This window comes from Arsenophonus endosymbiont of Aleurodicus floccissimus (genome assembly GCF_900343025.1).
Classification (GTDB): domain Bacteria; phylum Pseudomonadota; class Gammaproteobacteria; order Enterobacterales; family Enterobacteriaceae; genus Arsenophonus.
Genome location: NZ_OUND01000005.1, coordinates 1 through 230,686, shown reverse-complemented (window position 1 = coordinate 230,686; position 230,686 = coordinate 1). Strand labels below are relative to the sequence as shown.

Annotated in this window: 234 protein-coding genes, 3 tRNA genes, 2 rRNA genes, 82 pseudogenes and 1 riboswitch (1 of these 322 cut by a window edge); of the genes and pseudogenes, 169 read left to right on the top strand and 152 right to left on the bottom strand. The window is 36.4% G+C overall.

The window, feature by feature from the left end; translation table 11 throughout:
- From aas to gpt, 8 genes and pseudogenes are all read right to left on the bottom strand, one after another.
- A pseudogene (gene aas / locus ARADI_RS14880) lies at nt 1–1,574 on the bottom strand (bifunctional acyl-ACP--phospholipid O-acyltransferase/long-chain-fatty-acid--ACP ligase); it reaches 574 nt to the left of the window's first position.
- 82 nt (nt 1,575–1,656) lie between these two features.
- A complete protein-coding gene (locus ARADI_RS20090; RefSeq protein WP_255420744.1) occupies nt 1,657–1,917 on the bottom strand; it encodes a shikimate kinase in 261 nt (86 codons plus the stop codon).
- Nucleotides 1,918–1,921: 4 nt separating this feature from the next.
- The gene (locus ARADI_RS20085) at nt 1,922–2,179 is read right to left on the bottom strand and encodes a shikimate kinase (protein ID WP_255420742.1); all 258 of its coding nucleotides are present in this window, start codon (nt 2,177–2,179) and stop codon (nt 1,922–1,924) included.
- Nucleotides 2,180–2,339: 160 nt separating this feature from the next.
- Nucleotides 2,340–3,593 carry a glutamate-5-semialdehyde dehydrogenase gene (proA, locus tag ARADI_RS14870; RefSeq protein WP_119712516.1) on the bottom strand — a complete coding sequence of 418 codons (1,254 nt, stop codon included), beginning with the start codon at nt 3,591–3,593 and terminating at the stop codon, nt 2,340–2,342.
- Nucleotides 3,593–4,702 carry a glutamate 5-kinase gene (gene proB / locus ARADI_RS14865; protein WP_182853292.1) on the bottom strand — a complete coding sequence of 370 codons (1,110 nt, stop codon included), beginning with the start codon at nt 4,700–4,702 and terminating at the stop codon, nt 3,593–3,595. Before proB ends, proA begins: the two co-directional genes overlap by 1 nt.
- Before the next feature lie 132 nt (nt 4,703–4,834).
- Nucleotides 4,835–5,223, bottom strand: a pseudogene (crl, locus tag ARADI_RS14860) (sigma factor-binding protein Crl).
- A gap of 70 nt (nt 5,224–5,293) precedes the next feature.
- Nucleotides 5,294–6,550: pseudogene (gene frsA, locus ARADI_RS14855) on the bottom strand (esterase FrsA).
- Between the two features lie 109 nt (nt 6,551–6,659).
- Nucleotides 6,660–7,121: a xanthine phosphoribosyltransferase gene (gpt, locus tag ARADI_RS14850; protein ID WP_119712514.1), complete on the bottom strand. Its 462-nt coding sequence runs from the start codon at nt 7,119–7,121 to the stop codon at nt 6,660–6,662.
- 339 nt (nt 7,122–7,460) lie between these two features.
- On the opposite strand from gpt, the pseudogene ARADI_RS14845 reads away from it, so the two are divergent.
- Nucleotides 7,461–8,815 (top strand): annotated as a pseudogene (locus ARADI_RS14845) (aminoacyl-histidine dipeptidase).
- Between the two features lie 48 nt (nt 8,816–8,863).
- Here the strand turns inward: ARADI_RS14845 and ARADI_RS14840 are convergent.
- Both ARADI_RS14840 and ARADI_RS14835 read right to left on the bottom strand, forming a co-directional pair.
- Nucleotides 8,864–9,577, bottom strand: a pseudogene (locus ARADI_RS14840) (Y-family DNA polymerase).
- A gap of 634 nt (nt 9,578–10,211) precedes the next feature.
- Entirely contained in the window at nt 10,212–10,781 is a 570-nt protein-coding gene (locus ARADI_RS14835; protein ID WP_202864229.1) for a C45 family autoproteolytic acyltransferase/hydrolase, read from the bottom strand.
- A gap of 685 nt (nt 10,782–11,466) precedes the next feature.
- Here ARADI_RS14835 and ARADI_RS14830 point away from each other — a divergent pair.
- Nucleotides 11,467–12,338 (top strand): annotated as a pseudogene (locus ARADI_RS14830) (glycerophosphodiester phosphodiesterase family protein).
- Between the two features lie 56 nt (nt 12,339–12,394).
- Here the strand turns inward: ARADI_RS14830 and nqrM are convergent.
- The 10 genes and pseudogenes from nqrM to ARADI_RS14790 form a co-directional block, all read right to left on the bottom strand.
- On the bottom strand, nt 12,395–12,622 hold the full coding sequence (nqrM, locus tag ARADI_RS14825; protein ID WP_119712513.1) for a (Na+)-NQR maturation NqrM: 228 nt from the start codon (nt 12,620–12,622) through the stop codon (nt 12,395–12,397).
- Between the two features lie 10 nt (nt 12,623–12,632).
- Entirely contained in the window at nt 12,633–13,664 is a 1,032-nt protein-coding gene (locus ARADI_RS14820) for an FAD:protein FMN transferase (RefSeq protein WP_119712512.1), read from the bottom strand.
- 60 nt (nt 13,665–13,724) lie between these two features.
- A pseudogene (gene nqrF, locus ARADI_RS14815) lies at nt 13,725–14,949 on the bottom strand (NADH:ubiquinone reductase (Na(+)-transporting) subunit F).
- Between the two features lie 15 nt (nt 14,950–14,964).
- Entirely contained in the window at nt 14,965–15,561 is a 597-nt protein-coding gene (gene nqrE, locus ARADI_RS14810; protein WP_119712511.1) for an NADH:ubiquinone reductase (Na(+)-transporting) subunit E, read from the bottom strand.
- 8 nt (nt 15,562–15,569) lie between these two features.
- Nucleotides 15,570–16,200: pseudogene (locus tag ARADI_RS14805) on the bottom strand (NADH:ubiquinone reductase (Na(+)-transporting) subunit D).
- Nucleotides 16,193–16,988 (bottom strand): annotated as a pseudogene (locus ARADI_RS14800) (Na(+)-translocating NADH-quinone reductase subunit C). The pseudogenes ARADI_RS14805 and ARADI_RS14800 overlap by 8 nt, the downstream one beginning before the upstream one ends.
- A gap of 84 nt (nt 16,989–17,072) precedes the next feature.
- A complete protein-coding gene (locus ARADI_RS21960; protein ID WP_439647140.1) occupies nt 17,073–17,477 on the bottom strand; it encodes an RnfABCDGE type electron transport complex subunit D in 405 nt (134 codons plus the stop codon).
- Nucleotides 17,478–17,496: 19 nt separating this feature from the next.
- Nucleotides 17,497–17,886 (bottom strand): RnfABCDGE type electron transport complex subunit D, encoded by a 390-nt coding sequence (locus tag ARADI_RS21955; RefSeq protein WP_439647137.1) that lies wholly within the window; start codon nt 17,884–17,886, stop codon nt 17,497–17,499.
- The gene (locus ARADI_RS21950; RefSeq protein WP_439647136.1) at nt 17,883–18,017 is read right to left on the bottom strand and encodes a hypothetical protein; all 135 of its coding nucleotides are present in this window, start codon (nt 18,015–18,017) and stop codon (nt 17,883–17,885) included. Before ARADI_RS21950 ends, ARADI_RS21955 begins: the two co-directional genes overlap by 4 nt.
- A 204-nt stretch (nt 18,018–18,221) precedes the next feature.
- A pseudogene (locus ARADI_RS14790) lies at nt 18,222–19,566 on the bottom strand (Na(+)-translocating NADH-quinone reductase subunit A).
- Between the two features lie 535 nt (nt 19,567–20,101).
- On the opposite strand from ARADI_RS14790, the pseudogene ARADI_RS21945 reads away from it, so the two are divergent.
- Nucleotides 20,102–20,617, top strand: a pseudogene (locus ARADI_RS21945) (L,D-transpeptidase family protein); the annotation flags it as partial.
- A gap of 96 nt (nt 20,618–20,713) precedes the next feature.
- Here the strand turns inward: ARADI_RS21945 and ARADI_RS14780 are convergent.
- Both ARADI_RS14780 and lpcA read right to left on the bottom strand, forming a co-directional pair.
- Nucleotides 20,714–21,484: pseudogene (locus ARADI_RS14780) on the bottom strand (class II glutamine amidotransferase).
- A gap of 96 nt (nt 21,485–21,580) precedes the next feature.
- Nucleotides 21,581–22,159: a D-sedoheptulose 7-phosphate isomerase gene (gene lpcA, locus ARADI_RS14775; RefSeq protein WP_119712508.1), complete on the bottom strand. Its 579-nt coding sequence runs from the start codon at nt 22,157–22,159 to the stop codon at nt 21,581–21,583.
- Between the two features lie 238 nt (nt 22,160–22,397).
- On the opposite strand from lpcA, the pseudogene ARADI_RS14770 reads away from it, so the two are divergent.
- Nucleotides 22,398–24,708: pseudogene (locus tag ARADI_RS14770) on the top strand (acyl-CoA dehydrogenase).
- 315 nt (nt 24,709–25,023) lie between these two features.
- Here the strand turns inward: ARADI_RS14770 and lysA are convergent.
- Nucleotides 25,024–26,150, bottom strand: a pseudogene (gene lysA, locus ARADI_RS14765) (diaminopimelate decarboxylase); the annotation flags it as partial.
- A 121-nt stretch (nt 26,151–26,271) separates the two neighbouring features.
- On the opposite strand from lysA, the pseudogene ARADI_RS14760 reads away from it, so the two are divergent.
- From ARADI_RS14760 to ARADI_RS14750, 3 genes and pseudogenes are all read left to right on the top strand, one after another.
- Nucleotides 26,272–27,204 (top strand): annotated as a pseudogene (locus tag ARADI_RS14760) (LysR family transcriptional regulator).
- A 463-nt stretch (nt 27,205–27,667) separates the two neighbouring features.
- Nucleotides 27,668–28,531, top strand: a pseudogene (locus ARADI_RS14755) (MBL fold metallo-hydrolase).
- Between the two features lie 24 nt (nt 28,532–28,555).
- Nucleotides 28,556–28,987 (top strand): DsbA family protein, encoded by a 432-nt coding sequence (locus ARADI_RS14750; RefSeq protein ID WP_119712505.1) that lies wholly within the window; start codon nt 28,556–28,558, stop codon nt 28,985–28,987.
- 380 nt (nt 28,988–29,367) lie between these two features.
- Here ARADI_RS14750 and ARADI_RS14745 read toward each other — a convergent pair whose 3' ends face one another.
- Complete coding sequence (locus ARADI_RS14745; protein ID WP_182853290.1) at nt 29,368–29,742, bottom strand: DUF4354 family protein; 375 nt, start codon at nt 29,740–29,742, stop codon at nt 29,368–29,370.
- A gap of 392 nt (nt 29,743–30,134) precedes the next feature.
- On the bottom strand, nt 30,135–30,341 hold the full coding sequence (locus ARADI_RS14735) for a prepilin peptidase (protein WP_238149518.1): 207 nt from the start codon (nt 30,339–30,341) through the stop codon (nt 30,135–30,137).
- A 516-nt stretch (nt 30,342–30,857) separates the two neighbouring features.
- Between ARADI_RS14735 and rsmE the strand changes: the two are divergent.
- From rsmE to hemW, 9 genes and pseudogenes are all read left to right on the top strand, one after another.
- Nucleotides 30,858–31,545 (top strand): annotated as a pseudogene (gene rsmE / locus ARADI_RS14730) (16S rRNA (uracil(1498)-N(3))-methyltransferase).
- A gap of 9 nt (nt 31,546–31,554) precedes the next feature.
- Nucleotides 31,555–32,520 (top strand): glutathione synthase, encoded by a 966-nt coding sequence (gene gshB, locus ARADI_RS14725; protein WP_119712502.1) that lies wholly within the window; start codon nt 31,555–31,557, stop codon nt 32,518–32,520.
- Between the two features lie 182 nt (nt 32,521–32,702).
- Nucleotides 32,703–33,250, top strand: a pseudogene (locus ARADI_RS14720) (YqgE/AlgH family protein).
- Nucleotides 33,250–33,669, top strand: coding sequence for a Holliday junction resolvase RuvX (ruvX, locus tag ARADI_RS14715; RefSeq protein WP_119712501.1), 420 nt, complete (start codon nt 33,250–33,252; stop codon nt 33,667–33,669). Before ARADI_RS14720 ends, ruvX begins: the two are co-directional and overlap by 1 nt.
- A 90-nt stretch (nt 33,670–33,759) precedes the next feature.
- Nucleotides 33,760–34,444: pseudogene (locus ARADI_RS14710) on the top strand (YggS family pyridoxal phosphate-dependent enzyme).
- 45 nt (nt 34,445–34,489) lie between these two features.
- Nucleotides 34,490–35,311 carry a pyrroline-5-carboxylate reductase gene (gene proC / locus ARADI_RS14705; RefSeq protein ID WP_119712500.1) on the top strand — a complete coding sequence of 274 codons (822 nt, stop codon included), beginning with the start codon at nt 34,490–34,492 and terminating at the stop codon, nt 35,309–35,311.
- 17 nt (nt 35,312–35,328) lie between these two features.
- Complete coding sequence (locus ARADI_RS14700) at nt 35,329–35,916, top strand: YggT family protein (protein WP_119712499.1); 588 nt, start codon at nt 35,329–35,331, stop codon at nt 35,914–35,916.
- A gap of 15 nt (nt 35,917–35,931) precedes the next feature.
- Nucleotides 35,932–36,525, top strand: a complete 594-nt coding sequence (gene rdgB, locus ARADI_RS14695; protein ID WP_119712498.1) for an RdgB/HAM1 family non-canonical purine NTP pyrophosphatase — start codon at nt 35,932–35,934, stop codon at nt 36,523–36,525.
- Entirely contained in the window at nt 36,518–37,648 is a 1,131-nt protein-coding gene (hemW, locus tag ARADI_RS14690; protein ID WP_119712497.1) for a radical SAM family heme chaperone HemW, read from the top strand. The genes rdgB and hemW overlap by 8 nt, the downstream gene beginning before the upstream one ends.
- 255 nt (nt 37,649–37,903) lie before the next feature.
- On the opposite strand, the gene ARADI_RS14685 is transcribed toward hemW, so the two are convergent.
- Nucleotides 37,904–38,260: a YggL family protein gene (locus ARADI_RS14685; protein ID WP_119712496.1), complete on the bottom strand. Its 357-nt coding sequence runs from the start codon at nt 38,258–38,260 to the stop codon at nt 37,904–37,906.
- Nucleotides 38,260–38,979 carry a tRNA (guanosine(46)-N7)-methyltransferase TrmB gene (trmB, locus tag ARADI_RS14680; RefSeq protein ID WP_119712495.1) on the bottom strand — a complete coding sequence of 240 codons (720 nt, stop codon included), beginning with the start codon at nt 38,977–38,979 and terminating at the stop codon, nt 38,260–38,262. The genes ARADI_RS14685 and trmB overlap by 1 nt, the downstream gene beginning before the upstream one ends.
- A gap of 247 nt (nt 38,980–39,226) precedes the next feature.
- On the opposite strand from trmB, the gene mutY reads away from it, so the two are divergent.
- The 7 genes and pseudogenes from mutY to ARADI_RS19005 all read left to right on the top strand — a co-directional run bounded on the left by mutY (nt 39,227) and on the right by ARADI_RS19005 (nt 44,229).
- On the top strand, nt 39,227–40,267 hold the full coding sequence (mutY, locus tag ARADI_RS14675) for an A/G-specific adenine glycosylase (RefSeq protein WP_119712533.1): 1,041 nt from the start codon (nt 39,227–39,229) through the stop codon (nt 40,265–40,267).
- A 25-nt stretch (nt 40,268–40,292) separates the two neighbouring features.
- Nucleotides 40,293–40,565 carry an oxidative damage protection protein gene (locus tag ARADI_RS14670; RefSeq protein WP_032115532.1) on the top strand — a complete coding sequence of 91 codons (273 nt, stop codon included), beginning with the start codon at nt 40,293–40,295 and terminating at the stop codon, nt 40,563–40,565.
- Between the two features lie 102 nt (nt 40,566–40,667).
- Nucleotides 40,668–41,699: pseudogene (gene mltC, locus ARADI_RS14665) on the top strand (membrane-bound lytic murein transglycosylase MltC).
- Nucleotides 41,700–41,877: 178 nt separating this feature from the next.
- Nucleotides 41,878–41,953 (top strand) — tRNA-Phe (locus tag ARADI_RS14660).
- A gap of 544 nt (nt 41,954–42,497) precedes the next feature.
- Nucleotides 42,498–42,837, top strand: a pseudogene (locus ARADI_RS14655) (Rpn family recombination-promoting nuclease/putative transposase); the annotation flags it as partial.
- Between the two features lie 722 nt (nt 42,838–43,559).
- A complete protein-coding gene (locus ARADI_RS19010; RefSeq protein WP_238149517.1) occupies nt 43,560–44,030 on the top strand; it encodes an Rpn family recombination-promoting nuclease/putative transposase in 471 nt (156 codons plus the stop codon).
- On the top strand, nt 44,002–44,229 hold the full coding sequence (locus tag ARADI_RS19005; RefSeq protein ID WP_238149516.1) for an Rpn/YhgA-type helix-turn-helix domain-containing protein: 228 nt from the start codon (nt 44,002–44,004) through the stop codon (nt 44,227–44,229). Before ARADI_RS19010 ends, ARADI_RS19005 begins: the two co-directional genes overlap by 29 nt.
- Before the next feature lie 162 nt (nt 44,230–44,391).
- On the opposite strand, the gene ARADI_RS14645 is transcribed toward ARADI_RS19005, so the two are convergent.
- On the bottom strand, nt 44,392–44,766 hold the full coding sequence (locus ARADI_RS14645) for a helix-turn-helix domain-containing protein (RefSeq protein WP_238149515.1): 375 nt from the start codon (nt 44,764–44,766) through the stop codon (nt 44,392–44,394).
- Between the two features lie 138 nt (nt 44,767–44,904).
- Between ARADI_RS14645 and ARADI_RS14640 the strand changes: the two are divergent.
- The 8 genes and pseudogenes from ARADI_RS14640 to ARADI_RS18985 all read left to right on the top strand — a co-directional run bounded on the left by ARADI_RS14640 (nt 44,905) and on the right by ARADI_RS18985 (nt 47,783).
- Nucleotides 44,905–45,135: pseudogene (locus tag ARADI_RS14640) on the top strand (Cox family DNA-binding protein).
- Nucleotides 45,136–45,472: 337 nt separating this feature from the next.
- Nucleotides 45,473–45,652, top strand: a complete 180-nt coding sequence (locus ARADI_RS14635) for a hypothetical protein (RefSeq protein ID WP_182853287.1) — start codon at nt 45,473–45,475, stop codon at nt 45,650–45,652.
- Between the two features lie 104 nt (nt 45,653–45,756).
- Nucleotides 45,757–46,050, top strand: coding sequence for a hypothetical protein (locus tag ARADI_RS14630; RefSeq protein WP_119712494.1), 294 nt, complete (start codon nt 45,757–45,759; stop codon nt 46,048–46,050).
- Complete coding sequence (locus ARADI_RS19000) at nt 46,050–46,292, top strand: hypothetical protein (protein WP_238149513.1); 243 nt, start codon at nt 46,050–46,052, stop codon at nt 46,290–46,292. The genes ARADI_RS14630 and ARADI_RS19000 overlap by 1 nt, the downstream gene beginning before the upstream one ends.
- 33 nt (nt 46,293–46,325) lie before the next feature.
- Entirely contained in the window at nt 46,326–46,556 is a 231-nt protein-coding gene (locus tag ARADI_RS18995; RefSeq protein ID WP_238149512.1) for a hypothetical protein, read from the top strand.
- Nucleotides 46,553–47,140 (top strand): YqaJ viral recombinase family protein, encoded by a 588-nt coding sequence (locus tag ARADI_RS14620; protein ID WP_255420740.1) that lies wholly within the window; start codon nt 46,553–46,555, stop codon nt 47,138–47,140. The genes ARADI_RS18995 and ARADI_RS14620 overlap by 4 nt, the downstream gene beginning before the upstream one ends.
- 76 nt (nt 47,141–47,216) lie before the next feature.
- Complete coding sequence (locus ARADI_RS18990; protein WP_238149511.1) at nt 47,217–47,378, top strand: hypothetical protein; 162 nt, start codon at nt 47,217–47,219, stop codon at nt 47,376–47,378.
- 69 nt (nt 47,379–47,447) lie between these two features.
- The gene (locus ARADI_RS18985) at nt 47,448–47,783 is read left to right on the top strand and encodes a hypothetical protein (RefSeq protein WP_238149510.1); all 336 of its coding nucleotides are present in this window, start codon (nt 47,448–47,450) and stop codon (nt 47,781–47,783) included.
- Nucleotides 47,784–48,223: 440 nt separating this feature from the next.
- Here ARADI_RS18985 and ARADI_RS14610 read toward each other — a convergent pair whose 3' ends face one another.
- Nucleotides 48,224–48,487 carry a CCDC90 family protein gene (locus ARADI_RS14610; protein WP_119712492.1) on the bottom strand — a complete coding sequence of 88 codons (264 nt, stop codon included), beginning with the start codon at nt 48,485–48,487 and terminating at the stop codon, nt 48,224–48,226.
- 108 nt (nt 48,488–48,595) lie between these two features.
- Between ARADI_RS14610 and ARADI_RS21370 the strand changes: the two genes are divergently transcribed.
- The 26 genes and pseudogenes from ARADI_RS21370 (at nt 48,596) to ARADI_RS14500 (ending at nt 60,797) form a co-directional block, all read left to right on the top strand.
- Nucleotides 48,596–48,823, top strand: coding sequence for a KilA-N domain-containing protein (locus ARADI_RS21370; protein WP_369407045.1), 228 nt, complete (start codon nt 48,596–48,598; stop codon nt 48,821–48,823).
- The gene (locus ARADI_RS18980) at nt 48,786–49,022 is read left to right on the top strand and encodes a KilA-N domain-containing protein (RefSeq protein WP_369407057.1); all 237 of its coding nucleotides are present in this window, start codon (nt 48,786–48,788) and stop codon (nt 49,020–49,022) included. The genes ARADI_RS21370 and ARADI_RS18980 overlap by 38 nt, the downstream gene beginning before the upstream one ends.
- Nucleotides 49,023–49,039: 17 nt before the next feature.
- Nucleotides 49,040–49,153, top strand: coding sequence for an antA/AntB antirepressor family protein (locus tag ARADI_RS18975; protein ID WP_238149508.1), 114 nt, complete (start codon nt 49,040–49,042; stop codon nt 49,151–49,153).
- A 12-nt stretch (nt 49,154–49,165) separates the two neighbouring features.
- Nucleotides 49,166–49,345, top strand: a complete 180-nt coding sequence (locus ARADI_RS18970) for an antA/AntB antirepressor family protein (RefSeq protein ID WP_255420753.1) — start codon at nt 49,166–49,168, stop codon at nt 49,343–49,345.
- Nucleotides 49,346–49,432: 87 nt separating this feature from the next.
- Entirely contained in the window at nt 49,433–49,861 is a 429-nt protein-coding gene (locus tag ARADI_RS21940) for an ORF6N domain-containing protein (RefSeq protein ID WP_119712491.1), read from the top strand.
- A 32-nt stretch (nt 49,862–49,893) separates the two neighbouring features.
- Nucleotides 49,894–50,229 carry a hypothetical protein gene (locus ARADI_RS21935; protein WP_119712490.1) on the top strand — a complete coding sequence of 112 codons (336 nt, stop codon included), beginning with the start codon at nt 49,894–49,896 and terminating at the stop codon, nt 50,227–50,229.
- A gap of 326 nt (nt 50,230–50,555) precedes the next feature.
- Nucleotides 50,556–50,987, top strand: a complete 432-nt coding sequence (locus tag ARADI_RS18965; protein WP_238149506.1) for a BRO-N domain-containing protein — start codon at nt 50,556–50,558, stop codon at nt 50,985–50,987.
- A 119-nt stretch (nt 50,988–51,106) separates the two neighbouring features.
- Nucleotides 51,107–51,259, top strand: a complete 153-nt coding sequence (locus tag ARADI_RS18960) for a hypothetical protein (RefSeq protein ID WP_238149505.1) — start codon at nt 51,107–51,109, stop codon at nt 51,257–51,259.
- A 543-nt stretch (nt 51,260–51,802) separates the two neighbouring features.
- Nucleotides 51,803–52,120: an ash family protein gene (locus ARADI_RS21360; RefSeq protein ID WP_369407056.1), complete on the top strand. Its 318-nt coding sequence runs from the start codon at nt 51,803–51,805 to the stop codon at nt 52,118–52,120.
- A gap of 330 nt (nt 52,121–52,450) precedes the next feature.
- Nucleotides 52,451–52,879: a replication protein gene (locus tag ARADI_RS14575; protein WP_119712489.1), complete on the top strand. Its 429-nt coding sequence runs from the start codon at nt 52,451–52,453 to the stop codon at nt 52,877–52,879.
- A 201-nt stretch (nt 52,880–53,080) separates the two neighbouring features.
- The gene (locus tag ARADI_RS14570) at nt 53,081–53,356 is read left to right on the top strand and encodes a hypothetical protein (protein WP_147392424.1); all 276 of its coding nucleotides are present in this window, start codon (nt 53,081–53,083) and stop codon (nt 53,354–53,356) included.
- 12 nt (nt 53,357–53,368) lie between these two features.
- Nucleotides 53,369–53,803 (top strand): annotated as a pseudogene (locus tag ARADI_RS14565) (hypothetical protein); the annotation flags it as partial.
- Nucleotides 53,804–53,809: 6 nt separating this feature from the next.
- Nucleotides 53,810–54,343 (top strand): replication protein P, encoded by a 534-nt coding sequence (locus ARADI_RS14560; RefSeq protein WP_119712486.1) that lies wholly within the window; start codon nt 53,810–53,812, stop codon nt 54,341–54,343.
- 92 nt (nt 54,344–54,435) lie between these two features.
- A complete protein-coding gene (locus tag ARADI_RS14555) occupies nt 54,436–54,624 on the top strand; it encodes a hypothetical protein (protein WP_119712485.1) in 189 nt (62 codons plus the stop codon).
- A gap of 50 nt (nt 54,625–54,674) precedes the next feature.
- Nucleotides 54,675–54,905 carry a DNA N-6-adenine-methyltransferase gene (locus ARADI_RS21355; protein ID WP_369407044.1) on the top strand — a complete coding sequence of 77 codons (231 nt, stop codon included), beginning with the start codon at nt 54,675–54,677 and terminating at the stop codon, nt 54,903–54,905.
- Between the two features lie 44 nt (nt 54,906–54,949).
- Nucleotides 54,950–55,144 carry a DNA N-6-adenine-methyltransferase gene (locus tag ARADI_RS21350; protein WP_369407043.1) on the top strand — a complete coding sequence of 65 codons (195 nt, stop codon included), beginning with the start codon at nt 54,950–54,952 and terminating at the stop codon, nt 55,142–55,144.
- Nucleotides 55,145–55,380: 236 nt separating this feature from the next.
- Complete coding sequence (locus ARADI_RS14545; protein ID WP_147392423.1) at nt 55,381–55,746, top strand: RusA family crossover junction endodeoxyribonuclease; 366 nt, start codon at nt 55,381–55,383, stop codon at nt 55,744–55,746.
- Between the two features lie 68 nt (nt 55,747–55,814).
- Nucleotides 55,815–56,870: pseudogene (locus ARADI_RS14540) on the top strand (DNA-methyltransferase).
- A gap of 93 nt (nt 56,871–56,963) precedes the next feature.
- Nucleotides 56,964–57,149 (top strand): phage holin family protein, encoded by a 186-nt coding sequence (locus ARADI_RS14535; protein WP_119712482.1) that lies wholly within the window; start codon nt 56,964–56,966, stop codon nt 57,147–57,149.
- A 498-nt stretch (nt 57,150–57,647) separates the two neighbouring features.
- On the top strand, nt 57,648–57,896 hold the full coding sequence (locus ARADI_RS14530; protein ID WP_182853284.1) for a hypothetical protein: 249 nt from the start codon (nt 57,648–57,650) through the stop codon (nt 57,894–57,896).
- Between the two features lie 56 nt (nt 57,897–57,952).
- Nucleotides 57,953–58,354: pseudogene (locus ARADI_RS14525) on the top strand (lysozyme); the annotation flags it as partial.
- A 166-nt stretch (nt 58,355–58,520) separates the two neighbouring features.
- A pseudogene (locus ARADI_RS14520) lies at nt 58,521–59,048 on the top strand (phage antirepressor N-terminal domain-containing protein).
- Nucleotides 59,049–59,069: 21 nt separating this feature from the next.
- Complete coding sequence (locus ARADI_RS14515; RefSeq protein ID WP_119712480.1) at nt 59,070–59,276, top strand: hypothetical protein; 207 nt, start codon at nt 59,070–59,072, stop codon at nt 59,274–59,276.
- 159 nt (nt 59,277–59,435) lie between these two features.
- A complete protein-coding gene (locus ARADI_RS14510; RefSeq protein WP_119712479.1) occupies nt 59,436–60,125 on the top strand; it encodes a Rha family transcriptional regulator in 690 nt (229 codons plus the stop codon).
- Nucleotides 60,122–60,613: a lysis protein gene (locus tag ARADI_RS20080; RefSeq protein WP_255420739.1), complete on the top strand. Its 492-nt coding sequence runs from the start codon at nt 60,122–60,124 to the stop codon at nt 60,611–60,613. The genes ARADI_RS14510 and ARADI_RS20080 overlap by 4 nt, the downstream gene beginning before the upstream one ends.
- Before the next feature lie 13 nt (nt 60,614–60,626).
- The gene (locus tag ARADI_RS14500) at nt 60,627–60,797 is read left to right on the top strand and encodes a DUF551 domain-containing protein (RefSeq protein WP_119712478.1); all 171 of its coding nucleotides are present in this window, start codon (nt 60,627–60,629) and stop codon (nt 60,795–60,797) included.
- A gap of 265 nt (nt 60,798–61,062) precedes the next feature.
- Here ARADI_RS14500 and ARADI_RS14495 read toward each other — a convergent pair whose 3' ends face one another.
- On the bottom strand, nt 61,063–61,227 hold the full coding sequence (locus ARADI_RS14495) for a hypothetical protein (RefSeq protein ID WP_182853283.1): 165 nt from the start codon (nt 61,225–61,227) through the stop codon (nt 61,063–61,065).
- 221 nt (nt 61,228–61,448) lie between these two features.
- On the opposite strand from ARADI_RS14495, the gene ARADI_RS14490 reads away from it, so the two are divergent.
- The 30 genes and pseudogenes from ARADI_RS14490 to ARADI_RS14370 all read left to right on the top strand — a co-directional run bounded on the left by ARADI_RS14490 (nt 61,449) and on the right by ARADI_RS14370 (nt 80,851).
- Nucleotides 61,449–61,709, top strand: coding sequence for an HNH endonuclease (locus ARADI_RS14490; RefSeq protein ID WP_238149504.1), 261 nt, complete (start codon nt 61,449–61,451; stop codon nt 61,707–61,709).
- 166 nt (nt 61,710–61,875) lie between these two features.
- A pseudogene (locus ARADI_RS21930) lies at nt 61,876–62,340 on the top strand (phage terminase small subunit P27 family).
- A pseudogene (locus ARADI_RS14480) lies at nt 62,291–64,050 on the top strand (terminase large subunit). Before ARADI_RS21930 ends, ARADI_RS14480 begins: the two co-directional pseudogenes overlap by 50 nt.
- A pseudogene (locus ARADI_RS14475) lies at nt 64,050–65,368 on the top strand (phage portal protein). Before ARADI_RS14480 ends, ARADI_RS14475 begins: the two co-directional pseudogenes overlap by 1 nt.
- Nucleotides 65,369–65,398: 30 nt before the next feature.
- A pseudogene (locus tag ARADI_RS14470) lies at nt 65,399–66,257 on the top strand (head maturation protease, ClpP-related).
- Between the two features lie 12 nt (nt 66,258–66,269).
- Nucleotides 66,270–67,517: pseudogene (locus ARADI_RS14465) on the top strand (phage major capsid protein).
- A 59-nt stretch (nt 67,518–67,576) separates the two neighbouring features.
- Complete coding sequence (locus ARADI_RS14460; RefSeq protein WP_119712477.1) at nt 67,577–67,804, top strand: head-tail connector protein; 228 nt, start codon at nt 67,577–67,579, stop codon at nt 67,802–67,804.
- Between the two features lie 457 nt (nt 67,805–68,261).
- Nucleotides 68,262–68,803: pseudogene (locus tag ARADI_RS14450) on the top strand (hypothetical protein).
- Nucleotides 68,793–69,333 (top strand): annotated as a pseudogene (locus ARADI_RS14445) (phage tail terminator protein). The pseudogenes ARADI_RS14450 and ARADI_RS14445 overlap by 11 nt, the downstream one beginning before the upstream one ends.
- Nucleotides 69,330–69,596: a DUF2635 domain-containing protein gene (locus tag ARADI_RS14440; protein ID WP_119712476.1), complete on the top strand. Its 267-nt coding sequence runs from the start codon at nt 69,330–69,332 to the stop codon at nt 69,594–69,596. Before ARADI_RS14445 ends, ARADI_RS14440 begins: the two are co-directional and overlap by 4 nt.
- Nucleotides 69,586–71,097: pseudogene (locus tag ARADI_RS14435) on the top strand (phage tail sheath subtilisin-like domain-containing protein). Before ARADI_RS14440 ends, ARADI_RS14435 begins: the two are co-directional and overlap by 11 nt.
- On the top strand, nt 71,097–71,462 hold the full coding sequence (locus tag ARADI_RS14430; protein ID WP_119712475.1) for a phage tail tube protein: 366 nt from the start codon (nt 71,097–71,099) through the stop codon (nt 71,460–71,462). Before ARADI_RS14435 ends, ARADI_RS14430 begins: the two are co-directional and overlap by 1 nt.
- A gap of 551 nt (nt 71,463–72,013) precedes the next feature.
- Nucleotides 72,014–72,310 carry a phage tail tape measure protein gene (locus tag ARADI_RS21925; protein ID WP_439647135.1) on the top strand — a complete coding sequence of 99 codons (297 nt, stop codon included), beginning with the start codon at nt 72,014–72,016 and terminating at the stop codon, nt 72,308–72,310.
- 104 nt (nt 72,311–72,414) lie between these two features.
- Nucleotides 72,415–72,513: a hypothetical protein gene (locus ARADI_RS21920; protein WP_439647134.1), complete on the top strand. Its 99-nt coding sequence runs from the start codon at nt 72,415–72,417 to the stop codon at nt 72,511–72,513.
- A gap of 2 nt (nt 72,514–72,515) precedes the next feature.
- Nucleotides 72,516–72,791 (top strand): phage tail tape measure protein, encoded by a 276-nt coding sequence (locus tag ARADI_RS21915; protein ID WP_439647133.1) that lies wholly within the window; start codon nt 72,516–72,518, stop codon nt 72,789–72,791.
- 107 nt (nt 72,792–72,898) lie between these two features.
- Nucleotides 72,899–73,327, top strand: coding sequence for a hypothetical protein (locus ARADI_RS21910; protein WP_439647132.1), 429 nt, complete (start codon nt 72,899–72,901; stop codon nt 73,325–73,327).
- 15 nt (nt 73,328–73,342) lie between these two features.
- On the top strand, nt 73,343–73,510 hold the full coding sequence (locus ARADI_RS14420) for a hypothetical protein (protein ID WP_182853282.1): 168 nt from the start codon (nt 73,343–73,345) through the stop codon (nt 73,508–73,510).
- A gap of 267 nt (nt 73,511–73,777) precedes the next feature.
- Nucleotides 73,778–74,014, top strand: a complete 237-nt coding sequence (locus ARADI_RS14415; RefSeq protein ID WP_238149501.1) for a hypothetical protein — start codon at nt 73,778–73,780, stop codon at nt 74,012–74,014.
- A gap of 20 nt (nt 74,015–74,034) precedes the next feature.
- Entirely contained in the window at nt 74,035–74,286 is a 252-nt protein-coding gene (locus ARADI_RS14410; RefSeq protein ID WP_119712473.1) for a hypothetical protein, read from the top strand.
- 41 nt (nt 74,287–74,327) lie between these two features.
- Nucleotides 74,328–75,619: pseudogene (locus ARADI_RS14405) on the top strand (DNA circularization protein).
- Complete coding sequence (locus ARADI_RS21345; RefSeq protein WP_369407042.1) at nt 75,616–75,741, top strand: hypothetical protein; 126 nt, start codon at nt 75,616–75,618, stop codon at nt 75,739–75,741. The pseudogene ARADI_RS14405 and the gene ARADI_RS21345 overlap by 4 nt, the downstream one beginning before the upstream one ends.
- A gap of 16 nt (nt 75,742–75,757) precedes the next feature.
- Nucleotides 75,758–76,369: a hypothetical protein gene (locus ARADI_RS21340; RefSeq protein WP_369407041.1), complete on the top strand. Its 612-nt coding sequence runs from the start codon at nt 75,758–75,760 to the stop codon at nt 76,367–76,369.
- The gene (locus ARADI_RS21335) at nt 76,359–76,631 is read left to right on the top strand and encodes a phage baseplate assembly protein (RefSeq protein ID WP_369407040.1); all 273 of its coding nucleotides are present in this window, start codon (nt 76,359–76,361) and stop codon (nt 76,629–76,631) included. The genes ARADI_RS21340 and ARADI_RS21335 overlap by 11 nt, the downstream gene beginning before the upstream one ends.
- A 167-nt stretch (nt 76,632–76,798) precedes the next feature.
- Complete coding sequence (locus ARADI_RS21330; RefSeq protein ID WP_369407039.1) at nt 76,799–77,002, top strand: phage baseplate assembly protein; 204 nt, start codon at nt 76,799–76,801, stop codon at nt 77,000–77,002.
- 20 nt (nt 77,003–77,022) lie between these two features.
- The gene (locus tag ARADI_RS21325) at nt 77,023–77,304 is read left to right on the top strand and encodes a hypothetical protein (RefSeq protein WP_369407038.1); all 282 of its coding nucleotides are present in this window, start codon (nt 77,023–77,025) and stop codon (nt 77,302–77,304) included.
- A 5-nt stretch (nt 77,305–77,309) separates the two neighbouring features.
- Nucleotides 77,310–77,720 (top strand): annotated as a pseudogene (locus ARADI_RS14390) (phage GP46 family protein).
- Nucleotides 77,710–78,736: pseudogene (locus tag ARADI_RS14385) on the top strand (baseplate J/gp47 family protein). The pseudogenes ARADI_RS14390 and ARADI_RS14385 overlap by 11 nt, the downstream one beginning before the upstream one ends.
- 50 nt (nt 78,737–78,786) lie before the next feature.
- Nucleotides 78,787–79,361 (top strand): annotated as a pseudogene (locus ARADI_RS14380) (YmfQ family protein).
- Nucleotides 79,348–80,298: a hypothetical protein gene (locus ARADI_RS18930; protein ID WP_439647139.1), complete on the top strand. Its 951-nt coding sequence runs from the start codon at nt 79,348–79,350 to the stop codon at nt 80,296–80,298. Before ARADI_RS14380 ends, ARADI_RS18930 begins: the two are co-directional and overlap by 14 nt.
- A pseudogene (locus ARADI_RS14370) lies at nt 80,298–80,851 on the top strand (tail fiber assembly protein). The gene ARADI_RS18930 and the pseudogene ARADI_RS14370 overlap by 1 nt, the downstream one beginning before the upstream one ends.
- Here the strand turns inward: ARADI_RS14370 and ARADI_RS21905 are convergent.
- Together ARADI_RS21905 and ARADI_RS21900 are read right to left on the bottom strand one after the other, a co-directional pair.
- On the bottom strand, nt 80,771–80,941 hold the full coding sequence (locus ARADI_RS21905; RefSeq protein ID WP_238149532.1) for a hypothetical protein: 171 nt from the start codon (nt 80,939–80,941) through the stop codon (nt 80,771–80,773). The pseudogene ARADI_RS14370 and the gene ARADI_RS21905 overlap by 81 nt on opposite strands.
- 120 nt (nt 80,942–81,061) lie before the next feature.
- A pseudogene (locus ARADI_RS21900) lies at nt 81,062–81,304 on the bottom strand (phage tail protein); the annotation flags it as partial.
- Nucleotides 81,305–81,527: 223 nt separating this feature from the next.
- Here ARADI_RS21900 and ARADI_RS14360 point away from each other — a divergent pair.
- The 4 genes and pseudogenes from ARADI_RS14360 (at nt 81,528) to ARADI_RS21310 (ending at nt 83,905) form a co-directional block, all read left to right on the top strand.
- A pseudogene (locus ARADI_RS14360) lies at nt 81,528–82,128 on the top strand (recombinase family protein).
- A 521-nt stretch (nt 82,129–82,649) separates the two neighbouring features.
- Nucleotides 82,650–82,883, top strand: a complete 234-nt coding sequence (locus ARADI_RS14355; protein ID WP_119712472.1) for a DUF4224 domain-containing protein — start codon at nt 82,650–82,652, stop codon at nt 82,881–82,883.
- Nucleotides 82,884–83,223: 340 nt separating this feature from the next.
- Nucleotides 83,224–83,760: a hypothetical protein gene (locus tag ARADI_RS21315; protein ID WP_182853281.1), complete on the top strand. Its 537-nt coding sequence runs from the start codon at nt 83,224–83,226 to the stop codon at nt 83,758–83,760.
- Nucleotides 83,688–83,905 (top strand): annotated as a pseudogene (locus tag ARADI_RS21310) (hypothetical protein). Before ARADI_RS21315 ends, ARADI_RS21310 begins: the two are co-directional and overlap by 73 nt.
- A 793-nt stretch (nt 83,906–84,698) precedes the next feature.
- On the opposite strand, the gene ARADI_RS14345 reads toward ARADI_RS21310, so the two are convergent.
- From ARADI_RS14345 to ARADI_RS14310, 8 genes are all read right to left on the bottom strand, one after another.
- Nucleotides 84,699–85,421, bottom strand: a complete 723-nt coding sequence (locus ARADI_RS14345) for a hypothetical protein (RefSeq protein WP_182853280.1) — start codon at nt 85,419–85,421, stop codon at nt 84,699–84,701.
- Nucleotides 85,411–85,614: a hypothetical protein gene (locus ARADI_RS14340; protein ID WP_182853279.1), complete on the bottom strand. Its 204-nt coding sequence runs from the start codon at nt 85,612–85,614 to the stop codon at nt 85,411–85,413. Before ARADI_RS14340 ends, ARADI_RS14345 begins: the two co-directional genes overlap by 11 nt.
- Before the next feature lie 27 nt (nt 85,615–85,641).
- Nucleotides 85,642–86,016, bottom strand: coding sequence for a hypothetical protein (locus ARADI_RS14335; protein ID WP_119712470.1), 375 nt, complete (start codon nt 86,014–86,016; stop codon nt 85,642–85,644).
- A complete protein-coding gene (locus ARADI_RS14330) occupies nt 86,007–86,249 on the bottom strand; it encodes a pentapeptide repeat-containing protein (protein ID WP_119712469.1) in 243 nt (80 codons plus the stop codon). Before ARADI_RS14330 ends, ARADI_RS14335 begins: the two co-directional genes overlap by 10 nt.
- 716 nt (nt 86,250–86,965) lie before the next feature.
- The gene (locus tag ARADI_RS14325; RefSeq protein ID WP_119712468.1) at nt 86,966–87,331 is read right to left on the bottom strand and encodes a hypothetical protein; all 366 of its coding nucleotides are present in this window, start codon (nt 87,329–87,331) and stop codon (nt 86,966–86,968) included.
- 215 nt (nt 87,332–87,546) lie between these two features.
- Nucleotides 87,547–87,699, bottom strand: coding sequence for a hypothetical protein (locus ARADI_RS14320; RefSeq protein WP_182853278.1), 153 nt, complete (start codon nt 87,697–87,699; stop codon nt 87,547–87,549).
- A 464-nt stretch (nt 87,700–88,163) separates the two neighbouring features.
- Nucleotides 88,164–88,442, bottom strand: coding sequence for a helix-turn-helix domain-containing protein (locus ARADI_RS14315; protein WP_238149498.1), 279 nt, complete (start codon nt 88,440–88,442; stop codon nt 88,164–88,166).
- Between the two features lie 433 nt (nt 88,443–88,875).
- Complete coding sequence (locus tag ARADI_RS14310) at nt 88,876–89,229, bottom strand: hypothetical protein (protein ID WP_119712466.1); 354 nt, start codon at nt 89,227–89,229, stop codon at nt 88,876–88,878.
- A gap of 111 nt (nt 89,230–89,340) precedes the next feature.
- On the opposite strand from ARADI_RS14310, the gene ARADI_RS14305 reads away from it, so the two are divergent.
- A complete protein-coding gene (locus ARADI_RS14305; protein WP_182853276.1) occupies nt 89,341–89,556 on the top strand; it encodes a hypothetical protein in 216 nt (71 codons plus the stop codon).
- On the opposite strand, the gene ARADI_RS14300 is transcribed toward ARADI_RS14305, so the two are convergent.
- The 48 genes and pseudogenes from ARADI_RS14300 to ARADI_RS14085 all read right to left on the bottom strand — a co-directional run bounded on the left by ARADI_RS14300 (nt 89,544) and on the right by ARADI_RS14085 (nt 111,026).
- Nucleotides 89,544–89,768 carry a hypothetical protein gene (locus ARADI_RS14300; protein WP_119712465.1) on the bottom strand — a complete coding sequence of 75 codons (225 nt, stop codon included), beginning with the start codon at nt 89,766–89,768 and terminating at the stop codon, nt 89,544–89,546. The two genes, ARADI_RS14305 and ARADI_RS14300, sit on opposite strands and share 13 nt — an antisense overlap.
- A gap of 16 nt (nt 89,769–89,784) precedes the next feature.
- Nucleotides 89,785–90,105: a hypothetical protein gene (locus ARADI_RS14295; protein ID WP_119712464.1), complete on the bottom strand. Its 321-nt coding sequence runs from the start codon at nt 90,103–90,105 to the stop codon at nt 89,785–89,787.
- Between the two features lie 28 nt (nt 90,106–90,133).
- A complete protein-coding gene (locus ARADI_RS14290) occupies nt 90,134–90,352 on the bottom strand; it encodes a hypothetical protein (protein WP_119712463.1) in 219 nt (72 codons plus the stop codon).
- A 197-nt stretch (nt 90,353–90,549) separates the two neighbouring features.
- Nucleotides 90,550–90,921 carry an OrgA/MxiK family T3SS sorting platform protein gene (locus ARADI_RS21305; RefSeq protein ID WP_182853275.1) on the bottom strand — a complete coding sequence of 124 codons (372 nt, stop codon included), beginning with the start codon at nt 90,919–90,921 and terminating at the stop codon, nt 90,550–90,552.
- 71 nt (nt 90,922–90,992) lie between these two features.
- Nucleotides 90,993–91,271, bottom strand: coding sequence for a hypothetical protein (locus ARADI_RS14280; RefSeq protein ID WP_119712461.1), 279 nt, complete (start codon nt 91,269–91,271; stop codon nt 90,993–90,995).
- Between the two features lie 18 nt (nt 91,272–91,289).
- A complete protein-coding gene (locus ARADI_RS22180; RefSeq protein ID WP_500782701.1) occupies nt 91,290–91,457 on the bottom strand; it encodes a hypothetical protein in 168 nt (55 codons plus the stop codon).
- Nucleotides 91,458–91,625: 168 nt separating this feature from the next.
- A complete protein-coding gene (locus ARADI_RS21300) occupies nt 91,626–91,718 on the bottom strand; it encodes a lipoprotein (RefSeq protein WP_182853274.1) in 93 nt (30 codons plus the stop codon).
- 1 nt (nt 91,719) lies between these two features.
- Nucleotides 91,720–92,019: a type III secretion system inner rod subunit SctI gene (gene sctI / locus ARADI_RS14265; RefSeq protein WP_119712459.1), complete on the bottom strand. Its 300-nt coding sequence runs from the start codon at nt 92,017–92,019 to the stop codon at nt 91,720–91,722.
- Nucleotides 92,020–92,059: 40 nt separating this feature from the next.
- Nucleotides 92,060–92,176 (bottom strand): EscF/YscF/HrpA family type III secretion system needle major subunit, encoded by a 117-nt coding sequence (locus ARADI_RS18910; RefSeq protein WP_305000210.1) that lies wholly within the window; start codon nt 92,174–92,176, stop codon nt 92,060–92,062.
- A gap of 46 nt (nt 92,177–92,222) precedes the next feature.
- A complete protein-coding gene (locus ARADI_RS18905) occupies nt 92,223–92,360 on the bottom strand; it encodes a hypothetical protein (protein WP_238149497.1) in 138 nt (45 codons plus the stop codon).
- Nucleotides 92,361–92,373: 13 nt separating this feature from the next.
- Nucleotides 92,374–92,493, bottom strand: a pseudogene (locus ARADI_RS21295) (PrgH/EprH family type III secretion apparatus protein); the annotation flags it as partial.
- Nucleotides 92,494–92,868: 375 nt separating this feature from the next.
- Nucleotides 92,869–93,549 carry a PrgH/EprH family type III secretion apparatus protein gene (locus ARADI_RS14250; RefSeq protein WP_119712458.1) on the bottom strand — a complete coding sequence of 227 codons (681 nt, stop codon included), beginning with the start codon at nt 93,547–93,549 and terminating at the stop codon, nt 92,869–92,871.
- Nucleotides 93,550–93,706: 157 nt separating this feature from the next.
- On the bottom strand, nt 93,707–93,919 hold the full coding sequence (locus tag ARADI_RS21290; RefSeq protein WP_119712457.1) for an acyl carrier protein: 213 nt from the start codon (nt 93,917–93,919) through the stop codon (nt 93,707–93,709).
- A gap of 1,216 nt (nt 93,920–95,135) precedes the next feature.
- Nucleotides 95,136–95,936, bottom strand: a pseudogene (locus ARADI_RS14235) (IpaD/SipD/SspD family type III secretion system needle tip protein).
- A gap of 168 nt (nt 95,937–96,104) precedes the next feature.
- On the bottom strand, nt 96,105–96,293 hold the full coding sequence (locus ARADI_RS14230) for a hypothetical protein (RefSeq protein WP_119712454.1): 189 nt from the start codon (nt 96,291–96,293) through the stop codon (nt 96,105–96,107).
- Between the two features lie 190 nt (nt 96,294–96,483).
- Nucleotides 96,484–96,738, bottom strand: a complete 255-nt coding sequence (locus ARADI_RS14225) for a hypothetical protein (protein ID WP_119712453.1) — start codon at nt 96,736–96,738, stop codon at nt 96,484–96,486.
- Entirely contained in the window at nt 96,735–96,941 is a 207-nt protein-coding gene (locus ARADI_RS14220; protein WP_119712452.1) for a hypothetical protein, read from the bottom strand. Before ARADI_RS14220 ends, ARADI_RS14225 begins: the two co-directional genes overlap by 4 nt.
- A 48-nt stretch (nt 96,942–96,989) precedes the next feature.
- Complete coding sequence (locus ARADI_RS14215; protein WP_119712451.1) at nt 96,990–97,445, bottom strand: hypothetical protein; 456 nt, start codon at nt 97,443–97,445, stop codon at nt 96,990–96,992.
- 449 nt (nt 97,446–97,894) lie between these two features.
- Complete coding sequence (locus ARADI_RS14210; protein ID WP_182853273.1) at nt 97,895–98,062, bottom strand: hypothetical protein; 168 nt, start codon at nt 98,060–98,062, stop codon at nt 97,895–97,897.
- Between the two features lie 411 nt (nt 98,063–98,473).
- Nucleotides 98,474–98,731, bottom strand: coding sequence for a hypothetical protein (locus tag ARADI_RS14205; protein ID WP_147392421.1), 258 nt, complete (start codon nt 98,729–98,731; stop codon nt 98,474–98,476).
- A 164-nt stretch (nt 98,732–98,895) separates the two neighbouring features.
- Nucleotides 98,896–99,423, bottom strand: coding sequence for a hypothetical protein (locus ARADI_RS14200; RefSeq protein ID WP_119712449.1), 528 nt, complete (start codon nt 99,421–99,423; stop codon nt 98,896–98,898).
- Nucleotides 99,424–99,453: 30 nt separating this feature from the next.
- Nucleotides 99,454–99,984 (bottom strand): SycD/LcrH family type III secretion system chaperone, encoded by a 531-nt coding sequence (locus ARADI_RS14195; RefSeq protein ID WP_119712448.1) that lies wholly within the window; start codon nt 99,982–99,984, stop codon nt 99,454–99,456.
- A gap of 110 nt (nt 99,985–100,094) precedes the next feature.
- Complete coding sequence (locus tag ARADI_RS14190) at nt 100,095–100,238, bottom strand: hypothetical protein (RefSeq protein ID WP_182853272.1); 144 nt, start codon at nt 100,236–100,238, stop codon at nt 100,095–100,097.
- A gap of 35 nt (nt 100,239–100,273) precedes the next feature.
- Nucleotides 100,274–100,414 carry a hypothetical protein gene (locus ARADI_RS21285; RefSeq protein ID WP_369407055.1) on the bottom strand — a complete coding sequence of 47 codons (141 nt, stop codon included), beginning with the start codon at nt 100,412–100,414 and terminating at the stop codon, nt 100,274–100,276.
- A complete protein-coding gene (locus ARADI_RS14180) occupies nt 100,396–100,602 on the bottom strand; it encodes an EscU/YscU/HrcU family type III secretion system export apparatus switch protein (protein ID WP_119712446.1) in 207 nt (68 codons plus the stop codon). The genes ARADI_RS21285 and ARADI_RS14180 overlap by 19 nt, the downstream gene beginning before the upstream one ends.
- 147 nt (nt 100,603–100,749) lie before the next feature.
- Nucleotides 100,750–101,119: pseudogene (locus ARADI_RS14170) on the bottom strand (EscU/YscU/HrcU family type III secretion system export apparatus switch protein).
- 9 nt (nt 101,120–101,128) lie between these two features.
- Entirely contained in the window at nt 101,129–101,818 is a 690-nt protein-coding gene (sctT, locus tag ARADI_RS14165; protein ID WP_255420751.1) for a type III secretion system export apparatus subunit SctT, read from the bottom strand.
- A 90-nt stretch (nt 101,819–101,908) separates the two neighbouring features.
- Nucleotides 101,909–102,163, bottom strand: a pseudogene (locus ARADI_RS14160) (EscS/YscS/HrcS family type III secretion system export apparatus protein).
- 12 nt (nt 102,164–102,175) lie between these two features.
- A complete protein-coding gene (locus ARADI_RS14155; protein WP_119712442.1) occupies nt 102,176–102,838 on the bottom strand; it encodes an EscR/YscR/HrcR family type III secretion system export apparatus protein in 663 nt (220 codons plus the stop codon).
- Between the two features lie 34 nt (nt 102,839–102,872).
- Entirely contained in the window at nt 102,873–103,067 is a 195-nt protein-coding gene (locus tag ARADI_RS21280; RefSeq protein ID WP_119712441.1) for a FliM/FliN family flagellar motor switch protein, read from the bottom strand.
- A 3-nt stretch (nt 103,068–103,070) separates the two neighbouring features.
- A complete protein-coding gene (locus tag ARADI_RS14145; RefSeq protein WP_182853270.1) occupies nt 103,071–103,391 on the bottom strand; it encodes a hypothetical protein in 321 nt (106 codons plus the stop codon).
- 117 nt (nt 103,392–103,508) lie between these two features.
- Entirely contained in the window at nt 103,509–103,721 is a 213-nt protein-coding gene (locus ARADI_RS22175) for a hypothetical protein (protein ID WP_500782740.1), read from the bottom strand.
- Nucleotides 103,722–103,799: 78 nt separating this feature from the next.
- Nucleotides 103,800–104,045 (bottom strand): SpaN/EivJ family type III secretion system needle length determinant, encoded by a 246-nt coding sequence (locus tag ARADI_RS21895; RefSeq protein ID WP_182853269.1) that lies wholly within the window; start codon nt 104,043–104,045, stop codon nt 103,800–103,802.
- A gap of 460 nt (nt 104,046–104,505) precedes the next feature.
- Complete coding sequence (locus ARADI_RS14135) at nt 104,506–104,727, bottom strand: hypothetical protein (protein WP_119712438.1); 222 nt, start codon at nt 104,725–104,727, stop codon at nt 104,506–104,508.
- Between the two features lie 21 nt (nt 104,728–104,748).
- Entirely contained in the window at nt 104,749–104,916 is a 168-nt protein-coding gene (locus tag ARADI_RS14130; protein ID WP_119712437.1) for an InvB/SpaK family type III secretion system chaperone, read from the bottom strand.
- A gap of 6 nt (nt 104,917–104,922) precedes the next feature.
- Nucleotides 104,923–105,771 (bottom strand): annotated as a pseudogene (locus ARADI_RS20070) (FHIPEP family type III secretion protein).
- A gap of 29 nt (nt 105,772–105,800) precedes the next feature.
- Nucleotides 105,801–106,382: an FHIPEP family type III secretion protein gene (locus tag ARADI_RS20305; protein ID WP_305000208.1), complete on the bottom strand. Its 582-nt coding sequence runs from the start codon at nt 106,380–106,382 to the stop codon at nt 105,801–105,803.
- Nucleotides 106,382–106,546 carry an FHIPEP family type III secretion protein gene (locus tag ARADI_RS20300; protein WP_305000207.1) on the bottom strand — a complete coding sequence of 55 codons (165 nt, stop codon included), beginning with the start codon at nt 106,544–106,546 and terminating at the stop codon, nt 106,382–106,384. The genes ARADI_RS20305 and ARADI_RS20300 overlap by 1 nt, the downstream gene beginning before the upstream one ends.
- Nucleotides 106,479–106,817: pseudogene (locus ARADI_RS20295) on the bottom strand (FHIPEP family type III secretion protein). The gene ARADI_RS20300 and the pseudogene ARADI_RS20295 overlap by 68 nt, the downstream one beginning before the upstream one ends.
- A gap of 166 nt (nt 106,818–106,983) precedes the next feature.
- Complete coding sequence (locus ARADI_RS14120; protein ID WP_182853268.1) at nt 106,984–107,133, bottom strand: hypothetical protein; 150 nt, start codon at nt 107,131–107,133, stop codon at nt 106,984–106,986.
- Between the two features lie 43 nt (nt 107,134–107,176).
- A complete protein-coding gene (locus ARADI_RS21275; RefSeq protein ID WP_119712528.1) occupies nt 107,177–107,617 on the bottom strand; it encodes an HrpJ domain-containing protein in 441 nt (146 codons plus the stop codon).
- Complete coding sequence (locus ARADI_RS14110) at nt 107,614–107,991, bottom strand: hypothetical protein (RefSeq protein WP_147392420.1); 378 nt, start codon at nt 107,989–107,991, stop codon at nt 107,614–107,616. The genes ARADI_RS21275 and ARADI_RS14110 overlap by 4 nt, the downstream gene beginning before the upstream one ends.
- 226 nt (nt 107,992–108,217) lie before the next feature.
- Nucleotides 108,218–108,649: a secretin GspD/PilQ domain-containing protein gene (locus ARADI_RS14105; RefSeq protein WP_119712435.1), complete on the bottom strand. Its 432-nt coding sequence runs from the start codon at nt 108,647–108,649 to the stop codon at nt 108,218–108,220.
- A gap of 136 nt (nt 108,650–108,785) precedes the next feature.
- Complete coding sequence (locus ARADI_RS21270; protein WP_119712527.1) at nt 108,786–108,998, bottom strand: secretin N-terminal domain-containing protein; 213 nt, start codon at nt 108,996–108,998, stop codon at nt 108,786–108,788.
- Between the two features lie 33 nt (nt 108,999–109,031).
- On the bottom strand, nt 109,032–109,406 hold the full coding sequence (locus tag ARADI_RS14095) for a hypothetical protein (RefSeq protein WP_238149496.1): 375 nt from the start codon (nt 109,404–109,406) through the stop codon (nt 109,032–109,034).
- A 6-nt stretch (nt 109,407–109,412) separates the two neighbouring features.
- Nucleotides 109,413–109,685 carry a hypothetical protein gene (locus tag ARADI_RS14090; protein WP_147392418.1) on the bottom strand — a complete coding sequence of 91 codons (273 nt, stop codon included), beginning with the start codon at nt 109,683–109,685 and terminating at the stop codon, nt 109,413–109,415.
- 164 nt (nt 109,686–109,849) lie between these two features.
- Nucleotides 109,850–109,984, bottom strand: a complete 135-nt coding sequence (locus ARADI_RS20060) for a hypothetical protein (RefSeq protein WP_255420737.1) — start codon at nt 109,982–109,984, stop codon at nt 109,850–109,852.
- Between the two features lie 853 nt (nt 109,985–110,837).
- Nucleotides 110,838–111,026 (bottom strand): winged helix-turn-helix domain-containing protein, encoded by a 189-nt coding sequence (locus tag ARADI_RS14085; RefSeq protein WP_119712430.1) that lies wholly within the window; start codon nt 111,024–111,026, stop codon nt 110,838–110,840.
- A 1,697-nt stretch (nt 111,027–112,723) separates the two neighbouring features.
- On the opposite strand from ARADI_RS14085, the pseudogene ARADI_RS14080 reads away from it, so the two are divergent.
- The 3 genes and pseudogenes from ARADI_RS14080 to hemB all read left to right on the top strand — a co-directional run bounded on the left by ARADI_RS14080 (nt 112,724) and on the right by hemB (nt 116,340).
- Nucleotides 112,724–113,773 (top strand): annotated as a pseudogene (locus ARADI_RS14080) (trans-sulfuration enzyme family protein).
- 26 nt (nt 113,774–113,799) lie between these two features.
- Entirely contained in the window at nt 113,800–115,218 is a 1,419-nt protein-coding gene (locus ARADI_RS14075) for a Na+/H+ antiporter NhaC family protein (protein ID WP_119712428.1), read from the top strand.
- Between the two features lie 160 nt (nt 115,219–115,378).
- Nucleotides 115,379–116,340, top strand: a pseudogene (gene hemB / locus ARADI_RS14070) (porphobilinogen synthase).
- Here the strand turns inward: hemB and ARADI_RS18900 are convergent.
- Nucleotides 116,285–116,542: a CrcB family protein gene (locus ARADI_RS18900; RefSeq protein ID WP_369407054.1), complete on the bottom strand. Its 258-nt coding sequence runs from the start codon at nt 116,540–116,542 to the stop codon at nt 116,285–116,287. The pseudogene hemB and the gene ARADI_RS18900 sit on opposite strands and share 56 nt — an antisense overlap.
- Nucleotides 116,543–116,547: 5 nt before the next feature.
- Nucleotides 116,548–116,748 (bottom strand): CrcB family protein, encoded by a 201-nt coding sequence (locus ARADI_RS18895; RefSeq protein ID WP_238149495.1) that lies wholly within the window; start codon nt 116,746–116,748, stop codon nt 116,548–116,550.
- 715 nt (nt 116,749–117,463) lie between these two features.
- Here ARADI_RS18895 and hcp point away from each other — a divergent pair.
- The 6 genes and pseudogenes from hcp to ARADI_RS14045 all read left to right on the top strand — a co-directional run bounded on the left by hcp (nt 117,464) and on the right by ARADI_RS14045 (nt 124,280).
- Nucleotides 117,464–119,079, top strand: a pseudogene (gene hcp / locus ARADI_RS14060) (hydroxylamine reductase).
- Nucleotides 119,080–119,981: 902 nt separating this feature from the next.
- Nucleotides 119,982–120,401, top strand: a complete 420-nt coding sequence (locus ARADI_RS18890) for a phosphoethanolamine transferase domain-containing protein (protein ID WP_238149494.1) — start codon at nt 119,982–119,984, stop codon at nt 120,399–120,401.
- Nucleotides 120,402–120,432: 31 nt separating this feature from the next.
- Nucleotides 120,433–121,041, top strand: a pseudogene (locus ARADI_RS21265) (sulfatase-like hydrolase/transferase).
- A complete protein-coding gene (locus ARADI_RS18875) occupies nt 121,022–121,498 on the top strand; it encodes a sulfatase-like hydrolase/transferase (RefSeq protein ID WP_238149491.1) in 477 nt (158 codons plus the stop codon). Before ARADI_RS21265 ends, ARADI_RS18875 begins: the two are co-directional and overlap by 20 nt.
- A 664-nt stretch (nt 121,499–122,162) precedes the next feature.
- On the top strand, nt 122,163–123,458 hold the full coding sequence (locus tag ARADI_RS14050; RefSeq protein ID WP_119712426.1) for a dicarboxylate/amino acid:cation symporter: 1,296 nt from the start codon (nt 122,163–122,165) through the stop codon (nt 123,456–123,458).
- 369 nt (nt 123,459–123,827) lie between these two features.
- Nucleotides 123,828–124,280: an ABC transporter permease gene (locus ARADI_RS14045; RefSeq protein ID WP_119712425.1), complete on the top strand. Its 453-nt coding sequence runs from the start codon at nt 123,828–123,830 to the stop codon at nt 124,278–124,280.
- 608 nt (nt 124,281–124,888) lie between these two features.
- On the opposite strand, the gene ARADI_RS14040 is transcribed toward ARADI_RS14045, so the two are convergent.
- From ARADI_RS14040 to ARADI_RS14030, 3 genes are all read right to left on the bottom strand, one after another.
- On the bottom strand, nt 124,889–125,857 hold the full coding sequence (locus ARADI_RS14040) for a M10 family metallopeptidase C-terminal domain-containing protein (protein ID WP_238149490.1): 969 nt from the start codon (nt 125,855–125,857) through the stop codon (nt 124,889–124,891).
- Nucleotides 125,850–126,254 carry a hypothetical protein gene (locus tag ARADI_RS14035; RefSeq protein ID WP_119712423.1) on the bottom strand — a complete coding sequence of 135 codons (405 nt, stop codon included), beginning with the start codon at nt 126,252–126,254 and terminating at the stop codon, nt 125,850–125,852. The genes ARADI_RS14040 and ARADI_RS14035 overlap by 8 nt, the downstream gene beginning before the upstream one ends.
- A 164-nt stretch (nt 126,255–126,418) precedes the next feature.
- The gene (locus ARADI_RS14030; RefSeq protein WP_147392417.1) at nt 126,419–126,985 is read right to left on the bottom strand and encodes a hypothetical protein; all 567 of its coding nucleotides are present in this window, start codon (nt 126,983–126,985) and stop codon (nt 126,419–126,421) included.
- A gap of 784 nt (nt 126,986–127,769) precedes the next feature.
- Here ARADI_RS14030 and ARADI_RS14025 point away from each other — a divergent pair.
- The gene (locus ARADI_RS14025) at nt 127,770–128,591 is read left to right on the top strand and encodes a hypothetical protein (RefSeq protein WP_119712421.1); all 822 of its coding nucleotides are present in this window, start codon (nt 127,770–127,772) and stop codon (nt 128,589–128,591) included.
- 877 nt (nt 128,592–129,468) lie between these two features.
- On the opposite strand, the gene ARADI_RS14020 is transcribed toward ARADI_RS14025, so the two are convergent.
- The 3 genes from ARADI_RS14020 to ARADI_RS14010 form a co-directional block, all read right to left on the bottom strand.
- A complete protein-coding gene (locus ARADI_RS14020) occupies nt 129,469–130,002 on the bottom strand; it encodes a hypothetical protein (protein WP_119712420.1) in 534 nt (177 codons plus the stop codon).
- Entirely contained in the window at nt 129,996–130,646 is a 651-nt protein-coding gene (locus ARADI_RS14015) for a hypothetical protein (RefSeq protein ID WP_182853267.1), read from the bottom strand. Before ARADI_RS14015 ends, ARADI_RS14020 begins: the two co-directional genes overlap by 7 nt.
- A 448-nt stretch (nt 130,647–131,094) precedes the next feature.
- Nucleotides 131,095–131,295, bottom strand: a complete 201-nt coding sequence (locus ARADI_RS14010) for a hypothetical protein (RefSeq protein ID WP_119712418.1) — start codon at nt 131,293–131,295, stop codon at nt 131,095–131,097.
- Nucleotides 131,296–132,188: 893 nt separating this feature from the next.
- Between ARADI_RS14010 and ARADI_RS14005 the strand changes: the two are divergent.
- The 3 genes and pseudogenes from ARADI_RS14005 to ARADI_RS18865 all read left to right on the top strand — a co-directional run bounded on the left by ARADI_RS14005 (nt 132,189) and on the right by ARADI_RS18865 (nt 134,287).
- Nucleotides 132,189–133,659, top strand: a pseudogene (locus ARADI_RS14005) (NAD-dependent succinate-semialdehyde dehydrogenase).
- Between the two features lie 390 nt (nt 133,660–134,049).
- Nucleotides 134,050–134,133: pseudogene (locus tag ARADI_RS18870) on the top strand (DUF5993 family protein); the annotation flags it as partial.
- 10 nt (nt 134,134–134,143) lie between these two features.
- Nucleotides 134,144–134,287, top strand: a complete 144-nt coding sequence (locus tag ARADI_RS18865; RefSeq protein WP_369407037.1) for a disulfide bond formation protein B — start codon at nt 134,144–134,146, stop codon at nt 134,285–134,287.
- A 649-nt stretch (nt 134,288–134,936) separates the two neighbouring features.
- Here ARADI_RS18865 and ARADI_RS21890 read toward each other — a convergent pair.
- The gene (locus ARADI_RS21890; protein WP_119712417.1) at nt 134,937–135,119 is read right to left on the bottom strand and encodes an asparaginase domain-containing protein; all 183 of its coding nucleotides are present in this window, start codon (nt 135,117–135,119) and stop codon (nt 134,937–134,939) included.
- A gap of 310 nt (nt 135,120–135,429) precedes the next feature.
- Between ARADI_RS21890 and ARADI_RS13990 the strand changes: the two genes are divergently transcribed.
- The 3 genes from ARADI_RS13990 (at nt 135,430) to ARADI_RS13980 (ending at nt 136,428) form a co-directional block, all read left to right on the top strand.
- Nucleotides 135,430–135,729 carry a hypothetical protein gene (locus ARADI_RS13990; RefSeq protein ID WP_119712416.1) on the top strand — a complete coding sequence of 100 codons (300 nt, stop codon included), beginning with the start codon at nt 135,430–135,432 and terminating at the stop codon, nt 135,727–135,729.
- A 79-nt stretch (nt 135,730–135,808) separates the two neighbouring features.
- On the top strand, nt 135,809–136,132 hold the full coding sequence (locus tag ARADI_RS13985) for a hypothetical protein (RefSeq protein WP_119712415.1): 324 nt from the start codon (nt 135,809–135,811) through the stop codon (nt 136,130–136,132).
- A 92-nt stretch (nt 136,133–136,224) separates the two neighbouring features.
- Nucleotides 136,225–136,428 carry a hypothetical protein gene (locus ARADI_RS13980; RefSeq protein ID WP_119712414.1) on the top strand — a complete coding sequence of 68 codons (204 nt, stop codon included), beginning with the start codon at nt 136,225–136,227 and terminating at the stop codon, nt 136,426–136,428.
- Between the two features lie 421 nt (nt 136,429–136,849).
- On the opposite strand, the gene fbaA is transcribed toward ARADI_RS13980, so the two are convergent.
- The 6 genes from fbaA to dnaQ form a co-directional block, all read right to left on the bottom strand.
- Nucleotides 136,850–137,929: a class II fructose-bisphosphate aldolase gene (gene fbaA / locus ARADI_RS13975; RefSeq protein WP_119712413.1), complete on the bottom strand. Its 1,080-nt coding sequence runs from the start codon at nt 137,927–137,929 to the stop codon at nt 136,850–136,852.
- A 68-nt stretch (nt 137,930–137,997) separates the two neighbouring features.
- Nucleotides 137,998–139,158, bottom strand: coding sequence for a phosphoglycerate kinase (gene pgk, locus ARADI_RS13970; RefSeq protein ID WP_119712412.1), 1,161 nt, complete (start codon nt 139,156–139,158; stop codon nt 137,998–138,000).
- Between the two features lie 76 nt (nt 139,159–139,234).
- Entirely contained in the window at nt 139,235–140,266 is a 1,032-nt protein-coding gene (epd, locus tag ARADI_RS13965) for an erythrose-4-phosphate dehydrogenase (protein WP_119712411.1), read from the bottom strand.
- A gap of 268 nt (nt 140,267–140,534) precedes the next feature.
- Complete coding sequence (gene tkt, locus ARADI_RS13960) at nt 140,535–142,529, bottom strand: transketolase (RefSeq protein WP_119712410.1); 1,995 nt, start codon at nt 142,527–142,529, stop codon at nt 140,535–140,537.
- 328 nt (nt 142,530–142,857) lie between these two features.
- Nucleotides 142,858–142,934: transfer RNA gene (locus ARADI_RS13955), tRNA-Asp, on the bottom strand.
- Nucleotides 142,935–143,052: 118 nt separating this feature from the next.
- Entirely contained in the window at nt 143,053–143,817 is a 765-nt protein-coding gene (gene dnaQ / locus ARADI_RS13950) for a DNA polymerase III subunit epsilon (RefSeq protein ID WP_119712409.1), read from the bottom strand.
- A gap of 59 nt (nt 143,818–143,876) precedes the next feature.
- On the opposite strand from dnaQ, the gene rnhA reads away from it, so the two are divergent.
- Nucleotides 143,877–144,347, top strand: coding sequence for a ribonuclease HI (gene rnhA / locus ARADI_RS13945; RefSeq protein ID WP_119712526.1), 471 nt, complete (start codon nt 143,877–143,879; stop codon nt 144,345–144,347).
- Here the strand turns inward: rnhA and ARADI_RS13940 are convergent.
- Nucleotides 144,344–145,060, bottom strand: a complete 717-nt coding sequence (locus ARADI_RS13940; RefSeq protein WP_119712408.1) for a class I SAM-dependent methyltransferase — start codon at nt 145,058–145,060, stop codon at nt 144,344–144,346. The two genes, rnhA and ARADI_RS13940, sit on opposite strands and share 4 nt — an antisense overlap.
- 44 nt (nt 145,061–145,104) lie before the next feature.
- Between ARADI_RS13940 and gloB the strand changes: the two are divergent.
- Together gloB and mltD are read left to right on the top strand one after the other, a co-directional pair.
- Nucleotides 145,105–145,861: pseudogene (gene gloB, locus ARADI_RS21885) on the top strand (hydroxyacylglutathione hydrolase).
- 89 nt (nt 145,862–145,950) lie between these two features.
- Nucleotides 145,951–147,313, top strand: a pseudogene (gene mltD, locus ARADI_RS13930) (murein transglycosylase D).
- Between the two features lie 256 nt (nt 147,314–147,569).
- On the opposite strand, the gene ARADI_RS13925 reads toward mltD, so the two are convergent.
- Nucleotides 147,570–147,755 carry a hypothetical protein gene (locus ARADI_RS13925; protein ID WP_202864228.1) on the bottom strand — a complete coding sequence of 62 codons (186 nt, stop codon included), beginning with the start codon at nt 147,753–147,755 and terminating at the stop codon, nt 147,570–147,572.
- Nucleotides 147,756–147,917: 162 nt separating this feature from the next.
- On the opposite strand from ARADI_RS13925, the gene ARADI_RS13920 reads away from it, so the two are divergent.
- Nucleotides 147,918–148,832, top strand: coding sequence for a two-partner secretion domain-containing protein (locus ARADI_RS13920; protein ID WP_119712407.1), 915 nt, complete (start codon nt 147,918–147,920; stop codon nt 148,830–148,832).
- A gap of 144 nt (nt 148,833–148,976) precedes the next feature.
- Here the strand turns inward: ARADI_RS13920 and eno are convergent, their stop codons facing one another.
- The 6 genes and pseudogenes from eno to dgt form a co-directional block, all read right to left on the bottom strand.
- Nucleotides 148,977–150,278 carry a phosphopyruvate hydratase gene (eno, locus tag ARADI_RS13915; protein ID WP_119712406.1) on the bottom strand — a complete coding sequence of 434 codons (1,302 nt, stop codon included), beginning with the start codon at nt 150,276–150,278 and terminating at the stop codon, nt 148,977–148,979.
- 54 nt (nt 150,279–150,332) lie between these two features.
- Nucleotides 150,333–151,982 carry a glutamine hydrolyzing CTP synthase gene (gene pyrG, locus ARADI_RS13910; RefSeq protein WP_119712405.1) on the bottom strand — a complete coding sequence of 550 codons (1,650 nt, stop codon included), beginning with the start codon at nt 151,980–151,982 and terminating at the stop codon, nt 150,333–150,335.
- 225 nt (nt 151,983–152,207) lie between these two features.
- Nucleotides 152,208–153,004, bottom strand: a pseudogene (mazG, locus tag ARADI_RS13905) (nucleoside triphosphate pyrophosphohydrolase).
- A 72-nt stretch (nt 153,005–153,076) separates the two neighbouring features.
- Nucleotides 153,077–155,311, bottom strand: coding sequence for a GTP diphosphokinase (gene relA, locus ARADI_RS13900; RefSeq protein WP_119712404.1), 2,235 nt, complete (start codon nt 155,309–155,311; stop codon nt 153,077–153,079).
- A 13-nt stretch (nt 155,312–155,324) separates the two neighbouring features.
- Complete coding sequence (rlmD, locus tag ARADI_RS13895; protein WP_119712403.1) at nt 155,325–156,668, bottom strand: 23S rRNA (uracil(1939)-C(5))-methyltransferase RlmD; 1,344 nt, start codon at nt 156,666–156,668, stop codon at nt 155,325–155,327.
- Between the two features lie 572 nt (nt 156,669–157,240).
- Nucleotides 157,241–158,768: pseudogene (gene dgt / locus ARADI_RS13890) on the bottom strand (dGTPase).
- Between the two features lie 123 nt (nt 158,769–158,891).
- Between dgt and mtnN the strand changes: the two are divergent.
- A complete protein-coding gene (gene mtnN / locus ARADI_RS13885; RefSeq protein WP_119712402.1) occupies nt 158,892–159,605 on the top strand; it encodes a 5'-methylthioadenosine/S-adenosylhomocysteine nucleosidase in 714 nt (237 codons plus the stop codon).
- 69 nt (nt 159,606–159,674) lie between these two features.
- Here mtnN and erpA read toward each other — a convergent pair whose 3' ends face one another.
- Nucleotides 159,675–160,019, bottom strand: a complete 345-nt coding sequence (gene erpA / locus ARADI_RS13880; protein WP_032116700.1) for an iron-sulfur cluster insertion protein ErpA — start codon at nt 160,017–160,019, stop codon at nt 159,675–159,677.
- 223 nt (nt 160,020–160,242) lie between these two features.
- Here erpA and hemL point away from each other — a divergent pair, with 223 nt between their 5' ends.
- Nucleotides 160,243–161,526, top strand: a complete 1,284-nt coding sequence (gene hemL, locus ARADI_RS13875) for a glutamate-1-semialdehyde 2,1-aminomutase (protein WP_119712401.1) — start codon at nt 160,243–160,245, stop codon at nt 161,524–161,526.
- A 66-nt stretch (nt 161,527–161,592) separates the two neighbouring features.
- Here the strand turns inward: hemL and mrcB are convergent.
- Nucleotides 161,593–164,075, bottom strand: a pseudogene (gene mrcB, locus ARADI_RS13870) (bifunctional glycosyl transferase/transpeptidase).
- 302 nt (nt 164,076–164,377) lie between these two features.
- Between mrcB and sfsA the strand changes: the two are divergent.
- The 5 genes and pseudogenes from sfsA to folK all read left to right on the top strand — a co-directional run bounded on the left by sfsA (nt 164,378) and on the right by folK (nt 168,832).
- Nucleotides 164,378–165,130: pseudogene (sfsA, locus tag ARADI_RS13865) on the top strand (DNA/RNA nuclease SfsA).
- Nucleotides 165,131–165,276: 146 nt separating this feature from the next.
- On the top strand, nt 165,277–165,732 hold the full coding sequence (dksA, locus tag ARADI_RS13860) for an RNA polymerase-binding protein DksA (protein WP_119712400.1): 456 nt from the start codon (nt 165,277–165,279) through the stop codon (nt 165,730–165,732).
- Between the two features lie 61 nt (nt 165,733–165,793).
- Nucleotides 165,794–166,695, top strand: a pseudogene (gene gluQRS, locus ARADI_RS13855) (tRNA glutamyl-Q(34) synthetase GluQRS).
- Between the two features lie 314 nt (nt 166,696–167,009).
- Complete coding sequence (pcnB, locus tag ARADI_RS13850) at nt 167,010–168,350, top strand: polynucleotide adenylyltransferase PcnB (RefSeq protein WP_439647138.1); 1,341 nt, start codon at nt 167,010–167,012, stop codon at nt 168,348–168,350.
- A gap of 2 nt (nt 168,351–168,352) precedes the next feature.
- Nucleotides 168,353–168,832: a 2-amino-4-hydroxy-6-hydroxymethyldihydropteridine diphosphokinase gene (gene folK / locus ARADI_RS13845; RefSeq protein WP_119712398.1), complete on the top strand. Its 480-nt coding sequence runs from the start codon at nt 168,353–168,355 to the stop codon at nt 168,830–168,832.
- A gap of 738 nt (nt 168,833–169,570) precedes the next feature.
- Here folK and ARADI_RS13840 read toward each other — a convergent pair.
- The gene (locus tag ARADI_RS13840; protein WP_119712397.1) at nt 169,571–170,341 is read right to left on the bottom strand and encodes an ABC transporter permease; all 771 of its coding nucleotides are present in this window, start codon (nt 170,339–170,341) and stop codon (nt 169,571–169,573) included.
- Nucleotides 170,342–170,373: 32 nt separating this feature from the next.
- On the bottom strand, nt 170,374–171,282 hold the full coding sequence (locus tag ARADI_RS13835) for an ABC transporter ATP-binding protein (protein WP_119712396.1): 909 nt from the start codon (nt 171,280–171,282) through the stop codon (nt 170,374–170,376).
- 166 nt (nt 171,283–171,448) lie between these two features.
- Here ARADI_RS13835 and can point away from each other — a divergent pair.
- Nucleotides 171,449–172,111: pseudogene (gene can, locus ARADI_RS13830) on the top strand (carbonate dehydratase).
- Nucleotides 172,112–172,169: 58 nt separating this feature from the next.
- On the opposite strand, the gene hpt reads toward can, so the two are convergent.
- Both hpt and cueO read right to left on the bottom strand, forming a co-directional pair.
- On the bottom strand, nt 172,170–172,706 hold the full coding sequence (gene hpt, locus ARADI_RS13825; RefSeq protein ID WP_119712525.1) for a hypoxanthine phosphoribosyltransferase: 537 nt from the start codon (nt 172,704–172,706) through the stop codon (nt 172,170–172,172).
- Between the two features lie 115 nt (nt 172,707–172,821).
- Nucleotides 172,822–174,397, bottom strand: a pseudogene (gene cueO / locus ARADI_RS13820) (multicopper oxidase CueO).
- A gap of 229 nt (nt 174,398–174,626) precedes the next feature.
- Between cueO and ARADI_RS13815 the strand changes: the two are divergent.
- The 3 genes and pseudogenes from ARADI_RS13815 to speD all read left to right on the top strand — a co-directional run bounded on the left by ARADI_RS13815 (nt 174,627) and on the right by speD (nt 176,771).
- Nucleotides 174,627–174,980 (top strand): YacC family pilotin-like protein, encoded by a 354-nt coding sequence (locus ARADI_RS13815; protein WP_119712395.1) that lies wholly within the window; start codon nt 174,627–174,629, stop codon nt 174,978–174,980.
- Between the two features lie 105 nt (nt 174,981–175,085).
- Nucleotides 175,086–175,786: pseudogene (gene speE, locus ARADI_RS21260) on the top strand (polyamine aminopropyltransferase); the annotation flags it as partial.
- Nucleotides 175,787–175,965: 179 nt separating this feature from the next.
- Nucleotides 175,966–176,771 (top strand): annotated as a pseudogene (gene speD, locus ARADI_RS13805) (adenosylmethionine decarboxylase).
- A 138-nt stretch (nt 176,772–176,909) separates the two neighbouring features.
- Here speD and ARADI_RS21255 read toward each other — a convergent pair.
- Together ARADI_RS21255 and ARADI_RS21250 are read right to left on the bottom strand one after the other, a co-directional pair.
- Nucleotides 176,910–177,236 carry a hypothetical protein gene (locus tag ARADI_RS21255; RefSeq protein WP_369407036.1) on the bottom strand — a complete coding sequence of 109 codons (327 nt, stop codon included), beginning with the start codon at nt 177,234–177,236 and terminating at the stop codon, nt 176,910–176,912.
- Nucleotides 177,237–177,269: 33 nt separating this feature from the next.
- Nucleotides 177,270–177,536: a TetR/AcrR family transcriptional regulator gene (locus tag ARADI_RS21250; protein ID WP_369407035.1), complete on the bottom strand. Its 267-nt coding sequence runs from the start codon at nt 177,534–177,536 to the stop codon at nt 177,270–177,272.
- Nucleotides 177,537–177,753: 217 nt separating this feature from the next.
- Here ARADI_RS21250 and ARADI_RS13795 point away from each other — a divergent pair.
- From ARADI_RS13795 to ARADI_RS13785, 5 genes and pseudogenes are all read left to right on the top strand, one after another.
- Nucleotides 177,754–178,971, top strand: a pseudogene (locus tag ARADI_RS13795) (Tm-1-like ATP-binding domain-containing protein).
- Between the two features lie 15 nt (nt 178,972–178,986).
- Nucleotides 178,987–179,115 (top strand): hypothetical protein, encoded by a 129-nt coding sequence (locus ARADI_RS21880; protein ID WP_439647131.1) that lies wholly within the window; start codon nt 178,987–178,989, stop codon nt 179,113–179,115.
- Between the two features lie 29 nt (nt 179,116–179,144).
- Nucleotides 179,145–179,486, top strand: a pseudogene (locus tag ARADI_RS21875) (phosphoenolpyruvate hydrolase family protein).
- A gap of 11 nt (nt 179,487–179,497) precedes the next feature.
- On the top strand, nt 179,498–179,818 hold the full coding sequence (locus ARADI_RS21870; protein ID WP_439647130.1) for a phosphoenolpyruvate hydrolase family protein: 321 nt from the start codon (nt 179,498–179,500) through the stop codon (nt 179,816–179,818).
- 395 nt (nt 179,819–180,213) lie between these two features.
- On the top strand, nt 180,214–181,554 hold the full coding sequence (locus ARADI_RS13785; RefSeq protein ID WP_119712394.1) for an MATE family efflux transporter: 1,341 nt from the start codon (nt 180,214–180,216) through the stop codon (nt 181,552–181,554).
- Between the two features lie 54 nt (nt 181,555–181,608).
- On the opposite strand, the gene ARADI_RS21245 is transcribed toward ARADI_RS13785, so the two are convergent.
- From ARADI_RS21245 to rimO, 17 genes and pseudogenes are all read right to left on the bottom strand, one after another.
- Nucleotides 181,609–181,686, bottom strand: coding sequence for a hypothetical protein (locus tag ARADI_RS21245; protein ID WP_369407052.1), 78 nt, complete (start codon nt 181,684–181,686; stop codon nt 181,609–181,611).
- 41 nt (nt 181,687–181,727) lie between these two features.
- A pseudogene (locus tag ARADI_RS13780) lies at nt 181,728–181,862 on the bottom strand (GTP-binding protein); the annotation flags it as partial.
- Between the two features lie 35 nt (nt 181,863–181,897).
- Nucleotides 181,898–182,101 carry a YbdD/YjiX family protein gene (locus tag ARADI_RS13775; protein WP_119712393.1) on the bottom strand — a complete coding sequence of 68 codons (204 nt, stop codon included), beginning with the start codon at nt 182,099–182,101 and terminating at the stop codon, nt 181,898–181,900.
- Nucleotides 182,102–182,172: 71 nt separating this feature from the next.
- Nucleotides 182,173–183,102, bottom strand: coding sequence for a carbon starvation CstA family protein (locus tag ARADI_RS18845; protein ID WP_238149488.1), 930 nt, complete (start codon nt 183,100–183,102; stop codon nt 182,173–182,175).
- A pseudogene (locus ARADI_RS18840) lies at nt 183,090–184,006 on the bottom strand (carbon starvation CstA family protein). The gene ARADI_RS18845 and the pseudogene ARADI_RS18840 overlap by 13 nt, the downstream one beginning before the upstream one ends.
- Nucleotides 184,007–184,014: 8 nt before the next feature.
- A complete protein-coding gene (locus ARADI_RS20055; protein ID WP_255420736.1) occupies nt 184,015–184,335 on the bottom strand; it encodes a carbon starvation CstA family protein in 321 nt (106 codons plus the stop codon).
- A gap of 654 nt (nt 184,336–184,989) precedes the next feature.
- Nucleotides 184,990–185,598: a hypothetical protein gene (locus tag ARADI_RS13765; protein WP_147392415.1), complete on the bottom strand. Its 609-nt coding sequence runs from the start codon at nt 185,596–185,598 to the stop codon at nt 184,990–184,992.
- A 200-nt stretch (nt 185,599–185,798) separates the two neighbouring features.
- Nucleotides 185,799–186,026, bottom strand: coding sequence for a FimD/PapC C-terminal domain-containing protein (locus ARADI_RS18835; RefSeq protein WP_238149487.1), 228 nt, complete (start codon nt 186,024–186,026; stop codon nt 185,799–185,801).
- Nucleotides 186,002–186,124: a hypothetical protein gene (locus ARADI_RS20050; protein ID WP_255420734.1), complete on the bottom strand. Its 123-nt coding sequence runs from the start codon at nt 186,122–186,124 to the stop codon at nt 186,002–186,004. The genes ARADI_RS18835 and ARADI_RS20050 overlap by 25 nt, the downstream gene beginning before the upstream one ends.
- A gap of 39 nt (nt 186,125–186,163) precedes the next feature.
- Nucleotides 186,164–186,871 (bottom strand): fimbria/pilus outer membrane usher protein, encoded by a 708-nt coding sequence (locus ARADI_RS20045; protein WP_255420732.1) that lies wholly within the window; start codon nt 186,869–186,871, stop codon nt 186,164–186,166.
- A gap of 17 nt (nt 186,872–186,888) precedes the next feature.
- The gene (locus ARADI_RS20040; RefSeq protein ID WP_255420749.1) at nt 186,889–187,704 is read right to left on the bottom strand and encodes a fimbria/pilus outer membrane usher protein; all 816 of its coding nucleotides are present in this window, start codon (nt 187,702–187,704) and stop codon (nt 186,889–186,891) included.
- Nucleotides 187,681–187,974 (bottom strand): annotated as a pseudogene (locus tag ARADI_RS20035) (FimD/PapC N-terminal domain-containing protein); the annotation flags it as partial. The pseudogene ARADI_RS20035 and the gene ARADI_RS20040, both read right to left, overlap by 24 nt.
- 538 nt (nt 187,975–188,512) lie before the next feature.
- Nucleotides 188,513–188,872, bottom strand: a pseudogene (locus ARADI_RS18830) (fimbrial biogenesis chaperone).
- A gap of 83 nt (nt 188,873–188,955) precedes the next feature.
- A pseudogene (locus ARADI_RS13745) lies at nt 188,956–189,285 on the bottom strand (fimbrial protein); the annotation flags it as partial.
- Nucleotides 189,286–189,322: 37 nt separating this feature from the next.
- The gene (locus ARADI_RS13740; protein ID WP_119712388.1) at nt 189,323–189,514 is read right to left on the bottom strand and encodes a fimbrial protein; all 192 of its coding nucleotides are present in this window, start codon (nt 189,512–189,514) and stop codon (nt 189,323–189,325) included.
- A gap of 982 nt (nt 189,515–190,496) precedes the next feature.
- A complete protein-coding gene (locus tag ARADI_RS13735) occupies nt 190,497–191,009 on the bottom strand; it encodes a DUF2165 family protein (RefSeq protein ID WP_119712387.1) in 513 nt (170 codons plus the stop codon).
- Between the two features lie 198 nt (nt 191,010–191,207).
- Nucleotides 191,208–192,562, bottom strand: a pseudogene (rimO, locus tag ARADI_RS13730) (30S ribosomal protein S12 methylthiotransferase RimO).
- Between the two features lie 291 nt (nt 192,563–192,853).
- On the opposite strand from rimO, the gene speFL reads away from it, so the two are divergent.
- The 8 genes and pseudogenes from speFL to ARADI_RS13680 all read left to right on the top strand — a co-directional run bounded on the left by speFL (nt 192,854) and on the right by ARADI_RS13680 (nt 197,296).
- A complete protein-coding gene (speFL, locus tag ARADI_RS13725) occupies nt 192,854–192,961 on the top strand; it encodes a leader peptide SpeFL (protein ID WP_119712386.1) in 108 nt (35 codons plus the stop codon).
- Nucleotides 192,962–193,231: 270 nt separating this feature from the next.
- Nucleotides 193,232–193,546 carry an Orn/Lys/Arg decarboxylase N-terminal domain-containing protein gene (locus ARADI_RS21240; RefSeq protein ID WP_119712385.1) on the top strand — a complete coding sequence of 105 codons (315 nt, stop codon included), beginning with the start codon at nt 193,232–193,234 and terminating at the stop codon, nt 193,544–193,546.
- 3 nt (nt 193,547–193,549) lie between these two features.
- Entirely contained in the window at nt 193,550–193,891 is a 342-nt protein-coding gene (locus ARADI_RS21235) for a hypothetical protein (RefSeq protein ID WP_119712384.1), read from the top strand.
- Nucleotides 193,881–194,488 (top strand): annotated as a pseudogene (locus ARADI_RS21230) (hypothetical protein). The gene ARADI_RS21235 and the pseudogene ARADI_RS21230 overlap by 11 nt, the downstream one beginning before the upstream one ends.
- Complete coding sequence (locus tag ARADI_RS21225) at nt 194,443–194,577, top strand: hypothetical protein (RefSeq protein ID WP_119712381.1); 135 nt, start codon at nt 194,443–194,445, stop codon at nt 194,575–194,577. Before ARADI_RS21230 ends, ARADI_RS21225 begins: the two are co-directional and overlap by 46 nt.
- 21 nt (nt 194,578–194,598) lie before the next feature.
- Nucleotides 194,599–195,246: an Orn/Lys/Arg family decarboxylase gene (locus ARADI_RS21220; RefSeq protein WP_238149520.1), complete on the top strand. Its 648-nt coding sequence runs from the start codon at nt 194,599–194,601 to the stop codon at nt 195,244–195,246.
- 207 nt (nt 195,247–195,453) lie between these two features.
- Nucleotides 195,454–196,796: pseudogene (gene potE, locus ARADI_RS13685) on the top strand (putrescine-ornithine antiporter).
- Nucleotides 196,797–196,987: 191 nt separating this feature from the next.
- On the top strand, nt 196,988–197,296 hold the full coding sequence (locus ARADI_RS13680; protein WP_238149486.1) for a lysozyme inhibitor LprI family protein: 309 nt from the start codon (nt 196,988–196,990) through the stop codon (nt 197,294–197,296).
- Nucleotides 197,297–197,522: 226 nt separating this feature from the next.
- Here the strand turns inward: ARADI_RS13680 and ARADI_RS13675 are convergent, their stop codons facing one another.
- From ARADI_RS13675 to ARADI_RS13665, 3 genes are all read right to left on the bottom strand, one after another.
- The gene (locus tag ARADI_RS13675) at nt 197,523–198,521 is read right to left on the bottom strand and encodes a porin (protein WP_182853263.1); all 999 of its coding nucleotides are present in this window, start codon (nt 198,519–198,521) and stop codon (nt 197,523–197,525) included.
- A 341-nt stretch (nt 198,522–198,862) separates the two neighbouring features.
- Nucleotides 198,863–199,032: riboswitch (M-box (ykoK) riboswitch) on the bottom strand.
- Between the two features lie 129 nt (nt 199,033–199,161).
- Complete coding sequence (locus ARADI_RS13670) at nt 199,162–199,551, bottom strand: LysR substrate-binding domain-containing protein (RefSeq protein WP_119712378.1); 390 nt, start codon at nt 199,549–199,551, stop codon at nt 199,162–199,164.
- Entirely contained in the window at nt 199,548–200,042 is a 495-nt protein-coding gene (locus tag ARADI_RS13665) for a LysR family transcriptional regulator (RefSeq protein ID WP_119712377.1), read from the bottom strand. The genes ARADI_RS13670 and ARADI_RS13665 overlap by 4 nt, the downstream gene beginning before the upstream one ends.
- A gap of 805 nt (nt 200,043–200,847) precedes the next feature.
- Here ARADI_RS13665 and cas1f point away from each other — a divergent pair.
- From cas1f to ARADI_RS19985, 20 genes and pseudogenes are all read left to right on the top strand, one after another.
- Complete coding sequence (gene cas1f / locus ARADI_RS13660; RefSeq protein ID WP_119712376.1) at nt 200,848–201,480, top strand: type I-F CRISPR-associated endonuclease Cas1f; 633 nt, start codon at nt 200,848–200,850, stop codon at nt 201,478–201,480.
- Between the two features lie 34 nt (nt 201,481–201,514).
- Entirely contained in the window at nt 201,515–201,592 is a 78-nt protein-coding gene (locus ARADI_RS21215) for a hypothetical protein (protein WP_369407051.1), read from the top strand.
- Between the two features lie 25 nt (nt 201,593–201,617).
- Nucleotides 201,618–201,707, top strand: a complete 90-nt coding sequence (locus ARADI_RS21210) for a hypothetical protein (protein WP_369407050.1) — start codon at nt 201,618–201,620, stop codon at nt 201,705–201,707.
- A gap of 91 nt (nt 201,708–201,798) precedes the next feature.
- The gene (locus tag ARADI_RS18815; protein WP_238149484.1) at nt 201,799–201,954 is read left to right on the top strand and encodes a hypothetical protein; all 156 of its coding nucleotides are present in this window, start codon (nt 201,799–201,801) and stop codon (nt 201,952–201,954) included.
- Nucleotides 201,926–202,621, top strand: a complete 696-nt coding sequence (locus ARADI_RS18810) for a hypothetical protein (protein ID WP_238149483.1) — start codon at nt 201,926–201,928, stop codon at nt 202,619–202,621. Before ARADI_RS18815 ends, ARADI_RS18810 begins: the two co-directional genes overlap by 29 nt.
- Before the next feature lie 161 nt (nt 202,622–202,782).
- Nucleotides 202,783–203,007, top strand: coding sequence for a hypothetical protein (locus ARADI_RS18805; protein WP_238149482.1), 225 nt, complete (start codon nt 202,783–202,785; stop codon nt 203,005–203,007).
- 211 nt (nt 203,008–203,218) lie between these two features.
- On the top strand, nt 203,219–203,479 hold the full coding sequence (locus ARADI_RS18800) for a hypothetical protein (protein ID WP_238149481.1): 261 nt from the start codon (nt 203,219–203,221) through the stop codon (nt 203,477–203,479).
- 307 nt (nt 203,480–203,786) lie between these two features.
- A complete protein-coding gene (locus tag ARADI_RS18795) occupies nt 203,787–204,218 on the top strand; it encodes a hypothetical protein (protein ID WP_238149480.1) in 432 nt (143 codons plus the stop codon).
- A 247-nt stretch (nt 204,219–204,465) separates the two neighbouring features.
- Nucleotides 204,466–204,630, top strand: coding sequence for a hypothetical protein (locus tag ARADI_RS18790; RefSeq protein ID WP_238149479.1), 165 nt, complete (start codon nt 204,466–204,468; stop codon nt 204,628–204,630).
- Nucleotides 204,631–204,672: 42 nt separating this feature from the next.
- On the top strand, nt 204,673–204,909 hold the full coding sequence (locus ARADI_RS18785; RefSeq protein ID WP_238149478.1) for a hypothetical protein: 237 nt from the start codon (nt 204,673–204,675) through the stop codon (nt 204,907–204,909).
- Between the two features lie 214 nt (nt 204,910–205,123).
- Entirely contained in the window at nt 205,124–205,486 is a 363-nt protein-coding gene (locus ARADI_RS18780; RefSeq protein WP_238149477.1) for a hypothetical protein, read from the top strand.
- Nucleotides 205,444–205,866 carry a type I-F CRISPR-associated protein Csy1 gene (locus ARADI_RS18775; protein WP_369407049.1) on the top strand — a complete coding sequence of 141 codons (423 nt, stop codon included), beginning with the start codon at nt 205,444–205,446 and terminating at the stop codon, nt 205,864–205,866. Before ARADI_RS18780 ends, ARADI_RS18775 begins: the two co-directional genes overlap by 43 nt.
- A complete protein-coding gene (locus ARADI_RS20025; RefSeq protein WP_255420731.1) occupies nt 205,863–206,078 on the top strand; it encodes a type I-F CRISPR-associated protein Csy1 in 216 nt (71 codons plus the stop codon). The genes ARADI_RS18775 and ARADI_RS20025 overlap by 4 nt, the downstream gene beginning before the upstream one ends.
- Nucleotides 206,075–206,281, top strand: coding sequence for a type I-F CRISPR-associated protein Csy1 (locus ARADI_RS20020; RefSeq protein WP_369407048.1), 207 nt, complete (start codon nt 206,075–206,077; stop codon nt 206,279–206,281). Before ARADI_RS20025 ends, ARADI_RS20020 begins: the two co-directional genes overlap by 4 nt.
- Nucleotides 206,282–206,403: 122 nt before the next feature.
- Nucleotides 206,404–207,140: pseudogene (csy2, locus tag ARADI_RS21205) on the top strand (type I-F CRISPR-associated protein Csy2).
- A 183-nt stretch (nt 207,141–207,323) separates the two neighbouring features.
- Complete coding sequence (locus tag ARADI_RS20000; RefSeq protein WP_255420728.1) at nt 207,324–207,575, top strand: type I-F CRISPR-associated protein Cas7f/Csy3; 252 nt, start codon at nt 207,324–207,326, stop codon at nt 207,573–207,575.
- 47 nt (nt 207,576–207,622) lie between these two features.
- Complete coding sequence (locus ARADI_RS21200; protein WP_369407034.1) at nt 207,623–207,793, top strand: type I-F CRISPR-associated protein Cas7f/Csy3; 171 nt, start codon at nt 207,623–207,625, stop codon at nt 207,791–207,793.
- Nucleotides 207,775–208,362, top strand: a pseudogene (gene csy3, locus ARADI_RS19995) (type I-F CRISPR-associated protein Csy3). Before ARADI_RS21200 ends, csy3 begins: the two are co-directional and overlap by 19 nt.
- 190 nt (nt 208,363–208,552) lie before the next feature.
- A complete protein-coding gene (cas6f, locus tag ARADI_RS19990) occupies nt 208,553–208,789 on the top strand; it encodes a type I-F CRISPR-associated endoribonuclease Cas6/Csy4 (protein ID WP_369407047.1) in 237 nt (78 codons plus the stop codon).
- A 17-nt stretch (nt 208,790–208,806) separates the two neighbouring features.
- A complete protein-coding gene (locus ARADI_RS19985; RefSeq protein ID WP_255420727.1) occupies nt 208,807–209,019 on the top strand; it encodes a type I-F CRISPR-associated endoribonuclease Cas6/Csy4 in 213 nt (70 codons plus the stop codon).
- A 642-nt stretch (nt 209,020–209,661) separates the two neighbouring features.
- Here ARADI_RS19985 and ARADI_RS13630 read toward each other — a convergent pair.
- Complete coding sequence (locus ARADI_RS13630; protein WP_119712375.1) at nt 209,662–210,051, bottom strand: hypothetical protein; 390 nt, start codon at nt 210,049–210,051, stop codon at nt 209,662–209,664.
- A 1,309-nt stretch (nt 210,052–211,360) separates the two neighbouring features.
- Between ARADI_RS13630 and ARADI_RS13625 the strand changes: the two genes are divergently transcribed.
- The 10 genes and pseudogenes from ARADI_RS13625 to miaE all read left to right on the top strand — a co-directional run bounded on the left by ARADI_RS13625 (nt 211,361) and on the right by miaE (nt 218,656).
- Nucleotides 211,361–211,654 (top strand): magnesium transporter CorA family protein, encoded by a 294-nt coding sequence (locus tag ARADI_RS13625; RefSeq protein ID WP_119712374.1) that lies wholly within the window; start codon nt 211,361–211,363, stop codon nt 211,652–211,654.
- Between the two features lie 131 nt (nt 211,655–211,785).
- Nucleotides 211,786–211,929: a hypothetical protein gene (locus ARADI_RS18765; RefSeq protein WP_238149476.1), complete on the top strand. Its 144-nt coding sequence runs from the start codon at nt 211,786–211,788 to the stop codon at nt 211,927–211,929.
- A 316-nt stretch (nt 211,930–212,245) separates the two neighbouring features.
- Entirely contained in the window at nt 212,246–212,578 is a 333-nt protein-coding gene (locus tag ARADI_RS19980) for a T3SS effector cysteine hydrolase SpvD family protein (protein ID WP_369407046.1), read from the top strand.
- The gene (locus ARADI_RS19975) at nt 212,556–212,714 is read left to right on the top strand and encodes a T3SS effector cysteine hydrolase SpvD family protein (protein WP_255420726.1); all 159 of its coding nucleotides are present in this window, start codon (nt 212,556–212,558) and stop codon (nt 212,712–212,714) included. Before ARADI_RS19980 ends, ARADI_RS19975 begins: the two co-directional genes overlap by 23 nt.
- Complete coding sequence (locus tag ARADI_RS19970) at nt 212,704–212,814, top strand: T3SS effector cysteine hydrolase SpvD family protein (RefSeq protein ID WP_255420745.1); 111 nt, start codon at nt 212,704–212,706, stop codon at nt 212,812–212,814. The genes ARADI_RS19975 and ARADI_RS19970 overlap by 11 nt, the downstream gene beginning before the upstream one ends.
- Before the next feature lie 888 nt (nt 212,815–213,702).
- The gene (locus ARADI_RS13615) at nt 213,703–214,254 is read left to right on the top strand and encodes a hypothetical protein (RefSeq protein WP_238149475.1); all 552 of its coding nucleotides are present in this window, start codon (nt 213,703–213,705) and stop codon (nt 214,252–214,254) included.
- 339 nt (nt 214,255–214,593) lie between these two features.
- Nucleotides 214,594–214,833 carry a GNAT family N-acetyltransferase gene (locus tag ARADI_RS13610; RefSeq protein ID WP_119712373.1) on the top strand — a complete coding sequence of 80 codons (240 nt, stop codon included), beginning with the start codon at nt 214,594–214,596 and terminating at the stop codon, nt 214,831–214,833.
- A 3-nt stretch (nt 214,834–214,836) separates the two neighbouring features.
- Nucleotides 214,837–214,992 (top strand): hypothetical protein, encoded by a 156-nt coding sequence (locus ARADI_RS13605; protein ID WP_182853262.1) that lies wholly within the window; start codon nt 214,837–214,839, stop codon nt 214,990–214,992.
- A gap of 334 nt (nt 214,993–215,326) precedes the next feature.
- Nucleotides 215,327–217,888, top strand: a complete 2,562-nt coding sequence (mutS, locus tag ARADI_RS13600) for a DNA mismatch repair protein MutS (protein ID WP_119712372.1) — start codon at nt 215,327–215,329, stop codon at nt 217,886–217,888.
- A gap of 7 nt (nt 217,889–217,895) precedes the next feature.
- Nucleotides 217,896–218,656, top strand: a pseudogene (miaE, locus tag ARADI_RS13595) (tRNA isopentenyl-2-thiomethyl-A-37 hydroxylase MiaE).
- A 62-nt stretch (nt 218,657–218,718) separates the two neighbouring features.
- Here miaE and rpoS read toward each other — a convergent pair.
- From rpoS to ftsB, 8 genes and pseudogenes are all read right to left on the bottom strand, one after another.
- Nucleotides 218,719–219,696, bottom strand: a pseudogene (gene rpoS, locus ARADI_RS13590) (RNA polymerase sigma factor RpoS).
- Nucleotides 219,697–219,750: 54 nt separating this feature from the next.
- Entirely contained in the window at nt 219,751–220,815 is a 1,065-nt protein-coding gene (gene nlpD / locus ARADI_RS13585; RefSeq protein WP_119712370.1) for a murein hydrolase activator NlpD, read from the bottom strand.
- Between the two features lie 154 nt (nt 220,816–220,969).
- Nucleotides 220,970–221,596 (bottom strand): protein-L-isoaspartate(D-aspartate) O-methyltransferase, encoded by a 627-nt coding sequence (locus tag ARADI_RS13580; protein WP_119712369.1) that lies wholly within the window; start codon nt 221,594–221,596, stop codon nt 220,970–220,972.
- Nucleotides 221,590–222,351, bottom strand: a complete 762-nt coding sequence (gene surE, locus ARADI_RS13575) for a 5'/3'-nucleotidase SurE (RefSeq protein ID WP_119712368.1) — start codon at nt 222,349–222,351, stop codon at nt 221,590–221,592. Before surE ends, ARADI_RS13580 begins: the two co-directional genes overlap by 7 nt.
- 827 nt (nt 222,352–223,178) lie before the next feature.
- Nucleotides 223,179–224,228, bottom strand: a pseudogene (gene truD, locus ARADI_RS13570) (tRNA pseudouridine(13) synthase TruD).
- Entirely contained in the window at nt 224,194–224,706 is a 513-nt protein-coding gene (gene ispF / locus ARADI_RS13565) for a 2-C-methyl-D-erythritol 2,4-cyclodiphosphate synthase (protein WP_119712367.1), read from the bottom strand. The pseudogene truD and the gene ispF overlap by 35 nt, the downstream one beginning before the upstream one ends.
- A gap of 33 nt (nt 224,707–224,739) precedes the next feature.
- A complete protein-coding gene (ispD, locus tag ARADI_RS13560; RefSeq protein ID WP_119712366.1) occupies nt 224,740–225,468 on the bottom strand; it encodes a 2-C-methyl-D-erythritol 4-phosphate cytidylyltransferase in 729 nt (242 codons plus the stop codon).
- A 93-nt stretch (nt 225,469–225,561) separates the two neighbouring features.
- Nucleotides 225,562–225,855: a cell division protein FtsB gene (ftsB, locus tag ARADI_RS13555; protein WP_119712365.1), complete on the bottom strand. Its 294-nt coding sequence runs from the start codon at nt 225,853–225,855 to the stop codon at nt 225,562–225,564.
- A 439-nt stretch (nt 225,856–226,294) separates the two neighbouring features.
- On the opposite strand from ftsB, the pseudogene queD reads away from it, so the two are divergent.
- The 3 genes and pseudogenes from queD to ARADI_RS13540 form a co-directional block, all read left to right on the top strand.
- Nucleotides 226,295–226,641 (top strand): annotated as a pseudogene (queD, locus tag ARADI_RS13550) (6-carboxytetrahydropterin synthase QueD); the annotation flags it as partial.
- A 104-nt stretch (nt 226,642–226,745) separates the two neighbouring features.
- Nucleotides 226,746–227,419: pseudogene (gene queE, locus ARADI_RS13545) on the top strand (7-carboxy-7-deazaguanine synthase QueE).
- A 117-nt stretch (nt 227,420–227,536) separates the two neighbouring features.
- Entirely contained in the window at nt 227,537–228,910 is a 1,374-nt protein-coding gene (locus ARADI_RS13540) for an amino acid permease (RefSeq protein ID WP_119712364.1), read from the top strand.
- A 94-nt stretch (nt 228,911–229,004) separates the two neighbouring features.
- Here ARADI_RS13540 and ARADI_RS13535 read toward each other — a convergent pair whose 3' ends face one another.
- The 4 genes from ARADI_RS13535 to ARADI_RS13520 all read right to left on the bottom strand — a co-directional run.
- Nucleotides 229,005–229,793, bottom strand: coding sequence for an endonuclease/exonuclease/phosphatase family protein (locus ARADI_RS13535; RefSeq protein WP_119712363.1), 789 nt, complete (start codon nt 229,791–229,793; stop codon nt 229,005–229,007).
- A gap of 204 nt (nt 229,794–229,997) precedes the next feature.
- Nucleotides 229,998–230,074 (bottom strand) — tRNA-Asp (locus tag ARADI_RS13530).
- Between the two features lie 53 nt (nt 230,075–230,127).
- Nucleotides 230,128–230,246, bottom strand: a 5S ribosomal RNA gene (gene rrf, locus ARADI_RS13525).
- Between the two features lie 156 nt (nt 230,247–230,402).
- Nucleotides 230,403–230,686, bottom strand: a 23S ribosomal RNA gene (locus ARADI_RS13520); the annotation flags it as partial.

The following is a 230,686-nucleotide window of genomic DNA, read 5'->3' as shown; positions in this document are numbered from 1 at the left end:
GTAACGTTGATTGATACAATTGGGGTACATTCGGTCATACCATAGCCTTCAAGTATTCGGATACCGAATTTGTCGAACCAAATTTTTTTGTGCTTTTAATAAGTTTTTCAACACCTGCAACAACATAACGCACGCGCGCAAAATCATAAGGGTGAGCAAAACGGGCATAATGTGCCAGAAAAGTAGGAGTAGCAAAAAGTACTGTGCAATTTTTGTCATAAACCAACTCTGTGATCACCCGATAATGTAGTGGACTAGGATAAAACAGGACATGACTACCGGAAAAAATAGGAATGAATAAACCTACCGTCAGCCCAAAAGCATGGAAAAGCGGTAATGCGGACATAAATCGATCTTTAGGCATAAAATCAGGCCACTGTTTTAACTTGCTCTACATTAGCCAATAAACTGATATGGCTATTAACTACCCCTTTAGGAGTTCCCTCCGATCTTGAGGTAAAAAGGATCAATGCCGCATCATCTGGTTTTGCTGGTATAAGCGCTTTTTTTGGCAATAGTAAGTGATATAGGATCCATTTTTTATCTTGCCAAGTCAGGGTGTTTTGTAGATCTTCTAAAAAAATCCAATTGACTTCAGTAACCTGTTCAGGCAAATGTAATAACTTACCTTTTTCAATAAACTGATGAGAACTAAAAATTGTTTTAATGGATGCCGCTTTGATGGCATTTTTAAGCCATTGCTACCAGCAGTATAATTCATCATGGCAGGGATCCGGCCACGTAATATTGCGCCAAAAATAGTAGCCGCAGTCATTGTTGCATTAGGTAAAAGTAAGCCGATATGTTCATGCTGTTTGGTATAACGTTCAATAATAAGCCCCGCCGCTAAGGTTTTCTTGAGAAAACTTTGATAGCTGTCTTCTAAAACTAATATCTTCAATACAAGCCGTGAAACGGCCAAAACGTTTCATCGCAGCAAAATAAGCTTTCATTAATGTTTACTGGCAGCGACTATGCAGTCGAGCTTCTTTCATAATCTTATAAAGTTGTACTCCTGCCTACCGCCGGCGCTCTGCCGCTCGTTTCGCCTCAGGCATGGTAATTTTTGTGGCTGGTAAAATCGTCAATGTTATTTTAGGAAAATATTTGAGCTTAAAAATGCCTTTCAACCGACTGAAGTAACTCAATTCAGGTCCATCAATTCTAATCGGAATAACTTTAGCGCCTGTTTTTGCCGCAACAAAAGCAACACCATCATAAATTTTCATCAGTGAACCATGAACGCTAATTCTTCCTTCAGGAAAAATGACGATCGGACGCCCTTTTTCTATTTCTCTAACTAAAGTTCGAATAGTGATTGGGTTGGCAGGATCAAGCGGAACAACATCGGCATAGGGTGTTAATAATTTAATAAAGCGTGGTGTGCCGATAGATGAATAAACAGCAAAAAGCGGGCGAATAGGTAAAAAAAAAAGAGTGAGCAGGATCCCATCTAAAAAAGAGATATGATTAGGTGTTATTAAACATCGCTCATATTCTTTAACTTTTATTTCACCAACCACAGTCACGCGAAAAAGAAACTGGAATATTGCGCGCAATAATTTTATCAGCATATCTCTTTCCTTACCCCTTAATGTTATCGATCATTTTAGAGTACATCTATCACTGAAGATAACTAACTTAGCAAAATTGAGATCATACAAAGTATTTTTTATCGTTTTGCAAAAAACGGTCTATTTGGTAAATAACTTTTGTCGTCGGTAAAGCGGCATCAATAATGTAATCAGCGATATCTATATAGTAGCCTTCTCTTTCATTCATTATTTCAGCTATCTCTTCTGCTAAGGGCTTACCTGTTAATGTTGGTCGTTGTGAAATTTCAGGATCAGCAGAAAAACGCCTACTTAATACATCAAATGGGGCTTGTAAATAAATAATACAGCCATTTTTTTTCATAAAATCACGATTTTCTTTCAGTAAAATAATCCCTCCTCCCCGTTGAGATTACTGAGTTTGGCTGTCGTATTGATCGCAACACGCTGGACTCCAAATCACGAAAGCAATCCCAACCATCTCGTTCAATTAACTCGGCAATACTTATTTTAGCATTTTGTTTAACTAACAAATCGGTATCAAAAAAATGACACATCCTAGATTCAGCTAACGTTCTTCCTGCTGTTGTCTTCCCTGCACCTCTTGGTCCAATAAGATAAAGCATATCAAGTCGTCCTAATCGATAATTTATTTAATTAGTTAGAACATATATGTCAGCTTAACAAGCGAGATTTAAAATTTACAAAAGTAAAAATTCTAAATTTCCACGATTAAAATAAAGCCACACAACAACAGTGTGGCTCAAAAAATCGTGAAGTAATGACTCAAGAACGTGTTAAATTATCTCCATAACCAATCCATTTATAGGTTGTTAATGTATCTAATCCCATCGGACCTCTTGCATGCAGTTTTTGTGTGCTTACCGCAACCTCTGCACCTAAACCAAATTGTCCGCCATCTGTAAATCGCGTACTGACATTAACATAAACAGCCGCAGAATCAACGCTCTGAACAAAATAATCTGCTTGTTGAATTGATTGGGTCAAAATAGCATCAGAATGGGCCGTTCCATAATCCCGAATGTGATTAATCGCAGCATCAATATCGTTGACGACTTTAACGTTAACATCAAGCGATAACCATTCATCGCGGTAATTCTGCTCCATCACTTCAACAACGCTTGCCGGACTTGACTTTAAATATGACATTGCATGCCGGCTGGCATGTAACGTCACATTTTGCTCAGCCATTTTCTCAGCCAAAACTGGTAGAAATGTAGCCGCAATACTTTTATGAACTAATAAAGTTTCCAATGAATTACATGCACTTGGACGCTGCACTTTAGCATTGACGATCAGTGGCAGTGCTTTGTTAAAATCAATATGCTGATCGACATAAATATGACAGACACCAATACCACCAGTGATCACTGGGATAGTTGATTGTTCACGGCATAGCTTATGTAAACCTGCACCACCACGCGGGATCAACATATCTACATAGCGATCCATTTTCAGCAATTGGGTTACTAATTTTCTGTCTGGATCATCAATAGATTGAACCGCTGCCTGTGGAATATCATTTTGTTGCAACGCTTGCTGAATAACGTTAACGATTGCTTGATTAGTCTGTGAGGTCTCTTTACCACCACGCAAAATTACCGCATTACCGGTTTTCAAACATAACGAGGCAACATCGATTGTTACATTCGGACGCGCTTCATAAATAACACCAATCACGCCCAGTGGAACACTTCGACGTTGTATATTTAAGCCATTATCTAATAAACCGCCATCGAGTATACGTCCAACCGGATCAACTAATTGGCATACCTTTCTTACATCATTCGCAATAGCATCTAATCGCTCAACAGTTAGCAATAGTCTGTCTTGCATAGCTGCACTCATATGGCCAGCTTTTGCGGCTTCCATATCCTGAGCATTCGCAGCTAAAATTGCATCACTCTGTTGTTGAAGGCAATCAGCAATATCCATTAAGACATTATTTTTCTGTTTTGTATTTAACCTTGCCAGGTACCATGAAGTTTGTTTAGCCGCTTTGCCTATTTTTTCCAACATCATTTACTCACTATCATATCGTCACGGTGAATAGCAACAGCACCATACTCATAACCCAAAATTCGATTAATTTCTTGCGAATGATATCCTGCGATCAGGCGTAAAGCATCGCTATTATAATGAGTCACCCCATGCGCTAAATCTTTGCCTAATAAATTAAGAATACACACAACGTCGCCGCGCGAAAAATTACCACTAATTTTCTTTATTCCTTTTGGTAATAATGAACTGCCTTTTTGCTGGATAGCCAAAGCAGCACCCTCATCGACAACAATTTCACCCGCCAGAGGCGCGCCAAAAATCCACCGTTTTCGGTTTTCCATTGGCGTTTTTAAGCGATGAAATTTTGTTCCTACTTGCAGACCTTCGAGCACATTTGCGATCACATTAGGCTTATCACCAGCGGTGATAATCACTTCAATTCCCGCTCGGCCAGCAATACCCGCTGCTTGCAACTTTGTTGCCATTCCACCAGTGCCTAAACCGGTCACACTATCACCTGCCATGCATCTTAGTTCATCATTAATATCATGAACTTCAGTGATCAATTGTGCATTTGGATTGTTGAGGGGATCTGCGGTATACAGTCCCTCGATATCCGTTAATAATAGTAACTTATCCGCATCAGCTAAAATTGCAACCAATGCCGATAAATTATCATTATCACCAACTTTAATTTCGGCTGTCGCAACGGCATCATTTTCATTGATAACAGGAATAATACGGTTATCCAGTAACGCTTGTAATGTGTCGCGTGCATTCAAAAAACGTTCGCGATCTTCAATATCAGCTCGGGTCAATAACATCTGACCAATATGAATACCATAAATGGAAAACAATCGTTCCCAAAGTTGGATCAGATGGCTTTGCCCAACCGCCGCGAGTAATTGTTTCGAAGCAATTGTTTCAGGTAATGTTGGATAACCTAAATGCGCTCTACCAGCAGTAATTGCACCCGAAGTGACAATGATAATGTGGTGACCTTTTTCATGCTGCTGTGCGCATTGTCGCACTAATTCAACAATACGAGCATGATCCAGACAACGCGATCCACCCGTTAATACACTTGTTCCTAATTTTATCACCAAAGTTTTGCTATTGTTCATCATGCTTCTGCTATTAACTCTCTATAACAATAAATATTTAGTCATCAGTTTTACCAAGTAAGAAGCGTTATGCCAACTGACATAACGCAATTTTAATGAAAAGTTAATTTTATAATAGTTGCCAACAATATTAAGCTATATATTAATTGCAACCATTTTGGGGCAAGGGGTTAATGTTAATTCCAATGTATTAAGTGAATCACTTAAACCTTTGTGGAATTCTTGCAATGTCTCTTCAAGCGACTTGATAATATTTGATTTATTAATTTCGATATGCTGCCAATTACCCGCTTTATCAAACATACCTAATTTATAATGATATACAAATCCGTCAAGTTCTCGTCTTAATTCCAACCACCATCCCCAAAATTCACGCTTTTCTGGAGCAGTCTTTGCATTAACACAAATAGCAAGGCAGTCGAAAAAAAGAGATCATCCTGACATTGAGATTCACGGAGATAAGGTCCTAACCTGTTAAAATGCTTCAATAATTTACTTTTAGAATAATTTGAAGTTAAAGCCATAATAAGGATCTCCTTGTTGTTAAGCTACCTTTTTAGCAAATAAGGAAAAATAATCAAGTAATCACAACTATTATTCAATTTTGCTTTTCAGACAACTCACTACTGTAGAAAGTGACTGATGAAAATTTTGATACAGCGGCTTGGTCGGCAAAGTCAATAACTTACCTTCAATCGACAAACGTAGGACGAGTAGTGCGTTCTTTAGAACTAAAAATATCATTTTGTCAGTTGACAGCCATAAACGGTACAGCACAGCGACGCCCTAATAATCCCTGTTTTTTAGCGAATAACAACTTAGTTCTGAACGTAAAAAGGCTTCATCTACCTGATAGAAACCTAATCGACTGGCAAAGAGGTCAATATTCATTACCGGTATTTGATCCTGATATTTTTATTCAGTAAGCAAGCTGTGGACAATGGGCCCTAAAACTGCAACACCTTTTAAGCGCTTGGGTTCTAAATAAGCTAATCGAAGTGCAATATTGGCACCAAAACGCAAACCAATTACACCTATTCGAGTATGATCGATCCATAGAATATTAGCCAATTGATTAAGTACCTTTTGATGCAGCGCGCTAGTATCCTGAGAAAGTTTATATTTAATAGAATAGCCAATTGATGGCATATCCAGGGTTAACATAGCAAAACCTTGCGGGGCCAAATAGTTGCTGAAAAGGCGATAATAATGTAGCTGTAAACTATCTAATGTGCCACAAACTAAAATCGTGGGACACGGGCCTTGACTAGTATCCGGTAAATGCAAAAAACTAATCACCTCTTTTTTACCATCCGCTATTTTGAAAGAAATTTTTTTCAATCAAAAATCGGTCAATTGCACTGCATTTTCATAAGCTTTATTAGCTAATAACACCGCTTGTTCGGCAAGACTATCACCTTTAATATGAGGATATGCGGCAATACTATATAAATTAGCTGCCCGTAACCAAGCTTGGCTTGCTGCTATTTTTGTTGGCAATTCAAGTGCTTTTTTCTGCCAGCCCATCACTTGTTGTGACCACTCATACGCCCAATTTCCTGGCTGGTAACCAATTATGGTATCGAGTAAATTATCAAAACTTCGAATACGATTATTTGCCGCAATACGACTTAATACTGCTTCAATCTCCAGCCCATCGTTGCCACGCCAAATCCGTATTAGCCGGTTAAGCATACGATACCAACTAACATAACTCGTCCCTTCGAATGTTGAGCTATGCTTCAATAAATGCGTTTTAGGCACGCTATAAGTCACCAGAACAGAGGTCTCAGTTTGTTTCAGTTTTGATTTAGGCTTAAATAGCTTTTCTGACAGATTTTTTTCACTCATATTGACTTTATTCAGTTAAAAACTTTAGCAATGATATAGGGATGCGATATAGCATCCCTATATCATTTACTTTATTTCGCGGATCAAAGCGAAATAAATAAAATAATTATTATTGTTCATAAAGCGGCTTAATAAAAACCTCTTTTTCCATATCCCAAGGTTGTTCTATCCAGGTATTTTCGGGTATATCAATAACATAATTATCAACTAATGGACGCCCAGCGGGTTTAGCAAAAATAGTCACAAAATAGCCTTTGGGATACATATCCCTGATAGCTTGTGCTGTCCCGCCGGTATCGACCAAATCGTCGACCACAATATAACCTTCACCATCACCTTCCACTCGCTTAATAACCTTAATTTCCTTCTGGTTACTATGGTCGTAACTTGAAATACAGACCGTATCAATATGGCGTAGACCTAATTCACGAGCAACAATAGCACTTGGAACAAGTCCACCGCGGCTAACTGCAATAATGCCTTTCCATTGCTTGGCAGGTAGTAAGCGTTGTGCCAAAATACGGGCATGTATTTGCAACATATCCCATGTTACGATGTATTTTTCACTCATAAAATTCTGATCCCAACGACTAGAGACAATTTTAGAAAAGCACATTAGTGGAGAAAATATTGCGCGAGATTATAGTGATTTGTAATAACAAAAACCAGAAATTAATTAATATTATCACAATTAACTAAAGGAATAGATGTTAGAAGGTGATATTCTGAATTAATAAAATAAATAATATTTACCAAGACTGCGGAATTAATTAGCAATCTTAATAATAAGGGTAGTAATAGGAGATAAAACGTTTCTGAGCTTTCACCACAGCCGCTTTGGGATATTTTTGCACAAATTTGTGCAATTCCTCATCCATCTGGACATGAAGAAGAACTTGCTTTCTATATTATTCAATGGGCGGAGAGCAAAAAATTTAGCGTTGAACGCGATAAAGTCGGTAATATTCTTATTCGCAAACCCGCAACAACTGGCTTGGAGAATCTTCGGCCTGTCGTGCTTCAAGCCCATTTGGATATGGTGCCACAAAAAAACAATGATACTCAGCACGATTTTACTCAGGATCCTATCCGTCCTTACTTAGATAATGAATAGGTGAAAGCGCAAGGTACCACATTAGGTGCAGATAATGGCATCGGTATGGCCTCTGCTTTAGCTGTACTGGATGATGAGCATGTTAAACATGGACACCAATAGAGGTTTTACTCACCATGACGGAAGAAACCGGCATGGTTGGTGCTTTTGGCATACAGCTAAATTGGCTACAAGCAGATATTCTGATCAATACCGATTCCGAAGAAGAAGGCGAGATCTACATTGGTTGTGCCGGCGGCGTTGATTTTACCACCACCTTTAAATTGGCCAGAGAAGCCATTCCAGTTAATCATACAGTCTTCAAAATAAACCTTAAAGGTTTAACCGGCGGTCACTCGGGTGGTGATATTCATTTAGGATTAGCTAATGCGAATAAACTATTGGCGCGTTTTCTAACAGGCCATGCCAGTGAATTACAATTAAAGCTCATTCATATTCAAAGGGGGTAGCTTACGTAATGCGATCCCCCGTGAGAGTGAAGCAATTATTGCTATGCCCATATCAGTGTAGCAGCTAATTTAGAAACCAGTAAAAATCACTATCTAGCGATGCTAAAATCTGAATTTGCCGCGATTGAAAAAAAACTTAGTCATTACCCTTGATGAGACAACAACAGAATTATTTGTGCTAACCACAGATTGTCAATCTCGTTTATTACACTTTCTCAATGCTGCGCCTAACGGTGTTATTCGAATGAGTGACGACATAAAAGAGGTTGTTGAAACTTCACTCAATACCGGCGTTGTTAATATGGATGAAAAAAGGCCGAAATTACTTTTTTAATTCGCTCATTAATTGAAACGGGCAAAGATTATGTTGTTAACATGTTGACATCATTATCGATGCTTGCCGGTGCGGAATGTGAACATAAAGGCAGTTATCCTGGCTGGAAACCAGATCCGAAATTCCCGGTCATCGCACTTGTTAGCGATATCTATCAGCAACTATTTGGCAAAACACCCAAGATCATGGTGATCAATGCTGGTTTAGAATATGGACTATTTAAAAAGCCTTATCCTCAAATGGATATGGTTTCGATTGGGCCAATTATATATGGCGCCCACTCACCCGACGAGCGAGCTAACATTAAAAGTGTCGAGAAATACTGGCAATTGTTAACATCAGTACTTAAAATACCTGAAAAAGGTTAATAATTGTAGCAGGCTAAACTAGCCTGCTTTTCACCAGCTCAGTATCAACTACTTATCTATCTGTGGATTTTGTAAAGTGACATGTAGACCTACTAATCTAACACCGCGATCTGCTCGCCGTTGTTGCAAAATTTGTTGCACTATTTGGATAAGATCACCTTTACTGAAAATCCGATAACTATGCTCTTGAGTCGTTAACTGAAAATCGGTAAATTTCATCTTAACTCCTTGACTTGCTATGCTAAGCTCCGGTTTAATTTTTGCTAATCGAGTCTCAAGCTCTGGATAAAGTCGTTCAATAATTTTCATACAGTCATCCCATTGATAAATATCCTTAGCAACAGTACGCTCTACCCCAACTGATTTAGGTAAACGCTGACTATTAATGCTACGTGGATCTATGCCATGACTAAGATCCCATAAAAGTTGACCCAAACTTACCTAATTCTTTCACTAATGTAATCAAATCAAATTTTTGAATATCGCCACAGGTCTCCAATTCCATTTTAAATCGAGCAGAATTTGCCGTATCTGCCATGATATTTCTTTATATAAAGACATGCGGCCAGGGATAATTTTCAATTGTGGACAACGTTTAAGTGCTAAAGCTATAGACATTGCACTATACACACCATAACGTCAAGCCGTATAATTAGCTGTACTAATTACCCCACGCCGATCCTCTCTACCGCCAATCACTAGCGGAATATTGCGCAAAGAAGGATTGTCACGAATTTCTATAGCTGCATAAAAGCAATCCATATCAATATGGATAATTTTGCGCGCAACTTTCCCCCAACTATACTGTTTAAATAAACAGTATAGTGATGATTTTATTAATCGTAAATAAAAAACTTTAAAGAAAATAACAACTCAATAATAGAGATTATGGCCATAAAATATTTTATTAAAATAATGTATTACTTTTTTGCTATACTAACTAAATTTTTTGCTAAAAAGAGCGGTAACCTGTTTAAGATAATTGATAAGGATTGCCCTGCGGCATATTTTAATATACGATTTTTAGTATTAATACTAATTGTCAATAAAGTTTCCCAGCGCTCTGTATCAGGTTGCGAACTATCAGGTAAAAAAACAAATTGGTGACTGCTCACCTTCGGGACCACACATTGCCGCAGCAGACTCTATAATGCCTTTATTTTTCATATTACTAGCGACTATTTTAAGATGCTCATAACGTTTATAAGTAGTATCATCGGTAGTGCGTTCCCCCGAAACTAATTCAGATGCCAGAAAATAATTAGTATGTAGTAACCAATCATTTTGTTGCGGATAAATGATCGCTGTGCTGTCCGAAATGCACTTAACTCAATATTTACCACTCTGCATCTTTCAGCACGATGGGAAATATACTTAATACTGACGATGCACTCACTTACGCAGAAAATGCTAAAGCAATAGCTCTTCTATGGTTGTTGCTTCTTCTAATATTCTGTGAGCTACCTGCATGTACAGGCACTCCACCAGAATCATTATCGCTTATATGATGTACGATATTAAAATGTAATCCTAATCCAGCGCTATTAACACCAATTTTACCTAACATGCCAAATTTGGTAAAAAGCTTAAATCGTATCCCTTTTTTATTCTGCAATTTAGTCATTAATCCGCAAGGCGCTAAAACATCATGCCAATCCCAAGTTTGTATAGTTTGTGGCATATTAATATCAGGAGCTGCATAAATTGAGGTAGAGCATTCACCTAAATATGATGTTGCTTTGGTTGATAAAATTTCAGTTCGTGCATTTAGACTTGCCAAATACCAAACGGGAAGATCTGCACCAAGAGCCGTTGCTTCAATTTCACTTGCCAAATCTGGACACCAATACTCCAAGGCAGATAAGCTATTCTCGCCAATTTTTCTTACCTGATCGCCAGTTATGCCAATACAAGAAAAAAATCTAAATATAGCATTACAATCTGTTTTATTTGTGTTGCCCAACACTCTCCAATCTGTTTCCCACGACAAAAAGGATCCTTTTCTACATTATTAAAGGTATAAGTTTTCATAATTAACAGCCTTATTTAATTAATAATACAAAATAAATAATAATATTTACTATTATTTATTTAATTTAACTAATTCAACAATACTATTTTACTATAATATACAACCCAATAAGTCCATCTAAAACATTGTAGTTCTAATATTCTATTTTATATTAAGCTATAGACATTATCATTATTAATAAAATTAAATCATTTTAAATTAATAAAAAACCTTTTAATACAATTACATATAACAATTACATTAAAAGTTAAGATATATTAATGTAATCTAATTGTAAAATAAAGATTGGACAGTCTATCTTTACTATTTTTAAATAATATATAGTATTTAAGTTTCATCTGATGGATAAAAAATTATTGTAGAAACTGATCATTATAAGCATAAAAACACTTTTTAAAAATATGTTGTTTTCATTTAAAGATATAAATTTATCTGACAAGCAAATATTCTTTAAGCTTTAATTATAATTAAAAAATAAATAGTTTTATAACTAATATAAGGTAAAGTTATATCATTAAATTTACGATAAAAAATAATAAAAATCTGCTATATTAATTTATATTTAATCTTTTACTTTAATAAAAAAATTAATTTATAATATTTTTCATACACACAACTTATGGAGAAAATAATACATAAAAGTATGACAGCTGTACTGCTTTTGCTCTGTTCAGTTACTGCCTTAGCAAATTCACCGAAAATCGTTGCGCATCGTGGAGGAACTGCCGATGCGCCAAAAAATACCATTTATGCCATTAATCAGGCATTGAAAAACGGCGCAGATAAGATATGGATCACCTTACAACTTTCCAGTGATAAAGTCCCCGTATTATATAGTCCATCTGATTTAAATACATTAACCAATAGAAGTGGAACGGTTTCCTCTTACCCTGCACAGCAGCTTATAAAGGCTGATGCCGGCTACTGTTTCGGTTCCCGTCATAACCATCTTTATTGTAATAAAGGAATAGTCATTCCGACATTGAAGCAAGTACTGCAAAAAGTTTCCAGCAACCGATTTCTATATCGATCTGAAATCTCCCGATGCCGATCCTTACGAACAAGCCAAAGCAATTGAAAAAGTGTTAAAAGAAGAAAAAGCGTTTCGACGTACTCGCTTTTATTCCACCAACCAAGCTTTCTTGAATGCTTTATCTGATCATGTACAACGTTTTGAAAGTCGTGATATTCTGGCAAATATTACCATGAATCATCATTGTTTGATTGATAAAAAAGTTAATACTCAGCGCTGGTATGGACTGGAACTGCGACGTAAAGTAGAAGTTGTGGAAAAATATACTCTTGGTGAAGCCCGCTCATCCTCAGATCTAGTTTGGGATCATGAAGCAATGAAATGTTTCCGCGCCAGCGGTGGTGCACATATCGTTTTATTTGGCATTAAAAGATGAAGCTGATTATAAACTGGCTAAAGAGCTAGGCGCAGATGAAGTTATGGTCGATTCACCTAAATATTTTAAAGATATAAAATAATAAAAAAATCAAAATATTAATAATCTCGTTATTACTATTAGTAACGAGATTTTTTGTTAAATAATACGGTTGTTAATCTGCTGATGCTTTTGACGCTTTTCGATTGCTATACGTTTCTTGCGAAGCTCACATGGCTGCTGACAATCACAAACTTTTTCAATGCCTATATTACTTAATCCACCACAATTTCCTTGAAGTTGCTTGCGTTTAATAATATACCCAAGTGACATAGCAATAAAAGCAAGCAGGAAGAAAACCAAAGTAGCGATAAATATTTTTAACATAATGACTCCGCTACATTTTTTTTACTAAGTAAGGTTTAAATGCTGAACTATAACGTTCTTCGAAACCTTTATTAGTCGTAACGACCATGAAAACCGGTAAATTTAAACGTTCAGCTAACTCCATTCCTTTTTCAGCCCCCAACACATTTAGGCCAGTAGATAAACCATCTGCCATCATGCAAGTTGGGGCGATAACAGTAATAGAAATCAAATTATGAATAATCGGTCTACCGGTCTTCGGATCAATAGTATGTGAATAATAAACTCCATCTTGTTCAAAATAATTACGATAGTCACCAGAGGTAGCAACTGACATATTTCCAGGCTCAATAATTTCTTGTACCGACTGTTCTAGCCGTTTATCCGAAGGTTTTTCAATCGCAATACGCCACGCTACACCTTTACCATTATGGCCTTTTGTACGGACTTCACCACCAATATCGACCATATAATTATCAATATTTTGTGACTCTAAATATTCTGATATAACATCAACGCTGTAACCCTTGGCGATAGCTGAGAGATCTATATAGAGCTGAGTTATTTTTTTTATCAGGCTATTACCACTAATCGCAAGTTTATAAATACCAATCCATTGCCGGCGCAACTGCAGCGTCTCTTCCGGCGGTGCTTTGGTTATCCTTCCTTCCGGGCCAAATCCCCATAAATTAACTAATGGTCCGATAGTAATATCGAGTGCACCATTGGTTAATTTATTAATATGAATCGCTTCTTTAATCACTGTCATCATAGCTAACGAAACAGGAAATGGCGTATTTACATGTTGAAATTGATTAAACTGGCTTAATTTAGATTTAGGGCGGTAAGTTGACATTTGATTGTTAACTTCTTCTAAACGGCTGTCAATATCGTCACGTAATGTTTCCCCAAAAGGATGAGATGATTCACTAACATACTTAACAACATAGTAAGTTCCCATCGTTTGCCCTTGAATACTCTTTTGCTCTGTCTCAAAACAACCACAAAGCATGAAAATAGTAGATAAGGTAATAATCCAATTGAATAATTTATTTTTTAGCATAAAATTTTTTTAAGCATATTAACCCAATGATGACACAAAAAGTTAAAATACCGGAAACAATCAACCACCAAAATCATCTAATAAAATATTTTCATCTTCAACACCTAAATCTTTAAGCATCTTAATAACTGCGGCGTTCATCACAGGAGGACCACACATATAAAACTCACAATCCTCTGGCGCTGGTTGCTCTTTCAAATAGTTTTCATATAAAACGTTATGAATAAAGCCAGTATACTCTTGCCAGTTATCTTCAGTAATTGCATCTAATAGCGCAACATGCCAGGTAAAATTTTCATTATCAGCAGCTAATTGATCAAAATTTTCAACATAAAATAATTCACGTTTTGAACGAGCCACATACCAAAAACTGATTTTTCGTTTAGATTTTAAACGCTTTAATTGATCAAAAATATGTGACCGCATTGGTGCCCATACCCCCGCACCGCCACCAATAAAAATCATTTCCGCATTGGTTTCTTTAGCAAAAAATTCACCAAATGGCCCAGAAATAGTGACTTTGTTGCCTGGTTTTAATGACCAAATGTATAAAGACATTAACACCCGGAGCTAAATCTGCAGCTTTCGGCGGAGGTGTTGCTATCCTGACATTTAACATGATTATCCCATGCTCTTCTGGATAATTTGCCATCGAATAAGCTCTTACTGTCTGCTGTTTTACTTCAGAGATATAACGGAATAAATTAAATTTATCCCAATCTTCACGATACTCATAAGGTACATCAAAATCAGCATAAGAAACTTTATGTGGAGGACATTCGATCTGAATAAAGCCACCCGCCCTAAATGGGACAACTTCCCCTGCTGGAATTTTCAATTTTAATTCTTTAATGAAAGTCGCTTTATTCTCATTCGAAATAACTTCACATTCCCATTTTTTTACGCCAAAAATTTCCTCAGGTAATTCGATTTCCAGATCCTGTTTTACATTAACCTGGCAAGCCAAACGACATCCAGCTCTAGCTTCACGCTTATTAATATGGGCGAGTTCAGTAGGCAAGATATCACCGCCACCATACTTGATTGTCACCCGACATTAGCCACAAGAACCACCACCGCCAGATGAAACAAAAATTCCCTGATTGGACAACATATTTAATAGCTTGTCACCTCCTGGCGCAGCGAAACTCTTTTCAGGGTCACCATTAACTTCAATTTTTACATCCCCTGTGTTTACTAACTTAGATTTGGCAAATAAAATCATTGCCGTTAGAATTAACACAATTAGGGTAAACATTACTACACCAAGAATAATAATATCCATGAATTATTTTCACCCTTATAACTGTACACCGGAAAAAGACATAAAAACCAATACCATTAAACCAGTAGTGACAAAGGTGATTCCTAAACCTTTTAAACCCGATGGGATATCTACATATTTCATTTTCTCACGAATAGATGCTAATAAAACAATGGCTAGCATCCATCCCAATCCTGAACCAAATCCATAAACAATAGATTCACTAAAATTATATTCGCGCTGAGCCATAAACGAGACACCACCAAAAATCGCACAATTAACGGTTATTAGTGGTAGAAAAATACCTAATGCGTTATAAAGGACGGGAAAATAACGATCCAAAATCATTTCTAGAATTTGTACTAATGCAGCAATCACACCGATAAAAGTAATGAAGTTTAAAAAACTTAAATCAACGCCCTCTATCACGGCACCATCACGTAGAATGAAATTATAAACTAAATTATTCGCAGGTACTGAAATACCCAGAACAACAGTAACTGCAATTCCTAATCCAAAGGCTGTTTTGACATTTTTAGAAACCGCCAAAAATGTACACATACCCAGAAAAAAGGCAAGAGCCATGTTTTCAATAAACACAGCTCGAACAAACAAGCTGACATAATGTTCCATTGTGTCAGTTACTCCTTTTCAACCTGTGAAGGTTTCAATGTGCGCAGTCCCCAGATCAACATACCTATGATGAAAAACGAGCTTGGTGCAAGCAGGAACAAGCCATTTGTCTGATACCAACCACCATTCTGAACCGATTGCAGAATAGTAAGACCGAATAGTTTACCTGAACCAAATAGTTCTCTTAGGAAAACAACTAAAATTAAAATAGCACCATATCCCAAACCATTACCAATAACCATCCATGAAACTTTCAATTGGTAGTGATTTCATTGCATAAGCTTCAGCACGTCCCATGACGATACAATTAGTAATAATTAAACCGACAAATACTGAAAGTTGCTTAGAAACTTCATAAGCCTAAGCGCGCAGAATTTGATCTACAACGATAACCAAAGAAGCTATGATTGTCATTTGAGCAATAATTCGCACACTATTAGGAATATAATGACGGATCAATGAAATAAAAAAACCAGAAAAACCAGTGACTAAAGCCACAGCCATGGCCATCACAAGGGCAATTTCTAATTTAGTCGTTACCGCCAAAGCCGAACAAACACCTAGAACTTGAAATGCAATAGGATTGTTATCCAATAAAGGTCTAATTAGCACGCGTTTAATCTCTTTACTATCAGCCATGATTTAACTCTCCTTTGCATACTTTATTTAGGAATGGGCCAAAACCATTATTACCCAACCAGAAATCAAACATATTCTGGATACTGTTTGATGTCAGTGTTGCCCCTGATAGGCCATCGATACTAGAGGGACCATCTAATGCTCCACCTAGCACAATTTTTATCGCCGGTTTCCCTTGTTGATTATAAAGTTTTTTACCAATCCATTGGGCGCACCATTGTGGATTATCTACCTCGCCACCTAGACCTGGGGTTTCACCATGATAATAATAAGTTATACCTCGTGATGTTATACTATCTATATCAACAGCGATAAAAGCATACATTACCGACCATAAACCAGAACCATAAACCGGTAACACCAGTGCGATGGTTTTTCCATTATCATCGTTGACTAAATAAATTTCTGCCGAGTTGGCTCTATAACGGATCTTAGCAACATCCTATTCAGGAGATAATGCAATTCGGGTTTCATCATTACGTAGCTTACTATTAAGATCGAAGTTGCCATTACTATTTGATATTTCAGTTGTGTTGAAATCCAAAATCTTAGCGCTAACACGAGTTATAAAGAGATTGTATCTCTTCAGCTGACATTTTTGGTTTGAGTAAACCAGCAACATCAAGAATATTACGTTGCTTATCTAATAATTTTTGCGCTTGCTGTTTAGATTTCAAACCTACCGCTGCACCAGATATAACTACTGAACACACTAAACACAGAATAAATACCACAAGAAATGTTCTGCTAGTGCTATCTTTTGGATTTTTTATTTTATTGTTATCCACGGGCTTTTCTCCGTTTAATATTTGCCTGAACTACCAGATAATCAAACAGAGGCGCAAACAAGTTGGCAAACAGAATTGCCAACATCATCCCATCCCTTCCGGATAAGCAGGATTAATGACTCTGATGAGAACACACATTACACCGATCAATATTCCGTATGCCCATTTACCTTTATTGGTAAAAGAAGCCGAAAAAGGATCAGTCGCCATAAACATCATGCCAAAAGCAAAACCGCCTAGTACCAAATGCCAGTACCAAGGCATCGCAAATAAAGGATTAGTCGTTGACCCAATAACATTAAATAGATAAGACATTACCATCATGCCTATCATTACAACGGTAACGATACACCATGAAGCTATTCTGCAAAAAATAATTAACGCTCCACCGATTAAGATCATTAATGTTGAAACTTCACCAATTGAGCCTGGAATATTGCCCAAAAAAGCATCCATCCAGGTAATAGGCTGATGTGTCAAATTATTTATTAGTGCATGATCTCCGCCTCTAGCCCATTGTGATAATGGCGTAGCGCCAGAGTAACCATCTTATCCCAGTCCAAACTAAATCACCTGAAATTTGAGCTGGATAAGCAAAAAATAGAAATGCACGCCCAGCTAATGCTGGATTTAAAAAATTACGCCCAGTACACCAAAAATTTCTTTCACCACAACAATACCAAACGTAATACCTAATGCCGCCTGCCAAATTAGTATAGTAGGCGGCACAATAAGGGCAAATAGAAGAGACAAAAAAACCTTCGTTGATTTCATGACCACGGAGCAGCAAAAATAATACTTCCCAAAAACCACCAACCAAAAAAACAACCATATAGATAGGTAAAAAATATACCGACCCAAGCAATATTTTACTTACCCAGCCTGCCTCTGGTGTCAATGAAGCGCCCAAAAATTGAGCGACTCTATAGTGCCAATCAGAAACAAGGTCTTTTGCAACTCAGCTTCACTATGTAATTGATAAAGAGCTGGGATCGCTTGTGCACCGACATTATGCGTGCCCCAAAACATGGCTGGAAAAACCGACAGTCAGACAAAATCATCATTCGCTTTAGATCAATACTATCACGAACATGGGAACTCCCATGTATGATGGTTCCCGGAGTATAAAAAATAGTTGCCACAGCTTCATAGAGCACATAGTATTTTTCTAGTTTTCCACCGGGTTCAAAATGACGTTCATACTTTTCAAATGAATTTTTTAAGCCCATGTAGTTAACCTTCTTGCTCAATTCTGGCCAATACCTCATGTAGTACAGGACCATACTCATATTTGGCTGGGCCATACATAGGTGCACAGCTCCAAATCTTCTTCATCCAGTTCCAGACAACCAAGTTGCTGTGAGCTGGCTAAATCACCAACAAGCAGATCTCGTAATAAATGAGTGATCATAATATCAAGTGGCATAATACGTTCATAATTACTAATAGGAACCATAGAACGTTCACTACCATTAGTCGTCGTGGTGAAATTAAACTGTTTATTTTTCAGGAAATGGCCAAGTGTTGTATGGGTGATAGTAAACTTATTTATTCCAGGCGCAATCCAGCCAAATAACTCTTTTTTACGTCCTTCACTCAATACCGAAACTTGATTATGGAATCTTCCCAAATAACCCCGAGTATCATCACATTTATTGCCCCACAAGATTGACCCTGAAATAATCCTATTTTCGCCTATTTTTAATTCACCATCAGTTAACTCATAGAGATCAGCGCCTAAACATGTGCGAGCTAAACGTGGCTTTTTAACTTGAGGCCCAGCAAGTGAGATAACGCGATCCGAATAAAGATGACCCGTTGTAAAAAGTTTACCAATCGCAATCACATCTTGATAATTTAAATGCCAAACAGTTTTCTCTATACTTACCGGCTCTAGAAAATGGATATGGGTACCGACTAACCCTGCAGGATGTGGTCCAATAAATTGCTTATAAATAATTTTTTCATTATCAGTTAACTTGACTAAGTTGCCGGTTCCATGGCATATATAAATTTTTCCTTCTGTTAATTTAGTCAATATTTTCAAACCATTATTGAAAGCCGTTTCCTCCGCTGAAATAATCAACAAGGGATCAGCCGCCAGTGGACGCGTATCCATCGCAGTAACAAAAATTGCTTTTGGGCTAGTACCTGGCACTGGAGTATGGCTAAAAGGACTTGTTCGCAATGCTGTCCACAAACCTGACTGAAGTAAGTTAGCTTCTACTTGTTGATACGTTAATGTATCGATTTGATTATTATCATAGCGGTTAAATACGATTTGCTCATCGCCATTAATTTCAATAACAATAGATTGAAGAACTCGGCGTTCACCTCGATTGATTTTTATGATAGTACCACAAGCCGGGCTGGTGAAAAATACGCCTGGATTTTTCTTATCTTCGAAAAGAATTTGCCCCTTTTAAACTTGCTCACCTTCCTTCATCAACATTGGAGGACGCATCCCTATATACTCTTCACCCAATACTGCTACATGATGAATAACAGGGCCATCCTCTACTACTTGAGCGGGCGCTCCTGCAATCGGGAGGTCGAGTCCTTTTTTAATTTTAATCATAAGAATTGCACAAGTTTATCAGTTAAACCCTAAGCTAACGATTTCAAATGAAATCAGATAGCAACCAATAATCAAAAGGCTGTTGAATAATTGAAACAAGTTAGCTAATGAATATCCACTAATTAATTACAATTTACCTATTATTTTAACGCAGATGATTTTATCAGTTCCCTCGCTTTCTGTCTGATAGAACAAGTGATTTAGTTCAAGCAAATAAGAATAAATTTTTTAATATATTGAGAACACTTCGTAAAAAGCGATTATTTAAATCATTTTTTTTGAAGAATGTCAGAATTTTTGGCAAAATAAGCCAAAAATGACAGGAGACAAAATTATTAATTTTTAATATAAAAAACTACAATACAAATGTATAATTAATATTTGTGTATTTTTTGTACAATACATCACTTTTGTATGGAAGCTTATGAAACTCTCTTTTTTTATTAGCATAGGGATCTTTTCCCTGTCATTTTTCATCAATAATAGCTACTCAGCGACAAAGCTATATTATCCATTAGATAGTAGTTATAACGGCAAAAAATATTTAAATAATTCAATATTTATTCAAATTTTCAAAGAAAAAAGAGTGCTAGAACTCTATACTAAAAATGAAAAAGGCTTATTTTCACTGTTCAAAAGCTATCCAATCTGTAATTTCTCTGATGGATTAGGACCTAAGAAAAGACAAGGTGACTTAAAGAGTCTATAAGGATTTTATCGCATCACACGCTCATAATTAAAACCTGATAGCAAATATTATCGCGCTTTTAATTTAGGTTTTTCCAATAAATACGACCAAGCTCATGGCTATACTGGCGCTTATTTGATGGTACATGGTGGCCTTAAATCAATTGGCTGCTACGCGATGACTGATCGCTATATAAATGAAATCTATCCTTATGTGGAAAATGCATTACAAAATGGTCAATATGAAATACAGGTCAATATATATCCATTTAAAATGACTTCTAGCAATATGAATCGCCACCGTAATTCACGTTACTATACCTTCTGGCGACAACTGCAACCCGCATATGAATATTTTACTAAAGCAAATTAATTGCCGGTAATTAATATTCAGCAAGAACAATACTTAGTAAACAAATTTCCTAACCATCAATCATCGCCAGCTATAGCAGATGAAAGGCTACAATATGCGCTTACCAAAATGGAATAAAACAAAACTCCCCGGCTGAATTCGGGGACAATTCTCATTGCCAGTTAAGGGCTTGGTTGCAATCACTGAGACTATATCAGTTGTTTGTGTATGTTGCTGAAAATCGATTTCAATATCATTATCAAGCAATTTTGCCTTACCAAAAGGTGCTTTGCGGGTAAGCCAATGCAAATCAGTCGAGCAATAGGTCATCATATATTGTCCATCTGAAATCAACATATTTTAAGTACCCCCATCAGTTTTAATTGATCAGCCAGTTTGGCAATAAACCGATATACAGTTAACCAGTTTGTTGGTTTTTTAGGATATTTTTCTGCTGATTGATATAAAATCCAACAAAACACCCACTCACTATCCGTCTTTCCAATTGGACGATAATTCCCTACTGGTAATTTTTTATAACCCTCAAGTTGGCCGTTGTGTGCATAAGTCCAATTTCTGCCTCACAGTTCCCTGGTTAAAGGATGGGTATTTTCTAATAAGACATCACCCCGATATTGCCTGGCGAATATACGCAATAACTGCCTCTGACTTAATCGGGTAATCTTACACAAAGCGTGCAATAGGCGATTGATAACATGGCTTGGGTTCTTTAAACGTTCGGCAACCACTACCTTTATAAAAAGTGATCAACCAACCATCTTTATGTGGCCCAGTCTAGCCTCCTCGCGGGATAAGACCACTTAAACTAAAATTAATATCTATCGGGACACTAGCACTCATACCAAGCAATTCACACATAATGCCTCCTATATGTATGCCAGAATGAAATTTCCAAATCTAAGCATAATCACGCTAACTAATCACATCTCTACCCGACAATATTACCTAGCAATGTTATTTCACCATTTTTTTTTCTATTAGCTGAATTAAAATATGGATCACTTTAATATGAATTTCTTGGATACGGTCGGCATAACCAAAATGAGGTACTCTGATCTCAATATCAGCGGTTCCTGCCATTTTTCCACCCTCTTTACCTGTCAATATGATCACTTGCATCTTTTTAGCACGTGCAACCGCAATTGCCTTGATGATATTGCCAGAATTACCTGATGTTGAGAGCGCAAATAATATATCCCCTTCTTTACCGACAGCCTCTATATAACGGGAAAAAACATAGTCATAACCAAAATCATTACCAACGCAAGAGAGATGACTAACATCAGAAATCGCAATGGCTGGATAACCTGGGCGATTTTCACGATAACGTCCGGTTAATTCTTCTGCAAAATGCATAGCATCACAGTGCGAACCTCCATTACCACAAGATAATACTTTTCCTCCCGCTTTAAAGGCATTTGACAACATAATCGCGGCTTGTTCAATCGCTTCGATATTTTCTCTGTTATTAAGAAAATTGTTCAATGTCACCGCGGCTTCTTTTAATTCAGCACAAATAAGCTCCTGATACATCATATTTACTCCTAATAAAATATTATTTTTTCAACAATCCCAGTGTAACGGATTAAACTTTACGAAAGAAGTATCAATACTACTTATCACAACCAAGTTAAGCTCAATAAATAATTTGTGAACTTCATTGTAATTAATATATAAAAATATTGATAAATAAAATTACATAGATTAAATATAAGAAAAACATAGATATGACCTCCGATGACTTAGCTTAATCATAATCAGGAGTAGCATTATGGCTCTACTCACTATTTTTCTACTTATTGGTTTAATCGGAATTCTTTGCTATCACAAAGCAAATCTACTATTTAGTAGCTTACTTATACTTGCTTATTGTTTAATTATGGCTAGTGCTGATTTATGGTATTTTTGGACGTTATTGCTCGCAGCGGCGGGGTATTATTTCCATTAGTCTATCTCCCAGTACGTTGCTCATTCATTTCTAGCAAAGTCTTACAAATTTTTCAGAAAATTCTCCATTCCATACCAAAAACCGAGAAAGAAGCCATCGAAGCGTGCACAACCTGGTGGGAAGGTGATCTATTTCAGGGTATATGCTTGATTGGGATAAATTACATATGATCATCAAAAAAGAGTATGGTGGCCTCGAATTTTCTACCTATGCTCAAGTGCTAGTGTTACAAAAATTGGCCGGAGTTTCCGGCATATTAGCCATTACTGTAGGTATGCCTAACTCATTAGGCCCAGGAGAACTTTTACAACATTATGGTACCGATGAACAAAAATAGCACTATCTTCCTAGACTTGCTAGCGGTGAAGAGATCCCCTGTTTTGCTTTAACAAGTCCTGAAGCCGTTTCTGATGCTGGAGCTATCCCTGACACTGGTGTTGTCTGTATGGACGAATGGGAAAACCAACAGATATTAGGTATGCGTTTAAATTGGAATAAACGTTATATTACATTAGCACCCATTGCTACGGTATTAGGGCTAGCATTTAAACTTTATGATCCAGACTATTTACTTGGCGATATAACCGATCTCGGCATTACCTGCGCAGCACTAATCCCAACCAATGTTGCAGGAGTAGAAATTGGCCATCGCCATTTTCCTTTGAATATCCCTTTCCAAAATGGCCCTACGCGCGGTAAAGATATTTTTGTGCCGATTGATTATATTTATTGGTGGTACCAAAATGGCCGGCCAAGGTTGGCGTATGTTAATGGAATGTCTTTCTATTGGTCGTGGCATCACGCTTCCGTCTAATGCCACGGGCGGCTTAAAAAGTGTCGCGATGGCAATCGGTGCATACGCCTATATATTCGCCGTCAATTCAAAGTACCTATTGGAAAAAGGGAAGGTATTGAAGAGCCTTTAGCACGTATCGCTGCTAATGCTTATTTAATAGATGCCGCTTCAACCTTAATTACGACAGCAATTATATCTGGCGAAAAACCAGCAGTCCTCTCTGCGATTGTCAAATATCACTGTATCCATCGAGGCCAAAGAGCCATTATTGATGCGATGGATATTGCTGGCAGTAAAGGAATTTGTCTAGGTCCCTCAAATTTTCTCGTTCGCTTTTATCAAGGGGCTCCCATTGCTATCACTGTTGAAGGTGCTAATATTTTAACACGCAGTATGATGATTTTTGGCCAAGGGGCTATTTGCTGTCATCCTTATATTTTGCATGAAATAGCCGCAACACAAAATAACGATATTATCGCCTTTGATAAATTACTCTTTAGCCACTTAAGTCATACAATAAGTAACCTATTACGCAGTTTCTACTTGGGTATAACAAACGGCAGAACAAGTAAAACGCCAATAAAAGATAATACTCACCGCTTCTATCAGCAATTGAATCGCCAAAGTGCTAATCTTGCCTTACTTGCTGATATCTCTATGGCCGTATTAGGTGGCGGGTTAAAACGTCGTGAGCAGATTTCTGCCCGTTTAGGCGATATTTTCAGCCACCTCTATTTAGCATCGGCCACACTAAAACGTTTTGAAGATGATGGCCGCCCAGCAATGGATTTACCGATTGTTGAATGGGTAATAAAAGATTGTCTATTTCAATCAGAAAAAGCCATGCAAGCACTGCTACGAAACTTTCCCAATCGTCTGGTTGCCATGTTAAGCCGTATTATCATTTTTCCATTGGGTTATCGTTATGCACCACCTAACGATCAACTTGATCATAAACTAGCAAAAATTATGATGACACCATCAGAAACACGCGAGCGTATTGGTCGCGGTCAATATATGACGCCAAGTGAGCATAACCCTCATGGCATAATTAATGCCGCATTATCAGATATTATTGCCGCCGAGCTAATTTTTGAACGCTTGACCAGTCAAGCTAGCCATAAACCACACTTTACCAATTTAGATAAACTTACCGAACAAGGACTCGCCGATGGTAAAATTAGCTGACAAGAAGCTGACATTTTATGTAAAGCAGAAACCAGCCGTTTAAGATCGATCAATGTTAATGAATTTGAATATGATACATTGGCGGTAGCGAGTAAAAAATCTGACAAACAGAAAAATAGTTCCCCATTAGATAAAGAGCAAGCGGCATAATTGTAGAACTTGCAGGGGGGCTTTAAGCTCCTTAATCACTACTTATCAAACACGTTTCTAATGCCAACAATTCTGCTAATGTTTGACGCCGACGAATTAATTTTGCCTAACCATTTAATACATTACCTCAGCGATTAACGGTCGACTATTATAATTAGAAGACATTAAAGCACCATAAGCACCATAAGCACCATAAGCACCATAAGCACCATAAGCACCATAAGCACCATAAGCACCATAAGCACCATAAGCACCATAAGCACCATAAGCACCATAAGCACCATAAGCACCATAAGCACCATAAGCACCATAAGCACCAGTATCATGAAAGACTAAATAATCTCCCACATAAATTTCAGGTAATAAACGAGGAACAACAGCACCGCTATTTGCCTGGGTAAAAACATCACCAGACTCACATAAAGGACCAGCTACTAGTGTTTCACGTAAATTTCCGTCAGTAAGATCACGATTATACGCTGGCAAGACAGAAATATGATGATAACAACCATACATAGAGGACGCATTAGATCATTAAAACCACTATCAACTAACACATAATGATTTTTGCCCATTCTTTTGATTGCTCTTACTTCAGCTAAAAGCACGCCAGATTCTGTTACCAAATAACGACCTGGCTCAATTTTCAACGTTATATGATGCCCCAAATGAGCTGAAATACGTTCGCGAGCACCATGCCACAAGGCAAAATAATGGTTAATATCAATTCGCTTTTCAGCTAAATTATAAGGGATTGACAATCCTCCACCAGCTGAAATTGCTTGTATATCACAGCCACTTAAGATGACCTGTTCTACCATTGCCTCACAGACTTTAGCCAAGTGGCAATAATCAACCACAGAACCAATATGCATATGTATACCGACCAGCGTTAACTGATACTGATTAATTTTTTCAATCGCTAATGGCAGATCACTAAACCAGATACCGTGCTTACTATTTTCTCCACCGGTGTTGGTTTTTTGGCTATGTCCATGGCCAAACCCTGGATTAATACGTAACCAAATAGGATGATGTCGTTTGGCTTTTTCCAATTGAACGAGCATGTCAATAGAGCCGACATTAACGGAAATATCTAACTCTATTACACGCTCAATAGTTTGCTTTTCAATGACATCTGTGGTGAACACAATTTCGGCTTGTTCTCTACCTGGGCGAAAACCTACAACTAACGCCCTTTCGATTTCGCCTAATGATACAGCATCAACTTTCACGCCTTGTTGACGTATCAAACGTAAAATATGAATATTGGAGCACGCTTTTTGTGCAAAACGGATCACATCGAACGCAGCTAACTGCTTAATCGCCTGTGTAATGACCTCACTATCGTAGATCCAAATAGGAGTCACGAATTGAGCGGGCAATTTAATTAATTGTTCTGCCGTCAAACATAGACTTATGGTGGTTGCAAACGTTGTCATTGATAACCTTAATTTATTTTTTCATTTTTTTATTTTTAATAAGAGAAAATAAGGATTAAAAATATCTATTTAGCTATAGTCTATTCATATAAGATATAGATAACAGCAGCGAGTTATTTAAATGAAAACTTTTTCCTGGCGTCATATAGAAATTTTTCGCGCGGTCATGACCACCAAAAACCTAACCGATGCAGCACAATTAGTTAGAACATCTCAGCCTACCGTCAGCCGTGAAATTAGTCGTCTAGAAAGTCTGTTACGATTTAAGTTATTTGATAGGATCAAAGGACGGCTATTGCCAACGGCTCAGGGATTAAGGTTATTCGCAGAAGTCGAACGTTCTTATTATGGATTAGAAAGGATCTATAATATGGCGGAAATTATCAGACAATTTAGAGATACTCAACTTTCAATTGCCTGTTTACCGGTATTTAGTCAGTCGTTATTACCTAAAGCCTGTAAGCGGTTTCTACTCGATTACCCTGAAGTTAACTTTACCATTACCTCTCAAGAGTCACCTATATTAGAGGAATGGCTTTCGGCACAACATTATGATATAGGTTTGACAGAGAACATCGGCAGATACCCACCGGCACCTCTGGTGACATTTTAACTAGCCTAAATGAAGTCGTTGTGTTACCTCGTATGCACCCACTGAGTAAAAAAATATTTAACTGCTAAAGATTTTAATAATGTTGCTTTTATTAGTCTTTCAATAACGGATAGTTATCGACAAGCCGTTGATACATTTTTTGCAGAACAACATATTAGCCGGCGAATGATAATGGAAGTCCATAATACTTCCTCTGTTTGTGTTATGGTAAGGGAAGGATTAGGTATATCAATCGTCAACCCATTTACCTTTATCGATTTTTTACAGCATGATCCTGATAGCCTTTGCATCAGACCTTTTATTAAACCCATTCCTTTCAATGTCAATTTAATTAAACCAATGCATCGGCCTTCTTCTGAACTTACCGAACGATTTATTCAATGCCTAAAAATTACGATTAAAGAATTTGAAACTCAGTTACTGACTGCCTTTGATTATTGATTATTTTTAATCTGATCCATTAACCAACTTAAGTTTATAGAATTCAATAATAATCTTAATATTATTAACTTCTTTTTAATTAACACAATGATAATTAAAGATAATTAGATTATTTAATAATCTGTCATGCTGAGACAATAGGATCATTTCCTTAGTTAACTGTTTTATTGATAAATTGTCTATCCACAGTAATACTCTTTTATAAATGGGCGAAATTTGCCAAACTAGCGATTAGAATACTATTTGCTGGATAATTGTGAACATTAATGGTTATTAGAGACAAACTAAATTTTTATACCACCAAATTACTGGGGCAATAAAGGTAACAAATCTGGTGAAATGGTGTTGCTATCCAGTGTGGATACTCATTTTTTGCCACACTTTACTGTCAATTGTATTATTTTTCTTCCAATTTTTACTATTTGCTATAAGTGATTCAACATTCAGTATTAAGGAAAACATTATGAAAGTTGTTTCCATTATTACAATGGCAACTCTCTTTACTTTCAGCGCATTAGCTCAAGCCACTAATTTGAAAATATCATTCTACAATCCAGGTGAAAAAAGTATTTTTCCCGTCTCTTCTGAAATTATTAGCGGTGATCACCAAGCAATCCTTATTGATGCACAATTTCAAAAAAATGATGCAGAATAATTAGTTAATCGTATAAAAAAACTAAATAAAAAACTAACAACAATTTATATTAGTCATTCTGATCCCGATTATTATTTTGCATTAGAGATCATTACTAAAGCTTTTCCTAACGCAAAAGTATTAGCAACTGCCGAAACTGTTAAAGCGATAAAAGCGACCAAAGATGGTAAACTGGCCTATTGGGGACCTATATTGAAAGAACATGCACCAACCAAGATTATTGTTCCTGAAGTGTTACAAGGTAATACATTAGTGGTTGATAGTGAAAAAATTAAAATTCAGGGATTAAAAAGTGCCGCACCTGATCGTACTTTTGTCTAGATCCCAAAACTTAAAGCTGTTGTTGGTGGCGTACTTGTCTCTGACAATATCCATGTCTGGACGGCTGATATACAAAGCAAAGCATCTCGCCAAGACTGGCAACAAACCCTTGAAAGTATCAAACAGCTTAAGCCAAAAGTCGTTATTCCCGGTCATTACCTTGAACCATCAGCAAAAGATATTACTACCGTTACTTTTACGCAAAACTATTTAAAAAAACTAGAAAAAGTTTTAGCAAAAAGTAAAAATTCAACTGAAGTTATTGATATGATGCAGCAAGCTTACCCAAATTTAAAGGAGCCTGCTAATCTTGAATTAAGCGCCAAAGTATTGAAGGACGAAATGAAATGACCACAATAATTTCGCGAAGAAAAAATGTCACCAATAACCTTACACTATATTTTTGATCCTTTCTGTGGTTGGTGTTATGGCGCGTCTCTATTGATAGAAATTGCAGCTAGTCAGCAAAATATTAAACTACAACTTCATGGTGGTGGTATGCTGACAGGCCACAACCGAGTAAAAATAGACGATCAATGGCGTCAATTTTTGTTGGATACTGATAAGCAGATAGCCGGTATAACGGGGGAAACATTTGGAGATAATTATTACCAAATGTTACAACAAAATGATGTAATACTTGATTCATTACCACCGATAACAGCAATTATTACCACTGATGAATTAGCAAATAAAAGTTTAGCAATGTTAAACGCCATCCAAACAGGGCACTATATTGATGGCCTTCGGGCTAGTGACGAAAACATTTTATTGCAATTAGCCCAACAGATTGGGCTAGACAAATAGTTATTTCAACAAACTTTTGCCATAAATAAAGATGAACCAACAAACAAGCATATCCAATCAAGTCGTACCTTATTACATCAAGTTGCTCGTTCCGGTTTTCCGATCCTAATTGCTCAGCATAATGAAAACCTTATGGTAATAAATTTAGATAAATATTTTACTCAATCACAACTATGGCAAAAATATCTGGAAAATTTATCGGCGGCTTCCTTATCATAAAAATTATTTATGCTTTTCCATGGATGGAAAGAGGTTAACTATTGTTTATTTAGCATAATAAATTTAAACGCAATTAAAATGGAGCCTTTAGTAATTTAACGCAGCCTATTATTGTAAAGTTAGACTGCGTTTAGAGATTATTTATTTACATTTATCAGTTATTATTTACATTTATCAGTTAATTTAACCACTGCTGCTTTATTAATATCACGATTAATAGATGCAAATACTATCATGCCTTTTGCACTTTCGTTATTTTTTAGCACTTTATTATGTAAATTCTCATCAATAGTATCTACCTTAAACTCTCTTGAACCTAAAAAAGCTTTGAAACAATATTTAGATAGATCAATGTATTTTTCAGACGCATTTACCACCGTAACATGAAATGTTTTTGTGTAATAGGATTTTTTTACAGAAGAAATACTACCGTCTTCTTTTTGGCTAGCAAATACCGTAATACCATCTGGCACAGATGCCATAATTGAAAATGAACAACAGAAAAGAAACGATAATAACAAACTTGCTTTTTTCATTTTAACTTTCCTCATATTTCATCTAACGAGTTAAAAGCACATAAAAATTAATAAAATCTCTTTTCAATAAAAAAATACCAGTCTAAGTTTAACAAAGTTACCCATAGCCCCAAATATCGACATGCTAACTTGTTAGAGAATAATTTTTATGAGCCAATCTTCTTTAAAATATTTAATCAACATTAAACCAATACCTACACTAGCTAATGCAGGGCCAAAAGCAATTTTATTTGGCTTATAGCCTAATCCATAAAAGAATATAATTAAGTAAGCCAAGACAAGCAGATAATAGCATTAAATAAGGTAAAATATATACCCCTAACCAAGCGCCCCATAAGCCGCCACAAGTTTAATATCTCCTTGTGCTAATCCTCTACGGCTTAATAGCTAATTTAAAAAAAACCATAAATAAACCAAAATATTAAATAACTAATCAAGGCACCATAAATAGCTAATAACAACTGTTCATTAGATTGCATGGTATGAAAAAGCAACGCTAACAAAAGTAATGGGTAGACTAATAAATCTGGCAAATAACCTGTCTGATGATCAATAAACGCAAGTAATACGCTAAACCAGACGAAAAAAAGTAAAATCACTATATGGCTAAGATCTGTGATCAGCAAAAATATGATAGTGAAAGGAATAAAAAGAGTAATAAAAAGGCGATATCTACTAGGTGAGTCATGGGACCTATAATTAAATAGATAAAGGGGTAAATAACTAACTAATAAATGGCTTAATGGTAATAAAATAATTGTTATAACAAATGCTTGAATCAACAGCCAATACGAAAAAGTGGTGGGCCATGTGTTGCCATCTTCAAATTCCTTTTTGAAAAAACCGCATTATTCACTCAGCATTCTTTTCCAATATCCATAAATAAAAAAACAATACTTTATAACAATTCTACAATAGATATTAACAATAATCCGGTTGTAAGCGAATTTTTGCGCAAAATAAAAAAGGAAAATCAATAGCTAGCAAGACAGCTTGCTAGTTTATTTTCCCATCTTTATTATAGGCACAATATTTTGCTAGCATCGAATTTATAAGGAAGCATGGCTATGCGCATTCCTCGGATCTATCATCCTAAAGCATTATAATCAGGCGCAATAATATGATTAAGCGATAATGCCACTAACCACGTTAGTCGAGTTCTACGTATGAGTGTAGGACCAAAATATTGAGTTATTTGATGGCAGTAATTCTATTTTCATAGGGCAAATACTTGAAGTTAATAAAAAGTCAGTTAAAGCCCAGCTCGGGCTGGCGACAATAGCAAACAGAGAATCCCCTTTAGATCTCCATCTTGGACAAGTTATTTCTCGTGAAAAAAAAATGGAATTCACTATTCAAAAATCAGTAGAACTGGGCGTCAATATCATTACTCCACTTATTTCTGAACGCTGTAATATTAAATTAGATCCTGGGCGACTCAGTAAAAAGCAACAACAATGGCAGAACATTGCCATTTCTGATTGGGAATAATGTGGACGTAACAAAATTCCCTTAATCCGTCCAGTCATGCCTCTTGAAGCTTGATGCACAGAAAAAGATGATGCATTAAAAATTAATCTCCATCCTAAAGCCCAATCAAGTATTAATACACTGCGCACAGCAGTAAATAAAATTAGGTTACTCATTGGCCCAGAAGGCGGGCTTTCGCTAGATGAAATCATAATGACAACTAATTATCAATTTACTAATATCCTACTTTTTTGGCCTCGGATATTAAAAACAGAAACCACTGCGTTAACTGCAATCACCGCATTACAAGTTCGCTTCGGCGATCTTGGTTAAGGAGACAAAATGTTCAAATTAGGTATTGTGATGGATCCCATCTCAACCATAAAAATTAAAAAAGATAGTAGTTTCGCTATGCTATTAGAAGCACAACGCCATGGATATGAAATTCACTATATGGAAATGGACGATCTCTATTTATTACAAGGTGAAGCATACGGACGTACCAGACAACTGCTTAACATCAAACAAGATACTGCACAATGGTATGAATTTGGTATTGAACAAGATATTGCTTTGAAAAATCTTGATGTTATTTTAATGCGGAAAGATCCCCCCTTTGATACTGAATATATTTATGCCACTTATATTCTTGAAAGGGCAGAACAAGCGGGTAGTCTAATTGTCAATAAACCTCAAAGCCTGCGGGATTGTAACGAAAAATTATTTACCTCCTGGTTTCCTCAGTTAACACCTGATACGTTAGTAACCCGAAATAATAAAAAACTGCGAGAATTTCATCAAAAACATGGTGATGTCATCTTTAAACCTCTAGATGGAATGGGTGGCGCATCGATTTTCCGTTTAAAGAAAGATGATCTTAATGTCAGTGTCATTATTGAAACATTAACTCAACATGGCCAGCGGTTCTGTATGGCTCAGGATTACTTACCTGCTATCAAGCAAGGTGATAAACGGGTGTTGGTTGTCGATGGTGAACCAGTTCCTTATTGCTTAGCTCGTATTCCTGCTCAAGGTGAAACGCGAGGAAATTTAGCAGCAGGAGGATATGGTGAAGCGAGACCATTGACAGAAAGCGATTGGAAAATTGCCAGAACGGTGGCACCTATATTAAAGGAAAAAGGATTAATTTTCGTTGGCTTAGATATTATTGGTGATCGCTTAACCGAAATTAATGTTACCAGTCCTACCTGTATACGTGAAATTGAAGCGGCATTTTCGGCTATATCAATTACAGGTATGTTATTTGATGCAATAGAAAAACGACTGGCTGCAAAAACAGTAAATTAACCACAGCTAACTGAATAATAAGATAGGATACTATAAATGTTTTCTATTGTTATAAAATATTAATATCTTACAGTCAGCCGAAAATAAAATTTAAACAATCGCGAATGTGTTTCATTAATTATTTTTTAATTTTTTAATTCAGGTATATTTTATTGATAATTCAGGAAAATAAGTTTAATAATATGAATTTACAAAACCACCTTCTCATTGCCATACCAACGTTATTAGATCCGTATTTTCAAAAGTCGGTGGTTTATATCTGTGAGCATAATGAAAAAGGTGCTATAGGTCTCGTTATCAATAGACAAATTGAACAAATTTCAATCAATAGCACATTAAAACGACAGAATACGATCATATAACTGAATTAAGTCAACCTGTTTTTTCTGGTGGCCCGATCGCAGAAGCTCATCGTTTTATTCTACATTCGCCACAAAATAGTTTTAGCTCTACCCTAAAGCTTTCTGATGAAATTATGATCAAAACGTCAAAAGACATTTTCGAAACTTTAGACACTACCAAACAACCAGAAAAAACACTTATCGCCTTGCGATATTCAAGCTGGGAACAAAGGCAATTGGAAAAAGAGATAATGGAAAATAGTTGGCTAACCGCCAAAGCAAATAGCAATATCATTTTTCACACCCCCATTTCTGAACGTTGGCGTGAAGCGGCTGCTTTAATTGGGATTGATATCTTTAATATTTCAAATCAAGCGGGTAATGCATAATGGCAAACAGAACAATTATTGCTTTTGATTTCGGTACACTGAGTATAGGTATCGCCATTGGGCACGAAATTACAGCAACTGCACGCCCTTTAACTGCAATAAAAGCAAAAGATGGTAAGCCCAACTGGTTAGACATTGAAAAAATAATACAAGAGTCTCAACCTGAACTGGCTATTGTTGGACTTCCGCTCAATATGGACGGAACAGAGCAGCCAATAAGTAATCAAGCCCGTAAATTTGCTAATCGTCTGCATGGGCGCTTTGGTATCCAAGTTACATTACACGATGAACGCTTAACAACAATAGAAGCGCGAGCACAACTATTTAATCAGGGTGGCTATCGGGCGTTAAATAAAAGTAAGATTGATTCCATTTCTGCTGTCATTATTTTAGAAAGTTGGTTTGAACAACATGCTTAATCAGCATAATTATAATAGACTGTCAGGCATAGCCGTGACAATGAAATTATGTTTTTATCCTATTTCATTTTTATTTAGCATCTAAATTTTATGAAAACAATTCAACAAAACCTGGGTAATGTCAAAAACCGCATTATACAAGCGGCCAATAAATATCATCGAGAGCCAGAAGATATTACTCTGCTGGCTGTCAGTAAAACTAAATCTTGTGATGCAATTCAAGAGGCTATCAATGCCGGTCAATACCAGTTTGGCGAAAATTATCTGCAAGAAGGGATAGAAAAAATCGCCTATTTTAGTAACAAACAAGATTTAATATGGCATTTTATCGGCGCGCTACAATCCAATAAAAGTCGATTAGTAGCAGAGCATTTTGATTGGTGTCATACTATTGATAGATTAAAAATAGCACAACGATTAAATAATCAGCGTCCGATAATTAAAGCGCCACTAAACGTGCTAATCCAAATTAATATCAGTGATGAAATAAGTAAATCAGGTATCACACCAGCAGAGTTAGATAAATTAGCGGCTGAAATGTATTATTACCAAACCTAAAATTACGTGGTTTAATGGCAATTCCAGCACCAAATAATTGAGCTTAGCCAACAGATGTCAATTTTTCGTAATATGGAAAATTTATTAAATCAGTTAAAAAAACAATATCCAGATATTGATACACTTTCAATGGGCATGACCGCATGATCTTGATATTGCAATTGCTTGTCGTTCAACATTAGTTAGAATTAGCACAGCTATTTTTGGTTCCCGATAATGAATCAATTTGAAAATTAAAGCAATCAATAAAAGGAGCAATATAATGCAACAGCGAAAAATTACTTTTATCGGCGCTGGGAATATGGCTCACGCGATTATTGCCGGATTAATTTCAGCCGGCTATCCGGCAAATAACATCACAGTCTGCTCCCCCACCACCAAAAATCGCGATCAACTGGTAAAAAAATATGGTATACACGGAAAAAGCGATAACAGTGATGCAAGCAAACATGCAGATGTTATTATGCTTGCTGTTAAGCCCCAGATTATGGAAACTGTTTGTCAACCACTAAAAGAACAGGTTAATTTTGCCAATAAACTAGTTTTGACAATTGCCGCTGGAATTCCAGTGAAACGTTATCAACAATATCTCGCGCCTAACATAAATCTGCTGCGTGTTATGCCTAACACACCATCTCTAGTAGGCCAAGGTGTTAGTGGTTTGTATGCCATGGATTCAGTATTAGAGAATGATAAAACTTTTGCCACAGAACTAATGGCTAGTGTTGGCAAAGTTTTCTGGCTGACTAACGAAGCTGCAATTAATGATATTATTGCCGTTACTGGTAGTGCACCTGCTTACTTTTTCCTATTTATGGAATTAATCCAACAGGAAGCTGAACGACTTGGTTTTGATAGTAAAATAGCAAGAGAGCTGGTTTTATACACCGCCCAAGGTTCTGCTGCTCTGGCGGCAAGCAAATCAGATCTCTCTTTTGCGACACTAAGAGAACAAGTGACTTCGAAAGACGGCACTACGGCTAAAGCCTTAGAGCAGTTTTACCAAGCTAATTTAGCTCAAATTATCACCAACGCAATGAGTGCTGCAATCCGCCGCGCTGAAGAAATGGAAAAACAATATTGATTTATCAGGATAATTAAATGCAATTTTTAACTTTTATCGTACCAACCATTATTCAACTATACATAATTATTCTATTGCTACGAGTTTGGATGCAATGGGTCAGAGCGGATTTCTATAATCCATTTTCCCAATTTGTGGTCAAAATAACTCAACCCATTGTAGGACCCTTACGGCGCTTTATTCCTGCCATTGGAGCGATTGATACCGCAACTTTATTGGTCGCCTATATTCTTACCATAGCCAATATTCTTTTTGTCATGTGGGCAACAAACACGCTCGCTTTAATCAGCATAGCGCTATTACCTATTAGCTTTATTCAATTATTAACTTATGCCGGCAAGTTAGTTTTTTGGCTGATCTTAATTCGAGCTATTCTTAGTTGGATAAGCCAAGGCCGTAATCCTATTGATTATATGCTTATGCAATTAACTGAACCTTTAATGTCACATATTCGTCGTATTATCCCTGCTATGGGCGGATTAGATTTCTCGGCCATGATAGTAATGCTGATTTTGATTGCTTTAAATTATCTGCGCCTGGATATTCTGCTATTTATTGATCCGACTATTGCCAGCATACTCTATTCAGTTGGCTATTTAATGTAAAGGTGAGCAAATTTCATGCATAAAGTGATATTAGCAACAGGTAATCCCAGCAAGGTAAGTGAATTCGCTGATCTGTTAAAAGAGTGTAACTTAAATATTATTGCCCAAACTGAGTTATCTATTAGTGCAATTGAAGAAACTGGGTTAACCTTTATTGAGAATGCGATATTAAAAGCACGTCATGCAGCAAAAGCTTCTGGTTTCGTGGCCATTGCCGATGATTCAGGTCTTTCGGTTAATGTATTAAAAGGTGCACCGGGGATCTATTCAGCTCGCTTCGTGGGTAAAAATGCATCTGACGAAGAAAATTTGCACAAACTATTATCCATCATGAAAGATATCCCGGATAACCAACGCCAAGCTCAATTCCATTGTGTACTCGTTTATCTACGCCATTTTGCTGACCCAACACCGATTATATGTCACGGTATATGGCAAGGTGTGATAACCCATGAACCTAAAGGTAGCAACGGTTTTGGTTATGATCCGATTTTTTATGACAGCAAACTAAAACTTACCGCAGCTCAATTAACCAAAGCGCAAAAAAATGCAGTATCGCATCGTGGGCAAGCATTAAAGATGTTATTAGGATCTTTAACTAATGCTTAAATTACCGCCATTGAGTCTGTATGTGCATATTCCCTGGTGCGTGCAAAAATGCCCTTATTGTGATTTTAATTCACATGCACTAAAAGGTGAGTTGCCCCAACAAGAATATGTCACACATCTACTAACCGATCTTCAAACTGACCTTGCACTGATAAATGGTCGTCAAGTTAATAGTATTTTTATTGGTGGCGGTACACCCAGTCTACTTGACGCTAAGGCAATTCAATCTTTACTTGATGGTATACGTCAAAGATTATCGCTGGCAGCTGATGCCGAAATCACCATGGAAGCAAATCCTGGTACCGTTGAGGCTGAACGTTTTAGCCAATATCAACAGGCTGGCATTAATCGAATTTCTATTGGAGTACAAAGTTTTGCTGCCGATAAACTCACAAGATTAGGCAGAATACATGGCCCCCAAGAAGCTATCCAAGCCGCTTTTCTGGCTTCAGCATTAAATTTACGTAGTTTTAATCTTGATCTAATGCATGGTTTACCTGATCAATCACTTGAACAGGCACTTTCTGATCTACAACAAGCAATTGATTTATCTCCGCCCCATATTTCTTGGTATCAATTAACGATTGAACCGAATACCCATTTTGGCTCCTGCCCGCCAGTATTACCTAATGATGATGCGCTGTGGAAGATTTTTTCAGAAGGACATCAACTACTTAATAAAGCCGGATATCAACAATATGAAATATCTGGTTATGCCAAGCCTGGCTATCAGTGTCAGCACAATTTAAATTATTGGCGTTTTGGCGATTATCTAGGAATTGGCTGTGGCGCACACAGAAAAATCTCTTTTGCCGATGGTCGTATTTTGCGAACAATGAAAACAAAACATCCCCGTGGCTATCTATCGGGGAACTATCTCTATCAGCAAAAGGAAGTAAACCAACCAGATAGACCTTTTGAATTCTTTATGAATCGTTTTCGCTTACTTGAGGCATTACCAAGAAAGGATTTTATTGATTACACCGGTTTAACGGAAAATGTCATTCGCCGTCAACTTGATAACGCTCTGGAGCAAGGTTATATCACAGAAACAGAATCGAGCTGGCAGATCACCGAACAAGGCAAATTATTTCTTAATTCTTTGTTAGCACTATTTTTATAAAGTCATTTACATCCCACCTTAGATGGGATGTAAATGACGGCATATTATTCTACTTTTCTGATCAACTATACTCTTTTATCTACTATAGTATTTCTATGCTTGCCATCTGTATCACCAATAACCTGTTCATGTAGTGATTGAATAGTTTCCGCACTGATAAGAGGACTTTTATTTTCAATTAGAACCTTAATGGTATCATACCTACCATTCGGCCAATCAATGGGATTACCGTTTGTCAACGACTGAATGAAAATATCAATATGAGGAGCTACGGCATACAGTAGTAGCATCCCACAAAATATCAAATAATTCAGAAGTAACCACCTTTTTCATACCGTGATTTTTTAACCATTCTTCTACTAATTTACGATGCTCTTCTATACATTTACCAGTTTTCTCCATACAGATCAATCCTTCCCAATCTAAATAACCACTGGCGTCCATCACTAAACCGTTAGGTTGAATAAGCTCTATAATAAAGGTATCAACCATACTATCAATCTTATCAACGGGCGTTTTAGCGGGAAAAGACCAATTTACTGAGAAACCAACCTCTTGAAATTCGTCTATATGTAGTTTTTTACGTAAACGACGGCTACGCTGTTTAGGCATTATTTTATCCTCTCAAACATAAGATCAAATACTCCATGGCCTAACTGTTGGCCACGCTTTTCAAATTTAGTCACCGGTCGCGGAGCGGGTCGCTGAACATAATCGCCTGCTGCTGACAAATTTCGATAATCACTGATTTCACGTATTACATTTAACATATGCTCGGCATAAGGCTGCCAATCGGTTGCCATATGAAATATACCACCTAATTCCAATTTATGTAAAACAAGCTTAGCAAAGGACTGCTGCACAATTCGGCGCTTATTATGCCTTACTTTATGCCAGGGATCAGGGAAAAAAAGTTGCACCATATTTAACGAACCATCTGGCAACATTTTCTCCAATACTTCAATTGCGTCATAACACATAACCCGTAAATTACTCAGATTGGCTTCTTTCGCCGCTGCCAAACAAGCACCAATTCCCGGTGTATGGACTTCAATACCGAGAAAATTTTTAACCGGATTTTGTTCGGCCATGGCAACTAATGATGCCCCCATACCAAAACCAATTTCCAGGATCACCGGCGCATCATTGTCAAATAGTGAATCAAATGATAGAGGCTCGCCGGTAAAATTTACCCCCATCTCAGGCCATAACACTTGCAGCGCATTTTCCTGACGAGGAGTTAATCTCCCCTGACGGCGGACAAAGCTACGAACACGACGTATTACTTTGCCCTCTTCATTAACTTCTGGAGTAATAACATTTTTCATCATAAATATTGAGATTATTTTTACCAATTAATACTATTCCATAATAGAGATAATTATATTATGAGCAGTTGAATATGAAAATGGCAGGTAAAAAGCATTACTCTATTGACGGCATAAAAAGCTTCATCAAAGCTAATATCTGGCTAAAGAGTAAATATTTATTCCTTGCGGAAAAAACAACTAGCAATGATACCATCGCTCGTATCAAATGCTACTTTTTATAAAACTGTTTAGGGTAAAGACTTTTTATATGGATACACTGCAATTGTCGCAAGCTATACTTAACTGGTATCATCGTTATGGGCGCAAAACACTTCCCTGGCAACGAGAAAAATCCCCCTATCACGTCTGGTTATCTGAAGTAATGTTGCAGCAAACACAGGTCGCTACCGTGATCCCCTATTTTGAGAAATTTATTAGCCATTTCCCTGACATCACATCTTTAGCCAATGCCCCGCAAGATGAAATTTTACACCTATGGACAGGCCTAGGTTACTATGCCAGAGCCCGTAATTTGCATAAAGCAGCACAACAAATTGTGGCTAAATATGATGGCCATTTTCCCAATAAATTCGAACAAATTATTTCACTTCCAGGCATCGGACGCTCCACTGCTGGCGCTATTTTATCGTTATCCCAAAACCAATATTTCCCGATCCTGGATGGTAATGTCAAACGCGTGCTTACTCGTTACTATGGAATTGATGGTTGGCCTGGTAAAAAAGAAGTTGAAAACCAACTTTGGGCTATCAGTACTCTGTTAACTCCTGCAAATGATGCTCAATATTTTAATCAGGCGATGATGGATCTAGGTGCTATGATCTGTAGTCGTAGTAAACCTAAATGCGAACTCTGCCCGTTACAAAAAGGTTGCTATGCTTTTATGAACCATAGCTGGCAAAATTTTCCAGCCAAAAAACCTAAACAGCAAATTCCCACCAAATGTGGCTGGTTTTTGATCCTACAATATGAAAATTCAATTTGGCTGGAGAAGCGTCCTCCTTCTGGTATTTGGGGAGGCTTATATATTTTTCCACAATTTGATACGCTTGATGCACTAAACGAGTGGCTTAATAATTCCGGTATTGTATATAACAAAATTGAGCAATTAATTACATTTCATCATCCCTTTAGCCACTTTCATTTAGATGTTATACCTATTTATGTCACTATTAATCAGTTTTCTGCTTGTATGGATGAAACACAAGGACTTTGGTATAACTTACAGCAAGATATAAAAATTGGCTTAGCAGCACCGGTTGAAAACTTACTTAAACAATTTAGATATTAACTTTACCATTCTGAGGATCCACTTAATGAGTAGAACTATTTTTTGTACTTTTTTACAACGTGAAGCTGAAGGTTTGGATTTTCAGCTTTATCCTGGTGAAATAGGTAAACGGATTTTTAATCAAATATCTAAAGAAGCCTGGGGACAATGGATGAGCAAACAAACCATGCTGATCAATGAAAAAAAGCTTAGCACGATGAATCCTGAAGACCGAAAGCTATTAGAGCAAGAGATGGTAAAATTTCTGTTTGAAGGGCAAGAAATTCATATTGAAGGCTACACCCCGCCTGAAAAATAATTGTTAACCCCCTCAGAATTTTTTCCATTCTGATGGTTTTTTATCTGACAAACAGTGAATGATATGAAAAAGCTGCTGCTCCCTCTGATCATTGTCTAACTTTTGCTGGCTTGTCCCAGTAAAAAAGAGTTCTCATTTCATCCTGAATACATCAAAGATACCAATGGATTTGATATTTTAGTTCAGCAATTTGCTCACAATATTGAGAATATTTGGGGAATTCAGGAAGTGCTGATTGCTGGGCCAAAAGATTATGTCAAATATACTGATCAATACCAAACCCGTAGCCATATTAATTTTGACAGCGGCAGCATCACAATTGAAACCATCGCTGGCATAGAACCAAAGGAATACTTAAAAAAAGCCATTGTTACTACTTTATTGATCGGCGATGATCCAGGCGCTATTGATCTCTCTTCTGATATTAATAATATCGCTATCAGTAAAGAGCCTTTTTTATATGGACAAGTACTTGATCACGCGAATCAACCGATCCGCTGGGAATGGCGAGCAACAAAATTTGCCGACTATCTATTAGAAAATAAATTACAGCGACGTCAGTCACGATTACACGTTATCTGGTCAATTACTATCCAATTAGTGCCTAATCCCCTGGATAAACGTGCTTATAAATATTTACCATATATCCGCCAGGCAGCGGCAAAATATGGCGTTGATCAATCGTTGATCTTGGCAATTATGCAAATAGAGTCTAGTTTTAATCCTTAAGCAGTCAGTCGCTCTGATGCTTTAGGTTTAATGCAAATTATGCCAAACACTGCTGGCAGAGACGTTTTTCGTGCCCAAGGAAAATCAGGCATACCAAGTCGCAATTATTTATTTTGATCCTGCCAATAATATTGATCTGGGAACCGCCTATTTATCATTGCTACAAAACACTTATTTAGGTGAAATCACTAATGCTACCTTGCGCCGCTATGCGATCATCACTGCCTATAATGGTGGAGCCGGTAGTGTATTAAGAGTATTCCATAACGATAAAAACTAGCAGCACAGATTATTAACCAAATGCCACCAGGTGATGTTTACCAAACATTAATGACTAAACATCCGGCTGCTCAATCACGTAATTATCTGATTAAAGTAAATAATGCGCAGAAAAATTATCGTTAACAGCCTTTTTACTTAGTTAAGTTGGTACCCTTATAATAAAGGGTACCATTTCTAATCGGCAAAAAAGCTTCGAACAATTTTTATATACCACTTGTTAACTTATTGAAAAAAATAAGAAAGCTTATTGCAATAATTTTAATTGACGAAAATATCATAATCAGGTTTAATACGCCCTGTTGCCCGGATAGCTCAGTCGGTAGAGCAGAGGATTGAAAATCCTCGTGTCGGTGGTTCGATTCCGCCTCCGGGCACCATGATTTCAAGGGGTTACGTTCGTAGCCTCTTACCATTCAGAATATCCCGTTTTGTGATTTGCGTAACTATGCAATATGACTCAAATGGATCGTTTTAACAAAAAAGTATTTAAAGCCACTGAGAAGCGAACCATCCGGCAACTTGTATGTAAGCGTGGCTTTGTTGAATAATAGGGAATCATGCTGTTTTGACATGCCTGTTTTGGTCAAATATACTTGTCACTCTTGCGTGCTCCTCCCTATTCTGACTTTAACCTACTGATTTTACGTTAGGAGAGTTCGATGTCTTTGTAAGTTCGCAGCATAATCTCTATTTATTCAATAACGCCTGTAAGCGTAAGAATGTGGATAGTGTGAAGGATTAAATAGATAGCTGGCTTACGGAAGCTAACCAGGGCAACTTGTTGATACCGATACGCTGACTCATGAGCTAAGTACAAACCCCTCTAGCTCGCTGAAGAAGCTGAGATTTTGATGGCATATCGCAACCTTCCCAAGGTATACTTTGCCGATGAAAAAAACTTCACTATCCTAACACGACGCTCTGTTCAATAAGTTTCTTGGCGATATTGCTATAGTTAGAGACTTTCTAGAAGCCCATTTGCCGCCTCATCTGCTAGAACATTGCGATTTTAATACTCTTGCTATGGAGTCAGGCAGCTTTATCGAAGACGACCTGCGCACCCAGTGTTCAAATATACTCTACTCTGTGCAGACGAATTCGGGGAAAGGTTATATATACAGTAGTCGAGCACCAGAGCCGTCCTGAAAAGCTAATGGCATTCAGGCTTCTACGGTACAGTGTAGCAGCCATACAGCTGCACCTTGAACAAGGCAATGACTCTTTGCCTGTCTTGATCCCGCTGTTATTCTATGTGCGACCAGAAAAGTCGCTTGTTATGTCTGCTGTACAAGAAGATACAGCCAGGTGTTCCGTCACCTGCACCTACCCCAGGCCATGCGTAGCCGGAAACAGCTAGGTGTGAAGCGCTTGGCACAATGTACCTCTAGTGAAAACATAAGGCGCCTCTGCAAAGAGAACTGAAGACTGCAAGCATCATGCGGCGAGAGGGATAGGTGAAGTAATAAGGTTAGCGTAAGCGAAGTTCTGCGTAATCATCGTGAGCAGCGAAATAGCCAAAGATGCTGATAGGCTGTGACCAAAAGGTATGTGGAAGGTCTAACGTTTGTAGAATGCGTTAGCGCGGACAATCATCCAACGGTGAAGAGGAGCAACCTAAGTTACTGATGGCAAGCAAGCGGAACTGGGTAAGCCATTGCCTTGATTAAAGGCAGGGTAAAGGAGTCTGGAAAAAGCGAAGGCGTACCTGTAATGGGCAGGATAAACAGATTCACTTTGTTACCGGTAACGGGGCTGACTTCCAGATGGTGTGAAATCACAAGGACCTTGTTCACTTTCTTTATCAGGAAGACGAATAGAAATGACCGATGTCATTAGCGCTCCTGAGGACCAAGTAACCTGGGCCAGTATCAATTGGCGACAAATTGAGATGCAGGTTCGAAAGATACAAGTGAGAATTGTGAAGGCGGTGCAACTCCATAGTCGAACCACCGCTGGGTTATCAGTATCTGATAGCCTTTCTTCATGCTTGAGAAGTATGCGGGGAAACTCGCACGTACGGTTCTTAGGGGGCGTCGGCCCAGAAATGGGCTGCTGCTACCCGACCACGGCACCACATCACCCTATCCGTACACTACCCAATGGTTTGATTGCTTTGCTGACCCTGAACTGGCAGAATCAGTCTATAGACAAGCGTTCCCGCTGGTTGATATCACAACGATACCGGATGAGAAGATCCTGACGCACCGCCGAGTAGCTCTCCTGCAACTGGTACAAAAGCACATCCGAACGCGAGATATGTTGGAACTTGCCGTAGAGTTAGCTAATCTAATAGAAAAATGGCAGTATTCCAAAGAACAATGCAAGAGCTTATTATATTATATAGCTAAAGCAGGAAACACGATTGACGGCGAGGGATTCATACGTACCCTTGCGGAAAAAGCACCGACTTACCGGGAGGGATTTTATGACGATTGCAGAGCAATTAGAGGCTAAAGGCGAGGCTAGAGGCATCCAACTAGGCAAGCAGGAAGGTTACCAGCTAGGTCGACAAGATCGGGTTAATGAGGGATTGCAGCAGGGCGAGAAAGCCGCTTCTCGTAAAATTGCACAACAGTTATTAGTCAACGGCGCAGAGCGAAATCTGATAAAGATTGCCACTGGTCTTTCAGATAGTGAACTAGATAAACTATGAGGCAAGAAGCTAGCTTGCCTCTACCTCTAGCTAATAGGTAAATTTTTAAATAAAAGAATACATTATTTATATGTTTGACTATTTTTTTCAGCAGAAACTATTCTGATTTTCTAGCTAGTTATATCACTATTCTTTCTGCGATCATCCAGAAATCATATAGCGCTAGCAGCCATTTACCTTCGTATGGAAGGATTTTTTTTGATCTTTCTTCTCCGAGATCTCTGAGCCACTGAGAGAGAAAGCCGGTTCGACTTGTCCGGCTTCGGGGTTAGCTTCACCTCTCATTAGCCACATAGTATATTTCCCAAATCTAGAATGTTTGACTATTTTATCAATAACACTCAATCCAACATCTCGCTGTCCTGTTTCATAATTTCTTATAGCACCAAGGCTTACACCTGTTAATTGAGAAAACTCTGGTTGAGTTAGTCTTTCTGCTCGACAAATTTTTCTCAGTTTTTCTCCATATTCACTGGACATAATCTTCTCCAGACGACTATGATTAATAAAAATCCTCAATTGAGGATTTTTATACATAGACAAATGCTGCCAAATTCGATCGAGCTTCGGCAAATTGCAGCAAATGCACCTCAGTGTTAAGCATAACAGATTCAAGCACTATTTTGATGATTTGAAGGGTCAGGAACGGTCTACAGCGGTCTAGAAGGATCTGAAATACATGAGGGCACAGGGCAATATCCGGTTGACGAAGTGACGATAGAAAAGTTTGCCTAGTTGATCGGTAAGACAGATGAAGCCGTTAGGGTCATGATTAAACGAGAAAAATTGCATATGGTGGACTTTCAAGACCCGAACAAACCGAATTCACGGGTAAGTGAAACGTGGATATACCTACCTGAATTCAACTGCATAGTCCGAGAAGCCTACTTTAACCGTCCCGCATAAGAACGTGATGCTTGGCTTAAATGGCTTGGTTTGTAATTACCAAGCAAGAAATTTGAATAAAAGTCCATAGCTAGCGTTTGCCGCTGAACTGCTCTTTAACATTTTGGTATCAGCAAAAAAAGTCTGTGAAACGGATGGTGGGGAAGTTGCGCCTGTAATTTGCTGATAGCTTTGTAGGTTGTTTATACGAAGCGGAGTTGAGCCTACTTTCGTAGGGACTTTCCAGCCGGAGTATGCCGATACAGGTGTACACAAACCCCAAATAACCAATAGGTGGATTTGTAGTAAGTATTTTTCATGCTTAGCATAAATCTTCTTATAGAGGAGACATTTATCAATGAATGCTCGTCAACGTTGCCGTGAACGGCGGCAAATGCACTATAGAGATCAGTATAGAATACGTACAATAAGATTAAATTTACTAAAAAAATGCTCAACCGAAGAAATCATTAATCGTGTATGGAGTGAACATCACACACAAGAAAATGCTATTGTGGAACCTGCTGGTTGCATTTAAAAATCAATTAGATAGACATCCCACAGACAGTATCAACAACCGCTGTCTAACAAAAACTTATCTTTATACGGTGAAGAACCGTTATCCTCACAGAAGGAGACGTAATGGATCTGGCAACCGAGAAAAAAATTTTACGCATAATCAATGACTTCACACAAGAGCAACTTGAAGCCTGCGATAAAGAAGGCGAACGCATTTATGAATCTTTAAATGACGGCTATCTTGCTCACGTCTTATCAAAGCAAATCTTTACTTACGAAGATAATTATGATGAGTCTCTTCTCGTAATCCAAACCACCCCTGGTTTCAATAATGCACTCTATGACTTAGTTCAACAACTTGCCAAAATTCTTTATGTGAAGAAGTGTCAAGATTCTTATTATGAGGCGCCCGCTTAATGACAGAAAAAACGCATTATAGAAAGGCGTTCGATTCCCCTTATTTGAGCAGCGCCGATATTGTTGAACCAACAGTATTAACCATCTCTAAGGTTTTATTTGAAGCGGATAAGACGAGAAGAACAAAAAATGTTTTTAACACGGCTTATTTTAAAGAGAAAGAAATTAGACCCGACGAGGCAGTTAAGCCAATGATTCTCAATGTGACCAATAGCAAAATGGTTAGACAAATAACCGGTTAGCCGTTTCTTGAAGATTGGCGAAATGTAAAAGTCATGATTTGCGTTGAACGGGTAAAAAACCGACAAGAATATGTCGATGGGTTAAGAATATATCCCGTTATCATCAGGAAAAAAATATTAACGCCAAGTCAGCTAGAGTTATGGGAAAGAGCCAAGCAAAGTTATCTTAATACTGGCTCGCTAGAAAAAGTATTAGCGCATGTTGATATGTCGCTGGAAGACCAGGAACGCCTCAAGAAGGAGTGTACTAATACAATGGTATGACGTACAGCAAAATACGGAAGAAATGGGATGCGCTTCGTTTAGGAAAGGTGACTGCATCACAGTTTAGCTGTTTTATCAGCAACCAGGGAAAAGCTTTCGGCGAACCGGCAAAGCGATATGCGTTACAAATTGCCCTGAAAATTATTACAGGGAAAAAATCAGAATTTAGTTTCACTAATGATCACATGTTCATATTACGCGGACACAAACAGGAGCCAATAGCCAGAAGGCTATATGAAGAAATAAACTTTGTTGACGTAACTAACGGTGGATTTTTTGATTGCGGTGATTATGGCGATAGTCCTGATGGATTAGTCGGAGATGACGGGATTATTGAAATTAAGTCTGTTACCGCGCCCGTGCATTATGCCACTTTGGAACACGAATCTTTTGACCCTGCTTACAAATGGCAACCCATAGGGCACTTTGATTGTACAGGTCGTGATTGGGTGGATTTTATTAGTTATTGCACGGATTTTCTAGAAACAGGTCAATTAATGACCCACAGGTTATATCGTAAAGATTATCAGGAAGAGATTCAGCAACTTCAAATACGCCGAACTCAATTTATTGATTTTATTTAATTAACCCTCAATCGAATCAAAAAGAAAATCTCGTTTTAAAGGAGAAGTATCTTGGATAATATTACGTTCACTTACAATGCAGAATCTGCGTTGGCTGCGGGTAAAAGTGGATTTATTACGGAATCGGGGGGTCTTATGTTGTTACGATTCGGGAAGCAAAATATGTCACCAGCGGCGGCGGCGCTGTGAATCGATTGAATTTTCGGTTGAGGCTGATGATGGCAAGAAAGCCAACTAACTCAACGTCTATTGTAAGAAAAAAGACGGCCCGCCAAATCAATATGGTATCAACATGATCCACGCCATTATGAGTTGTACTGATGTCGGTCAATTAACAACGAAAATGATTAATGTCCATACCCATATAGCACCAGAGCTTACCAATAAACGTATTGGTTTTGTCTTGCAAAAAACGCTGAAAACAAAAACGAACGGACAAGATACTTACAGTTTCGACATTCTCTTGCCTTTCGTTGCGCAAACTCGTCAGACGCTAGAAGAAAAATTAAACGGACTTTCTTCTGAAATAATAGATAAAAAGATTGCCATGCTACAGGATAAAGATGAAAGGAAGCACGCCCCACCAAGCTACTATCAACAATATCAATCGGAATATCCTGGGGATGATGTGTTTTGGGGTTAAAAATAAATTAATTGTTAGTGGAAAAGTTTTAACCAAAAACTAAAAGAATAGATTTATAAAATATAAAAAATATAGCCAAACCTCTACACAAATAGCGCTTAATATTTTCAAAAGCCAAAACAATATTTTATATAATTCTTGGGTTATATCTGAAAACGTTATGTTGCCTCTTTTTATTGAAGACCTTAAGATGAAAATATAATAAGTAATAAGAAAAAAAAATAAGGCTAATAAATATGGCTATATCTTTAACAATAACTTCTTAAGGCAAAAATTTAATTATTAATACCGCAAGGGTTGATGCAAGACCAATAGTTATAACAATAACTCTGCTGAGTTTTATTAGTAATCCATTAGTTAATGCCTCCATATCTTTGCGGACTAGGCTTATTTGAGCATCAGTTTTCTCAAAACGAGCTTGTAGCTGTGTTTCGCTTTTTTCAAAGCGGATATTCCATATCCTTACGAACATCGGCAATCTGAGCCTCAACTTTCTCAAAACGATGCTCCATGTCTTTACGGACATCGGCAATTTCTGCGGATAAATCCTTGCGAACGTCTTCAAGATCGCGCTTGGTAGCAAGGTCAGCGACTTCATGTGATTTACGCACAACAAGGGATATCGCCTTAGCCTGATCTTTCGGCAACCCAACGTTTTCTAGTGTTTCGACAAATTCTTGTGTATCAAATGCGATTTGGCCCATCGTGAAATTTCTCCTTTTGGTCAAGTGTAACCTTTTTTAATGCCAATCTGCAAAACTTTGCTAGTCCTCTAAGCATTTTGACAACATCTAGTAGATGAAGAAATCAATATGAACAAATTAATTGTAATCGAAAATACTGGCGTCCGTCAGGATGCTTTCGGGCGTTATTGTTTGAATGATTTACACAAAGCAGCCGGAGGGTTGGAAAAGGATAAGCCCAAATTCTGGCTTGACAACGAAAAAAACCGGAAACTTAATTGCTCAATTTGTAAGCGAGGGTGGAAATCCTCCCTAGGTTATTCGAGGAGGCGTAGAGCAAGGAACATACGTTGCTAAAGAACCGGTTTATGCATACGCCATGTGGATTAGTGCTGCTTTCAATCTCAAAGTGATTCGTACTTTTGATGAAGTTATTTCTACACCTACACAACCGCTAACCGATAAAGTTCAAGCTGGATTGGCAATGCTCGCTTTCTACAAGCAAGAGCGACGTATTCGGCCTTCTGTTATGTTAGAACAATCATTAATCAATTAATTTTGAGTAATATCTTTATGCAAAATTTAATGAATATTGAAACAAAAAACATCAATAATGAATTAATCCAGACTGTCAATGCCCCTGATTTACATGCTTTTTTAGAAATCGGTAAAGATTTTACCACATGAATTAAAGACTGAATTAACCAGTATGGATTTGTTAAAAATCAGGACTACATAATTGTAGGAAATTTGAGCTCCCCAAAATCAGGGAGTGCAAAATCTCGCCAACGTACAATGAAAGACTACTGCATCAGCATCGATATGGCGAAAGAACTATCAATGGTTGAGCGCAACGAAAAAGGGAAACAGGCAAGCTAGTATTTTATCGATGAAGTGATTATGGACAACTTGAATATCTCTGCAACTCAACTCATACCATACACAACTCACTAAAGGACAAACACGATGAAAACTGAATTAATTACTATCGATTCCACTCAATTACCAGTTATTGAGTGGCAAAATGTTCGTGTTGTGACGACTGAAACCCTTGCTTCTGGTTATGACACTGAAGCCTCAAATATCAGAATGAATTTATCTAACAACAAATCTCGTTTTATTGAAGGCATTCATTATTTCAATGTTACGGGTGAAGCGCTAGCACATTTGCGAGTAAATAATATTTACGCACAAATTTCGAACAAAGCACGGGCTATTACCTTATATACAGAAAAAGGCGCAGCACGTATGTCAAAAATTGTTGATACTGATGAAGCATGGTCTTTCTTTGAAAAAATGGAATCTGCTTACTTTAATCAAAAATCATTACCTAATGACCCGACAACTTTAGACTTACCTAATTTCCTTGACCCTGCTGAATCGGCGATTGCATGAGCTGAGCAACATAAAAAATTCAACTGTTAGGTGTGCAGGTTCAACAACTTGAAACCAAAATCGATAGTTTAAAAAACCTATTCCAGGTTGGCATGTCACCCGTCCAGTTCTGTAAACAACTTAATGGCGTAAATATTAACCAGGTCAATTTATTTCTAGAATCGCGGCATTTTCTCTACGATGCAAAAAAGGATATCTACAAGTCTTATGTCTGGCGAGTACATGCTTATGCACACGATAAATATTTAACCGAGTCACCCTATATTGCAACAACGGGTTTTGGGCAACGTCAGTATTACAAAATCGTTCTGCTAAAAAAGGGGCTTCATGGTTATATCAACAATATCTCAAAGGTAAGCTACCACTGAAGAAAAACTGGAATGGTCAATTTGCCCACGAAAAATATAGTCAGGTGGCATAGGGCTATTATCCTGCCCACAATAACCCGCATCAGACGCAGCAACACTTCTACGATAGTTTTTTTCCCTAAGCTTTTAAGCGTCATGATGAACCGATTTGCGGCATAACCCAATCTGTAAATTTCGCACGTTAATAATCCTTAATGCGCTTTAACCATATCCGTTTAACTATGGAAAATGGTTATGACCAAAATTCCCAAAACACAATTAATGCTATTTAAATCTGCTGATTATGATGTTGAGCTTCAAGGCACACAGGGGATAAAAATAAGCCGGTGTTTTTCGCAGTAGAACTGGCGAAGGCGCTTGGATATAAAAATCCGCACGAAGCGTTACAAGACAACTGTAAGTTATTGATTAAACCTAATTCTAGCCAGGCGCTAGAATCAGGATTCGATTTCAAATCTAAAGGTGTCATCCTTGCGCCCGAATCAGATCTCTACCGCCTGATACTAAAAAGCAAACTCCCCTCTGCTGAACGTGTTCAGGATTGGGTATGTAAAGAAGTCTTACCAGTATTACGTCATCAGGGCAGCTACAGCATGAATAAAACTCACCGAGATGAAAGTAGTGGTTTGCCCGAGTACCGCAAGGCCAGAGCGATGCAAATTCAGATGGAGATAGCAGAAAAGACCTTCCAGTGGGCTACAGGGGGCTTTCTGATGCAGCATGTCAAACCGTTATCGCTGGGCTCATCTATCCTATAGCGAGACATGAAGCCATCCCCCTGCCGGTAATTGAAGAAAAGAGCTATACCGCCCCGGAAATCGGCAAGATGTTTAATATTTCAGCTAACAAGATTGGTCGTATTACCAATGACAGCAACATGAAGAACGATACATACGGCAAATACTATCTAGACAAGTCACGCTATAGCAGTAAACAGGTTGAGTCCTTCCACTACAACGAAAAAGCGCTCCAAAAATTCAATGACATACTTGTTGCTGAACAGGAAGCAGCAGCGAGTGAATTCGTTTGACGCAAGGGCAAAACATCAGCTATATTGTATTGAACACCTTAACAAAACGGGTGCCCGGTTTCGTAGCACGAGTATACGAGCGGGCATCATAAGCCGCTTAGAATTGCGGTTTTTTTGTGTCCGAAATCAGTGTTACTTCCCTGTTATGGTGGGACGTGACGGGCGAGCCTTAAGGCTCGCTAGTTTCTCGTATGCTGGTCTACGAACCCTGTTACGTCTCACCACCCCCGTTTCGTAGCGGATGGGTGAGGTTACAAAACCTTATACGAGAGGCAACCGCTATGGCTACTATCCCAATCCCAACTCGCCCTGAGTTTATTAATACCTACTAGGATTATCCCAGAATACTCTACTATCCCTTACGGCAGAGTGTCGTTTAGCGCTAATTATATTAAAAAAACCTTGCCTGTTTTGGCAAACTTCGCCTTTAGTAATCATGCGCTAGTTAATCCTAGTGACAGGTTTGGAACCCTGAATGACTGTATGGCGACAATAGACGCCGAAGATAGCGTCTTTTTTATGTCGCAGACAATGCCCACCTGAATTCAATGGTGGCCTTGTCAGGGCAATCTTCGGATTGGCTGGAGACCATACAGTCCAGTAGTTCCAACCCTGATAGATAGCGTCGCCGCCCATAAAGAGATTGGAACCTCTAGCGGTGATTTCCTGAATAACTGTATGGAGATCGCATCAATGGCGACTACTATCCTCAGCCAAACTCACCCTAAATTTACAGATGTCTATTGGATTATTCCTCTAGATTCAGCCGTTCCCCTACAGCAAAGTGTCATTCACTCGCCAAGATTTCCGCACCTTCACCGCCCTATTCAAAGACAGCCGCCTTATCTGGGCCGGTCGTAAACCTATGTACGCTGGCATGGAAGGAAATCAATATGAGAATTATTGATACCCCGCTACTCAGCAGGAAAACATAAAGCTGGAAATTAGTCACGAAAGTCATAGCAGATTAATTAGAGTAAGAGAAGTCGCCGCTAACATTTACAAGTACTTTGATGCGGGTGAATGTGCAAGTAAACCGAATCCTTGGCTACCTGAAATACTCGACTATCTCTGCGCGAATATAGATTGTATTTTGCACGAAATCGATAAGTACAGTTGAACGACAACTTATCTCATTATCTATTTTTCTTAAAATAAATTAAAGGATTGTCGTTATGACTAACATTACCTATACTAATTTTTAATCAGAAGATAAAGCACATTCATCTACCCATAACTGAGAATGGCTTTACTCAGTGGAATAATAACCTCAAAGAAGCGCTTCTACGCGCACCGATTACATTCCGTCAATATAAAATTTTTGATGCAATTCATAGAATGACGATTGGCTGGGGTAAAGATTACGACCGTATAACAGATATGCAACTCAGTGAAATGACAGGTATCCATCACGCCCATATCAATAGAGCAAAATCAGAATTGATTAAGTTAAACATGCTTTCAATCTGTGGTGATAAAATTGGTGTAAATCAAAATTTCCAAGCGTGGAATCTTTCATCAAATATTACTAAATCAGCGACAAAACAGTGTAGCCCAAACAGCTACACACCAAAAAAAGAGAAAGAAAATAAATATAATAATATAAATCCCCATCCCTAACCCTTCCTTCTCAAAATTTTGACTTAAAGCTAATTTTGGCAGATTCGCTGCGTGGTGAATTTCAAGAGTTTGTCGACAAGTCTGCCGATGAACTGCATCGAGCCGTTGAGCAAAAAATTATCGGACTTGGTTTCGAGTGCAACAGGGAGTTTCGAGTACAGGAACGGGGGTGATGGTCGTTCTGGAAGAATTGATTTGCTGGTGAGTGACAAGCACGGCAACCAATGTGGCATTGAAATCGACGCAAGCTCTCCCAGAGAAAAATCTTTCGCTAAACTAGCCTGTCTGAAATCAGGGATAATCTTACTGCAGAAATCTTCCACAGCAGAAGACTACCTGCAAGATGGTATTTTGGTGGTTGCGGGAGGTATTTCGCTACCGAAAATTCAGATCATCGCGAAAAAATCTAAGCTGGATTTGTCCCGGTTTGAGCAGCTACCCAGCGAATCCGTTTGGGCTGATTATCTCCAGCATTGAAAAAACAAAAAGGCTCACCTCACCCAAACTGCCCTGAATCGACTGGCAACCGCAGTCAACGAAGCCAATGCGCTAGGATATCCCACCGATACCGTACTGGCTGAATGCATGCTGCGAAACTGGCAAGGTTTTAACGCTACCTGGTTAGAAATAAAAAATCGTCAAACAGTCGTCGTGATGAGCTTGAGGCCGCCTGGAACGATACCAGTTGGGCTAATGGACTGGAGGGTGTTTTATGCAATGCGTTTCAACACTCTAACCGCTAAAATTAACCGCCAGCAGTTGTGTGTACAACCGACTGAAAACACGATTAACCCATCTTTCATCAAACTGTTTAACCGATTTTTTGAGAGTCTGAAAGTGATTTTTCCGGCCAGTATTTCAGTGCTAAAAATATCGGTAGAAATCGAAATATTCAAGCAACAATGGATTACCGCATTCGCTTAAAACAACATCAACTCTGACCGTCACATCAACGCAGGGTTGCGTATTGCCAGACAACAAAAATCGCCGTTTTTACCGTCTGTTGGACAATTTATCTACTGGTGTCAGCAAGGTTTAGCAGAGGAATACGGACTACCCACGCCTCAACAACTGAGCGAAAAGTTACAAGCCTACTGCCGCCAACGAGGGCACGATGATATACATGAATTTGACTATGGTTCGAATGCCAATTATTGGCTGGTTCATGAACTTTATCGGGCGATGATTGCTGCATCATTAAACGCAAGACAGTTTGAGGACATAGCAAGGTTGTTGATTGATGGCTTAACAAAAAAATTGCGTAACGGCTATGTGATACCCAAGTCACAGTTATTACTACCGAAAAAGACTTACATGAATCCAACGAGCCAATCTGTAGCCTGGAAAGAATCAGCGCCATCAATGCAAAGTTCGGTTTTGGAAAAAGTCATTCCCAATAATTGCAAAAATCGGTTTGATGGATGGTATCAGAAATCAATTTTAACCAGGCTAAAACGCTCGTAACGGCGTTTTAAGCGACCAAAATAAATAGCTCCATTCACCGCTAAAAGTGGGGTACGAATAGAGCTTGTTAAATTTTCAACAAGTAGTACCTAATGACATACTTAAAAAAAAGCTGGTTTCGACATGAAGCCATTAGTACAAAACAAGCCAACAGGCTGGTCAAGCAATATACGGAAAGGGGTTATCATGTTGAGAAAACACTGAATATCGATCCTGAATTATGGGATGTCGCCGTTAAACTGGTAGAAAGCGGTAATAATCACGCCACGCTGCATGATTAACAAAGTCTGGAACTTTCCGTTATACAAAATCCTACCGTGGTGTAAAAATTATGCTAATCAGTCATACACCGAAACCATTCAAAGATCGGTGGCGTACGCCTATTGAAGTATTTCGAGCATTTGATGCTGAATTTAATTTCAAGCTGGAGGCTGCTGCCGATAAAAGCAATGCGCTATGCAAAGCATTTTTAACTGAACAGCAAGACGCATTGAAATGCGACAGGAATAGCAAAGGTGCTATCTTCTGTAATCCTCCGTACAGCAGATTATGCCCTGGGTGAAGAAAGCTGCCTAGCAGTGTCGAAAGCAGAACCAGACTATTGTGATGTTACTTCCTTCCGATACGTCTACGGCCTGGTTTAATGAGGCTTTAAAAACATCTGATGAAGTGCGTTTTATTACCGATAGGAGGCTATCGTTTATCTCTGCCGAGACGGGTAAAGCAGGAAAGGCAGGTAACAGTAAGGGAAGTGTTTTGTTCATCTGGAAACCGTGGCGAAGGCTTGAGGATACAGGATGACGTATGTATAAAGAAAAGAATTATTAAAACAAGGTGTTGAATGATTGTTTATATTAATATTTTTATTCGATTTTTGTTTATAATCCTGGTCCTTTCAATCCTTTTTTACCTTGGTGTAGTTCAAAATACTGATTTAAGTATTTTTATAGGTAGATGGGAAGCCAAGGCCGAAAAAATCCTCTCATTCATTCAAGAATTTCTGGATAAATATTTTCCAGTAAGGCTTGAATAAAAACATGATAATTGAGCTTCCTTTTCCACTAGCTGTTAATACCTATTGGCGACATAATTCAAAACGCCCCTACTTAAGTGATAAAGCCAAAGAATTTAAAGCAACAACCGCAAAAATTGTCAATGAAATGCGCCAGAAATCCGGCTATCAAAAATTTGAAGGTGAAGTCTCTGTATTGATGCAGCTCTATCTACCCAACAAGATAAAGCGTGATGTGGACAATTATTCCAAAGGTGTACTCGATCCTTTAACTGGGGCGGATATTTGGCACGATGATAGCCAGGTTCGCGTGATGACCGTTGAGAAGATGGATAACAACGGTGGTGTAAAAGGTGGCAAGTGTATCGTCATTATTGATGAATATTGTTAGCCGTCGCTGACTAAAAATCATCAATACACTAACAAAGTCAATCACATTTAAAATCCAAGGTAACAACGATGACTTTTTTAAACCAACCAATATTGGTTAACGGAGACTCGTTGCCATATATCAAAACACTGTCAGATAATTCCATCGATCTTATTGCGACTGATCCGCCATACTATCGTGTTAAATCCTGCGCATTGGACAGACAGTGGAAAACAACCGAGCAATATCTAGCGTGGCTAAATGATTACCTTGTTGAATTCCAGCGGATATTAAAGCCAAATAGCAGTCTCTATCTGTTTTATAGTGAGGCATTGGCCGCTGATACCAAAATTATGCTAAGAAATCACATAAGGGTGTTAAATCACATTATTTAGGCTAAACCGTTTAGCCCGTGGCGGCGACAGAAGAAAGATACGCTCCGCGCATTTTTTCCTAGCACCGAGCGAATATTGTTTACAGAGCAGTGTAGTGCAGAGGGTACAGCAAAAAGTAACACTGGCTATGCAGTAAAATGTGCTGAGTTAAAAAGCGAAGTGTTCGCTCCACTGATTGACTATTTCATCACCGCAAAAAATCAACTCAATATCACGGGCAAAGAAATTGAACAGTATATGGGAAGCTACATGTACCAGCATTGGTTCTCGTATTCTCAATGGCAACTACCCAACAAATCACAATACGAACAATTGCAGCAATTCTTTTCGCAAAAAGCAGCAGAGAAAAGATTAGTGCCGTGTTTTTACAAAAGTCACAATGAACTTCAGCGTGATTACGGTGAACTAATGAAAAACTATGACGAGCTTAAGCGACAATATGAAAACTTACGCCGACCTTTTTCTGTCACCAAAGACGTACCGTATACCGATGTGTGGAACTTTCCACCCGCACTTTATTATCCCGGCAAGCATCCCTGTGAAAAACAATCCGCCTTGCTTGAGCACATTATTAACGCCAGTAGCAAGTCAGGTCATACCGTAGCAGATTTCTTTATGGGTTCCAGTTCGACGGTAAAAGCCGCCATTAAATTAGGTCGACAAGCTATTAGCGTGGAGTTGGAAACAGATAGATTTTGGCAGACCAAAAAAGAAATAGAAATAGAGAATCTTTCCCCCTTAAAGCGATAACACAGAGATGATCTTTTGATGAGGAGCTAACCTTCACACATAAGAAACATACTCTCATCATTTTAAACGCTCGAAAAATAAATAAAACTATCTATGAATAATATTGAAAAATATACAACAGGCACTGCCTATAGTGCCAGCGCGACGACGTTTCTATTTGGTGCCCTATCGCTTAGTGATCGGGCATTGATTACCGGTATTATCTGTTCATTTCTGACCGTTGACCTTAACTGGTACTACCGCCACAAGGAATATAGACTGAAAGTCAAGGAGAACTAGTGAGTCCCTCTAAACCGACTACTTGTTGTGGGTGGGTATGCCGTAAAAATGCTAGTATTCCTATTTAATTTCACGAAGAGATAAATTATAAACTTTATCTCTATAATATTGATGAGCTTTAAAACCTTTAGTCATTATCTCGTATCCCAATAATATTATTTCATCTTTTTTTATCTTGTGTTGCTTTAATTATCTTATCTCCCAAGGAAGAATCATTTGATCTTAACGTCAAGAGATATAATGTTTTTTCCGTAAAAAAATGTCATTAAAAGACCCTGTGTGAGTTATATCCAAAGAAATATAACCATACTTGTACAACCACTTTACCGTATAGACAACTTTTTCAGATTTAGTCTTTATAATTTCAGCGGTTTCCTTGGTATCTATCAAATCAGCAATGTGATAAACGTGAAGGCTTTTTGGTTGTGGGAAAATATTATAGAGAAGAGCGAACAACCTTCCTGAATACTCATAAAACTCGTTAATATTGGACACAATATGAACGAAATCCTATTCAAAAATGAAGACGATATAAATCTAATCAATCAACGACGAGTTGCAATCATAGCACAGCTTATACGTGAAATGGATGAAGTCAGAGCACGCGAATTTTGGCGTTCAACGTTACCCTCTGTTCCGCCCGAAATTTTAGCGGAAGCCTTGACAGTTGGTATTAGCTCATGGTGCATCATTGCTTGTCCCACTTCCATTATTGTCAAGATAATTCACCATGAACGCTCAACTTAAAAACCGCCTTCTGGCAGCGTATTAGAACTTGCTACCGTCTTGGTGCAGTAGCGGGCTATAAGCCCTATCGTGATGGTGGTGGTGTGCTCACTATTTGTCACGGTCATACGGGCCAGGACATTACACAGGGAGAAATCTATAGCGAAAAAGAATGTAACGAGTTTATGAAACGGGATTTACAAGTAGCACGCGCCACCGTTGAACATTATGTCACTGTTCCGCTCTCCGATTTGCAGAAAGCCGCTTTAACTTCATTTATTTACAACATTGGCAGTGGGGCTTTTGCCAATTCAACGCTACTCAAAAAGTTGAACGCCGAAGATATTCAAGGCACTTGTGACCAGATGCGTAGATGGAAATACGATGAAAGAAAGGTATCAAACGGGCTGATTAACCGCAGGGAGGTAGAACGGGAAATTTGTTTAAATCCAAATGCACTAATCAATCCAACTCAATGAGCCTTGGTTATCGTTCAAGGCTTTTCTATCCGCCCCGCTGCGTGAAGAATCACATCGAGCCTGAACCATTTAAAATGAGCCTTTGAGGAAGTCGGTTAGTGCTGGCGAGCCTCGATGGACTGATTTTCTGTGCGGCAAAGGCTTATTTCAAAGTAAGGAAAACGTAATGAACACAATCACTGTTCCTTTTCATGGCAATGCACTGTATATCGTGAATCACAACGGCGAACCGTATACCCCGATGAGACCTATTGTTGAGGCGATGGGCATGGTTTTGGCAGCTCAATTTGTTAAGTTAAAATAACGGTTTGCTTCAACTGTTTCGGAAATCGAAATGGTTGCAGATGACGGAAAATCCAGAAAAATGCTTTGCCTTCCGCTGTGTAAACTTGCAGGTTGGCTACAAACAATTAACTCCAATAAGGTTAAGTTAGAAATCTGCGAAAAAGTTGTTCAGTATCAAAAGAAATGCGATGACGTTCTCTATGAATACTCGACTAAAGGATAAGTTGTCAATCCTCATAAACGCAGTGTTATGCAGGAACTTAATGCTGCTTGTGCTGAATTAAAAAGCGACAAAGCGATTGATAGTTTGTTTGGTACCGGCTTGAGTGAATGGAAAAATATTAAGGCAGCACATACGAAGAAGGTTAAGGGGTTGATTGAAGAAGCTCAATTGTTATTGATTTTTTGAGGAAGCAGGATAACTGTTATCATGAATAGCATAGAATTCATTGAAAATCATGTAGTAACTGAACTTGTTAAGCAGGGTTATGAACAATCTGTAGCCAGAATCAGTGCAGATGTTGCAGTGGAGCACTATCGTCGCCATGCAGCCAGTGCCAAAGAGAAGATTTTTTCAGATTGTCTACATATTGCCAAAGCCTGGGCTAGAAAGTATCAGCCTCAAATAAAGAAATAATTAAGCAGTTCAAAAACACTCTACAGCACCATGCCCGGTGCATATCAACCATGAGCCTTTTGGGATAGAGCCTTGAGGATAGCCGGTGGCAATCATTGCGCCTACTTATGGGCTGGTTATTCCTGGGCACGAGGCTCTATCACTAAAAGAAAATAAATAATGCAATTAGTTGAAATTAAAAAATCTGATCTTGTAGCGAATACTATCGCAATTGCTGAGGGTGTTAAGAAAAATCATGACACCATTATCAAGCTCGTTGACCGTAACAAAGCCGATCTTGAAGAGTTCGGGCCACTCAGATTTGAAATCCGTATGGTTGAAAGAAGTCAAGGCGGTGGCAGGTCTCTTCGTGTTGCATTTCTCAATGAGCAACAAACTACACTCTTAATTACTTACATGCGCAACAATGATATTGTTCGTACATTCAAGAAGAAACTTATTTCCGATTTCCTTCGTATGCGAAAGGCATTAGCAAGCAAGAAAATGGATCGCAATACCGCCCGCCTCGAATACAAGCCGATGACCGACGCCATCAAGCATGAGCGTGAAGCGCAAGGTAAGATGATTGCACGGTATCACTTCAGCAACGAAGCCGACCTAATTAACCGTATCGCGCTTGATATGACGGCGGCTAAGTTCCGTGTCTATCACGATATCGGGAAGAAAGAATCCATCCGTGACTATCTGACGCCAGAACAGATCCACTGCGTTACTGAACTACAACGCGCTAACACGGTATTCATTGGCATGGAATGGGACTTCGAGCAACGTAAATCTACGTTAATGGGGATATTCAATAAAAATCATCGCCTACCTTTGATTGAAGAGCAGCAAAGGCTAGCAGCATGATGCGTTGGCAATTTCCTATTATCGCTGAACTCCTTGCCTCAATGCTGGGGACTGCCCTGTATTACCGTACGCTGTATTATGATGCTGAAAAAGCACGAAAGATTGCCGTATCAGATAGGGAAAAACAACAGGTTGCATTTGAACAGCTAAATCGGCAGATGCAGACCGTCACTGCGCTGGACACACAACACACCAAAGAGCTTGAACATGATCAGAACCTTATTGCACAGCTTGAGCACGATATGGCTGATGGTCGTCGTCGTCGGTTGCACGTCAAAGCAATCTGTCCCAGTGTGTCCACCAATACCAGCCCCTCCAGCCTGGATGATGCGGCCAGCGCCAGACTTGACTACATCGCTCAACGAAATTATTTCATCCTCAGACGACGAATTGAAATTGCAGAACAGCAAATAAAGGGCTTGCGGGATTATATCCGGCAGGTAGTACTCTCTCATCAAAGAAAAAGCAGGAATAAATCATTGGATTGATTGTCGTGTTGGTATGCCAAGTATTGACGATAACGTACTGATTTATCGAAAAGACAACAATATTCAATTGGTAGGCACTTATCTAGGAAATAACAAATTCTACTATAATCATTGTTGCCAAGGTATCCAGAAAACTTGTACTGCCAGTCACTGGATGCCGTTGCCTGAGCCGCCGAGTGAATAAATCACAAAAGTGTTCATATTAGAGACCTATCTCTCTTTTTTGCAGGAGGAACAATGAGAATTACAATAGGTCTTCAGGTCTGGTTGAAGGATAGATATTATCTTCTTTGTGAAGCAATATGGGCAAAGATGTACACTTACTTCCGCCTCATTCATAATTTGCTGTTTAGAATAAATAAATGTACCTATTTCAAGTTGATTCAAAATATAATTTTCAGCCTCGCGTGCAAAGTTTTCAAACTCAGCAATTTTTGCTTTGAGATGCGCTATTTGTTCTTTTTGTGATTGGATTCCTCACCGAGACCTAAACAGTCAGATTGAAAATTAAACAGTTTTCCTTGTGGTTCAAAAGTGGTTGCTTTAACGTCAGCATCAATTTTAGCTTCACTTATGGTTTTCGCGAGACTAATAGTTTCTTTAAGAGCGACCATAGCCTCTAGAATTCAGTTATCACTTTGATTATTCCTTTTGTTGTTTGGGCATAACAGGATGCCATCCTGCATGAAACATCAACACGGATGATAGAATATGCCCAGCCAAATTCCTAAACCTTCCTGTAAAACAGGGTTGTCCTTATAAAGAAAACCCAACTCTACAATTCCCGCTGGGATAAATCGAGACGCGCATTTCTTGCCAGAAATCCTTTGGTGTCATGTGTCAAGCCAATAACTTCATCAATCCAGCAACCATGGTTGACCATGTCGTCGCGCACCGTCTGCGCTTTGCTAAGACGATAGAAGAATTGAAGATAGCCCAAAAACTATTCTGCGATGAAAAGAACTGGCAACCACTCTACACTCAACATCACAACACAACCAAGCAGCGAATGGAGAAAGGTAACAAAGGCTATGGCTGTGATGAAAACGGCATGCCGGGTAATCCCAATAGTCACTGGTATCAACAAAACAAATAGGGAGGGAGGGAGGGTTAAAAGTTCCAGTAAAAAGGGCTTGCTGACCTAAGTTTCCCCTTTGTGTACACAGTCGCGAAATGAAAACTTTTTTGATCGCTAGTTATCTTATTGAAAATAAATACTTTTTAAAACTGATGGTTTTATTTAACAAAAAAGGATGGATTTTATGGCAGGAAGACGCCCAAAACCGACTGCCTGTAAATTAATCACCGGTAATCCGGGTAGAAGACCGCTTAATAGCGGCCTACCCCATCACTTTAGTAGCACCTCCGCCAATACACCTGTCTAATCCGGCAAAAGAGACCTGGAACCGCCTGACTTTGCTGTTAAATAGCATGGGTGTGTTAACTATCGCTGATACTTTTGCGCTGGAACGGCTGTGTGATATTTACGCTGAGATCTTGCGGTATCGTGTCTTGATAGTGCGCAACGGTGAAACGTTTGAGGTGCACTCTCAAAATGGCGTATTAATCAATGCCAATCCAGCCGTTTCGATGCTGGATGACGCGGATAAGCGCTTTAAGAGCTATCTGGTGGAGTTTGGCTTAACACCCGCGGCAAGAACCAAGGTGAGAGAACGCATGAAAAAGAAAAACAGTCTGACGAACTCGACGAATTCTTCTCTCACTGATTTAGCCAGTCACTATGCCACTCAGGTAGTTTCATGTGTAGAGCTTGCCCCGCCTGATATTCGTCACACCTGTCAGCGTCACTTGCAGGATTTAGCCACACGGCGAATACTCGCGGTATCGTGTGGAATTTATCGGCTGCTCAGCGTGCTATTCGTTTTTTTCCAACGTTATTGAAATTGAACGGTGTTATCTATGAAGACAAACCCTTTCATTTGCTGCCCTGGCAAGCGTTTGTCGTAGGCTATCTCTTTGGCTGGAAAAATAACGAAGGGCAGCGGCGCTTTCGCATGGCCTATGTTGAGACAGGAAAAGACGCGGGCAAATCGCCACTGGCTGCGGGTATTGGGTTGTACTGTCTGGTTGCCGATAATGAAGCGCGAGCCGAAGTCTACACCGCCGCAACCAAAAAAGACCAGGCGATGATCCTGTTTCGTGACGCGGTAGTGATGGTAGATCAGTCACCCAAACTGGCCGAGCGGATCCAGAAATCCGGTGGGGCAGGGAAGGAGTGGAATCTGACATTTTTACAAGCCCGTGCCTTTTTCCGACCTATCAGCGCCGATGATGGGCAATCCGGCCCCCGTCCTCACTGTGCCTTGATTGACGAAATTCACGAACACAAAAGTAATCAGGTCGTTGAAATGATGCGGGCCGGCACAAAAGGCCGCCAACAGGCATTGATTTTCATGATCACCAATAGTGGCCATAACAAAACCAGTGTCTGCTACGACTATCACGAATACGGACGTAAAGTGGCAGAAGGTAGCATTGAAGATGATAGCTTTTTCGCGTTCATCTGTTCGCTAGACGAAGGCGATGACCTCTTTAAAGATAGCGGTTGTTGGAAAAAAGCTAATCCCTCATTAGGGAGGGCATACGTTCAGCGAACGCTATCTACAGGAGCAAGTCACGCAAGCCCGAGGGATGCCCGCCAAAGAAAGCCTGGTTCGCCGTCTTAATTTCTGTCAATGGGTCGATGCGGAGAATCCCTGGATTAATAGTGATAGCTGGATGGCTTGTTAGGAAACTTTGCTGGATTTAGGGTCGCTGGCAAACTTACCCTGCTATGGCGGCCTGGATTTATCTGGTAGGCAGGATTTAACGGCGCTGGCGCTTTTTATTGGCCGGAAGAAAAAGTGGCTTATGTCGAGTTTTGGAGACCGAAAGACACCTTACTGGAGCGTGCCAGGGTCGACAGAGTGCCTTACGATACCTGGTTGCGAGCAGGTTATCTTAACGCACCCCCTCAGCGAATGCAATTAATCTGAGCTTTGTTGCCCAACGGATAGCGGAATTATCCGCACGATATACCCTCAATCGTATTGCCTACGATGCGTATCATATTGATTATTTACGGCCAGAACTAGAAAACGAAGGTGTAAATACGGTATTAACGCCTCATGGACAAGATTTCGGCAAATCGAAACAATCAGGCCTTTCGATGCCAAGATCAATTGAATTGTTTGAGCAGCGTCTTCTCGGTGGCGAATTACGCATTGATTTTAACCCCTGCCTACGCTGGAACGCCGCGAATACCGTTATTGAGGAAGATAAAAACGGCAATCGTGTTTTTAACAAACGCCGAAGTAACCGGATGCATTGACGGTGTAGTAGCACTGGCGATGGCAATCGGGGCCGCCGAGGCTGTTGAGGAAGAAACCGGCGATCTTGACAGCTTTTTAACGAATCCGATTATGATAGGGCTGTAGTGAAAAAACATCAATCTCCCGGTAAAATTAAAAACGCGATACTCAACTGGCTAGGGGTACCACAGAATTTAACGGATACGCTGTCATCGTTTCATGACTATAGCCAAAGTAAGAGTGAGCAAGTGGTGACAACGGATAAAGCCCTGCAACTTTCTGCGGTCTGGGCTTGTGTGCGTCTGTTGAGTGAATCAATATCCACACCACATTACCGCTCAAACTGTATCACCGCGAGTCGGATGGCTTACGCAGTCTCGCACAGCAACACCCTGCTTATCCTGTACTGTGTCGTCGTCCTAATCTAGAAATGACCCCTTCGCATTTTATCCAAATGATTGTTGCCAGCTTATGTTTACGCGGTAATGCCTTTGTTGAAAAAAAGAAGGTCGGTCAACGTCTGGTCTCCATCGTCCCACTATTACCCGAAAACATCACCGTTACACGACGGGATAACGGGCGATTAGAATACCATTATACCGAGAAAACCAAACCGGGTTATACCTCATTAAAACCGCGCGTTATTGCAGATAATGACATGATGCATATCCGTGGTTTTGGGTTAGATGGTGTTTGCGGGATGATACCGCTGAAATCAGGGCGTGAGGTGTTTGGCTCCGCGATGTCGCTGGAAACAACGGCTGCACGGTATTTCCAGAAAGGCATGTCAGCATCCGGTTTTGTCACTTTCTACAAATTACTCACCAAGGAGCAACGAGAAATGTTTAATAAAGAGCTTGAGCGATTTTCAGGGTTAGAAAATACCGGAAAAGTCATGCTACTGGAAGCCGGAATGAAATTTAACGGTATTACCCTAGATCCGCAAACCTCACAAATGCTAGAAAGCCGCGATCATAGCGTCGAAGAAATCTGCCGCTGGTATCGTGTTCCACCGTTTATGGTCGGTCACATCACTAAACAAAGCAGTTGGGCTTCTAGCGTGGAAAGGATGAATCTGATTTTCTTGACCAATACATTACGGCCCTTACTGGTGAATATTGAACAGGAAATCGCCCGCTGTCTTCTGGATAATGACGAGGATTATTTTGCGGAATTTTCTGTTGAAGGACTGCTCAGAACCGATAGCGCGGGGCGAGCTGCCTATTACACTACTGCGCTACAAAATGGCTGGATGAGTCGCAATGATGTGAGACGACTGGAAAATTTGTCACCGATTGATAGCGGAGACCTGTATACCGTTCAGTTAAACCTGACGCCGCTTGATCAATTGGGACAGGAGAATGACGGCGAAAAAACACGAGCCGCACTCAATGCCTGGCTATTCCCTGAAAAGTCAACCGTTCCTAAACCCACTGACACCTAGCAAGAAACAGCATAACTGGAGTTTTCCCTAATGAAAAAAAATGCACTTCCGGTATTACCGACGGTTTCCCCCTACCCGAAAATCACCAGTGAAATTTCACCGTCAGCATTAGCAAAATGGAACAGCAGCATCAGGGCATCACGCCAGGATGATAACACGCTATCGATATTTGAGACGATTGGTCAGGATTGGGCTGGCGAAGGGATCAGTTCTAAACGGATTGGCGCAATATTGCGTTCACTGGCCGGTGAAGATATCACCGTCAATATCAATTCGCCGGGGGGCGATCTGTTTGAAGGACTGACTATCTACAATCAGCTACGTGAATACGCTTGCAAAGTGACCGTAAAAATTCTGGGACTCTCGGCCTCAGCCGCTTCAATTATTGCCATGTCCGGTGACGAGATACAAATCGGACGCAGTGCTTTTCTGATGATCCATAATATTTGGGGCTTGGCAGTCGGTAATCGACATGACTTTGCTGAGATTACTGAGAAAATGACCCCCTTTGATGTTGCCATGCGCGATGTTTACGTCGCCAGAACCGGTATGGATGCAAAGACAATCACCTCGATGATGGATAATGAAACCTGGATTAATGGCGGCGAAGCGGTAGAGAAAGGTTTTGCTGATTCATTTCTGCTAGCGGGATAGCACACAACAGAATCACAATTCGCCGATTGCCGCACTGAGAAAGCTGGACGCACTGTTGGCGAAAGCCAATACGCCTCGAGCTGAACGCCGACGATTGTTTAAAGCTTTACGGGGAGATATGCCGGGCGCTATCACCTCCTCTTACGGTACGCCATGCGCTGCCCATGATGTTTCTTCCGAGACCTTGGCGCAACTAGATAACGCCTTGCATCGCCTGGTCTCAATACCTGATTAAACTGGAGACAATATATCTGATATTAATGAAATGTTTAAGAAAGTAATAGCTTCTATTGAAGAAGCCATTAGCAAATATAGCGCCCAGGCAGAAAAAGCCCTGAAGGAAGCACAAAAATCCGGTGAGCTTTCCGATGAAACCAAAGCGGACGTTGATAAAATGGCGGTTGAATTGAATGCCTTACGCGAAGCAGAAAAAACCCTGAAAGCCCAAGTTGGCGAAGTGGAACAGCATATTGCTCAAATACCGTCGCCAATGCGTTAAACGTCGTAAGTTCTATCGGTCAACAGGTGGTTGGCATGGAGATAGTACAAGCTTTAGGCTCGGGAATAGAATCCAGTAAACGGGTGATAGCCCCGATTAACGCCGCACTTATTTCATCGGATGTCACCAGAACGATTGTCGCCCCCGACCGTCAATCAGACATCTTGATCAAGCCGAAGCAACGGTTGTTTATTCGTGATTTGATTGCCCGTGGCAAGACGCAAATTAACACGATTTATTACGTGAAGCAGAAAAGCTTTACCAATAATGCCAATACCGTCGCGGAAAATACCGCGAAGCCCTATAGCACGATTGAATTCGAAGAGACGACCGTCCCCGTTCGCACGATTGCCCATCTATTTAAGGCATCAAAGCAAATTCTGGATGATTTTTCGCAACTGGCCTCCCTGATCGATATGGAGCTACGTTATGGCCTGAAATACGTTGAAGAGCAGCAAATTCTCTTCGGTGACGGTACCCCGGTTCAAACCTGAACGGGATCTTTACTCAGGCCACTGCACTCAAAGCGGAATTAAAACCAGCACATCGCACCGCAATTGATGATCTTCGGCTTGCCATGTGCTACAGGCACAACTGGCACGGTTTCCTGCGACAGGCCATGTGTTGCACTTCACTAACTGGGCACAAATTGAGCTTATCAAGGATACGCTGGGGCGTTATCTCCTCTTCAATCCGGCAGCCCTGACGACGCCAACCTTGTGGGGCTTACCTGTTGTCGTCACAGAAGCCGCCGAGTTTAAAGATAAATTCCTGGTGGGGGCTTTCAATTTAGGTGCTCAACTGTCTGACCGTGAAGAAGCGAACGTGGCGGTCAGTACCGAGAATACCGACGATTTTGAGAAGAACATGATCTCGATTCGTTGTGAAGAGCGTCTGGCGCTCGCGGTTTACCGCCCCGAAGCGTTTATCAAAGGTGACTTAACCAAGATAGAGGTTTCAGGTAGCGCGGGAAAAGGTGGGAATAACGGAGAGTAATCACCGTTAAACATGATGGCCTACATTGGTAGGCCATTTTTTACTGGAAATAAACCAACATGTTTATTGACAAAGAACAGATTAAACAACAATGCAGGATTGAATTAGACGATAATAATGAAGATGTACTGCTTGAGCGCTATATCGCCGCCGTAGAGCAAAAAACCATCGCACATCTTAACTTTAATCTATACGAAGCCTCCCTACCTAAAACTGACCCTAACAGCCTGGGTTATCAATGCGGCGATTATTCAGGGGATGTTGCTATTGGTAACGAGGTTATATGAGCATCGTGGGGGAATATCCGACATGGAACAGTTGTCTATTTTTCCATTTTTTAAGTTTTTAGTTGATGACTACATGCTGAGCGGACTATGAAACCGCATTATAGCAGATCGTATTCCCGCTTCCCCGATCCCGGGGAGTTAAATAAGCGTGTTTTGTTTTATACGCGACAGGATGAACCGATAGGCGGCAGCGGGATACAGTCAGCAAATCAAGACTAACATACCGTCTGGGGAAAATTGATCCCCGTGAGCGACACACTTCACCTCCACTCTTTTCAAATCAACAAAACCATCATGCATAAAATCATTGTGAGATACAAACAATCCCTTTACTCAAGTGATCAAGCGGTAATTAACGGTGTCGTCTACCTCATACGGGGCGTTACTGATATCCACAGTGCGGGTCGTTTTCTGTCTTTTTACTGTGAAGAAATGCGCAGTCAATCCGAAAGAGGAAATGATTTTGGATAATCTTCATATTGATTTTCATCAACCCAAAGAATTTGTCTTTAATCGCGCAAGGATCCGTCGTGCTTTTGTGAAAGTCGGACAAACGCATCTGAAAGCAGCCCGTCGTCAACTGATGAAGCGGTGTGGTCGTTCACGACCCGATGAAACCCCACGGTGGCAAACCAGACGATTAGCACGATCTCACGATCTATTGGTTATTACGTTCCGAAAGCAACATCACGACGACCCAGGTTAATAGTCAAGATCGCCCCCAATCAGAAACGCGGTGTCGACAGTAAACCCATTGAAGGCGATTTCTACCCTGTTTTTCTGCATTACGGGGTACGTAGCGCTTCTCGCGGCATTTCTAAACAGCACAAACGACAAAAACGTCACCACCAACGCGGGGGATGGCGTATTGAGAAACGTCAAAATTACATAGTCGCCACGTTAATGCGGCTGAAAAGCTAGATGAGCTACACGCTAAAGAGAGCACTGCGTCAATCACTGCGGGCAGCGCGAAAGAAAGGAAAAAATCATGAAACTTAGTCCCATTATTGCGATATTACAAACCTTGTGCCCCCCGTTTTGAAAACAGAGTAGGCAGTGTTTCTCAATATGAGGATTTACCCGATTACGGAAAATTGTCTTTGCCGGCTGCTTACGTTATTCCGGGAGAAGATGTTGTCGGTGAACAACGGTCACAAACGGATTATTGGCAATCATTAACCGAAAGTTTTTACGTTGTGGTGATTTTAAATAACGCACGTAATCAAAAGGGACAATATCCCTCAGTCGACACATTAAATGAAGTCAGGTCTGAAATCTGGCGGGCATTAGTGGGTTGGCAGCCAGAGCCGGGTTGTGGTGCGATTAATTATGCGGGTGCAGAGGAAGCGGATTCAAACCGCGTCGAGTATCACTACCTGTTTAAATTTAATACTGAAACCGAAATCAACGCTGAAGACACACGCCACTCTGCTGAACTGAATAATTTACCTGATTTGCATACCATTGCTATTGACCTAAATGAACAGTCAAACAGCGTAAAATCGCATCTTGAGATGAATATAAAATGATGGGTACACAACCAGAAATTGTTTTTATCAAACCCAAGGTGCCTATTCCGCAATATATGCACGATACAAAAGAATATTTTAGTGAATATCTACCTGAAGAAGGATTGCAGGTTCAAAAAACCCTTTTTTGGATTAGAAGAAAACAGGATGATGATATTGAGGAAGTGAATCAATCCTATACCCCCCCAATCGTGCAAGAGACGACTGATACCGCAAAAACCAAATTAAAAAAAGCAAAGGGGAGACGCCGGAATGACCATTAGCTTTAATACCGTGAGCGCTAATCTGCGTGTGCCTGGTGTTTTTACCCTGAAATGGACAACAGTGCCGCCAACACGAGCCAATGTAGTGGCCCAGCCTTGTTAATTGGACACGCACTACCGGCAGCAACCATCACCTTGAATTCCCCTATGCTTATCCCCTCGGCAGAAATGATGCAACAGTTAGCCGGTCGTGGCAGCCAATTGCACCGCATGGTACACACCTGCCGTCGGATTGATGCGGTCGGTGAACTGTTTGTCATTGCTGTACCTGAAACCAATGGGACGGAAGCAACAGGCGAAATTCACGATTAGCGGCACAGCGAGCGATTCCGGTGTCGTTACCCTGTACATCACATCGGCAATCAGCGTATTTTGGCTGCTGTTAGGAAATCGGATACGGCGAATACCGTTGCAGCCGACCTTAGTAAAGCGCAATCAATGACAATCAGGACTTGCCCGTCACCGCGACAATAGCGGCTGAAAAATCAGCTTAACGGCGAAACATAAAGGGTTAACCGGCAACGATATTCCGCTGATAATGAACTATTATTCGCCAACAGGCGGCGAAAATACACCTCACGGTCTAAATATCACGATTAAAGCCATGAGTGGCGGCGCTTGGTTCACCGGATATGGATAATATCATCAGTGCGATGGGTGACTCCTTATTTGATTTTATTGGCTTGCCTTTCTCCAATTCCGCCTCACTAGAAAAGATGGGAGCGGAGATGAACAATGAGAACGGCCGCTGGAGTCCTTATCTCCAGTTGTTCGGGCATGTTTATACCGCCAAAAGAGGCACGGTCGGCGAACTGATCGCTGTTGGTAACTCGTTAAATGATCCGCATCTCACTATTGCTGAATACCCGCAATACAAAACGCGTTTGATGAACTGCTGGCGGCTCGATTAGCACGTAGCGCAATATTTCTGCGTAACGATCCGGCCAGACCGACTCACAAAGGCGAGTTAAACGGCGTATTACCTGCTCCGTCTGGCAAACATTTTATCTTGACGGAACAACAATCACTCCTTTCACACGGTATCGCTACTGCTAATGTAGAAGGAGGTGTCTTATGTATTTAGCGTGATGTGACAACCTACCAGAAAAACCGTTACGGTGTGGTAGATAACAGCTATTTGTATAGCGAAATGCTCTATACCAGTGCTGATATTTTGCGGCGCTTAAAATCGGTGATCAGCAGCAAGTACGGACGGCATAAACTGGCCGATGACGGGACACGATTCGGGGCAGGTCAGGCGATTGCTACACCCGCCGTCATTAAAGGCGAACTCTGTGCGATTTATCGCCAGTTAGAAAACGAAGGCATTGTCGAAAACTTTGATGCATTTCGTAAAAATCTTATCGTCGAGCGTAACAAGGATGACCCCAATCGTATTGATGTGGTATTTCCGGCGGATTATATCAATCAACTGCGGGTATTTGCGTTATCGAATCAATTCAGACTGCAATATAACAATAGCAACGGTGTGGTGTGGTAATGATTGGGAATAGAAAAATAGGTGGCGTCTTGTCTGTTAAGGCAGACGGCCAGCAATTATCACTGAACGGTACGCTTGAATTCCCTATCAATACCATCATCCGAGAAGATATCGGCGGCTCTGATGGCAGTGTGCATTACAAAGAAACGCACAAGGCACCGTATATTAAGGCTGAATTCAAAGTAGAGCGTAGTTTTCCTATTCAAAAACTGACTTCCGCTGATGAAATGACCATTACTGCCGAATTAGCTAACGGCATGGTGTACGTATTATCTGGTGCGTGGCTGGCGGGTGAATCTGCCTATAACCCACTTGAAGGAACAGTTGAGATGAAATTTCACGGAGATGAAGGATTTTATCAATGAAATCAATGGCACTGAGTAAGCCGATTCAGGTACACAACAACAATGTGAGCGTACTAGACATTCAGGAACCCATGTTTGATCAGGTTGAAAATACGGCATCCCCTTTAGTTACTCTGAACAAGGCGAGATGCGGCTGGGTATGCTCTCAGCACTGGGTTATCTTCCTGAACTGACAGGGATACCCCACTCCTCCGCGCAACAGCTAGCGTTACATGATGTGTTTGTCGCCTCGATGCTCATCGTGGGTTTTTTTACCGGTGCCCAGAACTTGGTAGTCTCAGACGACGATTCTATAACGTTGCCTGGTTCTGGCGACTAAATCCTCTTGAATTACGCCAGCATCCGCTAAGCCAGTTCTTTGATTTGGAAGCGGAGGCTGTGCGTATTAATAAGGAGCAACACGGTGGCTAACAGTATTGAGTTAAAAGCTATTATTACTGCCGTTAACAAACTCTCCGCCCAGCTCAAGGGGATGCGGCGTGAAATGAAGTCCTTCAAGAAGGAGTTTAGCGCAGGAATGGCGGGGGTGGGCTACATTAGGGGCGGACGTTGTGACTGCAATAGCGGGTCCCATCAAACAGGCGATAGACTTTGAATCGACGATGGCCGATGTCCGTAAGGTGGTTGATTTTGATCCGCCAGAACAATTCAAGCAGATGTCAGAAGATATCTTTAAGCTCTCGACAGAACTGCCAATGGCAGACGATGGCATAGGGCAGATTGTGGCCGCAGGCGGACAGGCGGGGATAGTCAAAAAAGAACTGATGTCCTTCGCAAAATCCGCTGTGAAAATGGGCATCGCCTTTGACCAGACCGCCGAGCAATCCGGGCAGATGATGGCACAGTAGCGTACTGCGTTCCGGTTAACCCAAAATGATGTTGTTAATTTAGCCGATAAATTAATTATCTCGGCAACAAAGGGCCAGCGAATGCGGCCAAGATTTCCGATATTGTGACCCGCATTGGCCCATTGGGTAAAGTGGGCGGTCTCACGTCTGGAGAAATTACGGCACTTGGCGCAACCATTGCCTGGATGGGTGTTGAGAGTTAGATGTGGCGGCAACCGGCATTAAGAACTTTATGTTGGCATTAACTAAAGGAAAATCAGCCACAAAATCGCAAAAAGTAACCCTACACACCTTAAAAATTAGTCCCCAAAAACTGGCCGCACAGATGCAAAAAGATACGAAAGGGGCAATGTTGATGGTGCTGAAAGCACTTGAAAAATTGCCTAAAAAAGATCAGATGGCATTATTAAATGATTTGTTTGGCTCTGAATCCCTTGTGGCAATTGCGCCTCTGCTCACCAATCTTAGGTTATGGAGGTAAACCTCGATAGCGTTGCTGACAAACAAAAGTACGGCGGCTCAATACAGAAGGAGTACGCTAGCCGTGCGGCCACTACCGCAAATGCTATCCAACCGTTTAAAAATTAGATGCATGTTGCCAGCGTGAGTATCGAAAGTATTTTTCTGCCTTCCATTATTGAAGCGACAAAGGAAATCCAACCGTTGATTGAACAATTTCGCACCTGGGTAAAAGCCAATCCAGAACTGATTAAATCCTTCGCCAAGTGGGGGGCTTATCTGCTGGAAACGGCGACAGCGGTAGGTATTATCACCCGTGCTTTCAGGCTTTTTAACAGTGTGATGAAGATGTCTAAGCTAGGTAAGCTGGTCACGTTAATGGTAATAGGCGGTGGACTTATCGTCGACAACTGGGAAACGATCGGCCCGATTGTTAAAGCGGTCTGGCGTGATATTGATGGCGTTATTCAGGCAATAGGCGGTTTGGAAACCGTGCTGGCAGGCATTCTGATTTTTGTTACGACAAAATGGGCTGTCGATATGGTGAAATCGATTTGACATGTCACCCGCGAAATGAAAACATTGGCTAAAAACAGTCCCTCTGGCATCAAGGGAGTACTGGGAAAAGCAGGAATTATTGGTGCTGTTGCGATGGAAGCCGCACCGCTTGTCGAAAAAGGTCTAAATGCCGCATTCGGTGATAATGAATGGTTTCAAAACATCAGAACAGCTCGGGATTAGGGCGAGTTTGGTCGTTCAATGATGGACGACAGTCATTTACTTAAAGATGACAAGGGCAACTGGCAATTTCAGGAAGCCCAAAAAACACCTTGGATTCACTGAGCAAAACTGAACCACGAGACGGTGCAGTCAGGCTGCTCTTTGAAAATACCCTGCCGGGTATGCGTGTCGCCCCCGTAGGCAATACGCTATCCTGGCTGAGTTACGATGTCGGCTATAACCGATTTTCCAGGCAGTAGCAGTAAGCAAAAACAAAGGAGAAGGAATATGAGTTTTTTAACAATAGAAGTTGATAATTACGACAATGGAAATGCGTACGAACCAACGAAAACGATAGGAATTAATTTTGAGTCTATAGGAGAAATAAGTAAAACTGTCAGTTTAGGCATCCCTCAGATATTAATTTTATCAGAAAGAAAATCTTTTAAAACCATCAGGGAGCGTGATGATTATTTTGACTATATAGCCAGCAAGTTAGAAGCCATTGATTTATCAGCAAAATAAAATAACAAGCAGTAACAATTATGAAATTTGTAAGAATAAAATATCGTGAAGATAATAAAACCGAAGATGTGATAGTCAACTTATCAAAAATTCCTTATATTGACAGAACTTTCCTCAATAAACTTAATCCTAATCTTACTTATGACACTTTGTTTTCTGCGCCATGGGGCGGATTTTATCGATTAAAATTTAATAATAAAGCAGATGCCGATAATTATTTTAATTATGTGATGGAAAAACTTCGCGCCGTTGAAATGAAAAATAAGCCCTAGTAATACAATTATATGCTTTGAATTTTAATGCAGAGGTTTAGATGACGGTATGGAAAGATAACCTGCGTCCAGCATCCTTTCGCGGCGTACCGTTTCAGGTAGAAGACGACGAGGCGACATTTGGATGGCGCGTACAGGCGCATGAATATCCCCATCGTGACAAGCAGTATACAGAAGACTTAGGACGAGCAACCAGGCGTTTTAGCATTGGCGCTTATCTGGTCGGTGATAATTTTTTTGAGGCCAGAGATCGACTTATTGCGGCTATCGACACGCCAGGGCCTGGAACGTTGGTGCATCCCTATTACGGTGAAATCGCGGTCTGTATCGATGGTGAAGTGAGAGTGAGCCATAGCGGACGCGAAGGCCGCATGTGCCGCGTCAGTTTTAGCGTGGTCGAAGCCGGTGAATTATCTTTCCCGACTGCCGGTATCGCCACCAGTCACACCCTGATTTCTTCCAGTTCCGCGCTCAATGATCGGATTGAGGTGGTTTTTGCTGATTTAGGGTTAAAAGAATTGGCTGATTTTAGTCAATAATTGGGTGTTAAATCAGGCTAAATCCATGATCAGCCATGTTACCAACGCTTTTGACACTATCGATAGCGGCATTACCGCAGCATCAAGACTACTACACAGTGATATTTCTGTGCTGCTTAAATCTGGCTCATCGGGTAAAGGGTTTGTGGAAGCCATACAGCGGATGTGGCGATCGGGCAGGCGTACTTTTCAGGATGCCGCAACAACCGGCACAGCAAATAAAGACGCTATCCGGTGTGACGCTGGGGCATGATTTAGCGCCACGCGGCGTCTGGAAAAACGACAGGCCAAGTATAATGCGCAGTAATCGTATTGCCGCTTTGTTGCGTACCACGAACATCCATGAGGCGAAGTGGCGATTAACACAACTCCCCCCGCCACGTACTGCTATATTACCGGTTACTCAACGTGAGAAACGTCAGCTACACGTCAATATTTCCCATCCCGCATTACACGCGATTTCTCATACGGCAGGCAGCCACACAAAAGGACTCACGGCGGTCACGTGGGATGCATTGGTCACAGTGCGAGAAACCCTGAATCAGGCTATCGAGCACGAACAGGCGTTGACGCTTGACGATGTGCTGTTACTTGCCTTGTAACAAGTGAAAACCGATGCCAACCCGGATATTGCCACACGACTGGCACAAGTTGAAAAAACGGTGCTACCGGCGCTGGTTCTGGCCGCTAAGTGGTATGACAACGCTGCACGCGAAACCGATATCACCCGCCTAAATGCCGTTAATCATCCTGGTTTTGTACCGGTACAACCATTAAGGGTTCCTGCAAGATGAGCAATCATGTGATATTGCGTGTCAACGGGAGTGAATGGGGAGGGGGGTTGGCACGTGTCCAGATTTCGGCAGGTATAGAACGACTCTCACGCGATTTCAATGTGGGAATTACCCGCCAGTAGCCCGGCGAATCAGGCAGTGTGCCGCTCCAGCCCAGAATATAAAAAAGGTGAACGTGTCGAAGTCCTGATGGGTCAGGATAAAGTCTTAATCGGCTGGATCGAAGCAACCCCGATACGCTATGACGCCAAGAGTATTCAGGTTGGCATCAGTGGCTGGAGTAAGATAGCGGATTTAATCGATTGCGCTGCTAAGAGCATACTTTTTACGGGCAAAACCTTGCACCAGATAGCCTCAGCACTGGCAAAACCCTTTGGCATTAAGGTTATTAGCCAAAAAACCCCAAAAACGGTGCTACAGGCTTTTCAGGCGGATTATGGGGGCTTGTCCATGAAGCTAGGAAGTCAACAGGCGCTCGCCTGGGAGGATGAAGACGGTAATCTGCTAATTGGTACTGTCGGCAATGATCGTGTGACAACGGCGCTGGTGTGGGGAGAAAATATTCTCACCTGTGATACGGAACAGAGTATCCGTGAACGCTTTTCGGAATATCAGGTTGCGGGTCAACGATCGGGTGATGACGACAATTTCGGGGAAGCGACATTAACCGCCATTCGAGCCAAAGCCAAAGATAGCCAGATAACGCGCTATCGTCAGCAGTACATTCAACAATCTGGCAATGCAACCTAGGGCAAGTTGTCGAGCACGTAGCGAATTTGAAGCACAACAACGGGCCGCCAGAACCGAAGAAACCACCTATACCGTACAGGGTGGCGGCAAGGTTGACGGCAGTCTGTGGAAACCTAACCAGCGTGTTATCGTTTTTGACCCCGTGTTATGTTTTAACAATCGGGAACTGGTCATTAGCGAAGTTGTTTATACGCAGGATGAGAGTGGTACGTTACGCGAATTACGTGTTGCACCCGAGGCCGCGTATATTCCGCCGCGTTAAGCGTTAAAGGAAAAAGCAACAGACGATATCGGCGACCTATAGAAATTTTATGATAGTGATGCCAATAGAAATTTTAAAAAATTTTTTAGTTTAACTTATTAATCAGTGAACCAATGCAAAATATTTTTTCTCGTTTGCAGCGAAACCTTGCGCGTCTATGGTCACGAGTGTTAATACAACGTCTGAATAACGCGATCGCTTGCCAACAGGTTGATATATCCATGATGGCGGGCGAAACGAAAACAAGTATGGAGTACCTGGAACCTTACGGTTTTACCTCAACTACAGGTGCAGAAGGGGTTGCGTTATTTCTCGCTGGCGACGGTTCTCACGGCATTGTGATTAACGTTGCTGCCGGTGATATCGGTTAAAAAGTCTCAAAAGCGGTGAGGTGGCCATCTATACAGATGAAGGCGATAGCATCGTGCTCAAACGTGGGCGGTTGATAGAAGCGACCACAGAAACCTTTGTTATCAATGCAAAAAACAAGGTGGTACTCAACACCCAACAAGTAGAAACATCCGGAAAAATTACCGCTGGGCAATCTATCGTTTCACAAGCTGAAATACAGGACAAACCAGGCTCTATGAGTACTATGCGGATGCAGTACAACACCCACAATCGCCAAGGTGATAACGGTGGCGTAACAAGCAAGCCCAATCAACCAATGTAAATAATATGCTGATGAATAAAAAAGTGAATACAGCGTTACCCGATCAGGAACGACTCAAGCGGGCAGTGATGATATCGCTTTTCACCTGGTGACGCGCTGAACCGGATGATGACACGGATACGCCGTTTGGGTGGTGGGGTGATACTTGGCCAACGGTACAAAACGACCGGATTGGCTCTCGATTGCATCTGCTGAAACGCACGACCTTAACCCATCAAACGGCGCAAAGAACGAAGGAATATACCGCTCAAGCGCTCAAGTGGATGACGGAAGACGGTGTAGCGCTTCGGGTTGATATTAAGCTAGTACGCTCAGACATCGATAGATTAATTGCAACTGTCATCCTAACGTTACCTGACCATAACATCAAAACGATGACCATCAACAATTTGTGGAGTGTAATCCATGCAAAATAGCGGTTTTTCGCGCCCGACACTGCCCCAACTGATCGACATCATTCGTGGTGATTTGCTCACGCGATTTAATGAAGATAGCGTGTTGCGCCGTCTCGATGCTGAAGTGTACGCAAGAGTACAGGCTGCCGCCATTCATACTCTATACGGATATATCGATTATTTAGCGCGCAATATCTTGTCGGATTTAGCCGATGAAGACTGGTTGACCCGACACGGTAATATCAAACGTTGTCCACGTAAAGGGTCCACCAAGGCGAGCGGATTTGTTCGTTGGGAGGGTGTACAAAATACCCTGTCAATACCCTCTGACACGGAAATACACCGTGACGATGGGCAAATCTACACCACAACAGCCCCAATAACATCAGCCAATGGTATACTTCGCGTGCCCGTCGTGGCAAAAAGCAGCAGACAAGCCGGCAATTGCGAAGACAGTATCACACTACGTCTGGTAACCCCGATAACAGGACTGTCATCTACCGGCTATGCCGATAGCATTAGGACGGGAACGGATATTGGAGGCTTAGATAACTGGCGACAACGCATCATGGCGCGCTGGTACGATACGCCGCAGAGGGGTGCGGATAGTGATTATGTTCGCTGGGCGAAGGAAGTTTTAGGCATCAGCCGCGCATTGACACATCGACATAAGAACGGTATCGACACGGTTGGGGTGATGGTGAAGAGTGATGATGTCGACCATCCGGCACCCACAGAGGAAATTTTAACCAAAGTCAAAGAGCACATCTTTCCGCTTGCGCCTGTTGCTGGAAGTGGTTTAACCGTCTTCTCCGTCACCGTAAAAACCGTTCCAGTATTGATAGCCTTGTCAACCGACACGCCAGAAATTCGGGCGGCAGTTATTGCTGAAATCAAAGCTTTCTTACAGCGAGAAGGAGAGCCTGGCAGCAAACTTTTTCTTTCAAGACTCGCGGAAGCCATCAGTCTTGCGGCAGGTGAGGTCGCTCATCGGCCTAATTGCGCCAACGGCAGATATTGAATTAACCCATACTTAGGTGCCGGTATTGGGCGAGGTAACGTAGCCAAAATATAAGGAATGAGCGTAATGAGTCAACTCGACGATGAATATACGCAATTGTTGCGAACATTATTACCGCTTGGCCCGGCATAGGATGAAGAAGATCCTCTTATTAAAGGGCTAGCCCCTTCACTGGCACAGGCTCATCAACATGCTGATAGCCTGATGATTGAAATGAATCCGACTCAATCGGTTGAATTAATTAACCTCTACGAAAAATTATGCGGACTGCCGGATAAGTATCTTGCCAATAGAGCGCAAACACGAGAAGAAAGACAGCAAGTCCTTGATGCAAAGGTCAATACAGTGGGTGGCATCAATGCGGCTTTTTTCAAAAAACAGTTGGAAATATTGGGTTATCCCACAGCAACAATAGAACAATTTCACCATCTTGATAGCACACCCGATCCGTCTTGGGGTAACAAGTGGCGCTACTACTGGCGAGTAAATGTTCCTGCTGAAGCTAATGTACGCTGGATTAGTTGTAGCAGTTCTTGCAATGGGGCGATAGTGCCGTAGAGTGCGTTATTGAGCATCAGTGTCCTTCCCATACCCAAGTCATTTTTGCCTACATCAAAGGAGAAAATGATGCATCGCATTGATACCTCTACCGCACAAAAAGATAAATTTGGTCAAGGAAAAAACGGTTTTACCAACGGTGATCCCACTACCGGCACACCGTCAACAAAATTAAATAGTGATATTTATGATGCACTCCAGGAAGAAGTGTGTACTGTGGTTGAGCGTTCAGGTATACGGCTAAACAAAAGCCAGCTTTATCATGCAATACAGAAACTGTCTGAGATAGAAGCGAATAACGCTAAAACAGCGCTAATTGATGGTTCAACTGTCGATTTAAATACGTTAAACAAGCTTGCAAAGGCGCTTGGTAATGACCCGAAATTGGCCGAAACGGTGACACAGCAACTTAGTCAAAAATTAGCAAAAAATCAAAACGGGGCGGACATCCCAGATAAAAACCTTTTTCTAAAAAACCTTGGTTTGTTAGAAACAATGGATTGTGCAAAAAACGCACTGGATAAACGAACCGGCGGAACCATCAATGGCAACCTGCATATGACACAATCCGTGCATATCGGCGATAATGATTCAGGATTACGAGCGAATGGTGACGGCAACGTGGCACTTTATGCTAATAATGTGAAAGTTGGAGAATGGAGTTATAAAAGTCTCCATTGGTTAGGCAATGCTGAAGTTGATGGCACGATCAATACCCATAGCAATATGGTTGTTTCGTGGGTTGGTAGAACCTCTGTTTATCAAGAAAATGGGGATGTTCATGGGCCAATTTGGGGTGGACATCTCAGCGGATGGCTAAATAATACCTTTGTGTGCGATATTCGATTGGGACATATGCAGGAAATTCAGATATGGAAGGGACCTGGCTATCGCGATGAACCCTACTATGTGATTACTGGCGTGTATAACGGTAATGTTGATGCCTATGTAGATTACGTTCAGCGCCGAATCATACAAAAAAACGTTAACGGTAACTGGATAAATGTGCGGTTTATGTAATGAAAAGTATTAAAAACTTTAAGCGATATCATCCTGACTCTGTTGATAAAAAATTACTAGAGCGCTATATTGGTGCGATTATTCTTATCTCGGAAGATGATCAGGACTGGTATGAGTACCAGAAAACTTTTCAGCCAGATACGATGAAAGTTGACTATGAGGCCGACGGAGTGATACGTTCAATGGGCTATGATATCAGCGGCTTCTGTCAGGATGGGTGCAGCATAGCAGAGGTATCCCAATGGCCTAAAGAGGCAGTCCCTAACCGAAAGTGGTGTTTTGTTGATGGTCAAGTCGTCCCGCGGATCTACACAGCAGATGAACTAAGGGAGCAAGCGACTCATAAACGAGATTATCTGCTTGAGCAGGCAGCAAAAATTATCGCATCGTTAGAGGATGCGGTAGACTTCGACATGGCAACAGATCCCGAAAAATCCGCGCTGCTCTGGCCTGGAAAAAATACCGAGTGCTGCTAAACCGTGTGGATATTAGCGTCACGCCAGATATTGAGTGGCCGGGGAAGTACCACATAAAACAGAGTAAAATTGAATGATTCAGCTGCCCTGACAATGTAGTTAAAAGCAATATTGCGAGGACGATTTTCATCAGCAGTAGGGACAACACGATCAGCATCGAAAGACATCACACTTCCCCAATCGTCATGGCGCCCATTGGCAATGTTAACATTATAATTACTGTCTTTTTTAAATGCTCCTTATCCCCCTGCAATGGGTGGCTCTGTTCCGCTTTGTCTCGCATACCCAATGCGTCCAGTGATATTTCGGATGGCATCACCTTGAACGCTTAATATCTTACGTCCATTATCCACTTTTCGCCCTGCATCCCAACCACGGATAAATTCACCACGCAAATCAGGGAGGTTGCCTGATGGATAAGCGAGAGCCAGGAGCGGGTATTTTATCTTATCGAATGGCTCACCGTTGCAGATAAACCAACCCATTGGTGCTCTTTCCGTAGGCCACGGCAGAGGAACACCTACCGGGATTTCGGCACGTAATATTTCCGGTGTAACGGCATGAACATCGCTGGCGGTTAGTTGCACATCCTGAGTCAATGCTTTGCCGTTAATTTTACGAGAATCAGGTGTCGCATTTTTAGCCAGATTTATGGTTTCCAACAAACCAAACTTTAATATAATTCAATATTTGGTTAAACTTTAATCACAATCAACTAGCTCAGGGCTTACAGAGGGGAGGAAAAGATCAAAAATAGCAAAAATAGGCTATATGCGGGTGTTAAAAAATGACCAAAATACCGATTTCAGCAAAAATCTCTCATTTGTGCAAATTGTGAGCAGATTTTTGAGAATAAAATCAGCGGAAAAACAGACCAGAGACCCGGATTAAAACGAGCATTAAATTGCCTGAAATCGAGGGACACTTTGGTAGTCTGGAAGCTGGATAGACTGGGGCGCAGCATTAAACATTTGATTAGTTTAATCTCTAATCTGGAAGATAAAGGCATTCATTTTCATAGTTTGACGGATGCTATTGACACTTCTACGTCCGCAGGCCGTTTTTTCTTCCATGTGATGAGTGCGTTGGCACAAATGGAGCGGGAACTCATTGTTGAACGTACTCAGGCGGGTCTAGTCCTAGTCGCAGCGAGAAGTAGAGGACGTATCGGCGCGCGGGCAGACCTTGCGTATTATCTTCCTCACAGCAACAGCAGGCTAAAAAATTACTTGAGTCCGGCCATAGTAGAAAACAACTTGCATTACTATATGGCGTTTCGTTAGCCACTATCTACAAATATTGTCCAGTTAATCGCATTTCTAAAACGGTCGAAAATACGTCTGATGAAAAATAACAGTGTAATTCCGTTGCACTGATGGAAACAAAAGTAGCTCGCCATTTATCAACTACTTTGGCTGCAAATATACCACACACCAGTATCCACAATATATTTAGCGACCGGAACTACCGCTAAAAATTAGTGGCAGTGAGATACAAAGATGTCAAGTTAAATATATTGGTAGCGACATACTATAGCCAACCGACTTAAAAATGATAACAGATGATGCCCCGATATATGGCAAAACCCGATATATGGCAAAACCCGATATATGGCAAAAAAAGTATAGCTGGCTGTTATTAAAATAATGTCGCTTGGCTATAACTCTCCTCCATTACGTCACCACAAAGCCTATTCCTACAATTCAACATTCCTCGACTGCTCGCCGTCATGACATACGGGCGCAGTGGCTTGATTTTAGCAGAGGTCATTATCGCATATATCACGTTATCCGAGTGGAATCGACGTAACTTAAAACACGAACTGAGGGAAATTCTGCTTGAAACGATAAAAAAAGCGAGGTTTGAAATAACTCTATGAAAAGTGAAAATGATATTATTTCTGACGATGAACTTGAAAAGATAACAGGTTTTCAACTTCCCAACAAACAAGTGGAAAAATTAATTGAGGCTAGAGTATGGTTTGTAAAAAATCGCGATGATAAGCCTCGTACTACATGGTACCACTTTAATCATCCACTTAAGTTTAGGACACCAAATTTAATATCTGAGCCAAATTGGGGAGCAATGAAAAATGGGAAGACCACGTAAAAATCCTGATGACGCGAAACTACCGAAACGCGTATCTCGCAGACGTAGCGCGTTTGAATACAAACATAAAAACGGAGAAACAAAACGCCTTTGCCCGTTAAGCGACAGCTATGCCAAAAGGGGGGGTGGACCGCTTACGAAGAGTATATGAAGAAGATTGAAGGTAATACACATGGTGATACATTTGAAAAACTAATTAATCAATTTTTTGAATCTACTGATTTTAACTCATTGAGTAAACACACAAGAACAGACTATGCAAAGTACGCTACTCGGGTAAAAAAAACCTTTTGGTAAAATGCCCCCTGATGCCATTAAACCTCCGCATATTCGGAAGTACATGGATATACGCGGCGCAACAAGTCGAGTTCAGGCTAATCAGAAAAAAGCATTTTTGTCCCGAGTCTTTAGGTGGGGTTATGAGCGCGGACTAGTGGCTATAAATCCATGCCAATGTGTTCGCCAGTTTAGCAAAAAACCCCGCGAACGTTATATAACCGACGAAGAATACAACGCGCTATACCAAGCCGCTGATATTTTAGGCGAAATAGCAATGGAAATTTCATACTTATTTTGCGCACGCCAAGATGATGTTCTTTCGCTTCGCCGCGAGCAAATTATGAATGAAGGTATTTTTATATGCCAAGGAAAAACGGGGGTAAAGCAGATAAAATCATGGTCGCCCAGACTTCAGGCAGTGGTAAAGCTTGCATCAACACTTTCCGTCCGTGCAGGGATCGTTTCAACTTTTGTACTATACCAATCTGACGGAGGTCGATACACGGATAGTGGATTAAGTAACCAATGGAGAGCCGCGAAAGCCTCAGCCAAAAAAATAATCCGGATCTTAATTTCGATTTCACATTTCACGATTTGAAAGCAAAGGGGATAAGCGATCTGAGCGGCTCGTTACAGGAAAAACAGGTTATATCAGGGCATAAAATATTGGCCAGACGGCGAGGTATGACCGCAAGGTCAAGGTGGTACCGACAGTAGACGGCCAGAATACAAAGTCAAATTAAGCGCTCGAAGTGTTCAGAATATTCATTGCAACTAAGCGCTATCTCTTTGCTATTTTCACTACATTCTTAGGTTTTAGTATTCTGAAATTAGCACATAACCAATTGATTTTATTAAGTCAGGAGGCTGATTGAGAATCCTCGTGTCGGTGGTTCGATTCCGCCTCCGGGCACCACATTCCTAGCACGGTGATTGAAACTGAGAATTTCAATTATTTTTTGAAGCCCTACTCAGCTGTATATTGATTTAATAATTTTACTGCATCTGGACTTATTCCCATAAACTTATCCAGCAAAACATAAGAATTATTAGTTAAAGAAATAAATTCCATTATAAACTCAGCAGAATCATCAGCATTAGTAGTTTTTTTATCTTTACTAACTTATCAATTTTAGAGAATGAATCTTTATCTAATTCACCAATATTTTTTGAACAAATGGGTAGTAATTATTGATTGTGGTATTCACTTTAGAATTAGCTGAGGCAGCTTGATAGCAAAGTTTAACCAAATCATCTAAGTTAGTATGACTAACATATGCTCTCTACTTAATCTTTGCCAAATACATTTTTAAATAACTTTCCAGATTTGGCATTTTTTCTTGTAATGACTGTTGCGAATGCTTGTAAGTTCTGATTAGTCAGCTTCATTGCTGCATTAGCCCACTACCACATTTGTAAACATTGAGGATGGTAGATTAATAAAAACACAGGATGGAGTTTTTTAGCAGTTAAGACCTAAATAAACCTTACCATCCTGCATAAATTTAATTAATTTTCATTAATAAGAAGCATCTTTTAACGCCAGGCCAATGACTGGATCTTTTGCAAAACATAGTTACAGTGCTCTGAAGCATATTTAGTCATCATGTTAGATAAAACAGCAGTACAAGTGAAAATGTTCTCTATTCCTATTTCTAGTAGTCGATTTTTCCAATCATTGAATCTATCCTGACCAATCAGTGTTTGATCCAGATTGTGAGCTTTTTCCATTAAAGAGCATGCATAATACCTGAGCATTAGCGGTGATTCTGACTCGGTTCCAAAAATAGCACTGGATGAATAATGAGTAAAAACGGTAGATAGCGCGAATAGATGCTCGGCTTTTTCTCTATATGTACTTGCTGTTAAATTGTATAAGTTGAGGATCTGGTCATAATTTTGCTTTTTCAAAATGTAGCCCTGTTGAAAATCAATCAAACGAGAAAAAATTTTAGTTAACTCCTGTTGAGCAGAGCTATCTATCAGCTTTGTGCTATAGGCATTAGATTTTATAGCCTCAATGAAAAATTGCTTATATTGGTCACTTAAATCTAAGGCCTCAATTAATTTATTAAACTCTATCTGATTTTCAATATTAATAAAACGTGCAGCAAAAAGGAGAAAATCCTCTTTGTAACATCGGCTCAGATTGTATTCAGTTGGACTCAAACAATTGCCATCCTGAAAAAGTACAATGTAATTCCATTTTGTATCCAAATCGGGGTACAGCATACGAGTAAAGGCATTTTCAGCAACCAATAATACTCTGCCTGGCTTTGTCGGTGATAATAATAGATAATTCATTGCATATATTATCTGCCCAGTTTGCATTGCCTTTAGAATTACCAAAAGTATATTTAATTTGTGGGTGTTGCAGTTGTTGCTGAATTTTAGGTAGTTTTAAATATTTTTCATATAGTTCATTAATTGCCGAATTTTCTACCGCATTCATACCAGGTATTCTGGTGGCTATTATCGTTTAAATAAAAGCACTATTAAGGTGTGCTGAGGCTAGCAAATGTAGATGCTGGGCGAAATAATTGAAAAAGGGCTTAATTAGTTGAGGGTGGGATTTAAAGTTATTCAGTAGTCCCAAGGAAGAGTCTGTTAGACAATTTTCTATCAGTTTATTAATAAAATGATTAATTTCTTGATTATTGATAAAAGGAGGTCTGCCTAAAATTTCTATTAATGGTAACCTGACCTGAAGAAGATTAATGCCAGGAAGGTCAAGAGAATGAATAAGTTGCAAAGCCAGTTTAGTTTTTAATTCACGATATCTATCATCTATGCTATCAATACTGGTTAATAAACTACCCTCTAGATTATGAAAATGATCAAGTATCAAATCCAAAATAGACTCATTCCATTCAATAAATGGATTAATTGTAAGAGTGCGCCAGAAAAATCAACAGCTATGATATCTACTCCCCCCAAATTAGCATCAGCTAGATTAGCATCCCTAAAATTAATTCTAGGCAATAAAGCGCCATCAAAATCAGTTCCTGCTAAGTTAGCACCTGTCAGATTGACATTTATCAAGTTGGCATTGGTTAAGTTAGCTAATTGCAAGTTAGCATTTGTCAATAACGTCGATTATTTCTTTATTATATTTTAGAGGAAATGATCTCTGTAAAGAATAATTAATAAAGCATAATTCTTTTGATATATACTGTCTATTTCTACCAATAAGAATATCATATATTGTAAATTTTTTAGATTTACTAACTGGGTGAGTAGCATCTAAATATCCAAAACCCCGTATTATGATTTTATAATCTACTTTATCTATTAAAGAAAGGGTTTTCACCTGATATTTATTTAAATTAGATAAAAAATAAGTTAAATATTGCCATGAGCTCAGTATTAATTGATTAATATTATTTACTTCTTTTTCTAACTGTTGAAAATTTTTAATAAAGTAATAATGCTCTTTGATATTTTCACACTCTTCTTCCAGATAAAAATTAAACCTAGTTGAAATTTAGCAGGAAACTTTAGTTTAATATAATCTCTTTTTGATAATGGTGAATCAATTTTCTTTATATGTCGTAACATATATTCATAAATTGTTGTTATATCAACTTGAATTCTACCTAGTTCATCTTTATATCTATAAACATAACTTGTTGATATAAGATCATCTAAAGATAATTTACCAAATACATGTGAATCGGTTTCATAAATAGATGCTAAAACAAATATTGCATAAATATTTAATGTTTCAATTTCTGGTTCAATAACAAATTTACCAATGTTAAATTTTTTACTATTCTATCCGATGCGTTAATCATTTCATATAATTATGCTTTTTCTGCGACAGTTTTATTTTGCCAATCTTCTGCATGAAGTCTAATTATATGCTGGATGATATCTTCTCTTTTAAAATGTATAGGTGTTTTTACTATACTTTTTAATTTATTTTCATATAATGCTTCAATCATATTTAAGTAGTGTTCATAAACATATTTATCCATTTGATCAATTAAATTAATTATGTTATCTAATCCATAGATAAACACTTTACTACTATTGTCTGATAGAGAATAATAAAAGTTTTTTTTAATTATATTGTTTAATGTTTGAGTAAATCTAAAAATAGGAATTGTATTTACTGAAAAACCTATAGTACTAAGCTGATGAGCACGATTAGATTTTTCTGCTATCAACAATACCTTACGATAAACTTCAATATCATTTTCAATCTCAACTATTTCATTTTCAATTATTTTATATTTCTATTCATCTGTTTTTAATAACGTTAATTGCTGTCTACAACTGTCTAGTTGTAATGGTTTTATATTAATTTTGTCTTTTACTGTAAGATAATAACTCAACTCAGTTATATTATTTAGATGTTTTATATTATTGTCATCAGCATTAATTAAATTGAGAACATCAACAAGAATTTCGCTTGAAATCGTTTTTTTAATTGAGTATTACGTATATTTTCTGCTCGATGAACACTCATTGCATTCATCATTTCAAAATGAACAGTGATTTCAGGCACTTCCTTTGAGGATATCACTGTTGCCATATTTTCATCTAATCTTTTTTTGCTGATTTATCGTTTTTTAGCTTATTATTATGGTCTGTTTTTAATTTGACAATATTTATATTTGCAACACTACTAAAGGTTGTTTTCATAAATACTCTCTGCTTTATAATATTTTTAAATAATTAATAATAAAAACCAGTAATAACATAAGTAATATTTATTTTTTATTATAGCAAATACGCATCTGAAAATAGAAATAATTTATACAATTCAATTAAATAAAACATAGCATAATACACTAGTATAAATTTAGCTAAAAAAACCAAAAATTCCCCAATTCCTATCTAAGAAATGTGGGCAATAACTATTTATTGGTTATTAAAAATAAAAATACAGATGCAGTTTATTTTTCTATAGGGACGAAGAGGATTCTATTTATAATTTGATCACTATTATCGAAGTTCCTAGTCTTGATATACAGTTTAAAATAAATTAGATACACACTAACGCTTATTTTTAGTTACCATTAAATAATTTCCCATACTATAATAGTCCTCCCAGAAATTAATTCTGGAATTAACAAAATAGCTTTTTATAGCGATATCCAGTACCCTTGAAACTTTGATCAGCCATTTAACATTAATCTTAACTTCTCCTTTCTCATAACGAGAGAGATGTTTTTTGCTTATACCTAATAATACTGACAGATCTGCTGCCGAAATTTGCAATTTTTGTCTTTTTTTTCTTATCATTTGTCCAATATTATAATTTATACAATCCATAATATTCATCATCAAATGAGACATTTAGAGTAATGGTATATTAACTAAAATGTTAATCATAATCATGATGAAAAAATTAATAAATACTAACATTTAACATTTAACATTTAACATTTAACATTTAACATTTAACATTTAACATTTAACATTTAACATTTAACATTTAACATTTAACATTTAACATTTAACATTTAACATTTAACATTTAACATTTAACATTTAACATTTAACATTTAACATTTAACATTTAACATTTAACATTTAACATTTAACATTTAACATTTAACATTTAACATTTAACATTTAACATTTAACATTTAACATTTAACATTTAACATTTAACAAAAATAAAAGACTAACTTATGATAAATAGTTTATTTTTTATTAATAATAATAGCTGATAACAATTGATATCAACAATTAAAATAGTTATTCAAACTTTTTTGAATAAAACATAATCAATATTATATCGTGATATTTTAGTAACTTTATTTCTTAACATATAAATTGGTTGATAATCAGGAGCAGCTCCAATCCGCTCAATTTTGCTACAGAGCATCTTTCTTTGATTTTCTTGCTGCATAAAATTTTTTAAAATATGCCAAAAAGAGTTATATTCGGCTATAGTTAACAAAGCTAAATTTTCAGTCAATAAATCATGATTAACCTTTCTGGCATAAAAAGTATTTATACGATTTGCATCGTAATAAGTATAATTCCTGGCTAATAGATAGAGATAGAGGAAAATACCATTTTTATATTGATTTATTTTTATGTAATCTACCATTCCCTTATACAAAACAATCGGTGTAGATTTATTTAGATTACTTTTTACTTTTTCACATTCTAAATTATTATTTAAATTGCTGCCTGAAAAATTACTCTGATCACGAAATTTATGGCAACCACTGATAATGCAGATAATGCAGATAATGCAGATAATGCAGATAATGCAGATAATGCAGATAATGCAGATAATGCAGATAATGCAGATAATGCAGATAATGCAGATAATGCAGATAATGCAGATAATGCAGATAATGCAGATAATGCAGATAATGCAATAAAAAAACATGATAAGATAAATAAAAATAGTTTTACTTACCATTTATAATCCTTCCTCTTCATCTTCTTGGGATTTATCATATATTTCACGAAGTTGAGTAAAAAAATAATATCAACTCCAGCTTTTTTATTTACCTCTGAGAAATCATTATCATTTGTAGCCATTACATTTTCTCTCAATTTATCATCTAATAATTTAATTTCTATAACAAAGGATGGTGTAATAGATGACACAATATTATCAATTATTGGAATTTTCATACTATTATCCTAAAGGTTAAATGTTATCAATAAGTTGATCAATATTTTTGATCACTTCTTTATAAAAATATTTTTCTTGGATAGATAAATTTATATATTCTAACATAAATTTATGCTCAAGTCTTATCATATTATCTTTATACTTAATAAGAAAATAATTTTCGGAATAATAGTCAAAAATAATATTTTCTTTTTTGAAATCAATACTATTAATAATTTTATATTCTAACTTTTTATATAATTCTGGCTGAATAATAATAAGTTCATCTGTCGCTAAACTAGTATAAAAACTAGCTAAAACAGCTATTAATAAAATAAGAAACCAATTTTTTATCATTTATAATATTAATCAAACTTTGATTAACTTAATTTAGTACTTTTTGCTGCATTACATAATAAATATCATCAGAGTTTTTAAAACAACAGATAATATCATCAATAATTCTTTTTAATCCGGCTTTGTAGCCGATCAAAAATGCTTCTTTGGTTATTCTATCTGACTCTTTGACTGCATTATTAACTATATTATTGGCATCATTCATTGATTTTTCAGCAATTGAACATGCTTTATTATGTTCAGCCAATATCTCTTTTTTAATAAAACATTATCTATTATATTGATATCTTTTTGCATATTGAACAGCTAACTTTAACAAACTAAATTGAGGACTTATTTTTGCAAAATTAAAACCATTATTGTCTATTCGGGGAAATAATATCGCCAATCGCTTTATTACTGTATCTGATAAATAGTCTTGAAATATAAACAGTTCATTTATATCTAATAACCAAAAATCAATATCATAAAAATTATTTTTTTGATAAAAAAATCATCAATAATATTTAATTTACAAAAGTTTATTATATTTTCATCTAATTTTACTATTTTTCCACTGTAAAATAATAGTGAACGATAACGCAAGCAAGCTAACATAAAGGAAACCTGCAACATGCTCTTCCAATTTTCTATAATATATCTTTCAATATAATTTTGATTAAAAGTACTATCAATCAGAAGAGAATAAAAATTTATTACAGCACTATTTAAAATTGATCTACAGATTTTATTATTAAAAATTGTAGGAATAGAAAAGTGATCGCGATGCATCCAAGATATCGGATCATATAAAAAATTAATTGTATTACTAGACATAACCATTTACTTACTACTTCTATCTTTCATAATAAGTTTTTCTTTAATGAAATTTTTTAATGAATTATTACTCATGTCAGTAAAGCGAGTGTTTTTCTATTTTTATTTATCAATAAAAATAGAAAAAAGATGACTAAAATAACAAAAACATTAACAGAAAATAGCCATATTAAACCAGATTTTTCCCTTTGATGACTAGATGTTAATTTTAATCGGTTTATCTGTTCCATTTCTGTGGTAACAACAAAAATATCATCATAGCTTACGCCATTGACGCTATTTTTTAAAAATATTTTTATATCATTAATTAATAGATTTACATCATTAATCGTATCATTATATTTAATCAATGTCGAAACATGATATTTTTATTCTTTTTTGCTTTCAATACTATTCAACTCATAGCTAATATGCACATCGGCAGTTACGATACCTTCAATAGAATTTAAAGATTGCGCTAATTTCTGTTCAATTCCTGAATAGAGACATGCTTTTTCAGCTAACGGCGATGATACTAAGCTATCTGATGGAAACATTTGCGCAATTTCTAATCTTGGTTTACGTGGTAAACTATAACGGTTAATTAAATCTACCGCTGGAATAAAATCTTCTTTTTCGATATAAATAATATAACCCGATTTAGCGCTGTCTTTTTTATATGCATCAATATTATTTTGTTGTAATAAAGCGATAACTTCATTAGCTTAATTTTGATCCAAATTTTTAAGTAGTTCCTGTTCATGACAACCCGTTAATAATAACAGTAGCCAAATTATGCTGAGATAAATTTTTTTCATACTAGGTTTTCAATAATGTTTCAACCGCATTTACTCCTTTACGAACGAACGTTTGTAATAGTGAAATACGTAAACCATAATCTGCGGTTCTTTGCTGAAGATAACCTAAATACTTCGGATCGGAAATATTGATAGGGTTTTCTGCCATATTCAATATTTGATCATATTCCATTTTAGTTTTGTGAGATAACTTAGCAAAACTGGCTATTAAATGATTATCCAGGCCAGTTAAATCATGGGATAAGTTATTAATATCAATAAGATAGTTACTAACAAAAGAATTAAAAATCTTTGTTTTCATAAATCACTCTTAACAGAAATATTTTTCTATAAAATTTAACTCACACATTTCTAATTATATTCATAGACGTCTCTTTAAGTGTTTTTGTTACGTTAGATTGGAGATTACGAGACAAGGTATATTCAGAAAGTAGAGACTGATATTTAGCTAACAGCATGGGATTTGATGGATCTTTAGTTAATTCAATGTAAGGTTGCATCAAGCTATCTATTCATATGAACCATACCTTTATCAAAGCTGGCAGATTTTTCTACCAGATAACCACAAACAGACTGTGTTGTATCAAATTTACCTTCATCATCAGCCGAACCAACTTTGCCACCGCTAGGTGATACAGTCATATAAAACCTCCTGTTAATTTTTATTAAAATAATAATGAAATGGAGAAGTACATATATAATTTTTACTACCATACCTATAAGATTTATCTTGTAACCAGTCACTATTTAACTCAATATTAAAATAAATATAATTCTTTTCCCAGTTTTAAAAAAAATTATCAATAAAAATTTTTATTGATTGTATTTCCTGATCACTTAAGTTATCTAAGATAAAAAAGTAATACTATTTTTAGAGACAATTTTATTATAATTTATTTTTAATTCCATTTTCTGAAATATTTTCAATATATTTATCACTTATCGACTGAAAGACTACATTTCTAACAAATAAAAAATATTTTTTAAATTTATTAATAATATTAGATTTTTCTTTATCCGCTAGGCTTGTCTTTTATTTACTAAGTGATATTACTGGCTGCTCTTCCTTATCCAGTTTAATGGAGTGAAAGTAGGCTGATGGAAAATTTTTTCTTAACCACCAAGAAATAGCTTTTATTTGCTGCTTTCTCTATAATACTTTCACTTGATTATCATCATTACCATTATTCAATAACTTTTTAGCATAATAAACGTAACGTTCATTACTCGCTAACAGATATATAATATTATCCTGACCATAGCTTATGAGATAATGATCTAAATCATTAGACAATAAAACAGAAAGCTTAGATATTTTTCTCTGCTCACTAATAAAATAAAAATAAGCACATAAACCTATAAGTAATAATATCAATAAAAGAAACAGGGTTATGGCTAAATAATTTTTATTAACTGGCAAAACTTTCTCTGCTGTTATATCAATAATAGGGTAACGATAATGCAAAACTTCTGCGTTAAAGTTATCACTCATGTTACGAATAGCAAACGAAAGGTCATTAACATGGTATATTTCATTTAATGCAAAAGTTTTCCGATTATCTATATTTCCACCACTGATTTCTCTAACAATTATATTACCATTACTACTTAATACCTTATTTTCAACAACTATTTCAAAGCTATATTCGCGATCAACACAAGGAATATAAATAAGGTTATTTAGATACAAATTTCCATTATGTATTGCCTCAATAGTGCTATCATTTGTAACCATAAAAACAGCACGAAGACTATCAAGCAAAAATTCACACCCAGCTAGTTTTCCATTCAGGATCCTAAAAACGAGTTGGTTATCTTTATTTATCTCCATACAGTTAATACTTATCTAATTATTACCTTTGACTAAGATATGTTTTTTTATAAAAATCATAACCAGATAATCATCAAATTATAATCATAATTAACGAAAGAAAAAATAAGTCATGTAATATTTACTAATGTAACTACTATATTTTGCTTGAAAATTTTTATATCGATCTTAAAAATTTATATATGTCATCAACAGTTTCTATATTTTCAATATTGTTACTGGTAAATTTTATATGATAATAACTTTCTAGTTCAATAAATAAATCTATTAATATTAAAGAGTCAGCCATGCAATCATATATTAAATGCATTTCTGGTGATATTTCTTTAGTGGATAAATTGAAGTATCTTGCAATAATACTATTCGTCATTTTGTAATCTAAAACATCTATATATTATCTCATTATAAATTATTTAGCTAAAATTTTATTTAATTAAAGTCTATACCATATTAAAATATGGTACTATTTATTAAATTTAATATTTTAAATTTTCATTATAGTTATCAAATAGAATAAACTATCTTATTTATAATAATTAAATTATAGCTATTTTAATTTTCACTAATATGAGTTCATCTTTTATATAATTTGGCAATAACTGTTACCAAATCAAGGATTTTTATTAACATATTGTGACTGAAAATCTAACCGATACTCTAGCTTCCATCCAATAATATTCACATTTTGAAAATCGGGCATCAATGATTCATGCAGAGAACTAGGTGCTGTATCCTCTACAATTTTTTCATATGAACGATAATATATAAAAAATCATAAATTCAATACTAACAATATTATTAAAGCGCATTAAAATATCTTTTTCATTATTTATAGTTAACATTCTTTTATCATAGAAAATATTAAATATTATCGAAAAAGTCGTCCATTTTTTATTTCACGATCAATGATATTTTGTTTAATATCATATCTTTTATAATATGATTATATAATTCTGTTAATGCAAGTTATTTAATATAAGTAGAAAAGATGGTCTATTTTTAGTCTCACTATATTTACTTAATAAATCTTTAGCCATTTTTTGAAATTTAAGCGCTTGTTCTACTTTTTTAGTGGTTGTCCCATCTAATATTGAAGTATCACATTTATATTTTAATATTTTTTTAAAAAAATCACTAAATTCTTCATATGATTTTTTTTGTAAATTTTAGTTAAATCTGATGTTAGTATAAAATTAAATACGGCAAAAAAGAGATAAAGATATTTTTTTGTTCATTTGTTAGTTGGCTAAAAGTATTTTTTTTGAAGCTATCAGGAGAATGAGTAAAAAATACCTGACAACGTTTTTTTAATAGATCGAGTTGATTATCACAACTGATCATTATGGCCTTTTTTGAATCTGGCATGCTATTCTTAGCTTTATACATACGTTCATTGAGAGAAACATTGCCACTGTTATTAATATTACTATTTACATTACAGTTTACTATTACTAACTTTCTGAATCCCTCTAGCATACTGGGTTGATATATCTATAGAATAATTAGTTTTGTCTAGTGGCAGACTAAAATTTGCTGCTAATTTGGTGCTATTAATATAAGATGGATTAGGCATAACTCCTCTCCAATTAAGTAATAAGGAATGATTTATTTGATTCTAGTAATTCCCTAATTATATTGGTCAATATTTTAATGACATTATCGTAAATAGCATTAGCATTTGAGTATTTCTGCGTAACGGTTTGTGAAAGAGTTTGCGCTTCTGTTTTAATTTAGTCAAAACCAGCTTACCAAGCTGCCAAACGTACTGAATTAAAACTAGCATCCGATAAAAATTTTTTTTCACCTTTTTTAGTGCTAACCTTTGAAAAATGGTCGATTAGTTGATCAATAAAGCTAATATCTATTTTAAGATAGAAATTATTACCATCAATAACAATGCATCTTTTGGCATCCAAACCAAGCTGTTTAGCCCATTCAATCGCCTCATCTTGATTTTTTAGACTACCTTTAGCAGGTACCAGCCTTCTATGGCCATATTTACTTTTCAGTTTTGTAATATTATTAATTATCTCATTTGTTTCATCAAATTTAAACTCAACCGTATCTTCATCCGTTTTTATCGCATCTTTAAATGGGGAAAGTATTTCATTGAGTTCTCTTAGCACATCTGCATAAACTTTAGCGCCATCCTGAAAAATTTTTAAATAATGTTTATTAATATTAGTAATACTTTGAAATAAGTGTTTAGGTATTTCCCGGGTTGATTTAACTTTAGAAAAATTAGCATTGTTAAATAATGATTTTTTTGAACCAGGTATATTTTCTTCTTTATATTTATCTATTACGCTACGTATCGTTCTAATTTTTTTGTCAATCTCTTCACTGTTTTCCCCCTCATAATTAAGATTATCAGATAACGATGTCATTATCTGATGTTCTATTTGTTACCCTACACGTAGGGAATTTGACGATAACAACAAACGGTCATTATTATTTATTATTTCTGCTGATTGAACTAATTTATTACTAGCTTCCTCTGCCATGGACTGAATTAATTTTTTATTGTATCCAACCAACTTTTCATTTCGGTTACGCTAACTTTTTAGTTCATTTAATTGGAGTTCTGAATTATCAATAATGGCTTTTTTATTACTCGCCTTAGGAAAATCAATATCAGCATTATCACCGTTATCATCATTTTTATAAAAAATAGGTGCCTTATATATAAAGGGGTTATAAATTTCTATCTCCATTCCTTTACTGATATTGCCTAAAAAACCCAATCAGGGCACTTCATATTAGCCTTAAATTTCAGTAATATTAATCCAGTGCTTTACTTTTTAAATCGAATGTCGTTAACAAATTAACCAATAATAGCTCGACAAGTTTTGACTCTACGTTGGCTTTCTTCGAAGAACATCTCTAATGCTTTTTTCACTAATGTGATGCACTTTTCATGATTTTTTTAGATATTTACGCTATTTCACTAAAAGTACGTTCTTGCGCAGAATCCATCTGTGATTGCCCAGATTTTTCTGCCTGCTCTGTTGCATGCTGTTGTCCTGCCATCTGACCCACCGATGCCGAATTTTGCTGTTCTTCATTTGACGCTACGAAAATTTTTTGTGCTTCGTTTTGCGCTTCACGTCCAGCCACCTGTGCAAACTGGGCTTTATTCTGAAATTCCTGAGATTTAGCCATCAAGCTTTCTACCGCTTCATTATTCATATCTGAACCACGAAGGCATTTAACGCCGCATTTCGATGTTCTATTACCGCTGCACTGTGTTTAACCGATTGAGTTTCATGAAGTTTCAGTGACGAATTTTGATTTTTTAAGCTCTTAATCGAACCAAAAGTTGCAGTACCCGCCATAGCAAGAGAAACCATTGCCGTTGTTATCGCTTGTTTCTGCCCTTCTTGAGCCGACATAACTGTATTACTAACACTTGATTTAATTGAATCATATGTGATCTTAGTTTACATATTGGCTAATTGACGACTAGTCTCTGATTGACTCAAAGCTGCCTTCACCATTGTCAGAAGTAAGCTATCCTGGTTACCTGTATAGTCATTCGCCAACTTTGTAATCTCAAAACGATTTATATTATCAGCAATACTTACAAGATCTTCATCTGATAGAGAAAAATTAAATAATTTTTCTTCCTTTTCAATATTGGTAAGTAAATCCTCAAAAGCATTTTTCACATCACTAGCTTGAACCTTTCCATAACTCTTAACATCTGGTCGTCGTATTACAGATTTTTCCGCTTCATCCTGGGTGGTATTATTTATTATATTGTGTATATTGATTGCTGATAGCGAAAATCCAGCTAAAGAAGTTTTTTCCTTATTTGAAATAGTATCGGTATCATCAATATTACGATCCGTTTGATACAAAATAGCTCTATTATCAGAAGTAATTATTGGTGTCATATTTTCCTCTTTAATTTAAGCACACATAGACTTAGTAATATATTTACCAGTATTATTTTGAGCAGTGATTATCTCTGTGATATTAGAAAATAATTTCATAATGCTGTCTTGCAGAAGTTTATAAGTTGTAAATAAATTCTTTGAATCATCCATTAAACGATCAATTTCATGCCGTTCAAACAACATATCAGCAGTGATCTTAGTTTTCTGGAGCTGAACATTGGCAACGTTAACGTTTAAACCTCCTTACGCAGCTGTATTGGTAAACATAATGACTTAATTACTCATAACTAATCTAGTTCCGGTAATTTTCATTAAACGATGAATTTTTTCTAGTGTACTTTAGTTTCATATTTTTAAATACAGATTTATTGATTTGCTGAGTTGTTTTTTCCATCATCGTTGAAATCTTACTGGCAATTTGTTCTAACTTTTAGTAATTTCATCAATTATTTTTTTACTACCGCTGATGTATGATTAGTTACATTTTTTACGGTGTTGGGAATAATTTTCTTTATTACCTGAACTATTGCTTGTTTAGCAACTTGTACCATTGAGGCAATAAAAGTTTGTGACATTTTTTCTAATAAAAAACTCTTTGCCGCCGATTTCGCCACATAAACTAAAGCAATAACGGCTGCAACCGCGCGACCACCGCCGTAACAATGCCCTTTGTTATCCCATATATATTAGTTCCTGCTGCCTTATCGATCTCTTTTAACAAACCGCCCAGTGGTGTGTACTCCAATATCGCATTAACAATTTTACCCTAACATCTCTATTAATGGAATAAAAACATGCTCCATTAACGGGCTCATGATCCTATCGGTTAATGATCGACCCGTCGCTTTTCAGCGATAAAATCTGCCGCTAATAACGCTACACCAACAGCCATCAAAGCAATTCCAGCGCCGCCAAATAACGCATTGACTGCCCCAAGAGCCATAACCAAACCACCAAAGGGTTTGCCCTACACATTTAGCTATTTTTTGCGTTTGTTCGGCTTTACGTACTGCTGGTCAAACTCTTCAGATTGGCGTTTGAATGATTAGCCATCGCCCGTTTACGATTAATCTCAAATCATCTTTTAATTTATCAACTGCACAATTACCTATATTGATAATTAGTGTTGATAAAATTTTTAACAATTCACCTGTATTTGAGAGAGTTTCTTTAATATGCTGTTCAATAGGTTTATCACTTTCTATTCTGTCTGCCGCTTTAAATTGACTCAATTTATTAAGCGCATGATTAATGAAACTCGTACATTGAGCTATATCTTTCATAGCAGTCTTACACTCATTTGAATACATCTCAAATGTGTTGTTTAATTAGACTAAGTCAGTTTCTTTTTGTTGGATAAATTCAGTAAGAGCATTAATTTCTTCTGCTAACTGGTTTTCTAAGGCCAAATCTTTATCAGTTAAGTTTTCTTTCAAATTTTGATAATCTATCTGTTTGTTATTTTTATTATTTTTTTAGTACTAAGTTCTTTTTCAAGCTCATTCTTACTCAATTGTAAACTTTCAAGCTTAATTTTCATGCTACTTAAAAGCGCTAATTGTTGTTGTTGATCATGATTCAACTTATCTATTTCATTAGATAATTGATTAGCATTTTCAGTCTTAACCTTTAATTTAACATTAAACAGTTCAATGCTGAGTTTTAATTTATCTCCTTGAAGCTCGACACTAATTTTTTGCATTTCAGCTAATACTAAATTACTTTTTTCTGACAGCGAAAGTTTAGGCTTTCTAATCTGCGGAATATCTATTGAATTATCGGATACATTTTTATTGTTAAACTCTAATGCTAGGATTAATTCTAATTTAGCTTTATTATTTAATTGAATACTTTTTTTGGGAGAAATAGTAATTTTATCTTTAATAACGCCGTCAATTTTATTAAAATAATCAGCATTGATATTTTCATTATTAAAAAAATTTTTTCTTATATTAAATGTATTTATCTCTCCCATATAATAAATCCTAATTAAAAATATAAAACATTAAAAAATTGCATTTTCTGTTTTAACTTCTGTTTCTGATAATCTAGCTTCTTTAATAACTTTTCGATATACTTCCGCTTTTTTTACTAATTTAATATCGGTACTTTCATTACAAACTAAATCAAAACAATAAAGTGCTTTAGCAATATCTCCCATTTGCAAATGGTATTGCCCTGAATAAAAAACCGGGCAATGATTATTTTTTGCCATTACATAAGATAAAGCATAAATATCACAGGCTTTGGCATAATCCTTTTTAAGCTGATAAACAACACCTAAGCCAATAAAATAATCAGCACTTTTTAGATCGTACATACATAGAAATTTAAAAAACTTTTCAGCTTCATCAAGCCTACCCTGTTGATAAAATTCATAAGCATGCGCATAAATATTCTCTATAACATTCTCATCTATTTCATAAATATCTTTTAGTGTGGCACCCGTATTCATAACTGTCAGAATAGTTTCTTCAAGACCAAAGCTACCTTGTTTATTCTGAGTAAGAGATATATTTTCATTATTATAGGGCATAGTAAATCTCCTGAATTACTATCTAGCATTCACTTTTACAATTAAAACAGATAAATAAATCGTGTTCACATAAATAACGCTCATAAAAAATGTTAATTCTTGTAAGTAACCTAGCTATCCCATGCATTTTCAACTTTTTGCAACCAACTTAAAATTTTAATTATTTTACCAATTTCCTCTAAATTAATAAAAGAATAAAGTTGATGGGTATTATATATTCGGCGCACTAATGCAATATTTTCTATTACCGGCACGCCCTCTTTTCAGCATAGGCGCGAGTAGCCAGTGCTCATTGATTCTTCTCTAATACTGAGACCATTTGTATAGCAACTATTTGTGGATTTAGATAGACACCAATAATGACATGTGTTGGATTAGCAATCATAAATTTTGAACTCTTAATATCTCTTTTTACTTGTTTAGATAAAATTTTGACATGTAATTCTTTTCTTTTTGATTTAATTTGATTTCAGGATTTCCTTCCTGTTCTTTATGTTCACGTTTAACTTCATTTTTATCCATCTTTAAATCTTTAACATGAATAAAATATTCTGCAACAGAATCTAAAATCAAAACAATAATAAAATAACGATAAAATCGATAAGTAACGTTTTCCATACTAAAAAACATCTTAAATATTTAAATAAATTTGAGCAAAAATAATTTTTTATTATTACCCAAATAAATATTGGTAACAGTAAAAAATATTAAGATAAATAAAAATGTTTTAATGAAATCTTTTATTATTCTAATATTGAATATTTTTTAAATCCCATTGATAGGATTTAAAGTATTAAAATCTAATTTTAATACTTTAGTTGTAATTTTAAATCCTGTCTGTGCCATCGTCGTAAGCATAATAATTAATATACATAAAAAAGAAAGGTAAAAAAACCTTTAATGCTATAAATAAAAGGATAAAAGTGTAATTTAATGCTGTAATACGATGATTATTTTTTAATGTATTCGCCAAAATATCTATTATGGCTGTGAAATTAATATAATTTGTCAAATATAAATAACATGAAAAAATAAGACAACTGATAACGAAATCTTTGCTTTTAAAACTTTTTCCTTTTTGAACTGCATCTTTTAACTTCTTAGGCGTTGGTTTTTCCGTTTTGTTTGCTGACATAGTATTCCATTAGATACTTTTTTCAATTAATTTAAAAGATATTTGCTCCATAACTAATACCGTTTCGCTAAAAAATGAAGAAAAATAGATCATCAGTATAGTAAAACAAATTAGACTCTTAACAGTTAAAGCAATAGAAAATGGATTTAATTGAGGTGTATATCGACCAAGTAACCAAAGCATAATTTCAATGGCCAAAAAAATAATAATTAATGAACTCGCTAATATTATCGCTTTTGAAATTGCATAAGAAATAAAAGTTAAAATATTTGAATCTGATGGCAATTCCATTGAAAAAGGTAGCCACAAACGATAACTATAGTTATAAATTTCTAAAATAATTATAACCCCACCATTAGCTAAAAATAGTGTCACCGCGAATAAATTAAAAAAATTAGCTAGCTCGGATGTGTCTACACCATTAATATAGTCAATACTACTACTTAATGTCGCTCCTCTTTGATTATTAATAATATTTCCTGCTATTTGCAAAACACAAAAAGGTAAAGAAATAAAAATAGCAATCATTAATCCAATAATAGTTTCTTTTAGCAAGATGACTAAATAATTGATCGATTCAAATTGAGGTAAATCGTATGCATCACATGGCCATACACCCATAGCAATAAATAATAAAAGAGGAAATTTAATCGTGGAGTATAGAATATTATTAGATAAAAATGGAATAATATAAAATATTGGAAAAATACGCTAATCTACGAAAACTAAATGAGAAAAAAAACTATAAATATTAAAACAAAAATTAGTATCTATATGCATAATATTAAATCACGATAGTGCTAGCTTAATAACTTCATGAGCATAACTTAAGAGAACTTCGCTATACCAACCTGATAGTAAATATAAACATCCCATTACACCAATCCACTTTAATCCAAAAGGCAATGTCTGCTCTTGTAGCTGAGTTATTGTCTGAAAAAGTCAAAAAATTAGCCAAATAATAGTAGCGACGATGATCGTAAATAATGAAAAGATCAATATTAAACATAATGCCTTATTACTTGCAAAAATTATATTATTCATAAACTTTATATATTATCCTGTTGCTAGTTCAATATACTGGATTATCAATCCTTTTGATAACAATCTCCATCCATCTAAGAATATAAATAAAATTAATTTTATAGGAACAGATATTGTTACCGGACTCATCATCATGATTCCAAGTGATAATAAAATACTTGAAATAAGTAAATCGATAACAACAAATGGCAAATATAAATAAAAGCCGATAGTAAAAGCGCTTTTTATTTCACTTAAAGCATATGCAGGAAACAATGAAGTAATAGAGCTTTCATTACCATTTTCATATTGATCATAATTTCCATCATCCGACTTTTGATGTAACTTATCAAAAAATGACACTAATTCTTTATCTGAATATTTTATTAAATAATTTTTATATTCACCTAATCTAGAGTTTACTGAGTTAATAATAAAATAAATATCTTTATAATCAATATTAACCTTATTAAATTCTTGATAACTAGTTTTCACTACAGGTAGTAGCACAAAAAATGACAACGTTAATGCAACACCATTTAATACTATATTAGAAGGAATTTGCTGTAGCCATAAAGCGTTCCTAGCCATAATAAAAACAATAGAAAATTTTATATAGCATGTGCCAGTCGCTATAATAAATGGTAATAAGGCTGAAAACGCCAATAAGGTAATCAGAGAAATATCATTATTCATAATTTCTACTTTTACTCTCTATATTAACAATTGTTTATTTTTCGTTATGAAATAAATAAGTGATCTCTACACCCAATCTATCTTCAATCCAAATTATATTTCCTTTTGCAATTAAAAGCCCATTAGCAAAAATTTTAACATTATTTTCTGCGGCTAAGTCACATGGTAGTACCTTACCTTGAAAAATACTTTTCAATTCTGATAAAGGAATTTTATTTTTCTGTAAAATATATTAAAGTGTAATCGGTATATCACCTTTAGAGCTTAATTTATCGCTAGATTCTATTAGATTATCATCGTCATTGATTGTATTATCAATATTATCATTATAAAAATTTGTATTTATCATATAGACTCCATTATCGTTAGTAAAATGTCCGATAACTTTATTTTGAATAACCACATCATGTGTTTGCTGATTAACAAATAAAGTATCACCAACATTAACATTATTTAAAGTTAATACAGTTATATTGCTGAATCCGATTGTTAAAGTTAGTTCCACTGGGATGTGATCATATTTATATTTTTCTAATTTATTTACATGATTCAAGTTATTATCAACATCATGGATCCAGATATTACTATAATCTGTTCTAAGCATAGCGATGATATTTTTATAATCGCTATCATTACAATTAATTTTTCCATTACTATATAAAGTATTAAATTATAATTCAGAAGGTAAAAACTCATTTAATGTATAGCTATTTAAAAAAAGAGCTTCTAATTCGTCAAATTTCCAGGCATACATAGATAAACCGTTTAAATCTGGTTTTATTAACTCTAACCATTCTCTAAGATCTATGATCCCTTTCCAATTTTTATTGGTAGAAAAAGATAATAATAACTCTCCATTTGGTAATGGAAATCTTTTTTGAATAATTCCTTTTTTGCCAAGTAAATAATAATTGCTTTAAATTAATTTCTTTGTGGCTTTTTATAGGAAAATAATTTTTTATCATTCCTCATCCTCAAAGAAAATTTGGTATTTATCGCTTTTTTTATTAAATTCATCTTTATTATCTTTTCTTATAATAAGAATATTTTTTTCAGAGTGACTATTATTATTTAAATAACTGTAAATTCTATTATCAACAAATGAATCTGATAGGTTAAAGCTAAGTATCAGATAATATTGAAATTTTTTATTTATACTTATATCCACATAATGTGTTTTTTCCCATTTTTTGAAAAAATATTTCAACTATTTATTTTCATTAGAATTAATAAAATTATTTTTATACATTTATTTTTTTGTAAATTTTCCAGTGATGCTAGTTCTATTTTTTATTAAAAACTCTTTTAGATAAAATAAGTCTTGAATAGTAATTGCAATCAATATTACTTTTATAACTTATTGGCATTGTTTCATAACTTGGTGTTAAATTCATTTCTTGATAGTTAAATAAATTATTTGCGCTAATTTTTTTGTTCTGTCCACGAGATGCTAAACCAACAAAGTCAATTAAGTTAGTTATATAATCTATATCGATTATATTATTAATACTTAATTTATTGGCAATATTTTCCTTTTTTATAACACTATCTTCATGTTTTATAAGATGTATCTAGCCAAATTTTTTATCAGTTTGAACATATTTTTTATAATTACTAAAGTTATTGTTTTTTACTTCCTCTATATTTCCAGAAGCTTTGAATATTGACTAATTACTTATTATAATATTTTCTATGCTAACATCAGATAATCTTAAAGTGATATTATAAAGTTGATTATCTACTATTATATTATATTTTGCTTTATTTTTCATTAAGATATCAATTTCATCAAGATCATAACTATATCCGCCAGTCACGGTAAATAGGTATTCTTCCATTAATTTATTTAATATCTTTTCGCTTAATTGATAAATTAAATTACTGCTCACTTCGCAAAGAGGTTTCCAAAGTCATACACAATTATCATCAATACTTATATTGATATCTAATGAATCACTAAATTCTAAAGTAATCATTGAATGTTCATCAAAATCATAAATTAAATTTTTATCACAACCACTATGTGCTAGCGCATCACGAATTAATAAGGCAATATCAATATGGCATACTCTCTCCATTTAGTTTTAAATCGTTCTCAATACATTTACGGAAACCGTTTCTGTGAATTCATCAAAAGAAATAACATCCACATTGTTAAATTTATTTTCAACAAACTTTTTTAAAAATCTTCTAATATCAACTGAACATAAAATTACAAAATCATTATAAGATAACGGCATGTTATCTAATGCTAATGATATTTTATCTAATAAATATTCAGATTCTTTAGGTTCTAAATTCAAAAAAGCACCGGCTGAGGTATTTCGTATATTACTCCGAATAACTTCTTCATTTTCATTTGATAATAAAATAACATTTAAATTATTTCCTCGCGAAAATTTATGAAAAATATATCTTCCTAATGCACTACGAATATGTTTGACAAGTAAAATAACATCTTTCTATTTTGGCGCCTATTGTGCAATAGTTTACATAACTAATTTCATGTTTTTATTGATATTTTTTCATTAATTAGCCGTTGTAATATTTCTTGCTATTCTTTGAATAGTTGCATGCCTTACGACTTCCTTAATAAGATCTGGATACCTTTCTTCTAAATTATCAATTTCTTGCTTAGCTTCTTGTATACCAAAATATTCGTGTACATAACGAGTGAGTATATTGGCTAAATTAAAATAAATTTCATCTATATAATGGCGACATAAATATCCTATTTCTTTTATTTTTTCATAATCCGTTTCATTTATCAAAATATCATTATTAATAGTAATCCTGTCGATTCCAAGATGTTCAATTTCATCTTTCTTATTAATAAGACGATATCCATCATATCTAATATAAAATTGATCTGCTTTTATTTCATTCATTAATAGCACTATGGTATTTTCTTCTAAATCATCAGAATTACTGATTATGATATCAGGTAAGTTTATTCCATAGTCTAGATAAAATTTATTTTTAATTTGACAGAAACATTTTCTTTTTTTAAATTTTCAATTACGCTTTTATTAACAACCAAAATTAAAGGGATCGTTTCATTTGTTTTTTTATTAATCATCCCTTGATTATCTATCTCTAAGTCCGTTATTTCATCTTTTTCAATCAATGCCGTATCTTCTTTATTTAGTTTATTTCTTTTAAATTGAAGATAATACATACTATCTAATATTGCCGAAATCAATAAAAAAACAATAAAAGGAAAACCAGGTAAACTACCAATGCTCAATGCAATAATTGCTGAAATAATCAAAATTAAGGGATTAGTTAATAATTGGTTAATGATCGTTCTACCTAAGTTTTCATTATCACCATTAACTCTGGTAACAACAAAACCTGCCGCAACCACTATTAATAAAGCAGGGATTTGTGCAACAAATCCATCACCTACCGTCAAAATCGTATAGGTTGCTAAAGCATGCGAAAAATCCATATGATGTTGGCTAATACCAACACTAATGCCGCCAATAAAATTTATGAAGATAATAATAATACTCGCAATTGCATCACCTTTGATAAATTTCATTACACCATCAAAAGATCCATACAGCTGGCTTTCACGTTCGACAACACTGCACCGCGACGTTTAGCCTCTTCTGCATCAATAATACTAGAGTGTAGATCAGCATCGATACTCATTTGTTTGCCTGGCATACCATCCCAGAGAAAAACAAGCAGCAACTTCTGCAACACGTTCTGAACCTTTGGTAATAACCATAAATTGTACAATGGTAACTATGGTAAAAATGACAAACCCAACAACTAAATTATCAGCAATAACAAATTACCCAAATACAGTGACAATCTCCCCTGCATCAGCTTCACTTAATATTAATCGACTTGTACTGACGGTTAGCAATAATTTAAATAATGTAGTTATCAATAAAATAGCAGGAAATGATGAAAAATTTAGTATTCTATTTACATAAAACGAAGATAAAAATACTAATGCAGATAAAATAATATTTAACGCGATTAAAAAATCAACTAAATATAGTAGATAAGGGAATTACCAACATCGAAATGATGATAAAAACTAAAATTAATACAAACAACTCTGAATGTCTTTTTATTTCATTTAGAAATTTATTTATATTTACTCAAATATTATAGTGATTTATGCTATCTTAAATAAAAAAATTATTTAATTTTTCTATCAACTGCTCTTTTATTATTTCTTTATCATTCGTACTAATAAAAATACATAGTGGTAATTTTTTTATTAAATTATAAATTAATTGAGTTATTTTTCCTTTATCTTCATTACCACTATCCACTTTTAATAATAAATCTATAAAATCACCTGTAGCATTAGGTTCTTCAAGTACTCCAATAAAAAAATAATACTATGTTTAACTGCCGAAAGGGAATTGCTTTACTTTTATAATAGTTAATTAAAGATACAATAAAGAATTTATCACATGATTTTATTGTTTTTATTTGATTTGATCTTGACAAAAGATTGCCAAATTCTATTCGGCTACAACTGGGATAATTGGAATTAATATTAGTAATCGTTGCATTTTCAATAAATTGCAAAATTATTTTTCGATTTTCTGTTCCATAGGTTGAAATCCAGTTACCATAAATTTTTATCTCATATAAATCCGTTTCAATAAATTGTCGATAACTTTCACGCAGTAAATAGGGTTCAACATCTATTTTAGAGCTAAATATACGTGCTTTAAGAGCAACATTAATTCCTGATTTTAATCGTTTTTTATTCGTGCTTTGTTCTACATAACTTAATACATCTGTTATTTTCTTTCCTTTTTTTCATGTAGCATATTACGCCTAATTAAAGCTCGTAATACAATTACTAAATCACTATCATCAGTTATTAACTTTCTAAGCTGCGCTACTAAATTTTGGAGAGAAATTTTCGGCGCAGATAAAATATTTACCACTTTAGCGATTTCATCATCCAAAACATAGTCAAATTTATTACAATTTTCTAATTCACTTTTTTTAACTAATTCTCTTCTCTGTCTAGTTTGCGATAGTAATAGTGCTTTTCCTTGTTCATTACCAAATTTTTTTTGATTATATTGATGCCTTTCTTCAATTTTGCACTCGCTTTCATCATCGAGTGCCTCGTATCGATCCACTTTTTCCTGAGTATTTACTTTTTCCATAATTAATTTTCGTCTATGACGCAGCATGTACTGGACAATATTATTAGAATTATTTATGTTATTACTCATCAACGATTACTCGAAAAATTTGACATCCAATTTTCTAATTTATTATCAATATCTATCTTCTATTACTTTTTTAGCAAAATTTTCTGCGCTCAAACTTAAAGGATTAATAATCTCTTTAGGCTGTATAAGAAATACTCTCACCAAACTATCCTTTTTTTCAGTAGTATAGCGAAATATTATTACCTAAATAAGGAATATCTCCCGGTAATGGTATTTTTTCTTCTATATTTCTATGTTCATCACGAGTATAACCACCAATTAATAAACTTTTACTCTGAGTCACTCTAGCAATAGTACCAATATCTGTTCGTCCTATTTCTAGTAAATGATCAGTTAATTGTTGCCCTCGGCTTCCGTCTTGAACGGTAATCATTATTTCTATTTGATTATCAAGAGTGAACCTAGGTAATACGCTAATTGCTGTACCATAAGTAACATTTTTTAAATCTGTTACTCTTTCTCCAATCAATTTAGTATAAAAAGTTCGATTATTGTCAAATATTGCTGGAATATTTTCTTGTGTTAAAACCATTGACCAAAAAACAATATTTGCTTTATCATTCCTTGTTAATGCAAATATATCTGCCATAAAACTAACTATATCAATAGTGCTTGTTCCTGCATTTATCGATATACCTAATTTTTCCCAATATTAGCACCACCACTCCATTTTATACCAAGCTACTCAAGCGCTTTTTTTCTATATCAATAATCCATACCGATAGTTATATATGCCTTTTAGTGATATCTAGCTGTTCTACAATCTTTCGTAAATAATTTACTTGTTCTTTATTATCTTTTATTAATAAGCTATTATTACCAGAATTAAATATAATAGAAACCGCACCTGTATTTAACGATAAATCATCTGTTAGTGATGAATTATTATTCTGATTAGCTAAATCATCTTGATTTTTTTTAGCGTATGCGTTTTTAATTTTGCAATATTACTACTTGAAGCATCCATCAATTTATTTATTATTGATACCATTCCTGGAATAGTAAATATCATTAAGCCTATATTGATAATGACGATCATCTACAAATGTATTATATAATGGCACAATTGCTATTTTTTCTTGGCCATCGAAGCTTGTTGTAGTCACTTCATCTAAAAACTGAGCAGTATTAATTATCGTCTCAATATAGACTGGCGGTGGCCCAGATATATAAAATGAACGATTGTTACTACCTGAGCGTAATGGGTAACGTTCATCATACAGACCTGAATCTTTTAAAAAATTTTTTATCTCAGAAATTGTCGTATTATGTAAGGTAATAACAGTATCACGCATTTCAATTGCATCACAAATATATATTACTTGACTATTATCGTACCACATCAAATTAAGTTACTGAGTAATGTCTTTTAAAGTATCTAGCGGATATTTAAGATCAAAATCGCCAGTTATTTTCTTTTTTACAGCAAGCTGACTAACTACGATTGGTTTATTAATAACCGAAAATAAGGCATCAAAAATACAACGTATAGTTTCATTTTTAGCATTATAACCTGATTCGATATTTTGCTCTGATACAGCTTTAGAACTGGACAATAATATGAAATTTAAAAATACTAAAAAAATCAATATACTACTATCTTTTCTTATCAGTAATTTCTTCATCGGTGACACTAGATCCTTTACTTTGATAGTATCTTTTTAACCGGCTCGGACCTTATCCCAAAAAACTCTTCACTTCATCAGAAAAATGAGACAAATTGGAATAACTATATTTAAAAGCTATTTGTGTAATATTATTATTTTTATCGTTTAAATGTAATAACGCATTAACTAATCACCATTTTTTTTAACTCAGTTTTAGGCGAATTACCTAATGTATTTCCTGCTAATTTTCTAAAGTAAAAAACAGATAATCCATATTTGACACTCATTTTCTGTAATTTTTGGTTTCCTTCTAACATCGATTCTTCAAACATAAAACTGACAATATGATATTCTTCATTTTGGCGTAATAAAGAAGAAAACCTTTCTGCTTTTTTTCTTTATTAATTTGTTGATTCAAAAACCAATATTCAAGATTTTTTTTATAAGTATAAAAATTAAAATTAATAAAAGCAAAAAGGTAATTATTCTTAAAATTATGGATTTGATTATTTGCTTTATCAATGAAAGCCTGCATTTTAGCTAAATGTAAGATATTTTATTTTTTAACCTGATTTCACCCGATAGAATATCTATTTTAAAAGGTAAAATCATCATGATCACGCTTTCTCCAATATCGAAACAACAAATTTCCTGATTTTCTTTTGAACTAATACGAAGTTCTGTTTTACTTACTGCCGTAACATAATAAAAAACTGGATTTTATAATAAAATTTCGTCATATTTTATCCACACATATTCACTCTGCCCCAAAACTTGCTCCTTAACATGAAACCAGCTTCTAGCAAAAAACACGATCTCATTAAACCTTAAAATAACCCAAAGATCACAACCAAATTATGACGAAATCATGATTATTTACATTTAATGTTCAATGTTAAACGCTGAAAACTATCCTTTATTGTATTTGAAGAACAAATACCCTCTTTAAATACAGGTAATATTCTGCCAATACTTTGCATATAAAGTCCTCTTTGCCGCTTATCATGGTTAAGGAATTTCGTATAAATAATCATTCTTCGCATTTAAATGAATAAGTTTTACATCACTATTAAAACAATATCCTCTACCATAAATGGTTATAATCAAATTTTCCTGTTTAAACAATTTTCTCAATGAATATATGCAACGAACAACTGATTCATCCTTTACTTAGCCACCTTGCCAAACATAATCAACGATATCATCTTTCTTTATAATCTTTTTACTATTAGCCACTAGACAGCTTAATGCTATTAATTCTTTAGGTAGTACTGCAATAATTTCTCCATTTTTCATCAGCATTTCATTGCAATGCAATCGATAATCTAAAAATTGAAAAACTAAATCTTGATGTTTCATAATAAGCATCCTCTTCTACAACTTTATTTAATAGTCTAATTAATAGCCATCCTTGAAAAGGGTATCTATAATAAAATTGCTCTACACTATCTGTTATTCTACAAATTTTTTATTATTTACATTAAATAAAATGATTGAAGGTTAAAAAACTCTTACCACTAATATGAATAAATTTAAACTTTCTAATTCCATTATTTATAACTCCGTTAATGAAAACAAGCATCAGTATGATTTTTAAATAATAAAACATATAGGAAGTATAATAATATATTATAATAGTTTTCTATTACAAGAAAATATTAAAATCATATTACCTCAATTATGAAATTTGTTTTTATCGATCCGTTTACACATTATTGATAGCCTAAAACTATCAAAAAAAAATAAACGTAGGCAATGTATCTTTAAATTAGTCATAACATTTAATGCTTAAATTTATCTAAAATTAAACATTTTATTATCTTATAATAAATATTTTTAAACCTTTACAACAAAATATTCTTTTTTGATATTTTATTTGATAATAAATTTATTTTGTTATTATTCCTAAATATTTTATTAAATAAAATTTACTGTTATAAATTTATTATTACTTACACTCAACATTAATTTATTGACTAATAAAATAGTTTATTAAATATTTTTAATGATATCTCAATATATTTATGTTTGTTTTTTAAAAAAAAAGTAGATATAAAATACTTTTTCCCATTCAAATACAAAATTATACTAATAAATATATATTTTATATATACTACAGGCTTTTGTTTACAACTAATTAATTCATCATCTTTTAATGCTCCAATTTTTCTTATCATTCATTTTTTCTCTGTATAAAAATAAACTTAAATTTTAATAACTAATATTTCGTTCACTCTATAAAAATTAGTTATTCTTACGGCTTGCAACTAGCCACTAAATAGCCGCTTTCCTCTTATTATAAGTGATAATTTTTTAAGCTATTTTTTAATTTTCTTTAAACACTAATTAATGATAGAAATTATCTTTATAAGCTATCATTGATAGATTTTAACACTAAAATAAAATCAAAATATAACTATTTCACCTAACATGATAAATGGAAAATTATTTTATATTGTGAATAAAAATTTTATACAATAAAATTTAACTTACATTATGATTATGTATTATATAAACATTAATATAACAATATTTTATTTTTGTTTGGAAATACTTAATTGATTTTTATATAAAGACATTAATATCAAAACGCAATGAAAATAAAAGAATAGATGATTTTTAAAAATAATTCATAAGAATATTATAAAGTCTATATTTTCTTTTTAGTTATAAAATTTCTTATTTCCCAATATGTCATTATAAATACCAATTTTTTGGTAATTCAATATTATAAAAACAAAATATATATTATATTAACTAAAAAAATATAAAATATTTGTTATTTTATAAAATACGCAATTACTCCTTAGCATATTCATGTAAGATAAATACAGCAGTACAAATATATCAAATAGACCCTTTGGTTAACACAAATCTATTGTAATTCTATCCATTTATACAACTATACTTATTGTCATATAATGAATTAACACTGATTAGAAAAAATATAAGGATTATAATGGCAAAATTTTCAACTATTTTAATTCATGGTGGGAACCAACTTGATAAAGCTAATAACGCGCTTTTCCCCACTATCACCACAGTAAAGTAGTTTTATTCAACAAAATATTAATATAAATGGTGAAGTTAGCTACTCAAGAATTAAAAATCCAACTCGCTATACATACGAAACGTTACTTGCCGATATTGAAAAGGGTATTTATGCTACCGCAACCGCATCGGGTGTCGCTGCAACATTACTAGTATTAAATTTGCTACCACAAAACTCTCATATTATTGCCATGCAAGATTTCTATAGCGGTACTTACCGTATATTTAAAAAATTAATCAAAGAAACAAGTGGTCATCAAGTTGATTATATTGATCTCAATAATCTCCAACTAGTCAAACAGCATTTACGCAATAATACCCGTCTGATTTGGATAGAAAGCCCTACTAATCGGCTATTAGAACTTGTTGATATCAGTAAAATTTGTCAGTTGGCAAAAGAAAATAATATCATAACCTGTGTCGATAATACTTTTGCTACTGCCTGGAATCAAAAACCCCTTGAATTAGGCGCTGATATTGTCATCCTGTCTACTAGTAAATACATAGAAGGACATTCAGACTTAATCGGTGGTGCCGTTATCACTAACCAATCCACAATAGCCGATAAAATTGATGTTATTAAAATAACTATTGGTGCTATTGCTTCACCTTTTGATGCTTATCTTGCATTAAGGGGATTAAAAACTTTAGATCTTCACATGACAAGACAAGGCGCTAATGCGCTGACAATTGCCAAGTTTTTAAATAATCATCGTAATATCACAAAAGTATACTATCCAGGGCTATCAGATAATCCCCAGTATCATATTTGTCAGACACAAATGAAAACTGGTGGCGCTGTTGTTACCATCAACATTAATGGCAGTCGAGATAACGTAAAAAATATTATCAGCAAATTGCAATATTTTGTTCTGGCCGAGTCATTAGGTGGTGTTGAAAGCATGGTAAATCATTAAGCAACCATGTCCCATGCCGCTATGACTGAAGATGAAAGAGTAAAAATGGGCATTTACGATACAACATTACGTCTATCCGTAGGGATAGAAGATATTGATGATCTACTTAACGATTTAGAGCAAGCACTTAATTTTTAATACTCAGCTAGAGATAGGGTATCGCAATGAATGACTACGGAATTTGGACAGTAATTACGCCGCTTATCACTATTATACTCGCGATAATAACACGCCAAGTGATCTTATCATTATTGATAGGTATTTTAGTTGGTTATACCGTTATTAACGATCACAATATTTTGTTAGGCATTCCAGCAACACTAACTGGAATTATTGCTACTTTTGCCTCGCCCGGCAATACACAAACTATTATTTTTATTTTGTTAATTGGCGGAATTATACGGTTAATTAGCGTCACCGGAGGTGTTAGAAGTTTAGTATATTTACTAACCAATAAAACGCGTTTAATAAAAAATAAAAAAGCAATTCAACTGCTAGCCATGTTTATTTCAATAATCATTTTTATTGAGAGTTCTATTAATCAATTAGTCGCTGGGGCTTCCACTAAAAATATTGCTAGATATTATGGTGTTTCCGCAGAAAAAATGGCCTATATTATTCAAACCTCTGGTGTCTCTGTATGCTCTTCTGTCATGATCAATGGTTGGGGAGCGGCCATGATGGGGGTTATTGGTGTACAAATCTCTAAAGGTTTTATTTCAGGCGAACCATTCGAAATCCTTGCTACCGCTATGCCATATAATATTATGGCTTGGTTATCACTAGCTTCAGTACTATTTTATATCCTCACCGATTATTCATGGGGGCCGATGAAAATAGCTGAACAAAAAGCGATTGCCAATCAACATCGATCTCATCAGCCATCTTCCATTGCTGATGAGGAAGTCATTGATCATCCAGCAACCAACACTGTATTGAACTTTTTTATTCCTATTCTGGCAACGGTTTTAATGGTGCCTATCGCTCTATATATCACCGGTAATGGCGAGTTCACTAAAGGCAGTGGCTCAACCTCTGTTTACTGGGCAGTTATGTTTGGTACTTTAGTCTCGTTTATCTGGTTTTTAGCCCGCCGCATTTTGACGATCGAAAGTTTCTTTAAGGAAATTTATATCGGTTACGCCAGCATGATCAAAATTAGCTTAGTGATGATTTTAGTTTTTTTAATGGGCAATGTTTCTGCCGATCTTAATACTGGTGCTTATATTGCACAAATTTCTTCAGGCATGTTGCCGGCAGGGTTTTCGATAGCTTTTATTTTCTTAATCAGCGCTATCATGTCATTAGCAACCGGCACTTCATGGGGAACTTTTGCTATCATGATCCCAATTGGCGTGCAATTAGCGCTTTCCGTTAATATGCCTACTGAACTAATGATCGGAGCAGCGATTACCGGCTCAATTTTTGGTGATATGACTTCGCCAATTTCTAGCGACGCCATCGTTGCTTCAATGGCGACTGATTGTGATCATATTGAACATATCAGAACCCAGATGCCTTATGCTATTGTTACCGCAATAATCGTATTAATTATTTATCTCTATTTAGGATTCAGCCAATAAGACAAAATGGCATGCATATAGAAACAGCGCTATCAATAAAGATCTAAGATGAATTAATAACATTTATAATACGCTGCAAATATTATTATGAAAAAAATTATACGATTAATTATAATTTATGTAGCAATAGCAAGGAGAAGGTGTGCAATATCAACAGCCTATTCGTCGTTTAAGGCGATTACGTCAAACAGAAACAGTTCGCACTTTATTTAAAGAAACAATTTTAACGCTAAATGATCTACTATATTGCCCATTTTCGTAGAAGAAGAAATTAAAGATTATCAGCCTATTGCAACTATGCCTGGGGTTTTTCGTATCCCGGAACACAAGTTACCTTATGAAATCGAACGGATCGCTAAAGCCGGGCTCAAGTCAGTGATGTTATTTGGTATTTCCCATCATCTTGACGAAACAGGTAGCGATAGCTGGCAAGAGAATGGTTTAGTTGCCCGTATGTCAAAAGCCTGCAAGGATAGCGTACCCTATATGCTAGTCATGTCAGATACTTGTTTTTGTGAATACACCTCTCACGGCCACTGTGGTGTTTTAGGTAGCAATAGCGTTGATAATGACGCAACATTACTCAACCTCGGCCGACAAGCAGTCACTGCGGCAAATGCGGGTGCTGATTTTATTGCGCCCTCTGCCGCAATGGACGGGCAAGTCAGGGCAATTCGTGAGGCGCTGGATAAAGCAGGTTTTACTAATACCGGTATTATGTCCTATTCAACTAAATTTGCATCTAACCTTTATGGCCCTTTTCGCGAAGCGGCAGGCTCTTGCTTAATTGGTGATCGCAAAAGTTATCAAATGGATCCAATGAATCGTCATGAAGCAATTAGAGAATCATTGATAGATGAACAAGAAGGCGCTGACGTTTTATTGATAAAACCTGCTGGTGCTTATCTCGATATTATTCGTGATATTCGTGAGCGAACTGAACTACCATTAGCGGCTTACCAGGTCAGTGGTGAATTTGCCCAAATTAAATTTGCTGCTCAAGCAGGCGCGATTAATGAAATCGATGTTGTGCTAGAAACATTAGGTGCCATCAAACGTGCTGGTGCTAATCTGATTTTAAGCTATTTTGCGTTAGACTTAGCAGAAAAAGAGTGTGTTTAAGCAATTTATTAGGTTGACAAAAATTGTCAGATGCTAGCAATTCTAAATTAATCAGTATACCAAGGTAAGTTACCAATAAGGTACTAACCACATGAATTAAGATTTCCAAAAATCCATGATAGTAGCGCTGTTGCTGAAAGGAGAGCATAACTTCCAATGAAAAGATAGAAAAAGTTGATAAACCACCACAAAAACCAGTCATTACCATCAATCGCCCTCAGGTGATAGGGTATAATGGTTAGTAAAATAAGCAAAAGCAAGACCTAATATAAAACTAGCAATAACATTTGATAGATAAGTCCCTAATGGTAAAAGTGCAATTAATGGATTTAATTTGGTTGACAAAAGCCAACGTGAGATACCACCAAGCGCAGAGCCTATTGAGATCGCCAAAAAGATTTTAATCATAAATTATTTCATCCAATAGAATACATCATCAGCAATATTTTGGGCCATTTTTTCTTTAGTAGCAATCGCATTGATATAACAAATAATTAATAGTAAATAATACAATAATAATTTGTTAGCATTCCCAGTAGCTGGAAATTATGCCACACTACCGCCAAAATTGACGTCTTTGATCGCATTAATCGTGATAAGTTAAAATGATTTAAAGTGTATACCTCAATATCGTTATCTCTTTTCATTTGCCACCATAATTTTTGCGTTTCCAGTTAGCAACAGTGGTCAATTAGCGCTTAAGCATAAAACTTAATGATTAAAAGTAGAGGCATTAATTAAAGCGTAAAAATACCATTATAGTTGCATTAATACCCATCAATGAAAATGAAAGTATAGTGATAAACAAATAGATATTTTACTTAATAGTGGTGTAATGATAGATGCCTAGCCTTCACTAGCCTAGATATTAACGCTGTCGCTAACTTAACTAATGTTAGAAGCGTAATATTCAATGATAATAAAAAGCAAAATTCTTGGTTGCTTATTCCATTATTACTGTTAGATGCATTCCCTTTAACGCCAAAACTGTACTAAATCAATTTCCTATCAAGTTGTTTTAAAAATATATTTTCAACTGATTAGGCTGAAGTATAGTATAAACATGTATATAAAATACAAATTTAATGGAGTTAGCATGTTTTGTGTGTAATGTGGGCAAACGATATGTAGCCTAGCCGATAATGGCTGTATTTATACCCGAGGTGTATGTGGTAAAACAGCTGAAACATCTGATTTACAAGATCTATTGATCGCTGTGCTACAGGGACTATCGGCATGGACAGTTAAAACTTATCAAAACGGTATCATTGATCATCAAGTCAACCACTTTTCACCGCGTATCCTTTTTTCTACTTTGACTAATGTAAATTTTGACTCTTCGCGTATCATCGCCTATTACACGTGAGGCAATAGCCAAACGTGAGGCACTGAAAATCAAATGCTTAGCTAAAGATCCAACGATTTCTAATGGCCGAACTGCAGTTATTCAGTGACGATCCTAGCAAGTTACAGTATCAAGCAGCAGAATACGCGCTAAATAAAGATAAAGCGGTGATTGGTGAAAATATTCTTGGTTTACGTCTGCTTTGTCTGTACGGTTTGAACGGTGCAGCGGCTTATATGGAGCATACCAGAGTTCTCGGTCAATACAATAACGATATTTACACCAGTACCATAAAATTATGGCATGGTTAGGTAGCTTGCCATCTGATATGGATGCCTTATTGCAATGTGCAATGGAAATTGGTCAGATGAATTTTAAGGTAATGGGTATTTTAGATGCCAGTGCAACTAACACTTATGGCCACCCAATACCTACACAAGTTAACGTAAAACCCATTGCAGGTAAATGTATTCTAGTTTCAGACCATGATCTGAAAGATTCATACCACTTATTGCAACAAACTGAAGGTACAGGTATTAATATTTTCACCCATGGTGAAATGTTACCGGCACACCGCTACCCAGCAATACATAAGTTCAAACATCTGGCCGGCAACTATGGAGGTGGCTGGCAGAATCAACAAATCGAGTTTGCCCAGTTCCCCGACCCCATTATCATGACATCAAATTGTATTATCGATCTATTTGTTGGCAACTATGCGGGTCGTATCTGGAGCCGCAGTATTGTTGGATGGCCAGAGGTAAACCATTTGGAAGGTAACGATTTTAGCCCTGTGATTGCTATGGCACAGCAGATGGCAGGATTCCCATATAGTGAAATTGAACATCAGGTTACAGTTGGTTTTGGTCGCCGCACTCTGCTGGATGCAACAGATACACTAATTGAGTTAATTAGCAGTAAAAAATTACGTCATATCTTCCTTTGTAGGTGGTTGTGATGGAGCGCGCCCTAAGCGTAGCTATTTCACCAATTTTGCCACTCATGTGCCGAATGATTGCATAATTCTAACTTTAGCTTGTGGTAAATATCGTTTTAATAAATTGGATTTTGGTGAAATAGCAGGCTTACCACGCTTAATCGATGTTGGTCAATGTAATGATGCCTATGGCGCAATTATTCTTGCCATCAAACTGGCGAAAAAATTAGCGTGTAACGTGAATGATCTACCACTATCACTAGTTTTCTCCTGGTTTGAGCAAAAAGCGATTGCTATTTTACTCACTTTGCTGTCACTTGGCATAACTAATATCATAATTGGCCCAACGACACCCGCTTTCTTGACGCCAGATTTGCTCGCTATCTTCGAGAAGAAATTTGGTTTAAGAAAAATCACTAATGTCGAGCAGGATATGCAGCAATCGCTGTGTGTATAAGAATAAAAGATATCAATAGATACAATTAATTCAGGGAACGGCAGGCCGCGCCTTTGTTTAACGCTCGCGGGTTCAATTCTTTACCAATGGCGGTAACTTTATTGTTTTCACTTGAATTATTATTAATCTTTAATAAATTGTTTTATTATAAAGTTCACGATAAAATGTTTTTTTTAAAAAATCTATTTTACTCAAATAATTATTATTCAATAATATTTTATTTCGTCTATTTAATTTTTATTACGATCATATTGTTAAATAAAAAATTTTATAAAATATTAGTTATAAATATTAAATTTAAGCTATCAATATATTTAGTTCACCAAATTAACACAATAAATCATCTAGTTAATATCTTCAGCAAAAAAATAAAAGATGCAAAAAAACAAGATTGGATTTTATTTATTTTGTCACAAAAAACACTAGCTGTTGTTATTATTACTGTATTCTTTATATTTATTATAAAAAACAAAAATAATTGACTATGATGTTAGTTAAAATTTAATTTAATAATACTTCTTGCCAACGCCAAAATTGGCAACATATTTTCAAAAATTACTTAAAGGGAACAATATTTTTGTTGCAATTATTTCTATTTCGTTTAATGTTCAAAAAGATTATCAGTCGTCAAAATAGCTGATAATGAAAATAGTACATAACACCTTACGTTTAAAAAACCAAAATTGATGAGCATAAATTATATGTTTAATTCTTCACCAAATAAAAAATAACTTAGTAGCCTTTATCTGGTTGCTTGTCTTTTTCCTTTATTTTTCTACAGTTATTCAAATCATTCTTGTAACAACCGGTCAAAGTAAATACCATTGGTCTGAAAGATTCCCTTTTATACAGCACTCTTTGGCTCATTCCAGCACTGTTTTTTTCTCGCCACATTAAATTGGTTGCGGCCATTTTATAGGCATTTTTCTCTGGCTATCTTCTGCCATCTCGCCTTGGCCTATTATATTGTTTATGGCCAACAGTTTTCACAAAGTGTCATGTTTATCATGTTTGAAACAAACACACATGAAGCGAGTCAATTCTTAACACAATATTTAAGTATTAAAGTTATCGCAAGCCTATTAGTTTATATACTTATCGCTATTTTTTTATGGACACGCATAAAACCTGTTCATATTTCCGTTTCAGCCAAAGTTATATTGACAATAATTATTATCGGTATTCTTTTTGGTGCCCCTTTTTACAAAAAAGTTATCAAATCAAACGGCGATCTTGATGACCTAATGCCATATTTAAATGCCAGGATGGCTTATGCTGCTCCTTGGCAATTTATTAGCGGTTATTTTCTTTATCAAAATTAGCTTACTAATATAGAAGCTATTTTAACCCACAATGCTAAAATATCCCCCTTTAAAAAATTTGATTGATAATAATGGCGCTACTCCAAGAACGTTAGTGTTAGCCATTCGTGAATCGACAAGTCGAAACCGCATGAGTTTATATGGATATGGCCGCCAAACAACACCTCAATTAAGCGCATTAAAAGCACAATACCCAAATAATTTCAAAGCGTTCACCGATGTAGTTACCTCACGCCCTTACACTATCGAAGTGTTACAACAAGCATTAACTTTTGCCGATCAATTACACCCAGAACTTTATAAAACAGCTCCTTCTTTGATCAATATGATGAAGCAAGCAGGTTATAAAATTTTCTGGATCACCAATCAATAAACCATAACTCAGCGTAATACCATGTTAACCGCATTTTCGCGCCAGACCAATAAACAATATTATCTAAACAACGATATGGCACAAAGTTCACGCCAATATGACACATCAGTATTAGCACCATTCAGTGAAGTATTAAAAGATCCAGCAGAAAAGAAATTCATCATTGTCCATCTACTTGGCACCCATATGAAATACGCCTATCGTTACCCTAAAGATGAGGGAATATTTGATAATAAAATAAGATACTATGCCCACCAATCTGGTTAAAAGTGAGCAAGCCGATTATAACGACTATGATAGCGCACAACACTTCAACGATAAGGTAGTGGCATCGCTAATTAGAGATTTTGCTGCGTCTAGTGAAAACGGTTTTTTAGTCTATTTTTCTGATCATGGAGAAGAAGTTTTTGACATACCGCCATATCATATATTAGGTCGTAATGAAGCAGCACCAATCCGCCCTATGTATGAGATCCCTTTTATTATCTGGCAATCACCCCAATGGATTAATACTCACCAACGCCATTTAGATACCATGGTAAATAGACCCTACAGTATTATGCATTTAATCCACACTTGGTCAGATTTAGCCGGGCTTGATTATGATGGATTGGATGTCACTAAAAGTGTCATTAACAAAGATTTGAAACCTTCTCACCGTTATATTGGTGATGCTTATAACAAACAACAACCACTAAAAACCTATGATCAACTAAAAAAATAGTCCTTTCATTCCATTCCTCTCACCGGGTTAATTCTCAGGGGAGACTAACACCATTAATCATAAAATTTATAGATACAGATCATATCTGATAACTAGTTCTAAACTGGCTAATTTTTAAGCAATTTGCTAGTGGTATACTTTTGTCTAAGATATCAATTAATCAATAACTAAAAAGCTAAATTATTAGTTAATAATGGCAAAAAAAAGTCGAATAGCCGCTATTACTAGAACATTTTATTAATTAAATAAACTAATAATATCAGCTTGTTAAGTCACAAAATTTAAAATTATTGATTAAATTATATGGTTTGTTCACTTTAATACTGTTATGGTTATAATTCTACACGGCAGTATTGCAGACAAAATAAAAATACTAACGTGCTTAATAATAAATAACGTAAATCATTTTTGATATAAAATTTAACATTTAATTAAATAACAAATAATCAATATAAACATTCATTTAACTTGATACTAACCATGTATCTATATCAGGATATTGTATCAATTTCGATAAAAAAAATCGATATTATTTCTTATTTTAAATACATTTATTGAACACAATTAAAGGAAAGGATAACTTAGGTAATAACCCTGAAATACTAATTCAGGGCTTTTTAAATAATATGAGATATAATACCGGCCTGACTAAAACGGAATCATTATGAAATCGAAAAGTTTAACCACTTGGATTATTGTAGGCCTGATCGCCGGGATAATAGTTGGATTTGCATTAAATTCATTCACCAATCCAGAAATAACCGCCAGCTACGCCAAAAATATTTCGATCATTACAGATATTTTTTTGCGTTTGATTAAAATGATTATTGCACCATTAATTATTTCAACCTTGATCGTCGGGATCGCCAAAATGGGTGATGCTAAAACCTTAGGACGTGTTTTCTCAAAAACGTTGTTACTGTTCATGGTAGCATCTTTCATTTCAATTACCATTGGCTTGGTTATTGTTAATATTCTTACACCAGGAGTAGGTATCAATTTCGTGGCAGATACCAATTCAACGGTGACAAATATCGAACCAACGACCTTTTTTTTCCACAATTTTATTGCCCATGCTATACCTACTAGTATCATTGATGCGATGTCGCGTAATGAGATTTTACAGATTGTAATTTTCTCAATTTTTATGGGATGCAGCTTATCTGCCATAGGTAAAAAAGGTGAACCGATTATTAAAATTCTAGATTCACTGGTTTACGTAATGTTAAAGCTGACAAGCTACGTTATGCTTTTTGCCCCTATTACTGTTTTTGCTGCTATCTCAGCCATGATTGCTGAACGCGGATTGAGTGTATTGATCAGTACTAGCATTTTTATGGGAGAATTTTACTTTACTCTAGCGTTACTCTGGCTTATCTTAATTGGGGTATCCTTGTTAATCGTTGGCCCATGCATTTTACGCTTAGTCAAAAACATCATGGAACCTGCTTTACTCGCTTTCACCACTTCAAGTTCTGAAGCGGCTTTTCCTGGTACTTTAGAAAAATTGGAACAGTTTGGTATTTCTAATAAGATTGCTAGTTTTGTTTTACCAATTGGTTATTCATTCAACCTTGTTGGTTCAATGGCTTATTGTTCATTTGCAGTTATCTTTATTGGTCAAACATGTAATATCCATTTAAGTATGGGCGAACAAATCACTATGTTGCTGATTTTGATGCTGACATCTAAAGGTATGGCTGGTATACCACGGGCATCGTTGGTCGTTATTGCAGCGACCCTAAGCCAATTTAATATTCCAGAAGCCGGCTTAATTTTATTAATGGGTATTGATCCTTTCTTGGATATGGGACGTTCAGCAACTAATGTCATGAGTAATGCCATAGGATCGGCACTGGTTGGTCGTTGGGAAGGTGAACACTATGGCGACGGTTGTCGAGGCACACCGAAAGAAAAATCTGAAAATTTTTTTACTGATAAAATCAGTTTGAAATCTTAACAATAGATAATATTCCAGCCAAATAGCACAACAAGACGCGCCTATGTATGGGCGCGGCTTATTTACTTAAGATATAATATGCTTGATTGATTTTAAGCATTTAATTAATTCAGCTTAAGAAGAATTAGCCATTTTCATTTTTAGTACCATTACTGATGGTAATTTTTTTCATTCCTCTAATTCTCATCTATGCTTAATGGATAACGGACATGAGCTACAGAGTTATACATATCAAGTTGTTATGTTGTTAAAATCTTATATCCAGTCTTATGTCTTTATCTAATAGATGTATCTATAATGTTAAAGTCTTTTTTATTGATTATACACTTATTTATGATCGTCCATGAATACAGAGAAAGGAACCTATCAATGAACAAAAAAATTCTAAGCATGCTAATCTTGGATGGTATAATAAGTGCTGTTACTGCTTGTGATGAATCACCTAAAGTAGATGATGCCATCCAACAGACCAAGGAAAGCGCTGAACAAATAAAACAGGCTGGTACTCAAAAAGCTAAACAAGTGGTTGATGATGCGAAAGAAGCTGATAAACTATCAACAAAAGCGGATCAATTAAAAGAAACAACCAAACAAAAAACATCTGAGTTGCAACAAAATATTTCCGATAAAGCCACTGAAACCACAAATGAAGCCAAAGAAAAAGCAATCCAAGTTAAAGAAGGGTTTAATTCTGAAGTACAGACATTATCTGATAAAGCAGCAGCGGCTAAAGAGGATCTAACCAATAAGGCAAACATTTTAAGTAAAAACGGCAACCATGCAACAAAATTCTCAACCACAAAAACAATAAAATTCAATTAATTTAATGAATTAAAAGAAAATATTGTTAAAAATTAATTGTAGTTAGAACCATCGAAATAAGAATAATATTGTTTTACACTTCCTTCTAACCTGATAAGGCCAGTATTTCTGGCCTCTTTTTTTAACCTGGCAAGATTGAGCATATAAAATTTATAATAATTTGAAATTAATACAGTGACATGTTGATTAAAATAGTTGCCAGATTTTTTATATCAAAAACAGTTTACCAAAATAGTATATTCGCAATGTCTTTACAGAGAGCCCAAATTGGCGGTAATAGCTGCGACATAAATAGCATGATATTTTCACTAGTCATAATAAACTATTAGATAAATATTGAATTAACAGAAAAATAAAAAATTCAGTTTTATATTTTTTAAAACAAATAGTTATCAGAGTATTTATTTTACTACTGTTTATATAGGTAACAGCTAAGCAAATAAAAACTGATTCGATTTTACTAAATTAATTAGCTTAATCAGAAATGAGTTAATATCATCAGAAAAATATTTTCATTCAATATCAACGGTTTACAAAAATAAAATCCAAGCTAATCATTTTTTCTTGTTAATAATACTAAGGTTTTTAACTTAAGGGCGCTAATATAACTACCATAAAATAATATCGGTATCTGGTTTAAAGGAACCTAAAATATCTAGCATAAAATCTCCTTCTGAAAAATTATCCCCTTTAATAAAAATACGATGGATATTATCCGAATAATTCATTACTTCAATTTTTCCAACATTATTGCTAAAGTGTTCAACAATATACTTACTATCTCTATTTTGTACCTTATTGCTAATTTTCATAGAGGCGAGATTTATTTTATCAATTCCATCCTGAAAGCCCATAATCAAATCATACGCTAAGGGTGTAGACTCTTTAGCAGAATGATATACAAAACAATCTTTTTCGATAATTTCATAATTGTTAACAATGGTTCGCCGATCAAATCTTTGCTGCGTAATCGGCTGTGCGGCCTGCTGTTGAGTCTCAGATTGGTCAGCTTCTCTTTCTATTATTCCAACGGCATTGGCTGGATCAAATAAAATTATCTCACGCTCAATAGATTGCAGCTGTTGTGAACTTAAAGTGCCAAAATTAAGCTTCTTTACTCCAATACTTTCAATGGCCCGAGTAAACCGAATGGATTCCGGATTTACGCCATCCCCCCAAAGTCGATCAGCACCAAGTCCGCCATAAATAATATAAGTGCCAGCTCCGCCTTTAATATGATTATCTGCATCATTACCAACAATAACATCATTGCCTTTACCGCCGATAACATTTTCAATGATCACTCCAGCAGCAATTGAAAAATTTGCTTTTAAGCCACCAACATCGGAAAACTCTCCACTCTTCAAATTTATTCGTTGGTTTTGATAATATCCTGAAAAATCTAAAGTATCATTTCCTCCAGCATCCCATATACAGCAAACAAGACCTATACGGGCATCATTGGTTGAATAGTAATCTCTGTCAGCATTAGAATTAAAACCATAGATTGTATCCCCAGTCTGAGTATTCATATTCGGCCCATACAACCTCTGGAAAGCACTTATATCATCAATCAAGGGAGCCCGCTGCATAAAGTTTTTGAAAATAAGCACCAGTGGCATTTTCAGGCCAATGACTCATTACACTAAATTGGCGGGAATTTTCCTTATAACGAGCATCAAATAGATAAGTTATTTTGACGCCTTCTTTTGCATTATATTCACCCGGATGAGATAAACCTAAGGAATGACCACTCTCATTCGTAAAAGTATGTCGGCCATAATTGCCATTCTCTGGATATAAATTTTCTGAGTGATTCTGAACATTAAACCAGCATTGTCCTGCAAGAACACCAGAATTAGGTAAATAAGCGAAAGCTTGACCTTTCGGTTTGTTAAAATTACCAAAATCAAGATTTGTTTGGCTATCTGGCGTTGATTTATAGGTAAAAGTAATATAGCGACATCGGCCCAAGATTGTAATGCTAGTAATATTTGCTGCTGTTGCTGTTCGCTAAGACCTACCACCTTATTTGAACCAGGGGCATTCGCCTGCCCCCAGTCATAAAAAGAGTAAGTTATTTCAGCACTTCGACCAAGAATATTTTTGCCATTCCAGGTTGAGTTTTCTCGCGATATTTACTCTGCAGCTTTAGCAATATTATAAGAAGGTTTATTATTGATTCCATAACTATAACCCCTTATTGCGTAATCATTCATTAGCTCAACAATTTGTTTTGACTCTTGTGAACGAGGTAAAAATAATGCTTCCTGTGGGGTTACTGCTGTCTGCGATGGTGTGGGTGTTCTGTCTATTATTAACGTATAGTCAAAATCTACATTTGAACCCGGCATCTTAATTTTTACATGCGAAATTGGCGACGTAGTTGATGGATGCGCAGTTGATGTTGGATGCGATGATGTCGGTACCGTATTTGTTAAGTTATAGCTTAAATTTACCCCTGTATCAGGCATCTTAATCGTTACATGTGAAGTCGGCGACATGGTTGTGCCATGCGAAGCTGACAACGGCAATGTGCGCTCGCTAGCCGTTAATGCGGTTGAGCTAGCAGCAGGATTAACCGCTGAAGCCTGAGCTGAAGTAGGTAATATATGTCGAGTATCTGATTGATTAGAATTATTATAATATGTGTATAACTTTCCACCATAACCCCTCCGACTTTTAAATGTTAATTTTGTTAACAAATTATAAAAGTTTATTATATTCTTTGATTTTTACAAATTCACCACCAAATATTTGCTCATTTTAAAATATCACTAGATTCGCTATTAATAGCTAAAATTTAGTAACTTTCATGTAAGGGTTTTAAATATTTTGATAAATATCTTTTAATAGCATCAAAATGGAGTTTAATATTGAATTATCAAATTATTAGACCATTTATAAAATAACAATCAGATTAAAATTAACTTAAAAATCTATAGAAAAAACCACCTACCCTATGCTTATCAGATATAAAGAAATCAGACTATTATTTAGATAAATAAAGTCTGAGTTATCCTTTTAATTAATCATATCGTTGCAAGTTCAATTTTGTATGCAATCAGTAAAATTATCTTTGTCTTTGCTAATGATCATCTTTTGCAACTAATGATTTAATAAAAGATAACTAATCCTTTAGCAATTTAAAAAAGCAGTATCTCGGGCAATACATGATAACTAATAGATTATTCCATAGAAAAAACAAAAAATAGCAAAAACCGTTCAGACCAATCAGTTACCAAATACACTACAACCAAAAGAGCCTAGTCAGCTTATTGAAACAGCAATTAATCATCAAGCAAAAAAGCTTAACGAATTAATTTCAACAATAGAAAAAGACTTTCCATTAATATCAAAAAAGTGTTAGTTCTTGACATCAAGGCATCTGTGCTCAATAATGAATATAGGCAACTAGTTAATCTAGCCATAAATGAAAAAATTATTGCAAGCGAAGCAAAGCGTTCATCAGTCGAAAATAACCAGTAAATGGAAGAAACTGATAGCGATAAAGAGAGAAAAAGATTCGTCAATATTGGAGTGAATACTTTGCACTATCGAAGAGAAGAAAAAAACATCGGAATCAGAGCATACATGTACAATATTATTGTATTTATCGCATTATTCTATTATAAATCTAGTACTAAAAGCTATGGTTTAGAAAATACCTATGAGTTTCCTTTTCATAAAAATAAATTAATTAAAGAAGTTAATTCCTCAGATGTATACATACTTCCAGATAGAAGAATCGTTGCTTATTATGGTAATTTTAACTCAAGAAAAATGGGAGTATTAGGTGAGTATTCCCCTTTAGTAATGTGGAGTAAATTAAAAAATGAAGCCACAGAATGGAATGCAACCGACCCAACAACACCAGCGATAATGGCTTTGCACTATATAGCGATCATTGCCAGCAATAATCCAGGCTACGATGGTGAATACATTAATAGAATGAACAAATACCAAATAGAAAAGGCGATTTCAATCGCAGGTATGGAAAAAGACACCATTTTATTTTTAGACATCCAACCCGGATTAAGTAATTTAAGGAATGAGGTTATAGGACTTAGTGCTTATTTAAAAATGCCAAATGTTCATTTAGGTATAGATCCAGAATTTACGATGCACAATGGAAATATACCAGGTAAAGTAATAGGATCAATATCTTATGTTGATATCAATTATATTATTGATTATTTATCAAACCTGGTTGAACAGTTTAATTTACCTCCTAAAGTTTTAATTATTCATCGGTTTACCAAAAGAATGGTCATTGATTTTGAAAAAGTGAAGAATTCGAAAAACGTCTAAGTTGTTTTAAATATGGATGGGTTTTGGTTCTCCTTTGATAAAAAAATTTAAATACAGCCAACTTATATCTTCAGAATACAGTATTAAATATTCAGGCATAAAAATGATTTAATCTCGCCTCCTCATCGGCTCCTTTCTAAGAAAGAAATTCTTAGTTTAAAACCAAAACCTTTATATATACAATATCAATAATACCCACTCGAACTTTAACGTAAATAGAAGAAAGCAACTAACCTGCGATGGACTAAAATGTTAACAAAAATATTATTTTTGTTTAAAAAACAATTCCGCTTATATAACCTCTCTGCCAAATATTTTGCTAATTTTTATCAGATAGCAATACAACACTTTTTTATAATACTGCCTTGGCACATAAAATATTTTTCATAAATTCTATTTTTAAACTGTTTTAGTGATAAATACTGTCAAATTCATCCGGATTATTTAAAAGCTTTAGCCTGGCTAATAATCAACGAAATAATTTGCAGACACTTGACAAACATTGTTCATCTATTAAATCATATTGTTAAAATCATTTTACTATTTCTTTCTAAAATTTCCCAAATTGGGATGTGTTTAACATAAGTACAATCATGTTTAGCTTAATTTCTATAAAATCGAGATATATAATAGAATTAAGATTATTATTTAATATATTGCTATATAGAATATTATTCCTCTAATTTAATAATATATATCAATAAGTAAATAAAGCTAAACATGTGTCTGATTATATATTCATACTTAGCTCAGTCGATGATTTAGCCGCTAATCCATTTATGATATTATTATAAGCATCATATCTCAGAGATTTACCTTTATTTTTCATTTGCTTAATAAAATAATAGTTATGATATTGCGTGTAAATAGCTTTTGCTTATTCATCATGCTGGATGAGTTTTTGCAAATCATTCCAATTAAAAGTTTTATCAGAAATACCATCTTGATGTTTTAGTGCTTGTTTAATTGTTTCGTTTTCACTTGCTAGTTTTAAAAGATCTTGCACACTAAATTCTAATACTTTTTCTTTTGTCTTGCTTGATAGAGATATATTATAACTTTCTTTTACATACTCCAATCTAGACATTAAAATATAATGTCCTTGTTGTTTGTCTAATTTATTTTCCAAACGGTCAATGCTATATTCACCATCGTCAAGCATCTTCTTTATTATTTTTAGATCATCTGATAGTAAAGAGGTACGTTGTCGAATAAAATACTTACCAGGTTGTTTTATAAATTGTTTTTGGCTACTTATTATTCTATCAAGTAATTTATTTGCTTTAGAATCAACTTGTTGATGCAATTTTTCTACCGTTAGTTGAATATTACCTTTATTTGCTTTATCGATCGTCTTTTGAATTAATGAGAGTAATTTTGCTTCTGCTAAAACTTTTTGCTGCTTCACCATTGTATTGGTTTTGCCGCTTTAACAACCGTTTTAAAGGTATCAATCGTTGTTACAGGTGCTTGTGTTGCTTGATTTGTGCCAGTAGATTTTTCAGTTGTATGTTTCGCCAACTCATCGAAATTTAATCTTTTATCCGCTATATCTTGAGCATCTCTAGCACCTAAATATTTTCCTTCTTGCACCCTAGTTCTTGTACGAGTATAAGATCCATAAATAATAGCTGGCGCCGGAACAAAACCTACCGCGCTACCAATTCCAGTAATTGCACTTAATGAACTTAATACCATCCCTGCCTGGCCAACAGCAGTGACAATACCATACTCTATTCTTTGCTTATAGTTATAATGTATTTTACGGTCAGCTATTTCTTTTAATTGTGCAATATTTTCTTTAATAATATCTAGTTGCTGGTTCTTTTCTAATAAAGAACGATCTTCTCGTAGTAACGTATCCCGCTGGTGTCCAGAAATGGTTTGCGAAATTCCATACCCAGTCATCATGATCTGTGCTGGCAAAAGCAGAATATTACTGGCCATTCCTGCTAAATCACTGACGGCTTCTGCTCCACTGATTCCTTGGGACATCACTAGATCTGCAATTGATTTCGCAGACAATCCAACCATTCCACCCGTCATTAAACTCATTGCCGCTGCTTGTAATGGAGAAGAATTACAGTCAATTTTTACTACCAGTACTTATTGTTGCATACGTTGATATTCGGTAGCCATATAAAGTGTCTTGCGGTAGAATTACCTTGTGATTGTTCTTGCAAATACTTCCAAGTAGTACACAGTTGCTGTAAATTTTCGATATTTTCTTTTTCACTTCCACCTTGTAACCAATTAATCCAAACATCAAAAAAAATGGTTCAATTTTTTCTTCAAAAAGCTTCTTATTGACATCATCTTTAGCAAAATTTTGTTGTAATATTTTTAATATTTCTTGTTTTTTTCCTTAATATCATTCATAAATGTAGTATAAAAAACTTTCTACTGATTCATCAAAAGCGCCTTTTGCACCTATTCCAACCAAAGGAATAGCTGTTAGTAATATACTTAACGATAATAATGACTGATGAAATTGTGGTAAAATTTATCCAGTCGCTCCGGTAAATTCATCAATTCCATCAATAGAACGCAAATAGTTATATGCTGACTCTGCTATTTTATTACAAAAAGTTTTTGTATTACTTAATATATTTTTTTGTTTATCTAAATCCCCTGACTGCACAAGAATAGATGGTATCGAATCATTATTTATATTTTGATTAGAATTACTAACATTACTTATCATAGAAGAAAAAGGTGATTAACTTATATCATTTTTAGGTTCTGATATTTTTTCCAAACAATTAGTAGGGTTAATAGAATTAGAGAAAAAGGTAGAGGAGACAGAAAACATATAATGTTCTTTACATCGCTTTAAATGATATTGATAAACAATATCATTTAAAATATCAATTTTTTTGGTCTTGGTGGTAAATTTTTATTACTAACTTTTGGCTCTATCACATTAATAATAAAAAATTTATTTTTGCTAGAATGGAATGATTGTTGGTAACTAAAGCATAAAAAAATTTTTTACATAATAGAAAATAGCAAAAAATTTCCTTAACAAATCAAATAACGATTTGTTAAATGTATATTGTGCCTTTAATTACATATTCAGAGATGTCTAATAATTATTAGAATTGAATTATTATTTACTTCATTAAGTATTAAAACTAAATGATATTAAAAATTTTTTATGAATAACAACAATAATAATCGATTTTCTAGCAAACTATTATTTGATAAACCTGAATAAAATTAAGTTATGATAGAGTTTATTTTTTACAGTAACTAATTAAATTCTGTTATTTTATTACATTAACACTAGCGGTTGAGTAAAAGTTACGCTCCTATTTCTTAAGCGACTAATCGATAAAATTGGCCTACCGATACAAAATTATTCCCCACTTTATCATCATTTTTTTCAATAAAATTTATTTTATTTGTTCAGAAGTTATTATTATATTTTTAGGATCAAAATCTATCCTAATAATGGTGATGACTAACATTTGCGCAGATTTAAATCAGCTAGCAATTGTTCTTTTTTTATTTTTGTAACAGTTAGCCTCAATTGAAAATCAAATTAAAGATAAAATATCGAATGGTATACCATCCATAAATTTAGGAGAAAAATCAATGGAAAATAATCTCATTAATTCTCCCCTTTTCCGTCAACAAGCCTATATTAACGGTCAATAGGGCGATGCTGATAAGCATTCAACATTTAATGTTATCAATCCTACTAATGGTGATTTAATTGCTAAAGTTAGTCAGTTAGGCAAAATCGAAACACAAAAAGCGATCGATGCCGCTGACAATGCATTACCCGCATGGCGTGCAATGAGCGTAAAGCAATGCAGTCAGATTTTAAATAAATAGTTTTATCTGATTATGGAAAATCAGACAGCCTTAGCAGAAATATTGAGCCTGGAGTAAGGTAAATGCCATAGCGAAGCAATGGGTGAAATAAATTATTGCGCTAGTTTTATCCAATGGTTTGCGGAAGAAGGAAAGCGAACTTATGGTGAAACAATTACTTCTCCTGTCGCTGATTGCCGAATAATGACCATCAAACAAGCGGTTGGTCTCGTAGCTGCCATTACGCCATGGAATTTTCCCAATGCCATGATCACAAGAAAAGTTGCCCCTGGCTGCTGGCTGTACCGTTATTCTAAAACCCGCGGCTGAAACACCTCTATCAACTTTAGCATTAGCAGTACTGGCTGTGAGAAAGCAGGTATTTCTGCTGGTGTTTTAAATATTGTACCCAGTACCGATGCAAAAACAGTTGGTTCGGTTATGACAGAAAGCCCGATAGTCCCCAAATTAACCTTCACTGGTTCAACGCAAGTGGGGAAATTGTTAATGCCGCAGTGTGCTAATATAGTCAAAAAGATCTCATTAGAGTTAGGCGGCAATGCACCTTTTATTGTTTTTGATGATGCTGATTTAGAAGCGGCTGTTCAAGGTATATTAGCAGCAAAATTCCGCAATAGTGGGCAGACTTGCGTTTGTGCTAATCGTATCTTGGTTCAAGCAACTATATATGACGAATTCGCAAAACGACTTAGTGAAGCTGTAAAAACTCTGCGCGTAGGGCCAGCAAGTCAAAAAGATGCCCAACTAGGACCGTTAATTAATCAGCAAACCATCGACAAAGTAAAACAACATATTGCGGATGCTATCGCACATGTGGCACACCTGTTAACCGGCGGCAATGTTGCCTCACAAGGAAAATTATTCTTTTAACCAACGATATTGACTGATGTAAATAACCAAATGAAAGTCGCTAAAGAAGAGACATTTGGCCCATTAGCACCATTATTTAAATTTACTGACGAATCAGAAGCAATTCAGTTAGCTCATGAAACCGAATTTGGCTTAGCTGCCTATTTTTATTCACACGATATTAGCCGTATCTATCGAGTTGCTGAAACATTGGAAACAGGTATGATTGGCATTAATAAAAGACTCATCTCTAATGAAATGGCGTCTTTTGGTGGTATTAAACCAATCAGGACTCGGGCGCGAAGGCTCCCATTATGGTATCGATGAATTTTTAGAAAAAAAATATCTTTGTTTTGGCAATATTAAAACGACTACATAATTTAACTTAATGAAATTTTAATAATTTTTATAAAGAATGAAAATTTGAAGGTAATGTTAACCTGATAAAATTAGTTGCATTGACCCTCTGTGTTTTAAAATTCTATAAAATTTTAATTTAACACTAGATGATCTTGTATTGAATTGCTTTTTACTAAAAAATGCCGTTTATTAACAACTTTTGACAACAATTATTTAACACCTATAATTTATAATTAAAAATATCACTTTAATATATCATTATAAAATATATTATTTATATTGATAATATTATTGTGCATATAAAATCAAATAGTTAATGTTATGCTAATAGGATCTTATGATGTTTTTACCTTTTTTCATCGCTTTTCTGGTCACTATCTTACTTATTCTCAAATAGAGAAAACTAAGTTATATCCTTTTATTAATGCTATTTATTATAACTATCTTATTATTTAAATATCATACAAGCGATAATATCAACCTATCGTTTTAGTTAGAGAATTATGATGAAAACACTATCTTCAACAAAAGTTATTTCTAATCTGAATGTTCTAGTGCTATTAGGAATATCTGTAACATTAATCGTTGCATTCTATTATCAAATTATATTACATGAAATACCCTGCCCACTATGCTTATTACAATGAGTGGGTATTATAATGATGATAGGTATCGGTTTTCTATTTAATCTTATCTTTGGTATTAATCAGTGTCATTATAGTATAATTATTCTTAGTTCTATCACCACATGTATTACGGGCAACCCGCCAAGTATTAATTCATATTCTACCAGGTGATCCAGGATATTATTCCACAGTATTCGGTTTGCATCTTTATACTTGGTCGCTAATTTTCTACTTAGCTATCATTGCTATCATTCTGTTCGTTTGCGTATTAATGTTATTCAATAGCGCTGAAATACAAGTAGCAAAATCGCCTGCCAGAGAAACAGCGATTTATCTATTTGTGTTTCTAATACTCGCTAACCTTATATCCACAATATTGGAGATGTTGGCTAACACAATGTGTTGATAACCTAACATTTTATAAATTATTAAATTAAAAATCTAATTTATTATTAATTGAAAATTCGCAGTTATAGTATAAATTTTAGACAGTTGAAAATATCTGCCCTAAAATGTCTATTAAATCGTTTTTAAAAATAAAAAATATTCGTTGTGTTTACATCGATTAAACAGATATTTAATGCGGTTTGCTATTGCCTACGCTCACGCTAACAAAGCCCTATCTTCATCACGCCCTGGGCATCAAGGATGTATTATATTCATATGAGTATCACCTTGCCTGATGTTGTCTGGTGACGCGACCGTCACGATTGCGTCGTGCAAGTGCCGGCGCGTCAGAAATAAATGCAGTCACCGGACACATCGCATCCACCAACACAACAGCTTTCTCACCTTTTACCGTCAAGTTTAGTAAATAGGCGATTTCCTCATTAGTGTCGCTACCATGGGTTATTCTAAATTAAAAATCTTGTTTTGTTAGCAACGGCAAATTAGGCAAAAAACACATTGGCTAAACATACTGCAGGGAGCCTCTATAGAATTTATATGTCGCCACTCCATTAATCTGGATGATACCCACTTAAGTCTTATTAATAATAACAACGGCAATTTAGGAACCTGCGTCAATAAAGTAGCTAACTATCTGATCAAATTTGGATTACTACAATAATTATTTTTCTTCTATTCTTGATTCTTGATTCTTGATTCTTAATTCTTAATTCTTGATTCTTGATTTATATTCTATTTTTTATGGAGTTCGTGACGTGTTTCCAATAAGTAATTTATCAACGGTTGCTCATGTTGCTTTACCCAATAAAAATGATCCACCCAACATGCTGTTACAGCAATTAATATCATCTTCTGCTCATATTCAAAGAGAAACTCGCTTGCTTTCTAACGGACTAACTGCTCGCGATAATTTTTCGTTACTATTTCAGGTTGTCCTCGATCCCGTAAATGAACAACCTGAAATAAATGGATTTCATCCTTCACATGACTTTAATTCCTTATACCCAATGATTGCAAAACGAGAAGAAACAACCATTCATCACAGGAAATTATGATGAAATTGTGCGATATGTATCCCGCAATCAAGCCTATGCGGTTTTTGCTATTACCAGGCTTGGATAACCAGCGGTTTCATTGAAACAGAATTTTGACGATCCTGATACTAGTGCTATAGCGTTGCTATTTTCTATAACAGGTAGTTTAGAAAGAGCAATAAGTTTTGATGAAACACACATCTTAGGCCAGGTAGATCCAGAACGGGTGGTTTTATTGCATGCACCGTATAGTAATCTTAATACTTTACAACCAGAAATGGTAGAAAATCTTTCACGAACTTATCAACAAGTACTAAATAAATATATGAATTCCTCTAACCACAGTACCTTTGATATCTGGTTCAGTCTCTATCCTCAATATGAGGCTTTATCTTCATATTTTATAGGAAATCAACTTACATAACGGCAGATAAATCATGGTAATTTAAAAAAAAAGTCGAGTCCGGTAATATTCCTCATAATTCACTCACTGAAAATATTCATCTAGCTCACACGATGGAAAATGGAGAAAAAATAAGATTAGTAACCCCTAAGATATTAAAAGAGATAGTGTTATTAGGAGCAAAAGGGATCGCAAAGGCCGGTGGACTAGCAGGGATCAGTGAACAATATAAGGTGAATTTAAGAACGTTAAATAATTACCTTGATAAAAATGGCATGCTCACGATGCGGGGGATGCGTTTTTTGGAAACCCGCTAGCATGTCAGTAAAAGTTGCTCTCTTATTTTTAGCTGGCTAACAGATAAAATCGGTTGCCAGCAACAAATCTTTCTTTTCAGATATTGAAGCTGCTCCTAGTTTAACTTATGTATCAATTCGATATCTGTAAGCAAAGTTTGAGTACAATGCAATTATTTAAATACCAGCATAGCTGGTATTCGTCGCTTGATATGTCGATGTTCTATTTTACCCGAATGGTTAATTATTTATTCTATCTATCAGTAATATCTTTAACCGTATAATATTTTATTAGTTTTGATAAAATTGATATCTCACTTATCCCAAAAACATCTTTTCTTATCAAAATAGGCAGTAGATAAAGAGAGAACTTACGTCGGATAATAAAAAACCCTATGTTGAACCACAAGGTTGAGAACTAGGAAAATAAAATAGCGTTTAATTACAGCATATTGATAAAATTTAACTCTTTATATGCAAGTTCTAAACGCTCAATCATAGAAGTCTGACCCGCACGCAGCCAAACACGAGGGTCATAATATTTTTTATTAGGTTTATCTTCACCTTCTGGATTACCCAGCTGGCTTTGTAAATAGCCTTCATTTTTCTTATAATAATTCAAAATCCCTTCCCAGGTCGCCCACTGAGTGTCAGTATCAATATTTATTTTTACCACACCATAACTGACTGCTTCTTTAATTTCTTCAGCAGTAGAGCCTGAACCTCCATGGAAAACAAAATTCAGATTATTTTCAGTTGGCAAATTAAATTTCTGCGCAACGTATTGTTGTGAGTTCTGTAGAATTTTTGGTGTTAATTGAACGTTGCCTGGCTTATAAATACCATGCACATTGCCGAAAGATGCCGCAATAGTAAATCGATGACTAATGTTACTCAATTGCTCATAAGCATAAGCGACATCTTCAGGCTGTGTATAAAGCGATGAGCTATTTAAGCCAGTGTTATCGACACCATCTTCCTCACCACCAGTGCAACCTAGCTCAATTTCTAATGTCATGCCCATTTTGCTCATTCGTTGCAAATATTGAGAACAAATTTCAATATTTTCCGCCAATGACTCTTCAGACAAATCGATCATATGGGATGAAAACAGTGGCTTACCGGTGGTTTTATAATATTCCTCGCCAGCATCTAGCAAGCCATCAATCCATGGTAGTAGTTTACGTGCACAATGATCAGTATGTAAAATAACAGCGACACCATAATGTTTTGCCATTTGATGCACATGATGAGCACCTGATATTGCGCCTAAAATCGCAGCTTGCTGGCCTTCTGCTTTTAGACCTTTACCGGCGATAAACGCAGCACCACCGTTAGAAAATTGGACAATTACCGGAGAACGAACTTTAGCCGCGGTTTCCAAAACAGCATTAATCGAATCTGTACCGACACAATTGACTGCCGGCAACGCAAATTTATGTCCTTTTACAACGGCAAAAACTTTTTGCACGTCATCACCGGTAATAACACCTGGTTTTACAAAATCAAAAATCTTAGACATGAGATAAAATCCTATTATTGGACAGGTGAACGGTGAACGGTACTACCTGTCATTTTCTTCAGATATAATTACTGTTTTGCTCGTTCTTCTAACACAACAACTGCAAGTAATTTTTTACCTTCCACAAATTCAAGAAAAGCACCACCGCCAGTAGAAATATAAGAAATTTTATCCGCAATACCAAACAGATCAATCGCCGCTAATGTATCACCACCGCCTGCAATAGAAAAAGCTTCACTTTCTGCAATCGCTTGAGCAATCACTGCGGTGCCGTGGCGAAAATTAGGGAACTCGAAAACCCCAACCGGGCCATTCCATAAAATCGTTTTTGCTTTTTTAAGAATACCGGCCAAACGTTCAGCCGTTTCATCGCCTAAGTCCAAAATCTGCTCATCATCTTTAACATCATTGACAGATTTCATTACCGCTTCGGCTGTTTCAGAAAATTCAGTCGCCACACGAACATCAGTAGGTACAGGAATATCGCAAGTAGATAATAATTTTTCTGCTTCTGGGATCAAGTCATCTTCATATAAAGAAGGGCCGACTTTATGACCTTCAGCAGCGATAAAAGTATTGGCAATACCCCCTCCCACAATAATTTGGTCGGCAATTTTTGCTAAAGAATCCAAGACAGTTAATTTAGTCAAAACTTTTGAACCGCCAACGATTGCAACCATTGGGCGAGCAGGCTCTTTCAATGCTTTACCTAATGCGTCCAACTCAGCAAATAACAGCGGCCCTGCGCATGCTATCGGCGCAAATTTTGCCACACCATGGGTTGATGCCTGAGCACGGTGCGCCGTACCAAATGCATCCATTACATAAATGTCACAAAGTGCAGCATATTGCTTAGATAAGTTTTCATCATCCTTTTTTTCACCCCGGTTGAAGCGTACATTTTCAAGAACCACCAGCTCGCCATTAGCAACTTCAACTCCATTTAAATAATCTTTTATTAAACGAACAGGATAGTCGAGCTTATCTGCTAAATAGTCTACAACGGGTTTCAATGAAAATTCCTCATTATACTCACCTTCAATCGGGCGACCTAAATGAGACGTTACCATTACCTTTGCGCCTTGCTTTAAAGCGGTTTCAGTCGGTAAAGAAGCACGAATCCGTGCATCAGACGTAACTTTGCCATCTTTGACAGGAACGTTTAGGTCAGCCCGGATGAATACTTTTTTACCCGCTAGATCTAAATCGGTCATCTTAATTACAGACATGGTGAATCCTCTCGTTGATTCGCTAAATTATTAATCTTCTGCTGTGTATGGAAAGCAATATTCCCCATACTGTCTGTCAGCAGATAGATTTGTTGAAACCAGTAGCAACCATTGCTAATGTCGTATCAAGCATGCGATTGGCAAAACCCCACTCATTATCGCACCAAACTAAAATCTTAATTAGGTGTTGCCCACTAACTCGTGTTTGCGTACCATCTACAATAGCACTATGTGGGTCATGATTAAAATCTGTTGATACTAACGGCAGTTCAATATAATCAACTATACCACAAAATGCGCCTTCTGCTGCTTGTTGCAACAGCTGATTAACTTTAGCTACCGTTACTTTAGATCTTACCGTCACATTGAGGTCGATCGCCGTTACATTGATAGTTGGTACACGAACCGATATCGCTTCAAAATGATCTTTGAATTTTGGAAATATTCGTGTGATCCCAGCAGCCAATTTGGTATCAACAGGAATAATAGATTGGCTAGCGGCGCGTGTACGACGTAGATCTTGATGATAAGCATCAATAACCGGCTGATCATTCATAGCAGCGTGAATCGTTGTCACTATACCAGACTCAATATCCAAAGCATCATCTAATATTTTAATCACAGGAATAATACAATTTGTGGTACAAGATGCGTTTGATACCAGTTGATCACTATTTTTCAAACTAGTTTCATTGACCCCATAAACAATAGTTGCATCAAGATCAGTACTTCCCGGATGAGAAAATAGCACCTTTTTTGCACCACTTGATAAATGCGCAGAACCATCAGCTTTTGAACCATAAATACCGGTACAATCGAGTACTACATCAATATCCAATGCTCGCCATGGTAGTTTTTCAATCTCAGATTGATGAAAAAGATGAATACTGTCATTACCTACAACTAACAAATCATTATTCAAGCGCACATCATAGGCAAATCGGCCATGACTCGAATCATACTTTAATAAATGTGCTATTCCTTCCGAAGTAGCAATTTCATTAATTGCAACAATAGCAATTTGAGCTCGGTGATCTGATTCATAAAGCGCTCTTAATATGCTACGCCCTATTCGCCCAAAACCATTAATTGCCACTCTAACTACCATACTCTTCCTTCAATATAACAACTGATTTGTTAATGGTTAAGAATACCTATAATTACAGCTTTTGTACTGAGGATTTTTGTCGTCAATCATAAAAAGTGTGCTTTTGATCAATAAATCTAGCAATTTTGCCAAAATGAAACGTTTCAGCTTAATTTAAACCGGCTACAACATAAAAAAAGATCACAATAGTGCATGATCATCTGCTGAAATAAAAAGAGCGTATCTAATCATATAAAGCTGCTCAATAAGCTCATATCATTTTCATCAATTACGGCAATAAAGCTTTAGCCTTCTCAATCACATTTTCCACACTAAAACCAAACTCTTTAAATAAAACCTCTACCGGTGCTGACTCACCAAAAGTATGCATACCAACAACCCCACCGGTTGTACCAACATATTTGTACCAATAATCGGCAATACCCGCCTCAATAGCCAATCGTGCAGTAACTGAAGAGGGTAATACAGATTCACGATAAGCGGCGTCCTGTTTATCAAAAGTATCCGTTGATGGCATAGAAACCACTCGTACTTGATAGCCTTCGGCAGTCAATTTTTCATAAGCGTTAACCGCTAATCCAACCTCAGAGCCAGTTGCAATCAAAATAAGCGTGGGTGTTTTTTCGCTATCTTTGAGCACATAAGCCCCTTTAATAATGTTGGCTAACTGTTCAGTATCACGTGGTTGCTGTTCAAGATTTTGACGGGAAAAAATCAACGCACTTGGCCCGTCATTACGCTCAATCGCATACTGCCAGGCAATGGCCGATTCAACCTGATCACAAGGACGCCAAGCACTTATATTAGGCGTCAGGCGCAAACTGTCTAATTGCTCAACAGGTTGATGGGTTGGACCATCCTCACCCAGACCAATAGAATCATGAGTATAAACAAAAATACTACGAATTTTCATTAACGCAGCCATGCGTACTGCATTACGTGCATACTCAACAAACATTAAAAAGGTTGCACCATAAGGTATAAAACCACCATGCAAGGCAATACCATTCATAATAGCCGACATACCAAATTCACGTACACCATAGTGAATATAATTACCTGCGGGAGAGTCTTTTATTGACTTAGATGCTGACCACATAGTTAAATTACTGGGAGCTAAATCAGCGGAGCCGCCTAAAAGTTCAGGCAATACCTTACCGAAAACCTCCAACGTATTTTGTGAGGCTTTACGGCTGGCAATATTAGCAGGATTGCGTTGTAATTCCGCAACCAAATTATTTGCAACAGCTTGCCAATTAGTCGGTAATTCACCTTTGCTGCGACGGATAAATTCATCGGCAAGTTGCGGGAAAGCGCGTTGATACTCGGCAAATTTTTCACGCCAGCTAGCTTCTTTTTGCTGACCAATTTCGCGGGCATCCCAAGCTTGATAAATATCTGCTGGTATTTCAAAAGGTGGATATAACCAATCTAGTGCCGCCCGGGTTTCAGCGATCTCAGTTTCACCTAATGGTGAACCATGCGCTTCTTCGGAACCAGCCTTATTTGGCGAACCATAACCAATTATCGTTTTGCAGATTAATAGAGAAGGTTTATCGGTAACCTTACGGGCTTGCTCTATTGCTGACTTGATTTGTTCAGGATCATGTCCATCAATACCCTTGATAACATGCCAATGATAAGCGGCAAAGCGTTCAGCAGTATTATCTGTAAACCAACCTTCCACCTCACCATCGATTGAAATGCCGTTATCATCATAAAAGGCAATCAGTTTACCTAATTTCAATGTTCCAGCCAGTGAACAAGCTTCATGCGAAATGCCTTCCATCATGCAACCATCACCCATAAATAGATAGGTGTAATGATCAACAATAGTATGGTCTGGACGATTAAATTGAGCAGCTAACGTTCGTTCGGCAATAGCAAACCCTACGGCATTTGCAATTCCTTGTCCCAGTGGACCAGTCGTGGTTTCAACACCTGGCGTATAACCATATTCGGGGTGTCCCGGTGTTTTGGAATGAAGTTGGCGAAAATTTTTTAATTCTTTTATCGGTAAATCATAACCGGTAAGATGCAGCAAGCTATAAAGTAGCATAGAACCATGGCCATTAGATAATACAAAACGGTCACGATCTACCCAGTCAGGATCAGCAGGATTATGATCCAGATAGTCACGCCAGAGTACTTCAGCAATATCTGCCATTCCCATTGGCGCACCTGGATGCCCTGACTTTGCTTTCTGTACTGCATCCATACTGAGGAAACGGATAGCATTAGCAAGGATTTTACGAGTGATCATTGTTTACTCCAAATCGAATAAATAGCAAATTTCATACTGATTTTCTAAAGGTCGTTTTGCCATCTTAACAGTTAAAATCTAATCTAAGTATCTGCCCTAAATAATCAGCGGTAACAAAATTTTAATCAATAGCAAAAGAATTAAAAATAAGTGAATGAAACAATAATAACAATAACTTGTTTATACTATAACGAAAATCAAAACACTAATATCATAATTTTTTCTAAGCAAAAAGGCTGTGAGATTGGATATGATTTTCTGGAAAAAGAATGTTTATTATCTTAAAATACAGAAAACCCCGAGGCTTATACTCAGGGTTTTATAATATTGGCGGTGCGGACGGGACTTGAACCCGCGACCCCCGGCGTGACAGGCCGGTATTCTAACCAACTGAACTACCGCACCACAGTATAATCGATTTAAGAACGGCACTGATATTACGAATCAGCAATCTATACGTCAATATTTTTTTTAAAAAAAAATACCTATTTGCGCATTTTTTTAGCTAAAAGTGTGACATTGATTAATGTTTAACCTGATCCTCTTCGCAATCATCGGAACGCCAAAGTGAAATCTTTCCACTTTTCTTTTCAATCAAATCCAGTTTCGCTTCATGGCCAGTAATTTCTTCTTGATTAGCATAAATTACGGTTAATCCCATTGCTGAGCGTTCTATTCGTTTAATATCATCGGTATAAATTTCACTACCTAGCTCTGAATCAACTGAAAAAACTAACGAGGTTTGTCCTCCCGTCATTGCCATATAGACTTCGGCCAAGATCTCTGCATCGAGCAATGCGCCGTGGAGTGTACGCTTTGAATTATCGATATGATAGCGATCACATAAAGCATCAAGATTATTCCGTTTTCCCGGAAACAGCTTTCTGGCCAATACCAAGCTATCAGTGATCTGACAAAAGTTTGCTGTCGGTGGAATATCTCTATTTAACTTAGAAAATTCATAATCCATAAACCCAATATCAAAAGGGGCATTGTGGATGACTAACTCAGCGCCGCGAATAAAATCTAAAAATTCGTCCGCTATTTCAGCAAAAGTTGGTTTATCTTGCAAAAACTCATCACTAATCCCATGAACTTCGAAAGCTTCAGGATCAACTAATCGTGCTGGTTTTATATAAACATGGAAATGACGACCAGTTAAGCGGCGATTAATCACTTCTACCGCGCCAATTTCAATAATATTATGTCCTTCATAATGGATCCCTAGCTTATTCATACCAGTAGTTTCCGTATCAAGAACAATTTGTCGTGTAATCACTGTGCTCATAGTGCCTTTTTATGTCAGACTTAGGGTTATAAATCACGAATAAAATGAGTTTATCAGAAATGACGAAACAGGTAGAAATTTTCACCGATGGTTCTTGCTTAGGTAATCCAGGCCCAGGCGGTTATGGTATTTTACTACGTTATAATAAACATGAAAAAACATTAAGCAAAGGGTATTTTCGTACCACCAATAATCGTATGGAGTTAATGGCTGCAATTATTGGTTTGGAAACGCTTAAACAACCTTGCCAGGTTATTCTAACGACTGATAGTCAATATGTCCGTCAGGGTATCACCCAATGGATCCACAACTGGAAAAATCGCCAATGGCGACGCGCAGATAAATCACCTGTTTTGAATGTTGATTTATGGCAACGATTAGACGCAGCAATTTCTCGGCACCAAATAGAATGGCACTGGGTCAAAGGCCATGCAGGACATCCAGAAAATGAGCGATGCGATGAATTAGCAAGAAATGCAGCAAATTCACCAACAGAAGAGGATAGCAGCTACCAAACGGAACAAAACTAATGACGTTTGCGGCAACACTTAACAACCCCCATTGTATTACCTATTTTCATGCGGGTGCGCATAAATTTTATGGGTGTTGACGTCAACGGTAACGTTCTTTTACGGGCAATGATAAGATTGATACAACCAGCAAATTGCAAATTTCTATTGATAAAATGATCAGGACTTATCCAGGGTATAATTTGAAAACTTTGTCGCTGCAGTACTTCGTAATTCAATAAGCTCAACCAATCAAGTTGAGGCCAGGTCGAAAACATATGACTACGATAGGGTTGCCGCTTACGCAAAACAGGAATACATTTCCCTAACCCTAACAAACTAAAAGGATTAAAATTAGATAAAATTAGCCAACCATCATCAACCAAAACCCTATCGGCTTCACGCAATAACCAATGTGGGTTAGTACTGTAAGATAGTTGTTGTATCAAAAGACAGGCATCGATCGATTTGTCCTCGAAAGGCATTTCATTAGGATCACCTAATAATTGACAGTTACTTCCGGCTATATTCATGCTAAATTGATGGGTAATTAGCGATGCTTGAGTATCAATCTGTAAACTCAATTGGCCAATTTTTAGTAAATGGAAACCAAATATTTTTGGCCACCATGGTTGTAGCCGCTGGTTCAATGCAATACGATAATACTCTCCCCATGGAATGTCTTCCCAGGAGTCAGGCGTTTTAGACCGTTGAGCAATACGAGCTGATTTCATTGTAATATCCTTCTAACCCTTTAGCTATGAGGCATTATTATATTATGGAGCTTATCAGAATTCCTTCCTTAGTCGATAATTATATATGGCTATTAATCTATCAAGGTAACTGTATTATTGTTGATCCTGGTACTGCTAAGCCAGTGCAGCAATTTTTGCAACAAAATGCTATAAAACCGGTCGCTATTTTACTTACTCACCACCATCATGATCACGTCGATGGCGTCAAAGAATTACAAAAATATTATCCCGAATTAATCGTCTATGGTCCAATGGAAACCAGTAGAACAAAGGAGCAACATGTATCATAAAAGGTGGAGAGCAGCTAAATTTTGCCGGCTTTTCATGGCAAATTTTTGCCGTACCAGGACATACTTTAGGACATGTTGCTTACCATCAAAAACCATATCTATTTTGCGGTGATACCCTATTTTCTGGTGGTTGTGGCCGTATTTTTGAAGGAACAGCTGAACAAATGTATCACTCGCTTGAAACGCTTAAAGCTTTACCTGATGAGACGCTAGTCTGTTGCGCACATTAATATACCGCTGCGAATATGGTATTTGCCAGTTATTTGCTACCCTACAGATGAAGCAATAAAAGCTTATACTTTAGCCGTGAATCAAAAACAAGCCAAAAAACAATCCACACTGCCATCACAACTTAAAGTAGAAAAAAAAGATCAATATCTTCTTAAAATATGACGATCCTTACTTACAAAAAGTATTGGGGTTTTCTCCTGGTACTTGTTCAAATTGTGATGTATTTGCCAAAATTTGCAAACTAAAAGATCGCTTTTAAATTGGTGGTTGTCATTAGCTAACTAGATCAATATCATTCCCTCTTTATTAAACAATTGAATAAATAACAACCTAGGATAGGTTATATTAATGAATACAAAAGCGATACTATGCGCCTCTGTTCTGCTTGTTGGTTGTCAAATGGCACCCAATGAGCAAACACCAGATCCGGCTTCAGCCAATTAAGATATTGAAACTACCACTTGGGAATCAACCTATTTAATAGAAAATGATTTGTGGGGTTATATTAGTAATGAGCTGAAAATGGATATTCCTGATAATGCCAGGATCAGAAATCAAATCTTATTTGGCCAAAGAAAACTATCTGCGGAATGTGACATCACGCGCAGAGCCTTACATGTACTGGATTGTTGAAAAAATTGATCAACGCCACCTGCCAATGGAGCTTGCCCTGGTTCCTATCGTTTAAAGTGCTTTTAATCCCCATGCCACCTCACGGGTTCAGGCTAGAGGTTTATGGCAGATTATTCCATATAACTCGTCAGTTATATGGAATAAAACAAAATAAATGGGTTGATGAACGCAGAGATGTCGCTGCCTCGACTAGTGCAGCACTAAATTTATTTGAACGATTAAATAACCTATTCGACGGTGATTGGCCTCTAACACTTGCTGCTTATAATTTTGGCGAAGGTTGTGTGCTTAATGGCATCAAGAAAAATGAAGAGCTTGGATTACCTACTAATTATTGGTCGTTATCTCTCCCCAAAGAAACAATGAATTATGTACCAAAAATTTTGGCTCTCAGTAATATATTACGCAATAGCAAACAATATGCATTGCAATTACCAACAACCAATAAAAATAACGCGCTTACCCAGGTTAATATAGGCGAACAAATTACCTTACCAGAAGCAGCTAGACTTTCTGGACTGCCGTTAACCACTGTTAAAGCCTATAATCCAAATTTAAAACATCATATAACACCTCCACAGCCGGGCCCTATACTATTATGCTACCAACAGATAAAGCTGATCTCCTTAAGGATGCGCTTTCTGATCAAGACGTATTAAATAGTATTCGCCTTGCTGTTGCCAACAATAATAAACAGATATTAGCCAGACAGCGCGCTATCAGTAATTATAAAGTTAAACGCGGTGAGACTCTTTATCGATTATTGCCAAACGTTTTAATACCACAACCGATAAGCTTAAGTCACTCAATGGCATGAAAACAGCCAACTTGCAGATCGGGCAAACATTAAAAATTAGCGGTAAAAATAGTTATCGTGCACCAACTGTGATTGCTAAAAATAGCGCTTCATCAGGTAAGAAGGGTAAAATAAATATCAAACCTACAAAGTCCGTCAAGGTGATTCCTACTACATATTGCTAAACGCCAAGGCATCGATCTTAAAGATCTGATGAATTGGAACTCTAGCGTCAAAATAACAGATTTAAAACTGGGCATAACGCTGACTATTCACCTCTAATAATATTATGGCAAAATAGCCCTTCGCGCGAAGGGCTATTTTTGCGCATTAATAAAAATTGACGATTATTTCTTTTTATCATTAGGCATTGAGATAATAATTTATCCCACTTGAACTTGTCCGTAGGTCTGGACTGGTAAAATAAAAAATAGAGAATAATAAAAATCAAACTAATAATAAATGCAGCCGATCCAGCTCTATTCCAGGTATCTTGTACAAGTTTAAAGGTTTTTACATCACTATAATTACCATTATGTCATGCCCACTCATTCCCTTTAATACCACATACAAACATCCAAATAAAATTAAATAATGGAATAATACACAGCAGTGGCCAGTAAGTTCGATTGCCAAATCCCCAAAAAATACTAAACATAAAAGCGCCCCAATTCCACTGCTTAACACCTTCCGGTATTGTTTTTGTTTGGACCTGATTTTCCATAATTTTCTCCTAAAAATAACAAGTAAAAAGCAACTGAAATATAGTCTATTTTATTATCAAATCAAATTTTCTTTTTTATTGTATTTAATATTTTACTATAAATAAAAAATAAATAATTACTTAATTAACTTTAAAAAAATAAAAATACTAAAAGGAACAATAATGGACTATTACTCAATTTTATTCAAATTAGGTTTAAAAATTCTATTGTTTACTTTAATTACTGCTAATAAATTTATTTATGCCAATACTTCTACGGTTGATATTGCAAAACCACTAGAAAATGGCATTTCATACAATACATTTTCTGAACTTCCTTTCACTCAAAGTGGCATTAGCTTTAATAATGATATCCAATCAAATCCAATACTAGACAATACAGCAGCTAAGATTATTATCGCAGAAATTACTAGAGATAAGCCCTCTAATCTACAAGGCACAATCGGCATTAAAGGAACCATTGTAGGTCTAATTATTGCCAATCCTAATGGGATCAGTTGGAAAAATGGTAAAACAGATAATGTCAAAAGTCTGTCGCTTATCGCAGGTAAACTGGAAATCCCGACGGAAAAAACGTTACAACAGCTGAAAAGTCTAAAATTCATTACCACAATAGGTAGTAGCATTAATTTAACTGACGATAGAGAAAATTCCTTGTCCAGCAATAACCTGGCGAATATTGAGGCTAAAATTAATATTGCTAAACTTAATCTTTTTGCCGATAAAATCATCATCAACAATAATATAACCCTAGATGCCGCACAGCGGCACTACCTTACAGCAACTGGTGCAATATCCTATAGCCTTCGCCAAGCTAACATTAAACTTAAGCACCTAATCAAACCGGATACTAATCTAACTTATTTACACTATATCCAGCTTAAACTTAGCAAGCAGACTACTGTCAAAGGGCAAAGTATTATTCTGGAAAGCCACCCTTATCAATGTAGTAATAGTTATTCATACAAAAATAATAATATCCAATTAGACGGCTCGCTGATCGCACAAAATTTTTCCCTACGCGGTAATAGTCTATTTGAAAATTCAGGATCGCTAATTCTTGGCCGGCAACCATGATAAATAAATTGATAATATTAATAAACAAGTTGCCTTATTAAGCCACAATAAAAGCATAAAAGAGACCCAAGGATTATTCATAAAAAAGGCGAGATAACAATAAGTCTCTCGCCTTTAATATATGATTAATCAATAACAGTAAATTTAAGCCTGGCCTTTAACTTCTTTTAGACCATTAAAAGGCGCTTTTTCACCTAACACTTCTTCAATACGGATTAATTGATTATATTTAGCAACTCGATCAGAACGGCTCATTGAACCTGTTTTGATCTGGCCCGCTGCTGTTCCTACTGCCAAATCTGCAATTGTAGCATCTTCAGTTTCACCTGAACGATGTGAGATAACCGCAGTGTAGCCGGCATCTTTTGCCATTTTAATTGCTGCTAAAGTTTCGGTTAAACTACCAATCTGATTGAATTTAATTAAAATAGAATTAGCAATTCCTTTTTCAATGCCTTCTTGCAAAATCTTGGTATTAGTAACAAATAAATCATCACCAACTAATTGAATTTTGTCTGCTAACACTTTAGTCTGGTAGACGAAACCATCCCAATCTGACTCATTAAGAGCATCTTCAATAGAAACGATAGGATATTGTTTGGTTAATTCTTCGAGATAGTGGGTAAATTCTTGTGAAGTAAAAGTTTTGCCTTCACTTTTCAGTTCATAATTACCCGTTTCCTGGTTGTAAAATTCTGAGGCGGCACAATCCATTGCTAAAGTAATATCTTTACCTAACTCATAACCTGCTGCTTCAACGGCGTCCTTAATTGCGGCTAAAGCTGCGGCATTAGATTCCAAATTTGGTGCATAGCCACCTTCATCGCCGACCGCTGTATTCATCCCTTTGGCTTTTAACACTTTTGCCAAGTGGTGAAAAACTTCTGAGCCCATCCGAACTGCTTCTTTCAAGCTTTTTGCACCTACTGGCTGGATCATAAACTCTTGAATATCAACATTGTTATACGCATGTTCGCCACCATTGATAATATTCATCATTGGTAAAGGCATAGAGAATTTACCCGGTGTGCCATTCAATTCAGCAATATGCTCATATAAAGGCATACCTTTCGCTGCCGCAGCCGCTTTTGCATTAGCCAGAGAAACGGCCAAAATCGCATTAGCACCGAATTTAGATTTATTTTCTGTACCGTCTAATTCGATCATAATTTTATCGATATTAGCCTGATTTTTGGCATCTTGGTCGATCAATGCATCAGCAATTGGGCCATTTACTGCTGCAACTGCCTTCAAAACACCTTTACCTAAAAAGCGATCTTTATCACCATCACGTAGCTCCAATGCTTCTCGTGAACCGGTCGATGCGCCCGATGGCGCCGCTGCTAAACCAACAAATCCGCCTTCTAAATGAACCTCTGCTTCAACAGTCGGATTACCACGGGAGTCGATGATTTCACGCCCGATGACTTTAACAATTTTGGACATTAAATTTTCCTCAGTACAAGTTAAATTTCAGCCAATGGTAACAAATTGATACCATTAACCCATATCTCTTTTCAGCTGGTCTTGCTGATATTCCTTTGCGGCTTTAATAAAACCAGCAAATAACGGATGGCCATCCCTTGGTGTCGAAGTAAATTCAGGATGAAACTGACAAGCGACAAACCAAGGATGGTTAGGATCCTCGATAATTTCCACCAGCTTATTGTCCGCTGAGCGTCCTGCAATACGTAAACCCGCTTTTTCAATACGCGCCAAAAGCTTACCATTGACTTCATAACGGTGGCGATGCCGCTCCATAATTGTGTCGCTATTGTACAACTCACGGACTTTACTACCTTTCTCTAAACGGCATAATTGGCTACCTACTCGCATCGTACCGCCAAGATCACTCTTCTCATTACGAACTTTAATACTACCACTGTCATCAGACCATTCCGTAATTAAAGCAACAACCGGATATGGACAATCTAGCGAAAATTCTGTTGAGTTTGCCCCTTCCATACCAGCAACATGACGGGCATATTCAATCAGAGCAACTTGCATTCCCAGGCAAATACCCAAATAAGGAATATTATTTTCACGTGCGTAGCATGCTGCCATAATTTTCCCTTCGACACCACGTTCACCAAAACCACCTGGAACCAGAATAGCATCAAGTTTTTTTAATAGTTCGGTACCACGCGCTTCAATATCTTCAGAATCAATTAGCTTGATATTCACTGTTAAACGATTTTTTAAACCGCCATGTTTTAACGCTTCAATAATCGATTTATACGCGTCAGGTAACTCTATATATTTACCTACCATGCCAATAATTACCTTACCTACCGGATTGGCTTGCGCATCAATAACCTGTTCCCATTTAGACAAATCAGCTGCTGGGCAGGTAAGTTCAAATTTCTTACAAATATAATCATCTAGCTGCTGAGATTTCAATAATGCAGGAATTTTATAAATTGAATCAACATCTTCTAATGAAATAACTGCTTCTTTCGGTACATTGCAGAAAAGCGCAATTTTAGCCCGTTCATTAACCGGAATAACCCGATCTGAACGGCAAATTAGAACGTCTGGTTGAATACCAATAGAAAGAAGTTCTTTTACTGAATGTTGGGTTGGTTTGGTTTTAACTTCACCTGCGGCAGGTAAATAAGGCACTAAAGTAAGATGCAGGAAAAGAGTGTGTTTACGACCAACATCAACCGCTAATTGACGAATTGCTTCCAGAAACGGTAAAGATTCAATATCGCCTACTGTGCCACCAACTTCAACCAAAACGATATCGTGACCTTCTCCGCCACGAATAATCCGGTTTTTGATCTCATCAGTAATATGAGGAATAATTTGAATGGTTTCGCCCAAATAATCACCACGACGCTCTTTACGCAATACTTCAGAGTATACGCGACCGGCTGTGAAATTATTACGGCATGTCATTTTAGTACGAATAAAACGTTCATAATGGCCCAGATCAAGATCAGTTTCTGCACCATCTTCGGTAACAAAAACTTCTCCATGTTGGATTGGGCTCATCGTGCCTGGATCAACATTAATATAAGGATCCAGTTTCATAATAGTAACATTCAGTCCACGCGCTTCAAGTATAGCAGCCAAAGAAGCTGCGGCGATGCCTTTGCCCAGAGAGGATACTACCCCGCCGGTTACAAAAATATAATTTGTTTTCATGCTAAACCTGAAAATTTAGGTGTAAAAGGCGATGAATATAACATGACGGGAAAGCAGTATACCCTAACCTTAAATCTGCTACAAATGTTCTAAACCTATTAAGGTTAACTTTCATCAATAATCTTTCAATATCAAGAATTATCTTATGCAAATTCCTGGCAATAAATAGCTACTCGATTATAACATCCTAACTAACTACTTAATCCATTCAGCTAAAAATAATAATCACTCTTTTTTAATTTGTTGCCAAAGTTTTTCCATTTCATCTAGTGTAGCATCTTCTAATGAACCGCTTTTGTTTAAGATCAGTTTTTCTACTCGGCGAAAACGGCATTCAAATTTACGACACGCTTTTTGTAATGCTAATTCAGGTTCATGACCAAGATGGCGCGATAAATTAACCACCCCAAAAAGTAAATCGCCAATTTCTTCTTCAATATGTGATTGGCTTGGTTCAAGGCTTATTTATTTCTGCCAAAACCTCTTCAATTTCTTCATGAACTTTGACTAATACCGGAGCAAATTTGTCCCTATCAAAACCAACCGCTGCAAAGCGTTTTTGCATTTTGTTGGCTTTCATTAATACAGGTAGTACTTGTGGAATATCATCTAAAACTGAATGCTGATTTTTTGTGGTCCGTTCTTTGACTTTATTTTTTTCCCAATCATATATTGCCTTATCGCTATTAATAATCGATTGTCCAGCAAAAATATGAGGATGACGTGATATTAACTTTTGACTGACGATTTGGCAGATTTCATTAAAATCGAATAATTTTTGTTCTTTTGCAATCTGGACATAAAAAACAATATGAAACAGTAAATCACACCCAATTCTTCTTTTAAAGCAGCAAAATCTTGTCGTTCAATAGCATCAACAACTTCATAAGTTTCCTCCAGCGTGTATAAGGCGCTATTGTGGCAATAGATTGCACTTTATCCCATGTACAACCACGCTCAGGATCACGTAACTGAGTCATAATCAATAACAATTGTTCTATTGCAGCTGAGTCCGTTTGCATGTTATTTCCATCCGAAGTTAATAAAGTTTAAAAACCAATCAATGCGCCGCTTGCTAAAACATGATGTTATAGTTACGACTTAATATAACGTTTAGCCTCAAATACATCAGGGAGTTGATTTAATTTCGCTAAAATATGACCTAAAACAGGTAAATGATTGATTTCAATATTTAAATCGATAGTCGCCAATTGTTGTTTAACATCACTACGACTACTAACACTTAGAACATTTACTTTTTCATTAGCAAGAATAGTCGTAATATCTCTTAATAACCCACTACGATCATTAGCAATAATTCTCAGACCTAATGAATAACCACTAGCGTAGTTTTCACCCCAAATAGCATCGACAATTCTTTCTGGTGCATGCAATTGTAGCTCAATCAGTTGCTCACAATCGATACAATGGATCGAAATACCTCGACCTTTAGTAATAAAACCAACAATATCATCACCAGGAATTGGCTGACAGCAACGAGCAATGTGGTGCATCAAGTTGCCAACCCCTTCTACCACAATTCTACCACTATCTTTTACTGGCAAGCGGATAGAGGATATTTTAGCTTCCAGTATTTTTAACGCGGCACGGTCTGCTTCTTCGGCAGTGGTTTGGCTAAACTTATTCTGTAAAAAATTTACCAGTTGATTAATACGAATATCACCAACACCAATACCTGCCAATACTTCATCTAATGAGTTAACGTTGTAGCGTGTTAATAACAACTTTTCCGCCTCTCTTATACTTATCGCCAGTTGATTAAGTTCGTTATCTAATATTTGTCGCCCTGCCTGGATATTCTTATCACGATCCTGCTTACGAAACCAATTGTGGATCTTAGCCCGACTGCGCTTTGTCGTAATATAGCCTAAATTTGGATTAAGCCAGTCACGGCTAGGATTAGGATATTTTTGCGTAATAATTTCAATTTGATCACCCATCTGTAAGTGATAACTAAAAGGAACAATACGGCCTCTGATCTTAGCGCAAATACAGCGATGACCGACGTCACTATGAATATGGTAGGCAAAATCAAGTGGAGTTGAGCCAGCAGGCAAATCAATGACATCACCTTTAGGTGTAAAAACATATACACGATCATCAAAAACCTGGCTACGAACCTCATCAAGCATTTCCCCTGAATCAGCCATCTCTTCCTGCCAAGCTATCAATTTTCTTAACCAAACAATACGATTTTCATAGCTACTGCCTTTACCTGTTATTACCGCACTTTCTTTATATTTCCAATGGGCAGCAATACCTAATTCAGCATTTTCGTGCATTTGTCGGGTTCGGATTTGTACTTCAATCGCTTTATCATTTGGCCCTAATACCACAGTATGAATGGATTGATAGCCATTCGGTTTAGGATTAGCAACATAATCATCAAATTCATCAGGTAAATGACGAAAATGGGTATGCACAATACCTAATGCAGCGTAACAATCCTGTAAACGTTCAACGATAATACGCACAGCGCGCACATCAAACAGTTCATCAAAGGCCAGGTATTTTTTTTGCATCTTCCGCCAGATGCTATATATATGCTTCGGGCGGCCATAAATTTCTGCAGTAATACTTTCCTGTAGCATAAAATGTCGTAATGAAAAAACAAAATCATCAATATATCGTTCACGATCGATACGACGTTCATGGAGTAATTCAGCAATCTTTTTATATTCATCCTGGTGTAAATAATGAAAACAGAAATCTTCTAACTCCCATTTTAATTGTCCAATGCCTAAACGGTTGGCCAAAGGAGCATATATATTTAAGCACTCTTTTGCTGCTAAGACTCTTTCCTCTTCAGAGCGTTCCCTTACCTCACGTAAATGGGCAATACGTTCTGCTATCTTAATCACCACGCAACGAAAATCTTCCACCATTGCGAGCAACATCCGACGAATATTATCTACCTGGGTAGAACTTTTTTCGCCTAATTTGCTAGCATTCAATTGGCGAATGGCATCCATCTCCATCACACCTTTAACCAATCCTTGAATCGATTTACCAAACTCAATATTAATAATTTCATTAGTGACAATTTTGGCATCAACTAAGGGAAACAGCATTGCCGAAAGCAGACTATCGAGATCCATGCTTAATGTTGACAGTATTTCGCTCATCTCGATGCCACGCCATAGCAGTAATTGACGATTTTCATGTTGCTGAACTTTGCTATAGCAGTAATGCCAAAGTTCAATTAATTTTTGTTCTGAGTCACTGTTGGTAAGTTTGAGACTAGCAACCCACTTACCAACGGCAAATTCGCCTGCAGATGTCAAATGAGCGCTTCTAATTGCAACCATAATCTTTCCTTGCCTATTTGCTTAAATCGCGACAAAAAAGTGCCATAGACCCTAGATGACTATTATGCGGGAACATAACTAACATCCTGACACTCATAAGTTGATAACCGGCTGTAAGTAATTGTTGACTATCTTTTACTAATGTCGTTGGGTTACAGGAGATATAGACAACCCGTTCTGGTTTGAATTTGATAATATGTGGCATTACGCCCATAGCACCGGCGCGTTCAGGATCTAATAAGATTTTGTTAAAACCGATTTTTGCCCAAGGTTGACAATCTATGTCAAACTCGAGATCAGCTTGATAAAACTCAACGTTGGTTAATTGATTTAAACTAGCGTTATACCGTCCTTGCGCCACCAATTCAGCGACGCCTTCAACACCAACAACAGCATTAACATGACGTGCAATAGGTAAGGTAAAATTACCCATGCCACAAAATAGATCCAGAACCCTATCTTGCGGCTCAAGCGCTAACCAATCCAACGCTTGAGCAACCATTTTTCTATTAATTTCAGGATTTACTTGAATAAAATTCTGTGGATCAAATGTCAATTTCACATTCTCAATAGAATAATAAGACTCACTATCATTACTTGCCAAACTAACAAGTTTGAGCCGATTGGCACTATTATCAACCAAATAAACATTGAGATTATAGCGCCTGGCAAAAGCAGTTAATAATATTTTATCATTAGTAGTTAACGGCTTAAGATGACGCAAAATAACACTCACTCCGTTATCTACATTAACAAGCTCAACATAACCTAAATGTTTAACTGCTGCCAATTTGTTTAAACAGTCAGCAACAGGAAGTGATAATTTTTCTAGTTCTGGCCGTAATACAGGACACATTTTCAGCTCAACTAACACATTTGATTGGCTCTGACGAAAACCCATGCGTAAACGACGCTCTGCAGGCTGGTATTGAAGACCAAACCGCGCTCTACGGCGATCTCCATACTCACTACCTGCAATAACTGGCAATGATTTTACCGCACTGCCCGTTTCACGTTGAAATAAATATTCTAACCTACTGATTTTCACAGCATGTTGAAGAGCCGGCATCACATGTTGTTGTTGGCAACCACTACAGATGCCAAAATGACGACATAAAGGCGGCACCCGATCAAGACTATCAGTTAATCGTTTGCTCACTTTTGCCTTGGCAAATTGCCTTTTCTCTTCTTTAAGTTGAATTTGTGCTTGCTCACCAGGAAGTAAATCAGTAATAAAAATTATTATTTTTCCTTGATAATGCGCAACACCTTTCCCCTTAACATCAAAACTTTCAGCTATTATTGTCAAATTATCCGATTTAACTTTACGCTGCTTTGAAGAATAAAATTGTACCATATCATTAAAGGTATAAAATTTTGTTAGTCTATTAATAAAGAAACTGCCATCTCATATATTATCGGAAAATTAAGTTCACTTTATTCATTATTCTCAATGAGGATAAAGAATAGTATCACATCTCGAAGCAATTGATGTAGATTATCCACCATTAAATTGTTAATTATTTATAATTTAAAGAAATAAAGCAATAGATTTATTTATTTTTGTAAAAAAATAAAAATAAAAAAACAATGAAATAAATTCTCAAAAATCAAATAAACCAATATAATAATTGCTAAATAATGTTATAAATTTATAGCATAATGAAGTTTATTAAAATTTCAATTTCTGAATTATGTTATAACTAAATTGTTATCTAATTTCTAATAATAAATGTTATCAAAATCACTTTAATTATATAAATAGAGTAATTTAGATTACAATGGTTTTTAAATTCAAAACATTTTTTACTTATCAGACCTTAAATCGATATTTAATTAATATGTTTATTCTAAAGCATTACTTAAAATATTTTTCAATCTATATATTTAAACAATGCTTATTTTCGTTATTTAATAACATAACATTTTTTAATTTTTCACTGTAAATTTTCGATATTCCTGATAAGCATAATGATCTGTCATACCGCTAATGTAGTCTTGCATAAGACGCGCTCGATAATAAAATTCTAATATATCTTTTTCTGTCTCATCAGTAGTACAAATTCCTTCAATGGTTTCACCATAAGCTAAACAATGTTTAGTTGATAATTTATGCAATAGACGTGTTTCGATGAAAGACTTCTTGTGATACTTATCTTGATAAAGCTGAGTAAAATCAGCACGTGGCATTAATAATAATGGGCGATAAAAGTTTAGTAAACCACTAATTATTCGATAACCTTGTAATTCTAATTGTTCAACTTCCGGGTGCGTAAATACATGTTTATAGGCAACACCTTTCAATACCTCCAAGAGATGATGTTCATCACTTTTATCTTCTAATAATGCCCTATTAAAACTTCCAGCATAAATTTCAGTTAAATGTTTAATAAAACAATGAGCACTATACGACGCCAATTTACTAATAATATTAACTCTAAGATACATAAAAAATTGATCTTGCTTGCTACGTCTTGTTTCATTGTGATTAATACTTTTGTAAGCTTTTTCTACTGTCTGTTCAAATAAATCACCTTTTGCTTTTTTACCTGTCTCCAGCCAACCTTGCCGTAAATATTCCAACAGCTTATCAACACTGAAAATACCTTTTTCTAATGCATCATCCAAATCAGCAATGCAATAAGAGATATCATCTGCCGCTTCCATAATGTAGGAAAGCGGGAAACGACAATATGGCTGCATATCTAACTGACGGTACAACTCTTTGATAAAACTATCTTCTGACCAATAATAGCCCGGTTTTTTAGTTAAATAATCAAAATCTTTAGGGATTTTATCCAGTTGATAAGCACCTTTAGTATATTTTAGGATTGAGCCAATTCGGGCATAAGTCAGGTTCAACTTTAACAATTGATGGATCATTCTAAGTCCCTGAGCATGACCTTCAAATTGACAAAGATCTTTACGTAATCGGCGACGAAGCAAATCCTTGTTAGGTTCATTTGTTAGTTATAGAAAATTAATTCGGCATTGATCTATAGCCTTTGATTCAGTAGAAATAAATTCAGCGTCAAGTAATGTTGAAAACCAGCTCTTAATGACGGCTTCACCAAAATGACCAAAAGGTGGGTTGCCAATATCATGCATTAAACATGCTATTTCAATCAAACTTTCAAACGCATCAAGGCGCTCAGAGAGACCATAAGTTGCCAGCAATTTCTTTTTTTTTCAATTGGCTTATCACAGTCTTTGCAATAAAACGACCAATTTGCTGCACTTCTAACGAATGCGTTAGACGACTTCGAACCGCTGCATTTTGTTCTAAAGGAAAGACTTGAGTCTTCTGTTGTAATCGGCGTATTGCGGCAGAATTAATAATGCGCCCTCGATCACTTTCAAATTGACGATTAACTTGTTCCTCATTCTTTGCATCAACATTGTAATCACTATATTTACGAAGAAAATTGAGCTTTTGCCTAAAATCAATCTTCGACATTTCCCCTCCCGATGATGAAATATCCCCAGCTAATGGATCACAATTAACTTTTTTTCTCTTTTGAATGTTACAATGACAAAGATCTGACAACATGTCTAATTAATCAACTATGAGTATGACACAATGAAAGTTGCAATAATAGGTGCAATGGAGCAAGAGGTGGCATTATTGCGCGAGCAAATCAATGCTCAGTTGACATTATCACGGGCTGGCTGCGAAATTTACCGCGGAAAATTTGATGATCTTGATATCGCATTATTAAAATCAGGCATTGGTAAAGTTTCTGTGGCAATGGGAACAACATTACTAATAGAACATTTTGCCTCTGAATTTATTATTAACACTGGCTCAGCCGGTGGGTTAGTACCTACTTTACAGGTTGGTGATATCGTGGTTTCAACTGAAGTTTGCTATCATGATGTCAATATTACCGCCTTTGGTTACCAGCCAGGCCAAATGGCACAATGTCCGGGCACATTTAAAGCGGATAAAAAATTACAAGAACTGGCCGAAAAGTGTATTGAAAAATTAGATTTGCATGCTGTTCGCGGTTTGATTTGTAGTGGTGATAGCTTTATTAATGGCGCAAAAGAGCTAACCTCTATTCGCCAAACTTTTCCTACTGCCATCGCTGTTGAAATGGAAAGCGCAGCAATTGGTCATGTATGTTATCAATTTGATATCCCATTCGTTGTTGTGCGTACAATTTCTGATGTCGCTGATAAAGATTCTCATCTATCTTTTGAGGAATTTTTGCCTGTCGCGGCTCGTCAATCAAGCCTATTGGTACAAACTATGCTGGCTAATTTAGCTAACTCAAGCCAAAACCGTAAATGAGCTATGAACAACCATTTCGGCTAGATCCCCATACTAAGGGTTATTAATTACCCTTAGTAAGTTAAGCGATTAAATACTAAATGAAGAACCACAACCACAAGTTGTTTTTGCATTTGGATTGGTTACCACAAACCGTGACCCTTCTAATCCTTCAATATAATCAACACAACCGCCAACCAGATACTGTAAACTCATAGGATCAACGATCAGTTCGACGCCTTGCTTTTCAATCGTTAAATCACCTTCATTCATTTTATCATCAAAGGTGAAACCATATTGAAAACCACTACAGCCTCCACCAGTAATATAGACGCGCAAACGCAAATTAGGATTTTCTTCATCCGCAATCAACGCTTTAACTTTATTCGCTGCAGCATCAGTAAACTGTATAGGCAGTGCAGTATCATTACTCATTTCTAACTCCGGGCCGACATGCCAATCAATAGACGCAGGAAGCATCAATACTTCACTGGACAAGGAATGATTATCTAACAGCCGGCCAATTGATTCAAGATCCAGCCGAAATTAACTGATTTAAAAAAATTCTCGCTACATTTCATTTGCTATTTGGTTTACTACCAATACTGCTTTAAAATATGAGCAAAATTTCTGCTGGACCAATGCTTGGAGTTATTTAATGAGTCAATCTGAAATACTTTACCTAAAAGCCAAAAAATTTATTCCTGGCGGTGTCAATTCACCGGTTCGGGCGTTTAATGGTGTTGGCGACTATCCATTATTTATTCAGCGAGCTGACGGTGCTTATATTTATGATATTGATGGCAAAGCTTATATCGATTACGTAGGTTCTTGGGGGCCGATGATTTTAGGTCATAATCACCCCACAATTAAGCAAGCGGTCATCCAAGCGGCAGAAAATGGCCTGAGTTTTGGTGCCCCGACTGCCATTGAAGTAACAATGGCAGAAATTATTAGTCAACTTATTCCATCCATCGAAATGGTTCGTATGGTAAATTCAGGCACAGAAGCCACAATGAGTGCCATACGGCTTGCTCGCGGTTATACAAGGCGTGACAAGATTATTAAATTTGAAGGCTGTTATCATGGACATGCCGACTGCCTATTAGTTAAAGCAGGCTCAGGCGCTTTAACCTTTGGTCAACCTAATTCTCCTGGCGTTCCCGCTGATGTTGCCAAACATACTCTTACCTGTACATTTAATGATTTAGATTCAGTTCGGCGTACTTTTGCCCAATATCCGCAAGAAATCGCTGCTATCATTGTAGAGCCAGTAGCAGGCAATATGAATTGTATTCTACCTGAGGCTGAATTCCTGTCTGGACTACGTACATTATGCAATCAATTTGGCGCGCTATTAATCATCGACGAAGTGATGACCGGCTTTCGGGTTGCCTTAGGCGGCGCACAAGCACATTATCAAGTTAAACCTGATTTGACCTGTTTAGGTAAAATAATTGGCGGGGGTATGCCTGTTGGCGCATTCGGTGGCCGCCGCGAATTGATGGAAAAACTCGCTCCAATAGGACCAATTTATCAAGCCGGTACCTTATCCGGCAACCCATTAGCGATGGCAGCAGGCCTTGCTTGCCTAACTGAAGTTGCTAAACCCAATACCCATAAACGCTTAGCAGAACTGACGAAAAAACTTGTTATAGGCTTACAAGAAAAAGCGCAACAAGCTGCTATTCCGTTGGTTGTTAATCATGTTAGTGGCATGTTTGGTCTATTTTTTACAGCAGCACCACAAGTTAACTGCTATCAGGATGTCATGCAATATGATATTGAGAAATTTAAGCAATTCTTCCATTTCATGTTAGACGAAGGCGTTTATTTGGCACCTTCTGCCTTTGAGGCGGGTTTCATGTCCATTGCGCATAGTGATGAAGATATTGATCGCACAATTAAAGCAGCAGAAAATGCTTTTAATAAGATGAACTAATCATTTATTAAACCATAAAAAACCGGCGCCAATTTTTTAGCATAGCGCCGGTTTACTAGATTTTTATTACTGTCCAAACATCTCTTTCACCCAAGCAGGCACATCATTACTTTTGCTCTGCTGTTCATTTAAGTTCAGGTTTGGCTTCAATACTTGTGTACCCCTTGCTGACATAAAGCTTGAGGATCCTCTGTCCATACTAGCAAAATACGATCTCCACCACCTGCGCAATTAAAACTGCCATCGATATTCACTCGCATCTGCATAATTCCATCAGGCGCGCGATTATCCAATGCCAATGGAGTCTGATTTTCTAAATAACGACGGTATAGATGTAATGCACCACTTGCACCAGTAAGATTTGTCGGACCATTATTATCACGACCAGCCCAAGCAATCGCCACTTCCTTACCATCGATACCAGCAAACCAACTATCGCGTAGATCATTTGTTGTTCCGGTCTTACCGGCTAAGTGATATTGAGCAAATTTATTCATTAATGAACGAGATGTTCCGCGCTCAACCACTTGTTGCATACCATAAAGCGTTAGATAAGCTGCCTGCGGAGATACTGCCCGCTCTGCAGATGGATAACTTTGATAAAGTTCATTGCCATCACCATCAATCACGGAGCGTAATGCCGATAATGCAGCTCGATTGCCGCCGCCACTAATGGTTTGAAACATTTGCGCCGTTTCCATTGGCGTTAAGTTCAAGGCGCCTAATAACATTGCTGGCACTTTTTCTATCGCATCACTTGGCACACCAAGACTTACTAATACTTTACTAACCTGATCCAAGCCAACACTCAAGCCAACATTTACCGTCGGAATATTCAGCGAGCTGGCCAAAGCATCAATCAACATGACCTGCCCCCGAAAACGGTGATCATAATTTCTCGGTTCCCATATTTGATTATCAAATTTGACGCTAATCGGCTCGTCAAGTACCCAAGTATTTAAACGAAAACGGTCTGGTTCACTTAATGCGGTGAGATAAGTTGACGGCTTAGCCAGTGAACCAATTGAGCGGCGAGCATTTAACGCTCGGTTAAAACCAGAATATTGTGGTTGTGAGCCACCGACCATAGCGCGAACTTCACCATTAATACGGTCAACAATCACCATTGCGCCTTCCAGATCAGGCAACTTACGTGTTTTACGTAAATCAGCTATCCCCTGTTCGACGGCATTTTCAGCCGCTTGCTGCGAGACTGGATCTAAAGTAGTAAAGATTTTAGCTCCAGAAAGGTTATTTACTCTATCGCCCAATTTTTCAACTAATTCTTGTCGAACGAGCTTCATAAAGGCGGGTTGAGGTATCAAAACACCGCTTCTGGGTTTAACGCCTAAAGGACGAGCACTCAATATATTATACATTTCATGATCGATAGTTTCGCGCGTCTCCAACAGCTTTAACACTAAATTGCGACGTTCTAGCGCTAATTTAGGGTTACGCCATGGGTTATATAGTGATGCTCCCTTCACCATACCGACTAATAACGCTTGTTGATCAATACTCAGCTCATCGATTGGACGACCAAAATAGTAGAGGCTAGCAAGGGGAAAACCCCGAATTTGGTCATCGCCGCTTTGTCCTAAATAAACTTCATTTAAGTACAGTTCAAGAATACGTTCTTTGCTATAGCGAGAATCCATTAAAATCGCCATATAAGCTTCATTGATTTTACGTATTAACGTTCTTTCGTTACTTAAAAATAAGTTTTTAACTAATTGTTGAGTTAGCGTACTGCCACCCTGAACGGTCTTACCGGCCATTAAATTAGCAATAACCGCACGCCCAATAGAATAAATACTTACCCCATCATGCTCATAAAAATGTCGGTCTTCAGTTTCAAGTAATATTTTGACTAAAGAATCAGGAAAATCTGCTCTCGGCAAGACTAAACGTTGCTCATTGTTCGCCGATTGCATCATAGTGATAAGTTTAGGATCTAGTCGAAAAAAACCAAACGAACGCCCATTTTCCATATTAGTAATATTGGTAAGCCGAGCATGATCAAAACTTAATTTAGCTAAAATCTGTTCTTCTATTTGATCAGGAAAGGAAAATGGCCGGCGTAACATTTCTATTGTGTTATCTTTAACAATATACTCACCAGGTAAAGTAATTTTATTTACCTGGCGATATTGTATCCCATCTAATAATCGAATCATCTCTTCTTTACTGTAATTCATCCCCGGTTCGAGATTAACCATTCGGCCATAAACTGTGGCTGGTAGATCCCAAACTTTACCATCAAGACGATCACTGATTTTCTGATATAAATAGATACCATAGACACCAACTAACAATGCCAAGACTATGGCAATTTTGACAAACGACCAAAACCAACGCCATCTATTCTTAGGTGGCCGAGACTTATTGTCTTTACTCGCCATTAGTTCTTCTTCCTCGTTGTCATCAAGATCTTCATACTCATAATCATAGTTGTCTAACCGATTATTTTGATGAGATTTTGACTTTTTACCAGTGGGCTTTTTCTTAGATCTGCGCCCAATAGGTTCATAATTATCTTTGTCATGCATGGTATAAAATCAATCTTTATTTACTATTAGTTTATTTTTAGCCCAACAGTTTAATCATAACTTACAGATATTTCTTTCATATATCTCATTAAAATAGCGTTTTTATCATAATTAAATAATAAATATACGCTAAATAGTAGTTTTATATTCTGATGATAACATTATTACCACTATCATATTAAATGAAGACTATCTCTATCCATTAATTTATATGAAAAAGCAACAATTATTAACTTTTAGAGCCAAATATTGTAGCATTGCTTTGCCTTTAGCCGTGTCTATCACAACCGGAGTAGCTAGCAATGTATTGGTTCCCGCCACTAGAATCAGCCCAATTAGTAAAGCGTTATAAACGTTTTCTTGCTGATGTTATTACACCCGCAGGTAAATTACTAACCATTCATTGCGCCAATACAGGTGCGATGACAGGCTGTACAACACCCGGAGACACAGTTTGGTACTCAACATCTAATAATATTAAGCGAAAATATCCACATAGCTGGGAATTGACACAAACACAAACTGGCGATTGGATGTGTGTTAACACACATCGAGCAAATGATTTAATTAGTCAATTTATAGCGGAAAATAAAATTCCGGAATTATCCGATTATGATAACATTAGCCGGGAAGTGAAATATGGCGACGAAAATAGTCGAATCGATCTCCTTCTAAAGAAAAAATAGCAAGTTAATTGCTATATTGAAGTAAAATCAGTCACCTTACTAGAAAATAATATCGGTTATTTTCCTGATGCTGTTACAATAAGAGGACAAAAACATTTACGTGAACTATCCTTGATAGCCGAACGAGGCGAAAGAGCAGTTTTGTTCTTTGCCGTACTTCATACTGGTATAAAGAAAATGTCCGTTGCAAGCCATATTGATTGTCAATATGCTGCGCTCTTACAGCAAGCAACAAATGTTGGTATTGAAATACTCTGCTATCAGATTAAAATATCAGAAAAAGGGCTAGCAATGGATAAAAAATACCATTTATTCAATAAACCAAGCTATTATATTCTTTTAGGCAAAATTCGTTTTACATACAAATAAAGGCAGATAACACGCGCATCACCCTGGTACAGTAAAACGAATTGTAAGAACCATTGCCAAGTTTAGAGTGTTCTGTTATTTATAGCGGCCTTATTTTTTCCCCCTTGAGGGTTTCTTTTGAATATTGCGTGTGTAGGAGAAGCATTATGCAAGAAGGGCAAAAACCTAAAACCTCGTCCTTAAGCATTCTCGCCATCGCTGGGGTAGATCCTTACCAAGAAAAGTCTGGCGAAGAGTACATGAACGATGCCCAATTGGCACATTTTAAGCGCATTCTCGAAACATGGCGCAATCAACTCAGAGATGAAGTCGACCGCACTGTAACTCATATGCAGGATGAAGCGGCAAATTTCCCTGATCCCGTTGATAGAGCGGTACAGGAAGAGGAATTTAGCCTTGAGTTACGTAATCGCGATCGCGAACGTAAATTGATTAAAAAAATCGAGAAGACGTTAAAAAAAGTTGATGATGAAGATTTTGGTTATTGTGAAAGCTGTGGGATTGAAATTGGTATCCGCCGCTTAGAAGCTCGTCCAACAGCTGATTTATGCATTGATTGCAAAACATTAGCTGAAATGCGTGAAAAACAGATGGCGGGTTAGCCAATCATCTTACACCATAAAAATACGGTACACAAAAGTGTACCGTATCCTTTTGAAATAAATGAGTAATTCAATAATTACTAGCATTCCACCTTATATTGGACGCTTTGCTCCGTCACCCACAGGTGATCTCCCTTTTGGCTCGTTAGTTACTACGCTTGGTAGCTACCTACAAGCTAAAAAAAAGCAAGGAAAGTGGTATGTTAGGATCGATGACATCGATACCACTAGAGAAGTGCCGGGTGCTGCTTCTCGCATTTTAAAAACATTAGACCATTATGGCTTACATTGGGATGGTAAAATAATCTATCAATCACAACGCCATGATATTTACTGTGACATTTTAACTCAGCTAAAGCAGTACCATGGCTGCTATTACTGTAGCTGTACCCGCCAACGTATTAATACTATTGGTGGTTATTACGACGCTCATTGTCGCAATCTTGGTTTATCTTGTTCTGCCGCAGCTTTGAGAATAATACAGTCAAAACCGGTGTATGATTTTTATGATCAATTACAAGGTGATTATGTAGCGCCTTGCTCTTTGGCAGAAGAAGATTTCATTATTGTTCGAAAAGATAATTTATTTGCTTATAATCTTGTTGTCGTTATTGACGATCATGACCAAGGTATTACCGAAGTTGTTCGTGGTGCAGATCTCATTGCGCCAACCGTTAGACAAATTTCTCTCTATCGCTATCTGGCTTTTCCGCAACCCGATTATGTGTATTTACCACTAGTATTAAATCGTTCTCATAATAAACTTTCTAAACAAAATCATACCCGCCGCTGCCAATGAATGATCCAAGGCCTATTTTAGTTGACGCTCTAAATTTTTTATCACAAACAACTATTATTAATTGGCAAGACCTTAGTACTGAACAATTACTTAGTCAGGCTGTGCAAAATTGGCAATTAGATAGCATTCAACCAGGCGGGAGAATTGTTACCTATTATGATTAATTAGTAATTTTTATCCTACTTAGGCATTCTCAAAAAAAATCCTATAAGATATGATTAATTATTAGTATTTATTTTTTTAACTAAAATCGCATTAGATATCGAGGTGTATTATTTTTACCCGGGTAGCCAATTTCTGTCGTAATTTATTGATACGAGAAGAAAAAAACAATCGAAATAAACAGAAATCTTATGATAGTTCTGCGACTGATACAAAGTCCAAAACTAAGGTAAAAGCTTTACTAACAAAAAGATATCGGAGTACAAAAACCATTAAAAGTGCTCAATTAGCAGATAAATTTACACCCGATTCTGCTATAAATACTTCAATATCCATAGTTCCGCGCGATAAGCATCCTATTTCGCGAAGAGACATCAGTGACAATGCACTGAAAGTGCTTTATCGTCTAAATAATGCTGGCTATGAAGCCTATCTGGTCGGTGGTAGCGTCAGAGATTTACTATTAGGTAAAAAACCTAAAGACTTTGACGTTACTACAAATGCGACACCTGAACAAATTCGCAAATTATTTCGTAATTGTCGTTTAGTCGGACGCCGTTTTCGTTTAGCGCATATCATGTTTGGTTATGAAATCATCGAAGTTGCTACTTTTCGTGGTTCTCATGAACAAACTGATACTAATAATAAAGATATGGCTCACCAGGCACAAAGTGGTATGTTACTGCGAGATAATATTTTTGGTAACATTGAAGACGATGCCATTCGACGCGACTTTACCATCAATAGCCTTTATTACCGAATTAACGATTTTACCCTACGCGATTATGTTGGTGGATTTGAGGATCTAAAAAACGGCACTATTCGTTTAATAGGTGATCCAAAAATTCGTTATCGAGAAGATCCCGTTAGGATGCTACGCGCTATTCGATTTGCCTGCAAACTGAATATGCAAATTGATGTTGAAACTGCCAAGCCTATTCCACAACTGGCATTTTTATTAAAAGACATTCCTTCTGCACGTCTATTTGAAGAGTCGCTCAAATTACTTCAGACTGGTCAAGGTTATCAAACCTATCAACAACTAAGGCGTTATAGTCTCTTTCAATCATTGTTTCCGTTAGTTGAACGACACTTCACCGCCAATGATGATTCACCGATGGAACTTATCATTAATCAGGTGCTGCAAAATACTGATTATCGAATAAAAAATAATAAACGCGTTAATCCTGCATTCTTATTTTCTACCATGTTATGGTATCCACTGGTAGAACATGCCGAAAGGCTTTCTCAGGAAAGTGGCTTACCCTATTACGAAGCTTTCGCGATCGCAATGAATGATATCCTCGATGAACAATACCGTTCTATCGCTATCCCTAAACGGCTTACTTCAACAATGCGCGATATCTGGCAGCTACAATTACGACTACCACGGCGCCAAGGGAAAAAAGCAGATAAGCTACTTGAACATCCAAAATTTCGCGCAGCGTTTGATCTCCTGGAGCTACGAGCCAACGTGGAACAACGACGTGAATTAGAAGAACTGGCTCATTGGTGGGCTGAGTTTCAACAAGCCAATAACAACCTACAGCATGAAATGATCTCAGAGCTAGGAAATATACCGACTCATCGTCGTAACTGGACACGTCGTCGAAATCACACCAACTGTAAACCGATAAAACACAACAGAGTTAATTAAATATGCAACGTGTTTATATCGCCATTGCCAGCAATCTAGATGACCCCTTACAACAAGTACAAAGTGCCATTAGAGAATTGCAGCAATTACCGAATACCAAACCAATTGCCGTTTCTTCTTTCTATCGCTCTAAACCTATGGGGCCACAAGATCAACCTGACTATCTCAATGCCGTTATCGCGTTAGATACTGAGTTATTGCCAGAAACCCTACTTGGACATACCCAATCGATTGAATTAATGCATGGTAGAGTGCGTAAAGCCGATCGTTGGGGGCCAAGAACTCTTGATTTGGATATTATATTATATGGCCAACAGGTTATTCAGACAACGCAGTTAACTATCCCTCATTATGGCCTTAAAGAACGAGAATTTGTGCTTTATCCCTTAGCAGAAATTGCCCCTCAGCTACGCTTTCCGGATGGTGAATTACTCAGTGATAGATTGCAGCAGGTTGCTAAAAATGAGATGATTTTATGGTAATTTAGCCAATGATTCAATTGGCTATGGGCAAGCTATATATCGATCGTAATATTTAATAATAAAATTTCATTAATAATGAAATTGTTACCGTAAATTAAACACTGCATAACTTAAAAAATAAACTTCCATTTTAAAATTGAACACGATTAGTAACCAACAACCGTAGGTAATAAACTATTAATTGTATGCAACTAATATTGTCAGAAAAAATGAATAGGTAACTAAAATGAGATTTAAATGAAAAAATTTTCGAGAAAAATAATTAACATCTGGTAATAGCAAAGGTATTAATGGTTGCCATTATACTATACCGTTGCTAAAAAAGAGTTGGACTTAACTTATGTTAGTGTAATAATTTAAAATATTCACCAGCTTACAGTAAAAAAATTAACAGCATAAAATAAAAAAATAGATAGTTTTTAAAATAAAACAAATAATCGACGTTTATAAACTTTTTACAGTTAAAAAATTAAATTCAAATTATAATAGAAAACAAATTACTATAGAAATAGATAAACTACTATCGGTTCCAACACCTTAAAATTAAGCTGAATTTTTTTATTATTTTTATTTACGCCTGCCACACGACACGCCATTATAAACTTTTACCATTATCTATAAAACTAAGCAACATTATCAGAAAAAACAAAAACCATAACAGCAACATAAAGAAAATTCAGCAGAAGCGCTAAAAAATAGCTCAATTCCTTATATATTTATCGCACTGTGCACTAGTGATTACGTTCTTAATCCTCGTCCTTTTTCAATTAAGTACCAAGTTATGGTATATAAGATAACAATGAAAATCACTAATACTGATAAGGTAATAGATAATTCAACATCGCTAATGCCAAGAAATCCATAACGTAACCCGCTGATCATATAGACAATCGGATTAAGCTTAGATACCATTTGCCAAAATTCAGGCAAAAGTGACAAAGAATAAAAAACACCACCTAAATACGTTAATGGTGTTAAGACAAAGGTAGGAATAATGCTAATATCATCAAATGTTTTGGCAAATATCGCGTTCACCAATCCAGCTAATGAAAATAAAATTGCTATCATTAATACAGTAATAATTACCACCCATAATGAATAAATATGTAATGGGACAAAAAAGAGCGAAACCAAGGTGACCAAAAGACCAACCAATACCCCTCTAACAACTCCACCGCCAACAAAACCAATTATCACAATATGGGTGGGAACTGGAGAAACCAGCAATTCTTCAATGCTTTTTTGGAATTTTGCACCAAAAAAAGAAGAGCAAACATTAGCATAAGCGTTAGTGATCACTGACATCATAATCAAGCCAGGAACAATAAACTGCATGTAATTAACGCCATCCATATTGCCAATTCTTGAACCAATTAAACTACCAAAGATAATAAAATAGAGCGACATAGTGATCACTGGTGGTAGTAAAGTTTGTACCCAAATACGCGCAAAACGTGTTATTTCTTTAATCCAGATGGTTTTCATCGCCACCCAGTAGAGCTGAGTCATCTATTTTCCCCTTACTTTATCGATAGTGGATGCTATTTATTCATTAAACCAACAAATAATTCCTCCAAACGATTTACCTTATTACGCATACTGGTTATCTGTATTCCGTGCTCAGAAAATTGGTTAAATAAACCATTCATGCCTTGATCTCGAAATACATCAACTTCTAGTGTTGAAGTATCTACCAGCCTGAATTTATAACCATCTAATTTAGGAATAGGACTTTTTGGCGCCATATCAAAAATAAACGTCTCTGACTCCAACTGATTAAGTAGTTTTTTCATACTGGTATTCTCAATCAATTCTCCATATTGAATAATACCAATATTACGACATAACATTTCCGCTTCTTCCAGATAATGGGTCGTTAAAATAATGGTGGTGCCTTGCGCGTTTAAAGTCTTTAAAAAACTCCACATCGAACGGCGCAGCTCAATATCGACCCCTGCGGTTGGTTCATCCAAAATTAATAACTTTGGTTGATGCATTAATGCGCGAGCAATCATTAAACGTCGTTTCATGCCACCGGAGAGATCTCGCGCAGGCTCATTACGTTTATTCCACAAAGCCAATTGAGAAAGATACATTTCTGCTCGAGACAAGGCTAACGAACGCGGAACCCCATAATAACCTGCTTGATTCAGCACTATCTGTAATACCGTTTCAAACGGATTAAAATTAAACTCTTGTGGCACTAGTCCCAATTGACTCTTAACATTCACCACGTCTTTATCAAGATCATAGCCAAACACTCTCACTTTACCGCTCGTTTTATTGACTAATGAACTGATAATACCAATTGTAGTTGACTTACCAGCACCATTAGGTCCTAGTAAGGCATAAAAATCGCCTACCTCAACCTGTAAATCAATGCCGGTTAATGCTTTCACACCACCAGGATAGGTTTTTGTAAGCTGAAGCAGTTCTAAAGCATAAGTCATAAAAAACCTTTCTTATCTATTTTTATTCCATACATGATAATAAATTACACCATTAGCAATCCTTTTCAATTAAACTATAACTAACAGCTAGTAAATATTAAAAAATAAATTGATCTTGTATATGATTATTATCGCAGTTAAACATAACTAATCCACGTGAATTACGATGAAAAAAATTAAACAACTGTTTGAAAACAATCTACAGTGGTTAGAATCGGTAACCAAAGAAAATACCTCTTTTTTTAAAGAATTAGCAAAATTTCAAAATCCACATTTTCTGTGGATAGGCTGCTTTGACAGCTGGGGTGCCGGCCGAAAAATTAATTAAAGCAGCACCAGGCGATCTATTTGTCCATTGCAATGTCGCCATGTCGCCAATTTGGTGATACATACTGATTTAAATTACCTATCTGTTATCCAATATGCTGTTGACGTACTAAACGTTGAACACATTATCATTTGTGGTCACTATGGTTGTGGTGGTATTGAAGCTACAATTGATAATACTGAACAGGGCCTAATTAATAACTGGCTATTGCATGTGCGTGATATCTTGTTTAAACATAGCTCAATTTTAGGTGAACTAGCTCCGCAAGAACGGGCAAATCGTTTATGTGAACTCAATGTCATCGAGCAAGTTTATAATCTTGGTCATTACCAACAATAATACAACCGGCCTGGCGACGCAGCCAAAACGTCATCATTCATGGCTGGGTCTATGGTATAAATAATGGCATACATCAATGATCTTGATGTTAGCGCTAATAGCCGTGAACAACTTGAACTCACTTATCGACAAGCTATTGCTAAATTAAACCAGCAAAAATAAACACCGCAAAAAATCGAACTAACGTTCGATTTTTTCAGCTAATAAATAACACTACCGTTTAATCGTCTAGTAAAATAACATGCCCGATATAGGGTAAATGTCGATATTGCTGCGCATAGTCAATACCATAACCAACAACAAATTCTTCTTGAATAGCATAACCAATCCATTCAACAGGAACCTCTACTTCACGTCGAAAAGGTTTGTCTAATAACGTACAAGTAGCGACAGATTTAGGGTCACGTAATTTTAGAATTTCACGGACTTTCTTGAGTGTATTACCAGAATCAATAATATCTTCAACAATCAGAACATGCTTGCCACGAATATCTTCATCCAGATCCTTAATAATTTTCACATCGTGAGTTGAAGTCATCCGATTGCCATAACTTGATACTGTCATAAAATCGACTTCATGCGGGATATCAATTTTACGACATAAATCAGCCATAAAAATAAAAGAGCCTTTCAAAAGACCAACCAACACCAACTCATCTTGCAATGATCTATAATGTTTAACAATCTCTTTTGCCATCTCATCAATACGTTGTTTAACCGCCGCTTCTGAGATCATGACTTCTACAATTTGTTTCATAACTTTAGGCATTCATGGAAATAAAAACCATAGATTCTAACATAAGGACAATAAAGACGCGATAAAATGGCCTCACTCAATATTGATTAACAACATAAATAAAATAGTTAATATCTTAGCTAACAGAGAATCTGACCATCATGCCTGTATCTTCATGCTCTAATAAATGATAATGTGCCATATAAGGATGTTGCTACATGATCAAATTTTACTAGCACCTCACTGATATCGCCATCAACTCGTACAGTATCTTTCCACCCTTGTCGGTGAGGAGCCACAGCTTGACAATTCTCGCTAAGGATCCGAAATTGGGTTCCATGAATATGAAAAGGATGTAACATTATGTCACCCCGACCGGAAATGAGCCAGCGTTCATATTGACCTATAACGACATTAAATGTCAATTCATTCATTGAAAAAGGTCGGTCATTAATACTGTTTGTATGCTGAAAATCGAGGGGTTGATTCATGACTTTGCCTTGCTGATGACTATTCTGCATATAATGATTGCCGTTGCTATTCATCATATTGTGATGGCCATACATATTCATACCTGCCAAAACCTGCTAACCATACTGTTTTTTCAGCGCCATCATCCCTTGCATATCTAAACGGGCATCCATCATTAAATGCAATTGACGCTGTTTAATACCAGCCAAATCAGGCAATAAGGCAATAGAAGCTAAGCTATCAGGTAAGAAAGTCGCTCTCGCATTCAATCCAGGCTCAATATGCAACAAGGCTAGCGGCTGATCAAAAGGTGCAATTGTCATAGCCATTTGTTTGACGGGCAATGTAACAATATCAAACGCTTTACCATTCGAGGCATCTATCAGTACCTCAAAGCGTTCGGCACTTATCATCGGTAATTGATCGACTGCAACAGGTTCATTTAACAATCCACCATCACTAACAATAACATATATTTTACGTCCATCACTGGTTGCCAGATTTAAACTTCTGGCATTACAACCATTAAGAAAACGTAAACGTAACCAACCCTTAGGTGCTGTATGTCTGGGTAATACAACGCCATTAGTCAACATAGTATTACCAAACCAGCCAACAGCGGCACTCATTACATCAAGCTGATAATCTATCTGCCCTGTGCTATTTAAACGTTTATCCTGCAAAATGACCGGAATATCATTAATGCCCCATTGATTTGGCAATTTGAGTGATTGGCTATTCTCATCCTCAATTAATACTAAACCCTCCAACCCCATGGCAACTTGATAACCCGTTTTGCCATGAGGATGCGGATGAAACCAACAAGTTGCCTCGGATTGGTTAACCATAAAATTAACCCTCCTCACCGAATTTGGTTTAATTATCGAATGAGGGCCACCATCAACCTCGCCGGGGATCTTTAGTCCGTGCCAATGCAATGCGGTAGCCTCGGATAACTGATTATCAATATCAATAGTGACACGCTGGCCTGATTTAAGCTTAATAGTTGGTCCTAATAACGATCCATTATAACCCCATGTTAGCGCTGATTTTGCTGGTAAAAATTGCGTTTTACCTTGCGTAACCAGGATCTTAATTTTGCCATAATTATCCGGCCATAATAATAGTGGAATAGGTAAAGAAGGATATTGAGTTGCAGACAATGCAGCGCGACTCTAGGTTGGTAATAAGCTTACTGAACCTATTGCCGCTGCCAGTTTCATAAAATCCCGACGCAATATAGCTTGCTCCTTTATTATTAGCCCCTAATAAGATAAGGTATAGAAGTGAAATGGTAGAAAATAGATAATTTCACTAAAATATAGAGGTTCCACTTCTGGAGAAAGTCAAGCCAATATTTTTTATCTACTATGACAATATATTTATCTAGTTTTGCTAAAAAAAAGTATACATAATAGTGCTATAACTATTAATAGAATAAATTGATATTTAAATTATACAAATAACTGAATGCGTAAAATTATTTTTATTTCACATATAACTCTGCTTTTTTGGTTTGTTTTTTCAACCAAAGCATTTGCCCTATCAATAAATGAAACAGAAAATCTAGCTGATTTAACAGCTGTTTATATATTTTTAAAGCATGATTGTGGTTACTCACAAATTCCTGATCACGAAATTGAAAGAGCAATCTTCTATTTTGCCCAGAGTAATCATTGGGATATAAGTAATTACGACAAAAGTGCCATGGCAAAATTAAATGAAGAGAGTTATGATGACTTAAAAAAAATCCCTATCCCTCGTAAAAAGAAATGCCGGGTGCTTGCCAATGACGCTTTAGCACTATTTGCCTATGTAAAATAAATACTTTCTTTCGTCCATTTAGATAAGAAATTTCTAGCTGACCGCTGACCATTGAAACGAAACAAATTATTAGCTACGCTTTTTTAATTCTGTTAGAAGACAAGTATGTCAAAAAAAGAAATTTGGCTCGAAATACTCCACCATAATGTATGGTCAATATTTTACTATCGATAATATACTGTACCATAATAAAACAGCTTACCAAAATCTGATTATTTTTGAAAATGCTGAGATGGGGCCCGGATTATGGCTCTTGATGGCGTAGTACAAACAACTGAACAGGATGAATTTGTATATCACTAAATGATGACTCATGTCCCTCTATTTGCCCATGGCTGCGCTAAAAAGTACTAATAATTGGCGGGGGTGATGGAGGAATGCTACGTGAAGTATGTCGCCATCAATATTTAGAAAACATCACTATGGTAGAAATTGATGCGGGTGTAGTGGAATTTTGTCGCCAATATCTACCCAATCATAATGCAGCCGCTTATAATGATCCGCATTTTAAATTAGTCATTGATAATGCGTCAATTTCGTTAAAACAACCCAGCAAAATTTGACCTTATCATTTCTGATTGCACCGATCCTATCGGACCAGGAGAAGGCTTATTTACCTCAAATTTGTGTCAACTGCCTGAATGAAAATGGCATTTTTGTTGCACAAAATGATGTTTGTTTCTTGCAACAAGATAAAGTGATTAATAGTTATAAAAAACTATCTAATTACTTTAATGATTGCAGCTTTTATCAAGCCGCTATACCGTCTTACTATGGGGGTATGATGACCTTTGCCTGGGCAAGCCAAACAGCAAAATTACGTCAAATAACCTTGCAAATATTGGAAAATCGTTTTAAAAAAGCAGAAATTATTTGTCGCTATTACACCAGCACTGTATCTAGCCAGCTTCGCTTTACCACGGTACTTACTGGATTTACTCGCTAAAAAAGTTTAGTTTTACTCAATAGGAGGTGGTGAAATAAATTGCAAAAATTGAAATTACATGGCTTTAACAATTTAACTAAAAGCCTAAGTTTCTGTATATATGATATCTGTTATGCCAAAACAGCAGCAGATCGCCATAGTTATTTGGCATTATATTGATGAACAATATAATGCAACACGCTTGACTGAAATCCTTACCGAAACCTGCTCTATTATTGACGCCAATATCTCGAATATTGCCCGTCAGGATTATGATAAGCTTCAAGGTGCCAGCGTTACCATTTTGATCAGTGCAAATTCAACAAATCCAAAAGATGTAGATAACACTGAAAATCCTGGACCATTACCCGATTCTATTGTTGCTCATCTGGATAAAAGTCATATTGTGTTCACACTTACCCAGAAAGCCATCCAGAGGATGGTATATGCACTTTTAGAGCGGATATCGAAGTTTCCACTTGTGGCGTAATTTCGCCATTAAAAACTCTTAACTATCTTATTCATCAACTTGAATCAGATATTGTTACTATTGATTATCGTGTTCGTGATTTTACGCGCGATGTTAATGGCATCAAACTCTATATTGATCACGAAATAAATTCCATCCAAAATTATATGCCAGAAGAATTTCAGTCTCAGTACTATATGATAGATGTTAACCTCTATCAGGAAAATCTTTTCCATACTAAAATGATGCTAAAAAACTTTGAGCTTAATCTTAATAACTATTTGTTTAATACAACCGCAGAACAGCTGGCTGTTGAGAAAAAAAAAAACAGATTACTTATCTGTTAAAAAAAGAGATGCAAGAAATTTATTACGGCCGTAATCTGCCAGAACTATAATTTATAACGATTAGTGGATCGAGATTAGATATCTTATCCACTAATCATATGGCTTCCATTCAGTGTTGATATCGATTTTTTACTTTAACAACTCCACTCCTGACACACTAAATGAAGATTACTAGCTAACAAACAGACCTATTGGTTTTTTTCATTATCTTTTATGGCTTGATTATAAATCGCTGTTGCTATCCATTGGTTAATTTTTATTACCTCCGCATTGGCCATATTCCAGATATCTTTCATTACCAAAAAGACTTCAGAACCATAAATAAAGGAAAACGATCTTTTCACTTTCTCAATAATTTCTGGGGAAAAATCATCCTTCATAGGTTCAACTATCATCGCCAAAATATCTTTCCGATGTCCCCGAACTAACCGTTTTTCTTCATTGATTGTTGATGAGCGAGCTGCCGCCCATTGCTGCAAAGAAACTTGTAATGCAGCCTTAAAGCGCCCCTTCATATTGAAACATCCTCGGATAGGCAATAACAATAATTATTGGAGCCGATCTTCAGTTTTTTGGCTATCAGGCAACCAAGTTAAAATAGGGCCCAAGCTTTCACTCACAATGGCAGAAACTAGATCACTATGAGTTGGAAAATAACAATACGCTGTCGCTCTCGAAACATCAGCATGCGAGGCAACTTCAGAAACAGAAGGCAATTTTCCGTCTTCAAACAAGCTCAATGCGGTAGAAATTAATCGGTTAAAAGTTCGTTTCCTGGTGCCAGTATATTGTGAAGTAAAATCAATTGACGTCATAAAATTTATCCTTTATTACTAACCAAAATGGATTTAAACACCACCTTTACGATAACTTTTATAATTAGAATTTACTGTATAAAAAAACAATATAACGCTAAAGAACTAAAAATAAATCGAGACTAATATCTCAATTTATAAAAAGCATAAATGATAGCTTACTTTTTTTGCCCCTATAATACTCCCATCCAAGTCAGCAAACAATCAAAGATTTATGATGAAGGAACATCGAAGTTATATTTACATTGCCGCAACACTCGATACCAAGGCAATCGAAATTTTTTATGTTAGTCAACTTATAAAAAAACTGGCTTAGCGGTAAATATTGTTGATTTAAGTACTAATCCTAACAATTTGAATAATAAAGCGGATATTAGTGCTGAAACTATTGCCAGCTATCATCCTTTAGGAAGAGAGGTTATCTTTAGCCAAGATAGAGGAAAAGCTATCGCAGCTATGGCAATCGCATTTGAGAAATATCTCTCACAACAAAAAAATGTTTTAGCTATTCTTGGATTAGGTGGTTCAGGTGGAACAGCACTTATTACACCTGCAATGCAATCTCTTGCCATCGGTATTCCAAAGTTAATGCTCTCGACGATGGCATCTGGTGATGTTTCAGGCCATATCGGCGCCAGTGATATCTCATAATGTACTCAGTTACAGATATTTCTGGCCTGAATACTATCCCCCGTAAAATTTCAAGAAATGCCGCTGCGCAAATTGCAGGCGCGGTACTTTTCAATTCTGCTGATGAAAATGAAAACAAAAATAAACCAACACTGGCGCTAACTATGTTTGGGGTAACAACGCCCTGTGTCCAACATTTAACCAAAAAATTAGATAACCATTATGACTGTTTAGTGTTTCATGCTACCGGAAGTGGTGGCAAAGCAATGGAAAAACTGGTTGATAGCCAATTATTAGATTGCGTGCTTGATATAACAACTACTGAAGTTTTTGATTACCTTTTTGACGACATACTTGCCTGTGATGATGATCGCTTTGGTGCCATCATGCGTACCCAAACACCCTGTATCATCTCTTGCGGTGCATTAGATATGGTTAACTTTGGTTGTCCAATAACCATCCCTGATAAATATAAAGATCGTCATTTTTATCATCATAATAGCCAAGTTACATTAATGCGTACCGCAGCCGAGGAAAATTATCAGATGGGGTTCTGGATTGCGCAAAAGCTCAATAAATGTCAAGGCGATGTTACTTTTATTATTCCAACCGGGGGATTTTCCGCCTTAGATATTGAAGATGGCGTTTTTTGGTCACCACAAGCCAACCAGGCCTTCATTGATGCATTTAAATTAAACTACCAAACCATATAGCTAACAGAAAACTGATAATCACTCCTTACCATATCAATTTAGCAGAATTTGGTCATCAAGTGATAGAATTGCACCAAGAACTAATGAATTAATTTGGAGTTATGAAAATGAAACAAACACGCGCATCATTATTAGCAAAATTCCAAATGATGATCTCACATGGTCAACCGATTATCGGTGGCGGTGCCGGCACAGGTTTATCAGCGCAATGTGAAAAAAAGGAGGGATTGATCTGATTGTTATTTATAACTCTGGCCGCTATCGCATGGCTGGTAGCGGTTCATTGGCGGGTTTACTTGCTTATGGTAACGCCAACAATATTATTATGGAAATGGCGTAAACGGATTGAACCGGCGTAAAAAATACTCCGGTATTAGCGGGTGTTAATGGTACCGACCCATTTTGCCAATTTGATACCTATCTTGACTCTTTAAAAATAATGGGATTTGCCGGTATACAAAATTTTCCTACGGTTGGTTTGATCGATGATAATTTCCGAGCTAACCTTGAAGAAATAGGCATGGGATATGCGTTAGAAGTTGATTTGATTCGTCAAGCCCATGAAAAAGATTTATTAACAACGCCTTACGTTTTTAGTGCCCCATAGATGCTAAAAACATGACAGAAGCTGGCGCTTATATTATCGTCACGCATATGGGATTAACAACAGGTGGTGATATTGGTGCCAAAACAACTCACACATTAGAGGATTGCGTAAAACTGACTAACGATTGGGCAGCAGCAGCAAAGTCTGTTCGTAAAGATATTATTGTACTTTGCCATGGTGGTCCTATTGCAACACCTGAAGATGCAAAATATATTTTACAAAATTGCCCTGATTGCCATGGTTTTTATGGCACAAGTTCTATGGAACGTTTCCCGGCAGAAACTGCCATTACTGAAACTACAAAAATATTTAAAACGATAAAACGAAAATAATTTTTAATCCATTTTAGGTTGTAAAATCAACCAAACTTTTGATCGCTAACGCCAGGAGCCTGTGGTAAATACCACAGGCTTATTTTTATTAATTATTATTTAATTAATACCCAGCCTATAAAATGGACTCTTTCAACAAATTAATGATGGTTAATCATAAGTTATGATAAATTTGTTAATATTAATATCATCACTTTAACACAAAACAGTAAATCATAAAATAAAGAAAATTCTTAAGCATTCTATTTAATCTAACTAATAAAATTTAAATAAAAAACACCGATATATAATAAATAGTTATATCATCTATCATACAAAAATAAAATGTGTAAAATATTTAACTGTTTTTGGTCTATTTTGCCAAAAACCTTATTGTATATTTAAAAAGGTGCATAATGCATTCATCTGATGTTACCAAGTGTTCACTCTACTCGCTAAGTTGGCCCATCTTTATTGATGTTCTGCTACACTTTGCGACATTACTTATCAATACTTACATGGTTAGTCACGTCTCCACAGCTTATCTAGCCGCAATGGGAGTAGGCAACCAAGTTTTTGATCTTTTTATCACTATATTTAACTTTATCAGTGTCGGATGCAGCGTTGTTATCGCCCAATATTTAGGGGCAGGTAAAAAAGAAAAGGCTAGTCATGCCATTCATATCTCAATTGCTTTTAATTTCCTATTAGGCTTTATCAATGCCGCCATAATTCTACTCTTTGGCTATAAGATGCTTGGTATCATGAATACACCAGCACATTTGCTGGATTATGGTTACGCTTACTTACATATTCTTGGTTTATGTTTAATACCAGAAGCAATTTCAATCATATTAGCGGCTTGCTTACGTGTTTATGGCAAATCACAACCGGCAATGTGGGTAACATTTATTACCAATCTGATCACCATCCTCGGTAATATGATCGTTTTATATGGTTTTTTTAGTTTACCACAATATGGCTTAACTGGCGTTGCTTGGTCTACAGTAATCGGTCGTATAGTCGCTATAATATTACTTTTCTTCCTATTATTCGGTGGACTAAGGATCAAATTTGTACCCTCTTTACTGTTACACTGGTCAAAAAATACCTTGAATGAAATATTACATATCGGACTTCCTTCTGCAGGCGAAAATTTAGTCTGGATTTTACACTATATGGTTGCTTCTGCTTTAATCGGTTTAATGGGAGAAACTTCTCTTGCTGCTCAAACCCTCTATTTCCAACTTTCACTATTTATTATGTTATTTGGTATTTCTCTTAGTATTGGTAATGAAATCATGGTGGGTCATTTAGTCGGCGCCAAGCGTTTTGAAGATGCATACCAACGAGGTTTGAAAAGCTTAAAATGGGGATTTTTTATTACCATTGCTATTGTATTTTGCTTCTGGTTATTTCGTATACCTCTATTGGATGCAATTACTGAAGATCACAATATTATAAAATTATTACTTCCGCTGTTCTTACTCTCTGTTTTTCTCGAGCCTGGTAGAACACTAAATATTGTCATGGTGAATGCCTTACGTGCTGCTGGCGATGCCCACTTTCCCTTTTGCACCGCACTTATTTCTATGTGGGGTATTGCGCTGCCAATCAGCTATTTTTTAGGTTTAAAAATGGAAATGGGATTATTAGGAATATGGCTTGGATTTCTATGTGATGAATGGCTACGAGGTTTAGCTAATGCCTGGCGTTGGCGCTCTAAGAGTTGGCAAACCAAGCGGCTCGATATCTAATATTATTGTTACCTTTGTTGTCTTTAAGTAACGAAGGTAGCCCAAAATAACTGATCAGTTAACGCGTTCGGTTAATAATGCAAATTGTTGCCGAATTTCCTCTTCAGGTAAATGTAAACCAATAAAAACCATTACCCCTTGACACGCCTCGCCATCTTGCCATTCACGATCCCAATCGACTCTGCTCCAAATTCATTTTCAATAACTGCAATTTTATAGCCATGTTCTGCATTGAGAATATGACGAAGCAATGTTGTTTTGCCTGCTCCCAGAAAGCCGGTCAATATTATTACTGGTATTGATGTCATGCTAAGCCTCAGTTATCACATCCTTTGAATAATGACTAGCAACAGCGAAAACCGCCGTTATCACTACTAGCATAGCGTGCTGCCTGACGTTGCCGAAAAAATTCTTCATAATTCATGATAAATTGCTCAGGATGAGTATTACGCATATGCTGAACATAATTATCATAGTCAGGAATACCGATTAGCATAAGTGCCGCCTGACCCAAATATTTACCTGCTTGTCCAAGATTATTAAACATATTTATTATCTCAAAAATACCCCACCTAAGCTTATAACCTACTTTGTGGGGAACAATGGATTTAATATTAATTAATGTGAGTAGGAAATTTTAATATCACTTTCAGCTACAGCAACATATGGTGTTTCAATATCTGAACGTTTATCTGTTCTCCAGGCTTTTATCGCTATTTTAAGTCCATAGAATATAATGCTATACACCACTAATAAGAATAAAATATTTAATCCTGCATTGGTGTAGTTATTGATCACAATATGATGCATATCAGACAGTTTTTGAGCCGTTGTTACCGCAGTTGCCGTTGCTATTTTGTCTTGATATGAATGAGCCAAATAGATAAACCCTTCCAGCTGAGGATCAGAGCTAAATAACTTCAAACCTAACGCCCATGTCGTACATATTAATAACCATATTGCTGGGACAAGCGTTACCCAAATATACTTAGTGCGCTTCATTTTAATCAAAATAACGCTACTTAATACTAACGCAACGGCCGCCAACATTTGATTAGAGATACCAAATAATGGCCATAAACTTTTAACCCCGCCTAACGGGTCAACAACCCCTTGATAAAGTAGGTAGCCCCATAAACCAACACAAGCAGCAGTAGCAATAAAGCCAGCAATTAATAAATTTATTTTTTTCAATACAGGAATAAAATTAGCCAAAAGATCTTGTAACATGAATCGACCAGAACGTGTGCCAGTATCCAAAGCAGTCAAAATAAATAAAGCTTCAAAAAGAATACCAAAGTGATACAAAAATCCCATATCAGTGGCAGGAATAATCTGCTGGAACACATAAGAAATACCTACCGCAAGTGTAGGCGCACCACCGGCACGATTCAAAATAGAAGGTTCACCGATATCTTTAGCCGTTTGTAAGATTTCCGCTGGCGAAATAATAAATCTCCAAGAGCTGACTGTTGCTGCAGCATGTACTGTAACTGCTTTCAATTCCGCCATAATCATAGCTGCATCGGAGCCGCTTAATTCAGGCAAATTAGGCATAGCATAGTAAAACCTAACACTGCCGGTGGAGTATTCATGGCAAAATAGAGGCCAGGTTCAATGATAGAGGCAGCAACTAGTGCCATGATAGCCACAAATGATTCCATCAACATAGCGCCATAACCGATGTAACGGGCATCGGTTTCATTGGCTAATAATTTAGGCGTTGTTCCCGAAGCAATTAAAGCATGAAAACCAGACACGGCACGGTAAGCAATAGTAATAAATAAAAAGGAAATAATGTCCTTTTCCAAACCGGCCCCGTTCCATCAACAAATTGGGTTACCGCTGGCATTTTTAAATCTGGATTGAGAATAATAATACCGATTGCTAAACCAACAATGACACCTATTTTCAAAAAGGTCGCCAAATAATCTCGTGGTGCTAAAATCAACCACACTGGCAATAACGCTGAAATAAAAGCATAACCAATTAAGACATAAGTAATGGTGGTATCTTTAAAGGTTAACGCTGGTCCCCAATAAGGATCATGAGCAATCACACCACCAAACCAAATAGCCGCAATTAGCAGAATAACACCGATAATCGAAACTTCTGCAACATAACCGAGCCGAATATAGTGCATGTAAATACCCATAAAAAGCGCAATCGGTACTGTTGAACAAACGGTAAACACTCCCCATGAACTTTCGGCCAATGCTTTTACTACAATTAATGCCAATACTGCTAATATGCTAATCATAATCAAAAAGCAGCCGAATAATGCAATTGAACCTGGCACCACGCCCATCTCTTTTTTTACAATTTCACCCAAAGAAATCGCATTGCGACGCGATGAAATAAATAGCACCATAAAATCCTGTACAGCACCGGCAAGCACTACCCCTGCTAACAGCCAAAGTGTACCGGCAAATAGCCAACCTGTGCCCGCCAATACGGGCCCTACTCTACTAATGGGCCAGCGCCGGCAATGGCGGCAAAATGATGGCAAAATAAAACATTGCGATTGGTTGGCACATAATTTAATCCATCATTATTAAGAACTGCGGGTGTTGAGCGAGTTGGGTCAAGCTGTAATACTTTTTTGGCAATATACAAACTGTAATGACGATATGAAATTAAATAAACGGCAAGGGAAGCAACAATGATCCATAAAGCACTAATATGTTCTCCACATCTAAGGGCAACGACACCTAAACAAATAGCACCAATGATCCCTAATATGAGCCAAGGGATATGTCTTAATATATTATTCTTATTCATTTAAGAAGCTCTTCCTAGGTGAAATAAATATGTCAAATGAGAATAATTTTTATTTATTCTTTTTAGCATTTATTTTTTAATTCATGACAGTTAAAAATCTCCTTTGTCATACTCAATATAATAAATCGGAAGAGGTAGTGGTTGATTTTATTCTAAGTAAACGGTCAAATAAAATATTAAACGGTTAAATAAATCCAATGAGTGGTTATAAATAAAAAAAGAGCTATTTTTTTGTGACAAAGCTAACAACACAATTGTTAACTATTAATATGTAATTTATTGTCAACAGATTAAAAATATTATTAATGATAAAAATTATTAATGCTAGTAAAAATAAAATATTACTGTTTAATGAAATTAATATTCTAATTTATTGTAGAAATAAATATATAAAACGCAAACAAATTAAATAATCACCCTATCTTATCGATATCTTAATATCTTTAAATCAATCGTAAATGTTGCTGTTGCATTAACCGTTCCGGCAGAAGCACTATTACCAGTTTGATAAAATTTTGCACTATAAGTTAATTGCTTTGAAAAATTTATGTTTAATTTTTTATTGAAGTATATAGGTGTATTATTAGCAAAAATCTGAATCTCTACCCCTGTTGCTGTCGAATTTGTATCAGCCGGTATAACACCATTTGAATTTCATCCTTGCCAGGTAATATAGGCTTGATTAATATCTTTACAGTTTACCTCAATATTAAAAGTTCGCTCTCCGGTCGTGCTGCTTTTACCTCTAAAATCTTTTTTAAATACTGTTGCCGTCTTAACATTTAATTTTGGTGTTTCTACTATGCACGCATGCTCTTTAATTTTTATGACCGCAATATTATAAATAAATAATATTTCATTAGTATCTTGTTTGGTTTCATCACGACTTGACAGTGTTATTTTTATTGGATTTATTCTCCCCGATTGAAAACCAGGATAAATACGAAGACTAAAATGATCAATAAATACGCATTTATTACCGATCCTTCTATGTTTATCAGTATATACTCTTCTTAAAAAGCCGTTTCGGTTTCGTTCCAAACTAAAAATAAATTTCACTCCTTTAAGATTAGTATTATAAATATTTCCACTAACATAGCCACTACCATCAATAGATCTAACATAGATATATTGATTATGTTTACCCTTACAATTTACGCTAATCTGGCTACCCCTTTCTTCTATATCATAGGGGAGTGTTTTTTTATTAACGTCAATAAATATTTCATTAAATGTAGTATTTTCTATTTCTTTATCAACCAAACATGCAGCTACAATAGTGAATTGGCTATAATTAATTATTAATATAAAAATTATCAATGAAGCTATATTAAAATTAAATATCATATAATCCCTATTATATTTTATGCTGAAAAATGACTAAGCGTGTAACAATTGGCATTCATTTCTAATATATCTAATTCTCTTGGTAATTTAGAAAGATCTACTTTGACATAACACTGCTATTTCTCATCCTTTCCCCATTGAACTTTTATTTTGGCTAAATCAGGTACTGCATTTAAATATAATTCACCATCATCACTAACAATACCATGACTATCACCATCAATTAATGTGGCGATAGCACCAAAAGGGGCGGACTTATTATTTTGGGATAATTTGACCAATATACGATTACCTCGACCCACATGAAAATTAACCTTTTCTACCGCTCCTCGAGTTGGTACCACTTTTTGCACCGGATTATCAATACGCTATAGGGGATCACCGCATAGCCACGTCCATCTGTTTTAACACCACGATGATTTAATATTTTAGTTTCTACCACACCATCGGCTTTAACTAATATAACCTTCTCCCCTAATGGTTAAGAAAAAATAATACCATTTCGATGAACAATAACACCACCTGAAAGCCAATAACTAAATGAACGATCGTTATTATTATAATTATATCCTATATTCATACGAGCCAAACTATTGGTATAATTTAAAGAAATACCGCCACCTAATTCTTTTAAACTAGTATAATTGTTATCAACCCGAACATTATATAATAAATCATCGTTATCAGATAAACTGCCATTAATGGCTAATTGTTGCCCATTTATTGTATTATTATTAATATTATAAGTGACCCAGCCGCTAGGTAACCATTTACTAAATGGAACAGAAACATTAAATGCCATTTGTTTATCCTTATTTTCAGTAGATTCATCATTATTATTAAAAAATAAATTTAACCCAAAGGTAATATCAGCAATATTAATATCATATCCGGTATAAAATGACTGCGTAGTGCCTTTTTTTAGACGATAACTCTGACAATAAGCAGAAAAATAAAAATTACCAAAATCTTCCATATTTTGATTAAGCGTAAACTGAAATTGGCTAAGTTTATTTTGTCCATTTTCAACATCCTGTTTTCTTAAAGATCTATTTACTTCAGGAAAAGAATAATATTCAGAGCTAGTATAAATATTTTCCGAAAAATTAAAGGATGTTCCTATTTCATCAATACTTTTTTCATATTGAATTTTATAAGACTGTCCTTTTTTATGTTTATTATTAGGCAAATTCGCATCAGCAAATACTACATTAAAAAAAAGGCACCAAAATCATCTAAACCTAACCCCAAACCAAGAGAAAGAGATAAATAATTTTCCACAGCCTGGATACCAGATAACAAACTTAATCGATTAAAAACCCCATATATTGATGCTAATTCGCTAAAATAGGGTTTATAAAAATTTGATTTTGAATTAGCATAGCGTCCTAAGGTAAACTGATACTTTAATTTTCCTTCTCGTTGCATTATTGGCACTGATGAAAATGGCTGGATGAATTTTGTTTGTTTGCCATTATCTTCAGTGACTGTAACATGCAAATTACCAGAACCATATATTGCATAAAGATCGGTGATCACGAAGGGACCTGGCGGAACATAATTTTCATAAATGATATAATTGTTTTGTCGAACCGTAACGCATGCGTTTGTTTGCGCTATTCCTCTAATAACCGGCGCAAAATCACGTTGAATAATTGGTAACATTAAATCATCTGAGATAATCGATGCAACAATAAATTTTATACTGTCAAAAACATCATTATTGGTAAATGTTTCACCTAAAACTATTTGGCTTTTTAATTTATGAATATCTCGTTGAATATAACTATTAACAGACGATAAATTATTCTTGCCTCGTTGTGAATCATAGTTATAAACTAATTGATTTCGAAAGCGCCAGGCGCCAATATTAATGCTATTATGTAAATTTAAATAATAATTTTGACTACTGGCATTATGATTATGATTATGTGAACCACTAAAATCATAACTAATTAAAAAAGCAAACTCCCCTTGTTGCCATAAATCGGTTGGAACAGTATCTCTGGCTATATTATCCATAACTGCTTGCGGAATATTAATTTCAAGGCGTTGTTGATGAAAATCGAATAATATTGTGGCGTAGGGAATGTAATCCTCAATATTATACAAAATCTGTTTGGCAGGCAGCTTCAACAATTCAGGAAAAGCAGCTGTTTTAACTCCCAATCGTTTTAGATCATCAACAGTTCATGCAGCAAATAATTTTCCATTTTTCTGAACAAAGTTAATATATCTATTCTCTTTTTCTGTCCCATTAAGAAAAACAGTGACTCTATATGTTCCTGGCAACTGTCCATCAGGTATAGAAAACGAACTCAAGTCAATAACGGCCTGTTCAGAATTACTTATTTCTAGTGCTAATAATGGGAAATAATCTTGAGCAATAATTTCGGGTAAAAATATCAAGGAACATAACGTCACGATAAAAAATATAAATTAACATCACTTTTTTTCTTCTAGTTTTTTATTAAAAAAAATCGCGTTAAAGACCTTCCATTTCATCTAAGGTAGATTTTTTTCATCTCTGTACTAATACCACCATAACTATTGATGCTATTCCAACTAATTAAATTTGATGAGTTATCCAATATATTAAAATAAGTGACTTCTTGTGGAGCAATCATATCCGATCTTTTAAATTAACTATTTGACTACCAACTTTAAGCTAATTAATAGTCACGTAATAATTACTGGGATTTTTAACTGCTAACTGTTTACCAAGACGACGAAAGACTAATAATTTATAACTCTCATCCGCATCACCTTGAATTTCCTTTGGCTGATAAAATAATTTTATTCGAGTTTTTACTGTAATAAATAAAACATTTTACAAATTATCCTGTGCAGAAGGGATCGCTTTAACATTGAGGTAAAAAACAGATTCTCTATCCAAAGGTAAGTCACCACCCGTTCGTATAATTCGCAAAATATTTTCTCTGCCTGCGTCTAAACGAAATAAGGGTGGAGTAACAATAAATGGCACTTTTTTCCCATTGCTATTAATACTAATAAAAAACTAAATTAAATAAGGCCTATTCTCATCATGATTAGTTATCAGAATTGAAGCTTCCCTTTTATTCCCATCATAAATAACTCGTGTTCCACTAATTGTTACATTTACATAAGTTTTAAATACAAAAAATAATAGTATATAAAGCGTAGAAAGCTTTATTTTTCTGTTTTTCATTATTATTACTCGAATATTAGTCATAAATATAAAGAGTCCTTTCTATGACCAGAAAAAGTATCTATAAATTTAATTATCAATTTTTATTTATAAGCAATCTCAAAACTTATTGAAGCATTTGTTTTACCAGGTTTAGCTGTCTCACCATTAGATACATATGCCACTTTAAACGGGATGATAAATAACTCCCCTCTCTTAGGCGTCGCTATATTGTGTTGATATATATCACGGATATCTAATAAATTACCTGAATCATCATAAAGACCAATACCCACTCCTTCCGCGCCGGAGCCATCTAACTTTATCAACTTAGGGTTATGGTCATCATTATGCGCTTTAAATGTTATTTTAGGCACGATATTATAACCATCATACTGAGGACAATCTTTTAACCTAAATGCTAATGGCCTCTCACTGCCGGTAACTTTTTGACCTGAAGTACTCGGTACCTTACTCTTTCATATAAACACCCATATCGATAGCTAGAGAAGAACTGGATGATCCAGGAAATAAAGTTACGTTACAAGGCGTGTCGATAATTGCCCCACTAAACGTCACAGTTCCATCTGTCGCAGAAAAAGCAATACTACTGAATAAAATTAGTGATATACCAATAAAATAGCTGGTAAGAGTATTTTTCATTTATCTATTCCTAATAAAAATAAATGATATATTTCAAAATTATAGTGAAACATTTAAATGACGAAGCCGTATACTCGAGAAGCGTTAATTTATAATAAAATTAAAAACTAGAGTTGTAATTTATGATATGCAAAAAATAACACCTAGCCAGGCTGGTATAAAATATAGGTAAAGTAATAATTTCCAATCTGAGGTAATAAAATCGTCTTTAATAAATTGGTCACTAAATAATTATTCTGTTTTAAAACAATATCATTATTATCTTTATTAATAATCATAAGTAATATATTACCTAAAAATAATCAAATTGCAACCAAAAAAAACATAATTTTACACATATTTTAACATTCACACCTAAATCCATTGAAGTTATAATTTATAATTTAGATACCCTGAAAACATTACTTTAATAATATACTTATTGTGATTTTAATAAAAGTTAATTAAGTAATTAAATGTCAGCATCAACTTATTAATATTTTCCATATCATAAAAATTTTAAATAAATTTAGTTAGCAAAATTTTGGTTATAATTTCTGTATACTTATTTAATTCAATATTTAATTATTTTTAATAATAGCGACGATTTATGATAATGAATAGAAAATTATTTTAATTTTTTAATAAAGATAGTTTGATGCTAAAACTTTGACTAAACTCTATCGCGCCAGGCAATAAATAATATTTTATTTAAAGACCTATTATTTAATATTGTTGGAAAATAATTTTCAAATAAAAATATATTTTATTATATATCTCATTGGATGATACTATTGATATATTTAATAAATTATTTTAAAAATTTTCAATTAAACATTAGCGTAAAATAGCAGTAACAACCGATATTATTCAGTTCAAAAAATAAAATAACATATATTTTAACTAACGATAACTTAGCGGTTCATTAGCATTTATAAACTTTTAAATGCTAATGAACTTTGCCAATAAGATGTCCTGCAACTCACGGCATACTAAAAGCTGGTTATTTCATCTCATCACGCTCGCGATTACGGTCTCTATCGCGATGAACAAGATAAATAATCACCAACAAAATAGTAGTATAAACTTGAAACGCTTCTGCCCCGCTATTCCATTCAGACATCCACATGCCAAACCACTCCCGGCCTAATGAAATGTAGACAACTTGCCAGGTCAAAAAGCCCAATGTTAAGCCAGAAATTGCAATTTTTTTCTTTCTATTAAAATTAGCCGCTGTATTTTTCAAATTAGCCAATAACCTAATGCCACCAATCCAGCAAAGTACTGCCGTTAATGTTTGCAGAATAATCAGAATGATATAACTAACATTGTGAGCAGTTGGAGATTCAATTTCACAGTACTTAATTGTGGCCTCAGGAAAGATAGTATCCATCAAAAGAACATGACGAATTAAGGCAAAATTGGTGTCATAATCGGTAATGTTGCCTATACCACTAAAGAGGCATAATAACGCCACCGCACATACAGCCAACGCTTTAGACAAACGAATAATCATGATTTATTGTCCTTAAATACAATAAAATAATCTTCGATAAAAGATGCAGGCTCAAAAATAAAAATGTTCATTGCTTAGCATAATTAACTAAATAAATGAACAGATTAATTTTAACACAAGAATTTAAAATTGGACAAAATTCAAAAAAGACGGTAATCTTGTTAGTAGGTATAATAGTAGGTAAAAATGAAAAACCTATTATACCTTATAGACTTGATTTAAATTAATGATATGCCTGGTCGCCCATAGATCATATTCATCAGCATGCTCAACTAGCACCTGAACGATATCGCCAGGATTAACATCAAATTCACCATTGAGATAAACCACACCATCAATTTCAGGCGCATCCGCCATACTAAGGCCGACGGCTCCCTAGTCATCCAGTTCATCGATAATTATCCAGATCTTAGATCCAACTTTTTCCTGCAATCGCTGCTTAGAAATTTGCTGCTGAACCTGAATAAAACGGTGGTAACGCTCCTCCTTTACTTCTTCTGGAACTTTATCTGGTAACGCATTGGCCTGCGCGCCATCAACTGGACTGTATTTAAAACAACCAACTCGATCTAAAAGAGCCTGCTGAAGAAAATCAAGTAATAACTCGAAATCCGCTTCAGTCTCCCCCAGGAAGCCAACAATAAAAGTTGAACGCAAGGTTAATGCGGGACAAATTTCACGCCAGCGACGAATACGCTCTAGCGTTTTCTCTACTGCCCCAAGCAGTTTCATTCGTTTTAAAACTGTCGACTAGCATGCTGAAGGGGAATATCTAAGTAAGGTGAAATTTTACCTTGCGCCATTAATAGGATCACTTCATCAACATGAGGATAAGGATAAACATAATGCAACCGGATCCAAATTCCTAAAGCCGCAAGCTGTTCACATAAGCTGACCATGCTAGTTTTAACTGGCTGGCCATCCCAAAAACCTACCCGATGCTTAGTATCAACGCCATAAGCTGAAGTATCCTGTGAAATAATAAGTAACTCTTTCACACCTGCGGCAACTAAGCGTTTGACTTCACTCAAAACCTCACCAATAGGCTGACTATCCAAATCACCACGCATCGATGGAATAATACAAAATGTACATCGATGATTGCAGCCTTCAGAAATTTTCAAATAAGCATAATGTTTAGGAGTTAACTTGATCCCTTGCTGCGGCACTAGACTAAAAAAAGGGTTATGCTGAGGTTTCGGAACATAATGATGAACATGGGCTAACACCTGTTCATAACTATGCGGACCGGTGATGGCTAATACTTTCGGATGTACTTCACGAATTTGATCTTCTTTGGCTCCCAGACAACCGGTTACGATCACTTTACCATTTTCATTTGATGCTTCACCAATAGCTTCCAATGATTCTTGTACTACGCTATCGATAAAACCACAGGTATTAACAATAACCAGATTAGCATCATGATAACTAGCTACAATTTGATAACCATCCGTGCACAATTCAGTCAAAATGCTTTCAGAATCGACCAAATTTTTCGGGCAGCCTAATGATAAAAATCCGATTGTTGGGACACGTTGTTCATTGCTCATAAAAGATAGGATCTATATTGTAATATTAATTGAATAAAAAAGTTATTTTAACATTGAAAAAACTAAATTGTACAATTAGCTTTGCGATGCACATAAATAGGCATCACAAACTGTCATATTGATTATTAATAATAAAATTTTAACCAAAATGATTGATAGATACAGATAAAATAAAGCAACAGCCAATAAATAAAAAATTTTTTATACTAATTTTGATTAACATCATTATTTTATTAATTTATATTGATAAAAATACATCACATAATAAACTGCGTTTTAGAAAGTGCAAAAATGGAAAATAACAACCGGCTTTGGCCGCATATAAGACGAACAACCCATCTAATGATGTTTTGCCATCGCTCATGTTTCAGTTTTGAACGTTTCTGCACCCACAGGTGATCCTTTTCGACATCCATGCTGCTGTTCTTACTGTATGGATCGTCATTCCCCCAAAAGAGTCATGCTATTGATTTAAACAAATCATATCTATTGCATTAACTATTCATACTTGTCAGTAAGCGCATTTAGATTAATTAATCTAACAAAATGACTTATTGCTTTAAGCTAAATTAAATTTAGCTTAAAGCAATTGTAAATAAAAAATACACCAAAATAGATGTTCATCCATTTTGGTGACAATTCTATTGTCTGAATTTATAGGAAATTAAAATGGAACAATATAAACTAGCCACTAGTTTTAATATCAGTGACTATATTGATAACCAGCGTAACTTTGTTAATATCTTTGATACTGACTTTACTGATGTTGCTGCGATTATCATCTCGCTAGAAGATATTCAACAAGGCGGACTCGATACCATTAAACAAAATAGTTTTGGTCAGCCTATCTTTGCGCTAATTCATCACAATCAAGTTATTCCAGCTGATACCCTTTCTTGTCTAGCTGGTGTTATTGATCTTAACAAAAACAATAGCCAGTTATATGCTAAGCAATTAGAAACCGCGGCACAAAAATATGAGTAAAGTTTGCTTTCACCTTTCTTTGGTAAACTAAAAAAATATGTCGAACAAGGCTATACCGCTTTCGATTGCCCTGGCCATCAAGGAGGAGCATTCTTTCGGCGTCATCCATTAGGTAATTTATTCGTCAACTATTTTGGCGAAAATTTATTTCGTACTGATCTCTGTAATGCTGACGTTTCGATGGGTGATCTATTGATCCATGAAGGTGTACCCTGTACTGCCCAACAGTATGCTGCAAAAGTGTTTAATGCCGGTAAAACCTACTTTGTTTTAAATGTCACCTCTTCTGCCAACAAAGTGGTAATTAAATGCCCTTTTAGCACCTGGGGATTTAGTGTTATTTGATCGCAACAACCATAAATCTAATCACCATGGTGCGCTGATCTAGGCAGGGGCAACACCAATCTATTCAGAAACCGCTCGCAATCCATTTGGCTTTATCGGTGGCATCGATGCTCACTGCTTTAATGAAGATTATTTGCTTGATCTAATCAAAAAAACTTCACCTGAGCATGCCGCGCAAAAACGTCCATTTCGCCTGGTTGTAATCCAACTTGGAACTTATGACGGAACAATTTACAATGCACGCCAAATTGTCGATAAAATCGGCCATCTTTGTGACTATATTTTATTTGATTCTGCCTGGGTTGGTTATGAACAATTCATTCCAATGATGAAGGACTGTTCACCATTACTGTTGGAACTCAATGAAAATGATCCTGGTATTTTGGTCACCCAATCGGTTCACAAACTTCTCAAATCCATAAAAAAGACAGTCATATCAAAGGGCAACAACGTTATGTTAATCATAAACGCTTAAATAACGCCTTTATGATGCACGCTTCCACCAACCCGTTCTACCCGCTATTTGCCGCTTTAGATGTTAATGCCACAAAATGCATGCCGGTGAAAGTGGCAAACGGCTATGGATGGATTACGTAAAAACAGGTATCGAAACGCTCAAATTATTATTAAGTTGCTGTAAATTTATTCGCCCATTTATTCCTGAATTGGTCGATAACCGCTCCTAGGCTGGCTATGACACCGATGAAATCGCTAATGACTTACGCTTCTTTAAATTTACCCCAGGGGAACGCTGGCACTACTTTGATGGTTACGCCGAAAATCAGTACTTTGTTGATCCTTTTAAATTGATGTTAACGACACCTGACATTAATAGCCAAACCGGCAATTACGAAAACTTTGGTGTAACAGCAACGATCCTGGCAAACTACTTACGTGAACAGGGTATTATTCCTGAAAAATGCGATCTAAACTTAATTCTATTTCTGCTAACACCGGCAGAATCGATGGCAAAAATGCAACATCTGGTGGCCCAGATTACTCATTTTGAACAATTACTCGAAATCGACACACCGTTAGCTGACGTTTTACCGACCATCTACCGTAACAACCAACAACGCTATCAGCACTATACCATTCGTCAGCTATGCCAAGAGATGCATGATTTATATGCAAAATTGAACGTCAAACCGCTACAAAAAGAGATGTTTCGTCAATCGCATTTTCCGGCCGTCAAAATGTTGCCGCAAGCAGCCAATATCCAATTTGTCCGCGGCCAGGTCGAATTGATTGCAATTGGAAACATCGCCGGTCGGATTGCTGTCGAAGGAGAACTACCTTATCCACCAGGCGTACTGTGCGTTGTCCCGAAAGAGGTTTGGGGTGGTGCGGTATAAAACTATTTTCTAGCGCTAGAAGAAGGGATTAATCAATTCCCAGGCTTTTCACCTGAATTACATACAAGGCGGTATATATGCAAACCGATGTTGATGGCCGCAAGCGTGCTTATGGCTATGCCATTAAATAGTCGTGCATAACTACACAATAAGTAAATCTTTACTGATTGAATAACAAAGATTTCTTATGAGTTAAGAGAGAAAAAAATGCAAGTATCCAAAAATAAAATGAGTGTGCTACAGCTAACCATATTGACTACAGTCAATATGATGGGCTCAGGTATCATTATGTTACCGACAAAATTAGTGGAAGTTGGCACCATATCGATCCTTTCATGGATCGTTACCGCAATCGGCTCGATGGCACTGGCTTACGCTTTTTCGAAGTGTGGCATGTACAGCTATTGCAGCGATGGAATGGGCGGTTACGCTGAATATACCTTTGGTAAATCTGGCAACTTTATGGCTAACTACACCTATGGGATCTCACTCTTAATTGCCAACGTAGCGAGTGCTATCTCTGCTGTTGGTTATGGTGCGGAACTACTAGGGACAAACTTAACGCCATTGGACATCTGTATCGCCACCATCGCGGTATTATGGATCTGTACTGTTGCTAATTTTGGCGGTGCACACATCACTGGCCAAATAAGTAGTATTACTGTCTGGGGAGTTATTATTCCCAGTTATGGGGATTTCCATTATTGGCTGGTACTGGTTCAAAGCTGATCTCTATATCAATTCATGGAATCCACATAACTTTGCATTTTTTCAGGCTGTTGGCTCCTCAATCAATTGCCATGACACTTTGGGCATTTCTCAGTATGGAATCGGCTTGTGCAAATAGTTAAATCGTTGATAAAAAAGAGAAAAATTTCCATATTGCAGTATTAGGTGGCACACTAGGTGCAGCGGTCATCTATATCATATCCACCAATGTTATCGCCGGTATTGTGCCCAATATAGACTTAGCGAACTCAACAGCTCCCTTTGGCTTAGCCTTCGCACAAATATTTAATCCTACTATCGGTAAAGTCATCATGGCACTAATGATCATGTCATGTTGTGGTTCCCTGCTGGGCTGGCAGTTTACTATTGCGCAAATATTTAAATCATCATCAGATGCCGGCTACTTTCCGAAAGTATTCTCCGCGGTTAATAAAGCAGAAACGCCGGTTAAAAGTATGCTAAGTATGCTAACTATTGTCATTATTCAATCTGGCTTAGCACTGATGACCATTATCCCATCATTAAACAAACAATTTAATGTATTAGTTAACCTAGCAGTTGTAACCAATATCATCCCTTATATTCTTTCTATGGCCACCATGATCATCTTACAAAAAGTGGCTAATGTTGATCCACAGAAAGCCAAAATAGGTAATGTTGTTGCTTTTATTGGCGCCGCATATAGTTTCTATGCCTTGTATTCATCTTGGGAAGATGCCGTTATGTGCGGTGCGCTTGCGACATTCCTAGGCTGGACACTTTATGGCTTCGTTTCACCACGCTTCGAACTGGAAAACAATCAAAACATCAATAGCAAATAATAGATCAATATAATTGACTCACACACTCCTCATCGCCACGCGATGAGAAAGCTAACATGATTACAATAATCACCCTATTATTCAGACTAAATCATAATATCGATAATTAACTGATATTAATCACTCAATTACCAACGTATCAGATATACTTAATATATTATTAATTCCTATAAACCATTAGATTTGATGCTATGAAAAAATTAACGATAGTTATCATGTTATTTATCAGTAAATTAGTATTGGCCGATAGGCATAATATCGAACAATCGTTAGAACAATGTTTAGCGAAAACAACAACCATATCAACCCTTGATAGCATTGATTGCTACCAAAACGCGTTAAAGTTATGGGATAACGAATTGAATAAGCAATACCAATTATTAATCACTGATAAAAAGTTAAGCCCACAATTCAAAGTGGCATTGAAAAAATCGCAATTGGCATGGATAAAATATCGTGATCTTAACTTAGAAACAATTAACCACTTTTACGATAATTAACAAGGAACTTATTGGGGAATAGCCGTGATGGCCAACAAAATTGAGTTAACTAAAAATAAAGCGCCGGCATTAACTAAATTAAGAACCAGCACTGAAATTGGTAATTAATTACCATTGGTTGATAAAAATAAATTTAGTTATGTCTGTGATTAAATCGCTATCGACAGACATAACTAGCAATTACCATAAGGGTTAACAGAGGATCCCGCCACAATAGTGATAAAATTTAAAAACTATAAGTCATCCCTATCCCAATAACATTATCACGAGCTAATTCTAATTCGTTACCTAGTTGGCTATTTCTCAACAGATTAACTTTATAAGCAGCGTAGGCTTTAAAATTATCGTTAAAATTATAGTTAGTAAAAATATTAAGATAATTAACGACATCCACTGCTTTATCAGCACGTGAATAAAAATAAGCCACTCCCGGCTCTAGACCTGATGCAAAATTATAGGAAGTTAGCAACTCAATGGTACTAACTTTACCAAAGATCACCACATTATCATCGACTTCATGGGAATGAATATTGCGGCTTTCAGAATATAAAACGGCAAATTTGACTGGTTCAGCGTCATAATTGAAGCCAACCGCCCATATTTCGGCAGATTTACCTGGCCGGATCTGCGGCTGCTGTTGAGTTCTTTTCGAATGAAAATAGGCCATAGTAGCTTGCAAATTATCGCTGAAGTTATAACTAACACTGGCTCTCCAACCCTCACCATTCTGATACTGAACCGCATCATTATTGCTGTTTTTTCCTTGATATTGCAAAGCAAAATTGAGCCCTTTAACTAAATTAAAAAAATCAGTTTGACGATAAGTCAGCAAATTACTCGCCTCTTTAGTGGTTGAAATATCACTATCAAAGAAAAAATCACCTTCAAACAACGATAATTCATCAGTATAAGCAGCAACATCATAAATAACAACATAATTACGACCATAATCGATATGATGAGTATCATATTTTAATCCGGCAAACGCCAGATTATTTTTTGATTGATTATTTTTATCCCCTTCTCCGCCCCGTAATGTAGTTTCATGTTCAAATTTGGCAAAACCATTAAGCGAAGCGGTGAATTGGCTATTTAATTCTAAATCAAATGTTACTTTAACCTCATTCCCTTCTTCGGCATGATCTTTTGAATGCGTTAGTTTAGATTCAATTTCACCATTAACTGCTATTTGACTCCCCTGTTTATCATAAATTTCTACCGCCATAACCCCTGGTATATAAAAACAAGAAAAAATTAAAAAAATTGATTTATTTTTACGAAAAGAAAACATAATACTTATCTCAAAACAGATAAAAAAATTGATGAATATGACACAATGCAAATATTTCAAATAAACATAGTATAAACAGAGATTCTTGATAATCACTTTATGTCATTTGAAAGCAATAAAATAATCAGTTAATTTATCGGTATAGGAGCAAGAAGAGAGATATAAATAAATCTAGCTAAGGAAATACTTTGCCCAATGAATGTCAAAAATAAAAACATATAGATTACCCTATAATAAATCTCATCTATAGGGGCGACCAGATGAAAGAGCATAGAACACTATCCCAATCGTCTTAGTTTTAGCATTATACAACGTATTCTATGATAGGAAGTTACTTTGAGGCAAACCTTAATCCGATCTGCCTTGTCCTAACCTTGGGCGTCTCTCGACGTCGTGAGATCAGCAACTTGTGTTTGTATAGGAGCCTAGCCTAACGAGATATAACACTTTCGAATGAGCACGTATTATATGCGTAAAAAATTAGGAAAAATATCGCATTGATAGTTTGTTTATGTTTTATTTAGTTATGTTATCTATTTTATGATAAAACCTAACAACAAACAGTACTCATCATTTAATGATAACCAAACAACTCCTTTAATCCTGAGCTTAAAATCGCAGATATGGCAAAATAACTATAATCTGCGCGGTAATATAACATTAATGAATGAATATTATTAACTTCATTTTTGTCTACTTTTATCTCTTTTAATTGTTTTGCCAAAATAGAATTAATTGCCATATGGTCAGGGATATAAGTAATACGTAATCCTTTTTCAGCCAATTTTACACACGAATAATAATCAGTGGTTAACATCATTTCTGAATAAGGTAAAAAATGATATCGCTCATCATCGACTTTACCTTGTAATGAAGGATAAATAACTGTTTTAGAAGATAAAGATAAACTATTTATTGGTTCTTCTTTCGTCAACGGATGGGCAGGATCAGCGACTAACATCATTTAAATATCACCAACCACTTGGGCATTAATGTTGTTGTATACCTCAACACATTTAAGCCTAAAACAAAATCTGCTTTATTACTATTAAGGGTAAATTCAACATCAAATAAATCTACATGCACAATATATATTTCAACAGCAGGAAATTCGTTCTTTAATTTTAATATTATATCGGCAATCGCCTCTTCAGGAATCAGCTGATTAAATGCTAATCTAATGACCGCTGTCTCTTTATGATTATTTAAAACAAAAGAAAACTTTTCTATTTTTTGCAAAGATAACAAAAACATTTTAACCTTTGATAATAAAATTTTACCATTACTATTTATATCCAATACAGAACCATTCGAGCGTTTATCAAATAACGTATATCCTAATATAACTTCGAGTTCATTTATCCAACGACTGATTGTTTTTTTAGACTTATTTAATAGTATTCCAGCCTGTAAAAAATTACCTGATTCAGCATCGGCGACAAACGCTATCAGCATTTTTTTCTAATTGTGGTAAAAATTTTTTTTATTACTGCTCAGCTGTATGTTTTATAGAATAGTTATTTAACTAAAATTAATTTATAACAATTTATAACAATTTATAATCAAATATTATGCTAATCTGACATTAGCAAATATTTTTCTGAAATTAAATTTTTAATAATATATTTAATATAAATAAATTTCATTTTTTGTAAAAAATGTTGGATATTGCAATCTGAGACACATTAGTATTTCAACCAAATATAAATACAAAAATCAAATTCAATTTATTTCCTGTTTAACCTCTATTTATTTACCTATTCAATCATTATTAATAATTTTTAATTTTCGGATAAATAAAAACCATAAAGTACTAACAGCATTTTATTAATGTATAGTTATTTAAATTAATATTGTATTTCTATAACTTATATTAATTATATTTACATAACTTATTAGCCAATAAAAAAGCTGCTCACGACTAACTAATAAATTATTACTCTTCAATAGTTAAAATTAAAACTAATTCCATCAAACCCATACCGCAAAACAACACCATACTTAACCTAAATTAAGCGGATTTTTATGTGCTATATCATGAAATGTAAAATAAATTTTCATTAATATATAACGCTTAATAACAATCAATAAAATACTAATTCACAATCAAATTAATACGCTATCGCAATTTAGCAAAAAAATAAAAATCATTAAAATGGAGTTTTTAAAACAAAAAATGTAACAATTACCTCCTTCAGACTTAATCGAGTGGCTAACACCACAAAACGAGTATCGACCACCGGAATATTTGTAAAGCTAAATGCAGTTCTGGTTTGACGAAGAAAAACGTTTAGCTGCCGCGCAACAATTTCAACAGGCGCGGGTTGATTATTTACAACATGTATGGAGCAACGATCGTGAATTAAAAAGTGAAGGATTTATTTTGCAGGATAATCTGCTTAAAAAAGCCCTCGAAACATTTCACCAACGAACTGATGTAGCCAGTAAATTCTCAGATTTATTACTAGCTGAAGGCCAACATACTAAAGCGCTTTATCAGCATGCAGCAAATAATACCCAGCAAAAATATTTCATCCGACAGCATAAATCGCTCAATAAAACCAATGATTTTCTTAATCACGGCAATTACTTGGCTTACGGTTTAGCCGCAAGTTGCTTATGGGTATTAAGCATTCCCCATAGTTTCGCTGTGATGCATGGCAAAACCCGTCGTGGCGCATTGGTATTTGACGTCGCTGACTTAATTAAAGATGCGATCGTTTTGCCTTATTCATTTATTTGTGCCCGGGAAAATGCCAGCGAACAGCAATTCCGTCAGCAAGTATTGCAAGCATTTGTTGATCAGCAAGCGCTAGATTTTATGTTTAAAATAGTGAAAGCAATCGCATTACAAAACCATTCTGAACAAGATATTAAGGAACAAAATCTATGATGGTAACCTTTGTTTCTCAATGTAAAAAAATGCCTTGAAAAGAACACGTCGAATACTAAATGCCTTTGCCAATCGGATTGGCGATAACACATGGCAAAACTTTGATCACTGAAAAAGAATTAAAAACCGTACATAAAATGCTACGCCAAAGCGCTAGCAGAAATAGCGCTATCAGTTGCCACTGGATACGCTCTCGTTCGCGGATCCAATTATTATGGGGGTCGTAACAAAAATAAATTTAATGGTGAAGGTCATGTTCCAGTTAACCCCACAGAGAAATCATTTCTTGGCAGCCAATATGAAACTAACTGGAGATACTTGCCGTTAATTAATGCCTTCACTCACCTAGCCGGCTTATTGCATGATTGGGGTAAAACCACTCGCTTATTCCAAACAAAGTTAGATCCGCAATGTAAAACGTCAGCTAAAGGTGATCCCATCAGGCATGAATGGATTTCGGTATTACTTGTTTAGTGCATTGGTAAAAAATGGTGACCAACCTCAGCATGATCCAGGTTGGCTGGACACCCTTATTACTCAGCGCATGGATGAGGTAAAGCTACAGAATTGGATAACAGAGCAAAACGGTCATCTACAGCAGATAAAACCATTAACCCACTTTCCTGATGCCCCATCGCTGCTAAGTTGGTTAATCGTTTATCACCACCGGTTACCATCGCTACATGTTCAAAAGGAAATTAACAATTTAAAAGATCACACCAGTGACACGATAACCCTATTATTACAGCGGCTGAAACAAGATTGGGTATATGAAAATCGACAGGATGAAAAACAATATCAACAACGAGTAAGTCAGTGCTTTGAATTTCCACAAGGATTACTCAGTCAATCGTCGGTTTGGCTTACTGCACTCAGTTCAGCTGCCAACCATTTAAAACAACATTTGCTCCTGTTTATGGAAGTAATGCAAAATGGTAGCTGGCGACTCATTGCTCATCATGCTCGCTTATGTCTAATGCTGGGCGATCATCATTACTCATCACAAAATAACGATCCTAACTGGCAAACCAATATTAATTTATATGCCAATACGGTACGGGAACCAAACGGCATAAGACTAAAGCAAAAGCTGGATGAAAACCTACTTAATGTCACAGAAGCGGCGAGAAATGTGGTGTAATATTTGCCTTTTTTTGAAAGTGAACCGCCAGTCGCCTGTGATATCAAGGAATTAAAACTGGAAAAAATACCAAACAAGAATTTCAATGGCAAGACAAGGCAGTAACGGCAATTAGCCATTACCGCGACCAAAATAAAGACAATATTAGTGGCTTTTTTATTGTGAATATAGCTAGCACCGGCTGTGGTAAAACGCTGGCAAACGCCAAAATTATGCAAGCGTTATCGGATGATAAACAGAGTCCGCGTTACATACTGGCGTTGGGATTACGCACCCTAACACTGCAAACTGGGTATGAATACCGCGACCAGATTGGACTCGACGATAGCCAATTAGCGGTTTTAATCGGCTCCCAAGCAATCCAACAATTGCATCAGGATGAATAATCACCGAAAAATGAACAGCAAGAAACGAATTATGAGGCAACGGGCTCAGCCTCTGAAGAAAATCTTTTTGATGGTGATGATGAATTACGCTGGCAAAAACAAGGCTGGCAAAGCGTTCTACCAGAGGAAGAACTCACAACGGTACTAAGGACGCGCAAAAGATCGCGCTCTGCTCTAAGCGCCAGTATTAGCTTGTACCATCGACCATATTATGGCCGCAACCGAGACCACAGGTGGTGGACGCTATATTTTACCCTGTCTGAGATTAATGTCCTCCGATTTCGTTATCGACGAAGTTGATGACTTTATTGGCGAAGATTTGGTTGCTATTGGCCGATTAATTCATCTGGCAGGTATGTTAGGGCGTAAAGTGATGATCTCATCAGCCACGATCCCCACCAGATCTGGCATTAAGTTTTTTTCACGCCTATCAACAAGGCTGGCAGCTACATGCCACCAGCCGCCAGCTTAACCATCAGATCGGTTGCGTCTGGGACGATGAGTTTACCGCTCACCTTGCCACTCTCAATCACAATGAACAAACTGCGCAATATTATCAAGCTGAGCATCAAGCATTTATCCAAAAACGAACTGAACAACTGGCGAAAAAACCAGCAAAACTCAAGGCAACAATCTTACCATTATCGCGTGATAAAAATGATATTAAGCAGCAAATTCACTATTTTCAGGCTATTCAGCAAGCGATTATTACCCAACACCAACAACACAGTTTTCCTGACCAGCTCACTGGCATTAATGTCTCTTTTGGTATCGTGCGGATGGCTAATATTCAGCTGTGTATCCGCTTGACTGGTTTCTTACTGGAAGCCACCTGGCCGGAAGAGATCAATATCGGGGCCATGGCCTATCATAGCCAACAAGTACTATTATTACGCCATGCTCAGGAAAAACATCTTGATGCGGGACTTAAACGCAAAGAGGAGACAGGAGAGACACCCGCAGCATTGAATGATCCGATGATCCGTAACCATCTTAATCATACCAAAACAAAACAGTTGATCTTTATTCTAATCGCTACGCCGGTAGAGGAAGTCGGCCGCGATCATGATTTTGACTGGGCAGTGATCGAACCCTCATCCTACCGTTCGCTGATCCAATTAGCTGGCCGGGTACGGTCGCCATCGTCAAACCGCAGTTCAACAACTCAATATAACACTACTGCAATACAATTGGAAAGGCTATCAGGGTAAAAATGAGCGAGTATTTTGGTGGCAACCGGGTTATGAAACTGCAGCAAAATACACTTTAGCGACCTATGATCTAACATAATTAGTGGATGAAATCCAATTACGCGACACAGTAGATGCAAAACTACGCATCCAAAAACCTACCTAGTTACAGCCTAAAAGTAAGCTGGCCGATTTAGAACACCATGTTATTGGTCAAACACTTGGTTGCCAATATCTTATTTCCAATAAAGAAATCGCAGCACCTACGATGCGCAGAGGCAGACCAATTAACCAATCAACTACAGGAAAAACACCTGATCAGCTTTGGGACTATACCAGTGGTTGTTGGCGGATAACCAGACTACCACAATACTACAACCGTTTTCATCGCAGCGCACCCTCTACCCAACTGTACTTGATGAAAGTTAAATAAAATCAACGACCTATATTTCAGCTATATGACAAACAAAATGGTTTGGTCAGAGTTGAACAATTATTTGGTATCAAATCACAACCTGCGGCCGAACATTTTTTGCAAAAATTATGGCTGGTACGTAATTACGTCACATTAATAAATCAGCAGCAGCAGGGAAACGAGCAGATGCCTCATGACTCATATATTTTTGGCAAAATTACTTTTACTCATTGGGATAATGAGCACTGTACTTATCATTACAACGACCAATGGGGATTAGAGAAAGTGGATGACTGACTGGTCTATGCCAGTCAGTCGGCTGCCTATGTGGCAGTAAAGTTTAATATAAAAAAATATAATTTTTTAAGCTGCCTGTATGGCAGGAAAAGGAAATTATATTTTAACATTTTGTAAGATAGCCGTCATCTCTATCTAGTTTTTCAATATTCTCAGCTCATATTTTTTAATACGTTAAATTAGCTGTATATCAAAAAAACAAAAGGATATAGATATGTTAGATCCAGCAATAGAGGACTTCTTTGCTAAGCGTAAGGAGAAATGGCTCAAAGATAATCTCAAATCTTCGGATAATGAAGAACAACTCAATACAAAACGACTAGAATGTGACCGAATTTTTAGTTTAGCAAACTGGTTACCTGAACGAGCAGTCAAAATAAATAATCGGGCATTAACCGCTCTCGCCCCAGTACATTTACTCATACTGCTACCGGCATTGGTAAAAAAAATCAAAAAAAAACAAACTTTTGTAACGCCAATCCTATACCAAGGAGACAAACAGAATGACGGTTTTTTGCGCTCAGGTAATGTAAGATATGTAAAACCATCGATTCAGTCGGTAATGCCGCAGAAATAGCTATTGAAAATTTTCTTCGACTTAAATTAACATATGGGGCATCACTACTTGAACATATTGAAAATGAAACTGATTTAGCCAAATCGTTATTATCCATAGTAGGCCAAGACTATAATACCCTCAGAACTAATTTGTTAACCATTAAAGCTCAGCATAAAGAGCCATCAACCAGTTCCAAAATAAAACAAGTCTACTTTCCAATTGCCGACGGATATCACCAATTATCATTATTGACACCATCGTGTTACCTATTTGAATTACGTCAACGTATCGACCAGTTGCGCTTTGCAGAACAAAATAAAGTGGCACGACAGTTAAAAAACAAAAACGAATACAACGAAAACATGGCCTTAGCGAAATTTATAATCTCACCACCATGAGTTTTGGTGGCACCAAACCACAAAATGCCTCAATGTTAAGTAGCCAAAATGGCGGTCAAGCCCATTTACTATTATCCCTGCCACCAACACTAAAGACGCGTACTCTTCGCCATCCACAATGCAATTTTTTTACTGATACATTCAATCCTTTTCATTTAAAGGAAACTTTTAAGGCTTTTCATTATTTACTTCATATAGATAAAACAATATAAATTTACGGGACAAACGATATAGTTATATACAAGAGTATATCGAGCACATCATTTTAATAATGTATCACGTCCGTCAGATATTTAGTCAAAATGAGACCAATTTACCGGAAAACCTACCTGATTATCAAAAAATCTGGCTTTTCCCTGACCGGCAAGATGAACGCAATCAAACGAATAATTGGCTAACTCGCCTGATTGAATAGCTCGCCCGTCAGTTTATTGCCGGCTACCAAAAAATAATTGAAAAAAGATACATTCAGTTAGGTGATGCTGAGTTAAAGAAAATAATCCAACTGGTCGTTGAAAATGATAATGAGTCACTACGGTGAGTACAATACACCTATTACATTTACCCCATATTAAGATCTATAACGCCAATGCACTGTCCAGTCCATTTACTATCGGTTTTCCAGCGATGACCGCCTGATTGGGTTTCACTCATGCTTTGCAACGCAAACTCCATCAGCATAACTTTCCTGCACTGAAATTTTGGGCAACCGAGGTTATTAGTCATCAGTGTGATCTACAAACCTATAAAGGCCCCGGTGATTTTGTCCAATCAATTATCGCTACCGCCAATCCCCTTGAAAAAGACGGTTCACGCGCTTCATTTATTGAAGAAGCACGCTGCCATCTGGACGTTTCTTTATTGATTGAATACGAAACTACAGAACAAGAACAATTAAGCCAACAGCAATTAAAAAAATCAGCCAGTTAATGACAACCATGAAAATTGCTGGTGGTGACATTCTAACTTTTGCTAATCCACAAATATGGACAATTAATGATGACGACGACAATGATACAGAAAAACGTTGATTAAAACGGAGTTTGATGCCCGGCTACGCTCTGATTGAACGCCGTGAATTGATGAAAGATGCTATGAAGGCCGGTAAAGATACTATTGATACCCTGCTTGACCATCTGACGGTATATCACCACTGTGGAAAACAGCAAAATGGCCAGATTGAATGGCACAGTAAACGTAAAACAGAGGGATGGATTGTGCCGATTGCCACCGGTTTCCATGCTATATCCGCATTGGGCAAAGCAAAAAACTAGCGTGATCCTGATACGCCACATCGTTTTGCCGAAAGTATCGTCACGTTAGGTGAATTTTAAATGGTACATCGTTTGGAACAGTTAGCCGACAGCTTGTGGTATTAACGCCACCGATGCAGAAAATAACCTCTATTTATGTCAGCAAGATAAATGTAACGAATTTAATTAATGGAGAAATATAAAATGGCAAAAAATAATGACTTGGTTTCAGTATTAGCATTTGAAAAAAAATTAGTGCCCTCTGATGGTTACTGTTATGGTGCCTGCTGGGATAATAAAAAAGAAGCTTTCTCTTTAGCATTACAGGAAAAATCGGTTCGCAGCACAATTTCAAATTGTTTAAAAAATGCGGTACAAAATGACCCAATGAAGCTTAATGCTGAAGTTGAAAAAGCCAATTTACAAACCGTTGATGCCTGCGCGCTCGGTACCTAACAGGACACCTTAAAACATCACTTTACCCTTAAAATATTGGGCGCGGTGTGCAATATCCTTCAGCCTGTAATAATGCCAATTTTAAACAAAACTATAAACAGGCAGCAACCAACTATATTGAGCGGAAAGGATTCAAAGAACTCTCGGCTGCAGCTATGCACATAATATCGCTAACGCCCGCTTTCTATGGCGCAATCGGGTGGGTGCTGAAAAAATAGAAGGCCAGGTTAGCGTATTAAAGCAAGGACAGGAACAACAGTGGACATTTGATGCCACCCAATACAGTATCCGTGATTTTGACCAACAAGATGCAGCTGTCAAAGCGTTAGGTAATAAAATCGCCGCAAATTTAGCCAGTAAAGATGACGCACTGCTATTGAACATCACCACTTATGGATTATTAGGCGAAGCACAAGAAGTCTATCCTAGTGAAGAACTGGTACTCGACAAGGGAAAAAGTAAAAAAAGTAAAAAAAGTAAAATCCTTTATCATGTCAATCAACACGCAGCAATGCACTCATAAAAAATAGGTAACGTATTGTGCTCAATCGACACCTGGTATTCAGCCTACCAAGATCCTGAACGCAGCGCCGGCCCAATTGCTATCGAACCCTATGGTGTAGTTACCAATTTAGGTATCGCTTTCAGAACGCCAAAGGAAAAGCAGGATTTTTACAGCCATTTTGATAAATGGGCACGCGGCAACAAGTTAGACAATATTGAAGATGAACATTATGTCATGGCAGTATTAGTCCGCGGTGGTGTTTTTGGTGAAAGTGAAAAATAAGGTCGGTTATGAACTACTATCAGGAAATCACTTTATTGCCCGATCCGATATTACCTTGGGTTTTTTATGGCAGAAAATCTAGCAACAACTGCATATTGTATTACTAGACAATAAAGTTAATTAGACGCAAAGCGCGGTCGCAGTTGCCTTTCCTTAGTACGGTTATTCCGCTTTCCAATTAGGCAAAAACCTGCGTTTATTAGCAACAGAAAAAGAGCAACTAAACCAACTGAATATTGAGCAATGGTTAACCCGATTTTCCGACTATATCCATATTAAATCGATTCAAGTGGTACCATCGCAAGTAAAATTTGTCAGCTATATTCGTCAACATATTAAAGGTGAAAATCGCATTAAACAGGCGATGCTCATTAAAGTACAACGCTGGTCCGCCAAAACCGGCAAACCGCTAACCGCTAACCGCTAACCGAGTGTTTAAAACAATTGGAGGAAACCCGACCACATAAGCAAAGTAGCTTGCCCTTTCTCTGGCTAGACAGCCAGCAAACCAAGCAACGAACAGTAGGGCACAGTCAATTTCCCTTATTTATTAAACGGATGGAAAGAACAAAGGCACAAAATGGCACATTTACCTGCTATGGATTAAGCCAGTCTATGCCCAATAAGGAATTAATTGCCATGGTACCCCATTTTTGACCTTTAATTTTTGCTCTTTAAAAATATAGTTATAAAACAATAAGTTGAAATTACTGTAAAAATAGAAGGGTAAAATGCCGTTTTTTACCTAACTACTTGTTGCAACTTATTTATTTTGATTTATGCTATTGTTCACTGCCACACAGGCAGATTAGAAATTATGTTCCTATTGAACCTTTTGTTATTTAAAACATATTAGCCAGTAAAAACCTTCTGCTAGTAAAGCTTCTCACGGCACGGAAAGTCCCTTCCTCAATATTATAAAATGCTTCTTTCTTTGATACATATAACTGGGCTACCGGCATTACGTATCCGGTCTTGTATAGTGAGTCTAAAAATATGCAGTGATTTTATATCGATGGTAAGGCTATTAAATAAGAAATAACTTTGAAAAAATTTAAATCAAATTTAGCCTGACAGATACGATAGAAATAATCGGTAACTGTCAGATTAGATTTTAAGCTGCTCCATTATTGCTAATTTAGTTGTGGCTCGACAGAATGCGCGCAATCACTATTAGCAGCGTTAAGATCATTTATACAACTCGTTGTATCCATTAGCTTTGCGGTGGAATTATCCCGTTTCGCGCGATTATATGTTACACAACCAGACAGAACACATACAAAAACGTAAACAATTAGCTTATTCATTGTTATATCCCTTTAAGAAATTCATCTGTTGTGGGAACCCACGGCCCGACCGTATTTCATTTCCTCTGAAGTGATTAAAAGGCTTATCACCACGTTCAGGAAATGCACCATGGTAGCCATGATAGGGATCAAAACGGTTATCTACATGACCAAGAAAGTCATGAGAGCCGTGGAACCAGGGGTGGCACCAATAAATACGCCATCGATAAACCATTCGGGGCCATAATAGCCATAAGGCGCACAATAATAGGGTTTGTAATCGTAATAATCGTACGGGCAGACAGGTTCCTGAACCTACTTCAACAATCACTTCTGCTGATATTTGAGTAGAAAACAATAGAGTAATAAACAAAATAGGAAAAAATGTGATTTTCTTTATCATGGCTAGTTTCTCACCTCAAAAAGTAGATAAGCTGATAACTTAATCTGTTTATCCACTCTATAATTAGATTTGGCTAATTTCAGAGCAGAATGGGTTTAAAGCTTATTTTTTGAAAATTTCAAGATCAATATTTTTGATAGTTTGTTTGATTACCTGTTTTATCAATAACGCGATAATAACAATTATCTGCTTGTAACCCACTGATTTATTGGTATTTCTTATCTAATTCTTTCAACAATCGTGCATGATTTCCAATAGGTAAACCTGACTGCCTAAAAGGACAGCTTACCTATCTTTGTATAGCCAGAAGACTCTTAAGCTGTGATCTCCTTTACAGCAAAAGAGGTGGTAGAAAACAGGACGGAAATAACCAATATTGATAGTATAAATTTCATTTTATCTTTCTATCCTTATCATGAAAATAATTAGCAATTTATTTAAATTGTTTTATTGTAACAACTAAAGGGTTAGCATAGATTTTCGGGAAGTCAAAGTGATTAGCAACAATAGATGAGCTTTGTTAGAGAAACGAAAAATATTATCCGTTAAACATATATTTCAATCAGTGCCAAATTTTTAGCTACCGCAAGCCGTTGTTTTAATTGCTTACAGAGTAAATCACGGACAAATTCAGCAACTGCTTAAATAACTAATCGGTTTATAAATTGATCATTGGATATCTTTACCAGAGAGATTTTATTACCAAGTGCCGATGAAATAATTTATTAAATCTGCATAGTAATAGTAAGAATATAATTAGTTTTTGATATTACTATTATTTTTTATAACAGATAGAGGGTCCTTTTCAGCCGTTGGATCTTTTGCCAAGATAATTAATAACATTTAGCTAGAGAGCTCTGTAAATAATAACGAGCACGCTCACCTTCTAAACCAATATGGATAAATTCAATATTGTGAGTAATAATTACATAATAAAATATTAAGATATGAAAGTGATTAATTATTTATGAAGAATAATCATTTAGATAATAAAGATTCTAATACATTACATTATAATGATGGCTATATTATTCATATTACAAATCTAACCGATCAAGATATTGACTGGATCGAAAAAAAATAAATATTTCGACGCAAAATATCAATAAAGCGCTAGCTAATAAAGATAGAGCAAGAATTGATTTAAGGGATAATTATATTTTTACTATCGTTAATTCGCCAATAAGAATCGATGATAACTCATTCTCAATTAGTCCAATTTGTATTTTTTTAACTAAAAAAACATTGTTATTATTTCATATGATAAAGTGAATGCATTGAAATACCTAGAGACTATTTATTATAAAAAATGACTGGTATAAATGTATTGCTGGTATTGATGTATAATATCACTAGTAAATTTAATGCCATCACAAAATTAATCATTAATAAATTTGAAAGTTTAGAAATTGAATTATTAACCTCTACCAAAAATGAAGATGTTATCAGCATAATGGATATACAGCGAAGTCTGGTCTTTTTTTCAATGTCATTACATTTCAATGATTTGGCTATAATGAGAATTATTAAAATAAAAGACAATGCTTGTTATAAAGTTTCTTATTTAGATAAAATTGATGAAGAAATATTAGATGACGTTTGACGATTGAAATAGTGGCAACCTATTCAAGAATAATTACCGATATGATGAATACGGTTGCTTCAACGATAGCCAATAATTAAAATAAATTTCTTAAGTTTCTGGCCACCATTACCATACTATTAACTATTCCGATGATTTTTTCTAATTTTTGGGGAATGAATGTTAAAGTCCCTTTTGAAGGCGAAGTGATAGGCTTTATTATTGTATTAACAGTTTCTCTATTGACGACATTGTTAGCAATTATCTATTTATGGATCAAAAAAATCCTTATCTAAGTTTAATACTCTCTTTATCACTTTTAGATAATTTGTTAGTACTCTCAACCAAAATAATCGTAATCATTCCCAAATAACCTTTACTTAACAACAAATATCATTACCCTATTGCCGTAATCGGTTTAAAAAAATATTTATTTTTCTCGATCTTGGCCAATAACGGAATGAAAAAACACCATTTAACCTAGTTTTTATTTTTCATCCGATATTACGACGTTTTCCGCAAGAAAGTTAATTTTCAATATTAATATAATATGCTGCACAGTTTATTATTTAGGGATAAACATGAAAATTTTCGGGCATAATTCTCTATTAGATCGGAAGAAACCAAACTATTTTTCTTGAGCAAGCAAGATATATAGCAGATAATAATTCACATGATGCCAAACGGATCAACAATGCACTACTCGTTGAAACTGAAGAACAAGAATATTATCCAGAAAAATTAACCCGACAAAATTTGCAGGAAATAGCTAAATATGTAAATAATACATACATTCACTATTCTGGTAATTGTGTTTTATTAGCAGCATGCTTACATTATAACCTTCATTATCGAAAAGATATATTAGTGCCAAAAACACTGCATCACCGACAATCGGGATACCAGGTCCTATTGTTATCAATTGATTTTTGGCAAGCAACTTGAAAGCTCACATCGCTTTCATTGCCTTGCTGATCTAGAAAAGGAACTTCTTATGCGATATATGATCAATGGAGAAAGATCTTTTATTATTCAAGCTCAAGGCTATACTGTTCCCATAATTGGCCCGTGTGGTCAGTGATTTTAATGCTGTTGTTTTGTGCGGAGAAGATAACAAACCCTATGTACAGTTTGTCGATTCCTGGAAAACATCTATGTACTACCAACCATTACAGAATTAAATGCGTATTTTCCATCATCAGCAGAATTTTATATTCGATCTTATCAGCGGAATAATTAATATCCCACCCGCCGTAAAGAGCGGGAAGCCTTTCGCCAATCTATTGGTATGAGATGAATTAAATTAATGCCATAATTCAAATAAAAAGTAAGGCTCTCCCAGTAACCTGTGTTTAATTTAACTGGCTATTTAAATGACCACTATTTTACTTACCAGCCAAAGTCGGGTTCAATAGACTAGCAAATTAGCTAAAATCGCTAGCTAAAACAGAAATATATCACTATTTTTAATCGAAGAAATGAAACCAATCAGCAATAAACCATGCATTAATGGTTAGTATAATTCGATTCAATTATTTTTCATTTTTATGTTTTATATATTCAAAATCAATGGCGAGATATTTTTGGCCATATTAAAGCCAAAATTTACATATGTTTTCAATAACAAAATAGCCAATCATTTTAGAATTCAGTAAGCTAAATGCAAAAGTGACGGAAGCGACAAATGATAAAAGATATTCACAATAATAAGGTTTAATCCTGATAGTAATAAATAAATTTTATTGGAAAAATTATTGTAGAAACTCAAACTTATCTCAGCCAATAGACAAGTCACTGATGTTTTGAAATAGCGTTAAAATAAAATAATAATTCTATTGCTAATTAAGGATTTAAAATTATGCCATATATTTCAAACAGTCCCCCAAATCCCGATCCCACGGGTCATTGGGGTGATATCTCTATTGCTGGTCACAGCTTATCAGCTGAGTTTAGCAAGCCACCTTCACTAGAAAAGTCCAGTTTTTATTCCTGGATCCGTAATTTTTTCAATTATTTAACTGGCACTTTCGGTGAGAAATTAAGTTTCTCAAAACTAAATTCTGCCTTAAATGACATTTTCAAACCAACAGATGACTGGCAAGCAAAAGGACGGTATAACTTATATTGTCTCTTCTGCTTGCCATGATTTAACTAACCCTAGTCCAATGCAGGATCTATTATCCGGTCACCGTACTGCTGCACAGACGGTGAATGAAATTAAAAAAGCCTATCCCCACGAGCAAGTCAAAGTCTTAATACCGATCGCCCAAAGCAATAAATTCTGCGGTAGTACTCGAGGCCATTTTGTCTTACTAGAAGTCAATATGCATGCAGGTAAAATTCAATCGGCTAAAATCCATGATTCAAAAGGCCCGCTGCTTGATACTTTTTATAATGGCGCAGGACATTTAACCAAACAGTTATTGGTAGAAAAGGAGCTTGGTTTAAACAAAGATTTTGCCGTCACTAGCGAGCATCTTGGACATCAAGCCCTGCTTAATGGTAACGATTGTGGACGTTTTACCGCTTATTATGCCGACAAAATTATCGATGATAATTTATCAAACGCTAATGCTAAAGACGCCCACACTTTTTTTGCTCGTTATCAAAAGCTGGCCTAAAAATTAATTGGTTTTGTCGCATTAATAGAAATTAATTGTGCTCAACAATAAAATAGACTTCTCGGCTAGTTAGAAATAAAAAATGTAATAATGATTAATGCGACAAACCAATAAATCTTAATAACAAAGAAATGGCGTTTAAATTGCTAAACACTTTATAAACCAAATAAAACCAATTTGATTTAGCCATATGTCGCGATTAAATAATATTGTTATAAAATAAGGAATAAATAAAGCTGTTTAAAATTCGGCGTAACTTTTATCCAGCTAAAAAATAATTTTGTCGCTGTTAAAAAATAGGAAACGGTATGTCAATAATGATTAGAAAGATGGAGAAAAATGACCGTACGGTTTGGGCAACTATGGGATCGATATGCCCATGATGCCCATCTTAGTGACATAGATAAAATGCTAAGTAGTAAGCAAAATACAGGATATATCGCTATATTAAACCATCAGGCCGTCGGTTTTGCCGAAATTTGCCTACGGGAATATGCCAACGGCTGCACCAAACAACCGGTTCCCTTTTTGGAGGGTATCTGGGTTAAGCCTGAATACCGTCAACAAGGTATTGGCTAGGCATTGATCAATAAAATAACCACCGATCTGATTGCAAAGGGATTTAAAGAACTCTGTTCCGATGCCGAAATTGACAATAAACTATCACATGAAGCCCATCAAAATTGGGGCTTTAATGAAACAGAATCCGTTATCTGTTTTCGTAAAGAGCTTATCTGATAGCTATTCTCACTGCTATGACGCAAGCAACTAAATAACAGTTACATCTGTTTTCTCCACTCCGCTCGCAATGTAGTCAATAAATTTGCCATAGAACCTTTATGAGGCTAATTTTGTGAGCACTATTTTTTCATCGCCGTGACTTTTGGTTATTACTTATCCATAGTATAGTGAAGAAAATTTTTCATAAGTGGGTAGATTTTGCTAACAAGCTGACAATCTATTTTAAAACCAATCCCTTACACAGTAAATTGTTCGGGTTTAATTACAATAGCATTCAGCAAGCAAGTCTTACCGGCAATATTACAACTCAAAGAGTTAAAAAATAAAAACTATGATTAATTCCCAAAACTTCGCTTTCCATACCCCAATGATGCAGCAATATTTACTCCTTAAGGCACAACATGCTGATATTTTGTTATTTTATCGGATGGGTGATTTTTATGAATTATTCTTTGATGATGCCAAAAAAGCAGCCCAATTACTTGATATTTCATTAACTAAGCGTGGGCAGTCGGCCGGCCAACCCATTCCGATGGCTGGCGTGCCTCATCATGCCGTAGAGAGTTATTTAGCCAAATTAGTTCAGTTAGGCGAGTCGGTTGCTATCTGTGAACAAATCGGTGATCCCGCCACCAGCAAAGGCCCCGTCGAACGTAAAGTTGTTCGCATCGTAACGCCGGGAACCGTTACCGATGAAGCATTACTACAAGAGCGTCAGGACAATCTATTAGCTGCGATTTGGCAAGAAGATAATGGTTATGGCTATGCCACTTTAGATATCACTTCCGGCCGTTTTATTATCAGTGAAATGGCTGATATCAACACCATCAGCGCTGAATTACAACGTACCCGACCGGCAGAACTGCTCTATCCAGAGAATTTTGTCGATGTTGCACTATTTGAAAATAATAAAGGACTACGTCGTCGCCCATTATGGGAGTTCGAATTAGACACCGCTAGACAACAATTGAATCTACAATTTGGTACCCAGGGTCTGATGGGGTTTGGTGTTGAAAAGGCGACATTAGCATTGCGCGCAGCGGGTTGCTTACTGCAATATGTTAAAGATACCCAACGTACAGCATTGCCCCATATCCATAGTATTACCATGGAGCAGCAAAAAGAAACCATTATCCTTGATGCCGCTACGCGTCGTAATCTTGAATTGACACAAAATTTATCGGGTGGTAGCGAGAATACGGTAGCTGCGATACTAGATCAGTGTGTAACGCCGATGGGTAGCCGGATGCTAAAACGTTGGCTACATAGTCCGTTGCGCAATGTAAATAAATTATTAAATCGCCAACAAGCGATAGCAAGACTCCAATCTTATCATTTGGAATTACAACCTTTTCTACGCCAAATCGGTGACTTAGAACGGATACTTGCTCGTTTAGCACTCCGTTCAGCCCGGCCTCGGGATCTGGTTCGCATGCGTCATGCTTTCCAACAATTTGCCGATATTCACGCGATATTAGATAAGATTGAATTTCCCTATTTGAAAAACTTGCAGTCACGCATTAGCTCCTTTGTATCACTGAAAACACTATTGGAAGAAGCGATTGTTGACACACCACCGGTGTTAATGCGAGACGGAGGAGTGATCGCAACCGGATATCATAGCGAACTTGATGAATGGCGTGCATTGGCTGATGGTGCCAGTGATTATTTGGAAAAACTTGAATTGCGGGAAAAAGAGAAATTAGGCATTGATAGCCTAAAAGTCGGCTTTAATGCGGTGCATGGCTATTACCTGCAAGTCAGTCGTGGACAAAGTCATCTGGTACCTATCCATTATGTTCGTCGCCAAACCCTAAAAAATGCCGAACGGTATATTATCCCTGAGTTGAAAGAATATGAAGACAAGGTGCTAACTTCTAAAAGTAAAGCATTAGCAATTGAGAAAAAGCTTTATGAAGAACTGTTTGATCTGTTATTACCTCATTTATCAGCATTGCAAACTAGCGCCGAAGCGTTAGCGGAATTAGATGTACTCAATAATTTGGCAGAGCGCGCCGAGACTTTGGACTATCACTGTCCAATATTAAATCAGAAACCTGGCATAGAAATTGTTGCTGGACGCCATCCAGTCGTTGAGCAGGTACTTAGTGAGCCATTTATTTCTAATCCACTGGAGCTGTCACAACAACGCCGGTTGTTAATTATTACTGGCCCCAATATGGGCGGTAAAAGTACTTATATGCGTCAAACAGCCTTAATTACACTGCTTGCTTATATAGGTAGCTTTGTGCCAGCCGAAAAAGCGATTATTGGCCCGATTGATCGGATCTTCACTCGGGTTGGTGCGTCGGATGATCTTGCTGCTGGTCGGTCAACTTTTATGGTGGAAATGATAGAAACCGCTAATATCCTCCATAATGCGACAGAACAAAGTCTGGTATTAATGGATGAAATTGGTCGCGGAACCTCAACCTACGATGGTCTTTCTCTTGCCTGGGCTTGTGCAGAAAATCTGGTTAGCCAGATTAAAGCTATGACCTTATTTGCTACGCATTATTTTGAATTAACTAATTTGGCAGATAAGCAGGAAGGTGCGGTTAATATTCATCTGGATGCAATAGAGCATGATGACACGATTGCGTTTATGCATAACGTTCAAGAAGGCGCTGCCAGTAAAAGCTATGGCTTAGCGGTGGCTTCATTGGCTGGTGTCCCCGCCAAGGTTATTCAACAAGCAAAACAGAAATTAATCGAGCTAGAAACGTTCTCCTCGCTGCCAGCAAATAAATCTATTGATCATTCACAACTAGTAAAAGTAGTGGAAAAGGCGGTTTCACCAGCCATTGAAACTCTCGAAAAGTTAAATCCTGATACATTAACACCTCGTCAAGCGCTAGAATTGATTTATCGGTTAAAAGAAATGGTGAAATAGTTATGTTATATATGATGCAAGATTACTTGATCCAATTCACCATTTTTTAGCCTGCAAAACACCGTAAGCGTGGATAGACAAAGCGAGTCAGCCAGAGAAAACTTAGCGATTATTTTATGCGATCACCTGTTGTGTGAACTAAAAGCCGCGCAAAGTGCTATGCTACTGTTGCGAAAATATGCCGTTGATGAACAGAGCAGTGATACACTCTTACAATGGTTACAACCTTTCGAAGATTTTGCTTATAAGAAAATTGGCAATATTGATACGCTTAAAGGAAAAAATCAGTTATCCAAATCGATCCGAGGAAAGAAAAACACAAGCTATAGCCAATCTCTGATTGATAAAATGGTGTTATTAATTAAAGAGGAACTCCACCATTTTTATCAAGTGCTGGAAATCATGACGGAAAGAGATATCAAATATCAAACTATCAGTGCCGGTCGTTATGCTAAGGGGTTATTTAGTCATGTTAGCCATCATGAACCGAACACATTAATTGATAAACTGATCATTGGCGCTTATATCGAAGCGCGCTCTTGCGAGCGTTTTGCTAAACTCGCTCCTCATCTTGAAACACCCTTAGCTAAATTCTATATTTCACTACTCAGATCAGAATTTCGCCACTATCAAGATTATTTAGTTTTAGCACAAGCTATTTCTAGCGAAAATATTCAGCAGCAGATCGAATATTTTGCTAACATCGAGGCTGAATTGATCCAAACGCCGGATAGCGATTTTAAATTTCATAGTGGCGTTCCCGCCTGATGTCAAACAAAAAGGTCGGTTTCCTTCCCACCTTACTTAATATTAACGATATTGCAAAGATATTAAATCTTAAATAAAGATTCCATACTAAGACATTGATTATGCAATAATATCTTTCAATCGTCGCAAACCTTCAACCTGTATTTGACGAACACGCTCTCTAGTAAGATCAATCTCTCGCCCTACCTCTTCTAACGTTTCCGATTCATAACCTAATAAACCAACGCGGCGCGCTAATACTTCACGCTGTTTTGCATTAAGTTCAAACAGCAATTTAACAATACTTTCTTTCATATTGTTAGCTTGGATAGTTCCTTCTGGCCCTGAATCGTTATCATCAGATAACACATCAAGTAACACTTTATGATTGGAGTATCAACAGAAGAGATCCGCTCATTTAGCCGCAACATCCGGCTAACATCATCCACCGGTTTGTCTAAGCGTTCTGCAATTTCTTTGGCACTTGGCTCATAATCAAGTTTCTGAGCCAATTCTCTTGCAATACGCAAATAAACATTTAACTCTTTAACGATATGAATCGGTAAGCGGATAGTTCGCGTCTGATTCATAATTGCTCGTTCAATAGTTTGGCGGATCCGCCATGTTGCATAAGTTGAAAAACGAAAACCCTTTTCCGGATCAAATTTTTCAACCCCCGAATTAATCCAAGATTGCCTTCTTCAATCAGATCTAGTAGGACAAGACCCCGATTACTATAGCGACGAGAAATTTTTACAACCAAACGTAAATTACTCTCAATCATACGCTGATGTGATACTGCATCACCACGTAAAGCGCGCCTCACATAAAATACTTCTTCTTCCGCTGTCAGAAGAGATGAATATCCAATTTCACCAAGATAAAGCTGAGTTGCATCTAGAAGACGTTGATTAATATTCTGAAATATATCTGAATCATCATCTTGCTCTAGATTTAAGTCCTCTTCTTTTAGCAAGCTTTCATCGAAAGCTTTCCGCATCCATGCTAGTTTTGTCTAAATCGTCATATAACTCGTTAACTTTTAGCGAATTTTGGCTCATCAGTCACTCCTACCTTTGATAATGCAGACAGAATTGACAAGCAATCTGTCCAAGTTATCGTTGCGAAAGATAACGCAACGGGTTTACTGATTTTCCCTTGTAACGAATTTCAAAATGTAATCTTACCGAACTTGTACCGGTACTACCCATAGTGGCAATCTTTTGCCCTGCCTGAACCTCCTGTTGATCACGAACTAATATAGTATCATTGTGAGCATAGGCACTCAGATAGTCATCGTTATGTTTTATTATTATAAGATTTCCATATCCACGTAATGCATTTCCAGAATAAACCACTTTTCCTGCTGTAGTTGCGAAAACAGGTTGACCGCGCGATCCGGCAATATTAACACCTTTATTTCCGCCCTTCACATCAGAGAAAAATTCAATCACTTTCCCTTCGGCCGGCCAGCGCCACTTACCTACTGTATTGACTACGCTGTTACTATTTAAGCCCGAAGATGCTGTTGTTGCGGGCGGCGTAGAAGGTGTTAGTGGCTTGGATGCTCTCGGTAACATCTTTCCTGAATTTTGCTCACTGCCAGATGAAGCATACGCATTAGTTGACTGAGAATCAACATTTGTATTGTTAGTATTCGGAGTACGATTAGCAACTACCATTTCTGAGTCGGTAGAACTACTACCAATATTAACTACTTGCCCAATATTTAAACTATAAGGTTCTTCAATTTTATTACGTTGCGCTAGATCACGATAATCATTGCCTGTTATCCAAGCAATATAAAACAGCGTATCACCTCGTTTAACCGTATAGGTGTTACCACTATAGCTTCCTTTTTGGATATTATCATAATTTCGGTTATAAATTATTCGGCCATCGGTGTTAATCTTAGGTGCTGGTATCACTGGATGATATACCGGCTTGCTTATACTATTATTTTGATTACTAACAGAAATATTTTTAGGAGAAGAGGGTATTGGCGTATTTTTTGATGATGTATTGACAGCAGGATAAGTATCAATTGGGCGGCTACTATCTTGGACACTACTAATTGGCGCTGCTGGATGATATGGTATTGAGCACCCTATTAACATTGTGCCTGTTATTATATAGATAGTTGCCCATCGAATCATAAATTTTGGGCTGTTAAAATTCATACTTCTTCTCCCGTGAAGATAAATCTTAAATAAAAATCGATAATGTAAGTCATGATCGACAATTTATAGCAATAGCTAAATAATAAATTATTATGCTTATTAAAGCAGAGATTAATAAAACCTTAAATTATCTATAGTTAAAATATTACCTATTTCATGCCAAACTTCCAGGAATTAAAGGAACAAATCGCACTGACTCTACCGTTGTAGCATGAAAATCATTACCCTGACGTTTAATGACTTTTAACATCTGTTTTTTCTCACCGACAGGTAATACCATGCGGCCACCATCTTTCAATTGTTCAAGCAACACGAGTGGGAGTTCTGCCGGCGCCGCAGTGACAATGATTCCATCAAAAGGCCCCTTTGAAGCCCATCCCACCCAGCCATCGCCATGACGGGTTGAAATATTATGGAGATCAAGTTGTTTTAATCTACGTTTAGCATTCCATTGTAGTCCCTTAATCCGTTCTACCGAAAAAACCCGCGTGACAAGATAAGCTAAAATGGCTGTTTGATAACCCGACCCTGTGCCTATCTCTAAAACATGATCCGAAGGAGAAAGCGTAAGTAATTCTGTCATACGAGCAACAATATAGGGTTGCGAAATAGTCTGAGAAAAACCTATAGGTAAAGGAATATTTTCATAAGCTTTATGTGAAAGTGCTTCATCGACAAAACGCTCACGAGGAACTTTTGCAATAGCTGCCAATAGACCTTCATCTTTAATCCCTTGATGGCGTAGTTGTGTCAATAAATCTCTCATTGACCGTTTTAGCATTCCTCACTTGCCTCTGCTTTTAATAACCAATCTTTAACAACTTGCTGATCCTTATAAGCGGTTAAATCCACTTGTAATGGTGTAATAGAAACATAACCCGCTGCTACCACAGCAAAATCAGTATCTGGACCCGCATCAGATATTCCGCCAACTGGCCCTAACCAATAGACCGTATCGCCCCTTGGATCTTTAGATGGATCAACTTGTTGAGCTGCATGACGACTACCACAGCGTGTTACTTTGTAACCTTCAATTTCCGATAAAGGAATATCAGGAACATTAATATTAAGAATATTACCCGCTTTTAATGGCGTTTTCTGTAATAATTTTAATAAATGACAAGTTACTTCTGCTGCTGTTTGGAAGTGTGTTTCACCATTCAATGAAACCGCAAGTGCAGGTAAACTAAGATGACGTCCTTCTGTCGCCGCTGCAACGGTACCTGAATAAATCACATCGTCACCCAGGTTGGGGCCATGATTAATACCCGAAACGACGATTTCAGGAGAGGGTCGAATAAGCTGATTAACGCCTAAATAAACACAATCCGTTGGCGTTCCTTGTACTGAGATGTCTCCATTGGCTAACTTGGCTATTCGTAATGGTTTATGAAGTGTTAATGCGTTTGATGCCCCACTTCGGTTTCTATCAGGTGCAACAACCTGAACGAAATAATGTTTACGCAATGCAGTAGCAAGCGTTTGGATGCCTGTTGCTGTTACACCATCATCATTACTTAGCAATATCCTTAGCATTATTGTATCCCGTTGATTTATATTGAACTTTATATTAAGAACCAGGCTATTTTATCCAACTATTATCATCTATGATAAAAAAAGATTATGGGTTGAAAATAGCGTCAATAATAGATTACAGCAAGAATATCATTAAGTAACAATAAAACACATCAAATTACGATAGAAAAATGAAGGTCTAATATTAGTGGATATGAATGTAATAAAATAACAATATAATTTTGTTTGTTTTAACAACTACCTGAAAAATAATAAAATATCTAATTACAATTATCATTTTTAAATAACATAAATAAGATAAGCAAAAATAATATCCAGTGAAAATACTATCTTAACCAAATATCTAACTAGCAATACATCAATCAATAAAAAATTTCCAATAAATATTAAAAATGTATAAAGAGTTGTTGACTGAATTACTATCAACACTACCAGTCAATAACGAACAAAATAAGCAGGTTAACTTTTTACAACAACAGAAATAATACTGCCAAATGTATTAACCGCTAATTTTTTATTAAAATTTTGTCGGTTTAATTCTAATATTTTCACTTAATCTTAAAATCTATTGGGCGAATTTGATTAGCTATTTTCAGCCTCTTTTATTTTGACTTTAGTTAATAACAGCATTTATCAATTAAGAGTTGCCGGCAATCGGTTACATCTGACTGATAATAGTAAAATAAAAATTTTACCTTAATGCCGCTTATTGCAAAAGAAGGTTTAACACCTTTAAAAACAAACTGACAACATAATTGTTAAATTTTAAATCTTATTATATTTATATAATAAGATTTATCATCAACAACATTATTTTTAACCGAATACTATTCAGGAATATCAATAATATTTTCAGTAGATTGATTAATTAATTCTCGTATTACACTGGTGGCAAAACTACCCTTAGATAATGAAAAAGATAATTTCAAGGTTTGCTGCTCTAACCATTTCAAATGCATATTATAAGGAACAACAATGATCACTCGTCGAACTAAATTTGTTCGTTCAGCTTCCAGCAGCGGCAATAAAATAGAAAAATGAGTTAAGCACTGCTGTTTAAACAATTTCGCTTCTGATTGAGTTTCTAATTCTTTTTCACCATATAGCGGAGCGGTAATTTGAATTTCGCCAGCCTGTAATATTAGTTGTAATGGAGATAACTCTTCACTTTTAGCAACGAACCAACTACCACTACCGGTTAATTGCATAACATCACCGTCCATTATCTGACGTACTTTATTATTAAGCATACGTTCGCTGACGATAAAATTAAATATAACACTCCGAACGACAGAAAGATAAAAACTACGTTTATTACGCTGCTTAACTTCAATTTCACCTTTTGCCCAACGCTCAGCTTGCACGAGATTATTACCCTCTCGACCAAAGCGCTGTTCACCAAAATAGTTAGCTACCCCCAAATGTTCTGATTTGCTGCAAACGTGTTTCCACTGCTTGTTGATCACTAATATGTAGAATAATTAACTCAAAATCATTGCCTTTTAATGAACCAATACGTAATTTACGTTTCTGTCGTTTCACTAGCAAAATTTCACATCCTGCAAGTGAAAACTGGCTAAAATCGGGATCTTCCTTTCCCGGCAAATGAAGACAAAACCACTGTTCTGTTACTGCTTGCCTATCTTTTAATCCAACATAACTGACATTACGCGGAGAAATACCAACAAATCGAGCCAGCTGGTCGGCTACAAATAGAGTATTACAGCCCTTTTTTTAACATACACCATCAAGTGTTCACCCTCACCTTCAGGTAAAAATCCCAGATCTTCACGTATAATAAAATCTTTAGCAGTTAATTTTATTGCTCCGCTTGCTACTGGTTTACCATACAGACACTGAAGTACTGTCACCATCATGACTATTATCCTTTACTAATAAAACCACTGCTGCACAAGCAATGCCTTCTTTTCTACCAATAAATCCAAGTTTTTCCGTCGTGGTAGCTTTAACATTGACATCATCAATATGGCAACCTAGATCATCTGCTATATTTTTGCGCATATCAGCAATATATGGCAGCATTTTGGGTACTTGAGCAATAATTGTGATATCAAGATTGCTTATACAATATCCTTTTTTCAGCACCTGCGTATACGCCTCACGTAACAAACCGCGACTACCGGCATCTTTAAAAGCCGGATCGGTATCAGGAAAAAGTTTACCGATATCGCCTAATGCTGCTGCTCCAAGAATAGCATTTGTCACTGCATGTAAGGCGACATCACCATCAGAATGCGCTATCAATCCTTGTTCATAGGGAATTTTCACTCCACACATTGTAATTGGGCCATCTCCACCAAATTTATGTACATCAAACCCATGTCCAATCCGCATGAACGATACTCCTAACAATAATCTTATATAGTCTTATAAAGCGCGAGAAAGGTAGAATTCTGCTAACATCAAATCTTCTAGTTGAGTAACCTTTAAATTATCCACTCTACCTTCCAGCAATTGAGGATGGTAACCGCAATATTCAAGCGCCGAAGCCTCATCGGTAATTACTGCTTTTTGCGCTAATACTTGAGTCAAACAGTTTTTGATTAATGCTAAAGGAAAAAATTGTGGCGTCAGCGCATGCCAAAGTTCACTTCGTTCAACAGTATGACTAATATCTATTTTTCCTTGAACTGAACGTTTCATTGTATCTCTTACTGGCGTTGCTAAAATACCACCATAAGAAGACTGTTGATTATCAATAAAACGAATAATACTATCTAAATCAGTTTGATGTAAGCAAGGTCGAGCTGCATCATGAACTAAAACCCAACAGAGATCTAGCTGTAAATTGTCTGATAAATAATTCAGTCCAGCCAAAACTGAATCGGCCCTTTGACAACCACCAACGACTGTTTTAATTTTTGCATTTTTTGCAATCGCTAATTGATGAAAAAAGATATCATCCTTATTTAACGAAACAATAATTTGGGAAATTCTTGGCTGCTTAAGTAAGGCAGATATGGTATGCTCAATGATCGTTTTTCCCGCTACTTTCAGATATTGCTTGGGGCAATCCGCTTTAATACGATTGCCAATACCAGCGGCAGGTATTAAAGCAGCAATTTGCACTTTATGATTAGATATAAATTTATTCATTGTTCTAGACTGTTTTCTTATGAATTGCTACTTTTTCGTCATAATATTTTTAAATAATTTTGTGGTCGGAAAAAATATTATTAATTAAAAATTTCATTTATGGTTTGGAAAAGCATTCTCATTCACTATTCGATAAAAAGACTCTTCAGGTCTAATCAAACCAAGCTCAGAACGGGCTCGCTCCTCAATAGCTTCACGTCCCTCATTCAAATCGTCTATTTCAGCAAATAAACGTTCGTTGCGTACTTTAAATGTCGTGTTCAACGTTTCTAGCGCTACAACTTCACTTTTTATACGCAAATAGTCATGGACACCATTTTTACCAAACCATAGTGAATATTGTAACCAGCAAAACACCGCCAACAATATCAGCGCTAATTTACGCATCGAAGCCCCCTGTAAGATTCACTTATCATCCCACAACTTACCCTATGACGCTACCTATCACAGATAAGTTATTAATAAAAAAATTCATAAATAAATATGAAATAGAGTCAAACGGGTCTTTTTATTTACAAAGTATAGCTTAGCTATATGTCAAAAAAAGTTTGTTTTTACCATCTATAAGTTGATCAATTTAAAGTATTTTGTTAGTTAACTGTTTTTTTGTTTAAAGTAAAAAATTATGCTGAAAAATTCTTTCATTCTATTTTATATTCATAAAGTTATCACACAAGGTCAAAATAATATAACCATATCTCATTTTTAAAATGATTAAATTATTTTTAACTCACATAATAAGATTAATTAATCAAAAGTTTCTAATATAAAAATATAAACTCATTCAGATAAAATGTTTGCATTAATACAATTGATAGGTGCCACAATGAGCGCAACAATTTTTAAAGACTTTCAATTTGAGGCTGCCCATCGACTACCCCATGTTCCCAGAGGGTATAAATGTGGACGTTTACATGGGCACTCATTTATGGTCAGATTAGAATTAACCGGTGAAATTGATCAACAAACAGGCTGGATCGGTGACTTTAGCGATATTTCTAAAGCTTTTAAACCTTTATAGCAATAATTAGATCATCATTATCTTATGACATAAAAGGATTAGAAAATCCTATTAGTGAAGTTATTGCGCGTTGGATTTGGCATAAAATGAAACCCATTTTGCCACAATTAAGTTCAATAATGATTAAAGAAACTTGTAATGCAGGTTGTATTGATAACTACAAAGCACAAGTTGTTTACTATAACATAAAGAAAGGTGTTCTAGGTATAGATATCTGCAATAATAGGCAAATTATTAAGTTAATTTAGAGAACGTCATGGATTATCCAATTAATCAAATTTTTAAACAATACAGGGAGAGGGCTATTTTACTAGAGTAGCAGCAATTTTTATTCGTTTACAGGGTTGTCCGGTCGGGTGTAGTTGGTGTGATACTAAACATACTTGGGCTAAAAATAAGCAACAATAACGGCCATTATCGATAATCTTAGCTAAAAAGATCGAAAGTGACGAGTGGGCAGCGTGTAGTTCAGAACAAATTATTGATCTATTTGAACAGAATAATTATACAGCTCGGCATATCGTTATTACAGGTTGAGAACCTTGCGTATATGATCTAACCGAATTAACTGATAACTTAGAAAAAAAAGGTTATCAGTGCCAAATCGAGACGAGTGGGACACATAATATTTATTGTTCTGAAAAAACTTGGGTAACTGTATCACCAAAAGTGGCGATGCGTGGTGGTTTTAGTATATTGCCCGTAGCGTTAAATCGAGCGAATGAAATTAAACATCCGGTTGAGTGTCAAAAAGATATTGAGGCATTAGAATCTTTGATTAATCAGCTTAAGTCGAATCACCTTGCACCACATATTTGTTTGCAACCGATTAGTCAAAATGCTAATGCGACTCAGCTTTGTATTGAAACCTGTATTAAACGTAATTGGCGGTTATCGGTTCAAATGCATAAATATTTAGATATCGCTTAATAATACTCAGCACCAATCGGTGCTGAAAATAAAGGGCGGTGTTTATTCACCGCGATAAATAGGTTGTGAACTGGGAGCATATCCAGCATATTAAAAAGAAAAATGGAAAACCGACACATGAACAATACAAATCAACTTAAACGGGGATTGACTGGCAGGCATATTCGCTTCATGGCGCTAGGCTCTGCAATTGGTACAGGGCTTTTTTATGGTTCAGCTTCAGCAATACAGGCTGCCGGCCCAGCAGTACTGCTTGCCTATATGATTGGTGGTGGAGCAGTTTTTATGGTTATGCGAGCACTGGGTGAAATGGCCGTCCACCACTCAGTACCAGGTTCTTTTTCTCAGTACGCCGGCCACTATATGGGGCCGTTAGCCGGTTTTCTTACTGGATGGAATTATATCTTTGAGATGTTAATTGTCTGTCTGGCCGATGTAACTGCCTTTGGCACTTATATGCGCTTTTGGTTTCCTCAAGTTGAACAATGGATATGGTTATTAAGTATTGCCCTATTTATTGGCGCATTGAACTTGTGTCATGTGAAAATTTTCGGTGAAATGGAATTCTGGTTATCAATTATTAAAGTGATTGCTATTATTGCGATGATCATTGGTGGTGGCGCAATAATGTTATTTGGTTTTGGTCAAGGAACCGAACATCATGCAACAGGTTTATTTAACCTTTGGCAACATGGGGGCTTTATGCCTAATGGTGTAGAAGGAATTATTGCCTCACTAGCAATCGTTATGTTCGCCTTTGGTGGTATTGAAGTGATCGGCATTACTGCAAGTGAAGCTAAAGAACCAGAAAAAACTATCCCTAAAGCCATTAATGCGGTGCTATTGCGTATATTACTGTTTTATGGTTTAACGCTATTCGTCTTAATGTGCATTTTTCCTTGGAACCAAATTGGACAAAGTGGTAGTCCATTTGTACAAATTTTTGCCAATTTAAATATCACTTCTGCCGCTAATATCTTAAATATTGTTGTTATTACAGCTGCTATATCTGCTATTAACAGTGATATCTTTGGAGCTGGCCGTATGATGTATGGTATGGCCCAGGAAGGGCAAGCACCTCGTTCATTTATGAAAGTTAGCCGCACTGGTGTTCCCTGGATGACAGTAGTTGTTATGTCGGTAATCATGCTGATCGGCGTTTATCTCAATTATATTATTCCAAAAGATATTTTCGTAATAATTGCCTCTTTAGCCACATTCGCAACCGTTTGGGTTTGGTTAATGATCTTGCTTTCCCAAGTTGCTATGCGCCGTAAAATGAGCGCTGAAACGGCAAGCAAACTGAAATTTAAAGTACCATTTTGGCCAATTGGTCCATTCATCACCATCTTATTTATGGTGTTTGTCATCATGCTGTTAGGCTTTTTCAAAAATACACGCGTTGCGCTGATCGTAGGAATGATTTGGATCGTATGCTTGTCAATTACTTACTATTTATTTATTAAAAAAGAAAATATATCAATAAAATAGCATTGATAACTAACATCATTATCGGAGTGCAAACCTAATATTTAAAATAGAAATGCTGATTTAGCATTTCTATTTTTTTATTCTCTGATTAAAACTATTTGATACTAAACTTGGCGGAAATGGGATTATGATCAGAAGATTGCGTTTTAATCACTTCTACATCGAGAAGAGTCAAACTACGATAAAAAACATAATCTAATGGGTAACCAAAGATGATAGTGCGTTCATCAGCTCTAAAATTAACTTCTTTCATCCGTAAACTGCGCGTAAAACGTTTAAGTGCATTTATACGTTGTCGACTCCAGGTATTAAAATCGCCAGCAAAAATCACTGGCCCTTGATGTCTTTTAATATGCTCCCCTATATTGTGTAGCTGCCGACTATAAATATCCACCCCAAAACTAAAATTAACCGCATGAATATTAATAATCATTAAATTTCGGCCATTATGTAATGGATAAACGGTAATTAACGCTGATTTCGGTAACCGAAATAATGGCTCTTTTTCTCGCAATGGACAACAATAAATTGGATGTGATCTTGCTAACGTCATTACCCCAGAAGCGTGTTGAGGGAAAACAATTGCTGGCACTTGATCAGCAACTAAATGCTGAGATACGACAAAATCAATAAGTTGAGGTGAAGTTTGAGCTTCTTGTAATAGAATCAAATGTTTATCTATGACTAATTTATTTAAAACTGAATACCAGTTTGGACGTTGCTGCTTATAAATATTCCATGAAAGAATGCTTAATTCATCACTTTCTGAGAATAATGGCATTCCTATAGGTAAATCATCATCAAGCGTATATTCAGATACAGGTAAAATACGCTTTGCTGGCTGGCCAGCAATATAACGCACCGAATAAATTTTTTTTCCCACCTCAAATAGCCCTTAAAAATCGAATATTTATTAATCTATCCAATACATAGATAAACTTATCGTTTAGAAGCATAGTTGCATCTTAAAGTTCAAGAAAAATGAAAATAAAACAACTTTATAAAAAATGTTTATATATTTGACAAGTTTTTTAATAAACAACAAAAAGCCCTGTGAAAATATCACAGGGCTTACTTTCAATATTATTGGCGGTGCGGACGCGACTCGAACCCGCGACCCCCGGCATGACAGGCCGGTATTCTAACCAACTGAACTACCGCACCACCCGATTTATTTCACTAACGGTCTTTCCCATTCCTATTAGCATTAAATGAAAGCCTGTCAGCTCCCTACTCTCACATGGAGAGACCCCACAACTACCATCGGCGCTACGGCATTTCACTTCTGAGTTCGGCATGGGGTCACAGGTGGGACCACCGCACTATTGCCGCCAGACAAATTCTTTTTTATTTATCCCGTCTTATTTCGCTGCCTTCCGGTCTGCTCACCTACCTCAGTAGCGACCACACCTCTGCCTTCAGCAAAATCCGACCAGATTCAATCTCAAAACAAGCTAAAATTCTTTCTCTCTCAAAACACCTTCGGTGTTGTCAGAATAAACCTCTCGGGTCATTAGTACTGGTTAGCTCAACGTATTGATACGCTTGCACACCCAGCTTATCTACGTCCTCGTCTCGAACACCACTTATAGGACATTACTGTCAGGGGAAGACTCATCTTGAGGCAAGTTTCCCGCTTAGATGCTTTCAGCGGTTATCTCTTCCGCACTTATGCTACCAGGCGATGTCATTGGCATGACAACCTGTACACTAGTGGTGCGTCCACTCCGGTCCTCTCGTACCAGGAGCAGCCACCCTCAATCTTCCTTCGCCCAC

Excerpts from the sequence above, each read along its gene's own strand:
- ARADI_RS20090 (WP_255420744.1), bottom strand. The coding sequence starts at position 1,917 with ATGAAAAAAAATGGCTGTATTATTTATTTACAAGCCCCATTTGATGTA.
- ARADI_RS20085 (WP_255420742.1), bottom strand. The coding sequence starts at position 2,179 with ATGCTTTATCTTATTGGACCAAGAGGTGCAGGGAAGACAACAGCAGGA.
- proA (WP_119712516.1), bottom strand. The coding sequence starts at position 3,593 with ATGTTGGAAAAAATAGGCAAAGCGGCTAAACAAACTTCATGGTACCTG.
- proB (WP_182853292.1), bottom strand. The coding sequence starts at position 4,702 with ATGATGAACAATAGCAAAACTTTGGTGATAAAATTAGGAACAAGTGTA.
- gpt (WP_119712514.1), bottom strand. The coding sequence starts at position 7,121 with ATGAGTGAAAAATACATCGTAACATGGGATATGTTGCAAATACATGCC.
- nqrM (WP_119712513.1), bottom strand. The coding sequence starts at position 12,622 with ATGTTAAAAATATTTATCGCTACTTTGGTTTTCTTCCTGCTTGCTTTT.
- ARADI_RS14820 (WP_119712512.1), bottom strand. The coding sequence starts at position 13,664 with ATGCTAAAAAATAAATTATTCAATTGGATTATTACCTTATCTACTATT.
- nqrE (WP_119712511.1), bottom strand. The coding sequence starts at position 15,561 with ATGGAACATTATGTCAGCTTGTTTGTTCGAGCTGTGTTTATTGAAAAC.
- ARADI_RS21950 (WP_439647136.1), bottom strand. The coding sequence starts at position 18,017 with ATGTTTTGGGGCACGCATAATGTCGGTGCACAAGCGATCCCAGCTCTT.
- lpcA (WP_119712508.1), bottom strand. The coding sequence starts at position 22,159 with ATGTATCAGGAGCTTATTTGTGCTGAATTAAAAGAAGCCGCGGTGACA.
- ARADI_RS14750 (WP_119712505.1), top strand. The coding sequence starts at position 28,556 with ATGTCACCAATAACCTTACACTATATTTTTGATCCTTTCTGTGGTTGG.
- ARADI_RS14745 (WP_182853290.1), bottom strand. The coding sequence starts at position 29,742 with ATGAAAAAAGCAAGTTTGTTATTATCGTTTCTTTTCTGTTGTTCATTT.
- gshB (WP_119712502.1), top strand. The coding sequence starts at position 31,555 with ATGTTCAAATTAGGTATTGTGATGGATCCCATCTCAACCATAAAAATT.
- ruvX (WP_119712501.1), top strand. The coding sequence starts at position 33,250 with ATGGCAAACAGAACAATTATTGCTTTTGATTTCGGTACACTGAGTATA.
- proC (WP_119712500.1), top strand. The coding sequence starts at position 34,490 with ATGCAACAGCGAAAAATTACTTTTATCGGCGCTGGGAATATGGCTCAC.
- ARADI_RS14700 (WP_119712499.1), top strand. The coding sequence starts at position 35,329 with ATGCAATTTTTAACTTTTATCGTACCAACCATTATTCAACTATACATA.
- rdgB (WP_119712498.1), top strand. The coding sequence starts at position 35,932 with ATGCATAAAGTGATATTAGCAACAGGTAATCCCAGCAAGGTAAGTGAA.
- hemW (WP_119712497.1), top strand. The coding sequence starts at position 36,518 with ATGCTTAAATTACCGCCATTGAGTCTGTATGTGCATATTCCCTGGTGC.
- ARADI_RS14685 (WP_119712496.1), bottom strand. The coding sequence starts at position 38,260 with ATGCCTAAACAGCGTAGCCGTCGTTTACGTAAAAAACTACATATAGAC.
- trmB (WP_119712495.1), bottom strand. The coding sequence starts at position 38,979 with ATGATGAAAAATGTTATTACTCCAGAAGTTAATGAAGAGGGCAAAGTA.
- mutY (WP_119712533.1), top strand. The coding sequence starts at position 39,227 with ATGGATACACTGCAATTGTCGCAAGCTATACTTAACTGGTATCATCGT.
- ARADI_RS14670 (WP_032115532.1), top strand. The coding sequence starts at position 40,293 with ATGAGTAGAACTATTTTTTGTACTTTTTTACAACGTGAAGCTGAAGGT.
- ARADI_RS19010 (WP_238149517.1), top strand. The coding sequence starts at position 43,560 with ATGCTTGAGAAGTATGCGGGGAAACTCGCACGTACGGTTCTTAGGGGG.
- ARADI_RS19005 (WP_238149516.1), top strand. The coding sequence starts at position 44,002 with ATGACGATTGCAGAGCAATTAGAGGCTAAAGGCGAGGCTAGAGGCATC.
- ARADI_RS14645 (WP_238149515.1), bottom strand. The coding sequence starts at position 44,766 with ATGTATAAAAATCCTCAATTGAGGATTTTTATTAATCATAGTCGTCTG.
- ARADI_RS14635 (WP_182853287.1), top strand. The coding sequence starts at position 45,473 with ATGAATGCTCGTCAACGTTGCCGTGAACGGCGGCAAATGCACTATAGA.
- ARADI_RS14630 (WP_119712494.1), top strand. The coding sequence starts at position 45,757 with ATGGATCTGGCAACCGAGAAAAAAATTTTACGCATAATCAATGACTTC.
- ARADI_RS19000 (WP_238149513.1), top strand. The coding sequence starts at position 46,050 with ATGACAGAAAAAACGCATTATAGAAAGGCGTTCGATTCCCCTTATTTG.
- ARADI_RS18995 (WP_238149512.1), top strand. The coding sequence starts at position 46,326 with ATGATTTGCGTTGAACGGGTAAAAAACCGACAAGAATATGTCGATGGG.
- ARADI_RS14620 (WP_255420740.1), top strand. The coding sequence starts at position 46,553 with ATGACGTACAGCAAAATACGGAAGAAATGGGATGCGCTTCGTTTAGGA.
- ARADI_RS18990 (WP_238149511.1), top strand. The coding sequence starts at position 47,217 with ATGCAGAATCTGCGTTGGCTGCGGGTAAAAGTGGATTTATTACGGAAT.
- ARADI_RS18985 (WP_238149510.1), top strand. The coding sequence starts at position 47,448 with ATGAGTTGTACTGATGTCGGTCAATTAACAACGAAAATGATTAATGTC.
- ARADI_RS14610 (WP_119712492.1), bottom strand. The coding sequence starts at position 48,487 with ATGGGCCAAATCGCATTTGATACACAAGAATTTGTCGAAACACTAGAA.
- ARADI_RS21370 (WP_369407045.1), top strand. The coding sequence starts at position 48,596 with ATGAACAAATTAATTGTAATCGAAAATACTGGCGTCCGTCAGGATGCT.
- ARADI_RS18975 (WP_238149508.1), top strand. The coding sequence starts at position 49,040 with ATGCAAAATTTAATGAATATTGAAACAAAAAACATCAATAATGAATTA.
- ARADI_RS21940 (WP_119712491.1), top strand. The coding sequence starts at position 49,433 with ATGAAAACTGAATTAATTACTATCGATTCCACTCAATTACCAGTTATT.
- ARADI_RS18960 (WP_238149505.1), top strand. The coding sequence starts at position 51,107 with ATGAAGAACGATACATACGGCAAATACTATCTAGACAAGTCACGCTAT.
- ARADI_RS14555 (WP_119712485.1), top strand. The coding sequence starts at position 54,436 with ATGACATACTTAAAAAAAAGCTGGTTTCGACATGAAGCCATTAGTACA.
- ARADI_RS21355 (WP_369407044.1), top strand. The coding sequence starts at position 54,675 with ATGCTAATCAGTCATACACCGAAACCATTCAAAGATCGGTGGCGTACG.
- ARADI_RS21350 (WP_369407043.1), top strand. The coding sequence starts at position 54,950 with ATGTTACTTCCTTCCGATACGTCTACGGCCTGGTTTAATGAGGCTTTA.
- ARADI_RS14545 (WP_147392423.1), top strand. The coding sequence starts at position 55,381 with ATGATAATTGAGCTTCCTTTTCCACTAGCTGTTAATACCTATTGGCGA.
- ARADI_RS14535 (WP_119712482.1), top strand. The coding sequence starts at position 56,964 with ATGAATAATATTGAAAAATATACAACAGGCACTGCCTATAGTGCCAGC.
- ARADI_RS14530 (WP_182853284.1), top strand. The coding sequence starts at position 57,648 with ATGAACGAAATCCTATTCAAAAATGAAGACGATATAAATCTAATCAAT.
- ARADI_RS14515 (WP_119712480.1), top strand. The coding sequence starts at position 59,070 with ATGAATAGCATAGAATTCATTGAAAATCATGTAGTAACTGAACTTGTT.
- ARADI_RS14510 (WP_119712479.1), top strand. The coding sequence starts at position 59,436 with ATGCAATTAGTTGAAATTAAAAAATCTGATCTTGTAGCGAATACTATC.
- ARADI_RS20080 (WP_255420739.1), top strand. The coding sequence starts at position 60,122 with ATGATGCGTTGGCAATTTCCTATTATCGCTGAACTCCTTGCCTCAATG.
- ARADI_RS14500 (WP_119712478.1), top strand. The coding sequence starts at position 60,627 with ATGCCAAGTATTGACGATAACGTACTGATTTATCGAAAAGACAACAAT.
- ARADI_RS14495 (WP_182853283.1), bottom strand. The coding sequence starts at position 61,227 with ATGGTCGCTCTTAAAGAAACTATTAGTCTCGCGAAAACCATAAGTGAA.
- ARADI_RS14490 (WP_238149504.1), top strand. The coding sequence starts at position 61,449 with ATGTGTCAAGCCAATAACTTCATCAATCCAGCAACCATGGTTGACCAT.
- ARADI_RS14460 (WP_119712477.1), top strand. The coding sequence starts at position 67,577 with ATGTTTATTGACAAAGAACAGATTAAACAACAATGCAGGATTGAATTA.
- ARADI_RS14440 (WP_119712476.1), top strand. The coding sequence starts at position 69,330 with ATGATGGGTACACAACCAGAAATTGTTTTTATCAAACCCAAGGTGCCT.
- ARADI_RS14430 (WP_119712475.1), top strand. The coding sequence starts at position 71,097 with ATGATTGGGAATAGAAAAATAGGTGGCGTCTTGTCTGTTAAGGCAGAC.
- ARADI_RS21910 (WP_439647132.1), top strand. The coding sequence starts at position 72,899 with ATGCATGTTGCCAGCGTGAGTATCGAAAGTATTTTTCTGCCTTCCATT.
- ARADI_RS14420 (WP_182853282.1), top strand. The coding sequence starts at position 73,343 with ATGAAAACATTGGCTAAAAACAGTCCCTCTGGCATCAAGGGAGTACTG.
- ARADI_RS14415 (WP_238149501.1), top strand. The coding sequence starts at position 73,778 with ATGAGTTTTTTAACAATAGAAGTTGATAATTACGACAATGGAAATGCG.
- ARADI_RS14410 (WP_119712473.1), top strand. The coding sequence starts at position 74,035 with ATGAAATTTGTAAGAATAAAATATCGTGAAGATAATAAAACCGAAGAT.
- ARADI_RS21345 (WP_369407042.1), top strand. The coding sequence starts at position 75,616 with ATGAGCAATCATGTGATATTGCGTGTCAACGGGAGTGAATGGGGAGGG.
- ARADI_RS21335 (WP_369407040.1), top strand. The coding sequence starts at position 76,359 with ATGCAACCTAGGGCAAGTTGTCGAGCACGTAGCGAATTTGAAGCACAA.
- ARADI_RS18930 (WP_439647139.1), top strand. The coding sequence starts at position 79,348 with ATGCATCGCATTGATACCTCTACCGCACAAAAAGATAAATTTGGTCAA.
- ARADI_RS21905 (WP_238149532.1), bottom strand. The coding sequence starts at position 80,941 with ATGTCTTTCGATGCTGATCGTGTTGTCCCTACTGCTGATGAAAATCGT.
- ARADI_RS14355 (WP_119712472.1), top strand. The coding sequence starts at position 82,650 with ATGAAAAGTGAAAATGATATTATTTCTGACGATGAACTTGAAAAGATA.
- ARADI_RS21315 (WP_182853281.1), top strand. The coding sequence starts at position 83,224 with ATGGATATACGCGGCGCAACAAGTCGAGTTCAGGCTAATCAGAAAAAA.
- ARADI_RS14340 (WP_182853279.1), bottom strand. The coding sequence starts at position 85,614 with ATGAATGCGGTAGAAAATTCGGCAATTAATGAACTATATGAAAAATAT.
- ARADI_RS14320 (WP_182853278.1), bottom strand. The coding sequence starts at position 87,699 with ATGGCAACAGTGATATCCTCAAAGGAAGTGCCTGAAATCACTGTTCAT.
- ARADI_RS14315 (WP_238149498.1), bottom strand. The coding sequence starts at position 88,442 with ATGGATTGTATAAATTATAATATTGGACAAATGATAAGAAAAAAAAGA.
- ARADI_RS14310 (WP_119712466.1), bottom strand. The coding sequence starts at position 89,229 with ATGGTAGATTACATAAAAATAAATCAATATAAAAATGGTATTTTCCTC.
- ARADI_RS14305 (WP_182853276.1), top strand. The coding sequence starts at position 89,341 with ATGGCAACCACTGATAATGCAGATAATGCAGATAATGCAGATAATGCA.
- ARADI_RS14300 (WP_119712465.1), bottom strand. The coding sequence starts at position 89,768 with ATGAAAATTCCAATAATTGATAATATTGTGTCATCTATTACACCATCC.
- ARADI_RS14295 (WP_119712464.1), bottom strand. The coding sequence starts at position 90,105 with ATGATAAAAAATTGGTTTCTTATTTTATTAATAGCTGTTTTAGCTAGT.
- ARADI_RS21305 (WP_182853275.1), bottom strand. The coding sequence starts at position 90,921 with ATGTCTAGTAATACAATTAATTTTTTATATGATCCGATATCTTGGATG.
- ARADI_RS22180 (WP_500782701.1), bottom strand. The coding sequence starts at position 91,457 with ATGTTTCCATCAGATAGCTTAGTATCATCGCCGTTAGCTGAAAAAGCA.
- ARADI_RS21300 (WP_182853274.1), bottom strand. The coding sequence starts at position 91,718 with ATGAAAAAAATTTATCTCAGCATAATTTGGCTACTGTTATTATTAACG.
- sctI (WP_119712459.1), bottom strand. The coding sequence starts at position 92,019 with ATGAAAACAAAGATTTTTAATTCTTTTGTTAGTAACTATCTTATTGAT.
- ARADI_RS18910 (WP_305000210.1), bottom strand. The coding sequence starts at position 92,176 with ATGCTGTTAGCTAAATATCAGTCTCTACTTTCTGAATATACCTTGTCT.
- ARADI_RS18905 (WP_238149497.1), bottom strand. The coding sequence starts at position 92,360 with ATGACTGTATCACCTAGCGGTGGCAAAGTTGGTTCGGCTGATGATGAA.
- ARADI_RS14250 (WP_119712458.1), bottom strand. The coding sequence starts at position 93,549 with ATGGAGATAAATAAAGATAACCAACTCGTTTTTAGGATCCTGAATGGA.
- ARADI_RS21290 (WP_119712457.1), bottom strand. The coding sequence starts at position 93,919 with ATGACGAATAGTATTATTGCAAGATACTTCAATTTATCCACTAAAGAA.
- ARADI_RS14225 (WP_119712453.1), bottom strand. The coding sequence starts at position 96,738 with ATGAATAATGAAGCGGTAGAAAGCTTGATGGCTAAATCTCAGGAATTT.
- ARADI_RS14220 (WP_119712452.1), bottom strand. The coding sequence starts at position 96,941 with ATGTCGGCTCAAGAAGGGCAGAAACAAGCGATAACAACGGCAATGGTT.
- ARADI_RS14215 (WP_119712451.1), bottom strand. The coding sequence starts at position 97,445 with ATGACACCAATAATTACTTCTGATAATAGAGCTATTTTGTATCAAACG.
- ARADI_RS14205 (WP_147392421.1), bottom strand. The coding sequence starts at position 98,731 with ATGAAAGATATAGCTCAATGTACGAGTTTCATTAATCATGCGCTTAAT.
- ARADI_RS14200 (WP_119712449.1), bottom strand. The coding sequence starts at position 99,423 with ATGGGAGAGATAAATACATTTAATATAAGAAAAAATTTTTTTAATAAT.
- ARADI_RS14195 (WP_119712448.1), bottom strand. The coding sequence starts at position 99,984 with ATGCCCTATAATAATGAAAATATATCTCTTACTCAGAATAAACAAGGT.
- ARADI_RS14180 (WP_119712446.1), bottom strand. The coding sequence starts at position 100,602 with ATGGAAAACGTTACTTATCGATTTTATCGTTATTTTATTATTGTTTTG.
- ARADI_RS14155 (WP_119712442.1), bottom strand. The coding sequence starts at position 102,838 with ATGAATAATGATATTTCTCTGATTACCTTATTGGCGTTTTCAGCCTTA.
- ARADI_RS14130 (WP_119712437.1), bottom strand. The coding sequence starts at position 104,916 with ATGGAGAGAGTATGCCATATTGATATTGCCTTATTAATTCGTGATGCG.
- ARADI_RS20305 (WP_305000208.1), bottom strand. The coding sequence starts at position 106,382 with ATGAAATTTATCAAAGGTGATGCAATTGCGAGTATTATTATTATCTTC.
- ARADI_RS14110 (WP_147392420.1), bottom strand. The coding sequence starts at position 107,991 with ATGGAAAAAGTAAATACTCAGGAAAAAGTGGATCGATACGAGGCACTC.
- ARADI_RS14105 (WP_119712435.1), bottom strand. The coding sequence starts at position 108,649 with ATGGCAGATATATTTGCATTAACAAGGAATGATAAAGCAAATATTGTT.
- ARADI_RS14090 (WP_147392418.1), bottom strand. The coding sequence starts at position 109,685 with ATGAAGAAATTACTGATAAGAAAAGATAGTAGTATATTGATTTTTTTA.
- ARADI_RS20060 (WP_255420737.1), bottom strand. The coding sequence starts at position 109,984 with ATGTTAGAAGGAAACCAAAAATTACAGAAAATGAGTGTCAAATATGGA.
- ARADI_RS14085 (WP_119712430.1), bottom strand. The coding sequence starts at position 111,026 with ATGAAACATCAAGATTTAGTTTTTCAATTTTTAGATTATCGATTGCAT.
- ARADI_RS14075 (WP_119712428.1), top strand. The coding sequence starts at position 113,800 with ATGAATGACTACGGAATTTGGACAGTAATTACGCCGCTTATCACTATT.
- ARADI_RS18900 (WP_369407054.1), bottom strand. The coding sequence starts at position 116,542 with ATGACTGGTTTTTGTGGTGGTTTATCAACTTTTTCTATCTTTTCATTG.
- ARADI_RS18895 (WP_238149495.1), bottom strand. The coding sequence starts at position 116,748 with ATGATTAAAATCTTTTTGGCGATCTCAATAGGCTCTGCGCTTGGTGGT.
- ARADI_RS18875 (WP_238149491.1), top strand. The coding sequence starts at position 121,022 with ATGCCCACCAATCTGGTTAAAAGTGAGCAAGCCGATTATAACGACTAT.
- ARADI_RS14050 (WP_119712426.1), top strand. The coding sequence starts at position 122,163 with ATGAAATCGAAAAGTTTAACCACTTGGATTATTGTAGGCCTGATCGCC.
- ARADI_RS14045 (WP_119712425.1), top strand. The coding sequence starts at position 123,828 with ATGAACAAAAAAATTCTAAGCATGCTAATCTTGGATGGTATAATAAGT.
- ARADI_RS14025 (WP_119712421.1), top strand. The coding sequence starts at position 127,770 with ATGGAAGAAACTGATAGCGATAAAGAGAGAAAAAGATTCGTCAATATT.
- ARADI_RS14020 (WP_119712420.1), bottom strand. The coding sequence starts at position 130,002 with ATGGTGAAGCAGCAAAAAGTTTTAGCAGAAGCAAAATTACTCTCATTA.
- ARADI_RS14015 (WP_182853267.1), bottom strand. The coding sequence starts at position 130,646 with ATGAGTTTAATGACGGGTGGAATGGTTGGATTGTCTGCGAAATCAATT.
- ARADI_RS14010 (WP_119712418.1), bottom strand. The coding sequence starts at position 131,295 with ATGATAAGTAATGTTAGTAATTCTAATCAAAATATAAATAATGATTCG.
- ARADI_RS18865 (WP_369407037.1), top strand. The coding sequence starts at position 134,144 with ATGATGAAAACACTATCTTCAACAAAAGTTATTTCTAATCTGAATGTT.
- ARADI_RS13980 (WP_119712414.1), top strand. The coding sequence starts at position 136,225 with ATGGAAAATGGAGAAAAAATAAGATTAGTAACCCCTAAGATATTAAAA.
- fbaA (WP_119712413.1), bottom strand. The coding sequence starts at position 137,929 with ATGTCTAAGATTTTTGATTTTGTAAAACCAGGTGTTATTACCGGTGAT.
- pgk (WP_119712412.1), bottom strand. The coding sequence starts at position 139,158 with ATGTCTGTAATTAAGATGACCGATTTAGATCTAGCGGGTAAAAAAGTA.
- epd (WP_119712411.1), bottom strand. The coding sequence starts at position 140,266 with ATGGTAGTTAGAGTGGCAATTAATGGTTTTGGGCGAATAGGGCGTAGC.
- tkt (WP_119712410.1), bottom strand. The coding sequence starts at position 142,529 with ATGATCACTCGTAAAATCCTTGCTAATGCTATCCGTTTCCTCAGTATG.
- dnaQ (WP_119712409.1), bottom strand. The coding sequence starts at position 143,817 with ATGAGCACAGTGATTACACGACAAATTGTTCTTGATACGGAAACTACT.
- rnhA (WP_119712526.1), top strand. The coding sequence starts at position 143,877 with ATGACGAAACAGGTAGAAATTTTCACCGATGGTTCTTGCTTAGGTAAT.
- ARADI_RS13940 (WP_119712408.1), bottom strand. The coding sequence starts at position 145,060 with ATGAAATCAGCTCGTATTGCTCAACGGTCTAAAACGCCTGACTCCTGG.
- ARADI_RS13925 (WP_202864228.1), bottom strand. The coding sequence starts at position 147,755 with ATGGAAAATCAGGTCCAAACAAAAACAATACCGGAAGGTGTTAAGCAG.
- ARADI_RS13920 (WP_119712407.1), top strand. The coding sequence starts at position 147,918 with ATGGACTATTACTCAATTTTATTCAAATTAGGTTTAAAAATTCTATTG.
- eno (WP_119712406.1), bottom strand. The coding sequence starts at position 150,278 with ATGTCCAAAATTGTTAAAGTCATCGGGCGTGAAATCATCGACTCCCGT.
- pyrG (WP_119712405.1), bottom strand. The coding sequence starts at position 151,982 with ATGAAAACAAATTATATTTTTGTAACCGGCGGGGTAGTATCCTCTCTG.
- relA (WP_119712404.1), bottom strand. The coding sequence starts at position 155,311 with ATGGTTGCAATTAGAAGCGCTCATTTGACATCTGCAGGCGAATTTGCC.
- rlmD (WP_119712403.1), bottom strand. The coding sequence starts at position 156,668 with ATGGTACAATTTTATTCTTCAAAGCAGCGTAAAGTTAAATCGGATAAT.
- mtnN (WP_119712402.1), top strand. The coding sequence starts at position 158,892 with ATGAAAGTTGCAATAATAGGTGCAATGGAGCAAGAGGTGGCATTATTG.
- erpA (WP_032116700.1), bottom strand. The coding sequence starts at position 160,019 with ATGAGTAATGATACTGCACTGCCTATACAGTTTACTGATGCTGCAGCG.
- hemL (WP_119712401.1), top strand. The coding sequence starts at position 160,243 with ATGAGTCAATCTGAAATACTTTACCTAAAAGCCAAAAAATTTATTCCT.
- dksA (WP_119712400.1), top strand. The coding sequence starts at position 165,277 with ATGCAAGAAGGGCAAAAACCTAAAACCTCGTCCTTAAGCATTCTCGCC.
- folK (WP_119712398.1), top strand. The coding sequence starts at position 168,353 with ATGCAACGTGTTTATATCGCCATTGCCAGCAATCTAGATGACCCCTTA.
- ARADI_RS13840 (WP_119712397.1), bottom strand. The coding sequence starts at position 170,341 with ATGACTCAGCTCTACTGGGTGGCGATGAAAACCATCTGGATTAAAGAA.
- ARADI_RS13835 (WP_119712396.1), bottom strand. The coding sequence starts at position 171,282 with ATGACTTATGCTTTAGAACTGCTTCAGCTTACAAAAACCTATCCTGGT.
- hpt (WP_119712525.1), bottom strand. The coding sequence starts at position 172,706 with ATGAAACAAATTGTAGAAGTCATGATCTCAGAAGCGGCGGTTAAACAA.
- ARADI_RS13815 (WP_119712395.1), top strand. The coding sequence starts at position 174,627 with ATGCGTAAAATTATTTTTATTTCACATATAACTCTGCTTTTTTGGTTT.
- ARADI_RS21255 (WP_369407036.1), bottom strand. The coding sequence starts at position 177,236 with ATGAAGGGGCGCTTTAAGGCTGCATTACAAGTTTCTTTGCAGCAATGG.
- ARADI_RS21250 (WP_369407035.1), bottom strand. The coding sequence starts at position 177,536 with ATGACGTCAATTGATTTTACTTCACAATATACTGGCACCAGGAAACGA.
- ARADI_RS21880 (WP_439647131.1), top strand. The coding sequence starts at position 178,987 with ATGAAACAAACACGCGCATCATTATTAGCAAAATTCCAAATGATGATC.
- ARADI_RS21870 (WP_439647130.1), top strand. The coding sequence starts at position 179,498 with ATGACAGAAGCTGGCGCTTATATTATCGTCACGCATATGGGATTAACA.
- ARADI_RS13785 (WP_119712394.1), top strand. The coding sequence starts at position 180,214 with ATGCATTCATCTGATGTTACCAAGTGTTCACTCTACTCGCTAAGTTGG.
- ARADI_RS21245 (WP_369407052.1), bottom strand. The coding sequence starts at position 181,686 with ATGGTTTTTATTGGTTTACATTTACCTGAAGAGGAAATTCGGCAACAA.
- ARADI_RS13775 (WP_119712393.1), bottom strand. The coding sequence starts at position 182,101 with ATGTTTAATAATCTTGGACAAGCAGGTAAATATTTGGGTCAGGCGGCA.
- ARADI_RS20055 (WP_255420736.1), bottom strand. The coding sequence starts at position 184,335 with ATGAATAAGAATAATATATTAAGACATATCCCTTGGCTCATATTAGGG.
- ARADI_RS20040 (WP_255420749.1), bottom strand. The coding sequence starts at position 187,704 with ATGGATAATATAGCCAGAGATACTGTTCCAACCGATTTATGGCAACAA.
- ARADI_RS13740 (WP_119712388.1), bottom strand. The coding sequence starts at position 189,514 with ATGAAAAATACTCTTACCAGCTATTTTATTGGTATATCACTAATTTTA.
- ARADI_RS13735 (WP_119712387.1), bottom strand. The coding sequence starts at position 191,009 with ATGATTATTCGTTTGTCTAAAGCGTTGGCTGTATGTGCGGTGGCGTTA.
- speFL (WP_119712386.1), top strand. The coding sequence starts at position 192,854 with ATGGAAAATAACAACCGGCTTTGGCCGCATATAAGACGAACAACCCAT.
- ARADI_RS21240 (WP_119712385.1), top strand. The coding sequence starts at position 193,232 with ATGGAACAATATAAACTAGCCACTAGTTTTAATATCAGTGACTATATT.
- ARADI_RS21225 (WP_119712381.1), top strand. The coding sequence starts at position 194,443 with ATGCATGCCGGTGAAAGTGGCAAACGGCTATGGATGGATTACGTAAAA.
- ARADI_RS13680 (WP_238149486.1), top strand. The coding sequence starts at position 196,988 with ATGAAAAAATTAACGATAGTTATCATGTTATTTATCAGTAAATTAGTA.
- ARADI_RS13675 (WP_182853263.1), bottom strand. The coding sequence starts at position 198,521 with ATGGCGGTAGAAATTTATGATAAACAGGGGAGTCAAATAGCAGTTAAT.
- ARADI_RS13670 (WP_119712378.1), bottom strand. The coding sequence starts at position 199,551 with ATGATGTTAGTCGCTGATCCTGCCCATCCGTTGACGAAAGAAGAACCA.
- ARADI_RS13665 (WP_119712377.1), bottom strand. The coding sequence starts at position 200,042 with ATGCTGATAGCGTTTGTCGCCGATGCTGAATCAGGTAATTTTTTACAG.
- cas1f (WP_119712376.1), top strand. The coding sequence starts at position 200,848 with ATGCAGTTCTGGTTTGACGAAGAAAAACGTTTAGCTGCCGCGCAACAA.
- ARADI_RS21210 (WP_369407050.1), top strand. The coding sequence starts at position 201,618 with ATGCTACGCCAAAGCGCTAGCAGAAATAGCGCTATCAGTTGCCACTGG.
- ARADI_RS18810 (WP_238149483.1), top strand. The coding sequence starts at position 201,926 with ATGAATGGATTTCGGTATTACTTGTTTAGTGCATTGGTAAAAAATGGT.
- ARADI_RS18800 (WP_238149481.1), top strand. The coding sequence starts at position 203,219 with ATGGCCGCAACCGAGACCACAGGTGGTGGACGCTATATTTTACCCTGT.
- ARADI_RS18795 (WP_238149480.1), top strand. The coding sequence starts at position 203,787 with ATGGCTAATATTCAGCTGTGTATCCGCTTGACTGGTTTCTTACTGGAA.
- ARADI_RS18790 (WP_238149479.1), top strand. The coding sequence starts at position 204,466 with ATGCGCAGAGGCAGACCAATTAACCAATCAACTACAGGAAAAACACCT.
- ARADI_RS18780 (WP_238149477.1), top strand. The coding sequence starts at position 205,124 with ATGTTAGATCCAGCAATAGAGGACTTCTTTGCTAAGCGTAAGGAGAAA.
- ARADI_RS20025 (WP_255420731.1), top strand. The coding sequence starts at position 205,863 with ATGAGTTTTGGTGGCACCAAACCACAAAATGCCTCAATGTTAAGTAGC.
- ARADI_RS20000 (WP_255420728.1), top strand. The coding sequence starts at position 207,324 with ATGGCAAAAAATAATGACTTGGTTTCAGTATTAGCATTTGAAAAAAAA.
- ARADI_RS13630 (WP_119712375.1), bottom strand. The coding sequence starts at position 210,051 with ATGATAAAGAAAATCACATTTTTTCCTATTTTGTTTATTACTCTATTG.
- ARADI_RS13625 (WP_119712374.1), top strand. The coding sequence starts at position 211,361 with ATGACTGGTATAAATGTATTGCTGGTATTGATGTATAATATCACTAGT.
- ARADI_RS18765 (WP_238149476.1), top strand. The coding sequence starts at position 211,786 with ATGATTTTTTCTAATTTTTGGGGAATGAATGTTAAAGTCCCTTTTGAA.
- ARADI_RS13615 (WP_238149475.1), top strand. The coding sequence starts at position 213,703 with ATGACATTTTCAAACCAACAGATGACTGGCAAGCAAAAGGACGGTATA.
- ARADI_RS13610 (WP_119712373.1), top strand. The coding sequence starts at position 214,594 with ATGACCGTACGGTTTGGGCAACTATGGGATCGATATGCCCATGATGCC.
- mutS (WP_119712372.1), top strand. The coding sequence starts at position 215,327 with ATGATTAATTCCCAAAACTTCGCTTTCCATACCCCAATGATGCAGCAA.
- nlpD (WP_119712370.1), bottom strand. The coding sequence starts at position 220,815 with ATGAATTTTAACAGCCCAAAATTTATGATTCGATGGGCAACTATCTAT.
- ARADI_RS13580 (WP_119712369.1), bottom strand. The coding sequence starts at position 221,596 with ATGCTAAAACGGTCAATGAGAGATTTATTGACACAACTACGCCATCAA.
- surE (WP_119712368.1), bottom strand. The coding sequence starts at position 222,351 with ATGCTAAGGATATTGCTAAGTAATGATGATGGTGTAACAGCAACAGGC.
- ispF (WP_119712367.1), bottom strand. The coding sequence starts at position 224,706 with ATGCGGATTGGACATGGGTTTGATGTACATAAATTTGGTGGAGATGGC.
- ispD (WP_119712366.1), bottom strand. The coding sequence starts at position 225,468 with ATGAATAAATTTATATCTAATCATAAAGTGCAAATTGCTGCTTTAATA.
- ftsB (WP_119712365.1), bottom strand. The coding sequence starts at position 225,855 with ATGCGTAAATTAGCGCTGATATTGTTGGCGGTGTTTTGCTGGTTACAA.
- ARADI_RS13540 (WP_119712364.1), top strand. The coding sequence starts at position 227,537 with ATGAACAATACAAATCAACTTAAACGGGGATTGACTGGCAGGCATATT.